Annotated in this window: 190 protein-coding genes, 4 tRNA genes, 2 pseudogenes and 1 riboswitch (1 of these 197 only partly in view); of the genes and pseudogenes, 74 read left to right on the top strand and 122 right to left on the bottom strand. The window is 70.5% G+C overall.

What is annotated here, in order from left to right:
- Positions 1-53 precede the first annotated feature (53 nt).
- The gene (locus OG430_RS29350; RefSeq protein ID WP_327355628.1) at positions 54-1670 is read right to left on the bottom strand and encodes an L-lactate permease; all 1617 of its coding nucleotides are present in this window, start codon (positions 1668-1670) and stop codon (positions 54-56) included.
- 174 nt (positions 1671-1844) lie between these two features.
- Positions 1845-2270, bottom strand: coding sequence for a DUF3499 domain-containing protein (locus tag OG430_RS29345; protein WP_327355627.1), 426 nt, complete (start codon positions 2268-2270; stop codon positions 1845-1847).
- A gap of 334 nt (positions 2271-2604) precedes the next feature.
- Here OG430_RS29345 and OG430_RS29340 point away from each other — a divergent pair, with 334 nt between their 5' ends.
- Positions 2605-3063, top strand: a complete 459-nt coding sequence (locus tag OG430_RS29340; RefSeq protein WP_327355626.1) for a metallopeptidase family protein — start codon at positions 2605-2607, stop codon at positions 3061-3063.
- 84 nt (positions 3064-3147) lie between these two features.
- On the opposite strand, the gene OG430_RS29335 is transcribed toward OG430_RS29340, so the two are convergent.
- The 3 genes from OG430_RS29335 to OG430_RS29325 form a co-directional block, all read right to left on the bottom strand.
- On the bottom strand, positions 3148-4662 hold the full coding sequence (locus OG430_RS29335) for a DUF5719 family protein (protein ID WP_327355625.1): 1515 nt from the start codon (positions 4660-4662) through the stop codon (positions 3148-3150).
- Positions 4659-8375, bottom strand: a complete 3717-nt coding sequence (locus OG430_RS29330; RefSeq protein WP_327355624.1) for a glycosyltransferase — start codon at positions 8373-8375, stop codon at positions 4659-4661. The genes OG430_RS29335 and OG430_RS29330 overlap by 4 nt, the downstream gene beginning before the upstream one ends.
- Before the next feature lie 166 nt (positions 8376-8541).
- A complete protein-coding gene (locus tag OG430_RS29325) occupies positions 8542-8805 on the bottom strand; it encodes a WhiB family transcriptional regulator (RefSeq protein WP_327355623.1) in 264 nt (87 codons plus the stop codon).
- Positions 8806-9469: 664 nt separating this feature from the next.
- On the opposite strand from OG430_RS29325, the gene OG430_RS29320 reads away from it, so the two are divergent.
- The 3 genes from OG430_RS29320 to OG430_RS29310 are packed head-to-tail and all read left to right on the top strand — an operon-like array spanning position 9470 to position 12235.
- Positions 9470-9973 carry a cysteine dioxygenase gene (locus OG430_RS29320; protein WP_327355622.1) on the top strand — a complete coding sequence of 168 codons (504 nt, stop codon included), beginning with the start codon at positions 9470-9472 and terminating at the stop codon, positions 9971-9973.
- A 13-nt stretch (positions 9974-9986) separates the two neighbouring features.
- Positions 9987-10943, top strand: a complete 957-nt coding sequence (gene cofD, locus OG430_RS29315) for a 2-phospho-L-lactate transferase (RefSeq protein ID WP_327355621.1) — start codon at positions 9987-9989, stop codon at positions 10941-10943.
- Positions 10940-12235, top strand: coding sequence for a coenzyme F420-0:L-glutamate ligase (locus tag OG430_RS29310; RefSeq protein WP_327355620.1), 1296 nt, complete (start codon positions 10940-10942; stop codon positions 12233-12235). Before cofD ends, OG430_RS29310 begins: the two co-directional genes overlap by 4 nt.
- A gap of 27 nt (positions 12236-12262) precedes the next feature.
- Here the strand turns inward: OG430_RS29310 and OG430_RS29305 are convergent, their stop codons facing one another.
- The 3 genes from OG430_RS29305 to OG430_RS29295 form a co-directional block, all read right to left on the bottom strand.
- A complete protein-coding gene (locus OG430_RS29305) occupies positions 12263-13270 on the bottom strand; it encodes a DNA-3-methyladenine glycosylase family protein (RefSeq protein ID WP_327355619.1) in 1008 nt (335 codons plus the stop codon).
- Between the two features lie 524 nt (positions 13271-13794).
- Positions 13795-14886, bottom strand: coding sequence for an NDP-sugar synthase (locus OG430_RS29300; protein WP_327359264.1), 1092 nt, complete (start codon positions 14884-14886; stop codon positions 13795-13797).
- A 92-nt stretch (positions 14887-14978) separates the two neighbouring features.
- Entirely contained in the window at positions 14979-16379 is a 1401-nt protein-coding gene (locus OG430_RS29295; protein WP_327355618.1) for a peptidoglycan recognition protein family protein, read from the bottom strand.
- 159 nt (positions 16380-16538) lie between these two features.
- Here OG430_RS29295 and OG430_RS29290 point away from each other — a divergent pair, with 159 nt between their 5' ends.
- The 4 genes from OG430_RS29290 to OG430_RS29275 all read left to right on the top strand — a co-directional run bounded on the left by OG430_RS29290 (position 16539) and on the right by OG430_RS29275 (position 22607).
- Entirely contained in the window at positions 16539-17282 is a 744-nt protein-coding gene (locus OG430_RS29290) for a TIGR03089 family protein (protein ID WP_327355617.1), read from the top strand.
- A 184-nt stretch (positions 17283-17466) separates the two neighbouring features.
- Positions 17467-18870 carry an LCP family protein gene (locus OG430_RS29285; protein ID WP_327355616.1) on the top strand — a complete coding sequence of 468 codons (1404 nt, stop codon included), beginning with the start codon at positions 17467-17469 and terminating at the stop codon, positions 18868-18870.
- 198 nt (positions 18871-19068) lie between these two features.
- Positions 19069-20856: an LCP family protein gene (locus tag OG430_RS29280; protein WP_327355615.1), complete on the top strand. Its 1788-nt coding sequence runs from the start codon at positions 19069-19071 to the stop codon at positions 20854-20856.
- Positions 20857-20942: 86 nt separating this feature from the next.
- Positions 20943-22607: an LCP family protein gene (locus OG430_RS29275; RefSeq protein ID WP_327355614.1), complete on the top strand. Its 1665-nt coding sequence runs from the start codon at positions 20943-20945 to the stop codon at positions 22605-22607.
- A 75-nt stretch (positions 22608-22682) separates the two neighbouring features.
- Here the strand turns inward: OG430_RS29275 and OG430_RS29270 are convergent, their stop codons facing one another.
- The gene (locus OG430_RS29270; RefSeq protein ID WP_327355612.1) at positions 22683-23747 is read right to left on the bottom strand and encodes a glycosyltransferase family 2 protein; all 1065 of its coding nucleotides are present in this window, start codon (positions 23745-23747) and stop codon (positions 22683-22685) included.
- A 183-nt stretch (positions 23748-23930) separates the two neighbouring features.
- Here OG430_RS29270 and OG430_RS29265 point away from each other — a divergent pair, with 183 nt between their 5' ends.
- Positions 23931-25352 carry an LCP family protein gene (locus OG430_RS29265; RefSeq protein ID WP_442816739.1) on the top strand — a complete coding sequence of 474 codons (1422 nt, stop codon included), beginning with the start codon at positions 23931-23933 and terminating at the stop codon, positions 25350-25352.
- 1233 nt (positions 25353-26585) lie between these two features.
- On the opposite strand, the gene OG430_RS29260 is transcribed toward OG430_RS29265, so the two are convergent.
- Positions 26586-27011, bottom strand: coding sequence for an ATP-binding protein (locus OG430_RS29260; RefSeq protein ID WP_327355610.1), 426 nt, complete (start codon positions 27009-27011; stop codon positions 26586-26588).
- 233 nt (positions 27012-27244) lie between these two features.
- On the opposite strand from OG430_RS29260, the gene OG430_RS29255 reads away from it, so the two are divergent.
- Both OG430_RS29255 and OG430_RS29250 read left to right on the top strand, forming a co-directional pair.
- The gene (locus OG430_RS29255; RefSeq protein ID WP_327355609.1) at positions 27245-28096 is read left to right on the top strand and encodes a helix-turn-helix domain-containing protein; all 852 of its coding nucleotides are present in this window, start codon (positions 27245-27247) and stop codon (positions 28094-28096) included.
- A gap of 7 nt (positions 28097-28103) precedes the next feature.
- Complete coding sequence (locus OG430_RS29250; RefSeq protein WP_327355608.1) at positions 28104-28274, top strand: DUF397 domain-containing protein; 171 nt, start codon at positions 28104-28106, stop codon at positions 28272-28274.
- 52 nt (positions 28275-28326) lie between these two features.
- Here OG430_RS29250 and OG430_RS29245 read toward each other — a convergent pair whose 3' ends face one another.
- Positions 28327-29484, bottom strand: a complete 1158-nt coding sequence (locus OG430_RS29245; protein ID WP_327355607.1) for an acyl-CoA dehydrogenase — start codon at positions 29482-29484, stop codon at positions 28327-28329.
- A 177-nt stretch (positions 29485-29661) separates the two neighbouring features.
- On the opposite strand from OG430_RS29245, the gene OG430_RS29240 reads away from it, so the two are divergent.
- Positions 29662-30987, top strand: a complete 1326-nt coding sequence (locus OG430_RS29240) for a UDP-glucose dehydrogenase family protein (protein ID WP_327355606.1) — start codon at positions 29662-29664, stop codon at positions 30985-30987.
- 152 nt (positions 30988-31139) lie between these two features.
- Here OG430_RS29240 and OG430_RS29235 read toward each other — a convergent pair whose 3' ends face one another.
- Positions 31140-31634: a CGNR zinc finger domain-containing protein gene (locus OG430_RS29235; RefSeq protein ID WP_327355605.1), complete on the bottom strand. Its 495-nt coding sequence runs from the start codon at positions 31632-31634 to the stop codon at positions 31140-31142.
- Positions 31635-31722: 88 nt separating this feature from the next.
- Between OG430_RS29235 and OG430_RS29230 the strand changes: the two genes are divergently transcribed.
- Positions 31723-32085: a VOC family protein gene (locus OG430_RS29230; protein ID WP_327355604.1), complete on the top strand. Its 363-nt coding sequence runs from the start codon at positions 31723-31725 to the stop codon at positions 32083-32085.
- 62 nt (positions 32086-32147) lie between these two features.
- Here the strand turns inward: OG430_RS29230 and OG430_RS29225 are convergent, their stop codons facing one another.
- The 7 genes from OG430_RS29225 to OG430_RS29195 form a co-directional block, all read right to left on the bottom strand.
- Positions 32148-33332 (bottom strand): dipeptidase, encoded by a 1185-nt coding sequence (locus OG430_RS29225; protein ID WP_327355603.1) that lies wholly within the window; start codon positions 33330-33332, stop codon positions 32148-32150.
- Between the two features lie 303 nt (positions 33333-33635).
- Positions 33636-34445 (bottom strand): SDR family NAD(P)-dependent oxidoreductase, encoded by an 810-nt coding sequence (locus OG430_RS29220; protein ID WP_327355602.1) that lies wholly within the window; start codon positions 34443-34445, stop codon positions 33636-33638.
- Entirely contained in the window at positions 34435-35538 is a 1104-nt protein-coding gene (locus OG430_RS29215) for an enolase C-terminal domain-like protein (RefSeq protein ID WP_327355601.1), read from the bottom strand. Before OG430_RS29215 ends, OG430_RS29220 begins: the two co-directional genes overlap by 11 nt.
- A 39-nt stretch (positions 35539-35577) precedes the next feature.
- On the bottom strand, positions 35578-36756 hold the full coding sequence (locus OG430_RS29210; protein ID WP_327355600.1) for an ROK family transcriptional regulator: 1179 nt from the start codon (positions 36754-36756) through the stop codon (positions 35578-35580).
- 43 nt (positions 36757-36799) lie between these two features.
- Positions 36800-38131: an MFS transporter gene (locus OG430_RS29205; protein WP_327355599.1), complete on the bottom strand. Its 1332-nt coding sequence runs from the start codon at positions 38129-38131 to the stop codon at positions 36800-36802.
- Position 38132: 1 nt separating this feature from the next.
- Positions 38133-39731, bottom strand: coding sequence for a right-handed parallel beta-helix repeat-containing protein (locus OG430_RS29200; protein ID WP_327355598.1), 1599 nt, complete (start codon positions 39729-39731; stop codon positions 38133-38135).
- A gap of 158 nt (positions 39732-39889) precedes the next feature.
- On the bottom strand, positions 39890-41158 hold the full coding sequence (locus OG430_RS29195; protein ID WP_327355597.1) for an LCP family protein: 1269 nt from the start codon (positions 41156-41158) through the stop codon (positions 39890-39892).
- A gap of 120 nt (positions 41159-41278) precedes the next feature.
- On the opposite strand from OG430_RS29195, the gene OG430_RS29190 reads away from it, so the two are divergent.
- Positions 41279-41833 carry an acyl-CoA thioesterase gene (locus OG430_RS29190; protein WP_327355596.1) on the top strand — a complete coding sequence of 185 codons (555 nt, stop codon included), beginning with the start codon at positions 41279-41281 and terminating at the stop codon, positions 41831-41833.
- A 156-nt stretch (positions 41834-41989) separates the two neighbouring features.
- Here OG430_RS29190 and OG430_RS29185 read toward each other — a convergent pair whose 3' ends face one another.
- The 3 genes from OG430_RS29185 to OG430_RS29175 are packed head-to-tail and all read right to left on the bottom strand — an operon-like array spanning position 41990 to position 44919.
- Entirely contained in the window at positions 41990-43183 is a 1194-nt protein-coding gene (locus tag OG430_RS29185) for a dipeptidase (RefSeq protein WP_327355595.1), read from the bottom strand.
- Between the two features lie 45 nt (positions 43184-43228).
- Positions 43229-43768, bottom strand: coding sequence for a 5-(carboxyamino)imidazole ribonucleotide mutase (gene purE / locus OG430_RS29180; protein ID WP_327355593.1), 540 nt, complete (start codon positions 43766-43768; stop codon positions 43229-43231).
- Positions 43765-44919 (bottom strand): 5-(carboxyamino)imidazole ribonucleotide synthase, encoded by a 1155-nt coding sequence (locus OG430_RS29175; RefSeq protein WP_327355592.1) that lies wholly within the window; start codon positions 44917-44919, stop codon positions 43765-43767. Before OG430_RS29175 ends, purE begins: the two co-directional genes overlap by 4 nt.
- A gap of 231 nt (positions 44920-45150) precedes the next feature.
- Here OG430_RS29175 and OG430_RS29170 point away from each other — a divergent pair, with 231 nt between their 5' ends.
- Positions 45151-45714, top strand: coding sequence for a GtrA family protein (locus tag OG430_RS29170; protein WP_327355591.1), 564 nt, complete (start codon positions 45151-45153; stop codon positions 45712-45714).
- 18 nt (positions 45715-45732) lie between these two features.
- On the opposite strand, the gene OG430_RS29165 is transcribed toward OG430_RS29170, so the two are convergent.
- Together OG430_RS29165 and OG430_RS29160 are read right to left on the bottom strand one after the other, a co-directional pair.
- Positions 45733-47019: an ATP-binding protein gene (locus tag OG430_RS29165; protein WP_327355590.1), complete on the bottom strand. Its 1287-nt coding sequence runs from the start codon at positions 47017-47019 to the stop codon at positions 45733-45735.
- A gap of 168 nt (positions 47020-47187) precedes the next feature.
- Positions 47188-47865 (bottom strand): response regulator transcription factor, encoded by a 678-nt coding sequence (locus OG430_RS29160; RefSeq protein WP_327355589.1) that lies wholly within the window; start codon positions 47863-47865, stop codon positions 47188-47190.
- 647 nt (positions 47866-48512) lie between these two features.
- On the opposite strand from OG430_RS29160, the gene OG430_RS29155 reads away from it, so the two are divergent.
- A complete protein-coding gene (locus tag OG430_RS29155; RefSeq protein ID WP_327355588.1) occupies positions 48513-50030 on the top strand; it encodes a peptide MFS transporter in 1518 nt (505 codons plus the stop codon).
- A gap of 113 nt (positions 50031-50143) precedes the next feature.
- On the top strand, positions 50144-50983 hold the full coding sequence (locus OG430_RS29150) for an alpha/beta hydrolase family protein (RefSeq protein ID WP_327355587.1): 840 nt from the start codon (positions 50144-50146) through the stop codon (positions 50981-50983).
- A gap of 129 nt (positions 50984-51112) precedes the next feature.
- Here the strand turns inward: OG430_RS29150 and OG430_RS29145 are convergent, their stop codons facing one another.
- From OG430_RS29145 to OG430_RS29120, 6 genes are all read right to left on the bottom strand, one after another.
- A complete protein-coding gene (locus OG430_RS29145) occupies positions 51113-52408 on the bottom strand; it encodes a hypothetical protein (RefSeq protein WP_327359263.1) in 1296 nt (431 codons plus the stop codon).
- A 38-nt stretch (positions 52409-52446) separates the two neighbouring features.
- A complete protein-coding gene (locus tag OG430_RS29140; protein ID WP_327355586.1) occupies positions 52447-53619 on the bottom strand; it encodes a hypothetical protein in 1173 nt (390 codons plus the stop codon).
- Positions 53616-54674, bottom strand: coding sequence for a COG1470 family protein (locus OG430_RS29135; RefSeq protein ID WP_327355585.1), 1059 nt, complete (start codon positions 54672-54674; stop codon positions 53616-53618). Before OG430_RS29135 ends, OG430_RS29140 begins: the two co-directional genes overlap by 4 nt.
- 67 nt (positions 54675-54741) lie before the next feature.
- A complete protein-coding gene (locus OG430_RS29130) occupies positions 54742-55464 on the bottom strand; it encodes an LPXTG cell wall anchor domain-containing protein (RefSeq protein ID WP_327355584.1) in 723 nt (240 codons plus the stop codon).
- 255 nt (positions 55465-55719) lie between these two features.
- A complete protein-coding gene (locus OG430_RS29125) occupies positions 55720-56202 on the bottom strand; it encodes an ATP-binding protein (RefSeq protein ID WP_327355583.1) in 483 nt (160 codons plus the stop codon).
- Positions 56203-56431: 229 nt separating this feature from the next.
- Positions 56432-56827, bottom strand: coding sequence for an STAS domain-containing protein (locus OG430_RS29120; protein WP_327355582.1), 396 nt, complete (start codon positions 56825-56827; stop codon positions 56432-56434).
- A gap of 249 nt (positions 56828-57076) precedes the next feature.
- Here OG430_RS29120 and OG430_RS29115 point away from each other — a divergent pair, with 249 nt between their 5' ends.
- On the top strand, positions 57077-57982 hold the full coding sequence (locus OG430_RS29115; RefSeq protein ID WP_327355581.1) for an RNA polymerase sigma factor SigF: 906 nt from the start codon (positions 57077-57079) through the stop codon (positions 57980-57982).
- A 54-nt stretch (positions 57983-58036) separates the two neighbouring features.
- Here the strand turns inward: OG430_RS29115 and OG430_RS29110 are convergent, their stop codons facing one another.
- A complete protein-coding gene (locus tag OG430_RS29110) occupies positions 58037-58747 on the bottom strand; it encodes an aspartate/glutamate racemase family protein (RefSeq protein WP_327359262.1) in 711 nt (236 codons plus the stop codon).
- Positions 58748-59299: 552 nt separating this feature from the next.
- Between OG430_RS29110 and OG430_RS29105 the strand changes: the two genes are divergently transcribed.
- Entirely contained in the window at positions 59300-59605 is a 306-nt protein-coding gene (locus OG430_RS29105; RefSeq protein WP_327355580.1) for a DUF6879 family protein, read from the top strand.
- Positions 59606-59668: 63 nt separating this feature from the next.
- Here OG430_RS29105 and hutI read toward each other — a convergent pair whose 3' ends face one another.
- The 4 genes from hutI to hutU all read right to left on the bottom strand — a co-directional run bounded on the left by hutI (position 59669) and on the right by hutU (position 65269).
- Positions 59669-60838, bottom strand: coding sequence for an imidazolonepropionase (gene hutI, locus OG430_RS29100; protein ID WP_327355579.1), 1170 nt, complete (start codon positions 60836-60838; stop codon positions 59669-59671).
- A 164-nt stretch (positions 60839-61002) separates the two neighbouring features.
- A complete protein-coding gene (locus OG430_RS29095) occupies positions 61003-62352 on the bottom strand; it encodes a formimidoylglutamate deiminase (RefSeq protein WP_442816738.1) in 1350 nt (449 codons plus the stop codon).
- Complete coding sequence (locus tag OG430_RS29090) at positions 62349-63539, bottom strand: allantoate amidohydrolase (RefSeq protein ID WP_327359261.1); 1191 nt, start codon at positions 63537-63539, stop codon at positions 62349-62351. Before OG430_RS29090 ends, OG430_RS29095 begins: the two co-directional genes overlap by 4 nt.
- Positions 63540-63604: 65 nt before the next feature.
- Positions 63605-65269: a urocanate hydratase gene (gene hutU / locus OG430_RS29085; protein ID WP_327355577.1), complete on the bottom strand. Its 1665-nt coding sequence runs from the start codon at positions 65267-65269 to the stop codon at positions 63605-63607.
- 125 nt (positions 65270-65394) lie between these two features.
- Here hutU and OG430_RS29080 point away from each other — a divergent pair, with 125 nt between their 5' ends.
- Entirely contained in the window at positions 65395-66744 is a 1350-nt protein-coding gene (locus OG430_RS29080) for a diaminopimelate decarboxylase (RefSeq protein ID WP_327355576.1), read from the top strand.
- Between the two features lie 16 nt (positions 66745-66760).
- Here OG430_RS29080 and OG430_RS29075 read toward each other — a convergent pair whose 3' ends face one another.
- Positions 66761-67597 (bottom strand): MurR/RpiR family transcriptional regulator, encoded by an 837-nt coding sequence (locus OG430_RS29075; RefSeq protein ID WP_327355575.1) that lies wholly within the window; start codon positions 67595-67597, stop codon positions 66761-66763.
- Between the two features lie 171 nt (positions 67598-67768).
- On the opposite strand from OG430_RS29075, the gene OG430_RS29070 reads away from it, so the two are divergent.
- Positions 67769-68188, top strand: a complete 420-nt coding sequence (locus OG430_RS29070; protein WP_327355574.1) for a hypothetical protein — start codon at positions 67769-67771, stop codon at positions 68186-68188.
- A 537-nt stretch (positions 68189-68725) separates the two neighbouring features.
- On the opposite strand, the gene OG430_RS29065 is transcribed toward OG430_RS29070, so the two are convergent.
- Positions 68726-69757, bottom strand: coding sequence for an SGNH/GDSL hydrolase family protein (locus tag OG430_RS29065; protein ID WP_327355573.1), 1032 nt, complete (start codon positions 69755-69757; stop codon positions 68726-68728).
- Positions 69758-70036: 279 nt separating this feature from the next.
- On the opposite strand from OG430_RS29065, the gene OG430_RS29060 reads away from it, so the two are divergent.
- From OG430_RS29060 to OG430_RS29050, 3 genes are all read left to right on the top strand, one after another.
- Positions 70037-71434 (top strand): cystathionine beta-synthase, encoded by a 1398-nt coding sequence (locus OG430_RS29060; protein WP_327355571.1) that lies wholly within the window; start codon positions 70037-70039, stop codon positions 71432-71434.
- 250 nt (positions 71435-71684) lie between these two features.
- Positions 71685-72908: an acetyl-CoA C-acetyltransferase gene (locus tag OG430_RS29055; RefSeq protein WP_327355570.1), complete on the top strand. Its 1224-nt coding sequence runs from the start codon at positions 71685-71687 to the stop codon at positions 72906-72908.
- A 226-nt stretch (positions 72909-73134) separates the two neighbouring features.
- Entirely contained in the window at positions 73135-73989 is an 855-nt protein-coding gene (locus tag OG430_RS29050) for a hypothetical protein (RefSeq protein WP_327355569.1), read from the top strand.
- Positions 73990-74103: 114 nt separating this feature from the next.
- Here OG430_RS29050 and OG430_RS29045 read toward each other — a convergent pair whose 3' ends face one another.
- A complete protein-coding gene (locus OG430_RS29045) occupies positions 74104-74415 on the bottom strand; it encodes a hypothetical protein (protein ID WP_327355568.1) in 312 nt (103 codons plus the stop codon).
- A 105-nt stretch (positions 74416-74520) separates the two neighbouring features.
- Between OG430_RS29045 and OG430_RS29040 the strand changes: the two genes are divergently transcribed.
- Positions 74521-74751, top strand: a complete 231-nt coding sequence (locus OG430_RS29040; protein ID WP_327355567.1) for a DUF4287 domain-containing protein — start codon at positions 74521-74523, stop codon at positions 74749-74751.
- A gap of 117 nt (positions 74752-74868) precedes the next feature.
- On the opposite strand, the gene OG430_RS29035 is transcribed toward OG430_RS29040, so the two are convergent.
- Both OG430_RS29035 and OG430_RS29030 read right to left on the bottom strand, forming a co-directional pair.
- Positions 74869-75756, bottom strand: a complete 888-nt coding sequence (locus tag OG430_RS29035) for a Bax inhibitor-1/YccA family protein (protein ID WP_327355566.1) — start codon at positions 75754-75756, stop codon at positions 74869-74871.
- A 299-nt stretch (positions 75757-76055) separates the two neighbouring features.
- Positions 76056-76138 (bottom strand) — tRNA-Leu (locus OG430_RS29030).
- 381 nt (positions 76139-76519) lie between these two features.
- Between OG430_RS29030 and OG430_RS29025 the strand changes: the two genes are divergently transcribed.
- Both OG430_RS29025 and OG430_RS29020 read left to right on the top strand, forming a co-directional pair.
- Complete coding sequence (locus tag OG430_RS29025) at positions 76520-77296, top strand: ABC transporter ATP-binding protein (RefSeq protein ID WP_327355565.1); 777 nt, start codon at positions 76520-76522, stop codon at positions 77294-77296.
- A gap of 83 nt (positions 77297-77379) precedes the next feature.
- A complete protein-coding gene (locus tag OG430_RS29020; RefSeq protein ID WP_327355564.1) occupies positions 77380-79917 on the top strand; it encodes an ABC transporter permease in 2538 nt (845 codons plus the stop codon).
- A 93-nt stretch (positions 79918-80010) separates the two neighbouring features.
- On the opposite strand, the gene OG430_RS29015 is transcribed toward OG430_RS29020, so the two are convergent.
- The 14 genes from OG430_RS29015 to OG430_RS28950 form a co-directional block, all read right to left on the bottom strand.
- Complete coding sequence (locus tag OG430_RS29015) at positions 80011-81303, bottom strand: cyclopropane-fatty-acyl-phospholipid synthase family protein (protein ID WP_327355563.1); 1293 nt, start codon at positions 81301-81303, stop codon at positions 80011-80013.
- Positions 81304-81631: 328 nt separating this feature from the next.
- Positions 81632-83017, bottom strand: coding sequence for an NAD(P)/FAD-dependent oxidoreductase (locus tag OG430_RS29010; RefSeq protein ID WP_327355562.1), 1386 nt, complete (start codon positions 83015-83017; stop codon positions 81632-81634).
- Between the two features lie 435 nt (positions 83018-83452).
- Positions 83453-84394 (bottom strand): Ppx/GppA phosphatase family protein, encoded by a 942-nt coding sequence (locus tag OG430_RS29005; RefSeq protein ID WP_327355561.1) that lies wholly within the window; start codon positions 84392-84394, stop codon positions 83453-83455.
- A gap of 191 nt (positions 84395-84585) precedes the next feature.
- A complete protein-coding gene (locus tag OG430_RS29000; protein WP_327355560.1) occupies positions 84586-85116 on the bottom strand; it encodes a DUF501 domain-containing protein in 531 nt (176 codons plus the stop codon).
- A 52-nt stretch (positions 85117-85168) separates the two neighbouring features.
- Entirely contained in the window at positions 85169-85657 is a 489-nt protein-coding gene (locus tag OG430_RS28995) for an FtsB family cell division protein (protein ID WP_327355559.1), read from the bottom strand.
- A 91-nt stretch (positions 85658-85748) separates the two neighbouring features.
- Positions 85749-87035, bottom strand: a complete 1287-nt coding sequence (eno, locus tag OG430_RS28990; protein ID WP_327355558.1) for a phosphopyruvate hydratase — start codon at positions 87033-87035, stop codon at positions 85749-85751.
- A 389-nt stretch (positions 87036-87424) separates the two neighbouring features.
- Positions 87425-88135, bottom strand: coding sequence for a transglycosylase family protein (locus OG430_RS28985; protein ID WP_327355557.1), 711 nt, complete (start codon positions 88133-88135; stop codon positions 87425-87427).
- 4 nt (positions 88136-88139) lie between these two features.
- Positions 88140-88319: riboswitch (cyclic di-AMP (ydaO/yuaA leader) on the bottom strand.
- Between the two features lie 187 nt (positions 88320-88506).
- Entirely contained in the window at positions 88507-89421 is a 915-nt protein-coding gene (locus OG430_RS28980; protein ID WP_327355556.1) for a transglycosylase family protein, read from the bottom strand.
- Between the two features lie 132 nt (positions 89422-89553).
- A complete protein-coding gene (locus OG430_RS28975) occupies positions 89554-90822 on the bottom strand; it encodes a cytochrome P450 family protein (RefSeq protein WP_327355555.1) in 1269 nt (422 codons plus the stop codon).
- A complete protein-coding gene (locus OG430_RS28970) occupies positions 90819-91793 on the bottom strand; it encodes a nucleoside triphosphate pyrophosphohydrolase (protein WP_327355554.1) in 975 nt (324 codons plus the stop codon). The genes OG430_RS28975 and OG430_RS28970 overlap by 4 nt, the downstream gene beginning before the upstream one ends.
- Before the next feature lie 166 nt (positions 91794-91959).
- Positions 91960-92613: a SurA N-terminal domain-containing protein gene (locus OG430_RS28965; RefSeq protein ID WP_327355553.1), complete on the bottom strand. Its 654-nt coding sequence runs from the start codon at positions 92611-92613 to the stop codon at positions 91960-91962.
- Between the two features lie 190 nt (positions 92614-92803).
- Entirely contained in the window at positions 92804-94330 is a 1527-nt protein-coding gene (locus OG430_RS28960; RefSeq protein ID WP_327355552.1) for a serine/threonine-protein kinase, read from the bottom strand.
- Positions 94327-94983, bottom strand: coding sequence for a hypothetical protein (locus OG430_RS28955; RefSeq protein WP_327355551.1), 657 nt, complete (start codon positions 94981-94983; stop codon positions 94327-94329). Before OG430_RS28955 ends, OG430_RS28960 begins: the two co-directional genes overlap by 4 nt.
- Positions 94984-95130: 147 nt before the next feature.
- On the bottom strand, positions 95131-97203 hold the full coding sequence (locus OG430_RS28950; RefSeq protein WP_327355550.1) for an N-6 DNA methylase: 2073 nt from the start codon (positions 97201-97203) through the stop codon (positions 95131-95133).
- Positions 97204-97424: 221 nt separating this feature from the next.
- Here OG430_RS28950 and OG430_RS28945 point away from each other — a divergent pair, with 221 nt between their 5' ends.
- Both OG430_RS28945 and OG430_RS28940 read left to right on the top strand, forming a co-directional pair.
- A complete protein-coding gene (locus OG430_RS28945) occupies positions 97425-98276 on the top strand; it encodes a hypothetical protein (RefSeq protein ID WP_327355549.1) in 852 nt (283 codons plus the stop codon).
- A gap of 143 nt (positions 98277-98419) precedes the next feature.
- Positions 98420-99241, top strand: coding sequence for a hypothetical protein (locus OG430_RS28940; RefSeq protein WP_327355548.1), 822 nt, complete (start codon positions 98420-98422; stop codon positions 99239-99241).
- A gap of 109 nt (positions 99242-99350) precedes the next feature.
- Here OG430_RS28940 and OG430_RS28935 read toward each other — a convergent pair whose 3' ends face one another.
- The gene (locus OG430_RS28935) at positions 99351-100157 is read right to left on the bottom strand and encodes an HNH endonuclease family protein (protein WP_327355547.1); all 807 of its coding nucleotides are present in this window, start codon (positions 100155-100157) and stop codon (positions 99351-99353) included.
- 196 nt (positions 100158-100353) lie between these two features.
- Here OG430_RS28935 and OG430_RS28930 point away from each other — a divergent pair, with 196 nt between their 5' ends.
- On the top strand, positions 100354-100533 hold the full coding sequence (locus tag OG430_RS28930) for an antitoxin (RefSeq protein ID WP_327355546.1): 180 nt from the start codon (positions 100354-100356) through the stop codon (positions 100531-100533).
- 183 nt (positions 100534-100716) lie between these two features.
- Here the strand turns inward: OG430_RS28930 and OG430_RS28925 are convergent, their stop codons facing one another.
- Positions 100717-101589, bottom strand: a complete 873-nt coding sequence (locus OG430_RS28925) for an SCO6745 family protein (protein ID WP_327355545.1) — start codon at positions 101587-101589, stop codon at positions 100717-100719.
- A gap of 121 nt (positions 101590-101710) precedes the next feature.
- Here OG430_RS28925 and OG430_RS28920 point away from each other — a divergent pair, with 121 nt between their 5' ends.
- Both OG430_RS28920 and OG430_RS28915 read left to right on the top strand, forming a co-directional pair.
- On the top strand, positions 101711-102292 hold the full coding sequence (locus tag OG430_RS28920; protein ID WP_327355544.1) for a TetR/AcrR family transcriptional regulator: 582 nt from the start codon (positions 101711-101713) through the stop codon (positions 102290-102292).
- A gap of 87 nt (positions 102293-102379) precedes the next feature.
- Positions 102380-103657: an SGNH/GDSL hydrolase family protein gene (locus OG430_RS28915; protein ID WP_327355543.1), complete on the top strand. Its 1278-nt coding sequence runs from the start codon at positions 102380-102382 to the stop codon at positions 103655-103657.
- Between the two features lie 266 nt (positions 103658-103923).
- On the opposite strand, the gene mfd is transcribed toward OG430_RS28915, so the two are convergent.
- Positions 103924-107454, bottom strand: a complete 3531-nt coding sequence (mfd, locus tag OG430_RS28910) for a transcription-repair coupling factor (protein WP_327355542.1) — start codon at positions 107452-107454, stop codon at positions 103924-103926.
- 484 nt (positions 107455-107938) lie between these two features.
- On the opposite strand from mfd, the gene OG430_RS28905 reads away from it, so the two are divergent.
- Positions 107939-109372 carry a DUF2079 domain-containing protein gene (locus OG430_RS28905; RefSeq protein ID WP_327355541.1) on the top strand — a complete coding sequence of 478 codons (1434 nt, stop codon included), beginning with the start codon at positions 107939-107941 and terminating at the stop codon, positions 109370-109372.
- A gap of 79 nt (positions 109373-109451) precedes the next feature.
- Here the strand turns inward: OG430_RS28905 and OG430_RS28900 are convergent, their stop codons facing one another.
- Together OG430_RS28900 and OG430_RS28895 are read right to left on the bottom strand one after the other, a co-directional pair.
- Entirely contained in the window at positions 109452-112022 is a 2571-nt protein-coding gene (locus tag OG430_RS28900; protein WP_327355540.1) for an ABC transporter permease, read from the bottom strand.
- Entirely contained in the window at positions 112019-112816 is a 798-nt protein-coding gene (locus OG430_RS28895) for an ABC transporter ATP-binding protein (RefSeq protein WP_327355539.1), read from the bottom strand. The genes OG430_RS28900 and OG430_RS28895 overlap by 4 nt, the downstream gene beginning before the upstream one ends.
- Positions 112817-113163: 347 nt before the next feature.
- On the opposite strand from OG430_RS28895, the gene OG430_RS28890 reads away from it, so the two are divergent.
- Positions 113164-114759, top strand: a complete 1596-nt coding sequence (locus tag OG430_RS28890) for an MFS transporter (protein WP_442816570.1) — start codon at positions 113164-113166, stop codon at positions 114757-114759.
- A 201-nt stretch (positions 114760-114960) separates the two neighbouring features.
- On the opposite strand, the gene OG430_RS28885 is transcribed toward OG430_RS28890, so the two are convergent.
- The 4 genes from OG430_RS28885 to OG430_RS28870 form a co-directional block, all read right to left on the bottom strand.
- Positions 114961-115902, bottom strand: a complete 942-nt coding sequence (locus OG430_RS28885) for a cellulose-binding protein (RefSeq protein WP_327355538.1) — start codon at positions 115900-115902, stop codon at positions 114961-114963.
- 281 nt (positions 115903-116183) lie between these two features.
- Complete coding sequence (locus OG430_RS28880; protein WP_327355537.1) at positions 116184-117497, bottom strand: sensor histidine kinase; 1314 nt, start codon at positions 117495-117497, stop codon at positions 116184-116186.
- A 175-nt stretch (positions 117498-117672) separates the two neighbouring features.
- Positions 117673-118167, bottom strand: coding sequence for an SUKH-3 domain-containing protein (locus tag OG430_RS28875; RefSeq protein WP_327355536.1), 495 nt, complete (start codon positions 118165-118167; stop codon positions 117673-117675).
- Complete coding sequence (locus tag OG430_RS28870; RefSeq protein WP_327355535.1) at positions 118167-118706, bottom strand: YwqJ-related putative deaminase; 540 nt, start codon at positions 118704-118706, stop codon at positions 118167-118169. Before OG430_RS28870 ends, OG430_RS28875 begins: the two co-directional genes overlap by 1 nt.
- A 259-nt stretch (positions 118707-118965) precedes the next feature.
- On the opposite strand from OG430_RS28870, the gene OG430_RS28865 reads away from it, so the two are divergent.
- The 8 genes from OG430_RS28865 (at position 118966) to OG430_RS28830 (ending at position 127751) form a co-directional block, all read left to right on the top strand.
- Complete coding sequence (locus OG430_RS28865; protein WP_327355534.1) at positions 118966-119976, top strand: SMI1/KNR4 family protein; 1011 nt, start codon at positions 118966-118968, stop codon at positions 119974-119976.
- 3 nt (positions 119977-119979) lie between these two features.
- Positions 119980-122793: an SUKH-4 family immunity protein gene (locus OG430_RS28860; protein WP_327355533.1), complete on the top strand. Its 2814-nt coding sequence runs from the start codon at positions 119980-119982 to the stop codon at positions 122791-122793.
- Between the two features lie 134 nt (positions 122794-122927).
- Positions 122928-122999 (top strand) — tRNA-Gln (locus OG430_RS28855).
- 141 nt (positions 123000-123140) lie between these two features.
- Positions 123141-124592, top strand: a complete 1452-nt coding sequence (glmU, locus tag OG430_RS28850; RefSeq protein ID WP_327355532.1) for a bifunctional UDP-N-acetylglucosamine diphosphorylase/glucosamine-1-phosphate N-acetyltransferase GlmU — start codon at positions 123141-123143, stop codon at positions 124590-124592.
- A gap of 110 nt (positions 124593-124702) precedes the next feature.
- Positions 124703-125677 carry a ribose-phosphate diphosphokinase gene (locus OG430_RS28845; protein WP_327355531.1) on the top strand — a complete coding sequence of 325 codons (975 nt, stop codon included), beginning with the start codon at positions 124703-124705 and terminating at the stop codon, positions 125675-125677.
- A 217-nt stretch (positions 125678-125894) separates the two neighbouring features.
- Positions 125895-126485, top strand: a complete 591-nt coding sequence (locus OG430_RS28840) for a 50S ribosomal protein L25/general stress protein Ctc (RefSeq protein WP_327355530.1) — start codon at positions 125895-125897, stop codon at positions 126483-126485.
- A 143-nt stretch (positions 126486-126628) separates the two neighbouring features.
- Entirely contained in the window at positions 126629-127225 is a 597-nt protein-coding gene (pth, locus tag OG430_RS28835) for an aminoacyl-tRNA hydrolase (RefSeq protein ID WP_327355529.1), read from the top strand.
- Between the two features lie 55 nt (positions 127226-127280).
- Entirely contained in the window at positions 127281-127751 is a 471-nt protein-coding gene (locus tag OG430_RS28830; RefSeq protein ID WP_327355528.1) for a hypothetical protein, read from the top strand.
- A 39-nt stretch (positions 127752-127790) separates the two neighbouring features.
- Here the strand turns inward: OG430_RS28830 and ppc are convergent, their stop codons facing one another.
- Complete coding sequence (ppc, locus tag OG430_RS28825; protein WP_442816737.1) at positions 127791-130481, bottom strand: phosphoenolpyruvate carboxylase; 2691 nt, start codon at positions 130479-130481, stop codon at positions 127791-127793.
- Positions 130482-130838: 357 nt separating this feature from the next.
- Between ppc and OG430_RS28820 the strand changes: the two genes are divergently transcribed.
- Both OG430_RS28820 and OG430_RS28815 read left to right on the top strand, forming a co-directional pair.
- Positions 130839-131831 (top strand): acyl-CoA desaturase, encoded by a 993-nt coding sequence (locus tag OG430_RS28820; RefSeq protein ID WP_327355526.1) that lies wholly within the window; start codon positions 130839-130841, stop codon positions 131829-131831.
- Complete coding sequence (locus OG430_RS28815; protein ID WP_327355525.1) at positions 131828-132520, top strand: TetR/AcrR family transcriptional regulator; 693 nt, start codon at positions 131828-131830, stop codon at positions 132518-132520. Before OG430_RS28820 ends, OG430_RS28815 begins: the two co-directional genes overlap by 4 nt.
- Before the next feature lie 11 nt (positions 132521-132531).
- Here OG430_RS28815 and OG430_RS28810 read toward each other — a convergent pair whose 3' ends face one another.
- Together OG430_RS28810 and OG430_RS28805 are read right to left on the bottom strand one after the other, a co-directional pair.
- On the bottom strand, positions 132532-132903 hold the full coding sequence (locus OG430_RS28810; protein WP_327355524.1) for a VOC family protein: 372 nt from the start codon (positions 132901-132903) through the stop codon (positions 132532-132534).
- A gap of 4 nt (positions 132904-132907) precedes the next feature.
- A complete protein-coding gene (locus OG430_RS28805) occupies positions 132908-133729 on the bottom strand; it encodes a trans-aconitate 2-methyltransferase (RefSeq protein WP_327355523.1) in 822 nt (273 codons plus the stop codon).
- A gap of 146 nt (positions 133730-133875) precedes the next feature.
- On the opposite strand from OG430_RS28805, the gene tamR reads away from it, so the two are divergent.
- Positions 133876-134373, top strand: coding sequence for a MarR family transcriptional regulator TamR (gene tamR / locus OG430_RS28800; protein WP_327355522.1), 498 nt, complete (start codon positions 133876-133878; stop codon positions 134371-134373).
- Here tamR and OG430_RS28795 read toward each other — a convergent pair.
- The 4 genes from OG430_RS28795 to galT form a co-directional block, all read right to left on the bottom strand.
- Positions 134332-135105 (bottom strand): response regulator transcription factor, encoded by a 774-nt coding sequence (locus OG430_RS28795; protein ID WP_327355521.1) that lies wholly within the window; start codon positions 135103-135105, stop codon positions 134332-134334. The genes tamR and OG430_RS28795 overlap by 42 nt on opposite strands.
- Positions 135106-135520: 415 nt before the next feature.
- The gene (gene galK / locus OG430_RS28790) at positions 135521-136663 is read right to left on the bottom strand and encodes a galactokinase (RefSeq protein ID WP_327355520.1); all 1143 of its coding nucleotides are present in this window, start codon (positions 136661-136663) and stop codon (positions 135521-135523) included.
- Positions 136664-136698: 35 nt separating this feature from the next.
- The gene (gene galE, locus OG430_RS28785) at positions 136699-137658 is read right to left on the bottom strand and encodes a UDP-glucose 4-epimerase GalE (protein ID WP_327355519.1); all 960 of its coding nucleotides are present in this window, start codon (positions 137656-137658) and stop codon (positions 136699-136701) included.
- Positions 137655-138710: a galactose-1-phosphate uridylyltransferase gene (gene galT / locus OG430_RS28780; protein ID WP_327355518.1), complete on the bottom strand. Its 1056-nt coding sequence runs from the start codon at positions 138708-138710 to the stop codon at positions 137655-137657. The genes galE and galT overlap by 4 nt, the downstream gene beginning before the upstream one ends.
- A 271-nt stretch (positions 138711-138981) precedes the next feature.
- Here galT and OG430_RS28775 point away from each other — a divergent pair, with 271 nt between their 5' ends.
- Both OG430_RS28775 and OG430_RS28770 read left to right on the top strand, forming a co-directional pair.
- A complete protein-coding gene (locus tag OG430_RS28775) occupies positions 138982-140652 on the top strand; it encodes a sodium:solute symporter family protein (protein WP_327355517.1) in 1671 nt (556 codons plus the stop codon).
- A 24-nt stretch (positions 140653-140676) separates the two neighbouring features.
- The gene (locus OG430_RS28770; RefSeq protein WP_327355516.1) at positions 140677-140961 is read left to right on the top strand and encodes a hypothetical protein; all 285 of its coding nucleotides are present in this window, start codon (positions 140677-140679) and stop codon (positions 140959-140961) included.
- Positions 140962-140983: 22 nt separating this feature from the next.
- Here OG430_RS28770 and OG430_RS28765 read toward each other — a convergent pair whose 3' ends face one another.
- From OG430_RS28765 to rsmI, 11 genes are all read right to left on the bottom strand, one after another.
- Positions 140984-141691 carry a helix-turn-helix transcriptional regulator gene (locus tag OG430_RS28765; RefSeq protein WP_327355515.1) on the bottom strand — a complete coding sequence of 236 codons (708 nt, stop codon included), beginning with the start codon at positions 141689-141691 and terminating at the stop codon, positions 140984-140986.
- A 251-nt stretch (positions 141692-141942) separates the two neighbouring features.
- The gene (locus OG430_RS28760) at positions 141943-143763 is read right to left on the bottom strand and encodes an outer membrane protein assembly factor BamB family protein (protein ID WP_327355514.1); all 1821 of its coding nucleotides are present in this window, start codon (positions 143761-143763) and stop codon (positions 141943-141945) included.
- 159 nt (positions 143764-143922) lie between these two features.
- A complete protein-coding gene (locus tag OG430_RS28755) occupies positions 143923-145695 on the bottom strand; it encodes an outer membrane protein assembly factor BamB family protein (RefSeq protein ID WP_327355513.1) in 1773 nt (590 codons plus the stop codon).
- A gap of 314 nt (positions 145696-146009) precedes the next feature.
- Positions 146010-147812 (bottom strand): ABC-F family ATP-binding cassette domain-containing protein, encoded by a 1803-nt coding sequence (locus OG430_RS28750; protein WP_327355512.1) that lies wholly within the window; start codon positions 147810-147812, stop codon positions 146010-146012.
- An 85-nt stretch (positions 147813-147897) separates the two neighbouring features.
- Complete coding sequence (locus OG430_RS28745) at positions 147898-149220, bottom strand: acyltransferase family protein (RefSeq protein WP_327355511.1); 1323 nt, start codon at positions 149218-149220, stop codon at positions 147898-147900.
- Between the two features lie 226 nt (positions 149221-149446).
- Positions 149447-150349, bottom strand: a complete 903-nt coding sequence (locus OG430_RS28740) for a 4-(cytidine 5'-diphospho)-2-C-methyl-D-erythritol kinase (RefSeq protein ID WP_327355510.1) — start codon at positions 150347-150349, stop codon at positions 149447-149449.
- Entirely contained in the window at positions 150350-151216 is an 867-nt protein-coding gene (gene rsmA / locus OG430_RS28735; protein WP_327355509.1) for a 16S rRNA (adenine(1518)-N(6)/adenine(1519)-N(6))-dimethyltransferase RsmA, read from the bottom strand.
- A gap of 56 nt (positions 151217-151272) precedes the next feature.
- Complete coding sequence (locus tag OG430_RS28730; RefSeq protein ID WP_442816736.1) at positions 151273-152568, bottom strand: ubiquitin-like domain-containing protein; 1296 nt, start codon at positions 152566-152568, stop codon at positions 151273-151275.
- 199 nt (positions 152569-152767) lie between these two features.
- Positions 152768-153646 carry a TatD family hydrolase gene (locus OG430_RS28725; RefSeq protein WP_327355507.1) on the bottom strand — a complete coding sequence of 293 codons (879 nt, stop codon included), beginning with the start codon at positions 153644-153646 and terminating at the stop codon, positions 152768-152770.
- Between the two features lie 25 nt (positions 153647-153671).
- A complete protein-coding gene (locus tag OG430_RS28720; protein WP_327355506.1) occupies positions 153672-154091 on the bottom strand; it encodes a hypothetical protein in 420 nt (139 codons plus the stop codon).
- A 184-nt stretch (positions 154092-154275) separates the two neighbouring features.
- Positions 154276-155133, bottom strand: a complete 858-nt coding sequence (gene rsmI, locus OG430_RS28715; protein WP_327355505.1) for a 16S rRNA (cytidine(1402)-2'-O)-methyltransferase — start codon at positions 155131-155133, stop codon at positions 154276-154278.
- 159 nt (positions 155134-155292) lie between these two features.
- Between rsmI and OG430_RS28710 the strand changes: the two genes are divergently transcribed.
- The 4 genes from OG430_RS28710 to OG430_RS28695 all read left to right on the top strand — a co-directional run bounded on the left by OG430_RS28710 (position 155293) and on the right by OG430_RS28695 (position 161907).
- On the top strand, positions 155293-157047 hold the full coding sequence (locus tag OG430_RS28710) for a dolichyl-phosphate-mannose--protein mannosyltransferase (protein ID WP_327355504.1): 1755 nt from the start codon (positions 155293-155295) through the stop codon (positions 157045-157047).
- 126 nt (positions 157048-157173) lie between these two features.
- Positions 157174-158778 carry a penicillin-binding transpeptidase domain-containing protein gene (locus OG430_RS28705; RefSeq protein WP_327355503.1) on the top strand — a complete coding sequence of 535 codons (1605 nt, stop codon included), beginning with the start codon at positions 157174-157176 and terminating at the stop codon, positions 158776-158778.
- A 61-nt stretch (positions 158779-158839) separates the two neighbouring features.
- Positions 158840-160591 (top strand): penicillin-binding transpeptidase domain-containing protein, encoded by a 1752-nt coding sequence (locus OG430_RS28700; RefSeq protein ID WP_442816569.1) that lies wholly within the window; start codon positions 158840-158842, stop codon positions 160589-160591.
- 170 nt (positions 160592-160761) lie between these two features.
- The gene (locus OG430_RS28695) at positions 160762-161907 is read left to right on the top strand and encodes a serine hydrolase domain-containing protein (protein WP_327355502.1); all 1146 of its coding nucleotides are present in this window, start codon (positions 160762-160764) and stop codon (positions 161905-161907) included.
- A 50-nt stretch (positions 161908-161957) separates the two neighbouring features.
- Here OG430_RS28695 and OG430_RS28690 read toward each other — a convergent pair whose 3' ends face one another.
- The 5 genes from OG430_RS28690 to OG430_RS28670 are packed head-to-tail and all read right to left on the bottom strand — an operon-like array spanning position 161958 to position 165950.
- Complete coding sequence (locus tag OG430_RS28690) at positions 161958-162809, bottom strand: DMT family transporter (protein WP_327355501.1); 852 nt, start codon at positions 162807-162809, stop codon at positions 161958-161960.
- Complete coding sequence (locus tag OG430_RS28685; RefSeq protein WP_442816568.1) at positions 162806-163342, bottom strand: YbaK/EbsC family protein; 537 nt, start codon at positions 163340-163342, stop codon at positions 162806-162808. The genes OG430_RS28690 and OG430_RS28685 overlap by 4 nt, the downstream gene beginning before the upstream one ends.
- Before the next feature lie 43 nt (positions 163343-163385).
- Positions 163386-164144, bottom strand: coding sequence for an energy-coupling factor ABC transporter ATP-binding protein (locus OG430_RS28680; protein WP_327355499.1), 759 nt, complete (start codon positions 164142-164144; stop codon positions 163386-163388).
- Entirely contained in the window at positions 164132-164893 is a 762-nt protein-coding gene (cbiQ, locus tag OG430_RS28675) for a cobalt ECF transporter T component CbiQ (RefSeq protein WP_327355498.1), read from the bottom strand. The genes OG430_RS28680 and cbiQ overlap by 13 nt, the downstream gene beginning before the upstream one ends.
- A 4-nt stretch (positions 164894-164897) precedes the next feature.
- Entirely contained in the window at positions 164898-165950 is a 1053-nt protein-coding gene (locus OG430_RS28670) for an energy-coupling factor ABC transporter permease (RefSeq protein ID WP_327355497.1), read from the bottom strand.
- 230 nt (positions 165951-166180) lie between these two features.
- Here OG430_RS28670 and OG430_RS28665 point away from each other — a divergent pair, with 230 nt between their 5' ends.
- Complete coding sequence (locus tag OG430_RS28665) at positions 166181-166537, top strand: SsgA family sporulation/cell division regulator (protein ID WP_327355496.1); 357 nt, start codon at positions 166181-166183, stop codon at positions 166535-166537.
- A gap of 3 nt (positions 166538-166540) precedes the next feature.
- Here OG430_RS28665 and OG430_RS28660 read toward each other — a convergent pair whose 3' ends face one another.
- Together OG430_RS28660 and OG430_RS28655 are read right to left on the bottom strand one after the other, a co-directional pair.
- Entirely contained in the window at positions 166541-168745 is a 2205-nt protein-coding gene (locus tag OG430_RS28660; RefSeq protein WP_327355495.1) for an MMPL family transporter, read from the bottom strand.
- A gap of 112 nt (positions 168746-168857) precedes the next feature.
- A complete protein-coding gene (locus OG430_RS28655) occupies positions 168858-169445 on the bottom strand; it encodes a TetR/AcrR family transcriptional regulator (protein WP_327355494.1) in 588 nt (195 codons plus the stop codon).
- Positions 169446-169680: 235 nt separating this feature from the next.
- On the opposite strand from OG430_RS28655, the gene OG430_RS28650 reads away from it, so the two are divergent.
- Positions 169681-172917 carry a S41 family peptidase gene (locus OG430_RS28650; RefSeq protein ID WP_327355493.1) on the top strand — a complete coding sequence of 1079 codons (3237 nt, stop codon included), beginning with the start codon at positions 169681-169683 and terminating at the stop codon, positions 172915-172917.
- A gap of 136 nt (positions 172918-173053) precedes the next feature.
- Positions 173054-173314, top strand: a complete 261-nt coding sequence (locus OG430_RS28645; protein WP_327355492.1) for a hypothetical protein — start codon at positions 173054-173056, stop codon at positions 173312-173314.
- Between the two features lie 275 nt (positions 173315-173589).
- Here the strand turns inward: OG430_RS28645 and OG430_RS28640 are convergent, their stop codons facing one another.
- The 3 genes from OG430_RS28640 to OG430_RS28630 are packed head-to-tail and all read right to left on the bottom strand — an operon-like array spanning position 173590 to position 176953.
- Positions 173590-174468, bottom strand: a complete 879-nt coding sequence (locus OG430_RS28640; protein WP_327355491.1) for an SDR family oxidoreductase — start codon at positions 174466-174468, stop codon at positions 173590-173592.
- Positions 174465-175391: an alpha/beta fold hydrolase gene (locus OG430_RS28635; RefSeq protein WP_327355490.1), complete on the bottom strand. Its 927-nt coding sequence runs from the start codon at positions 175389-175391 to the stop codon at positions 174465-174467. Before OG430_RS28635 ends, OG430_RS28640 begins: the two co-directional genes overlap by 4 nt.
- On the bottom strand, positions 175388-176953 hold the full coding sequence (locus tag OG430_RS28630; RefSeq protein ID WP_327355489.1) for a flavin-containing monooxygenase: 1566 nt from the start codon (positions 176951-176953) through the stop codon (positions 175388-175390). The genes OG430_RS28635 and OG430_RS28630 overlap by 4 nt, the downstream gene beginning before the upstream one ends.
- Before the next feature lie 163 nt (positions 176954-177116).
- On the opposite strand from OG430_RS28630, the gene OG430_RS28625 reads away from it, so the two are divergent.
- Positions 177117-177755: a MerR family transcriptional regulator gene (locus tag OG430_RS28625; RefSeq protein ID WP_327359257.1), complete on the top strand. Its 639-nt coding sequence runs from the start codon at positions 177117-177119 to the stop codon at positions 177753-177755.
- Between the two features lie 15 nt (positions 177756-177770).
- Here OG430_RS28625 and OG430_RS28620 read toward each other — a convergent pair whose 3' ends face one another.
- Together OG430_RS28620 and OG430_RS28615 are read right to left on the bottom strand one after the other, a co-directional pair.
- Positions 177771-178769: a DUF6528 family protein gene (locus OG430_RS28620; protein ID WP_327355488.1), complete on the bottom strand. Its 999-nt coding sequence runs from the start codon at positions 178767-178769 to the stop codon at positions 177771-177773.
- A 135-nt stretch (positions 178770-178904) separates the two neighbouring features.
- Positions 178905-179723 (bottom strand): exodeoxyribonuclease III, encoded by an 819-nt coding sequence (locus OG430_RS28615; protein ID WP_442816567.1) that lies wholly within the window; start codon positions 179721-179723, stop codon positions 178905-178907.
- Between the two features lie 11 nt (positions 179724-179734).
- Here OG430_RS28615 and OG430_RS28610 point away from each other — a divergent pair, with 11 nt between their 5' ends.
- Positions 179735-180226, top strand: a complete 492-nt coding sequence (locus tag OG430_RS28610; protein WP_327355486.1) for a GNAT family N-acetyltransferase — start codon at positions 179735-179737, stop codon at positions 180224-180226.
- Between the two features lie 71 nt (positions 180227-180297).
- On the opposite strand, the gene OG430_RS28605 is transcribed toward OG430_RS28610, so the two are convergent.
- The 9 genes from OG430_RS28605 to galU all read right to left on the bottom strand — a co-directional run bounded on the left by OG430_RS28605 (position 180298) and on the right by galU (position 187708).
- A complete protein-coding gene (locus OG430_RS28605; protein ID WP_327355485.1) occupies positions 180298-181506 on the bottom strand; it encodes a sensor histidine kinase in 1209 nt (402 codons plus the stop codon).
- Between the two features lie 19 nt (positions 181507-181525).
- Positions 181526-181996, bottom strand: a complete 471-nt coding sequence (locus OG430_RS28600) for a hypothetical protein (protein WP_327355484.1) — start codon at positions 181994-181996, stop codon at positions 181526-181528.
- A 141-nt stretch (positions 181997-182137) separates the two neighbouring features.
- Positions 182138-182211 (bottom strand) — tRNA-Ala (locus tag OG430_RS28595).
- 106 nt (positions 182212-182317) lie between these two features.
- A complete protein-coding gene (gene sepX, locus OG430_RS28590) occupies positions 182318-183490 on the bottom strand; it encodes a divisome protein SepX/GlpR (protein ID WP_327355483.1) in 1173 nt (390 codons plus the stop codon).
- A gap of 163 nt (positions 183491-183653) precedes the next feature.
- Positions 183654-184280: a GNAT family N-acetyltransferase gene (locus OG430_RS28585; RefSeq protein ID WP_327359256.1), complete on the bottom strand. Its 627-nt coding sequence runs from the start codon at positions 184278-184280 to the stop codon at positions 183654-183656.
- Positions 184277-184843, bottom strand: a complete 567-nt coding sequence (locus tag OG430_RS28580; protein ID WP_327359255.1) for a MogA/MoaB family molybdenum cofactor biosynthesis protein — start codon at positions 184841-184843, stop codon at positions 184277-184279. Before OG430_RS28580 ends, OG430_RS28585 begins: the two co-directional genes overlap by 4 nt.
- Before the next feature lie 53 nt (positions 184844-184896).
- A complete protein-coding gene (gene moaC, locus OG430_RS28575; protein ID WP_327355482.1) occupies positions 184897-185376 on the bottom strand; it encodes a cyclic pyranopterin monophosphate synthase MoaC in 480 nt (159 codons plus the stop codon).
- 95 nt (positions 185377-185471) lie between these two features.
- Entirely contained in the window at positions 185472-186800 is a 1329-nt protein-coding gene (gene glp, locus OG430_RS28570) for a molybdotransferase-like divisome protein Glp (RefSeq protein ID WP_327355481.1), read from the bottom strand.
- Between the two features lie 5 nt (positions 186801-186805).
- Positions 186806-187708, bottom strand: a complete 903-nt coding sequence (gene galU, locus OG430_RS28565) for a UTP--glucose-1-phosphate uridylyltransferase GalU (RefSeq protein ID WP_327355480.1) — start codon at positions 187706-187708, stop codon at positions 186806-186808.
- 186 nt (positions 187709-187894) lie between these two features.
- Between galU and OG430_RS28560 the strand changes: the two genes are divergently transcribed.
- The gene (locus OG430_RS28560) at positions 187895-188425 is read left to right on the top strand and encodes a 5-formyltetrahydrofolate cyclo-ligase (protein ID WP_442816566.1); all 531 of its coding nucleotides are present in this window, start codon (positions 187895-187897) and stop codon (positions 188423-188425) included.
- On the opposite strand, the gene OG430_RS28555 is transcribed toward OG430_RS28560, so the two are convergent.
- The gene (locus OG430_RS28555; RefSeq protein ID WP_327355478.1) at positions 188415-191264 is read right to left on the bottom strand and encodes a penicillin acylase family protein; all 2850 of its coding nucleotides are present in this window, start codon (positions 191262-191264) and stop codon (positions 188415-188417) included. The genes OG430_RS28560 and OG430_RS28555 overlap by 11 nt on opposite strands.
- A gap of 216 nt (positions 191265-191480) precedes the next feature.
- Between OG430_RS28555 and OG430_RS28550 the strand changes: the two genes are divergently transcribed.
- The 6 genes from OG430_RS28550 (at position 191481) to mscL (ending at position 197255) form a co-directional block, all read left to right on the top strand.
- Positions 191481-193016 (top strand): potassium/proton antiporter, encoded by a 1536-nt coding sequence (locus OG430_RS28550; RefSeq protein ID WP_327359254.1) that lies wholly within the window; start codon positions 191481-191483, stop codon positions 193014-193016.
- Positions 193017-193253: 237 nt separating this feature from the next.
- Positions 193254-194561: an MFS transporter gene (locus tag OG430_RS28545; RefSeq protein ID WP_442816735.1), complete on the top strand. Its 1308-nt coding sequence runs from the start codon at positions 193254-193256 to the stop codon at positions 194559-194561.
- Between the two features lie 69 nt (positions 194562-194630).
- Positions 194631-194945 carry an FmdB family zinc ribbon protein gene (locus OG430_RS28540; protein ID WP_327355476.1) on the top strand — a complete coding sequence of 105 codons (315 nt, stop codon included), beginning with the start codon at positions 194631-194633 and terminating at the stop codon, positions 194943-194945.
- A gap of 103 nt (positions 194946-195048) precedes the next feature.
- Complete coding sequence (locus OG430_RS28535; RefSeq protein ID WP_327355475.1) at positions 195049-195882, top strand: S-methyl-5'-thioadenosine phosphorylase; 834 nt, start codon at positions 195049-195051, stop codon at positions 195880-195882.
- Between the two features lie 224 nt (positions 195883-196106).
- Positions 196107-196634: an RcpC/CpaB family pilus assembly protein gene (locus OG430_RS28530; RefSeq protein WP_327355474.1), complete on the top strand. Its 528-nt coding sequence runs from the start codon at positions 196107-196109 to the stop codon at positions 196632-196634.
- Positions 196635-196718: 84 nt separating this feature from the next.
- The gene (gene mscL / locus OG430_RS28525; RefSeq protein ID WP_442816565.1) at positions 196719-197255 is read left to right on the top strand and encodes a large conductance mechanosensitive channel protein MscL; all 537 of its coding nucleotides are present in this window, start codon (positions 196719-196721) and stop codon (positions 197253-197255) included.
- A gap of 10 nt (positions 197256-197265) precedes the next feature.
- Here the strand turns inward: mscL and OG430_RS28520 are convergent, their stop codons facing one another.
- From OG430_RS28520 to nirB, 7 genes are all read right to left on the bottom strand, one after another.
- Entirely contained in the window at positions 197266-197472 is a 207-nt protein-coding gene (locus OG430_RS28520) for a hypothetical protein (RefSeq protein ID WP_327355472.1), read from the bottom strand.
- Positions 197473-197494: 22 nt separating this feature from the next.
- Entirely contained in the window at positions 197495-198907 is a 1413-nt protein-coding gene (locus OG430_RS28515; protein WP_327355471.1) for a NarK family nitrate/nitrite MFS transporter, read from the bottom strand.
- Between the two features lie 99 nt (positions 198908-199006).
- Entirely contained in the window at positions 199007-199807 is an 801-nt protein-coding gene (pflA, locus tag OG430_RS28510; RefSeq protein WP_327355470.1) for a pyruvate formate-lyase-activating protein, read from the bottom strand.
- A 144-nt stretch (positions 199808-199951) separates the two neighbouring features.
- Complete coding sequence (gene pflB, locus OG430_RS28505; protein ID WP_327355469.1) at positions 199952-202210, bottom strand: formate C-acetyltransferase; 2259 nt, start codon at positions 202208-202210, stop codon at positions 199952-199954.
- 256 nt (positions 202211-202466) lie between these two features.
- Positions 202467-203804 (bottom strand): anaerobic C4-dicarboxylate transporter family protein, encoded by a 1338-nt coding sequence (locus OG430_RS28500; protein ID WP_327355468.1) that lies wholly within the window; start codon positions 203802-203804, stop codon positions 202467-202469.
- 156 nt (positions 203805-203960) lie between these two features.
- Entirely contained in the window at positions 203961-205379 is a 1419-nt protein-coding gene (locus tag OG430_RS28495) for an MFS transporter (RefSeq protein WP_327355467.1), read from the bottom strand.
- 198 nt (positions 205380-205577) lie between these two features.
- On the bottom strand, positions 205578-208349 hold the full coding sequence (nirB, locus tag OG430_RS28490) for a nitrite reductase large subunit NirB (protein ID WP_327355466.1): 2772 nt from the start codon (positions 208347-208349) through the stop codon (positions 205578-205580).
- Positions 208350-208615: 266 nt separating this feature from the next.
- On the opposite strand from nirB, the gene OG430_RS28485 reads away from it, so the two are divergent.
- The 4 genes from OG430_RS28485 to OG430_RS28470 all read left to right on the top strand — a co-directional run bounded on the left by OG430_RS28485 (position 208616) and on the right by OG430_RS28470 (position 212859).
- On the top strand, positions 208616-209365 hold the full coding sequence (locus tag OG430_RS28485; protein ID WP_327355465.1) for a sirohydrochlorin chelatase: 750 nt from the start codon (positions 208616-208618) through the stop codon (positions 209363-209365).
- A gap of 187 nt (positions 209366-209552) precedes the next feature.
- On the top strand, positions 209553-210737 hold the full coding sequence (locus OG430_RS28480; RefSeq protein WP_327355464.1) for a low temperature requirement protein A: 1185 nt from the start codon (positions 209553-209555) through the stop codon (positions 210735-210737).
- A 14-nt stretch (positions 210738-210751) separates the two neighbouring features.
- Positions 210752-211861: a P1 family peptidase gene (locus tag OG430_RS28475; RefSeq protein ID WP_327355463.1), complete on the top strand. Its 1110-nt coding sequence runs from the start codon at positions 210752-210754 to the stop codon at positions 211859-211861.
- Positions 211862-212073: 212 nt separating this feature from the next.
- The gene (locus OG430_RS28470) at positions 212074-212859 is read left to right on the top strand and encodes a DUF6227 family protein (protein ID WP_327355462.1); all 786 of its coding nucleotides are present in this window, start codon (positions 212074-212076) and stop codon (positions 212857-212859) included.
- Between the two features lie 9 nt (positions 212860-212868).
- On the opposite strand, the gene OG430_RS28465 is transcribed toward OG430_RS28470, so the two are convergent.
- The 5 genes and pseudogenes from OG430_RS28465 to OG430_RS28445 form a co-directional block, all read right to left on the bottom strand.
- On the bottom strand, positions 212869-213117 hold the full coding sequence (locus OG430_RS28465) for a hypothetical protein (RefSeq protein WP_327355461.1): 249 nt from the start codon (positions 213115-213117) through the stop codon (positions 212869-212871).
- A 142-nt stretch (positions 213118-213259) separates the two neighbouring features.
- A pseudogene (locus tag OG430_RS28460) lies at positions 213260-215280 on the bottom strand (PTS fructose transporter subunit IIABC).
- 88 nt (positions 215281-215368) lie between these two features.
- Positions 215369-216316, bottom strand: a complete 948-nt coding sequence (pfkB, locus tag OG430_RS28455) for a 1-phosphofructokinase (RefSeq protein WP_327359253.1) — start codon at positions 216314-216316, stop codon at positions 215369-215371.
- Positions 216317-216345: 29 nt separating this feature from the next.
- Positions 216346-217110, bottom strand: a complete 765-nt coding sequence (locus OG430_RS28450; RefSeq protein WP_327359252.1) for a DeoR/GlpR family DNA-binding transcription regulator — start codon at positions 217108-217110, stop codon at positions 216346-216348.
- 206 nt (positions 217111-217316) lie between these two features.
- Positions 217317-218879, bottom strand: a complete 1563-nt coding sequence (locus tag OG430_RS28445; protein ID WP_327355460.1) for an MFS transporter — start codon at positions 218877-218879, stop codon at positions 217317-217319.
- 62 nt (positions 218880-218941) lie between these two features.
- Here OG430_RS28445 and OG430_RS28440 point away from each other — a divergent pair, with 62 nt between their 5' ends.
- The gene (locus OG430_RS28440) at positions 218942-219934 is read left to right on the top strand and encodes a helix-turn-helix transcriptional regulator (RefSeq protein WP_327355459.1); all 993 of its coding nucleotides are present in this window, start codon (positions 218942-218944) and stop codon (positions 219932-219934) included.
- A gap of 139 nt (positions 219935-220073) precedes the next feature.
- Here the strand turns inward: OG430_RS28440 and OG430_RS28435 are convergent, their stop codons facing one another.
- Complete coding sequence (locus tag OG430_RS28435; RefSeq protein WP_327355458.1) at positions 220074-221084, bottom strand: sigma-70 family RNA polymerase sigma factor; 1011 nt, start codon at positions 221082-221084, stop codon at positions 220074-220076.
- A gap of 174 nt (positions 221085-221258) precedes the next feature.
- Between OG430_RS28435 and OG430_RS28430 the strand changes: the two genes are divergently transcribed.
- A complete protein-coding gene (locus OG430_RS28430; RefSeq protein WP_327355457.1) occupies positions 221259-221792 on the top strand; it encodes a GNAT family N-acetyltransferase in 534 nt (177 codons plus the stop codon).
- Between the two features lie 58 nt (positions 221793-221850).
- Here OG430_RS28430 and OG430_RS28425 read toward each other — a convergent pair whose 3' ends face one another.
- On the bottom strand, positions 221851-222639 hold the full coding sequence (locus OG430_RS28425) for a dioxygenase family protein (RefSeq protein WP_327355456.1): 789 nt from the start codon (positions 222637-222639) through the stop codon (positions 221851-221853).
- 103 nt (positions 222640-222742) lie between these two features.
- Between OG430_RS28425 and OG430_RS28420 the strand changes: the two genes are divergently transcribed.
- On the top strand, positions 222743-223243 hold the full coding sequence (locus OG430_RS28420; RefSeq protein ID WP_327355455.1) for a MarR family winged helix-turn-helix transcriptional regulator: 501 nt from the start codon (positions 222743-222745) through the stop codon (positions 223241-223243).
- Between the two features lie 40 nt (positions 223244-223283).
- On the opposite strand, the gene OG430_RS28415 is transcribed toward OG430_RS28420, so the two are convergent.
- Positions 223284-224837, bottom strand: coding sequence for an MFS transporter (locus tag OG430_RS28415; protein WP_327355454.1), 1554 nt, complete (start codon positions 224835-224837; stop codon positions 223284-223286).
- 167 nt (positions 224838-225004) lie between these two features.
- Positions 225005-225688 carry a TetR/AcrR family transcriptional regulator gene (locus tag OG430_RS28410; RefSeq protein WP_327355453.1) on the bottom strand — a complete coding sequence of 228 codons (684 nt, stop codon included), beginning with the start codon at positions 225686-225688 and terminating at the stop codon, positions 225005-225007.
- 261 nt (positions 225689-225949) lie between these two features.
- Here OG430_RS28410 and OG430_RS28405 point away from each other — a divergent pair, with 261 nt between their 5' ends.
- Positions 225950-227233 (top strand): M6 family metalloprotease domain-containing protein, encoded by a 1284-nt coding sequence (locus tag OG430_RS28405; RefSeq protein WP_327355452.1) that lies wholly within the window; start codon positions 225950-225952, stop codon positions 227231-227233.
- 25 nt (positions 227234-227258) lie between these two features.
- On the opposite strand, the gene eno (OG430_RS28400) is transcribed toward OG430_RS28405, so the two are convergent.
- Entirely contained in the window at positions 227259-228542 is a 1284-nt protein-coding gene (eno, locus tag OG430_RS28400) for a phosphopyruvate hydratase (protein WP_327355451.1), read from the bottom strand.
- 324 nt (positions 228543-228866) lie between these two features.
- On the opposite strand from eno (OG430_RS28400), the gene OG430_RS28395 reads away from it, so the two are divergent.
- Positions 228867-228939: transfer RNA gene (locus OG430_RS28395), tRNA-Arg, on the top strand.
- 103 nt (positions 228940-229042) lie between these two features.
- On the opposite strand, the pseudogene OG430_RS28390 reads toward OG430_RS28395, so the two are convergent.
- Positions 229043-229333 (bottom strand): annotated as a pseudogene (locus OG430_RS28390) (tyrosine-type recombinase/integrase); the annotation flags it as partial.
- Positions 229334-229550: 217 nt separating this feature from the next.
- Here OG430_RS28390 and OG430_RS28385 point away from each other — a divergent pair.
- Positions 229551-229958, top strand: coding sequence for a hypothetical protein (locus tag OG430_RS28385; RefSeq protein ID WP_327355450.1), 408 nt, complete (start codon positions 229551-229553; stop codon positions 229956-229958).
- 80 nt (positions 229959-230038) lie between these two features.
- A complete protein-coding gene (locus OG430_RS28380; protein ID WP_327355449.1) occupies positions 230039-230218 on the top strand; it encodes a hypothetical protein in 180 nt (59 codons plus the stop codon).
- A gap of 298 nt (positions 230219-230516) precedes the next feature.
- On the opposite strand, the gene OG430_RS28375 is transcribed toward OG430_RS28380, so the two are convergent.
- Positions 230517-230686, bottom strand: partial view of a dihydrofolate reductase family protein gene (locus tag OG430_RS28375; RefSeq protein WP_327355448.1) — the 3' portion only. It continues 439 nt past the right edge of the window; 170 of the gene's 609 nt are visible here — the last part of the coding sequence; its start codon lies beyond the right edge, outside the window; its stop codon occupies positions 230517-230519.

The following is a 230686-nucleotide window of genomic DNA, read 5'->3' as shown; positions in this document are numbered from 1 at the left end:
AGTCAGGCCCACCCGCGGGGTCGCCGAAGGAACTACGACAGCGGCCGAAAGAACTACGGCAGCATCCAACCGAGCACCACGGTGCTCTGCGCGACCACGATCAGACACATCACCAGGAGCAGCCCGAGGCTCCAAGGCAGCACCTTGCGCAGCAGATCGCCCTCCTTGCCGGCGAGGCCGACGGCCGCGCACGCGATCGTCAGATTCTGCGGCGAGATCATCTTTCCGAGTACGCCGCCGGAGCTGTTGGCGGCCGCGAGGAGTTCCGGCGAAAGCCCGGACTGGCGGGCCGCCGTCACTTGAAGGGCGCCGAAGAGCGCGTTGGCCGAGGTGTCGGAGCCCGTGACCGCGACGCCGAACCAGCCGAGCACCGGCGACAGGAAGGCGAGTCCGGCGCCCGCCGCGGCCACGAAGTGCCCGATGACGGCGGCCTGTCCGGAGAGGTTCATGACGTACGCGAGGGCGAGCACGGAGGTGACGGTGAGGATCGCGAAACGCAGCTCATGGACGGTCGCGACCCACTCCTTGACCGCCACGCGCGCGTGCACGCCGAGGACAACTGCCGTACACAGTCCGGCGAGCAGCACGAGCGTCCCACCGGTGGACACGAGCGGGAGCGTGAAGGTGTTGGCGCCGACGGGTTCGCCGCCGGGCGCCGCGACATTCAGGAAGGGCCAGTCGAAGATCTGGGTGGCCTTCGCCAGGAAGTCCTTCACGGCCGGGATCTGCGCGACCGAGAAGACGGCGACGATGAGCGCGTACGGGGCGTAGGCGCGCAGCACTTCGGGGCGCGGGTCCTCCGCGTCCAGGTCGTCGCTGCGTACGCCGGTGAGGACCGCGGCCCGCACAGTCTCGGCGGCCGGCTTGCGCGCGCTGGGCACGGCGACGAGGGCGGCCGCACCCGCCAGGGCCGCGCCGATGTCGGCGAGTTGCGCGGAGACGTAGTTGGAAGCGGCGAACTGCGCGACGGCGAAGGCGAATCCACAGGCCAGGGCGGGCAGCCAGGTCTCCCGCAGCCCCCGCCTGCCGTCCACGAGGACGACAAGGAGGAGCGGCACGACCAGGGCGAGCAACGGGGTCTGGCGGCCGACGACCTCGGCGACGGAGTCCAGGGGCAGCCCGGTCACCTGGGCGAGGGTCACGACCGGCGTACCCATGGCGCCGAAGGCGACCGGAGCCGTGTTGGCGACGAGGGCGACGATCGCCGCCTTCGTGGGGTCGAAGCCGAGGGCGACCAACATCACGGCGCTGATGGCGACGGGCGCACCGAACCCGGCGAGCGCCTCGAGCAGTGCGCCGAAGCAGAAGGCGATGACGAGGGCCTGGATGCGCGGGTCCGCGGAGAGCCGGCCGAAGGAGCGGCGGAGGATGTCGAAGTGCTGGGTGCGGACCGTCATCCGGTACACCCAAAGGGCGTTGACGACGATCCACATGATGGGGAAGAGCCCGAACAGCACGCCCTGGGCGCCGCTGGAGAGCGTCTGGCCGAGCGGCATGCCGTAGGCGAGCCAGGCGACCAGGACGGCGACGGCAAGGCCGATGAGGCCCGCGAGGTGCGCCTTCATGCGGACGGCGCCGAGCAGGACGAGGACGGTCACCAAGGGCAGCGCCGCGACCAGCGCGGACAGGCCCAGCGAAGCGGCTACGGGGTGCAGTTCCTGGACGAACAAGCGGACCTCCCGGCGATCTTCAACGGGTTCCGCATGCTCGTGTCCGCGCCAAGGGGAAGTCAATGCTCCGGACAGCAAAGGCTGTTGAAGACGAAACATTGCCAACAAGGAGGCGGCAAAACGCCAACAAGGAGGTGGCAGAAGAGAAGCCGAAGGAGCCTCAGGAGGACAGGGTCAGGACTCGGGCGACCGCAGCACCCGCAGATGGCCGCGCCGTGCGACCTCCATCGGGTCCGCCGCCCTGGGCCCGCTGCCGCCGGCCTCCGCCGCGCGCTCCTGGGGCCTGGCCGCTTCCCTGACCGCGTTGGCCAGCGCCTCCAGGTCGTCGCCGCTGGGGCGGGACGGGCCCGAACCGTCGGTGAGCCGGACGACCTCCCAGCCGCGCGGGGCGGTGAGGCGCTCGGAGTGCTCGGCGCACAGGTCGTAGCAGTGGGGTTCGGCGTAGGTCGCGAGCGGTCCGAGTACCGCGGTCGAGTCCGCGTAGACGTACGTCAGCGTCGCGACGGCGGGACGGCCGCAAGCGGTGCGCGAACAGCGACGTACAGGGCTCACGACGTTGGACGGTACCGCACTCTTGAGCGGGCCGCGACGACTCTCCACCAGGTCACTCCACCGTGTCGTGGCGTGAGCCCGCGCACAACGGGCGCCCGCGCCGCCGCGCTGACCTGCGAGGACCCCAGGGGGCACAGCAGTCACCGGTGTTGAATCCGGTCACCACTTGGCTCAAATGCCGTCATTTGCCATGAGGATGACGGTCTCGCAGGGCTACAGAATCGAGCCGAAGGCTGTCCGGAACGGTCATCGAGCGACAGGTCGCCAACCGAGGTGGTCGGGGGCCTGTCCCGGCCGGTGCAGGCTGCCGCGGGCCGGTCCGGGCGGGACCGGCCGCGCCGGGGCGGCCGCTGTCGGTGCGGAGGACTACGCTTCCTCAGTGATGGACAAGCCCGTACCGCCCCGCGACACCGATCCCAGGCCCCGCCGCCGCGACCGCCACGGCCGGGGCATGCGCGGCCCCGTGGCGCCGCCCCAGGTGCCGCTCTCGGCCAGCAGGGGCGAGGTGTTCGCGGATCTGGTGCGGGACTCCGTCGAGCGGCTCGAGCGCCGCCTGCCGCAGCTCACCGAGATCGATTTCCTGGTGCTCGATGTACCCCGTCTCGACGGCAAGCAGGACGACGCCGAGGGGTGGAGCGACGAGAGCGTCCCGCTGGGCGGCACGTCCGCCGCGCAGGGCGAGCGGGCCGCGCGGGTGGTGATCTACCGGCGACCGGTCGAAATCCGCACCAAGAGCCGCGACGAGCGCGCCGCCCTCGTGCACGAGGTGGTCGTGGAGCAGGTCGCCGAACTCCTGGGCCTGTCCCCCGAGTCGGTGGACCCGCGCTACGGCGAGGACTGACCGGCCCGACGCCCGCCCGCCGGCCGGCCCGCCCCGAGCTCATCCCTGAACCAGGCCTGATGCAGTCCCGAACTCGGCCCCGGCTCAGTCCTGCAGGACCGAAAGCTCCTGCTCCGCCTCCGGCACGCCGACCGTCCCCCGGTCGTCCGGCAGCGTCTGCACGGTGAACATCGGCACGCCGTCCTCCGGCAGTTCGAGCGTCCGCGCCGCGTACACCGTGCCCGAGACGTGCTCCACCGTCAGCGCGTACGCGCCCTTGAGCCCGTCCGGCACCGGCGGCTCGACCGCCATCGTCGTGCCTGCCTTGATGGTGTACGTCTCGGTCTTCGGCGTACCGCCCCCGCTGCCGGCCGACGCGGTCACCCGCACCTTCGCAGCCGTCTTGCCCGGCGCCACCAGCGACAACGTCGACCCCTTGGCGCGATTGTCGGCGGCCGTCGCGCGGTTCCCCACCGGGCTCGTCGCCGGAATGAAGGCCGTCTCCTGCTTGGCGCCCTTGCCGCGCGTGACCCGCAGCGCCGCCACGATCGGCGCCGACTCCTCGGTCGGCGTGAGCACGAGCGAACCTGCCTCCCCGCGCGTGACGTTGCCGAGGTCGACCGCGGCCGTCATCCCGCTCTTGACGTGCAGCGTCTCGTGCCCAGCCGGAACGATCGAGCCGTTCGCCCCCGCGAGCGACACCTTCAGGTCCGCGTCGTCCTCACCGGGCGCGAAGGCCACCAGGCGCACCGCCGTCGCGTCCTTCGGGATGCCCGGCAGCACGACGCTGCCCGACGGGTCGGCGGACGCGGCCAGCCAGTCGCCGCCCAGCTTGTCGTCGGCCGCCTGCACGGAGGCGCCGACGCGGCCGGTGCGCGCGGTGACATGGGCCGTCAGATTCGTCTCCGGCTCATCCGCCAGAGTGGACAGGAGGACCGGGACGCTGGAGTGCGGAGGCACCGGAATCTCGTCGCCCGCCTCGGACTTGAGGGCGCCCTCCGGGCCGTACAACTCGATGTTCACGACGGCCGCGGTGTCATCCGGGTTGGTCAGATGGACGTAGTCGCTGCGGTCCTTGGCGGTGCTCGTCCCCGGGAACCAGAAGTCCGTGTCGGGCGCCGAGCAGGCAACGCCCTGCACGCCCCGCCCGGCTCCCGCGGCGACCGTCGTGGTCTGCTGCGTCACCCAGCCGGGCGCGAGCGCGCCGTCCGCCGAGCCGACGAGCGCGGGCGCCCCGGCGCCGACGGCCTCCCCGGTCACGGGCTTGCCCGGGGCCTCGGGCGCGGGCACCTTCTTGTCGCGCTTGCCCTTGTCGTCCTTGTCCTTCTTGTCCTTGCCGCCCTCGTCCGACTCACGGGTGGCGGGGCGCAGTTCGGCCGCTCCCTTGCCCTCTCCCCCGGCCGACTTGGCTGACTTCGGTGTGAAGGAGGTGTACGTCGTCTCCGCGAGGTCCGAGGAACTCGGCGCGGGGCAGAGCAGACTCGACCGCTCGACGGGCCGCTCCGCCGCCGTCTTCGCCCCGCCGTCGGTGGAGGCGTCCGGCGCGTTGAGCGCGGCGAAGCCGGTGACGGCGGCGAGCGCGGTGCCCACGGCGATCAGGGACAGGGTGGTGCGGTTCACTGCTGGCTCCCGTCGGGGCGCTCACTGTCGGGCCGGTGCTCGGGGCTGCCGTAGGGCTCCTGTCCGTACGGAGGCGACTGCGGCTCGTACGGCGGCTGTTGCTCGTACGGCTGGTACGGCGGCGCGGTCGGCTGCTGCGGCTCGTACGAGTGCTGCGGCGACTGCGGCTGGGCCTGCCCGTCGTAGGCGTAGGGGTCGTACTGGCCCTGGCCGCCCGGCGCGAAGGGGTCGGCCTGGTACGGGTCGGCCTGGTAGGGCTGCTCGTACGAGCCCGCCTGGTACTGGCCGCCCTGGTACTGCTCCTGCTGAGGGGCCGCGTAGTCGGCGCCCGCATAGGCGTTGGCAGTGCCCCACTGGTCGTCGTACGCCTGCTGCTGCGGCACCGCCGGGGCCTCCTGCGGGGCGGCAGCGGCCGTTGGCTGCTGCGCCTCCTCGGCCTCCTGCGACTCCTGGGCGGCCCGCAGCCTGCGCGCGCGGCGGCCCTCGCCGGCGACCGGCTGGGCGGGCACCGCGGCGGGCTCCTCCGGAAGGTCGTCGTCGACGGTGCGGCGGCGGCCCGGCAGGGCCAGCACGACGAGGACGACGGCAAGCGCGCCCTGCGCCCACAGCCAGCCCGTGTGCGTACCGGGTACCTCGTAGGTCACGTCCAACCGACCGCCGGACTTGGGCAGTTCGAAGCCCTGCGCCCAGCCGTCGACGGTCTTCTTCGGCAGCTCGCGGCCGTCCAGGGTCGCCGTCCAGCCGTCGGCGGCCGAGTCGGCGAGCCGCAGCACGCGGCCCTCATCGCCCGCCGGAAGCTGGGTGTGCACCTCGACGGGTCCCGCGTCGATCGGCGTCGGGGCGCCGGAGCCGGACACGACGGTGGCCCGCGCGACCCGCGCGACCTCCTGGTTGACCCGCCACAGGGCGCTGCCGTCCTGCTGGCTGAGCCTGGTCAGGGCCGGGTTGGCGTTCAGGACGCGGCCCACCTGACGCGGCGCCCCGTCCTTGACGAGGATGTAGCGCACCGCGAACCCGCCGAGCTGGTCGGCCTGGTCGGCGCCGGAGCCGGCGACGAGGTGCGCGACGGTCTTGTCGAGGCGGTCGTTGCTGCCGCCCGCCTCGGTCAGTTCGGCGTCACCGAGGCGCGAGCCCGCGCCGCGGACCAGGGTGTACGTCACCTTCGCCGCGGAGTCGCTGTCGAGCACCAGGGTGCGCGCCTGGTCCCGGGTGCCGGCCTCTTCGGCGACGAACGCGGGGACCTGCGCGGGGTCGCGCCGCTCGAGCGGGCCGTCCGCGCCGCGGATCATCCAGCCGGCGGCTCCGAGGAGCGGGCCGACCGCGGCGGCGAACGCGATGAGCGCCGCGACGGGCTGACGCCAGCCGAAGCTCTGCTCGGCGACACGCGCGCGTGCCCCGTCCGCGCCGAGCACGGCGGCGGCCAGGAGCGCACCGCCGTAGACGAGGGTGGCGGGTCCGGCCCAGGCCGAGCCGTTGGAGAGCGCCGCGAAGACGAAGCCGGTGAGCGCGACGGCCCACGCGGTGTGGATGGCCAACTGCCGCTCCGTGCGCAGCAGTGCGCCGAGCGCGGCGAGGACGACCCCGATGAGCAGCAGCCCGCCGACCGTGCCGGGACCGCCGGGGCTCATCCCGAGCAGGTCGAGCGCGGAGGCCGAGCCCGCACCGAAGTCGAGCCCGGGCTCCCGGAAGAACCCGAACGGAAGGAGCGAAAGCGACCAGGGCGCGAGCACGAGCAGCGGCACCCCGAGCGCGGCCAGGAAGCGCAGCCCGTAGGCGGTGATGTCGTCGCGGCGCACCACCAGGAGGGCGATCCCGAGCACCAGGGCGATCGGCCAGACGATCGGCGTGAAGGCCGTCGCCAGGGTCAGGAGCAGGGTGTACGCCCATGTCGCACGCCAACTGCCGCGCGCACCGGCGACGAGCCCGCTCGCCGCGATCCCCGCGCGGGCGATCAGCGGCAGCAGCATCACCAGGACGGCCGTGCCGATCCGGCCGCCCGCGAGGGCCCCGGTGGCGGCGGGCAGGAAGGCGTAGGCGACGGATGCCCAGGCGCGCAGCAGCCGCGACTCGACGAGCGGCCGTGAGGCGAAGTACGCGGCCGCGCCGGCCAGCGGCACGGAGCAGACGAGCAGCACGGTGACCGCAAGCCCGGTCGAGCCGAACAGAAGGCTCGAGAGCCCGGCCACGAGTGCCAGGTAGGGCGGCGCCGCCTGGGTGCCGCCGGTGCCGACGGCGTGCCAGCCGTCGAGATAGCGGTCCCACAGCGCGGACGCGTCCGAGGGGGCGGGCAGCATGGCGCCGCCCGCGAGTGCGCCGCTGCCGAGGAGGGAGCGGCACGCGATGAGGGCGACGAACAGCAGGACGGCGAAGAGCACCGGACCCGGCTTGCGGGCAAGGCGCTTCACGCGCGCGAACTGCTCGATCTCCAGGTAGTCGGCGTCGTCCCCGCCAGGGCCGGACTCGACGGCGCCATGCCGACCGCCGGCGGAAGCCTCGGGCTCCGAGCGCCCTGCCAGGTTGGACGCGACCTGCTCGACGGTGGCCCGCACGGTCGCGCCGGGCGGCGGGAAGAGCGGGCGCAGCTCGGCCGGGTCGACGGGCCCCTTGCCGCGGCGCCGTCGCGCGCCGATGATCCGGCCCGGGCGCAGCAACGTACCGAAGAGACCGGCGACTTCGTCGACGGCCTGGCCCGGCACCTTGCCGACGAGATAGGCGAGGGTGCGCAGGAGGGTGCCGAGCACCAGGCGCAGGAGCACCCAAGGGAGCACTGCCGCGCGCGCGTTGACGAGCAGGGTGTAGACCGCGCCCGCCTTGTCCACGCGGTGCGGGCTGGTGGCCGAGCGGCCCACGCAGTCGACGGTGCGGCGCTCACGCGCGGAAGCCTCCGCGTGCCGCAGCACCGCGTCGGGCGCGATGAGCACGCGGTGCCCTGCGGCCTGGGCGCGCCAGCACAGGTCGACGTCGTCCCGCATCAGGGGCAGTCGGCGGTCGAACCCGCCGAGCTCGTCGAAGACGTCGCGCCGGATCAGCATGCCCGCGGTCGACACGGAAAGGACCGGCCGCACCTGGTCGTGCTGGCCCTGGTCCTGCTCGCGGCGGTCGATGCCGGTCCAGCGGCGGCCGCTGTTGGCGATGGAGACGCCGACCTCGAGGAGCTGGCGGCGGTCGTACCAGCCGCGCAGCTTGGGGCCGACGATGGCGACGTCGCGCTTCAGTTCGCGTTCGTTCTCGACGACGCGGAGGAGTTCGGCGAGGGCGTCCGGCTCGGGCGCGCAGTCGTCGTGCAGCAGCCACAGCCACTGCTCGGGCTCGCCGTACGGCAGCTCCGGCATGTCGTAGGCGTCGTCGCGCCAGGTCCGGCTGACCGGGTCCCAGCCGCTGGGGCGCTTCAGATAGGGCAGTTCCTCGGGCGTGAGGACGCCGGCGGTGCGCGCCGCCTCGTCCACGGCCGTGCCGAAGCCGGAGCGGCGGGCGAGGTGCAGCACCCGCTCGGCGCCGAGCGCGTCGGTGACGATCCTCGCGGAGTCGTCCGCGCTGCCGGTGTCTGCGGCGATGACGTTCTGCACCGGGCGTTCCTGGCCGAGCAGGCCGGTCAGCGCGTCGGGCAGCCAGCGGGCGCCGTCGTGGGAGACGAGCACCGCGGTGACGACATGCCTGGGGAACTCGGGTGCGGCAGCGTCGTGGCCGGCTGCCGTGTGCGTGTGCGCGGACATCGAGGTACGGGCCCCGGTTCGATGGACTGCGATGGACGCGGGCCACACTAACGGCAACCACACACAGCAGCCCGCCGCCTGTGGATAACCCAGGGGCAGCGGGCTGTTCGTAACGTACTGATCTATGCCGATTGGTCAGGGTTGATCGGCTTCGGGCACTGAATGCTCAGACCGCGGCCTTCTTCAGGCGGCGCCGCTCGCGCTCCGAGAGGCCGCCCCAGATGCCGAACCGCTCGTCGTTGGCGAGTGCGTACTCGAGGCACTCGGAGCGGACCTCGCAGGCGAGGCAGACCTTCTTGGCCTCGCGGGTGGAGCCGCCCTTCTCCGGGAAGAAGGACTCGGGGTCGGTCTGGGCGCACAGCGCGCGTTCCTGCCAGCCGAGTTCCTCGTCCACGTCCTCGACCAGCAGTTCCTGGAACACCTCGGTCATGTGCGCGCCCCTCGTCTGTCAGTGCAGTCCCCGTGCTTGCCGTTACCGATTTCGGCTGAACGACACGAGTGAAATTACAAGTGTGCCGATCCGGGGCAGTCAAGCCGAGTTCTGCTATTGGGCCCCTTATTCACTCTGCGGAACCAAGGCTTTGCGGAAAGTGTTCAAATCGGCCTAAACCAAGACACTTGCCAAGCGCTCATCCGTACGTCCTGCCGATACACGAAAAGACGCGTTGGAGATTGATCCCGTTCCGGAACGGGCGCCGAAGCGAACCGGATCACATTCGGATCACGAGACGGCGACGGCGTTTGCCTGCCCGGATGCACCGCCACTTGTCCGGTCCGGCGACTGCACAAACCTTTCGCCTACGAGAACAACCGGATACGGTGAAAGATATCTCGCAATACGGACATCAGGTTGACACCAGACGTGTGACCCGGTCTCCTGGTGGGCATGCTCGCAAACTTGGCGCACACCCGGACCCACAGCCGTGGGTTCCTTCGTGCTGCCCACCCGAGCTGTTGCTGTTGCTGTCCCAGCTGTTGAGCCCCACCGCGCTCCAGCTGCACTCCTGAGCCCACACCCGGGCCCGCTCCGCTCGTGATCCCGAGCGAACCCACCGCGACACCCCAGCACTCTCCGCCGAGGAACCACCGCACCCATGAACAGCGACAGCGACCTCCAGATCGCCGGCGACATCCTCGAGGTACCGCACCTCCTGCAGCCCGCCCGCGAGCACCCCGCCACCGTGGCCGAATTCGCCGGCCTCGCGCGCGCCATCGCCGCCGACCGCTCCCAGTGGGAGCACCTCGTCGAGTACGACGCCACCAGCCGCTGGTACCACCGCCTGCGCACCGGACCCGGCTACGAGGTCTGGCTGCTCAGCTGGGTGCCCGGACAGGGCAGCGGACGGCACGACCACGGACTGTCCTCCGGCGTCCTCACCGTCCTCGACGGCGAGTTGACCGAGCACACCGAGCGCGGCGACCGCGCCCTTGCCGCCGGATCGCAGCGGGTCTTCGCGCCCGGCTACGTCCACGAAGTCGTCAACGACTCGCTGCAGCCCGCCGTCAGCCTGCACGTCTACTACCCGGGCCTCACCGAGATGCCCATGCACAGCGCCCGGTGCGCGGCCCCGGCCGCCGTGGATGTCGTACCCGCCTGACACACTGCCGTACATGCGCATTGTGGTTCTGGCCGGCGGCATCGGTGGTGCTCGATTCCTGCGTGGCCTCAAGGCGGCCGCGCCCGACGCGGCGATCACCGTCATCGGCAACACCGGTGACGACATTCACCTGTTCGGGCTGAAGGTCTGCCCCGACCTGGACACCGTGATGTACACCCTCGGCGGTGGCATCAACGAGGAGCAGGGCTGGGGGCGTACCGACGAGACGTTCCAGGTCAAGAGCGAACTCGCCGCGTACGGCGTGGGACCCGAGTGGTTCGGGCTCGGCGACCGGGACTTCGCCACCCACATCGTGCGTACGCAGATGCTGGGCGCCGGCTATCCGCTGAGCGCCGTCACCGAGGCGCTCTGCGACCGGTGGCAGCCCGGCGTGAAGCTCATCCCGATGTCCGACGACCGCGTCGAGACGCATGTCGCCGTCGACCTCGACGGCGAGCGCAAGGCCATCCACTTCCAGGAGTACTGGGTCAAACTGCGCGCCTCCGTGGACGCGCTCGCCGTCGTGCCCGTCGGGGCCGAGCAGGCCAAGCCCGCGCCCGGCGTGCTCGAGGCCATCGCCGAGGCCGATGTCGTGATCTTCCCGCCGTCCAACCCCGTGGTCAGCGTCGGCACCATCCTCGCCGTGCCCGGCATCCGGGAGGCCATCGCCGAGGCCGGGGTGCCCGTGGTCGGGCTCTCCCCGATCGTCGGGGACGCGCCCGTGCGCGGCATGGCCGACAAGGTGCTGGCCGCCGTCGGCGTCGAGTCCAGCGCCGCCGCCGTCGCCGAGCACTACGGGTCGGGGCTGCTCGACGGCTGGCTCGTCGACACCGTGGACGCGGACGTGGTCGAGCGGGTCGAGACGGCCGGGATCCGCTGCAAGGCCGTACCGCTGATGATGACCGACACCGAGGCCACCGCCCAGATGGCCCGTGAGGCGCTGGCCCTTGCCGAGGCGGTACGCGCGTGAGCGCCCCCGCCTACCGGGTGTGGGCCGTCCCCGGACTGCCCGAGATCAAGACGGGCGACGACCTCGCCAAGCTGATCGCCGACGCCGAACCGGCGCTCGCCGACGGGGACGTCGTCCTCGTCACCTCGAAGATCGTCTCCAAGGCCGAGGGGCGCATCGTCGCCGCCGACGACCGGGAGGCGGCCATCGACGCGGAGACCGTGCGGGTCGTCGCGCGGCGCGGGGCGCTCAGGATCGTGGAGAACCGGCAGGGCCTGGTCATGGCCGCGGCCGGTGTGGACGCCTCCAACACCCCTGCGGGGACCGTGCTGTTGCTGCCCGAGGACCCCGACGGCTCCGCGCGGGTCATCCGCGACGGGCTGCGGGACGTACTGGGAGTGGACGTGGGGGTCCTGGTCACCGACACCTTCGGGCGGCCCTGGCGCAACGGGCTCACCGATGTCGCCATCGGGGCCGCCGGAGTGCACGTACTCGATGATCTGCGCGGTGGTCTGGACGCGTACGGGAATCCGCTGAGCGCGACCGTCGTCGCGACGGCCGATGAGCTGGCTGCCGCCGGGGATCTTGTGAAGGGGAAGGCCGGCGGGCTTCCGGTGGCCGTGGTGCGCGGGTTGCCGCAGGTCGTCGGGGGTGACGCCGGCGCCCGGGAGATGGTGCGGGTCGCGGCCGACGACATGTTCCGGCTGGGGACTTCGGAGGCCGTACGGGAAGCGGTCGCGCAGCGGCGTACCGTGCGGGCCTTCACCGATGAGCCGGTGGACCCGGGAGCGGTACGGCGGGCCGTCGCCTCGGCCGTGACGGCGCCCGCCCCCCATCACACGACGCCCTGGCGGTTTGTGCTGTTGGAGTCGGCGGAGTCGCGGACCCGGCTGCTCGATGCCATGCGGGACGCGTGGGTCGCGGATCTGCGGGCCGACGGGAAGAGCGAGGAGTCCATCGCGCGGCGCGTGCGGCGTGGAGACGTCCTGCGCAACGCCCCTTATCTGGTGGTGCCTTGTCTGGTGATGGACGGGGCGCATACGTACGGGCATGCGCGGCGGGATGCGGCCGAGCGGGAGATGTTCGTCGTCGCGACCGGGGCCGGGATCCAGAACTTCCTGGTGGCGCTGGCCGGGGAGCGGTTGGGGTCGGCGTGGATTTCGTCGACGATGTTCTGCCGGGATGTCGTACGGCAGGTTCTTGAACTGCCCGATGAGTGGGACCCGATGGGGGCCGTGGCGGTCGGGCGGGCTGCCGAGGAGCCTCGGGAGCGGGCTGCGCGGGATGCGGCCGATTTCATCGAAGTGCGTTAGCGCGTACGGGAGTTGGGGCGCGCCCGGTCACAGGCGGGCGATGTCCGCCTTCGGCATCTTCGGCGTGCGGCGGGGCGGGGTGCGGCCTGCCAGGAGGATGTAGCGGGCCGCGCGGTGGCGTTGGCCCTTGTAGGGCGCCAGGAGTTCGAGCATGCGCTCGTCGGTCGTGGACTGGGCCCCCGTGAGGGCGTAGCCGATAATGTGCGGCAGGTGGAGGTCGCCGACCGTGACCGCGTCGGGGGCGCCGTTGCTGCGCTGGACCACCTCGGCGGAGGTCCAGGGGCCGATGCCGGGGATCAACTCCAGGCGCTCCTGGGCCTGTTCAGGCTCCATGGCCGCCGCCTCCTCCAGACGGTTCGCCACGCGGACGGCGCGCAGGATGGTGGAGGCGCGCTTGTTGTCGACGCCTGCGCGGTGCCATTCCCAGGACGGGATCATGCGCCATGTCTGGGGGTCCGGCATGACGTACATGTGGTCGGGGGCCGGGCCCGGGGCGGGCTCGCCGTGCTTGCGGACCAGGAGGCGCCAGGCCCGGTAGGCCTCGTCCGTGGTGACCTTCTGCTCGAGGATCGAGGGGATCAGGGACTCGAGGACCAGGCCGGTGCGGGTGAGGCGGAGGCCCTGGCGCTTCTTCTGGGCCTGCGCGACGAGGCGGTGGTGGGGCTCGAACTCGTCCGGGGTGTCGCTCTGGCCGAGCAGGTGCGGGAGTTGGTCCAGCATCCAGGCCGCGCCCGGGCCCCAGGATTCGGCGTGCGCCGTGCCTTGCTTCGTGGTGATCCGGATCGTGGCGGGGCCTTCGGGGGTGCGGCTCGCTCGCCACAGCCCTGCCGGGGTGGTGCGGAAGGTGGGGTCGGCCGGGCCCCTTCGCAGGGGGCCGAGGGTGAGGCCCAGGTCCAAGGGGGCCTCGGGGGCCTCGGGGGTCCAGCTGCGGGTCGCGCCCCGGGTGGTGGGGCCGGCCGGGGCGCCTTGCGGGATCACCGTGTGACCGCCGCGCACCGTGGTGCGGGTGGGTTTGGGGGTGAAGCGGCCTGCCACGGGGTCCTCGGGGGTGCTGGTTGTTGGGCGTCCGCTTCGAGGGTAGGGGTGTTTTTCTCCCCGCCCCGCCCCTTCCCGAAATCCTGCGGAGCTTGGGGGTGGGTGGGAGATCCGGGATCCGGGTGGGTGGGCTATCGGGGATCCGGGTGGGCGGGCCCCTGCATCGCGCTTCGCGCTCGTCCTCAGGCGCCGGACGGGCTGGCTGGCTGCGGAACTGCTGACCAGTGGGCCCGGCGGCGCGGAGGCGGGAGGTGGGCGCAGCGGGGCCCTGACGCCTGGACCGGAACCGGCGGGGGCGGGTGCGCGGGATCAGGGCCGCGCCGAGCAGTACCGGGCGCGGAGTGGCGTGAGCACTGCCCCAAACCGAGCAGCACCGGGCGCGCAGCGGAGTCAGCGCTACCCCAAACCGAGCAGCACCGGGCGCGCAGCGGAGTCAGCACTGCCCCAAACCGAGCAGCACCGGGCGCGCAGCGGAGTCAGCACTGCCCCAAACCGAGCAGCACCGGGCGCGCAGCGGAGTGGGGCTACTGGTCCGATGAGAAGCGCACGCACGCGTCCGGGAGGACCGCGTTGCACCAGACGCGGGCGCCCGCCCGTAGTTCGTTGTCCGCGCCCACCCTCGCGCCGTCGCCGATCACCGCGCCCGCGAGGATCGTGCGGGCGCCGATCACCGAGTCCGCGCCGACCAGGGAGTCCGTGATCGTCGCGCCCGGTTCGATCACCGCGCCCGACAGGATCGTGCTGCCCTCGATGCGGGCTCCCGCGCCGACCGTCGCGCCCTCGCCCACCACCGTGCCGCCCGTCAGCTTGGCGTCGGGGGCCACGCGGGCCGTGGGCAGGACCAGGCGGTCGCCGCAGCGGCCGGGGACCGCGGGGGACGGGGCCCGGCCGAGGACGAGGTCTGCGGAGCCGCGTACGAACGCCTGGGGAGTGCCCAGGTCGAGCCAGTACGTGGAGTCGACCATGCCCTGGAGGTGGGCGCCGGAGGCGAGGAGGTCCGGGAACGTCTCGCGTTCGACCGAGACCGGGCGGCCCGTCGGGATCGTGTCGATGACCGAGCGGCGGAACACGTACGCGCCCGCGTTGATCTGGTCCGTGACGATCTCTTCGGGCGTCTGGGGCTTCTCCAGGAAGGCCGTGACGCGGCCCGTGGAGTCCGTGGGGACCAGGCCGTACGCCCGCGGGTCCTCGACCTGGGTGAGGTGCAGGGAGACGTCTGCGGACGAGGACTCGTGCGTCGCCACCAGGGCCGGGATGTCCAGACCCGTGAGGATGTCGCCGTTGAAGATCAGGACCGGGTCGGACGGGTCCGAGCGCAGCAGCGGTGCCACATTGCGGATCGCGCCGCCGGTGCCGAGGGGCTCGTCCTCGGTGACGTACTCGAGGTGGAGGCCGAGCGAGGAGCCGTCGCCGAAGTGCGGTTCGAAGACCTCCGCCAGGTAGGACGTGGCCAGGACGATGTGCTCGATCCCGGCCGCCCGTGCCCGCGCCAGCTGATGCGTGAGGAACGGGACGCCCGCCGCGGGGACCATCGGCTTGGGTGTGTGGACCGTGACCGGACGGAGCCGGGTGCCCTTGCCGCCGACCAGGAGGATCGCTTCGGTCGCCCCATGCACGCGATTCAATTGCTGCCTCTGCTTCCTGCCGGGGGCACGGCCCAGGTGGTACGGCCGGCCAGTGTATGCAGACTGTGTGCCGTGCCCCGGTCTCACCGCCCCTGGTAGTGGGCCGATGTCTGCCGGGCCTTGCCGAGCTTGCCGTACAGCATCCCTCCGGGGCATTCAGTGGCAAATCCGTCTCGGTGACCTGAAATCACGTTGAGGCGGACAAGCTTCCCCTTCTTGTAGAGATTGCTGCCCCCTGACTTCAGATATGCCTTGCCACGCGGATTGACGCCGTACATGCCGAGCTTCCACGCGGTCAGCCGCGCGATGGCGTTCAGGGCCGCCTGCGGGGGCGTGGAGTTGCTGTAGGTCCCGAGGACGGCGATGCCCATGCTGTTGCTGTTGAAACCGAGAGTGTGGGCCCCGTAGACGGGCTTGGCTACTCCTCCGGCGCGCCCTTCGTAGATGTTCCCGCACCTGTCGACGGCGAAGTTGTAGCCGAAGTCACGCCAGCCACTGCTCTTGACGTGGTAGCGGTAGATACTGCGCAGGACGGAGGGCGACTGCGAACAGCGGTAGTTGTTGCCGGACGCGCTGTGGTGCACGAAGGCCGCCTTGACGGACTTGGTGTAGACGAAGTTCTTCTCGCGGAGCTTCTCGTTCGCGCCCCAGCCCCTGCGCGTGATGATGCGCGGGCGCGGGCCGATGTACGGCCGCGCCGTCAGGTCGCCGCGGGACGCCATCAGGTCGTCCTCGGTCTGCTGCTTGGTGAGGTCCGAGATGACGGAGGCGCCGAGCGGGGCGAGCTCCGCGTTGACCGCCGAGCTGGCCGCGGACTCCCAGGTCAGGGCGGTGTCGCCGAGGCTCGGGGCGTCCGCTTCCGGTCCCTGCGGTGGGGGGTCCTCGCCGGGGTCTACGAGTTCCAGGCGGAGGCCCTTGGGGAGCAGGCCCTCGTCCGAGGGAGCCGCAGGTGCCGAGGGAGCCGCCATGGCTCGGTCGCCCGTGGACTCCGGCTCCACCCGGATCTCCACGCCGTCCGAGTCGCCGACCCACAGGGGGGCCGTGGAGCCGCGGACGTTCTTCGAGGCGTGCTCGGGGGTGTCCGGGTCGGCGGCGTGGTCGTGGTTGTGCGTCTCGACGTCCTGCCAGCCCGACCAGGCCTCGGTGCCCCTGGCCCGGGTGCGGACCTGGACGCGGCCGTGCAGCTCGGCCTCCGGGTTGTCCCAGACGACGCCGACCAGCGAGAACGGCAGTACGTCGCGTCGCAGCACGCCCTGCGCTGCGGCGCCGGCGCCGCCCGCCCGGTCCGAGCCGAGCGAGGCCAGCGGCAGCGACTGGGTCGAGCCGGCGAGCGCCTGTGCCGCGGGGGCGGACCGGGGGGCCGAGGCGTGCGCCGGCCCCTGGGCCGCGAGCGGCAGGGTGAGGGCGGCCGCGCAGGCGACACCGATCGATGAGGCGAGCAGCCGGCGGCGGGCGAGAAGCGGAGCAGCAAGGAATCCACGCATGGCGTCGATCGTGCGGCCAACCGGACACGTCCGCACATCGAGGACAGCTGTGCGCGACTGTGGACAACGGGAACTGACGGTGTGTCGGACCCCTGGCCGACCCCTGCCGTTCCCCCGGGCGGGCGGACGGCGGCGCGCTCGCCGCGTACGCTTGCCCGCGTGAACGCGACCGACCGCACCCCCGCCGACCTGCTGCGATCCGCGCTCGCCGCGGACCCGGCCCGCCCGCTCGTCACCTTCTACGACGACGCCACGGGCGAACGTGTCGAATTGTCCGTGGCCACCTTCGCCAATTGGGTGGCCAAGACCGCAAATCTGCTCCAGGGCGACCTGGGCGCGGAGCCCGGCGACCGGCTCGCGCTGCTGCTGCCCGCGCACTGGCAGACGGCGGTGTGGCTGCTCGCCTGTTCCTCGGTGGGCGTGACCGTCTGTGTCGGGGGCGATCCGGCCGATGCGGACCTCGTGGTCAGCGGTCCCGATTCGCTCGATGCGGCGCGGGCCTGTTCCGGGGAGCGGGTCGCGTTGGCGCTGCGGCCGTTGGGTGGGCGGTTTCCCCAGGTCCCGGACGGGTTCTCGGACTATGCGGTGGAGGTGCCGAGCCAGGGGGACCGGTTCGCGCCGTTCGTGCCCGTCGATCCGTCCTCGGCCGCGCTCGACGTCGGGGGTACGTCGGTGACGGGGGCGGAGCTGGTGGAGCGGGCTCTCGCCGAGGCGTCGTCGCTCGGGATTTCGGCCGGGGCCCGGGTGCTTTCGGGGTTGCCGTACGACACGTGGGAAGGGCTCTTCGCCGGGCTGTACGCTCCGCTCGCGGCCGGGGGGTCGGTCGTGCTGTGCCGTCACCTCGACGAGGTGGGGCTGGACAAGCGGGTCGAGAGCGAGCGGGTCGGCGTAGTCCTGCGTTGAGCGGGAAGCCGTAGCGGCTGAAGAAGCAAGCTCTCCACAGGCGAAGGAACCGAACTCCACCCATCCGGCGCAGGCCCGGGCTTGGCCCGCAGGCGCCGGGGGCAGGTCGCCGTCATGGTCGTAGGAGCACTACGTACGGCTGCAACCTGCCGAACCGCCGACGCCGCGAGGGGTGGACCCAGACGTGACCGACACCGCAGGCACGCCCGCCGAGCCGGATCCCGTCCCGGACGACGACGCGCCTGAGCCGGTAGCGCCTGCGCCACCCGCGCCGCCCGCACCGCGCAAGCGGCACTGGCTCCGGTGGGCCGCCCTGGCCGTGTCCGTCGTCGTGCTTGCCGCCGCCGGGATCGGCTGGAGCCTCTACAAGAAGCTCGAGGGCAACATCACCGAGGACACCGGCACCGCGGCCGAGCTCGAGCGGTACGAGCGGGAGCGGCCGCTGCCGGCCGTGCACGACGCGCAGAACGTCCTGCTCATCGGCTCCGACACCCGCTCCGGGCAGGGCACCGGCAACCCCTACGGCCAGGACCAGGGCACCCAGCGCTCCGACACCACGATCCTGCTGCACCTCGCGGCCGACCGGCGCAGCGCCACCGCCGTGTCGTTGCCGCGCGACCTGATGGCCGACATCCCCAGCTGCCGCAAGCCCGACGGGTCGCGTACGAACGAGCAATTCGCCCAGTTCAACTGGGCGTTCGAGTTCGGCGGGGCGGCCTGCACCATCCGTACCGTCGAGAAGATGACCCATGTCCGCATCGACCACCACATGATCGTCGACTTCCGGGGCTTCAAGAAGATGGTCGACGCGGTGGAAGGCGTGGAGGTCTGCCTCAAGGATCCCGTCGACGACGCGGACGCCCACCTGAAGCTCGCGGCGGGCCGGCAGAAGCTGGACGGAGAGCAGGCGCTCGGCTACGTACGCGCGCGAAAGACGCTCGGCAATGGCAGCGACACCGACCGAATGGACCGCCAGCAGCAGTTTCTCGGCGCGCTCGTCAACAAGGTGCAGAGCAATGGCGTACTGCTCAATCCGACCCGGCTCTTCCCGGTCCTGGACGCCGCCACCTCTTCGCTCACCACGGACCCGGCGCTGGCGAAGTTGACCGACCTGTACGAGTTGGTCCGCTCCATGCGCAATATCCCCACGGAACGGGTGCAGTTCCTCACCGTGCCCCGGCAGTCGTACACCTATGACGCCAATCGCGACGAACTGGTGCAGCCCGATGCGGGACGCCTCTTCGACCAACTGCGCAATGACGCACCGGTCCAGGTGGCCCCCGAGCCCACCGAGGCCGAGCAGGCCGCCGACGAGGCCGCGCAGAAGGGCGAGGAATCCGAGAGCGGGGGTGGGCATTGGGTGGACCAGGGGTATTGGGGCGATGACGGCGAGTGGGTCGACGACGGCTACTGGGCGGATGGAAAGCCGTCCGGAAGCGAGGCGTCCGGCAAGGGGACATCCGATGAGAAGCCGGACGACGAGAAGCCGGGCGACGGGAAGCCCGCCGATGCCTCGCCGAGCCCTTCGGAGTCGCCCTCTCCCGCCCCCACATTCCGCGGAAACACGGCCGCGGGAAGCACCTGTTGAGCGCTGCCGGGTAAAGCGCAGCCCAAGCAGAAGGTGAAGTCGGCCAGAAATTGTGCGGATTGCCCAGTTGTAGGGGAGTGGAATTTGTCACCGCCGTCGCCGGGCGCTGAGCTGGTCGGATAGCGTGAGCGATTCGACTGACCGGGCGCCGCTGGAGGGGGAGGCGCCGCGTGGCCCAGACGGAGGATCTAAGCAACCGTGGACGCGCAAGGCCGTGGGCGGGCGGAGAACATCGATCCCGCAGACCAGTGGGTACTCAACCCGCAGACCGGCGACTACGAACTGCGACTGAACCCCTCCGCAGGGCAAGGGCAGTCGGGCATTCCGGGCCCCCGCAGAACCGGCAGAGGCAGCCGGAGCACCTCGGGTGCCGGCCGCCGGCCGGGCGGGACCACCGAGGGCGGTTGGCCCTCGGTCGACTCGCCGCGCCGCCGCGGGCCCGCCCCCGACCGGGACGGACCGGGCCGTGACGGCCGCGATCTGCCGGGCCAGCGCAGGCGCCGCCAGCCGGACGAGGACCTCGCCCCGGGGCGCGGCCGGCGCCGGCCGAAGCAGCGGCCGTCGAGGGGCAAGAAGATCGCCAAGTGGACCGGTGGAATCCTGGCGTTCCTCCTGGTCGGCACGGGCGTGGCCGGAGCCCTCTACTGGAAGCACCTCAACGACAACATCACCGGCATAGACGACGACGGCGCGGGCACCGGCGGGTTCAGCAAGGACCGGGCCATCAACATCCTGCTGATCGGCACGGACAAGCGCACCGGCAAGGGCAACGAGGGCTACGGCGACGCCGGGAGCTCCGGGCACGCCGACACCACGATCCTGCTGCACGTTTCCAAGGACCGGACGAACTCCACCGCGCTGAGCATTCCGCGCGACATGATCACGGACATCCCCTCCTGCCCGACCAAGCAGGAGGACGGCTCCACCAAGGACATTCCGGGCACCAACAAGACCCGGTTCAACGAGAGCCTCGGCCAGTTCGGCCGCACGCCGAGCTGCACCATGCGGACCGTCACCAAGATCACCGGCATCAAGATCGACCACTTCATGATGGCCGACTTCAACGCGGTGAAGACCTTGTCTTCGGCAGTCGGCGGGGTGCCGATCTGCCTGGCCAAGGACATCAACGACCCCAAGTCGCACCTGAATCTGAAGAAGGGCAAGCACACCGTCGAGGGCGACGACGCACTCGCCTTCGTACGGACCCGGCATGCCGTCGGCTTCGGCGGTGACCTGGACCGGATCAAGCTCCAGCAGCAGTTCCTGAGTTCGCTGATGCGGCAGATGAAGTCGAACGACACGCTCTCCAGCCCGGGCAAGATGATGGACCTGGCGGAGGCCGCGACCAAGGCGCTGACGGTCGACAGTCACATAGACGATCTGAACAAGCTCAAGGACCTCGGCGGGGAACTGAACAAGGCCGACCTGGAGAACATCAGCTTCACCACGGTGCCGGTCGTAGACAACACCGACCACGCCACCGTCCTGCTCAACAAGTCGCTGGCGGACCCGTTGTTCGCGATGATGCAGCAGGACGTCTCCCTCACCGAGACGAAGAAGAAGGCCAAGGCGGCGGAAGCGGCCAGGCTCAAGGGGTCCAAGTCGGACGCGTCCGAGGTGCGGGTCAACCTCTACAACGGCAGCGACACGCAGGGCGCCGCCGGTACGACGCTGACCTGGCTGCAGAACGACCAAGGCGTGCTCAAGGCGAGCCAGTTGGGCAACGCCGACAAGAAGCAGGCGAAGACGACGCTCGAGTACTCGCCCGATCAGGCCGATCAGGCACGCAGGCTCGCGGACATCATGGGGCTGCCCGGCTCCGCACTGAAGCCGGGCAAGAGCGAGAAGAACGATCAGGGGCTGCCCGCGATGGTCCTGATCCTGGGGGCCGACTTCAAGGGTGCGGGGACACCCATCTCCGCTCCGTCGAAGGCGCCGGACGGGGTCAACAAGGTCGGAGCAGACAAGGCCGTCTGCGCCAAGTGACATCTGGTTGCTTCAAGTGAGAACCGGCCCGCCCGCCCCGCCACAAGCTGGGGCGGGCGGAGCCGCAGGGCGGGGAGGGGCAGGGGATGAGGCAAGGCAGTGTGCGCGGACAGGGGGCGCGTTCGCGCGACCGGCGCGCTCAGGATCTCGGCTGGGACGAGAGTCTCTACGAGGAGGGCGACAGACGGGAGGGCGAGGGCGGTGCGGACTCGCCCCCACCGGGTGAGCGCAGTCATCGGCGCGGCGGCCCCAGAACGCAGCGTCGCGGGCGCCGGATACTTCGCTGGGTGGCGATCGTCTTCGCGGTACTGATACTCGGGACGGCCGGCGCCGGTTACCTCTATTACCAGCACCTGAACAACAACATCAGGACCACCCCGCTGCCCGAGGAGGGCCGCGCTCCCTCGGCCACCCCCAATGCGGCCGGGCAGACCCCGCTGAACATCCTGCTGATCGGTTCCGATGCCCGGGACACCAAGGAGAACCAGAAGCTCGGCGGCGCCAAGGACACCTTCAACGGGCCCCCGCTCGCCGATGTCCAGATGCTGCTCCACCTCTCCGCGGACCGGACCAACATGTCCGTCGTCAGCATGCCGCGCGACACCCTGGTCGACATTCCCAAGTGCACGGATCCCAAGACCGAGCACGTCTATGCGGCCAGCACCCGCCCCACCATGACCAATCAGTCCCTCATGCGTGGTGGAGCCGGCTGCACCGTGCTGACCTGGGAGAAGCTGACCGGGATTCGTATCGACCACTTCATGATGGTCGACTTCTCCGGCGTGGTCTCGATGGCCGACGCGGTGGGCGGCGTCCCCGTCTGTGTGGACGCCAACATCCTGTCCCGTGGCAAGAACGGCCGTGGTGGCTCGGGCCTCAAGCTGGAGGAGGGCACCACCGACATCCAGGGCAAGCAGGCGCTGCAGTGGCTGCGTACCCGTTACGGCTTCGAGGACAACACCGACATCGGCCGCACCAAGGCCCAGAACATGTACATGAACGCGCTGGCCAGAAAGGTCCGTTCGGACGCCAAGCTGAGCAACCCGAACAAGCTGCGCCGCCTCGCCGAAGAGGCCACCGACGCGCTCCAGGTGGACGACGGCCTCGACACGGTCAAGAAGCTCTACGACCTGTCCAACGAGCTCAAGAAGATCCCGCCCAAGCGCATCACCATGGTCCGGATGCCGTGGCAGTGGGCCGTCTCCGACCGCAACCGGGTGGAGCCCAAGCCCGGCGAGGCCGCCAACCTCTTCCGCATGGTCCGTGAGGACATCGCCCTCGACGGCAAGGACGCCAAGAAGACGCTCGACGAGAAGACCTCCAACGACCCGGCTGCCGATCCCGCCGAGACCGGCGTCGCGGTGCAGAACGGCACCGGTACGGCCACCGAACAGGCCGTCCCCGGCCGCGCCAGCACGGTGGCCCAGCTACTCGTCGCCAAGGGTTACAAGCGGGCGGCCTCGGACCAGGAGAACACCCCGGTCGAGGAACGTACACTGATCCGCTTTCCCAGCGCCGAACTGGAGGGCGACGCCCAGAAGCTCGCCAAGTCCCTGGGTCTGCCGGTGAGTTCGGTCAAGGAGTCCAAGGAAGTCTCCGGGGTCACCCTGGTGGTCGGCCACGACTGGCGCACCGGCGAGCTGCCGCCGAAGCCCCCGAAGGAAGAGAACAAGACTCCCGCCTCCGCGACGGCCATCAATGGCGCGGACAAGAAGGCATGCATGCACGTGAACCCCAACTACACCTGGTAATAGGCGAGTTGCGCGAGAAGGGCCCCGGCAGCTGCTGCCGGGGCCCTTCTCGTACGTCGCTGCGGAGGCGGGCCCTCAGGCCTCGCTGAGGACCGCCGGGCGGCGCGAGGCGATGACCTTCTTGGCCAGCGAGCGCGGGCTGGTCAGGAAGCCGTACCCCCACGACATGTGCATGGTCGCGAGCGCCACCGGGATCTGCAGCCGCGCCTTCAGCGGCAGCCCCTTGCCGGCCGGGACGGACCCGGCGGCGATGGCGGCGACGTACCCGGCGGGAATGACGAAGCCGAGCGGGCTGACCACCGCGCCCACCACGACGCCCGCCACGATCGCGCACACGGCGGTCGGCGGGGCGAGGTAGCGCAGGTTGATCGAGCCCTCGTGGTAGCGGGCGACGACGTGGCGCCAGCGGCCGTAGTCCTTGTACTGCTTGGCGAGCGCCTTGACGGAGGGCCGCGGGCGGTACGAGACCTTGAGCTCCGGCGAGAACCAGATGGCCCCGCCCGCTTCCCTGATCCGGAAGTTCAGCTCCCAGTCCTGGGCGCGGATGAACTCCTCGTTGTACCCGCCCTGCTGCTCCAGCGCCTCGCGCCGGAAGACACCCAGATACACGGTTTCCGCCGGGCCGGCCTGGCCGCCGGTGTGGAAGGCGGCGTTCCCGACGCCGATCTTCGACGTCATCGCGGCGGCGACCGCGTGCTCCCAGTCGTTCTCGCCCTCGGCGTGCATGATCCCGCCGACGTTCTGCGCGCCGGTCTCGCCGAGGAGGCGGACCGCGGTGGCGATGTAGTTCGGCGAGAGCATGCCGTGGCCGTCCACGCGTACGACGATCGGGTGGCTGGAGGCCTTGATCGCGGCGTTCAGGGCGGCGGGCGTACGTCCCGTGGGATTGGGGACCGTGTGCACGCGCGCGTTCTTATTGGATGCGGTCTCCGCCACGAGCTCGGCCGCGATCTCATCGGTCCGGTCCGTGGACGGGCCGAGCGCGATCACCACCTCCATCTCGCCCGCGTACTCCTGCTGCAGGATCGCGTGGATGGCTCCGCGCAGATGCCGTTCCTCATTGAGGACGGGCATGATCACGGATACGGCCGGGGGCTGCACGTCGGGAGACTGGGTGTCCCTCTGGGTGTTGTCGCTCATCAGGCGTCACGTTACCGCGAATGGGGGACACGGGCGCGCGCCAGCCGGGTCGCTCCCCTGGGCAGCATTTCGTATCGGCTTACGGTTGCACGCGTTCCCGGCGCCCTTCCCGCGGAGGTGTCCCACGTGCCCACGCCGCCCCGCTCCCCCGCCCGCCCCCCACGTCAGCACCCCGGACAGCCGATGCGGCCCTCGGCCGGACGGCGCAGGCGACGCCCGGCGAAGCCCCGGTGGGCCATGCGGGTGGCGACGGCCTTCTCGGTGGTGGTCCTCGCCTCGGCCGGGATCGGGCATGCGGTGGTGACGAGCCTGGACACCGGGATCGCCCGGGTCGACCCCTTCAAGGACATGAAGAATCGTCCCAGCCCGGGCGACGGCGGCATGAACGTCCTGCTTGTCGGCACGGACGGCCGCGACAAGATCACCGAGGAGGAGCGCCGCAAGTACCGGCTCGGCGGCGCCCCCTGCCACTGCACCGACACGATCATGATCGTGCACATCTCGGAGGACCGGGACCGCGCGAGCGTGGTGAGCCTGCCCCGCGACTCCTACGCGGAGGCGCCCGCGCACACCGACATGAACTCCGGCGAGAAGCACCACATGCACCCGATCAAGATCAACGCGGCGTATGCGGAGGGCGGGCCGAACCTCACGGTCCGCACGATCGAGCACATGACGAAGGTGAAGATCGACCACTATCTGGAGGTCGATTTCAGCAGCTTCATGAAGACGGTGGACGTGCTCGGCGGGGTGGAGATCTGCACGATCCGGCCCATGAAGGACTCGTACACCGGACTCGATCTCTCGGCGGGCACCCACAGGCTGAACGGCGGCGAGGCCCTGCAGTACGTGCGCTCCCGGCACATCGACGGGGCGGCGGACCTGGGCCGGATGCAGCGCCAGCAGCGCTTCCTGGCCGCGATCATCGCGAAGGCGACGTCGTCCGGGGTGCTGCTCAACCCGGTCAAGTTCCGCAACGTGACCAAGACGGTCCTCGGGTCGGTACGCGCCGACAAGAGCTTCGGCATGGACGACATGCTCGACCTGGGGCGGGCGATGCGCAGCTTCACTCCGGCGTCGTCGGAGTTCACGTCGGTGCCGATCGGGAAGATGGGGCACGTCGTGCCCGGGATCGGGTCGACCCTGAAGTGGGACAAGGACAAGTCCGAGAAGCTCTTCAAGGCCCTGCGCGAGGACCGGCCGCTGGCGCCCTACCGGGTGCGGCGGGCCAAGGCGACTCCGGTGGACGTCGCTCCGCAGCAGATTCGGGTGCAGGTGGAGAACGGGACGCGGGTGTCGGGGCTGGGCAAGAAGGTGGACCGCGCCCTGCGCTCGACCGGGTTCCGGACCACTCGGCAGCCGATTGCCGCGTCCAAGTTGGGGGTGCGGCGGACCGTGGTGACGTATGACCCTCGGTGGGATCGGTCGGCGAAGTCGTTGGCGACTGCGTTGCCGGGGTGCGAGATGAAGAAGGTGAAGGGGCAGGGGGCCCTTTTGAAGGTGATCGCAGGGTCGGACTTCGACGGGGTGCGGCGGGTGCGGGCCGATGATCCGTATCAGGGCGAGTTCGGGGTCGTGACCGGGGATCAGGTGGTGTGCGGCTGAGGGGATTGCCCCCTTCGCTCAGGGCCGGGGCTCACCGCTTGCTTGTGGCGGTGAGCCCCGGCTCTCTTTGTCTTGTCCGGGCTGGGTGGGGTCCTTGAGGTCGGTCCTTGAGGTCGGTCCTTGAGGTCGGTCCTTGAGGTCGGTCCTTGAGGTCCGTCCTTGAGGTCCGTCCTTGAGGTCACCGCTCAAAGACAAAGACTTGATTGCGTGGCTGGTGTGGGTGGGTGGTTGCGCGGACCTCCGTCTGTCTCGTTGTTGGGTGCGGGTGGTCGGTGGCTGGCTTTCCCCAATTGCTGTCAGTACGGGGCCCGGGAAGGTGGCTGCCGGTGATGGAAGAGGTGGGGGCAGGGCAAAGACAAAGACCGCAGCGAGAGAAGGGGACGGAGGGGGGAGGGGGGCTGGAGGGGAGGTGCGGGCCCGGGGGGGGTGCGGGCCTGGGGCGGGGAAGTGCGGGCTCGGCGGGGGAAGCGCTGGCCTGGGACGGGGAAGTGCGGGCCCGGCGAGGGGAGATGCGGGCTCGGGACGGGGAAGTGCGGGCTCGGCGGGGGAGGTGCGGGCTCCGGACGGGGAAGCGCGGGCCCGGCGGGGGGAAGCGCTGGCCCGGGGCAGGGAGTGCGAGCTCGGGTGGGGGAGGCGGGAGCCCGAGACGGGGAGGCTGGGGCTGGCCGTGCGGAAGGTGGCGTCGGGGTGCCCGGTTTGCCCGTTAGGTGAGCCCCTTTCCCGCCACGAGGCGGCAGAGGGCGGCGCCTGGAGGCTTAGTGGGGGGAATGGGGCGCAAAAGCGTCCCTTTTGTGCTGGTTCTGTTGCCCGTTTTCCCCCACTAGGCCCCCAGCTCGCCCTCCGGGCCCCCGCCCACCCCCAAGCTCTCGCCCGCCCCCTCCCCTCGCTCGCCCTTCGAGCCCTCGCCCGCCCCCTTCCCTCGCCTGCTCCCTTCCCTCGCCCGCCCCCTTCCCTCGCCCGCCCTTCGAGCCCTCGCCCGCGCCCTTCCCTCGCCCACCCTCCGAGCCCCCGCCCACCCCCTCCATCCCCTCCCCTCGCTGCGGTCTTTGTCTTTCGTCTTTGCTCTTCCCCCGCCTCTTCCATCACCGGCAACTTTCCCCCTGGGCCCCGTACTGACATCAGTTGGGGAAAGCCAGCCCGCAGAGCACCCGCAGCCAGCAACGAAACAGACGGAGGTCCGCGCAACCACCCACCCCCACCAGCCACGCAATCAGGCTTTTCGCTCCTACCTCGCTACGCGGCGCCGAGTTCGCACCACACGTACTTGCCGTGGTCGCCATGCGAAGTCAGGGGATGCCAACCCCAGTTCCCGGCACAGGCGCGGACCAGGTTGAGGCCCCGGCCCTCCTCCGCGTCATCTGCAGCCAGACCCAACGGAGGCGCGGGCGGGGTGCGGTCCGCGTCCCACGCCCCGACCCGGAGCACGCCACCCGCCCAACGCAGCCGCAGCGCCGCCGGGCCCTTGGTGTGGCGCACCGCGTTGCCGATCAGCTCCGACGCGAGGAGCTCCGCGAGGTCGGCCAAGTGAGGCAAACCGTGCAGGGCCAGGACGTGGCGCAAGGTGTGGCGGCAGACCGTCACCGCGCGTGGCGTGTGCGGGATGCACAGGGTGTACTCCCAGGGTTCTTCGGGGTCCCCTGGGGCTACGTCTTGCGGCATGGCCAACTCCGTTGAGTGAGGGAGGAGTTGATGGCGCGCGGCGGACCGCTGGGCGGTGGCAGTGTCACCTTCGTCATGGCATGACGGGGCGGTGCGCTTCCGGGGTCCCGGTCTCGCAGCGTTTGCGACGCGTCACCGACGGTAGGGCATTAATTTCTGCCTATGCAACCGATTCGCGTACCCTGACACCCGAACGTGGCGCGCCCTCAAGGGGGTTGAGGCAAGGAGGGCAGATGGCACCGAGGAGCCATCCCACCGCACGGCAGGTGCGCCTGGGCGCGGAGTTGCGCAGGCTGCGAGAGGCGTCGGGGCTAAAGGCTCGCGAGGTAGCAGCGTTCCTGAACTCGACCTCAGCCCAGATGAGCCAGATGGAAGCAGGAATCGCCAGCGTCAGCGCGGAGCGCATCCGTCGCCTCGCGGCCCACTATGGCTGCACCGATGGGCAGTTGATCGACGCACTGGCGGGCATGGCGGGCGAGCGCACGCGCGGATGGTGGGACGAATATCGAGGGGTCCTCCCCCAGGTGAACCTGGACGTGGCCGAAGCGGAGCACCACGCCACGTTCCTGCACGAGGTCGTCATCACCGACATCCCCGGGCTTCTCCAGACGCCGGATTACGCCAAGGCAGTGTTCAGGTACATGCGTCCCGAGCTCCCCGAGAGCGAGCTCGCCCCCCGGGTAGAGCACCGGATGCGACGGCGAACCGTCATCGAAGACCCGCACCCAACCCCGTACACGACACTGATCCACGAGTTCGCTCTGCGCATCCGTGTAGCCGACCGCCAGGTCTCACGCGCTCAACTCCGACAGATCCTGAACCAGATCGAGCAAGGGCACGTCGGCGTGCGCGTCATCCCCACCGACCAGGATGGATTTGCCGGCGCCGGAGCCTCGATGATGCACATAGGAGGACCGGTCCCCCGGCTGGAAACCGGACTCCGCGATGCCCCCACGGGAACCGCCTTCATGGATGCGGAACCCCAACTGGAGCATCTTCGAACGCTCTTCCGTAAGGTGGAGAGTGCGTCGCTGGACCTCGTGGCGTCGCGGGACTTCATCCACCGCTTGACGAAAGAGCTGTGAGCCACCCATGAACTGGCAGAAGTCGTCCTTCTCCGGCGGCGGCGAGGGCAACACCTGCGTGGAGCTCGCGAACCTCGACCGAGCCATCCACCTCCGCGAAAGCGACTCCCCCACAACGGAGTTGACCACCACCCCGGAGACCCTCGCCCAACTCCTCCGCGCCCTCAAAACGCCATAGGGCCCCGCCCGAAAAACGAGCGAGGCCCCAACAGCGTACGGAGACGTACGAACTACGGCAGATTCCGCGCCATCACGATCCGCTGGACCTGATTCGTGCCCTCATAGATCTGGGTGATCTTGGCGTCGCGCATCATGCGCTCGACCGGGTAGTCACGGGTGTAGCCGTACCCACCGAGGAGCTGGACCGCGTCCGTGGTGACCTCCATCGCGACGTCGGACGCGAAGCACTTCGCCGCGGCCCCCTGGAAGGTGAGGTCCGCGTCGCCGCGCTGCGACTTCGCGGCCGCCGCGTACGTCAGCTGGCGGGCGGCCTCGATCTTCATGGCCATGTCCGCGAGCATGAACTGCACGCCCTGGAAGTCGCCGATCGGCTTGCCGAACTGCTTGCGCTCCTGGACGTAGCCCTTGGCGTAGTCGAGGGCGCCCTGGGCGATGCCGAGCGCCTGGGCCGCGATGGTGATGCGGGTGTGGTCCAGGGTCTTCATCGCCGTGGCGAAGCCGGTGCCCTCCTCGCCGATCATGCGGTCGGCGGGGATGCGGACGTTGTCGAGGTAGACCTCGCGGGTCGGGGAGCCCTTGATGCCGAGCTTCTTCTCCGGAGCGCCGAAGGAGACGCCCTCGTCCGACTTCTCGACGACGAAGGCCGAGATGCCCTTGGAGCGCTTGGTCGGGTCGGTCACGGCCATCACCGTGTAGTACTCCGATACGCCGGCGTTGGTGATCCAGCGCTTCACGCCGTTCAGCACCCAGAAGTCGCCGTCGCGGACCGCGCGGGTCTTCATGCCCGCCGCGTCCGAGCCCGCGTCCGGCTCGGAGAGGCAGTACGAGAACATGCCGTCGCCCTTGGCCAGCGGGGTCATGTACTTCTTCTTCAGGTCCTCGGAGCCGGAGAGGATCACCGGGAGCGAGCCCAGCTTGTTCACGGCCGGGATGAGGGAGGACGAGGCGCAGACGCGGGCCACCTCCTCGATCACGATGACCGTGGCGAGCGCGTCGGCGCCCGCGCCGCCGTACTCCTCCGGCACGTGCACGGCGTGCAGGTCGTTCGCGGTCAGCGCGTCCAGCGCCTCCTGCGGGAAGCGGGCGTCCTCGTCCACCACGGCCGCGAAGGGCGCGATCTTCGCCTCGGCGAGCGAGCGGATCGCGTCCCGGAGCATGTCGTGCTCCTCGGCCGGGCGGTACAGGTCGAAATCAGCGGTTCCCGCCAACGTCTCTCACTCCCCAAGGTGCTAACTACCGTTAAGTAACCAAGCTGGTCATCCAGATTTTAGGGCCCGTGACCCCGCTGTAGTACGTGAGGTTGGCGACAGCGGGAAAAAGCCGCTGGTACGGCCCGACTATGCTCGGTCAGCGCATCCCTGCCCTCCCCCCTCAGGAGCAACCGCATGGCCCCCAAGATCACAGTGATCGGCACCGGCTACCTCGGCGCCACCCACGCCGCGGCCATGGCGGAGCTCGGCTTCGAGGTGCTCGGCCTCGATGTCGTGACCGAGAAGGTCGAGATGCTCTCGCAGGGCCGGGTGCCCATGTACGAGCCCGGCCTGGAGGAGCTGCTCGCCCAGCACGTCGCGGGCATCGAAGGGTCCAGCGGGCGGCTGCGCTTCACCACCTCGTGGGAAGAGATCGGCGCGTTCGGCGACGTCCACTTCGTCTGCGTGAACACCCCGCAGCGGCACGGCGAGTACGCGTGCGACATGTCGTACGTCGACTCCGCCTTCGCCTCGCTCGCGCCCGTGGTCCGCGAGGGTGCGCTGGTCGTCGGCAAGTCGACGGTGCCGGTCGGCTCGGCCGCGCGGCTCGCCCAGGTCCTTCCGGAGGGCGTGGAGCTGGCCTGGAACCCGGAGTTCCTGCGCGAGGGCTTCGCCGTCAACGACACCCTGCACCCGGACCGGATCGTGGTCGGCGTGGAGAGCGAGCGGGCCGAGAAGCAGCTGCGTGAGGTGTACGCGACGCCGCTCTCGGAGGGCTCGCCCTTCGTGGTCACGGACTTCCCGACCGCCGAGCTGGTGAAGACCTCCGCGAACTCGTTCCTCGCGACGAAGATCTCGTTCATCAACGCCATGGCCGAGGTCTGTGAGGCCGCCGGCGGCGACGTGGTGAAGCTGGCGGAGGCCATCGGCTACGACGAGCGCATCGGGTCGAAGTTCCTGCGGGCCGGGATCGGGTTCGGCGGCGGGTGTCTGCCCAAGGACATCCGAGCCTTCATGGCGCGCGCCGGTGAGCTGGGCGCGGACCAGGCGCTGACCTTCCTGCGTGAGGTCGACTCGATCAACATGCGGCGTCGGGGGCACATGGTCGAGCTCGCGCGGGAGGCCGTGGGGGGTGACTCGTTCCTGGGGAAGCGGGTTGCCGTGCTGGGCGCCACGTTCAAGCCCGACTCGGATGACGTCCGGGATTCGCCTGCGCTGAACGTCGCCGGGCAGATCCATCTGCAGGGTGGGCAGGTCACTGTGTACGACCCCAAGGGCATGGCCAATGCCCGGAAGCTCTTCCCGACGCTTGGGTATGCGGATTCCGCGCTCGGGGCCGTGCGGGGGGCCGATGTGGTGCTGCACCTCACGGAGTGGCGGGAGTTTCGGGAGCTTGATCCCGTTGCGCTCGGGGCGGTCGTTTCCGAGCGGCTCATTCTCGATGGGCGCAACGCCCTCGACCCCGTCAAGTGGCGTGAGGCGGGCTGGACTTATCGGGCGATGGGGCGTCCTGCCGCCTAGGAATTTTTCTCCCCGCCCCGCCCCTTCCCGAAATCCTGCGGAGCCGGGGTGGGCGGGGGTTCACGAACGGGGGCTTCGCCCCCGGACCCCCGGATCGGCCTTCGGCCTCTGTCCTCAAACGCCGGACGGGCTGAAAGATGCGAAGCGAGGATTCAGCCCTTGCGGGCCCGGTAAGCCCGCATCTTCGCGCGTGCCCCGCACACCTGCATCGAGCACCAGCGGCTGCGGCCCGCCGGGCTGCGGTCGTAGTACGCCCAGTGGCAGTGCGGGGCCTCGCAGGCCTTGAGGCGGGGCCAGGTGGTCGGGGACAGGGCGATGGCCGTGGCGATGCGGGACGTCAACGAGGGCTTGGCCGGGTGTAGTTGGGCTACGCCCGTCTCGTCGACCGTGACCAGTAGCGGGGCCTCGGCGAGGAGGTCCGTCAGGGGGCGGACCTGCCGGTGCGGGGCGTGGCCCGCGTGGGCCAGGCAGGCCGCGCGCAGCGACTCGCGGAGCTCCTTGGCCGGCTCCGTCTCCCCCGCCGTCAGGGCGAAGGGCGCCCGGCCCTCGGCCGAGTCCAGCTGATCGGCGCCCGTCTCCACGTCCAGGGTGTTCATCAGGGCCTCGATGAGAGCCAGTTCCCCCGGTGCGGACGCTCTGTCATTCATGCTTGCGACGTTACCTCCATTGCGGGAGTATGAGGTAACCGTTACTGGTTCAGCCTAGATACCGGTAACCCTCAGGGAGGAAAACACCATGGCTGTGGCCAAGTTGGGCCCCGTCGTCCTCGACTGTCCCGACCCTCGTGCGCTCGCCGGGTTCTACGCCGCCGTCCTGGGCGGCACCGTGAGCGAGGGGGACAGGGGCTGGGTCGACCTCACCGGGCACCCGGGCTCACCGCTCGCGTTCCAGCTCGCCGAGGGGTACGTACCGCCGAAGTGGCCCTCGCCCGAACAGTCCCAGCAGTTCCATCTGGACCTGACCGTCGACGACCTGGACGCGGCGGAGGAGCAGGTGCTCGCGCTCGGCGCGAAGGCGCTGGACGCCGAGGACCGGGCGCGCACCTGGCGGGTGTACGCGGACCCGGCCGGGCATCCCTTCTGCCTCTGCGCCTGCTGAGGTCTGCCTGCGCCTGCTGAAGTCTGCCCGCGCCTGCTGAGGCCGCGTACGCCCGCGGTGCCTCAGACGTCGAGGCGGTCGATCGTCGCCGAGGACGGCGGGCGGCGCAGCTGGGCCGCGCGGGCCGTGAAGTCCGCGTCGCGCAGCACCCGTTGGACGTTGCCCCAGGTCAACAGGGCCACCTCCGCCTCGGTCCAGCCGCGCTCCAAGAGCTCGGCGAGGAGGTGCGGATAGCGGGCGGGGTCCTCCAGCTCGGGGGCGTGCGTCGTCTCTTCGGTGTCGTACGTGCCGGAGAGGCCGACGTGCTCGACGCCCGCGATCTCCCGCACATGGTCCAGGTGGTCCGCCGCGTGCCGCAGTGTGGGCCCCGCCTGCGCGGTCGACAGGGGGACCATGCACAGGCCGCGGTTGGCCGGCAGCGCTGCGAGCAGGTCGTCCGTCAGGTTGTCCGGGTGGTCGGTGAGGGCGCGGGCACCGGAGCGGGAGAAGAGGACCGGGGCCTTGGACACGGCGAGGGTGCGCCGGATCGTGGCCTCGGAGCTGTGGCTGAGGTCGGCCAGGACGCCGAGCCGGTTCATCTCGCGGACGACCTCCTCGCCGAAGCGGGACAGGCCGGTGCCGCTCGCCCAGCGGGTGCCGAGCAGCGCGATGCTGCGTACGCCCAGGGTGTGCAGGGCGCGCAGGGCGCCCAGGGAGTCGCCGAGCGCGGTGGCGTTGGCGGGGCCGAGCAGGCAGGCGATGCGGCCGTGTGCGCGGGAGTCGGCGGACTCGGAGGCGGAGCGGGCCATGCGCAGGGCGTCCGGGTGGCTGCGTACGACCCCTTCGGTGAGGTCGATCAGGCCCAGAGTGGCGCTGACGGCCCGGTCGCCGGTGTAGTCGTCGGGGACGCGCAGGGACCAGAACATGGCGCCGACCGAACCGGCCCGAAGGCGCGGGATGTCGGTGCGCAGGGCGCTCTCGCCGAGCTCCAGGTCGTACCAGGCGAGCTGGCTCAGCGCCCACGGCAGCCCGCTGTGCCCGTCGGCCACGGGGTGCGTGGCGAGCAGGGAGCGGACGCGTTCCATGGGGGTCGCGCCGGGGCCCAGCGGCGTGGGCGGCTCGACCGGGGCGGGGGGCGCTGCCGCTTCGAGCTCGGCGGCGCATTCGGCGTCGAGCGCGGGATCGACCTCGACCGGGGCCGGGGCGGCGGGCGGATCGAGCGTGCCGACCTCGCCGGGGGCGTGCGATTCGTCCTGCAGGTCCGCCATGGGGGGCTCCGGGTGTCGACTGCTCGGGAGGGCAGGGAGGGAGGGCAGTGAGGACACCGTAGGCATGTAAGGGGCGGGGCTTCCTGGCGGATGGTGCGTACGGGGTACGGGGTGCCGGGCCGGGTCAGGTCGGGTCGAGTCGGGTCGGCCTGGAGGTCGGGCCCGACTTCCCGCGTCGTCGCGGGGCGCTGCCCCCGGGCCCCCGCTCCTCAAACGCCGGAGGGGCTGGATTGGGCGGCGCTGGATCAGGGGCTGGGAGGGCTGGAAGGGCTGGAAGAGTCGAGAGGGATGGGCGGGACTGGATCAAGGGCCGGAAGCGCCGGGAGGGAGCGGCGGGCCGGAAGTGCCGGAAGCGTTGGGCGGAGTCGGTCTCGGGACCAGTGTCTCCGGGAGTACCGCGAGTGCGCCGCCGTCCACCGGGATGCAGGCGCCGTTGATGTACGAGGCCTGGTCGGAGGCGAGGAAGGACGCCGCGCCCGCGATCTCCTCCGGGGCGCAGAGCCGGCCCAGCGGGTAGGCCGCCAGGATCGTGGCGCGTTCGGCGGGGTCGGACCAGCGGTGCTCGTTGCGCGGGACCGTCACGAAGCCGGGCTCCAGGACGTTCGTACGCACCCCGAGCGGGCCCCACTCCACGGCCGCCGCGCGGGCGAGCGCGGCGAGGCCCGCCTTGGCCACGGCGTAGGGGGCCACTCCGGGGGCGGCGGCGTGGGCGTGGACCGAGCCGATCAGGACGACGGCGGCGGGGCCCGGACCCTTGTGGCGGACCAGCGCGGCGGCGGCCTGCCAGGCCGAGACCAGGCCGATGTCGAGGACCCTGCGCCAGTCCGCGAGGGTCAACTCGCCCAGTGGGGACCGGACTTCGTCGAGCAGGGCGTGCACCAGGATCCGCGGCGGGTGTACGCAGGCGGCGAAGGCCCGCTCGATGAGGTCGGGGTCGGTCGCGTCGCCGGCCAGCGGGGTGCAGTCGGGCAGGTCGGCCACGCGCGCGTCCCGGTCGACGGCGACAACGTGCGCGCCGTCCGCGGCGAGGCGGGCGACGAGGGCGCGGCCTATCCCGCCGGCGGCGCCCAGGACCACTGCGGAGGTGGCGGACTCGGGTTGCTCATCGGACATGAGGCACCTTCGGGGTCAGGCCCAGTCCCGGGCGGTCGTTGAGTGCGTACGTACCCGGATCGAGCGGCTCGTACGGGGACACGCTCGCCCCGCGCCAGGTCACTTCGCCGAACATCGTCTCCAGCGGCGGCCCGTCGGGCAGCAGCGCGGCGAGGTGGGCCGAGGCGGCGGTGGCGACGGGCCCGCTCGGGTTGTGCGGGGAGAGCGCGACGCCGTGGTCCGCGGCGAGGGCGGCGAGGCGCAGCACCCGGCGGGGGCCTCCGGCGTGCTTCACGTCGGGCATGAGGACGGCGAGGGCCCCGGAGGCGAGGGCGGGCCGCACCTCCTCGGCGGTGGCCGCGAACTCGCCGCCCGCGAGGGGCGTGCCGGTGGCATCGGCGAGCCTCCGCAGGGCGCGTACGTCACCCAGGGGTGCGGCGTCCTCCAGCCAGCCGAGGCAAAGTGCCACGAACTCGTCGGCATGCGCGACCACTTCCTCGACACTCACCAAGTGGTGGGCATCCAGGAGGAGTTGGCGTTCCGGGCCGATCGCGTCGCGCACGGCCCGGGCGATCTCCAGGCCCTCCTTGAGGCGGTGGCGGTCGGGGAGGCCGTCGAACGGGGCGCACTTGACGGTGCCGAATCCGGCGGCGACGGCCCGGCGGGCGACCTGGGCCGCGGCTTCGGGGGTGCGGTTCGCCATGGCACGGTTGATGTTGGCGTAGAGGGGGATGCGGTGGCGTGCCGGAGCGGATCCCACCCGCCCCCGGAAAGCCCCCAGGTGCTCGGCGAGCGGCTCCCCCGCCGCCCGTGCCGCCGCGTCCGCCACCGCCGTGGCCAGACCGCCGAGGACCGTCCAGCGGTGGAAGCGGTCGCCGCCGGCGGTCCAGGGGCGGACGGCCTCCTCCAACTTCCGTTCCGCATCGGCCACTTCGAGCCCTCGCACGACCCCCGCCAGCTCCCGCAGCAGCGGTTCCGCCGCGGCGGCCGGGATGTCGGACAGCTCGCCCCAGCCCGTCACGCCCGGCCCGGTCACCTCGGCGTACAGCCAGGTGGTGCGGGCGGTGACGGGCACGGCGTGCAGCCGGGCGCCCTCGATCACAGCGGCGGTCACAGCGCTCCCCTCACAGCGGCGGTCACATCACTCCCGGGGTCAGGAAAGGGTCTCGTACGCCATCGGGTCGGCGAAGTACGCGCTCAGCAGCAGCGCCGCCGACGAGGCCACCAGGGCCTGCGGTCCGGGCCCGAGCCCCGTCGCCCGTACGACCCGGGGGTCCCAGCCGCGGCCGATCCGCAGCACGGCCTCGCGGCGGACCTCTTCCAGGTGGTCCGGTACCGCGAGCACCCCGCCGGACAGGACCACCAGGTCGGGGTCGAGGAGGTCGACGAGGTGGGCGACGGCCGTTCCGATGTGCCGGGCGCGGGCCCGCAACAGCCCGTCCGCCTCGCGGGATCCGGACAGGGCGAGCGTGGCCAGAGCCTCCAACCCCGCGCCGGGACCGAGCAGTTCACGCTCGACCGCCTGCGTGAGCACGGCCGAGTCGGCGGCGACGGCCTGCAGCACCCCGGTCCGCCCGCAGGCGCAGGCGGGGCCGCCCTCGCGCACGGGCAGATGCCCGACCGCCCCGGCACCGGAGCGGGCCCCGGTGTGGACGCGGCGGCCCATGGCTATGGCGGCGTCGATGACATTGCCGGTGAAGAGGTGGACCGAGCAGCCCTCGGTCCGCTCGCCGCCGAACCACAGCTCGGCCGTGGCATGCGCCCGCGCCCCCGCGTCGACCCGCACGGGCAGCCCGGTGGCGTCCTCCAGGAGGCGGCGCAGCGGTACGTCGCGCCAGCCGAGCGCCTCGTTGTCGACGACGACCCCGGCGGTCGGATCGACCCAGCCGCCGGCGGCCGCGCCCACGCCGAGCACCGGTGTGGAGCGCGCCCGCTTCAGCAGCGTACGCACCAAGCCGGCGGCGCCCGGGAGGAGTTCGGCCGCCGAACCGGGTCCGCGTTCGATGGTCGCCACCTCCCGCACCTGCCCGCGCAGGTCCACCAGGCCGGCCGTGGTGCGCTGCCGTCCGAAGTACAGGCCGATGGTGAGGCGCGCGTCGGCGACCAGGTCGACCGGCACCTTCGGACGCCCTCCCCCGCCGCTCACCGACGGGAGCTCGCGCAGCAGGCCCGCCGCCACTGCCCGGCCGACGATCCGGCTGATCGTGGCGTGCGAGAGGCCGAGCCGTGCGGCCAGGTCGGAGCGGGGCACGGGGCCCTCGTCGAGGACGGTGCGCAGGGCGGCCGCGAGGTTGGCCCGGCGTATGTCCGGGGGCTGGGCGGCGGCGGTCACTGTGCTCCCTCGGGTCGTGCATCGCTCACAGGTCGTGCATTTCTCAACTCGCGGTCTCCTCCAGCTCCTTGCCGGTCGTGGCGAGGAACGGGGAGGCCGCCACGATGCCCGCGCAGACCAGATACGCGCAGGCGTACAGGGCGACCGCCTTGAGCTCGAACTTCTCCAGGAGGGTCGGTACGAGCACGATGTTCAGCGCGATCATCAGCCGGGTCACGGCCTGCGCGATCCCGGTCCCGATGCCGCGCAGCTGCGTGGGGAACGCCTCGGACGACCACACCCAGGACAGTACGCCGGGCCCGAACCAGGTCAGGAGCGAGTAGGCGACGTAGCAGGCGAGGAGCAGCGCGCTGGACTTCGGACCGAGGAAGGCGATGCCCATCCCGGCGACGAAGACACCCAGGCAGGCCCAGATCCCGAGGTGGCGGCGGTTCACGCGGTCGATGACACGGGCGCCGACGATCACGGCGAGCAGCCCCGCCGCGAACCCGGCGAGCGAGAAGTACAGCGCGTTCTGTACGCCGATGCCGGTGGCCTCCATGACCAGGGGTCCGGCGACCGTGGCGACCGCGCCGCCGAAGGCCTGCAGGGCGAAGAACCCGGTGACGGCGGCGAGGCGGATCGCGGCCCGCCTGGTGAACAGGGCGCGGTAGTCCCGCTTTTCGGGCTCGGCGGGGGCGGGCGGCTCCTCGACCCGCAGGACCTTGAAGACGGCGTCGGCCTCCTCGTGCCGCCCCTGCGCGCGCAGCCAGCGCGGCGACTCGGGCAGGAACTGGCGGGCGATCAGCACGGCGAGGGCGGGCAGGGCGGCGAAGCCGAAGAGGTAACGCCAGGTGTCCTCGCCGGTGACGTCGCGCAGGGCGAGCGCGATGAGGACGCTGGTGATCGCGCCGCTCAGCCACATCATGTTGGGCAGGCTGCCCGCGATGCGGCCGCGGCGGGCCTTGGGGGCGATCTCGGCGAGGAAGGCGTGCGAGGTGGGGATGTCCATGCCGACGGCGACGCCGATGAAGAAGCGGGCGATCATCAGCTGCCAGACCTCGGTGACGAAGGCCGAGGCGGCCGCGGCGACCACGAAGAACACCAGGTTGATGACGAAGATGACCTTGCGCCCGAACCGGTCGGAGAGGTCGCCGAAGACGACGAGGCCCACCGCGGTCCCGATGAAGGCGATCGCGCCGAGCCAGCCGACCTCGGTGGTGGAGAGGCCGAAGGTGGGCTTGAGGAAGAGCAGGGCGGCGCCCATGACCAGGAGGTCGTAGCCGTCGATGAACTCGCCGAAGGCGACGAGGCGCGGGGTCCAGCGGCGGGTGAACTCGGCGCGTTCGGAGGTCAGTTGATCCGTTGTCGCCGCCGGGGTGTCCTTGACCGCCATGTCACCGCCCCCCTGCGGGCTCGTGGAAGCCGATGGACGGCGGGGTGGCGATCGGTGTGCCGAAGAAGTCTCGGCCGCCGTTGTCGGCGATGGCCGCGCCCGCCCCGGTCGCGGGCGAGCCGGGCAGCAGCCGGTAGTCGGCGGGGGCGTCCGTTCCGGTGCCGGGCTTGGTGAGGAGCGGGGCGGAGGTGAGGGTGCCGGTCGCGGTGGCGGGCACGGGGACCCCGTACAGGACGTTGCGGTCGATGCGGAACGACGGGTCGTCCAGGGTCCAGGCGAGGGTGCCCGAAGTGGCCCCGCCGCGAAGGATGTTGTTGGCGAAGAGCACGTCGAGCGCGCCGGCCTTGGTGGCGTTCTCCGTCACGATCTGATGGGTGGTGCCCGCCGGGACGTCCGGCAGCTGGATGGTGTTGTGGTAGATCTTGCCGCGCTGCAGCCCGCCCGAGCAGACCTGGAAGGTCCGGGTCCGGTCGTTCACTGACAGGTTGTAACGGATGACGAAGTCCTTGGCGTTGCCGGGCACGTCGGCGCCGTACGGGCAGAGCAGGAAGAAGCCGCCGTCGTTGTCGGACGAGACGTTGTACTGGAACGTCACGTGGTTCGTGGAGTGGTCGACGTCGTAGCCCTGGCCGTCCTTGTCGGTGTTGCCGCCGGACGACCGGTTGAACTGGAAGGTGACATGGTCGCTGTTGGCCGTCCACATCCCGGCGTTGACCGATCCGGCGCGCTCGTTGAACCCGTCCAGGGTGTTGCGCTGCACGAGCACATCGCGGCTGGTCTTCACGACGAGTCCGTCGCCGCCGATGTCAGCGAGCTTGTTGTCCTCGATACGCACGTTGCGATGCGGATGCCAGTCGGCGGTGGCCAGGCTGTTCCAGAAGGTGGCGAGGTCGGGCCTGCGCGCCCAGTTCGACCAGAAGTAGATGCCGGCCCGGTCGACGCCCCGGATGCTGTTCTGGCGGATCGTCAAGTCCGTGAAGGCGGACGGGGTTTGCGTGCCGAGTGCCTCCACGATGATGCCGCCGGACGCACCCGCGTACTTCCCGTTGCCGTGGAAGCCGCCGGTCGCGGCCGGCAGGACGCCGCGTACGTCATGGATGTCCAGCCGCTCCAGGACCACCCCGGCCACGTCGCCGGAGTCGACGGCCTGCAGCCAGACGCCGCGCCGCGCGGTCGTGTTGTCGCCGGGGGCGGTCAGCTCCAGGTCGCGGATGTGGTTGTACGGGGCGTTCTTGAGCCAGACCGCGGCGTAGTTGCCGTTCGCGTCCAGGTGCGGCTTGGCGCCGGTGCCGTAAGCGCCGTACGTGATCGGGGAGTCGGCGGTGCCCGCGAAGCGCGCGTGCAGCTGGCCCTTGCAGCGCGTGCCGCGCTTGAACAGGACGGTGTCGCCCGCGTGCAGGGTCAGGGCGTTGACGGCGGGCAGCGAGTTGAGGGGCGCGGCCCGGGAGCCGGTGCCGGGGGTGGGGGCGGAGCAGTCGACGTAGTACGTGACCGGCGCTTCGGCCGCTTCGGCGGCCGGTCCGGCGAGGGTTCCTGCGAGGGCGAGAGGGAGGAGCCCGGCCGCGAGGAGGGCGGCCCGGCGTATCCGGGGGTGGGGCATGGTCACCTCCTGAGAGCCTTATTTTCTTGCTGCAAGAAAACAAGCAGGGCATGACCGCGTCAATGAGTCCGGCGGAGGTTTCGTACGGCTGACACATGGCCGCAATGAGTGCGGGCCCGGACGGCAACTGCCGTCCGGGCCCGCACTGTTGAATCGGGTCAGCTGCCTTCGACGGTGACCTTCTCGTCGTTGTTCAGCTGCTCAACCAGCTGCTTGACCTTCGCCTTGTCCCAGAGCAGGTTGCCGCCGCTGGAGCCCGAGATCGGCATGTTCATCGACTTGCCCTCGCCGCCGCTGACGCCCTTCATCGCCCAGAACATCTCGGCCAGGTCGAACAGGCCCATGTCCTTGTCGACGATCAGGGTGTCGAGGCCCGCGCTCATCGTCGGGTAGAGCTTGAAGGGGTTGATGACGGTGCCCGGCGTGGCCACCTGACTGGCGAGTGCGGACAGGAACTTCTGCTGGTTCTTCGTGCGGTCCAGGTCGCTGGCGAACGCGTGCCGGGTGCGGACGAAGGCAAGGGCCTCCTGGCCGTTGAGGGTCTGCTTGCCCGCCTCGAAGTCGGCGCCCGAGTACTTGTCCCTGAAGGCCTTGGGGATGTTCATCTCGACCCCGCCGACCGCGTCCACGATGCCGGCGAAGCCGCCGAAGCCGATCTCCGCGTAGTGGTCGATCTTGAGGCCGGTGTTCGCCTCGATGGTACGGACGAGCAGCTCGGGGCCGTCCTCGGCGTACGCGGCATTGAGCTTGGTGTGCCGACCCTGGCCCGGAAACTTCTTGCCGGACTCGGAGCCGACGAAGGACGGGATCTCCACGTCCGAGTCGCGGGGCAGCGAGATCATCGTGTTCCCGCTGTCGCCGACGTGCAGGATCATCATCGAGTCGGTGCGCTTGCCGTCGGCGGAGCCGGTGTGCAGCTTCTGCTTCTCCTCCTTGGACATCCCCTCACGGCTGTCCGAGCCCACGATCAGGTAGTTCGTGCCCTCGCCACCGGCCGGGCGGTCGATGACCTTGGAGAGGTCGACCTCCTGCTTCAGCTGGGAGCTGGCCCAGAAGTACGTGCCGACGCCCCAGACGAGGACGACCACCAGGAACGTGATCAGACCGATCTTGATCCGGCGGCGCCAGTCGGGCGCGGGCCTGCCGCTGCCGCCGTAGGAGCCGTCGTCGCCGCCCTGGCCCTGGCCTCCGCCGCCGTAGACCTGGCCGTCGCTGTAGCCGCTGTCGTAGCCGCCACGGCCGTCCTGGCCGTTGCCGTAGCCGTCGTCGTGCCCGTACGCGGGCTGCGGCGGGACGCCGCCCTGGGGCGGGGCGGACGGGCGCTGGACGTGCCGCATCGCACGGGCACCTTCCGGTTGCGCGCTGCCACTGCCGCGTCCGTATCCACGGTTGCGGTCTTCACTCCACCCGTTGGGCCAATCGTTCATGCGGTCCAGTGTGCAGGGCAGGTCAAGCCGCCATACAAGGGTTCGGGTCGAATCGGGCCAGGGCTGTTGCAGAGCTGATGCAAAGCGCCCGGTCCTTTTGGGCCGCTTATGGTGGAGGGCATGACAGACCAGGCCCCTACCGCGGAGGCGGAGATTCCGGGCAAGCCGACCTCGGCTTCCCGGACCACGCTCAGCCACATCATGACCCACAACGACACCAACCTTCTGGGCACGGTGCACGGTGGCGTGATCATGAAACTCGTCGACGACGCGGCGGGCGCGGTGGCCGGGCGACACTCCGGCGGGCCCGCGGTGACGGCCTCCATGGACGAGATGGCCTTCCTCGAACCGGTCCGCGTGGGCGACCTGGTGCATGTGAAGGCGCAGGTGAACTGGACGGGGCGGACCTCGATGGAGGTCGGGGTCCGGGTGCTCGCGGAGCGCTGGAACGAGTCGACGCCGGCGCAGCAGGTGGGCTCCGCCTATCTGGTGTTTGCGGCCGTGGACGAGGACGGGAAGCCTCGGTCTGTGCCTCCGGTGGTGCCGGAGTCTGAGCGGGATCAGCGGCGGTATCAGGAGGCGCAGATCCGCCGGACCCATCGCCTCGCGAGGCGGCGGGCGATCAAGGATCTTCGGGAGAAGCGGCTTGCTGAGGGGTTGGACGGGGAGGCTTAAGGGCTTTCCGCCTGGTTCGACGCCGGACGAGAACTGATTTTCTCCCCGCCCCGCCCCTTCCCGTAATTCTGCGAAGCTTTCCGCCCTTCGGGCGGTGTCCTCAAACGCCGGACGGGCTGATTCATGGCTGATGAATCAGCCCGTCCACCCCGGGCCCTACCCGTCCAGCTGGTCCAGCGTCGCGTTCGACGGGCCCCGCTGCGCCTGCAGCTCGCGGGCCACGTCCTCCGCCCCGCGCAGCGCCCGCACCGCGTTCGACCAGGTCAGCTTGGCCAGGTCGGCCGAAGACCAGCCCCGCTTGAGAAGCTCCGCGAGCAGGTTCGGGTAGCCCGCGACGTCGTCCAGGCCGGACGGGGTGAAGGCCGTGCCGTCGTAGTCGCCGCCGATGCCGATGTGGTCGATGCCCGCGACCTCGCGCATGTGGTCCAGGTGGTCGGCGACCGTGGCGGGCGTGGCGATCGGGCGGGGGTTCTCCGCCTCGAAGGCCCGGTGCACGGCCATCGCCGGGGCCGTCGTGTCCAGGTGGTGGAAGCCGTTGGCCCGCATGTTGTCGTCCGCGCGGTGGGTCCAGTCCACCGCGGCGGGCAGGATGAACTTCGGCACGAACGTGGCCATCGCCACCCCACCGTTCGCCGGCAGCCGCTCCAGGACGTCGTCCGGGATGTTCCGCGGGTGGTCGCAGATCGCCCGCGAGGACGAGTGCGAGAAGATCACCGGCGCCGTGGACGTGTCGAGGGCGTCGCGCATCGTCGTGGCCGCCACGTGCGAGAGGTCGACCAGCATGCCGGTCCGGTTCATCTCGCGTACGACCTCGTGGCCGAAGGCCGACAGACCCCCCACGCCCGGCTCGTCCGTCGCCGAGTCCGCCCACGCGATGTTGTCGTTGTGGGTCAGGGTCATGTAGCGGACGCCCAGCTCGTGCAGCGCGCGCAGCGTGGCCAGGGAGTTGTTGATGGAGTGGCCGCCCTCGGCGCCCTTCAGGGAGGCGATCCGGCCCTCGGCCCGCGCCTTCTCCATGTCGTCGGCCGTACGGGCGTCCGCCAGGTCGGCCGGGTGCAGGGCGATCAACTGGTCGACGCAGTCGATCTGTTCGAGGGTCGCGCTGACCGCCGCGTCACCGGTCAGGTCGGTGCGTACGTACACCGACCAGAACTGCGCCCCGACCCCGCCCGCCCGCAGCCGGGCGAGGTCGGTGTGCAGATGGGCGCTCTGGTCGGCGGCGATGTCGCGCTGCGCGTGGTCGTAGCGCACCTGCTCGCGCAGCGCCCACGGCAGGTCGTTGTGGCCGTCGACGACGGGGTGCGCGGTCAGGAGTTCGCGTGCCTGGGCGACGTAGTCCATGGAGTCCATGCCCCTCAGGGTGCCACCCGGCACGCCACGCGCCGAAACCGGCCTTTACTTCGCGAATCCGAAGGAGCCGGACCCTTCTGCCTTGGCCCGCAGCCGCTTGCCCTTCTCCGTCGCCTGGTCGTTCAGCTCCTGCTGGAACTCCCGCATGCGGGCGAGCAGTTCGGGGTCGTGCGCGGCGAGCATGCGGGCCGCGAGCAGCCCCGCGTTGCGCGCGCCGGCCACGGACACCGTGGCGACCGGGACGCCCGCGGGCATCTGCACGATCGAGAGCAGCGAGTCCATGCCGTCGAGGTACTTGAGCGGCACGGGTACGCCGATCACCGGGAGCGGGGTGACGGAGGCCAGCATGCCCGGGAGATGGGCCGCTCCCCCGGCGCCCGCGATGATCGCCTTGAGGCCGCGGTCGGCCGCCTCCTCGCCGTACGCGATCATCTCGCGCGGCATCCGGTGCGCGGAGACCACATCGACCTCGTACGGGATCTCGAACTCGGCGAGGGCCTCGGCCGCCGCCTCCATCACGGGCCAGTCCGAGTCGGAGCCCATGACGATGCCGACCAGGGGCGCGGGGCTGTGCGAAGTGCTCATTCGGTGATCGTTCCTCGGAGGTAGCCGGCCGCGTGCTGGGCACGTTCGAGTACGTCGTCCAGGTCGTCGCCGTAGGTGTTCACGTGGCCGACCTTGCGGCCGGGCTTCACGTCCTTGCCGTACATGTGGATCTTCAGCTGGGGGTCGCGGGCCATGCAGTGCAGATACGCCTGGTACATGTCCGGGTAGTCGCCGCCGAGGACGTTCGCCATCACGGTCCACTTCGCGCGCGGGCGGGGGTCGCCCAGCGGGAGGTCGAGGACCGCGCGGACGTGGTTGGCGAACTGCGAGGTGACCGCGCCGTCCTGGGTCCAGTGGCCGGAGTTGTGCGGGCGCATGGCCAGCTCGTTGACGAGGATCTGGCCGTCCGGCGTCTCGAAGAGTTCGACCGCGAGGTGGCCGACGACGTCGAGTTCCTTGGCGATGCGCAGGGCCAGTTCCTGGGCGCGTACGGCCAGCTCGTGCGAGAGGCCGGGGGCCGGGGCGATCACCGTGTCGCAGACGCCGTCGACCTGGCGGGACTCCACCACCGGGTAGGCCACGGCCTGGCCGTGCGGGGAGCGTACGACGTTGGCCGCCAACTCCCGTACGAAATCGACCTTCTCCTCGGCAAGCACGGGGACGCCGGCCTTGAAGGGCTCGGCGGCGTCGGCGAGGGAGCGTACGAACCAGACGCCCTTGCCGTCGTAACCGCCGCGGACCGTCTTGAGGATGACCGGGAAACCGTCACCCCCGTCCGTCGCGCCCTCGGCTGCGAAGGCGGCCGCATCCGCGGGATCGGACACGAGGCGATGGCGCGGACACGGAGCGCCGAGTGCGTCGAGCTTCGCGCGCATCACACCCTTGTCCTGGGCGTGCACCAGGGCGTCGGGGCCGGGGCGGACGGGGATGCCGTCCGCCTCCAGGGCGCGCAGATGCTCGGTGGGCACGTGCTCGTGATCGAAGGTGATCACGTCACAGCCACGAGCGAACTCACGCAGCGTGTCCAGGTCGCGATAGTCGCCGACGACGACATCGCTGACCACCTGGGCCGCGGAATCCTGAGGAGTGTCACTGAGGAGCTTGAACTGGATGCCGAGCGGGATGCCCGCCTCGTGTGTCATACGAGCGAGCTGCCCCCCGCCGACCATGCCGACTACCGGGAACGTCACATCGTCCAGGGTAAGGCCCCCCTGGAGTCGTAGGGACAGACGAGTCGCTCGTCACATTCAGGGGCGTACGAGGTTGTCGAAAGCCCGCCGCATGTCACAGCAGCGCCACACCCTGCGGGTGCGCGCGGTGCGTCGCCGGGGTCGCTGGTTAGCATGACCGGAGGCCGACGCGACCAGGCGACGGGCGAAGAGCAAGACCGAGAACCGACCGGACGGGGCTGAGCGATCACCATGAGTGAGCGTGGCGCACTGCGCATGCAACTGGACCAGCTCATGCGCGAGATCGCCAAGTTCGGTGTGGTGGGCGGCATCGGCACCCTGGTGAACTTCGCCGTCTTCAACCTGCTGCGGCACACCACCGACATCCCGATGGTGCGCGCCTCCATCGCGGCCACGGTCGTCGCCATCTGCTGCAACTACGTGGGGTTCCGCTACTTCACCTACCGCGACCGCGACAAGAGCGGCCGCGGCAAGGAGATGTCGCTCTTCCTGTTCTTCTCGGTGATCGGGCTGATCATCGAGAACGGCCTGCTGTACGTGACCACGTACGGGTTCGGCTGGGACTCCCCGCTGGCCAGCAACGTCTTCAAGTTCGCCGGCATGGCGATCGCGACGCTCTTCCGCTTCTGGTCGTACCGGACCTGGGTGTTCAAGGCGCTGCCCGCCGAGGCTCCGGCGGAAGCTGCCGCCGACCGTCCGGTCCCGGCTGCTGAATCGTTCCTCGCGTCCGAGGCGCCTTCGGCCGAGGCACCTTCGGCCGAGTCCTCTTCCGCCCGGGCCGACCGCGCGGCCTGACCGCGCGGCCTGACCGGGTCAGCGCACGGTCGGCGGCGGCTCCACGACCAGGTCGTGGTTGCCGGGCGCCTTCAGTGACGTACGCGACAGGAAGAGCCCGAACACCGGCGGCTGGGTCTGCAGCATCTCCAGGCGGCCGCCGTCGGCCTCCGCCAGGTCGCGGGCCACGGCGAGGCCGATGCCGGTGGAGTTGCGGCCGCTGATGGTCCGCTCGAAGATCCGCGCGCCGAGGTCGGACGGGACGCCCGGGCCCTCGTCGGTGACCTCGATCACGACCTGGTTGCCGGTGACGCGGGTGCGCAGGGCGACCGTGCCGCCGCCGTGCATCAGGGAGTTCTCGATCAGCGCGGCCAGGACCTGGGCGACCGCGCCCGGGGTGCCCACGGCCTTCAGGTGCTGCTTTCCCGAGCTGACGATGGCGCGGCCCGCGCTGCGGTAGGCGGGGCGCCACTCCGCGAGCTGCTGCTTGACCACCTCGTCCAGATCGAAGGAGACGGCGGAGCCGGTGCGCGGGTCGCGGGAGTTGGTGAGCAGCCGCTCCACCACGTCGGTGAGCCGCTCGACCTGCGTGAGCGCGATCGTCGCCTCCTCCTTCACCGTGTCCGGGTCGTCGGTGAGCGTGATCTCCTCAAGGCGCATGGACAGCGCGGTGAGCGGTGTACGCAGCTGGTGCGAGGCGTCGGCCGCGAGGCGCCGCTCCGCCGTGAGCATGCGCCCGATCCGGTCGGCGCTGGAGTCGAGGACGTCGGCGACCCGGTCGAGCTCGGGCACCCCGTACCGCTTGTGCCGCGGCCTCGGGTCGCCCGAGCCGAGGCGCTCCGCGGTCTCGGCGAGGTCGGTGAGCGGCGAGGCGAGGCGGTTGGCCTGGCGGACGGCGAGCAGGACGGCGGCGAGCACGGCGAGGGCCGCGACGGCGCCGATCATGAGCAGGGTGCGGCCGACCTCGCGGGTCACGGTGGAGCGGGGCTCCTGCACGGTGACCGTCTCGCCCTGCTCGCCGTGCTCGACGGCCGCGATGACATCGCCGGAGGGCTTCTCGCCGACCTCGATGGCCGCGCGGTCGGGGATCTTGATCAGCGCGTAGCGGTTGGTGCCGACCTGGTCGCGCAGGATGCCCGGCGTGATCTTGTCGTCGCCGAGCAGCCTGCTGTCGACGATGGACACGAGACGTACGGCCTCGGAGTCCACGCGCTCCTGGGCGCTGCTGGTGATGGTGCGGGTTTCGACGATCACCAGGCTTACGCCGAAGACCGCGATCACCACGAGTACGACGGCGAGGGTTGAGTTGATGAGACGGCGACGCACGGGCCCTCCGGGCGGTGGCTTACGTAGTTCAGTGTGCCCGGTGTTCGGGCGCGGCAGGCTTGTCCCCCGCCCCGCCCCTTCCCGTAATTCTGCGAAGCCTTCCGCCCTTCGGGCGGCGTCCTCAAACGCCGGACGGGCTAATGGATCAAGCCCCGATCGAGATGAGGCCTAGCTCTTCTCAAAACGGAAGCCCACACCCCGCACGGTCGCGATGTAGCGCGGATTCGCCGCGTCGTCGCCCAGCTTCTTGCGCAGCCACGAGATGTGCATGTCCAGCGTCTTCGTCGACGACCACCACGTGGTGTCCCAGACCTCACGCATCAGCTGGTCGCGGGTGACGACCCGGCCCGCGTCCCGCACCAGGACGCGCAGCAGGTCGAACTCCTTTGCCGTGAGCTGGAGTTCCTCCTCGCCCATCCACGCGCGGTGCGACTCCACGTCGATCCGCACGCCGTGCGTGGCCGGCGGCTGCGCGGGCTCGGTGGCGCCGCGCCGGAGCAGGGCCCGGACCCGGGCGAGGAGCTCGGCCAGGCGGAAGGGCTTCGTCACGTAGTCGTCGGCGCCGGCGTCGAGTCCGACCACCGTGTCCACCTCGTCCGCGCGGGCGGTGAGGATCAGGATCGGGATGGCGTGCCCCTCGGCGCGCAGCCGTCGGGCCACCTCCAGGCCGTCCATGCCGGGCAGGCCGAGGTCGAGCACCACCAGGTCGACGCCGCCCTGAAGGCCGGCGTCGAGCGCGGTCGGTCCGTCCTCGCGCACCTCGACCTCGTAACCCTCTCGGCGCAGGGCGCGGGCCAGGGGCTCCGAAATGGACGCGTCATCCTCGGCGAGCAGTACACGGGTCATGGGGGTGATGGTAGTCCGCGCCGCCCCCAGGTCGCCGGGGCATGGGTGAGGCCGCAGGGTCAGGAGCGCATGGTCCGGCGGGACTTCGAAGGCACCCCGGAGGCATCTCGAAGGCACCTCGAAGGAACTTCGAAGGCACTTCGGCGACGCGCTTCGTGGGCGCTTTCGCCCCTCTTCTCCGTTTCTCCAAAAGTTCTCCGTCGGTGAACCGTTCCCGCGGCACAGGAAAGCCCCTGCGGAACTGCAGAGAAACTGTGTGAGTTACCTTCGATCCTCGGGTTCGGTTGCATCAATCCCTGTGATCCAGCTCTCAAATGCTTCCATACGCGCTATTGACATGGCTTATGGTGTTGCAACGTCTATAAGCAGATACAGGACCTTCGACCCGTCAAATCCGTCAAAGTTCTCTTCTGCGCGCAAGGCCGGCTCAGCCAGCCTTGTTGGTTAGTGATTGACCTGTAGGCCGGGCCCCGAGCGCGACGGTGCGTTCAGGGCGTGGATCCCGGTGCACTCAGCTCTCTTCTTCGCTCCTTCTGGAACGAGACCCCTCGGGCGTGGGGTCGAGCTGTGCTGTGCCGGTGCCGGCCACCCCCCACCCGGGCGCGTACCCGCTCTTGCAGCGCGTCCCGAGCGAACAAGGAACACCCATGGCGTCCAGCCTGACGAAGCAGCCTTCCGCCAGCGGCGAGAAGACCTTCTTCGGCCACCCCCGCGGCCTGGCCACACTGTTCATGACCGAGATGTGGGAGCGTTTCTCCTACTACGGCATGCGCGCTCTGCTCGTGCTCTACCTGGTCTCCGGCGGCGCCGACGCGGCCACCGGCAGCCAGGGCGGCGGGCTCGCGTACACCGCGGCGGCCGCCACGGCGATCTACTCCGTCTACGTGGCCATGGTCTACCTCATGGCCCTGCCCGGCGGCTGGTTCGGCGACCGTGTCTGGGGCGCCCGCAAGACCGTCGCCATCGCGAGCATGGTGATCGTCGCCGGTCACGTGTGCCTGGCGGTGCCCAGTCAGGCGATGTTCTTCGTCGGTCTGGCCCTCGTGGCGGTCGGCTCGGGTCTGCTGAAGGCCAACATCTCCACGATGGTCGGCCAGCTCTACAGCGACCCGAAGGACCCCCGTCGCGACGGCGGCTTCACGATCTTCTACATGGGCATCAACCTCGGTGCCTTCGCCGCCCCGTTCGCCATCGGCATCCTCGGCGAGAAGGTCAACTGGCACCTCGGCTTCGGTCTGGCCGCGGTCGGCATGGCCCTCGGCGCGCTGCAGTTCATGCTCGGCACCCGCCACCTCGCCGAGGAGAGCAGCAAGGTTCCGAACCCGCTGAACTCCGCGGAGAAGCGCGGCATCATCACCAAGGCGCTCGCCGCCGTCGCCGTGATCGCCGCGTTCTACCTCGTCGTGGCCTTCACCGACGTCTACACGCTCACCCTGAACTGGGCGCTGCTGCCGATCACGATCGCCGGTCTGCTGATCCCGATCGCGGTGCTCGTCAAGATCAAGCGCGACAAGGACCTCAACGCCGAAGAGCAGACCAAGATGACCGCGTTCATCTGGTTCTTCGTGGCCGCCGCGATCTTCTGGATGATCTACGACCAGGGCGCGTCGACGCTGTCGCTCTTCGGTGACACCAGCACCGAGCGCTCCATCTTCGGCTGGGAAATGCCGACCACGCTGTTCCAGTCGCTGAACCCGGGCTTCATCATGCTGATCGCCCCGGTCTTCGCCGCGATGTGGATCGCCCTTGCCCGTCGTGGCAAGGAGCCCAGCACGATCGTGAAGTTCTCCATCGCCCTGGTGGGCGCGGGCATCTCGTTCTTCGTGTTCCTCATCCCGATGGGCATGGCGGGCGACGGCAAGGTCACCATGTGGTGGCTGGTGCTGATCTTCCTGATCCACACCTTCGCCGAGCTCTGCCTCTCCCCCGTGGGTCTGTCCCTGACCACGAAGATGGCGCCCGCGAAGTACGCCTCGCAGATGATGGGTGTCTTCTTCCTCGCCGTCACCGCCGGTGACAGCGTGACCGGCATGCTCTCCATCGCCGGTGTCGACCTGAACAGCCAGGGCATCGTCGCCCTGGAGGCCACGGCCGCCGTGGTCGCCGGCTTCGCGGTCTACATGGCCCGCAACAAGGTCCGGTCGCTCATGGGCGACGTGCGCTGACCCGTGCACCCGCTCTGCTAGCACGCTCGAACTGAAGGCCGCCGCACCACCCGGTGCGGCGGTCTTCGGCGTTTTTGGCCCCCGCGCCGCGCACGCCGGTGGACCCTCGGGACATGCGTCTCGCCGTACGTCGCGCTCTCGTCGGCCTCTCCGTCTGCGGGGCCCTGCTCTCCTCGTCCGCCGCCGTCCCGGCCACCGCGGACCCCCTGCCGGTACGCAGCTACGCGTACGGCTCCCACGCCCGCCAGACCGTGACCGTGTACGGCACGCGCGGGCCCGCCCTGGTGATCCTGCACGGCGGCTACTGGGCGCACGACGCGGACTGGAGCCGGTGGGCGCGGTGGTTCGCCGGGCAAGGCTTCCGGGTGTACGACGCCGACTACCGCCTCAACTCCGACGCGCGCTGGCCCGCCCAGCGGGTGGACGCGGTGGCCGTGCTGAAGTGGGTGGCCGCACGGCACGGCGGGCGGACGCCGCTGCTGCTCGGCTCGTCGGCCGGGGGCCAGATCGCGACCGTGGCCGGAGCGTGGGGGGCCGGGCGGGACCGGGTGCGCGGGGTGGTCGCGCTGTCGCCGGTGGCCACGCCTTATCGGGCGTGGGTCGACGGGGCGCGCGCCGGGGCTTCGCAGGAGCGGCGGAAGTTGCGGCGGGAGGCCCGGCGGCTCGCGGGGTGTTCGCCCGACGACGGGGATCAGGGCTGCTGGGCCCGGTGGGGCGACATGGCGGCGTCCTCGCACGCGTCGGGGCCCCTGGATGCTCCGCTGTTCCTGGTGCACTCCTCGGGGGACTTCGTGCCCCCGGCGCATTCCCGGGACCTTTCCAGTGCGGCGCGCACGGCCGGGCTGCGGGACGTCACGCTGCGCGTGGTGCCGGGGGCTGCGCATGGGGCGGGGCTGTTGGAGGCTCCGGGTGTTCAGCCGGCCGTTGTGAAGTGGTTGCGGTCACACGCTTGATCCCCACCCCGCCCCTTCCCGAAAGTCCTCAAGCGCCGGACGGGCTGACTTTGTCAGCCCGTCCGGCGCTTGAGGACAATCTTTGAAGCCGGCGGCAGCCTTACGGGAAGGGGCGGGTAGGGGAAAAGATCAACGCAGACGACGACGCGGCATGAACGTGAACACTGCCCCGCCCAGCAGAATCACCGTCCCGGCAATGAGCCCGAGCGCACGCAGCGCACCGTTGTCATCGGCTCCGGTCTCCGCGAGACCACCACCGGAAGCCGAGCCCCCGGCCGAACCGGAACCCGAACCCGAGCCGGAGCCCGAACCACCCGCGGCCCCACCGGGCACCGCAGCCGTGTCGATCTCGAGGGACACGAGATTCGTCTCAGGCGTACAAGTCGTCGTCGTACCAAGCGCCTTGACGATCAGCACACCCGGCGACAGCGTCGACTTGCCCGAAGCACCCGGCTTGTACGTACCGGTCAGGTCGGGCACCGTGATCGGGTCCCCGGACTTGATGGGCTTCGCGTTGGTCGGCCCTTCGACGTGGACCGTGCCCTTGTCCGCACCGCCCAGGTCGACCTCCATGGACGGCTTGACCGAGTCCTTCGGAATGTCGGCCGGGCTGTCCATCACGGACGTCTTGAACTTGACCGTGAGGTCGTAATTCCCGCCGGCCTTCTTGGCGTTGATCTGCACCGGCGACGTCGCCGACTTGTCACCGATCGGCGTCACGCACTTGTAGGGGACCTTGACTTCCTTGCCCTCGAAGTCCGTCTCGCCGCCCCCACCACCGGTGGAGCCGCCGGAATCCGAACCACCGGAGTCCGAACCACCGGAGTCCGAACCGCCGGAATCCGAACCGCCCGCGGCAGAACCGCCCGAGTCCGAACCACCCGCAGCCGCACCACCCGAGTCCGAGCCGCCCGAACCGCCGCTGCCACCGGTCACCTTGATGGTGACCGCCTTCGGCACGGCCTCCTTCGGCGAGCACTTGGTGTCCACCGACATGCCCATGACCTTGGCATTGATGTTGTAGACGTCCGGCGTCAGCGTGAGGTCACCGGCCGCCGTGAGCTTGATCTTGCCCTTCATGTCGGCGAGCTTCATGTCGCCGCCCTTGGGGATCGCCGGGTTGGTCCGCGGCCCCTCCAGCTTGATGTCGGCACTCTGCGCGCCGGACGTCTTGACCGTGCCGGTCGGCAGCAGCGAGTCCTTGGGCAGATCGATGATGTCGGGGTTCTTCGACGCGGCCTGGGTGAACTTCCAGACCACCTCGACCTCGTCGCCCACCTTCGCCGTGGCAGGCGCGGTGATGTCGGCGATGGTGGTCCCCTGGACCGGGTCCGAGCCCATGCTCGGCACGCACTCCGTCTTCCACGAGGACTCGGCGGCCTGTGCGGGTGCCGCGGCCAGCAGGATGCCCGCGCCGCCGAGCATGAGCGCGACTCCCGCCGCGCTCACTCTCCGTTGAGTTCTCACGTGTTGCCCTTCTTTTCGACTGCAGGGGAACGGTTCTCTTGCGGTGCGGAGAGCTGTGCGCCCGGTGCGGAATCCGGGGTGAACCACGGCAGTGCCGTGGAGTTTGTGGGTGTCTCGGGTGCGGCGGCGTGCTTCGCGGTACGCGGCTTCCGCTCCGCGCGCGGCGGCTTCTCGCCGTCCGGGGAGGGCTCGCCGCGCCGCCCGGCCGCCGCCGAGCTCAGCGGGGTCAGCATCTTGGGGAGACGTACGGTCCGGTCGGCCATGCGCGACCGACCCCGGTGCCCGCCGCCGCCCCGGCGCGGCCGCACCCGGTCGACGACCGCCATGCCGATACGGAACACCGCCGCCGGCACGATCAGGCAGAGCAGGATCCAGAAGAGCGTCACACCCCAGGGCCGGCCGACGCCCCAGGGCTGTTCGGCAAGCACCTTGTCGCCGTACTGCAGGGAGACCGTGTAGTCGCCGTGGTCCCCGGCGCCCAGCTGAACCTGCAGCTTGACCTGCGCCTTCTTACCGGGCGCGATGGTGCCTCGCCACTGCTGTTCCTCCCACTCGGGGGCGAGGACGCCGTGCGCGGTGCCGACCTTGAAGATCGGGTCCTTGACCGGGGCCGAGCCCAAGTTGCCCACGGTCAGCACGAGTTTGCGGCTCGGCGGGGCGCCGAACCAGTTGAGGATGCCGCTCGATCCCTCGAGCCGGGTCGCCGCGAGGACGGCCAGCTTGCCGCCGCCCTGCTGGTCGGGCAGCGGCTTCACCGGGTGCCCGGCCACCTGGAACGGCGTCTGGGCCTCGGCCTTCTCACCGGTCACCGTGGCGGCGTGCACCACGCAGGGGCAGGGCTTGGGGGGCTCGGCCACGGCGAGCTTCATGCTGAAGGCGCCCTTGGCGTCGGTGGTGACGGCCCGGCCTTCGGGGTTGGCGCAGGCGTTCGTCCCACCGATCATGTTCTGGCCGCAGATGATCACGGTGAGCAGCGCCTTGGGCCGCCAGTCCTTGCCGGTCACCGTGATCGAACCGCCCTTGCCTGCCTCCTTCTTGTTCACCGCGATCGAGGGCTTCCCCTCTGCGGCAAAGGCGCCGGGCGCGGGCAGCAGCGCCAGGGACAGCGCCGCGGCCACCGTGGTCAGGGCCGCGACCAAGCGCCGCCGCAGGCTCAGATCGACGTTCACTGGTCTTCTCCCGTTCGCGCGGACACCGATCGTGGGGACACCGTTCGTGGGGACACCGTTCGTGCGGACATCGCTTCTGCGGGCATCGCTTCTGCGGGGGCCGACACCATCACCAACTGGCGCTCGTCCGGCGCCTCTTGCCCTGCCTCCGGCTCACCCCGACCGGACCCGCGCCCCCGTCTGCGTACGAACCAGACGGCCGCACCCACCACCGCCAGTCCCCCGCCGACCCCGCCCACGAGGCCCCACGGCGCGAAGGACGCCGAGGCGTCCGCCTCGTCCCGGGCGCCGCCGCCCGCCGTCACCGTGAGCGTGACGTCGACCGAGTCGAGCGTGGGCGGATCGGGCCAGGGCTCGGTGAGGGAGATCTTGCGGCCGGGGAGCAGCTCCACCTGGAGGCTGCGCGGGGCGCGGCGCAGGACCTCGCCGAAGAGGCCTTCGCCGCGCACCGCCAGCTTCGGTGTGAGGGTCGTGTTGCCGCGGTTCACGACGTCGTACGAGATGCGCCCGCCGTCGATCCGTACCTTCTCCACGGTCAGCGCCGACAGCGTCGGGCCGCTGACCGTCAGATGCACCCACACCCCGGCGTTCCGGCCGCCGCTGCTCGCGATGATCGCCGCGGGGTGGTCGCCGGGCTGTGCGCCGCCCGGCACCGCGACGGTGAACGGCACCTCGGCGCGGGTCCGTGGCGGCACGGTGATCCGGTCCTTCTTGAGCCGCAGCCAGGTCCCGCTGTCCGCCGACTTCTGCTTGGCCCGGACCGCGGCCGAGCCGTCCGGTGCGTTGTCCGCGTCCGTCCCGCGCAGCTCGACCGTGAGCGGCTTGTCGCCCGGGTTGGTCACCGCCACGGTGTCCTGGAGCACGACACCCGGCGCCCCCTCCAGATAGAAGTAGGGCCGGTCCCCGTCGGCGGGACGGGTTCCGCCGCCCGAGGAGGGCGCGACGGACCAGTTGTCGGCGTCGTCCTCGGCGGCCAGGGCGGTGTGCGCGGGCAGGGTGAAGAGGCCGGCCGCCAGAAGAAGGCAGGCGGCACCGGCTCGGGTGGCGGACAGCATCGGCGGCTCCAGGTGCTGTGGTGCTTTTGGTACGTCGTACGCGTACGTTCCGGGCTGTGCGCGGTGGCTAGTTGCGCGCGGCCTGGTTGCGCCGGGTCAGCCAGAGCACTCCCGCAGCGCCGGCAAGGAGGACGGTCCCGCCGAGCGTGCCGAGCGCGATCGCGGAGTCCTCGGGTCCGGTCTGCGGCAGTTCGCTTCCCTCGCCGGAGTCGCTCTGCGAGTCGCCGGTGGTGGAGCCGCCGCCCGAGGTGGAACTGCCACCGCCCGTGGAGCCGCCGCCGGAGCCCTTGACGTCCAGGGTCAGCGAGGGCTTGGGGTTGTTGGTCGGGGTGCAGGTGGTGGTCGTGCCCATCGCCTTGATGGTGAGCGTGGAGGCGGTGAAGGTGACCTTGCCGCTCTTCTTGGGCGTGTACGTACCGCTCAAGTCGCTGATCTTGATGGGGGTGTTGGCGGGAATCGCCTCGGAGTTGGCCGGCCCCGAGACCGGCACCGTGCCGCTCTCCGCGCCGCCCAGCTTGATCAGCGCGCTGGGCTTCATGACGCCCTTGTCCAGCTTGAGCGGGCTGGAGGAGACACCTTTCTGGAAGGACATGGTGAGCTTGTAGCCGCTCCCGCTCTTCACGCTCTTGATGTCGATGGGCGAGACCGCGGCCTTGTCGCCGATCGGTGTCTTGCACTTGTAGTTGACGTCCACGACATCGGCGTGGGCAGCGGGGGCGGCCATCAGCACCGCCGAGCCGGCCAGGGCTGCGGCGAGCACGAGCCCGGCAGAGCGTTTCTGGTACGACACCTCGAAGTTCCCCTCATGCGCCGGTAGTGAAGGACGAAAGCAACTGGTGCGGTGGACGGTCCCGAACTGCTTCAAGAATCGGCCAAGTTACTGACGACACATCAGATTGGGCGCTCAAGGTACGCCCGGGCGCTTGTGGAGGGAAGACAAAGAACAGCCCCGATCTCGTACCCCCTTAGGACCTGCACAGAGGGCGCGAACCGCGGGTAACAGCAAGGGGTGACAAGGGACTGTCAGGCCGAAACCAAGCAGGAACTAAGCCGGAACTCCGAGCTCCGCCCACACCGTCTTGCCGGCCTCGCCGGGGGTGCGCACGACTCCCCAGTCCAGGCAGAGCCGCTGCACGATGAACATGCCGTGCCCGCCGGGCCGCCCGGCCCGGTGCGGGGTGCGCGGCGTCGGCTGGCCCGCGCCGCGGTCGGAGACCTCGAGCCGCAGCACCTTGCCGTCGCAGCCGATCCACAGCTCGTCGGCGCCTTCGGCGTGCAGACAGGCGTTGGTGACCAACTCGGAGACGACGAGGAGGACGTCCTCGGCGGCCGCCCGGCGGTCCGCGGTGGCGGCGGGCAGCCAGCCCCAGTCGTGCAGCGCCTGGCGGGCGAAGTCACGGGCGAGCGGTACGACGCCGCTCGCGCCGTCGAGACTCAGCCTGCGCACCTGGCCATCGGAGCGCGCCGGCGCGGCGGCATCCGCCTCCGGGCCGCGGTCGCCCGGCGAGAGGGGCCGGGTGGTGCTCATCAGCGCTTCACCTCACCGATTCACCAGTTCGTCGTTCAAGTTCGGGTAGTACCTGTTCGGGCGGTACGGGTCCTGCGGATCCCGTGGGCTTTCTGTGGACTCACAGCATCGTGCAGTCGTCTCCTGCCCGGCCGTTCCGTGAGAACACCCACCAATTCGGCACGGTTCCTGTGACGCGGGTTACGCGTCGATCACGCCGGGACAACTGTGCTGTAACTCCGCACGGTGGTCAGCTCGTGGGCTCCGTCGGCTCCGTGGATTCGGCCAGCGCGGCCTCGAGTGACTCGTGCACGGTGAAGACCGCCTCCGCTCCGGTGATCTCAAAAACCCGGGCCACCACCGGCAGCATCCCGGCCAGATGGACCCCGCCCCCCGCTGCCTCTGCCTTGAGGCGTGCACCGAGCAGCACGTTCAGCCCGGTGGAATCACAGAATTCGAGCTGCGAGCAGTCGACGACGAGACGGGTGAAACCTTCGGTCAGACAGCTTTCGAGCGGTTCCCGCAACAGATCGGCGGTGTGGTGATCCAACTCACCCACGGGTGCCACGACCGCACTGCGGCCCTGACTCCACGCCTCGACCCGAAGCCGGCCCCGGTTTGTGCTGCCGACCGTCCCGCGGTCCATGCCGTCTCTCTTCCCAACGTCGCGAAGCTCGTGTTGACGCTCCAAAACACTACGCCTTCCGTACGCCCCGGGGTACCCGAACTTCCCCTCGATTTCGGACATATCACCACATAACTCACTTGCAAGTGGCAGCAGTAAGCGGGTAGGTCTAGATAAGACAGCAATCAACACGACCGGCTTTGGAGGCGCCGCACTCGTAGTGCACGTATTGGCATCGGCAGCCATATGCCGAGAATGATGGAGGACAGCATGTCACCCCGGCTCGACGCATCGCCCGCTCATCCAGCGACGTCGACACCCCCACCGGAATCTGCAGACGCCGCGCTCGAGGGCCTCACGGAGCTCCCAGGTCTCTCCGATCTGCCCGAGATCCCGCCCTTCGACGAAGTCGCACCGCTGGATGCAAGGGCCCTGTCCAAGACCCTCTTCGGGCGCCTCGAAACGCTCGAGGAAGGCACCCATGAGTACGCGTACGTACGCAACACGCTCGTGGAACTCAACCTCGCCCTGGTGAAGTTCGCCGCATCCCGGTTCCGCTCCCGCAGCGAACCGATGGAAGACATCATCCAGGTGGGCACCATCGGCCTGATCAAGGCCATCGACCGCTTCGAACTCAGCCGCGGCGTCGAATTCCCGACGTTCGCGATGCCGACCATCGTCGGCGAGATCAAGCGCTTCTTCCGCGACACCTCGTGGTCCGTGCGCGTGCCGCGCCGGCTGCAGGAACTCCGTCTCGACCTGGCCAAGGCCGGCGACGCACTCGCTCAGGAGCTCGACCGCGCGCCGACAGTGGGCGAGCTCGCGGAGCGACTCGGCATCTCGAACGACGAGGTCGTCGAGGGCATGGCGGCGAGCAACGCGTACACCGCGAGCTCGCTCGACGCACAGCCGGAGGAGGACGACTCCGAGGGCGCGCTGGCGGACCGGATCGGCTACGAGGACCACGGGCTCGAAGGCATCGAGTACGTCGAGTCGTTGAAGCCTCTGATCGCCGAACTCCCGCCGCGCGACCGGAAGATCCTTTCCCTCCGCTTCGTGGCGAACATGACGCAGTCCGAGATCGGCGAGGAACTCGGCATCTCCCAGATGCACGTCTCCCGCCTGCTCTCGCGCACGCTGGTACGCCTGCGAAAGGGCCTGACCGTCGAAGAGTGACGGCGGCCGTCCTTCGCCTCGTGCACACGTGTGGCGGCGGTGGCGGGAGCGCTCCTAGGCCTGGAGCGCTGCCGCCACCGCCGCCTCGGCGTGCAGGCGGGTGGTCGGGAAGAGAGGCACCGGGCTGTCCCCGTCCCCTTGCCCGTCCCCGTCGCCGATCAGCAGCTCGATCTCCGTACACCCGAGAACGACGCCTTCCGCGCCGCGCGCGACGAGCTCCCGGATGACTTCCTTGTACGCCTCCCGGGACGCATCCCGTACGACTCCGAGGCACAGCTCCTCGTAGATGACGCGGTGGACCAGCGCACGCCCCGCCTCGTCCGGGACGATCACGTCGAGCCCATGACCCGCCAGGCGCTCCTTGTAGAAGTCCTGCTCCATGGTGAACGCGGTCCCGAGCAGACCGACCTTCTTGATTCCCTTGTCCTGCACGGCAGTTGCGGTCGTGTCGGCCAGGTGGAGGAGAGGCACCCCGATCGCTGCCTCCACTTGCCCGGCCACCTTGTGCATGGTGTTGGTGCAGATCAGCACGAGGTCGGCCCCGGCGGCCTCAAGGGATGTGGCGGCATGCGCGAGCAGCTCGCCGGCCTGCTCCCACTCCCCCGCGACCTGCAACTGCTCGATCTCGGCGAAGTCGACGGAGTAGAGCACCACCCGGGCCGAGTGCAGCCCGCCGAGCCGCTCCCGTACGAGCTCGTTGACGAGCCGGTAGTACTCGGCACTGGACTCCCAGCTCATGCCGCCGATGAGGCCGATGGTCTTCATGGGTGTGCTCGTCATGGGGTCAGCATCGCATTCGGCCAGGCCGTGCTTCTGACCGAAGCCCGCGTTCCGTGAGGCCGGGCTTCTGGCCGGAGCAGACATTCCTGGGGATCGGGCCCCGACACCGGAGCATCCCCCACCGCGACGCCTCGCCCCGCCCCCGCCGCCGCCGCCGGGCTTCGCCCCAAGCGCGCGCTCCCGCAGACCCCCGCGCCGCTCCCCGGAGCCCCACCCGGAGTGCCAGGTGGGGGGAAACGGACACTTTCTAGCCCTCTATGTCCTAATTCGCCTGCCCTATTTCCCTCACCTCGCTCGCTGCGCCCCTCGGAGCGCTGCCGCAGCAGGTTCCCCTGCCGGAGCATCGCCCACCGCACCACCCGGCCCCGATCCCATCCACCACCCCCACCACCGGGCTCACCGCGAGCGTGGCCTCGACCCGACGAGCCCTCACACCCGCAGCTCGAACCACGGGACTTTCCCCGCCCCCGCAGGCACCGCCCGACTCCCCCACGCCTGCGCGCACCGGCTCACCAGGAGCAGGCCCCGGCCCTGCTCATGCCCCGGCCCACCACCCGTCGGGCAGGGCAGCGCGCTGCTCCCGTCCCGGACGCTGATGTGCAGCGTGCCGTCGCACCAGCGCACGCATACGGTCGCGGGGCCTGCCGCATGGCGGTAGGAGTCTGGCTATTCGACTCCCAGACCATCGTCAAGTTCCACTTCAACGATCAGGACACGACCCTTGGCGTCGAGGTGAGCGAGGATCCCACTCACGTTCGCGCGACCTGTCAGGCACGAGACGCCGCATGGCGACATGCGATACACACCGCTGAGTTCCAGGCACAGCTACATTCCACCGGCTGAGCACGCCAAATACGCACAGAGGGCAGCCCCTGAGCCATGTCGCCTCCGGTACGCCGGTGACGGTTAAGCCACGCTCTCGCCACCCCGCCACACCTTCGTGACCAGCGGCACCCCCGGCCGATAAGCCAGATGCACATGGCTCGGCGCATCCAGCAGTGCCATGTCCGCCCGCGCCCCCGGCGAGATCCGGCCCACGTCGTCGCGGCGCAGCGCCGCCGCCCCGCCCGCCGTCGCCGACCACACCGCCTCGTCCGGCGTCATCCCCATGTCCCGTACCGCCAGGGCGATGCAGAACGGCACGGAGGAGGTGAAGGAGGACCCCGGATTGCAGTCCGTGGACAGGGCCACCGTGGCGCCCGCGTCGAGGAGGCGGCGGGCGTCCGGCCACTCGGCGCGGGTGGAGAACTCGGCGCCCGGGAGCAGCGTGGCGACCGTGTTGCCGTTCGCGAGGGCGTCCACGTCAGCGTCCGTGAGGTGGGTGCAGTGGTCGGCGCTGGCCGCGTCGAGCTCCACTGCGAGCTGGACACCAGGGCCGTACGACAGCTGATTGGCGTGGATCCGGGGCGTCAGGCCCTTCGCCCTGCCCGCCGTCAGGATCGCACGGGCCTGGTCGCCGTCGAAGGCGCCCTTCTCGCAGAAGACATCGATCCAACGGGCGTGCGGAGCACAGGCGTTGAGCATGTCGCCGGTGACGAGGTCGACGTACGCGGCCGGGTCGTCGGCGTAGTCCGGGGACACGATGTGCGCGCCGAGGTACGTCACCTCGTCCGTGTGCCGCGCGGCGATGCGCAGGGCGCGGGCCTCGTCCTCGACCGTGAGGCCGTACCCGGACTTGGTCTCGAAGGTCGTCGTGCCCTGGCGCAGGGCCTCGCGGAGGTAGCGGACGAGGTTGGCTTCCAGCTCCTCGTCGCCGGCGGCCCGGGTGGCGGCCACGGTGGTGCGGATGCCTCCGGCGGTGTAGGTCTGGCCGGACATGCGGGCGTTGAACTCTGCGGTTCGGTCGCCTGCGAAGACGAGGTGAGAGTGGGAGTCGACGAAGCCCGGGATTGCCGCGCGGCCCTTCGCGTCGTACGACGCGTCTGCCTGCGGCGCGTGCCCGGTGGGGCCGACCCATGCGATGCGGTCGCCCTCGATGACGACTGCGGCGTCCTCGACCAGGCCCAGGGGGCCTGACCCTGCGTTCGGGTCGTTGGTGACGAGGCTCTTGATGTTGGTGATGACGGTGCTGGTCATGGTCCTCTCCGATGTTCTCTCTTCCCCACCCCGCCCCTTCCCGTAAGGCTGCCGCCGGCTGAAAGGACTGTCCTCAAGCGCCGGACGGGCTGAATTCATCAGCCCGTCCGGCGCTTGAGGACACAGCTCCGCAGGATTTCGGGAAGGGGCGGGGTGGGGGAAAATCAGTTACGCAGCGCCGCGATCGCAGCAGCCAGCTCCGACGGCACATCCGGGACAAGGGCGTGGGACCCGTCCCGCACCACATGACGCCCGCCCACCACCGTGTCCCGCACATCGGCAGCAGACGCCGCGAACACCGCGGTCTCGGCAGCAAGCCGGGGCAACGGCCCCGCCGTACGCACCGAATCCAGCGCCACACACGTGAAGTCCGCGAGCGCACCCGGCTCAAGGTCACCCGCGCCGGCCCAGCCCAGGGCCGCATGCCCATCCCCGGAAGCCGCCCGCAGCAGCGCCGCAGCGGTCCAGTGCCCCCGAGTCCGCGACCGCAGGCGCTCGTTGAGCTCCAGGGCCCGTGCCTCCTCCAGGAGGTCGATGACGGCATGGCTGTCCGAGCCCAGGGACAGCGGCGAGCCCGCGCGCTGCAGCGCGACCGCCGGGCCGATGCCGTCGGCCAGGTCGCGTTCCGTGGTGGGGCACATGCAGGTGCCGGTACCCGACGAGCCGAGCAGGGCGATGTCCTCATCGGTCAGATGCGTGTTGTGGACGCCCGTCGTGGACGGCCCGAGCACCCCGTGATCGGCAAGCAACCGCGTCGGCGTACAGCCATGAGCCGCGAGACACGCGTCGTTCTCGGCGGTCTGCTCGGAGAGGTGGACGTGGAGCGGGGCGCCCCGCTCACGGGCCCACTCGGCCACCGCCGACAACTCCCGCGCGGGCACGGCCCGTACGGAATGGATCGCCGCACCGATGCGTACCCCGTCCGAAGGAGCGTCCTTCAACGCGGAAGCCCGAGAGGCCCAAGCGTCCGCCGTCCCGTCCGAGAAGCGCAGCTGGTGCCGGTCGGGCGCGGCGCCGAAGCCCGACGACAGATACGCCGTGTCGAGGAGCGTGATCCGGATACCGGCGTCCCGGGCGGCGGCGATCAGCGCCGCGCCCATCGCGTTGGGGTCGTCGTACCGTGCGCCGCCGGGCGCGTGGTGGACGTAGTGGAATTCGCCGACCGCCGTCACGCCGGCCAGCGCCATCTCGGCGTACACCGCACGCGCGAGCGCGTAGTACGTGTCCGGGGTGAGGCGGGAGGCCACCTGGTACATGACCTCGCGCCACGTCCAGAACGTCCCGGACCCCACCTGGACCGTGCCGCGCAGCGCCCGGTGGAAGGCGTGGCTGTGGGCGTTGGCGAGGCCGGGGAGGGTCAGGCCGCGCAGGGCCACCGAGCCTGGCTCGGGGGCTTCGACTCCCTTGCGCACAGCCGCGATTCGGCCGTCCTCCGTCACGTCCAGGGCCACGCCCGGCTCGACGTTCGTATCCAGCCAGGCGTGCTCGGCCCAATACGTGGTCTTCGGAGTCAGCTGCACGCGAGTCCCTCCAGTACGTCCGCCAGTGCGCGCACCCCGGCCACGCAGTCGTCCTCGGCCGCGAATTCGGCCGGGGAGTGCGAGACGCCCGTGGGGTTGCGTACGAACAGCATGGCGGTGGGGATCACCGAGGACAGGATTCCCGCGTCGTGTCCCGCACCCGTGCCGAGCACCGGCACCTCGCCGCCGAGCAGACGGCCGAGCTCGTCGCGCAGGGCGTGCTCGAACTCGACGACCGGAGTGAAGGACTCACGGACCACGGACAGGTCGATGCCGTGGCGGTCGGCGTACTCGCGGGCCGCCTTCTCGATCGCGGTGACCGTCTGGTCGAGCGTCGACTGGTCGGCGGCGCGGGAGTCGAGCCAGCCGCGGACCAGGGACGGGATGGCGTTGACGCCGTTCGGCTCGACCGAGATCTTGCCGAAGGTGGCGACCGCGCCCGCGAGTTCGGCCTCGCGGCGGGCGGCGAGCACCGTCTCCGCGTACGACAGCATCGGGTCGCGGCGGTCGACCAGGCGCGTGGTGCCCGCGTGGTTGGCCTCGCCCCGGAAGTCGAAGCGCCAGCGGCCGTGCGGCCAGATCGCGCTCGCGATGCCGACCTGGTCGCCGGTCAGGTCGAGGGCGCGGCCCTGCTCGACGTGCAGCTCGACGAAGGCGCCGATGCGGGCGAGGCGCTCGGGGTCGGGGCCGATGGCGTCCGGGTCGTACCCCGCGCGTTCCATGGCCTGGGGCAGGCTCACACCCTCCGCGTCGCGCAGCTCGTACGCCTTCTCCTTGCTGAGCTGCCCGGCCGCCAGCCGGGACCCGACGCAGGCGAGGCCGAAGCGGGCGCCTTCCTCGTCGCCGAAGTTGGTGAGGGCGAGGGGTCGCCTGAACTGCACCTTGCGGGCGCGGAGTTCATCGAGCGCGGCGAAGGAGGAGACCACGCCCAGCGGGCCGTCGAAGGCCCCGCCGTCCGGCACGGAGTCCAGGTGCGAGCCGGTGACGACCGCGTCGCCGCGCGCGGGGTCGCCGAGCCAGGCCCACTGGTTGCCGTTGCGGTCGACCTCGTAGTCCAGGCCGCGCGCCTCCGCCTGCGCCTGGAACCAGAGCCGGCAGTCCGCGTCGGCGCCGGTCCAGGCGTAGCGGCGGTAGCCGCCCGAGGCGTCGCTGTGGCCGATGGGCCGCAGCGAACGCCACATGGCGTGGAAGGTGGGGCTGTCGAACCTGTCGCCCGTGTCGTTCTTGGAACCGTCGAACGTGTCGCTCACTCGGAGTCGCCCTCACGCATCGGAACCCGTACGCCCTTGTCCTCTGCGACCGACTCCGCGATGTCGTAGCCCGCGTCCACGTGCCGGATGACGCCCATGGCGGGGTCGTTCGTCAGTACGCGGCGGATCTTCTCGCCCGCGAGCTTCGTGCCGTCCGCCACGGAGACCTGTCCGGCGTGGATGGACCGGCCCATGCCGACGCCGCCGCCGTGGTGGATCGAGACCCACGAGGCGCCGGACGCGACATTGACCATGGCGTTGAGCAGCGGCCAGTCCGCGATCGCGTCCGAGCCGTCGAGCATGGCCTCGGTCTCGCGGTACGGCGAGGCGACGGAGCCGCAGTCGAGGTGGTCGCGGCCGATCGCCAGGGGGGCGGCGAGGGTGCCGTTGCCGACCATGTCGTTGAACATGTCGCCCGCCTTGTCGCGCTCGCCCTGGCCCAGCCAGCAGATGCGTGCGGGGAGGCCCTGAAAGTGGACGCGCTCGCCTGCCATCTTGATCCAGCGGTGCAGCGATTCGTTCTCCGGGAAGAGGTCGAGGATCGCCTTGTCCGTCTTGTGGATGTCGCTCGCCTCACCGGACAGCGCCGCCCAGCGGAACGGGCCCTTGCCCTCGCAGAACAGCGGACGGATGTACGCCGGTACGAAGCCGGGGAAGGCGAACGCCCGCTCGTAGCCCGCGAGTTGGGCCTCGCCCCGGATCGAGTTGCCGTAGTCGAAGACCTCGGCGCCCGCGTCCATGAAGCCGACCATGGCCTCGACGTGCTTGGCCATCGACTCCCGGGCCCGGGTGGTGAATCCGGCCGGGTCCTTGGCCGCGTACGACTGCATGTCGTCGAAGTCGACACCGATCGGCAGGTACGCGAGCGGGTCGTGGGCGGAGGTCTGGTCCGTCACGATGTCGATGGGCGCGCCCTCGGCGAGCATCTGCGGAAGGAGCTCCGCGGCGTTGCCGAGCAGGCCGATGGAGAGCGGACGGCGGGCGTCGCGCGCCTCGACGGCCAGCTGCATGGCGTGCTGCAGCGAATCGGCCTTCACGTCCAGGTACTTGTGCTCGATGCGGCGCTCGATGGCGCGCGGGTCGACGTCGATACAGATCACGACGCCGTCGTTCATGGTGACGGCGAGCGGCTGGGCGCCGCCCATGCCGCCGAGCCCGGCGGTCAGCGTGATCGTGCCCGCGAGGGTGCCGTTGAACTTCTTCGCGGCGACCGCCGAGAACGTCTCGTACGTCCCCTGCAGGATCCCCTGCGTGCCGATGTAGATCCACGAACCGGCCGTCATCTGGCCGTACATGGTGAGGCCGAGCTGCTCCAGGCGCCGGAACTCCTCCCAGTTCGCCCAGTCCCCGACGAGGTTGGAGTTGGCGATGAGGACGCGCGGCGCCCACTCGTGTGTCTGCATGACGCCGACCGGACGCCCGGACTGGACGAGCATCGTCTCGTCCTGCTTGAGGGTCCGCAGCGTGCGGACCATGGCGTCGAAGGAGCGCCAGTCGCGGGCGGCCTTGCCGGTGCCGCCGTAGACGACGAGCTTGTCGGGGTGCTCGGCGACCTCGGGGTCGAGGTTGTTCTGCAGCATCCGCAGGGCGGCTTCCTGCTGCCATCCCAGGGCGCTCAGTTCCGTACCGCGCGGGGCTCGTACGGGGCGGGGTCCTGACATGGTCTGCCTCCCAGGTGACGACTACAGGGTTGTGACGGTTGTATTCACATCCTGGTCTGGTGAATAGAACTAGTCAATACGCCGGTACGTCTGCGGGGCACGCGCCGCGATGATTGTCTTGATCCATGGCCATAGGTATCGAGGCGAACCCGGGGGCGGAACCTGTCGCCCGTCGCGACCAAGCCGTCCGCGCAGCCGTCGAGCAGGGCCTCGTGGGCCCCGCCGATCCGCTGATCGCCCTCCTCGACATCGCCGGCATCCGCGCCTCGGCCGGAGCCCTGCGCTCCGCCTTCGCCGAGGTCACCGCAGCCCCCGTGCTGCACGCCTTCGCCGTGAAGGCAGGTCCCCTGGTCCCGGTCCTGCGGCTGCTGCGCCAGGAGGGCATCGGCGCCGAGGTGGCCAGTCCGGGCGAGCTCGCGCTGGCCGCGGCGGCCGGGGTCAAGCCCGCGCACACCGTCCTGGACTCCCCCGCGAAGACCCCGGCCGAGCTGCGCCACGCCCTCGCGCTCGGCATCGCGGTGAACGCCGACAACCGCCAGGAACTGGCCCGCCTGGACGCCCTGGTGGGCTCGGCGCCGACCCGGTCGCCGCTCGGCCTGCGGGTGAACCCGCAGATCGGCGCGGGCTCGATCGACGCCCTGTCCACGGCCACGCCCACCTCGAAGTTCGGCATCGGGCTGCGCGACGAGGGCGCCCGGGCGTGGGTGATCCAGGCCTTCCTGGACAGACCCTGGCTGACCCGGCTGCACACCCACACCGGCTCCCAGGGCATCCCGCTGGAGCTGATGGCGCAGGGCGTCCGGGCCACGTACGAACTCGCCGAGGAGATCAACGCCCGGATCGGCCGCCGCCAGATCGACACGCTCGACATCGGCGGCGGACTGCCGGTCAACTTCGCCTCGGACGAGGAGAGTCCGACCTACGCCACGTACGCCCGCCTCCTCGCCCGCGAGGTCCCCGGCCTGTTCACGGGCGCGTACGGCCTGGTCACGGAGTTCGGCCGCTCGCTGCTCGCCAAGCACGGGACGATCGTGGCGCGGGTCGAGTACACGAAGACCTCCGGCGGCCGCCCCATCGCCATCACCCACGCGGGCGCCCAGGTAGCGGCCCGCACGGTCTACGCCCCGGCCTCCTGGCCGCTGCGCATCGCGGCGTACGACGCGAAGGGCCGGCCCAAGGCGGGGCCCGCGGTGCCGCAGGACGTGGCGGGCCCGGCCTGCTTCGCCGGGGACCTGCTCGCCGAGAACCACCCGCTGCCCCTCCTGGAGCCGGGCGACTACGCGGCGGCCCTCGACACCGGCGCGTACTACTTCGCCCACCACTACGCGTACAACAGCCTTGTCCGGCCGGGCATTTACGGCTTCAGCACCACTGCCGACGGCGTACGGTTCGCGACGGTACGCACCCCGCAGACGGTCGACGAACTCGTCACGGAGTCGGGCGGCGAGCACGCCCGCGCCCTGGACGGGATCTGACCGGTCCGGCGCGCGCTCACTCGACGAACAACCCCCGGGCCACCGCCCGGGCGTCGAACTCCTCGAGCCGGGCCTGCGCCTCCGGCAGCCCGTCGCACATCGCCTCGAGGAGCACCCGCCCGAGCAGCATCGGCGCGCAGGCCGTGTCGAAGGCGAGGCCCGTGCCCACCGCGGCGGGGATCAGCAGGTCCGACACCTTGGCGACCGGCGCGAAGGCGCTGTCGGCGACCGTGACCACGGTGAGGCCGGCCGCGCGGGCGTGGGTCAGGGCTTCGATGACCTCGCGCGGGTGGCGGGGCAGCGCGAAGCAGAGCAGGGCCGTGGCGCCCGCGCGTACCGCCGTGTCGATGCGGTCGGCCAGCATCGTGCCGCCCTCGTCGAGAAGGCGTACGTCCGGATGGACCTTCGCCGCGAAGTACGAGAAGCCGTACGCCTGGGACGCGGCCGCGCGCAGCCCGAGGACCGGCAGCGGGCGGGAGGCGGCGAGCAGCCGGCCCGCGCGCTCCACCGGGGCGGGGTCGGCGAGCATCGCGGCGAGGTGCCTGAGGTTCTCGATCTCCGCTTCCACCGCCTGCTGGTACTCGTTGTACGCCGCCGGCTCGGCGGCCGGCTCCGCGGGCGCGACCTCGCGCAGGTGCTTGCGCAGCGCCGGGTAGCCGTCGAAGCCGAGGGCGACCGCGAAGCGCGTGACGGACGGCTGGCTGACGCCGGCCAGCTCGGCCAGTTCCACCGAGGACAGGAAGGGCACATCGGCCGCCCTGCGCACCATGCAGTGCGCGATCCGGCGCTGGGTCGGCGTGAGCCGGTGCCCCTCGAAGAGCTGCTGCAGCCGCGATGCCGGGCTCTCTGACATGACTTCCCCACATTCACCGCATGCGCAGATCGACGAGCTATTCAGCCAACCAGAACTCTGCATGAGGATATGCAGCCGGGCAAGGGTGAGCGGAACTGGTGGCTTCCCTCAGGGCGAAAAGGGGGGCTAGCCCCACTGCCCCGGCCGCCCCATCTCCGTACCGTGAAGACCATGGAAGCCCGCGACCCTGAGCTCAAGAAGGAACTCGACGCCACCTTGCAGACCCGCAAGGAGCTCGGCGACGACTACGAGACCGCGCTGGTCGAGTCGTTCCTGGAGAAGGTCGAGCAGCGCCTCGACACGACCGTCGACAAGCGCGTACGCCGGCAGCTCGCCGAGCAGCAGATGGTCGTCGCCAGAAACTCCCGCGGCCCGCAGGGCGGCGACAACTGGGGCGAGCGCTTCGGCTTCGGCATGGTCTCGCTGATCCTCGCGATCCCGCTGTCCGCGATCGCCGCGGTGAACGCGGGCCTGGCCGGCCTCGTGGTCTGCTGGGCCGGCATCGTCGGCGTGAACACGGTGCATTCGCTGCACAAGTTCCCGCACTTCGGGCGGGGGCGGCGCGAGGAGAAGTCCGACTGGGAGGACTGACCGACTCGAAGACCGCCACCATCAGTTGAGCACCCCGACGGCGGGGGCGGCGGTCCGCGAGAGCGGCGGCCGTTCGGCCGCCGAAACGGTACGTGGCCGACACGTACGCGCAGCACCCGCTTAACAAGCGTCCTGCACATTAGGGGATGTCGGCAGGGCGGGAGCGGCTCCCCGCCTCGCCGGCACCGAGCGGCGAACAGGACCTCCGGAGCGGCTCCCGGACCTTCTGGACGCCACGGACGTGGCCCGCCGGCCCTGACCTGGCACCGCGTCCCTCGCGGGGACCGCCGTCGTCCCGCCCCCTTGGGCAACCAGGGGGTGCGGCGGTCCCCGCGCCAAACTCTCCTAGGGCCTGTCCGGCGGATCTTCGCGGGCCCACGACGCCTGGCACGCGCCCCCAGCCTCCGGCCGGGGGTGCCCCCGCTCGCCGCACGCCCGAATCACCCAAGTACGTCCAGTACGAGGGCGATCCGGGCGCACGCCGAGAGCACGCACCAGACGCCGCGGGCCCTTCCGCGAAGATCCGCCGGACACGCCCTAGGCTCCGGCCTCCGCCGGGGCGACGGTCGCCGCGTCCGGCGCCTGGATCCGCCGCCGCCTGCGCCGCTTGAGCATCGCCCAAGGACCGCGCGGCCCGGTCGGCATCGCCGCGGTGACCTCCGTGCCGCCCTCCGACGCCGCCTGCGCGGCGGCCCGTGCCACCGGCAGGAAACCCTCGTCCCGCGACACGTCCGGGCGCTCCTCCTCGGGCCAGAGCCCGAGCGCGGCGCACACCGTGGGCAGCACCGCCATCGCCGCGGTCGCGTAACCCTCCGCCGAGGGGTGGTAGTTGTCGGGCCCGAACAGCTCGCGCGGGTTCGCCGTGAACTCCGGGCCGAGCAGATCCCCGAGCGACACCGTGCGCCCGCCCTGCTCCACGGCCCCGATCGTCTGGGCCGCCGCCAGCTGCCGCGAGACCCGCCGGGCCAGCCAGCGCAGCGGCTGGTAGACCTGCTCGACCGAGCCGAGGTCCGGACAGGTGCCGACCACGACCTCGGCGCCTGCCGTACGGAGGCGGCGTACGGCCGCGGACAGATGCCGTACGGACTTCGTCGGCGGCATCCGGTGCGTCACATCATTGGCCCCGATCATGATCACGCAGACGTCCGGGGCCGGATCGGAGTTCGCCAGGACCAGCGTGACCTGCCGGTCGAGGTCGTCCGACTGCGCCCCGGGCAGCGCCACATTGCGCAGCCGCACCGGCCGCTCGGCCACCGCCGCGAGCCCCTGCGCGATCAGCGCGCCCGGCGTCTGGCGGGCCCGGTGCACGCCCTGCCCCGCCGCCGTGGAGTCGCCGAGCATCGTGAAGCGCAGCGGCGGGGAGCCGTCCGCGAACGCTCTTCCGTACAGCCCCTCGGCGCCCGGCGGATCGACGGACACCCCGCCGATCCTGCTGCTGCCCACCTGCCGCTTCGCCAGCCGCACCTCGGCAAGCACCAGGCCGACCGCGGCCGCGCCGACCAAGCCGACACCGCCGCCGCCGTACGCAGCGCCCGCAGCGATCCGCCGCGCCACCCTCGCCCTCGACATGGATCGAAGCCACCGCCTTCCCGCTCAGTGGAGCCATACATCAACTGCTTGCCCCGTCGGACGGGGCAGTCAATCTCCGACGCCACCGGTACTGCCCCCAGTCACCACACCAGTCGACGCTCGACGACCGCTCGGCAATCGCTCGACGACCGCTCACCCGTGGGTCGGCCCTCGCTCGGCCGGCATTGCGCCTTCGCCACCAAGTCTCCGGACCGGGCTCCGAATTCCGCTTAGGCTGACCGCAATCCCATGGCGAATCCGCAGATCCGGAGACCAACGGTGCATTTCCACGATTCGATGATCAGCCTCGTCGGCAACACCCCGCTGCTGAGGCTCAACAACGTCACCTCGGGCATCAGGGCGACCGTCCTGGCCAAGGTGGAGTACTTCAACCCGGGTGGCTCCGTGAAGGACCGCATCGCGCTGCGCATGATCGAGGCGGCCGAGAAGAGCGGCGCCCTGCAGCCCGGCGGCACCATCGTCGAGCCGACCAGCGGCAACACCGGCGTGGGCCTGGCCATCGTGGCCCAGCAGAAGGGCTACAAGTGCATCTTCGTCTGCCCTGACAAGGTCTCCACGGACAAGATCAACGTGCTGCGCGCGTACGGCGCCGAGGTCGTCGTCTGCCCGACGGCGGTGGACCCCGAGCACCCGGACTCGTACTACAACGTCTCGGACCGTCTGGTGCGCGAGACGCCCGGCGCCTGGAAGCCGGACCAGTACAGCAACCCGAACAACCCGCGCTCGCACTACGAGACCACCGGCCCCGAGCTCTGGCAGCAGACCGAGGGGAAGATCACCCACTTCGTGGCGGGCGTCGGCACGGGCGGCACGATCTCCGGCACGGGCCGCTATCTCAAGGAGATCAGCGACGGCCGGGTGAAGGTCATCGGCGCGGACCCGGAGGGCTCGGTCTACTCGGGCGGTTCCGGGCGGCCCTACCTGGTCGAGGGCGTCGGCGAGGACTTCTGGCCGACGGCGTACGACCGTACGGTGACCGACGACATCGTCGCGGTCTCCGACAAGGACTCCTTCCAGATGACCCGCCGCCTCGCCAAGGAGGAGGGCCTCCTGGTCGGCGGCTCCTGCGGCATGGCGGTCGTGGCGGCCCTGGAGGTGGCCAAGGAACTCGGCGAGGACGACGTGGTCGTGGTCCTCCTGCCGGACTCCGGCCGCGGCTACCTCTCGAAGATCTTCAACGACGAGTGGATGGCGGACTACGGCTTCCTGGAGGAGGCCGGCCCGTCCGCGAGCGTCGGCGACGTCCTGCGGCACAAGGAGGGCGCCATCCCCAAGCTCGTGCACATGCACCCCGAGGAGACGGTCGGCGAGGCCATCGAGGTGCTTCGCGAGTACGGCGTCTCGCAGATGCCCATCGTGAAGCCGGGCGCCGGCCACCCGGACGTGATGGCGGCCGAGGTGATCGGTTCGGTGGTCGAGCGCGAACTGCTCGACGCGCTCTTCGCCCAGCGGGCCTCGCTCGGCGACCCGCTGGAGAAGCACATGTCGGACCCGCTGCCGCAGGTCGGCTCGGGCGAGCCGGTCGCGGACCTGATGGCGGTGCTCGGCGCGGCCTCCGGCGCGGACGCGGCGATCGTCCTGGTCGAGGGCAAGCCGACCGGCGTGGTCAGCCGGCAGGACCTGCTCGCGTTCCTGGCGCGGGCCACGGAGCACTGAGGCCGGCACGGGCACCGAGATTCGGCGCAGGCCATCACTGACGCCGAGGCAGGCACATGAGCGGGCGCTCGGGGGCTGCACAAGCCCTGAGCGCCCGCTTAGACTGGGGCTGAGCGCTCGCTTAGAAAAGAGTCCGGGGTCACACGCCGGACCCGATGACCTTTGGCGTACGTACGAGTAACTTGCCCGGTGGCCCTGCCAGGTCACCAGCCCCCAGCCCGCCTGCCCGCTCGCGAAAAGGGAACCCCTCATGCCCGAAGCCGTGATCGTCTCCACCGCCCGCTCCCCGATCGGCCGCGCGGGCCAGAAGGGCTCCCTGAAGGATCTGCGCCCGGACGACCTGACCGCGACGATCATCCAGGCCGCCCTCGCCAAGGTCCCCGAGCTCGACCCCAAGGACATCGACGACCTGATGCTGGGCTGCGGCCTGCCGGGCGGCGAGCAGGGCCACAACCTGGGCCGGATCGTGGCCGTGCAGATGGGCATGGACCACCTGCCGGGCTGCACCATCACCCGCTACTGCTCCTCCTCGCTGCAGACCTCCCGGATGGCGCTGCACGCCATCAAGGCCGGCGAGGGCGACGTCTTCATCTCGGCCGGCGTCGAGACCGTGTCCCGCTTCATCAAGGGCTCCTCCGACGGCCTGCCCGACACCCACAACCCGCTCTTCGCCGACGCCGAGGCCCGCACCGCCGAGGTCGCCCAGTCCACCGGCGCGAGCTGGCACGACCCGCGCGAGGACGGCCTGGTCCCGGACGCGTACATCGCGATGGGCCAGACCGCGGAGAACCTGGCGCGGATCAAGGGCGTCACGCGCGCCGACATGGACGAGTTCGGCGTCCGCTCGCAGAACCTCGCCGAGGCCGCGATCGCCAAGGGCTTCTGGGAGCGCGAGATCACCCCGGTGACGCTGCCCGACGGCACGGTCGTGTCCAAGGACGACGGCCCGCGCGCGGGCACCACCCTGGAGGGCGTGCAGGGCCTCAAGCCGGTCTTCCGCCCCGACGGCCTGATCACCGCGGGCAACTGCTGCCCGCTGAACGACGGCGCCGCCGCCCTCGTGATCATGTCCGACACCAAGGCGCGCGAGCTGGGCCTGACCCCGCTGGCCCGCATCGTCTCCACCGGCGTCACCGGCCTCTCCCCCGAGATCATGGGCCTCGGCCCGGTCGAGGCGTCCAAGCAGGCCCTGAAGCGGGCCGGCCTGACCATCGACGACATCGACCTGGTCGAGATCAACGAGGCCTTCGCCGCGCAGGTCATCCCCTCGTACCGCGACCTGGGCATCGACATCGACAAGCTGAACATCAACGGCGGCGCGATCGCGGTCGGCCACCCCTTCGGCATGACGGGCGCCCGCCTCACCGGCACGCTGATCAACTCGCTCCAGTTCCACGACAAGCAGTTCGGCCTGGAGACCATGTGCGTCGGCGGCGGTCAGGGCATGGCGATGGTCATCGAGCGCCTCAGCTGATTTCCACCAGTGCGTAACCGGCCGATCTCCGGCCGTGACCTAATCTCCCCCAGGATGTGACCTTCGTCCTGGGGGAGATGTTTATCCGCAGGTCAGAGCGTTATGGCGAATTCCGCCGGGTCGAAAGACCTGTCCATTTCATGACCTAATGCACTGACAGCATTTAGCCGCCTCCGACAAGCTGATGTAGGAAGTCGGGGGTCGACTTTGAACCGGGAGTACGTCAGTGAGCGCCATGCCTCTTGCCCTGCTGCTCGCCACCGCCGCTGCCACGGCCGTGGGCGCCGCGGCCCTGCACTCCGTGCACGGGCTCCGGAAGCAGATTTCGGCACTGCGTGACGAGCTCGTCGTGAGCCGCACTCAGCACGCCGCCGCCCGCACCGCCACCGTCCCGGCCGCCCGCAGCGCCGCTGACGAGATCCCGGACACCAGCACCATCCGTGCCGCCGTCGCCGAGGCCCTCGCCGAGGAGCGCGAGCGCGAGCTGGCCGAGGCCCGCGCCTTCTGGGCCGCCCAGGAGGCCCGTGACGCCGCGGACGCCCCGTCGCTGCTCGGCGGTCTGCCGCCGAACCTGGCCGACGAGCTGTTCCTGCCCCGCCAGTCCGACTTCGTCGGCATCGAGCAGGAGGTCGAGCAGCTCATCGGCGAGCAGCTGATCGGCGAGGCCGGCGAGGGCGCGACCGAGTTCCCTGACGACTCCCCCGAGCTGGCCGCGGCCCGCCGCCGCCACCCCTCGCACCCCGACTTCGTCCCCGTCCAGCAGGTCCGGGACGCCACCGAGGGCGACCACGAGCACACCGTGACCCGCCTCGACGAGCTGGCCATGGCCCAGACGGCGCTCAGCGACGTCCGCCCCGGCCCGCTCGGCACGCTCGACGTCTACGTCTTCACCGACGGCACCACGCTCTGCATGACCCCCGGCCACCGCGAGACCGCGGAGCGCCTGGCCGCCGCCCTGCGCGACGGCGAGACCCCGGTCCTGCTCGGCGGCTCGGGCGTCTCGGGCGCGTACAGCCTGACGTTCTCCTGCGGCGAGGACAACGTGTACATCCTGGCCGACCGGGTCATAGCCTCCGCCTGACTGTTTTTTGCGCCTAAACCGGCGCCGCTCTCGCGGACCTGGTTGATCGCCGCTGTGGTTCCTCAATTGATGGTTGCGGTCACACCGGCGCGCTCCTGCGTTCGCGTACGTACGTCACACGCCCGCGCGCTTCAGTGCCGCCTCCACGAGCCCGAGCGCTTCGGCGAGTTCTTCCTCAGTCGTCAGTACGAGGGCCAAGTCGCGCCCCGCGACGGTGATTTGGTCCGACACCGCGAACAGACCGGCGTCCGGCATCTCGCGCGGCTCGGCCCCGGGTGTCTCCAGGAGCTGGGCTCGGACCGACAACTCCCTGGCCAGGCCCAGTGCCTCGCCCGCCGCGCCGCGCTGCAGGCGGCTCTCGGGCGCGGCCCGCAGGCGGTCGGCGAATCGGTCCACGGCGTTCGTCAGCGGCGTCGTATCAAGCACACCGCGACCCTATGCGCCGATACGGGACTGTTGCCAACGCCCCAACACTCAGGCACGGTGGCGTGAAGGACTATCGACCTACATCGCCAGCGTCCGGAGGCGCCGATGTCCCTAGTCTTCTCCGAGGAGACCCACCGCAATCTGCTCGCCCGCATCCCCCACTGCACAGGCCGCGAAGTGTCCGACTGGCTTCGCGCCGTAGAAGATGGCCCGTCCTTCCTCCGCTTCGAGGAGAAGGTCATGTGGCTCCGAGGCGAATACGACCTCGCGTACGGCCACGCGAAAGCGATCGTCCACGAGTACGACATGAGGAGGGCCGCGCGCAGGCTGCTGTGAGCGTGCGCCGCCGTGAACGGACCACGCATCCGACGACGACGAAGGGCCCGCGGATCTCTCGATCCGCGGGCCCTTCGCTGTGTGCCGGTGCCTACCGGCAGACGACTACCACTACCGCTAGTCGTTGCCCTGCAGGATGGAGATCAGCCGCAGCATCTCCAGGTAGATCCACACCAGGGTCATGGTGAGGCCGAAGGCCGCCAGCCAGGACTCCTCGCGCGGGGCGCCGTACGCGATGCCGTCCTCGACCTGCTTGAAGTCCATGGCGAGGAAGAACGCACCGAGCAGGATGCCGACGATGCCGAAGACGACGCCCAGCGGGCCGCTGCGGAAGCCGAGGCCGTCGCCGCCGCCGAAGACCATGAACAGCAGGTTCACGGCGGTGAGGATGACGAACGCGGTCGCCGCGATGATCACGAAGCGGGTGAAGCGGGCGTTCACGCGCACGATGCGGGTCTTGTACAGCACCAGCATGGTGACGAAGACCGCCATCGTGCCGAGCACGGCCTGCATCGGGGCGCCGGGCACCCACTTGTTGGTGTAGTTGCTGATCGCACCGAGGAAGACGCCCTCGAGACCCGCGTACGTCAGGATCAGCGCGGGCATCGGCTTGCGCTTGAACGACTGGACGAGCGCGAGCACCATCGCCACGAGGCCGGCCGCGATGGCCGGGCCGAGGCTCAGGTCGGTGATCCAGGCGGCGGCGGCGCCGACGATCACGAGGCCGAGCGTCATGCCCGTCCGCGCGACGACGTCGTCCATCGTCATCCGGTTACCGGTGGCGACCGGGGCCTGCGGGGCGCCGTGCTGGAGGTCCTGCTGCGCGTAGGGGTTGTTCTGCGCGTACGGATTCGTCGGTGCCTGGGCGTACGGGTTACCGCCCGCGTACGGGCTGCCCTGGGTACCGACGGCGGGGCCCCCGGCCTGCGGCGCCGAGCCGAAGCCCGCGGTGCCGTTGTCGCGGCTGAACCCCCGTCGCGAGAAGACCGGGTTGCTGCTCCTCATTTCACTCCTCTGCGCCATCACGACCGGCCACCTTGCGCGGCCGTACGTCAAGAGTAATGCGTTAGCAAAAGATGCACCCTAGTGCTCTGGGAGGATCTTTCTCCTCCGTAGAGCAAACGGCTAGTGGAATACCTTCCCCGTCTGCGCCTCCGGAGACCTCGGGCCGCCCGCGGAGGCGTCCACAGAGGCCTTCACGGGACGATCCGGACATCATGCGAGGGGGTCTCGGCGTCATGATCGACTGAGGGGGTCGAGCGAGGGTCCGGGAGCACCTGCTCCACCCGACGGCCGGCGGAAGGTGCCCGGAACCGGACTTGAACCGGTACGCCCGCAAGGGGCAGCGAGGTTTAAGCTCGCCGTGTCTGCATTCCACCATCCGGGCAGGCCGTGGGCTCCGCATATGCGGGTTCCGAGCCTATCCGGAGGCATCCCCCGAACAGCTCAACAACAGACCGATGTTGTCTTATTTTATTGACGCCTGAGGGGCCGTCAGGCAACGGGATCGGTCATCCGCACTTGCCGCAGGCGGTTCCCCGGGTACGAGGCCACCGGCAAGGAATGACGGAATTCCGCCCCCGCCGCGCGTGCCGCCGAGCCCCCGCCGCCCTCAGGGTCCCGGTCATCCCCAGGTATGACGCGGCCCCCGTCCGGTCAGCCTGGAGAGGAAGGGCAGAGCAGGAACTGGGGCTGACTTCATCAGGTCATCGGGCTTGGACGATGGAAGCGTCCTCCCACCCCGTCGTCCCGACAGGAGCCCTGCCCCGTGACCACCACCCCCTTCGCTCAGCAGGCAACAGCGACAGCGGTAGCCGCGCGCGCCACCGACCTCTCCAAGGTCTACGGACAGGGCGAGACCCAGGTGGTCGCCCTGGACCGGGTCACCGTCGACTTCCGGCAGGCCGAGTTCACCGCGATCATGGGCCCCTCGGGGTCCGGCAAGTCGACGCTGATGCACTGCGTGGCCGGGCTCGACTCGTTCAGCAGCGGCAGCGTCCGCATCGGCGACACCGAGCTGGGCTCGCTCAAGGACAAGCAGCTCACGCAGCTGCGCCGCGACAAGATCGGCTTCATCTTCCAGGCGTTCAACCTGCTGCCGACCCTGACCGCGGCCGAGAACATCACGCTGCCCATGGACATCGCGGGCCGCAAGCACGACAAGCAGTGGCTGGCCCAGGTCATCGAGATGGTCGGCCTCAAGGACCGCCTCGGGCACCGCCCCAGCCAGCTCTCCGGCGGCCAGCAGCAGCGCGTCGCCGTGGCCCGTGCGCTCGCCTCCAAGCCCGACATCATCTTCGGCGACGAGCCGACCGGAAACCTGGACTCGCGCTCGGGTGCCGAGGTCCTCGGGTTCCTGCGCAACTCGGTGCGCGAGCTCGGCCAGACCGTGGTGATGGTGACGCACGACCCGGTGGCGGCGGCGTACGCGGACCGTGTCGTCTTCCTCGCCGACGGGCGGATCGTCGACGAGCTGCACGAGCCCACCGCGGACAACGTCCTCGACCGCATGAAGCGCTTCGACGCCAAGGGCCGCACCAGCTGAGGCCCGCCGGGCTCGCCGCGCCAACCCGTGCGCCGAGCCCACCAGCCCGCTGAACCGGCCCTCACCCCACAGGACTTCACACCATGTTCCGTACCGCCTTGCGCAACGTACTCGCGCACAAGGCCAGGCTCCTGATGACCGTGCTCGCCGTCATGCTCGGCGTCGCGTTCGTCTCCGGCACCCTGGTCTTCACCAACACCATCTCCGACGCGTTCCAGAACAGCTCCGCCAAGGGCTTCACGCACGTCGACGTCGCCATCCAGCCCGACAAGGCCGACGGCGACAAGAGCAATCCCGGCGCCGCCCCCAAGCTGAGCCAGGAGCTCGTCGACAAGGCCGCGAAGGTGCCCGGCGCCAAGGACGCCACCGGCACCGTCTCCGGGTTCGCCGCGATCGCCGACAAGGACGGCAAGCTCGTCGGCGAGGGCTGGTCCACCAGCGGCGCCAACTACTACCCGGGCAAGGACGGCAAGGACGTCCGCTACCCGATGCAGACCGGCAACGCCCCTAACGGCAAGGGCGAGGTCGCCCTCGACGCCAAGACCGCCGAGCGCGCCGGGTTCAAGGTCGGCGACACCGTGCGGATGTCCATCAACGGGCCGGTCCTGGAGCAGAAGGTCTCCGGCATCTTCACCACCGACGACGGCAACGTCGCCGCCGGCGGCAGCCTCGCGCTCTTCGACACCAGGACGGCGCAAGAGCTCTACGCGATGCCCGGCAAGTTCAGCGAGATCAACGTGCAGGCGGCGCCCGGCACTTCGCAGTCCGCGCTGAAGGCCGAGATCGACAAAATCCTGCCGAAGGACCAGGCCGAGGCCACCACCGGCAAGAAGCTCGCCGACGACCAGGGCAAGATGATCGCCGCCGGCATGAGCGGCATGAAGACCGGCATGCTCGTCTTCGCCGGCATCTCGCTCTTCGTCGGCATCTTCATCATCGCCAACACCTTCACCATGCTGGTCGCCCAGCGCACCAAGGAGCTCGCCCTGATGCGGGCGGTCGGTGCGAGTCGCCGCCAGGTCACGCGCTCCGTCCTGCTCGAAGCGCTCGTCGTCGGAGCCGTCGCCGCCGTCACCGGTCTGATCGCCGGCATCGGCATCGGGGCCGGACTGCGCTCGCTGATGGGCACGCTCGGGATGACCGTCCCGGACGGCCCGCTGGTGATCGGCGGTTCGACCGTCGTCATCTCGCTGATCGTCGGTGTCGTCGTGACGATGCTGGCCGCCTGGCTGCCGGGCCGCCGCGCCGCGAAGATCCCGCCGGTCGCCGCGATGAGCAGCGTGCACGCCACCGCGACCACCAAGTCCCTGGTCGTACGCAACTCCATCGGCGCCCTCTTCTCGGGCGCGGGCATCGCCGCCGTGCTCGCCGGGGCGAGCCGGGGCATGGACGGCAAGGAGATCGTCGGCCTGGGCGCCGCGCTCCTGGTGATCGGCGTCTTCGTCCTCACCCCGCTGCTTTCCCGCCCGATCATCGCGGCCGCGGCCCCGCTCCTGAAGCTGTTCGGCATCTCCGGGAAGCTCGCCCGGCAGAACTCCGTACGCAACCCGCGCCGCACCGCCGCGACCGCCTCGGCGCTGATGATCGGGCTGACCCTGATCACCGGCATGACGGTGATCGCGGGCAGTGTCCAAAAGGGCATCGACCGGATGGCGACGGACTCCCTGAAGTCCGACTACATCGTGTCGATGGCGAACATGAACTCGCTCTCGCCCGACGTCGAGAAGAAGCTGAACAGCCTCGACGACGTCACCGCGACCAGCCCCATGCGGGTCTCCCCCGCGCGGGTCGACGGCAACAACGAGGACCTGGTGGGCGTCGACGCCAAGACGATCGGCGAGCTCACGGCCCTCGACTTCAAGCAGGGCTCCTTCGCCGACATGACCGGCGACAAGGTGGTCGTCGACAAGGACATCGCCGAGGAGAACGGCTGGAAGGTCGGGTCCGGCTTCCCGGTCACGTACGAGGACGGCAAGAAGGGCACCCTGCGGGTCGGCGCCGTCTACGAGGGCAACGAGATGATCAACGGGATCATCCTCGACAAGGACACCCTCGCCCCGCACCAGCGCGAGACCGGCGACCGACAGGTCTTCGTGAAAACCAAGGACGGCGCGTCCTCGCAGGTCAAGGACGCCCTGACCAAGGACCTGGGCAGCAACCCGGCCGTCCTCGTGCAGGACAAGAAGGACATCTCCGAGGGCATCGCGGCGATGTTCACGCTGATGCTGAACATGCTGTACGGCCTGCTCGCCATGGCGGTCATCGTGGCCGTGCTCGGCGTGATCAACACCCTGGCCATGTCGGTCTTCGAGCGCTCCCAGGAGATCGGGATGCTCCGGGCGATCGGCCTCGACCGCAAGGGCATCAAGCGCATGGTGCGCATGGAGTCCCTGGTGATCTCGCTGTTCGGCGGGGTGCTCGGGATCGGGCTCGGAGTGTTCTTCGGCTGGGCGGCCGGTGAGCTGATCGGCGGCTCGATGGCCACGTACGAACTGGTCCTGCCCTGGGGCCGGATGGGCATCTTCCTCGCCCTGGCCGCGGCGGTCGGCATCCTCGCGGCGCTGTGGCCGGCCCGGCGGGCGGCCAAGATGAACATGCTCGCGGCGATCAAGTCCGAGTAGCCGCAGGCGAATCGGGCCCCGGACACGAACCGTGTCCGGGGCCCTTCGTGTTGCGCCCGCTCGCTCGCTTGCCCTGTCCGGCGCGTTCTCGCCCTACGTGCGCCACTCGCGGGAACGCAGCGGCAGCCCCGACACCCCGGACTCCGGGGTCTTCACGGCGAGCACCTGGTTGACGCCGATCCGGTTCCGGTCGAAGGACAGGGCACATGCCGCCATGTAGAGCCGCCACACGCGGGCCCGGCCGGGCGAGGAGAGCCGCACCGCCCGCTCCCAGTCGGCCTCCAGATTGGCGACCCACTTCCGCAGGGTGAGCGCGTAGTGCTCGCGTATCGACTCCAGGTCCCGCACCTCGAACCCGGCGTCCTCGAGCAGCCCCACGGTCCGCCCCACCGGGGCGAGTTCACCGTCCGGGAAGACGTACGCGTCGATGAACTCATCGATTTCGTACGCCCCCTCGTCGACCTCCGGACGCCGCGCGATCTGATGGTTGAGCAGCCGACCACCGGGCCTGAGCAGGGCGTGCAGGTCGCGTGCGTACTCCAAGTAGCGCCCGGATCCGACGTGTTCGGCCATGCCGATCGACGAGATCGCGTCGTACGGCCCGTCCTTGACGTCGCGATAGTCCTGCACACGGATCTCGATCCGGTCGGTGAGCCCCTCCTCCGCGATGCGCTTTCGGGCGTACGCCGCCTGCTCGCGGGAGAGCGTGATGCCGACGACGTGTACGCCGTGCTCGCGGGCCGCGTGGATCGCCATGGAGCCCCAGCCGCAGCCGACGTCGAGGAGGCGCCGGCCCTCCTTCAAGTCGAGCTTGCGGCAGATGAGTTCGAGCTTGTCGCGCTGGGCGTCATCGAGGCTTCCGTCCTCGGTCCAGTACGCGCACGAATAGACCATGGACGGGCCGAGCACCAGCTCGTAGAAGTCGTTGCCCACGTCGTAGTGGTGGCTGATGGCCTGCCGGTCGCGGATCTTCGTGTGCAGCGGGCCGCTGCGCCGGCCGACCTCCTCGGCGGGCGGCGGCGGGGGCGGCAGCGGTCCGGCGAGCCTCACCAGCTCGCGGGCGGCGGCCCGGATCTTCGGGTCCCGGGCCAGGTCGAGTCTGCGGCGGGTGGGCCCGTCGTTCTCCCAGAGGAGGCCGGCGATGCGCTCCAGGGCGGCGTACAGATCCCCCTCGATGTCGATCTCCCCGGCCACCCAGGCGCGGGCCAGGCCCAGCTCGCCCGGCTTCCACAGCAGCCGACGCAGGGCCCTGCGGTGGCGTACGACGAGGGTGGGGGCGTCGGGCGGGCCCGACGCGCTTCCGTCCCAGGCGCGGATGCGGATCGGGAGCGGGACCCCCAGGAGCTGCTCGGCGAGGGCTCTCAGCCGCGGCGCGGCGTCGGTCATGGTGTCACCTTCCCGGTACGAGGCACGGTTGGGTCCAACACCACGTAAACACCGGGACGGGGTGTGCGCAGTCCCGGCGGGGCATTTCTTCTCCCCACCCCGCCCCTTCCCGTAATTCTGCGAAGCCTTCCGCCCTTCGGGCGGTGTCCTCGAACGCCGGACGGGCTGAATATTCAGCCCGTCCGGCGTTTGAGGACAGTCTTTGAAGCCGTCCGCAGGACTTTCGGGAAGGGGCGGGGTGGGGAGATAAACGCCGAAGGGACCGCCCGCACCACGGATGGCGAGCGGCCCCTTCGGGGTCTAGCTATGACTTGCTATGAGCGCGAGGTCAGGAGGCCTTGGCCTTCTCAGCCCCGGCCGAGGCCTTCTCCGCGACCGGCGGAGCCACGGGCGCCGGCTTGGCCGCCTCGTAGAACTCCTCGCGCGGAGTCTCCATCGCACCGAGCGAGACGACCTCACGCTTGAGGAACATCGCGAGCGTCCAGTCGGCGAAGACCCGGATCTTGCGGTTGAACGTCGGCATCGCCATGCCGTGGTACGCGCGGTGCATGTACCAGGCCAGACGGCCCTTGAGCTTGATCTTCATCTTGCCCATGACGATCATCGCGACGCCCTTGTGGAGGCCGAGACCCGCCACCGCACCCTTGTTGGCGTGCTTGTACTCCTGCTGCGGGAAGCCCCGCATGCCGGAGATGACGTTGTCGCCGAGGACCTTGGCCTGACGCAGCGCGTGCTGGGCGTTCGGCGGGCACCAGGCGCCCTCGCCGACGGCGAGGTCCGGGACCTGGGCGTTGTCGCCCGCGGCCCAGATGTAGTCGCTGCCCTGGACCTGGAGGGTCGTCTGGGTGTCGACGTGACCGCGCGGGCCGAGCGGCAGACCGAAGCGCTGCAGCGCCGGGTTGGGCTTGACGCCCGCGGTCCACACGATGGTGTTGGAGTCGACCTCGAGGCCGTTCTTGAGCATCACGTGGCCGTCGACGCAGGAGTCGAGGGAGGTACCGAGGTAGATCTCGATCCCGCGGCCCTCGAGGTGCTCCTTGCCGTACTGGCCGAGCTTCGGGCCGACCTCGGGAAGGATCTTGTCCGCGGCGTCGACGAGCACGAAGCGCATGTCCTCGCGCTTCACGTTGTTGTAGTACTTGGCCGCGTCCCGGGCCATGTCCTCGACCTCGCCGATCGTCTCGGCACCGGCGAAGCCACCGCCGACGAAGACGAAGGTCAGCGCCTTGCGGCGGACGTCCTCGTCCTGCGTCGAGTCGGCCTTGTCGAGCTGCTCGAGGACGTGGTTGCGCAGGCCGATGGCCTCCTCGACGCCCTTCATGCCGATGCCCTGCTCGGCGAGGCCGGGGATCGGGAAGGTGCGGGAGATGGCGCCGAGCGCGATGACCAGGTAGTCGAAGGGCAGCTCGTACGCCTCGCCGACCAGCGGGGCGATGGAGGCGACCTTGCGGTCCTGGTCGATGGTCGTGACGCGTCCGGTGAGCACCTCGGCCTTGGGCAGAACGCGTCGCAGCGGTACGACGACGTGCCTCGGGGAGATGCTGCCGGCAGCGGCTTCGGGGAGGAAGGGCTGGTACGTCATGTACGACCGCGGGTCGACGACCGTGACGGTCGCCTCGCCGTAGCGCATCTTCTTGAGAATGCGCCGAGCTGCGTACAGGCCTACGTACCCACCGCCTACAACGAGGATTCGGGGACGCTCCGTGGTGCTCATGCCATCGAGTATCCACCCGCTCGACGGGGGTCGCTCGTGAGCCCCTTCACAAGGGTCTGGACTGCCTCTGCTACACTCCGCGGCCCACGTGACACACTTCATGGCCGCGCGAGGGAACCATGGTGTAGTACGCGAGGCCCGAGACCCCCGCTGAGCTGCCCGTCTCGGCGCCCCCGGAAGTGGACCACCGCCTCGGTTCACACGGGCGTCACACCCCTGGAACCCTCCGGTTTCCCTGCCGAGAGGCCTTCCGGACCGCTGATTCGTCGCTGATTCGGGTTCCGGGTCCCCGAACTTCGACCATCGGGGCCCTTTTCCTTGTGAAGAACTTCACGAAGTTCATGTGGACGACGGACCGGAAGTCCCGCTTCCGGCCCGTCGCGCCTGCTCAGTGGTGCAGTGACCCCGCTCAAGTGGCCCCGCTCATGACCCTGCTCAGGCGAGGGACCAGGCGATCCCGTCGAGGATGTCGTGCTCGCTCACGACGATCTCGTCGAAGCCCCACCACTCCATGATCAGCATGAGGACGAGGGCGCCGGACGCGATCACGTCGACCCGGCCCGGGTGCATCACGGAGATCGCCGCGCGCTCGGCGTGCGTCGAGCTCAGCAGCCGCTCGGTGATCGCCTTCACCTCGCTGAACGGGATGCGGGAGTGGTGGATCGCGGCGGAGTCGTACTCCTCGAGCCCGAGCGCGATCCCGGCGACCGTGGTGACCGACCCGGCGAGGCCGACCAGGGTGAGGTCCTTGCCGATCGGCATGGTCTGCGTGACGAGGTCCAGGCCCGTGGCGATGTCCTCGCGGATCGCCTCGATCTCGGCCGCGGTCGGGGGGTCGCTGACCTGGCCGTCGTGGACGAGGTGGCGCTCGGTCATGCGGACGCAGCCGACGTCGATGGAGCGGGCCGCCCGGACGCTGTCCTCCCCCACCACGAACTCGGTGGAGCCGCCGCCGATGTCGATGACGAGGTAGGGACCGGTGAGGTCCGGGTGGCCCGTGAGCTCCTTGGTCGCGCCGGTGAAGGAGAACGCGGCCTCCTGGTCACCGGTGATCACTTCCGGCTCGACGCCGAGGATGTCCAGGACGCCCTGGACGAACTCGTCCCTGTTCTCCGCGTCGCGGGAGGCGCTTGTCGCCACGAAGCGGACCTTCTCGGCGCCGTGCTCCTTGATCGCCGCTGCGTACTCACGGCACGCCGCGAAGGTGCGCTCCAGCGCGTCGGGAGCCAGCCTGCCGGTCTCGTCGACGCCCTGTCCGAGGCGGACGATGGTCATGCGGCGATCGAGGTCGACGAGCTCGCCCGTCGTCGGGTCGGCGTCCGCGATCAGCAGGCGGATGGAGTTGGTTCCGCAGTCGATGGCGGCTACGCGGGTCATGGGGGGCTCCTGTCGTTTTTGATTCCCCAGCCCGCCCCTTCCCGAAATCCTGCGGAGCTGTGTCCTCAAACGCCGGACGGGCTGATGAAATCAGCCCGTCCGGCGTTTGAGGACAGCCACGCGGCGGAGCCGCATAGTGTCACCGTGAAGCCGGCGGCAGCCTTACGGGAAGGGGCGGGGTGGGGGAGAAATCAGTTCTCGTCCGCCGCCGGCAGCGTCACGCAAGCGCCCTTGCGCCACCACTCCGGCAGCATCGCCAGAGCCTCGTCCCCGAGGGGATTGACCCCGGGGCCCGCGGCCAGGGAGTGGCCGACGAGGACGTGGAGGCACTTCACGCGGTCCGGCATGCCCCCCGCCGAGGGGAACCCGGCCAGGACCTCGATCTCGTCGCGGCGACGGATGTAGTCCTCGTGGGCCGCCCGATAGGCGGCGGCCAGCTCGGGGTCGGTGGCGAGGCGCTCTGTCATCTCCTTCATCACGCCGTTGGCCTCGAGCGTGCCGATCGCCGAGGCGGCCTTGGGGCACGTCAGGTAGTACGTCGTCGGGAAGGGCGTACCGTCCGGCAGCCGCGGCGCCGTCTCGACCACGTCCGGCTGCCCGCAGGGGCACCGGTGGGCGATGGCCCGCAGGCCGCGCGGCGGACGGCCCAGCTGCTGCTTGAAGGCCTCGACATCGGCGTCGGTGGGCTCGGTGCGCGGCGTGGACGGCGGGGGCGTTTCCATGGGGGTGCTTACGTCTTTCAGTCAGAGTGCGAAGAGTCGAGAGTGCGGAGCTTCAGTCGTCGGTGCGGTAGCGGTCCGCCCGGTCGACCCCGTCGAAGAGGTTCGCGTACCAGGCCCGGTCCGCCGCCGCCCCCTGGTCCGTGCGGCGCCGCGTCGCGCCGGACGGGTCGACCACCGTGAAGCCGGTCTCGCCGGGATTGACCATGTGCAGCCGCTCGCGCGCCTGCTGCTCGACGTACGCCGGGTCCTGCCAGCGGGCCTTGGCGTCCCGCAGCTCCTCCGCCTCGCGGCGGGCGTCGTCGAGCTTCTGCTGCTCCTCGACGATGTCCGCGCGCTGGCCGACGTACTGCCTTATCGGGTACGCCAGCGCGACGATCAGCGAGCACAGGACGAGCGCGAGCAGCGCGGCACGGCCGGTGAGCCGGGAGCGGCGGGCCTGGCGTTTGGTCTGCGAGCGGTAGACGCGGGCGGCGGTCTGCTCGCCGAGCAGGCGGATCCTGGTAGCGGTGGAGAACCGGTCCCGGTTCTTGGTCGCTCCCATGCTCGCCTCCCCGTTACGCGCGTACGTCCCCGCACACGGTACGGGACCGAGTGCGGGGACGTACGTACGACTGGCTACGAGGCCTGAGCGATCAGCCCTTGAAGCGCGGGAAGGCGCTGCGGCCCGCGTACACCGCGGCGTCGTCGAGGATCTCCTCGATGCGAAGGAGCTGGTTGTACTTGGCGACGCGCTCGGAGCGGGCCGGGGCGCCGGTCTTGATCTGGCCGCAGTTGGTGGCGACGGCGAGGTCGGCGATGGTGACGTCCTCGGTCTCGCCGGAGCGGTGGGACATCATGCACTTGTAGCCGGCGTTCTGCGCCATGGAGACGGCGTCCAGGGTCTCGGTCAGCGAACCGATCTGGTTGACCTTGACCAGGAGGGCGTTGGCGGAGCCCTCCTCGATGCCGCGGGCCAGGCGCTCCGGGTTGGTGACGAAGAAGTCGTCGCCGACGATCTGGACCTTGTCGCCCAGCTTGTCGGTGAGGACCTTCCAGCCCGCCCAGTCGTCCTCGAACAGCGGGTCCTCGATGGAGACCATCGGGTAGTCGGCGACGAGCTGCTCGTAGTACTCGGTCATCTCGGCGGCCGAGAGGGACTTGCCCTCGAACTCGTACTTGCCGTCCTTGTAGAACTCGGACGCGGCGACGTCGAGCGCCAGGCCGATCTGCTCGCCGGGGACGTAACCGGCCTGCTTGATGGCCTCGAGGATGAGGTCGAGCGCGGCGCGGTTGGAGTCCAGGTTCGGCGCGAAGCCGCCCTCGTCGCCCAGGCCGGTGGAGAGGCCCTTGGCCTTCAGGACGGACTTGAGGGTGTGGTAGACCTCGGTGCCCCAGCGCAGCGCCTCGGAGAAGGACTCCGCGCCGATCGGGGCGATCATGAACTCCTGGATGTCGACGTTGGAGTCGGCGTGCGACCCACCGTTCAGGATGTTCATCATCGGGACGGGCAGCAGGTGCGCGTTCGGGCCACCGAGGTAGCGGAACAGCGGCAGGTCGGACGCCTCGGAGGCGGCGTGCGCGACGGCGAGCGAGACGCCGAGGATGGCGTTGGCGCCGAGCGAGCCCTTGTTGTCGGTGGCGTCCAGGTCGAACATGGCCTGGTCGATGAGGCGCTGCTCGGTGGCGTCGTACCCGACGAGCTCCGGGCCGATCTGCTCGATGACGGCGAGGACAGCCTTCTCGACGCCCTTGCCCTGGTAACGGTTGGGGTCACCGTCACGGAGTTCGATGGCCTCGAAGGCACCGGTGGAGGCGCCGGACGGAACTGCAGCACGGCCGGTGCTGCCGTCGTCGAGGCCGACCTCGACCTCGACCGTGGGGTTGCCTCGGGAGTCCAGGATTTCCCGGGCTACGACGACGTCGATGGACGGCACGAGCATCTCCTTATGGGATGTGACGCTAGATGTGACCCAAGTCGTGCGGGTCGGCGCAGGGTCGCTTTCGGCCTTGCGACACGAGCCTAACCGGCTCTGGAGCATCCACCAGCCGACTGCTCGCCTCATGGGACGAAAAGAGGCCTGAAGGCCCTCCAACCAGGGCAAAAGGCCTGTTTACTACTCGCCAGTACATCCACCATCAATTGATCAGCCCCCACGGCGAGCAACCAGGTCCGCGAGAGCGGCGCCGGTTTAGGCGCAAAAGACAGACATGACCCCGCCCCGACGCGCACGGGGGAGAGCGCGCCGGGGCGGGAGTGTGGGGGGTGTGGGGGGATCACCCGGATCGCGGGCCGGATCTGATCACCGGCGCCGCGGGCTGCTGCTGCTGCTTACTTCAGGTGCAGCTGCTGGCCCGGGAAGATGAAGTCCGCGTCGTCGATGATGTCCTTGTTCAGCTTGAACAGCTGCTGCCAGCCGCCCTTGACGCCGTGCGCCTCGGCGATCTTGGACAGGGTGTCGCCGGACTTCACCTTGTACTCGCCGTCGCCCTTCTTCACCTTCTTGCCGGTCGGGGTCTCGACCGTCTTGCTCTTCGAGCCGGTGTCGGTGCGCGGGGTCTCGGTCTTCGGCGCGGACTGCTGCTTCTGCTGCGGGGCCGCCTGCTGCTGCTTCTGCTGCGGGGCGGACTGGGTGCCGGTGGAGCCACCACCGCTGTACGTGGCGTTGGACAGGCCCACACCACAGCTCGGCCAGGCGCCCTTGCCCTGGCTCGCGAGGACCTTCTCGGCCACGGCTATCTGCTGCGACTTGGAGGCCTGGTCGGCGGTGGCCGCGTAGGCGGTGCCGCCGTGCGCGGCCCAGGTGGAGGCCGAGAACTGCAGGCCGCCGTAGTAGCCGTTGCCCGTGTTGATGGACCAGTTGCCGCCGGCCTCGCACTGCGCGACGGCGTCCCACTCCGAGGAGGTGGCGGCGGAAGCGGTGCCCGCGGTCATCAGCGGCGCGGCGACCGCGGCGCCCGCGACACCGGCCACGGCGACGGCGCGGGTGGCCTTCTCGGCCTTGGTCATACGACGGTGCTTGCCCTTGCCGGAAAACAGCATGGAGTGATCCCCTCACCGACGCCTACGAGGTGAGCTGTCGGGTTCGGGCCAAGTGAGTTGCCCGGTCGCGGATACGTACGGAACGCATTCGCGACTTCACCCCAAGCCGAGCCGGCTATTTCTCAACAACCGGACCCGGCGCAAACCTTGGGTCCCCCGCTCCTGCCTACGGCGCTTTACGCGTCGACTGTTCCCTGCGGCCGTCGGCAGGATTCGGCGTGACGGCTTCGGGGCCCGCGAGTGGCGAGCGGTCACGACCGTAAACATGCGATCCCCGGAAATACAAAGACGATCGGGGTCGATGAGACCCATCTCTCATCGACCCCGATGTCTCTTTATTACGGACATTCAGCAATGAACCGCCGCCGCAACTACCGTTGCTTTTCCCCGAGATCGAGGCTTTGGCCAGGGAGGATGAGGTTCGGGTCGGCGCCGACGACTTGCTCGTTGTCGGCGTAGAGGGCCGGCCAGCCGCCCTCGATGTCGTGACTGTCGGCGATGGCCCAGAGGTTGTCCCCCGGGCGCACTTCGTACGCCCCCTCGGCGTCGTCGCGCGAGTCGCCGCGGGAGGCGTGCCGGCCGTCGGACTCGTCGCCGGACTTGTCGCCGGACGCGCCTTCGTCGGCGCGGTCGCCGCGGTGCCGGCCGCCGCCTTCGGAGGGGGTCGACGGGGAGGGGTCGGGGGACGGGGTGGCGGACTCGGTGGGCGAAGGCGTCACATCCTGACCGGAGTTATCACCCTTGCCCGATTCGCCCGATTCCCCCTCTTCGCCTTCCTTGCCCTCTTCGCCCTTGTCGTGATTCTTGTCTCCCGACTCGCTGGGCGTGTCGGTCGGCTCGCCCGAGGGATCCGCCGATTCCGACGGCGCCGGGGACTCCGTGGACGGTGAAGGAGTCGGGGACGCCTCGTCCGAGGGCGTGAGCCCCGCGATCGGCGCGCAGGTCGGCCAGGCGTCCTTGCCCTGCGCCGCGAGCACCTTCTCGGCGACGGCTATCTGCTCGCTGCGGCTGGCCAGGTCGGCGCGCGGCGCGTGGTCGAGACCGCCGAAGGCCTCCCAGGTCTCCTGCGAGAACTGCAGCCCGCCGTAATACCCGTTGCCCATGTCGGCGCTCCACACGCCGCCGCTCTCGCACGCGGCGAGGCGGTCCCAGGTGGCCCCGTCCGCGGCACTGGCGCTGGTGGCGCCGAGCAGCGGGATGGCGACCGCCGATCCGGTCACTCCCGCCGCGACGAGGAGGGCGGGAGCCTGGCGGGGACGTCGGTGACGACCGTTGCCGGTGAGCATGCGACTGCCTTTCGAGGGACAGCGGTGACAGCTGAGCAGACAGCGAACGTAGCGAGACTCGAACGCTTGTCACAAGTCGATGCAGCGGAGATCACGTGAAAGTCACAGAGTTGACGGACCGTCAGGCAGTAATCAGCCGTCCGACTGCCGCAGCTCCGGGGTGAACTCGACCGGAAGCGTGCGAAGTCCGCGCATAATGAGCCCGCCCCGCCACCTCAAATCGCCTGGATCTCCCGCAAGTTGCAGATCCGGCAGTCGGCGCAGCAGCGTGGAAATCGCCGCTTGCCCCTCAAGTCGGGCAAGCGGGGCGCCCAGGCAGTAGTGGATGCCGTGCCCGTAGCCCAGGTGCTGGTTGTCCCGGCGGGCCAGGTCCAGGGTGTCGGGTCCGTCGAACCGCGCGGGGTCCCGGTCGGCGGCGGCGAGCACCACGAGCACCGGGTCGCCGGCCCCGATCCGCTGTCCGCCGATGTCCAGCTCCTCGGTGGCGAAGCGCCAGGTGGCGAGCTCGACGGGCCCGTCGTAGCGCAGGAGTTCCTCGATCCCGGTCTCCAGGAGAGAGGTCTCCCCGGCCGCCAGGGACTGCTGCAGCCGGGCCCGCTGCTCCGGGTGCCGCAGCAGCTGATACGTACCGTTGCCGATCAGGTTGACGGTGGTCTCGAAACCCGCGAACAGCAGGATGAAGGCCATCGCGGCGGCCTCGTTCTCCGTCAGGTGCTCGCCGTGGTCGCTTGCCCGGATGAGGCCGGAAATCAGATCCTCGCCGGGATCCTCCCTTTTCCGGTGAATGAGCTCGGCGAGATATCCGCGCATCTTCTTCACAGAGCGCGCGACGCCGCCCCGCGGCCCGCCCCCGTGGCGGATCATCATTCCCGCCCAGTCCCGGAAGTCGTCCTGGTCCTCGCGCGGAACGCCGAGCAGATCGCAGATCGCGTAAATGGGGAGAGGGAAGGCGAATTCATGGATGAGATCCGCTTCCCCCTTCTCCGCGAATCCATCGATGAGTTGATCGGTGAGTTCCTGTACGCGCGGCGCAAATTCGGCAACCCGGCGCGGGGTGAACGCCTTCGACACGAGCCTGCGCAGCCTTGTGTGGTCCGGCGGATCGATATTGAGCAGATGCGTCATCAGCTCGGCCTTGCGCTCGCCCGGAATTCCGGTCTTGCCCTTGGCGTGGGCGGGCTCGTCGTGATGGGCGGGGTTCTTCGAGAGCCGCTGGTCGGCGAGGGCCTGGCGGGCGTCCGCGTACCGGGTGACGAGCCAGGCCTCGACGCCGCTGGGCAGCTGGGTGCGGTGCACGGGGGCGTGCTCGCGCAGCCAGGCGTAGGCGGGGTAGGGGTCGGTGGCGAACTCCCAGGAGAAGAGCTCCGGTTGGGGCCCCTGCGCTGCCTGCGGGGTGGTCACGCCTGGCCCTCCGCGGCCAGGATCGCGTCCCGGTACGCGCGCGCCGCGGCCCGCAGCGCGGTCTCCGGGTCTCTGCCTGCCGCCTCGGCGCGTACCGCGAGAGCGAGCAGCTCGTACCCGATGCCCTCGCCCACCGGCAGCGCCACATCGAGGCCCGCCGTCCGCACGCGCGAGGCGAGCTTGGCGGTGAGTGCGAGGGAGGGCTGGCCGAGCGGAACGCCCTCGGTCAGCGAATCGCGCTGCTTCTCCTCGGCCTTGGTGCGCATCCAGTGCGCCTTGACGTCCTCCGGGGTCTGCGCGGTGTCGTCGCCGAAGACGTGCGGGTGGCGGTGGATGAGCTTGGTGACGATGCCGCCCGCGACGTCGTCGATGGAGAAGGGCTCGTCCTCCTCTTCCGGACCGCCCTCCTCCGCGATCCGCGCGTGGAAGACGACTTGGAGGAGTACGTCGCCGAGTTCTTCCCGCAGTTCGTGCCGGTCGTCCGTCTCGATGGCCTCGACGAGTTCGTACGCCTCCTCGATGCCGTACTTGGCGAGCCCCTTGTGGGTCTGCTGCGAGGACCAGGGGCACTCGCGGCGGATCCGGTCCATGACCTGGACGAGGTCGAGGAGGCGGGCGCCGGGCAGGTCGTAGGAGGCGGGCAGCAGCTCCAGGTCGGGCATCTGTACGCGCCCCGAACCGGCAAGGCGGGCCAGTCCGTCGGTCAGGCGGGGCTCGCCCTCGCCGGTGGCCACGACGACGACCGTGTGCCCGCCCACGCAGGCCTCGACCAGCTCGTCGGCGCTCGGCGCGGCCTCCTCGACGGTGACGCCGGCCTCGCGGAGGTAGGGCAGCTGGGGGTGGTCCGGGTCTGCGCAGACGACGCGGTCGGCGTCGCGCAGGGCCTGCCAGGCGGGCCAGGAGAGGAGGCCGGGGGCCACGCGGTGGCTTGTGGTGAGCAGGACGATGCGGCCCGGGGCGTTTGCGTTCACCCCTCGAACTTAACCTGCCGGTGGGGCGGGGCTTGCGGGGCGGTGTTTTTCTCCCCGCCCCGCCCCTTCCCTAAAGGCTGCCGCCGGCTTCAAAAGACTGTCCTCAAACGCCGGACGGGCTGAAGAGCGACGCCTGACGGGCTGAAGAGAGACGCCGAACGAGGAGCTAGGCCTGCTTGCGAGCCGCCGCCGAATCCTCCCGGATCCAGGGCGTCGTCGCGTCGGCCCGCTGGCTCTTCGTCACGTCCCACTTGCCGTAGCGCGGGTTTACGTCGATCTTCAGTGCCTTCGACGCCTTCGAGAGCGCGCTCCAGAACGCGGCCTGGCCCTCGTCCGAGGACGGGTCGACGCCCAGCTTCTCGTAGAGCTTCTGGGCCTCGATCTCCGTACGGAGGCTGTCGTCGATGCGGCTCGGCGGGATGCTGTACTGCTGCAGCCAGCCCATCTCCAGGGCCTTGGCGCCGCCCGCCTGGGTCTCCAGCTTGGCGCGCAGGTCCTGGAACTCCTTGCGGCTCACGGTGACTCCCGCGTCGGTCGCCGCGCGGTGCAGGACCTTGTCGAGGACCATCGACTGGAGCGTGTCGCGAGTGAGGCTGCCGGTCTTCTCGACCGCCTGCTCGTACTGGCCGGACTTGGCGGTGGCGCTCTGCTGGGCCGCGCGGACCTCGCCGACCCGGGACTGCAGCTGCGCGACCGTGATGCGGTCGCCGCCGACCACGGCTGCGGCACCGGGATGCGCGTCGTTTCCGCACGCGGTGAGGAGCGGGGCCGCGGCGAGCAGGGCGGCGGAGACGGCGAGCGCGGTGCGACGGCGGTGCAAAGTGGCCTCCCGGAGGCGAGATTGTGCGGCATTGCACAAGCGGGCCTTGCGGTGATCGATGTTAGGCAGTGGCGGCGGCTTCGGCCACTGATTCGACCAACGATTCGGGGTCAGTTGGGGGTACGCCTCCACTCGGGCCCTGCTGGAAACGTTCCTCCTCGTGGCGCCGGGCCCGGGCCCGAACCCCGGATCAGCCCCGGACCTGCCCCAGCCAGTGCAGCGTCCGCCGGATCTCGCCGGGCAACGGGTGGGCCGGGCCGTGGCGGAGTTCGGCGTCGTAGAGCAGCCGCGCCAGGGTGTCGTGGGCCGCGGCCCGGTCGCCGAGGGCGAGCAGCAAGTGGCCTATTCGGCGGCGCAGTTCGAGGGCGGTCTCGGGGTCGCCGCCCACGTACTGGTTCTCGAAGTACGGGAGCAGGGAGCGGTATTCGGCGAGCGCGGCCGCGGGTTCGCCGAGCTGTTCCAGGCACTGCGCGGCCTCGTAGCGGAAGCGCAGCGAGTCCGGGTCGGCCTGGCCGGTCTCTGCGGCGCGCTGGTCGGCGAGGCGGCGCAGCTCGGGCAGGGCGCGGCGGTACTGGCCGTCGTCCATGAGCGTGGCGGCGTACTGCTTGCGCAGGGTGCGCACGACCGGCGAGTGCTCGCCGTGCTGCTGCGCGGCGGCGGGCAGGATCGCGCCGAGCAGGTCGACGGCCTGGGTGATGCGGCCCTCGCCGAGCAGGCGCTTGACGTCGTCGACGGCCTGCGCGACGTCCTGGCGGGGCTCTTCCACCTGCTGGGTGGGCTGCGCGGCGGGGGTCACCGCGCGGTCCGGCCAGGGGGCGCCGGGGCGCAGGAAGGGCCGGGTCGGGTCGAGCGGTCCGACGGGGGCGCCGCGCGCGGGCAGCAGGGGAAGCAACGCCTCGTACACCTCTTGCGCGGAGGCGGGGCGGTGCTGCGGGTCCTTGGCGAGCAGGCGCAGGACGAGGGCTTCGAGGGGTTCGGGGATCTCGGGGCGCACCTGGCGGACCGGGAGCGGCGGCTCGTAGAGGTGGCGGTGGAGCACGCCGAGGACGGTGGTGCCCGCGAACGGGACGTTGCCGCTGAGGAGTTCGTAGAGGAGTACGCCGAGTGCGTAGAGATCGGTGTACGGACCGACCGCGCCGCCCATCGCCTGCTCGGGCGCCATGTACGCGGGGCTGCCGATGGGTGAGCCGGTGTGGGTGAGGCGGGTGGTGTCGGAGTCGAGTACGGAGGCGACGCCGAGGTCGAGCACGGTGAGGGTGCCGTCCGGCTTGACCATGACGTTCCGCGGCTTGAGGTCGCGGTGCACGATCGGCACCGCGTGCACGGCGGAGAGCACGGAGCACAGCTGGGCGGCGACCGCGACGGCCCAGGGCCAGGGGTAGGGGTCGTGCTCGGCTATGTGGTCGGCGAGGTCGGAGCCGTCGACGTACTGCATGACGAGGTAGAGGTCGCCGTGCTCGCCCGTGTCGCTGCCCGCGTCGTGCACGGTGACCAGGCCGGGGTGGTCCACCTGCGCGGTGACGCGGCACTCGCGCACGAAGCGGCGGCGCAGCTCCTCGGCCTCGTGGCCGGCGACGCGGTCGGGGCGGAGCAGCTTGACGGCGACGCGGCGGTCGAGGCGCTGGTCGTAGCCCGTCCAGACCTGGCCCATGCCGCCCTGCCCGATGAGCGTGGACAGTTCATAGCGGTCGGCGACGACGCGTCCGCTCCCGCTCACCGATCACCCTCGGGCCGATGGTCCTGCGGGGGCCGGTCCTGCGGCTCCTGCTTGCGCAGGAAGCTGCTCAACTCGTCCAGTTCTGCGCGCACCTGGTCGATGCGGGCGGGGCCGGGCGGCGGCGTGGGTGCCGGGGCCGGGGCCGGGTTCGGTATGTGCCGGGGCGTCGGGGGCATCTGCTGCGGGAGCTGCGACTGGGTCATCTGCTGCATCTGCTGCTGCGGCATCTGCTGCTGCGGCGCCTGCGGGTAGCCGTACGCGGGTCCGGGGTGGGGCTGTTGCTGCGGCTGCGGGTAGCCGGGGTAGCCGGTCGGCTGCTGGAAGTGGCGGATTTCCATGGTCAGGTAGTAGACGGTGACCCCGACCATCGTGAGGAGGACACCGAAGGTGCCTATCCACTCCTGGGCGGTGTCGACCTCCTCGGTGGGTTCCGCGCCGAGCATGATAAGCGAGCCGATGCCGACCACCATGCTCACGGCCATGGCGATCCAGTCGCGTGTCTTGCGGGTCAGGATCGCGAGGCGCAGGAGCGGGGCCCAGGCGAGGATCCCGCAGGTGAACATCGCCAGCAGCACGAAGAGCACACGCAGCGCGATGAGCACGCCGTCAGAGGGGCGCTGAGGCTTCGACGGGCCATACGCGTGGCCGTACATGGGGCTGCTCCTGGGGAACCGAACGGGCGTGTGCAGGGTCGAGCGTATACAGCGACGCCGACAAGCGGTCCAGGGTTGCAGTGGATCGCTGACCTGCCGGTTATCCGGAAGAGGATGTTCCGGTGGCTCGAAGGGGTCAGTGGGCGCTCACCCGGGCTGCAGGGTTCCGTCCGTCAGGCCGTCGTACGTCCCCTGCACCAGCTGTTCCCCGAGCACGGCCGCCTGCCGCAGCGCCTCCTCGAAGTCCGCGAGCGAGCGGAAGCGTGCGCCGTAGCGCTGCTGCTGGTCGAGCGGCAGGCGGGGCAGCTGCAGACGGCGTACGTCGAGTCGGGTCGCGGTCGAGGCGTAGCTGCTGGCCTGGCGGTTGTTGGCGGTGCCGCGCAGGAAGCCGGCCAGGAACCAGGGGTCGAGCGCGGACCGGTCGGGGCGCAGCAGGGTGACGTTGCGGCCGAGGACGGCCCCCGCCGTCGCGGCGTCGACCACGCGCGCGACAGTGCCGCCGCCGAGGACGGGCACGACGACATCGCCCTCTTCCGTGAGGACGGCATCCGTAAGGAGGGCGTCGTCCTCCTGGCTCGCGTCGCCTTCGGGGAGCGCGCCGGAGGGTGCGGTGCCGGAGACCACGTCGTAGTCGGTGAGCACGGGCACGCGCGCGTGGCCGACGGCGCTGCCCGTACGCAGCGTCAGCGCGCCCGCGCGCGCGAGTTCGCCGACCGTGGTGAGCGGCCACCGCGCGGGCGGCGCCGACTCGGTCTGCGGGGGCGCGAGTCCGGCGGCCAGGTGCAGCGTCTCGGTGAGGCGTACGCGTACGTCCGCGAGCTCGGCCCCGCCGCCGGGCGCGGCCGGGGGCGGCAGATGGCGGGCCGGGGCGAGGTCCACGTCGTCGTCGAGCAGCTCGATGACGGGCAGCGCCCGGCTGAGGCCCGGCTGTTCCTCTGCCGTGCCGGTGCGGTCGAACGGCGTCCAGGCGTCGAGCACGGCGGCCTGCACTGTCTGCCAGGGCAGCTTCTCCCGCGCGGACCCGGCTTCTTGGACCGACCCCGCGGTGTCGACGAGCAGCACCTCGGGGGCGGGCCGCGTGGTGGGGCCCGGCTTGCGCAGGACCCACAGGTGCAGCGGCACGTTGTTGGGCGGGGCGGCGCCCGCCGGGAGCGCGACGACGGCGCGCAGCGCGCCGCGGCGGAGCAGGTCGGCCCGGATCCGGCGGCCGGAGCGGCGCGAGGCCGCGGCGGGCGGCATCAGCAGGACGGCCGTGCCGCCGTCGCGCAGGCGGGCCAACGCGTGTTGCACCCAGGCCAGTTCGGACTCCGTACGGGCCGGGAAGCCGTACTCCCAGCGCGGGTCGTAGGCCAGCTCGTCATGTCCCCAGTTGCGCTCGTTGAACGGCGGGTGGCAGAGCACGACGTCGGCCCGGACGCCTTCGAAGGCGTCGGCGCGCAGGGTGTCGGCGGCCGCGGTGCGCACGGTCGCGTCGGTGTTGAGGGCGAGCCGCAGGGCGGTGAGCGCGGCCAGTTCGGGGGCGCCGTCCTGGCCCTGCAGGAGCTGGTCGGGGCGCGGTTCGACCGCCTTGAGGAGGGCGCCGGTGCCGCAGGCGGGGTCGAGGACCGCGCGGGCCGGTCCTGCGAGGGCGGCCATGAGGGCGGCGGGTCCTGGCGGGGTGAGCGTGTACTGGCGGGGATTGGCGTCGAGGTGCCGGCCGAGCAGGAACTCGAAGGTCTGGCGGGCACCCAACTCGGCGGCGAGCTCCGCGGATCCGCGCATCAGCGGCACGGAGGGCAGCAGGTCGGCCGGGTCGGGGGTGTGCACGGCCCGCTCGGGCGCGGCCGGGCCGAAGCGCTGGGTGAGGACGACGCCGAGGGTGCCGGGCAGCAGCTCGGCCAGGCGCCGGTCGGAGACGGCGCTCAACTCGAGCCAGTCGGTGGGCCGTTCATGCACGAGGAGCAGCGCGCCGCCCGCGTGCAGCAGGGCGGTGACCGGCCCCGCCGGGTGCCCCGCCAGCTGCTGCCAGACCCGCTCGCGCAGCGGCACCTCGGCGAGCTTGCCCTGGCCGCGCAGCCAGTCCTCGACGTCGGTGAGGGCGAAGGCGGGGCTGGTCTCGGTCCCGCCGACCGGCTTGGGGAAGTCCGCGTGGCGGCGGCGCCAGTTGCTCACCGCGGCCCGTCCGACCCCGGCGAGCCGGGCGATTCCGGCGGCGGTGACCTCTGTCGCGTTGTCCGGCACCCGGCGGCTCCCTGCTCGGTCGTGTCCCGCGCTCGTCGCGTTCCGGTGCGCGTCGCGTGTGCGGTGCAGCATACCGCTCACACGCGTGAACACACCTGTTCCTATGAACTGTGTTGACTCGGTTCACAGGCTCTGCTCTTATTGACCCATCGGGCCAGCAGGCCCGGTCGAATCAACTAGTCACAGCAGCGCACCCCACGGCGCAGCCGGAAGGGTTTCCCATGTCTCACGGTTACGGCGCCCCGCAGGACCCGCAGCAGCCGCAGCAGCAGCCCCAGTACTCGCAGTACCCGCCGCAGCAGCCCTTCGGTGCACCGCAGCCCCAGCCCCCGCATCAGCAGCAGCAGCCCAAGCGCAGCTGGATCGCCCGCCACAAGGTGCTCACCGCGGTCGGCGCGATCGTCGTCCTCGGGGTGATCGGCGCCGCGGTCGGCGCGGGCGGCAGTGGGGACAAGGACAAGGGCAAGGACAACACCGCCCACTCCGGCACCAAGTCGGACGCGAAGGGCGGCGGCAAGACCGGGGAGAAGGCCGGCGAGAAGGCCGAGGAGAAGAAGGAGCAGGAGGCGAAGCCCGCGATCGCCGGCGAGGGCGACTTCCAGGTCGGCGGCGACGTCAAGCCGGGGACGTACCGCACGACCGGGAACACGGACGGCATGTGCTACTGGGAGCGCGCCAAGGACTCCAAGGGCGAGCTCGACTCGATCCTTGCCAACGACAATGTGTCCGGCACCAGTTACGTGACGATCGCGGCGGGCGACAAGCTCTTCAAGTCGACCGGCTGCAAGGACTGGACGGCCGTCGACGAGAAGGCGAAGGGCACGCCGCCCGGCGGCCCGCTCAAGGGCGACGGCGGCATGTTCAAGGTGGGCGTCGACATCGCACCCGGCACCTACAAGTCCTCGGGGAACACCGATGACATGTGCTACTGGGAGCGCGCGAAGGACGCCGGGCACGGCATCGACTCGATCGCCGCGAACGACAACGTCAGCGGGAGCGCGATCGTGACGATCACCGCGAAGGACGCGTACTTCAAGACGACGGGCTGCAAGGACTGGAAGAAGACGGGCTGATCCGGCATACCGCCCGCCGCACGGCCCGCACCCCGCCGCACAGTGACAGTTGGGCCCTCTCCTGCGCTGTCATACCCGTCCCATAGGCTCCACTCGCGAGCGCGAAGCTCGCTCGTTTACCGCTCTCCGGGGGGAGAACACTCATGCGTCGCACCACACTTGCCGCCCTCTGCATCACGGCCTCGCTGGCCCTGACCGCCTGCAACCCGACGGGAGGGGACGGCAAGAAGGACGACAAGTCCCAGGGCGGCTGGAGCGGGGTCGGCGGCGGGGCCTCGAAGAAGCCGGCCGAGTCCAAGGCGCCCTTCGCGGGCGAGTCGGGTCCCGACATCGTCGACAAGGCCCTGGAGACGACCGGTGACGCCAAGTCCCTGCGCGTCAAGGGCACGGCCCCCGACGACGAGATGGGCCTGATCAACATGGACCTGGCCCTCGACACCGAGGGCAACTGCGCGGGCACGATGTCGGTGCCGGACCAGGGGTCCCTCGAGCTGATCAACGACGGCAAGACGCTGCACATGAAGCTCGACGAGAAGTTCATCCGCAGCCAGGTCGGCAAGGGCCAGCCCGCGGGCGAGGTCGACGCGGCCGTGGACATGATGGCCGACCGCTGGGTGAAGACGGACGCGACCAGCGGCCAGGCCAAGCAGATGGCGTCCTTCTGTGATCTCGACGCGCTGCTCAAGGAGTTCACCGGGGCCCGCTCCATGGCCCGCAAGGGCAAGCCGGCCACGATAGGCGGCAAGAAGGCGATCACCCTCCACGAGAACGACGGCAAGGACCGCTACAAGATCTACGTCGCCGCGGAGGGCGAGCCCTACCTGCTGCGCATCACCAACGAGGCGCCCGGCCAGGAGTCCATCGACTTCCTCGACTTCGACAAGCCGGTCGACACCACGGCACCCACCGGCGACGTCCTGGACATGGACAAGCTGGGCGGCAACTCCGGAGGGATCGACGCCTGACCCATCCGGTCCGGGGCCCACTCCGCGCGGAAGGCGGGGCTCACTCCACGCGGAAGGCGGCGCTCACTCCACGCGGAAGGCGGCGCTCACTCCACGCGGAAGGCGGCGCTCACCCCGCGTGGAAGCGGGGCGGCGCCACGGTGGGCGCGTCACCGGCCCCGGGCAGTCGCTGTCCGGGGCACCCGCCGAGCACCCGCTTCATCGCGGCCTGCTCGGCGGCCGTGACCCACACTCCGTACTTCTTCTTCACCGCGACCTGCCCGGCCGCATACGCGCACCGATAGCCCTTGGCCGGCGGCAGCCAGGTCGCGGTGTCGCCGTCCCCCTTGCTGCGGTTGGGCGTCGCGCCGACCGCGAGGAGGTTCAGCGGGTCGTTGGCGAAGGCGATGCGCTTGCTCGGCTCCCACTGCTGCGCGCCCTTCTGCCAGGCGTCCGAGAGGGCGACGAGATGGTCGATGTCGACCTTGCTGCGGCCGCGCGCGTACGTGACGTCCTGGCCGCTGTACGGGTCGGGGGCGAGCGTGCCCCCGGTGACCTTGCAGTCGCCGTCGGTGCGGACGTCGTCCAGGTCGCGCTTGAGGATGTCGTCGCGGGTGCCGCAGCCGTTGGAGTCGGTGTCGGCCCAGGGACTGCCGAACCGGTCCCGGTCGTAACCCGTCTTGGGCGCACGCCCCTTGACCGTCAGGCCGTCGACGGCCGCGAGGGCGGAGCCGGGCTTCCCCTCGGGGCCGGCCTCTCCCCCACCGCCCGGCTCGGACTCCGCGGTGCAGGCGGCCGCACCCAGCGTGAGCAGCAGGGCGAGCGCGACCGTCGTAAGGCGGGCGGTCACCGACCGCTCGGTAAGACGGGCGGTCACCGATGACGGGTGTTGGGTTCCCTCGGCAAGACGGGCGGTCCCCGCCCCCTCGCCGGTCATGGACTTCTCCACAGCGCGCTTCCCCTCCCCTGCCCGGCCCCCGCATGCCTGGCGCGGGCGCGACCGACCGTATCGCGGGCCCGCCCCCGCACCGAGAAGCGGGGCCGGGCGTTCGGGCGTATCGTCGGAAATGGATATGGGTGAGTTGCTGCACTTTGCGCAGATTCGCCCCGTCACCTCCGAAAGGAGCCCCGAGGTGGGCATCTTCGACAAGTTCAAGGGCCAGGCCCAGGACAAGGGCAAGGAAATCATCGACAACGTCGGCGACGAGGTCGACGAGAAGACCGGCGGCAAGTTCAAGGACCAGGTCGACAAGGGCCAGGACGCGGCGAAGGATGCGCTCGGCATCGACAAGGAGGGCGAGCAGCCCAAGTAGGGCTCTGCCCCCGGTTCTCAGTCCTTACGGAGGAACTGGACCACCACGGTAGAAGAGAGCCGTCGTCCCGCGGACCGCACCTGCCGCGGACGACGGCTCTTCGTGTCCTGGGGCCCTTCCCGGCGGACCGGCCCCAGGGCACGTCTCTCAACTCACGCCATTCCCGGGGGTCCCGGGGGGTCTTCACACCTTCCCGATCCCCAGCGTGTTCGTCCCCGGCAGCAGGCCGGACCCGATCACCGCGACCCAGAACTCCCCCAGCAGATCGGCGAGCTTCGCCATGTCGGCCGCGCCCAACGCCTCCCAGGGCCCCGCCGCAAGCTCGTCCGTGCGGCGCTCGACCTCCGCGCGCAGCGCGCGCCCCGCCTCCGTCGCAGTGCCGTCCTTCTCCAACAGGCCCCGCGCTACGAGGCGTTCACCCGCCGCGGTCCAGGCGGCCGCACTCCAGCCCCGGCTCTCGAAGGTCGCGGCCGGCGCCGCCCCGATCGCCGCGAAGGACACCAGCGACTCCACCGGGTCGAGCCCCGCGACCAGCGTCGCCGCCAGATGGCCGTCGCCCCGGTGCTCGCGCAGGATCGTCGCGGCCCGCCAGAGCACGAGGTGCGGCGCGTCCGGCCAGGCCAGGGCCGCATTGGCGGCGGCGAGCGGGCGGCCCGCCACAACGGCGGCCTCGGCGGCCCGGCGGGCCAGCGCTGCGGCCTCCGCGAGCTCGGCACTGCCGACGCGGTCGCCGAACAGCGCACGGTAGGTACGGTCCACGGCCCGTTCGCGGGCGGCGAGGACGGCCTCGGGAGCCGCGACGTCCCACGCGGCGGGAACGTACTCCCCGACCATCTCCGGGTTGAAGCTGTAGAACGCGGACGCCACCTGCTCGCGCCCGGCCGCCCCCAGTGGCGCGGCCCGCCAGGCGAAGTAACTCGGCCACCGCTCATCGGTCTTGAAGCCGAGCGCGGCCGCCTCCTCGAAGGACTCCGGGGCGTAGTAGAGCACGGCGTGCAGCGGCTCCAGGAGCTGCCACAGGTGCCGTACGCGACCGAGCTCGATCTCTGCGGACATGACGCTCTCCTCTGCCGTCGGAGGCCTGCGGACGTTTGGCGCGGGCCAGAACTTGACACTGACTAGATTGCTCGCGCCCGCCGAACTTGTCAATGCCTAGATTCCGCGTAATCTGCTGACCATGACGAACCGGCGCACCAGTGAGCGCACCTACCACCACGGCGATCTCCGCCATGCCGTCCTGACCGCGGCCCTCGACGTCATCGCCGCCGAGGGCCCGGGCGCCCTGAGCCTGCGCGACCTCGCCCGCCGGGCCGGTGTCTCGCATGCCGCGCCGGCGCATCACTTCAAGGACCGCACGGGCCTGCTCACCGCGATCGCGGCGGAGGGCTACGACCTGCTCGCCGAGGCCCTCGCGGACGCGCCCGAGCTGCGCGAACGAGGGGTGCGCTATGTGCGGTTCGGGAGGGCGCACCCGGCGCACTTCCAGGTGATGTTCCAGCCTGAACTGCTGCGCGGGGACGACCCGGACCTGGTGGCCGCCAGGGAGCGCGCCGGTGAGCAACTACGCGCAGGGGTTGCCGAGTTGGAGGAGACGAAACGGGGCGACGACGCCCGGCTCGCGGGCATCGCCGCCTGGTCCCTGGCCCACGGTTTCGCCACCTTGCTGCTGAGCCGGAACCTGGACGGCCCAGTGGGCGACCGGGACCCCGAGGACGTCTTCCGGGCACTCACCGGGCTGTTGTTCGCGCCGGAACGCTGAAGAATTTCCCCGGGCCGGGAATGCCCGGGGCCACCCCACGCTTAGTGATGTTCGTAAGTGATCGAACACATGCAAGGGGTGGGGAAAATGATTGCCAAGCGTGCCTCGGTTCGGCTGGCCGGTACCGCATTCGTGGCGGCGGCGACGCTGCTGGCCGTGTCCGTCACCGACGCTTCCGCGGCCAAGGTGGCGCACCATGCGCCGACTTGGCAGGGCGCCTGGGCCGCCTCCCCGCAGTCGGCGACCGCGCCCTTCGCGCCGAACTGGTCGCAGGAGGGCTTCGACAACCACACCGTCCGTCAGGTGGTGCGCGTCACCAACAGCGGCACGAAGGCCCGGATCGAGCTGTCCAACCGTTACGGCAAGACCCCGCTGAAGATCACCGGCGCGACGGTGGCACGTACCGCCAAGGGCGCCTCCGTACAGCCGGGTTCGGTGCGGCAGCTGACCTTCGGCAAGGGCCACGACTCGGTGACGATCCCGTCGGGCGGCAAGGCGCTCAGCGACGGCGTGCCCTTCAAGGTGAAGGCCTTCGAGTCGGTGACCGTGACGCTGTATCTGGCGGAGAAGACCGGGCCCGCGACCTTCCACCACCTCGCCTCGGCCACCAGCTACCGCGCGTCCGGCGACCACCGCTCCGACGCGGCCGGTACGTCGTTCAAGGAGTCCGGCACGTCCTGGTACTACCTCTCGGGCGTCGAGGTCAGCGGCTCAAAGCCCGTACGGGGCAACGGCATCGTGACCTTCGGCGATTCCATCACCGACGGCGTGGGCTCCCACGCCGACGCGAACAACCGCTACCCCGACGAGCTCGCCGAGCGGCTGGCCGCCGCCGGGAAGCCGCGTGCCGTGCTCAACCAGGGCATCGGCGGCAACCAGGTCACCAACGACACGGTCTGGGCGGGCGAGAAGGGCATCGCCCGGTTCAAGGAGGACGTGCTCGACGAGCGGGGCGTACGCACGGTCATCGTCCTGGAGGGCATCAACGACATCGGCGGCACCACCTGGGGAGAGAACTTCCCCGGCGGCCCGACCCCCGAGGTCTCCGTGCAGCAGCTCATCGACGGCCACCGCAAGCTGATCCGCCAGGCGCACTCCAAGGGCCTCAAGGTGATCGGCGCGACCCTGACCCCGATCGAGGGCTCGGCCTACTTCACCGCCGAGAACGAGGCCAAGCGGGACGCCGTCAACAAGTGGATCCGCACCTCGGGCGCGTACGACGCGGTGGTCGACTTCGACCGCGCGGTGGCCGACCCGGCGCACGAGGACCGCATCCTGCCCGCGTACGACTCGGGTGACGCGCTGCACCCGAACGACGCGGGGTACAAGGCGATGGCGGACGCGCTGGACCTGAATGAGCTCTGACGCCGGCTAGGGCCTGTCTTCAAACTCCCGCCTGCCCCGCGACGCCGCAGTGACATCAGCTGCTGCCGCAGCGGGCGCACGCTCGCCGCACCGGGCGAAAGCCCAAGTACGTCCGGTCCATCGACGGAGCCTTCCACCCGGCACGCCGAGCGCACGCACCAGACGCCGCAAGGCCGCCCTTCGGGCGACGACGGGAGTTTGAAGACAGGCCCTCGGGGTGGCCGCACCGCATGCGGCCACCCCGAGGTCAGGACCCCGAGGACCGGTCAGGACCCCAGGATCGTGGTGAGGAACTCCCCCACCCACCCGAGCAGTTCCCGCCCGACCACCGGCTTCCCGCCCACCTTCGCCGTCTTCGGGCGCGGCACCAGGAGCTGGTGGCTGGTGGGCTTGATGACCGTGCCCGGGTAGAGCCGCTTGAGTCGCAGCTCCTGGGACTCGCGCAGCTCGACGGGCGCGAACCGGATGTTGTTGCCCTGCAGCACGATCTCGCCGACCTCGCAGGCGCGGGCCAGCATCCGCAGCCCGGCGACCAGGAGCAGGTTCTCGACCGGTTCGGGCAACTTGCCGTAGCGGTCGACCAGTTCCTCGCGTACCGCCTTGATGTCCTCCTCAGTGTTGGCGGAGGCGATCGAGCGGTAGGCCTGCAGACGCAGCCGCTCGCCGGGCGCGTAGTCGTGCGGGACGTGCGCGTCGACCGGCAGCTCGATCTTCACCTCGAGCGGCGGCTCCTCCTCCGCGCCGCCTTCCAGCTGAGCCCGGTAGTCGGCGACGGCCTCGCCGACCATGCGTACGTACAAGTCGAAGCCGACACCCGCGATGTGGCCCGACTGCTCGCCACCGAGCAGATTGCCCGCGCCGCGGATCTCCAGGTCCTTCATCGCGACGTACATGCCCGCGCCCATCTCGGTGTGCTGGGCGATGGTCGCGAGCCGCTCGTGCGCCGTCTCGGTGAGCGGCTTCTCCGGCGGGTACAGGAAGTACGCGTAACCGCGCTCGCGGCCTCGTCCCACACGGCCGCGCAGCTGGTGCAGCTGCGAGAGACCGAAGTTGTCGCCGCGCTCGACGATCAGCGTATTGGCGTTGGAGATGTCGATGCCGGACTCGACGATCGTCGTGGAGACGAGGACGTCGAACTTCTTCTCCCAGAAGTCGACGACGACCTGCTCCAGGGCGGACTCCGACATCTGCCCGTGGGCGGTCGCGATCCGCGCCTCCGGCACGATCTCCCGGAGCCGGGCGGCCGCGCGGTCGATCGACTCGACGCGGTTGTGGATGTAGAAGACCTGGCCCTCACGCAGGAGTTCACGCCGGATCGCGGCGCCGATCTGCTTCTCCTCGTACGGACCCACGAAGGTGAGGACCGGGTGCCGCTCCTCCGGCGGTGTCGTGATGGTCGACATCTCGCGGATGCCGGTCACTGCCATTTCGAGCGTACGAGGAATGGGGGTGGCGGACATCGTCAGTACGTCGACGTTGGCGCGCAGCTTCTTCAGCTGCTCCTTGTGCTCGACGCCGAACCGCTGCTCCTCGTCGACGATGACCAGGCCCAGGTCCTTGAACTTGGTCTCGGACGAGAAGAGCCGGTGGGTGCCGATGACGATGTCGACCGAGCCGTCCTTGAGGCCCTCCAGGGTGGCCTTCGACTCGCCCTCGCTCTGGAAGCGGCTCAACGCCCTTACGACGACCGGGAATTGGCCGTACCGCTCGGTGAACGTCCCGAAGTGCTGCTGCACGAGGAGCGTGGTCGGCACCAGGACGGCGACCTGCTTGCCGTCCTGGACGGCCTTGAAGGCCGCGCGGACCGCGATCTCCGTCTTGCCGTAGCCGACGTCGCCGCAGATCAGGCGGTCCATCGGGACCGACTTCTCCATGTCCTCCTTGACCTCGGCGATCGTGGTCAGCTGGTCGGGCGTCTCCACGTACGGGAACGCGTCCTCCAGCTCGCGCTGCCAGGGGGTGTCCGGGCCGAAGGTGTGGCCGGGGGCCGCCATGCGCGCGGAGTAGAGCTTGATCAGGTCGGCGGCGATCTCCTTGACCGCCTTCTTGGCGCGCGCCTTGGTCTTGGTCCAGTCGGCGCCGCCGAGGCGGTGCATCGTCGGGGCCTCGCCGCCCACGTACTTGGTGATCTGCTCCAGCTGGTCGGTGGGGATGTAGAGCCGGTCGCCGGGCTGGCCGCGCTTGGCGGGGGCGTACTCGACGACCAGGTATTCGCGGGTCGCGTTCTGCACGGTGCGCTGGACCATCTCGATGTAGCGGCCCACGCCGTGCTGCTCGTGCACGATGTAGTCGCCCTGCTCCAGGGTGAGCGGGTCGATGGTCTTGCGGCGCCGGGCGGGCATCCGCTGACCGTCCTTGCCGGCCGCCTTCTGGCCGGTCAGGTCGGTCTCGGTGAGGACGGCGAGCTTGAGCGCCGCGTCCACGAAGCCGTAGTCGATCGAGCCGCAGGCCACGTGCACGACGGACGGCGCGATCTCCGCCAGGTCCTTGTCGAGCCGGGCGGCGATGCCCTCGCCGCCGAGGACCTCGACGGTGCGGGCGGCCGGGCCGTGCGCCTCGGTGACGAAGACCGTGCGCCAGCCGTCGGCGTTCCACTGCTTGGCGTCCGCGAGCGCGCGGGCGGTGTCACCGCGGTACGTCTCCGGGGCGTGCATGCCCAGCTTCAAGGTGTCGGAGTCGAGCTCCTCGTCGGCGGCGAACGGCGAGACCGACCACCACATCATCCCGAGGTCCCGTGCGTGGTCCCGGACGTCCGCGATGCCCCGCAGCGAGGCCGCGCCCACGTCGATCGGAGCCTCGCCACCACCGGCGGTCGCGGCCCAGCTGGCCTGCAGGAACTCCTGGCTCGTGGCCACCAGGTCGGCCGCGCGCGTCCGCACCCGCTCCGGGTCGCAGACGACCGCCATGGCGTCCTTCGGCAGCACGTCGAGCAGCAGCTCCATGTCGTCGACCAGGACCGGGGCCAGGGACTCCATGCCCTCGACCGCGATGCCCTCCGCGATCTTCCCGAGCAGTTCGCCGAGCTCCGGATGCGCCTCGGCGAGGGCCGCGGCCTTCTCCCGTACGGAATCGGTGAGCAGCAGCTCCCGGCAGGGCGGCGCCCACAGGCCGTGCTCGGCGATCTCCAGGGACCGCTGGTCGGCGACCTTGAAGTAACGGATCTCCTCGACCTCGTCACCCCAGAACTCGATGCGGAGGGGGTGCTCCTCGGTCGGCGGGAAGACGTCCAGGATCCCGCCCCGGACCGCGAACTCGCCGCGCTTCTCGACCAGTTCGACCCGGGCGTACGCGGCCGCCGCAAGGGCCTCCACGATCTCGTTCAGGTCCACCGACTGGCCCTGGGCGAGGCTCACCGGCTCCAGGTCGCCGAGCCCCTTGACCTGCGGCTGCAGCACGGAACGCACGGGCGCGACGACCACGCTCACCGGCCCGGTCTCGGGGTCGTCCGGCCTCGGGTGCGCAAGGCGGCGAAGAACCGCGAGCCGCCGGCCCACCGTGTCCGAACGGGGCGAGAGCCGCTCGTGCGGCAGCGTCTCCCAGGACGGGTACTCGGCGACCGTGTCCGGGTCGAGCAGCGAGCGCAGCGCCGCCGCCAGGTCCTCCGCCTCGCGCCCCGTCGCGGTCACGGCGAGCACGGTCCGCTTGGCCTCGCGGGCCAGCGCGGCCACGGCGAAGGGCCGGGCGGCGGGCGGACCGACCAGATCCACGTGCATCCGGTTGCCGTCCTGGGCGGCCTTCACCGCTTCGGCGAGTGCGGCGTCCTTGACGACGGCATCGAGCAGACCGTGCAGGCTCATGAAGACTTTTCCGTCCAGGCAGTGCGTACGCGGGCGGGGAGCGGGCGTACGGCGTGGGCAACGCAAAGGGCCCGACACGTCCAGGGCCTGTGTCGGAAGTGGCGTCGTCCGCCCGGAGGGCGGGCCCTGCGGCGTCCGGTGCGTGCTCTCGGCGTGCCGGCCGGAAGTCCTCGTACTGGACGTACTTGGGCTTTCGGCCGGTGCGGCGAGAGTGCGTGCCGGGCGTCGCGGGGCAGACGCCACTTCCGACACAGGCCCTGGCGGGCCGGGGGTTCCCAGCCTACGTCGCACCACTGACAGGCGCCGGAGAAAGCCCCGCGGACCGGTCCACGGAGCCATTCGGAGAGCCGTCCATGGATCCAAAAGCGGCCTACGAAGCGTCCTCGTACAGGAGTCCCCCGTACGGAACCCAGTCCGCATCAGGTTTACCGTTACTGGACCCCCACCTCCGAAGCGTCCACCTCCCGAAGGGCCAAATCCACCGATGTCAGGCGCAGAGCTCGCCACGCCCGTCAAGGACGTGCCGGAACTGGTCAGGCCGCAGGCCGACTCTTCCGTGGCCGCCCGGCTCGCGCCACGCATTCCCTACCTGCTCGCCGCCGCCTTCTTCGTCGGGTACGCGATCATCTCGGTCTGCCGCTGGCGGCGCATGGCCTCCATGTCGTGGGACCTCGGGATCTTCGAGCAGGCGATCCGTGCCTACGCCCACTTCCAGGCGCCGATCGCCGACCTCAAGGGACCGGGCGCGCACATACTGGGCGACCACTTCAGCCCGATCACCGCCACGCTCGCCCCGCTCTACCGGCTCTTCCCGTCGCCGGTGACGCTGCTGCTCGCGCAGGCCGCGCTGTTCGCCGTGTCCCTCATCCCGGTGACGCGGGCCGCGTCCCGGCTGCTCGGGCCGAACCGGGGGCTCGCGATCGGGGTCGCGTACGGACTGTCGTGGGGGCTGCAGCGCGCCGTCGAGTTCGACTTCCACGAGATCGCCTTCGCCGTGCCGCTGATCGCCTTCTCCCTGGAGGCGATCCTCTTCAGCCGCTGGCGGGCCGCCCTGCTGTGGGCGCTGCCCCTTGTCCTGGTCAAGGAGGACCTGGGGGTCACGCTCGCCGCGATCGCCGCGGTGGTGGGCATCCGGGCCTGGAAGCAGGCGCCGCGGGCGGTGCCGTGGGCGATCGGGGTCGCCGCGTTCGGTCTGGTGGCCGCGCTGATCACGTTCACCTGGCTGATCCCGGCCTTCAACACCACCGGCGACTACGGCTACTGGGACAAGGTCAGCGGCAACCCGAACCCCTTCGCCGGGTTCGACGTCAAGCTGCGCACCCTCGGCTGGCTGCTCATCCCCACCACGGGCCTGCTCGCCCTGCGCTCGCCGCTCCTGATCGCCGCGCTGCCCACCCTCGGCTGGCGCTTCCTCTCCCAGGACGATCACTACTGGGGCAAGGACTGGCACTACAGCGCGGTCCTCATGCCGATCGTGATCCTGGCCCTGGTGGACGCCATCGACCGCTCGCGCCGCAGCTCGCGCCCGTTCCTGCGCAAGTACGCGGCCCAGCTCCCGGCCGCCGTCGCCGCGGCGGCGCTCGCCCTGACGACCGCGCTGCCGCTGTCGGGCGTCCTGGAGTCCGGGACGTACAAGGTGAGCGAGCAGGTGAAGGCCGCCGAGCAGCTCCTGGACCGGATCCCGGACGGCGCGAGCGTCGAGGCGAACATAGGGCCCATCAGCCGGCTGACCTCGCGCTGCCAGGTGTTCTGGATAGGCGGCACGAAGGACGTCACGCCCCGCTTCATCGCCCTGGACGCGAACGGCGGCCGCCATCCGGACCCGCTGGGCTATGCCAAGCAGCTCCATCCGAACGCCTCGTACCGGATGGCGGGGTCCGGCGGCGGCTACGTACTGATGGAGCTGCAGCAGCCATGAACTGAGCGGCGGCCCCGGCGGACGTGAAGCACGTCCACCGGAGCCGCCGCCCACCCCGTCCCCCCTGGGCCGGTCCGCCTCAGTCCGTGGCGATCGCGTTCAGCACGTTCATCCGCCCCGCCCGGAACGCCGGCACCAGCGCCGCGAACAGGCCGACGAACGCCGAGCCCACGAAGACCCAGCCGATCGTGGGCCACGGGATCTCCAGGATCTGCAGCCCCTCAAGGGCGAGCAGCTTCTGCGCGGTCGCACCCCAGGCCATGCCGAGCCCGAGGCCGAGCAGCGCGCCGAAGAGGGCGATGACCACCGACTCCAGGCGGATCATGCGGCGCAGCTGACGGCGCGAGAGGCCGATCGCCCGCAGCAGCCCGATCTCCCGGGTCCGCTCGACCACGGACAGGGCAAGGGTGTTCACGACGCCCAGGACGGCCACGATGATCGCCAGCGCCAAGAGCCCGTAGACGATGTTGAGCAGCTGGCCGATCTGGTCCTTCAGGTCCTGCTTGAAGTCGGTCTGGTCCTGGACCTTGACCGTCGGGTACTTCTCGACCGACTTCTTGAGGGAGGCGTACGCCTCCTTCTCCTTGCCCTCGACCGCCGACGCGAACATGATCGTGTCCGGTGGCATCTTCGCGGCCCCGACATAGCTCTCGGCGGTCGGGATGCCCATGTACATCGCGCCCTTGTCGATGGACGTGTCGTCCGACGTGACGGCCGCGATCTTCAGCTTGGCGGTCTTGCCGCCGGCGAAGGCGACGCTCAGCTCGTCCCCGACCTTCAGGCCCTCGCGCTTCGCGAAGTCGTCGCCGACCGACATGGCGTTCTTGCCGTACGCGGCCGGGAGTTCACCGGCGACGGTCTCGCGCCGCACGTCCTGGGTGTACGTCGGGTCGGCGGCGATGATCCCTTCGTCCTCCGTCTTGCCGTTCGGCAAGGTCAGCTTCGCCGGCACCTCCTTGTACCGGGTGAAGTGCTCGATGCCGTCCGCCTTGCGCAGCGCCTCCTGGGCCTGCGGCACGATCGGCTGCTGGCCGCCCATGACGATGAAGTCCGCGCCGACCGACTTGTCGAGCTGGTCGGTCGCCGAGGCCACCATGGAGGAGCCGACGACGGACAGGCACGCCACCAGGGCGAGGCCGATCATCAGGGCCGCGCCGGTCGCACCGGTACGCCGCGGATTGCGCAGCGCGTTCCGCTCGGCCATCCGCCCGACCGGGCCGAAGATCCGCAGCACGACCGCGCTGAGGACGCGTACGACACCGCCCGCGAGGACAGGACCGACCACGACGAACCCGATGAGGGTGAGCACCACGCCGCCGCCGAGGAACAGCGAGCCCTCGCTCGCCTTGTCGGCCGTGGCCGCGAGGTAGAGCCCGGCGGCGCCGACGCCGGTGAGGACGAGCCCGATGAGGGCGCGGATCGCACTGGCCCGGCCGTCGGCCGGCGTGCCCGCGTCCCGCAGCGCGGCCATCGGCGAGACCTTGCCCGCACGACGGGCCGGAAGGTACGCGGCGAGGACGGTGACGACGACACCAAGTGCCATGCCGATCACGGGAGTTGTCCACTTGACCGTGAGGTCGTCGAGCGACAGCTCCATGCCCATCCCGGACATCAGCTTCATCAGCCCGACCGCGAGCCCGACGCCCGCCCCGACCCCGAGGATCGAGCCGAACACACCGAGCATCAGCGCCTCGACGAGCACGGACCGGTTGACCTGCTTGCGGCTCGACCCGATGGCGCGCATCAGGCCGATCTCGCGGGTGCGCTGGGCGACCAGCATCGAGAAGGTGTTGACGATCAGGAAGATGCCGACGAGGAAGGCGATCCCGGCGAAGCCGAGCATCGCGTACTTCATGATGTCGAGGAAGCCGACGTTGGACTTGTTGGCCTCGGCGGCCTCGTCCTGCGTCTGCAGCTTGTACGTGCCTGCGCCGAGGACGTCGGCGACGTTCTTCTTCAGCTGTACGTCATCGACGCCGGACGCGGCGCTGACGTTGAGGTTGGTGAACCGGCCGGTGGCGCCCAGGAGTTCCTTCTGGGCGGTGGCGGTGTCGAAGTAGACGACGGCGGCACCGGGGTTGGTCACCTTGAAGGTGGCGATGCCGGAGATCTTCGCGGTGAGGTCGCCGGTGACGGCGATGGTGCGCAGCTCGTCGCCGATCTTGAGGTGGTGCTTCTCGGCGGTGTCGGCGTCGACCATCACCTCGGTGGGTCCGCGCGGGGCGTGCCCGGAGGTGATCTGCATCGAACGCAGGTCGTTGCGCGTCCAGTTGCCGGCCAGCGTCGGGGCGCCGTTACTGGAGCCCATGTTCTTGTTCTCGGAGTTGACGACCGTGACCTTGTCGCTGGTCACGGCGCCCTCGGCGGTCTTGACGCCCTCGGCCTTCTTCGCCTGCTCCAGGGCGGAGGCGGGCAGCGAATCGGGCTTGCCGGTGTTCTCCTCGGCGCCGAGGCCCTTGGCGTCCTTGGGGCTGACGGTCACATCGGCGGCGGTGGCCGCGAAGAGCTTGTCGAAGGTGGTGTTCATGGTGTCCGTGAACACCAGCGTCCCGCAGACGAACGCCACGGACAGCAGGACCGCGACGGCGCTCAGCGCCATCCGTCCCTTGTGCGCGAAGAAGTTGCGCATCGAGGTCTTCAGCACGGTCATGACGTACGGCCCCGGGCGTCGAAGTCCTTCATGCGGTCCAGGACCTGGTCGGCGGTCGGGTTGTACATCTCGTCGACGATCCGGCCGTCGGCGAGGTAAAGGACCCGGTCCGCGTACGACGCCGCCACCGGGTCGTGCGTGACCATCACGATGGTCTGGCCGAGCTCGGACACGGAGCGCCGCAGGAAGCCCAACACCTCTGCTCCGGCACGGGAGTCGAGGTTTCCGGTCGGCTCGTCACCGAAGATGATCTCGGGCCGGGCGGCGAGCGCGCGGGCCACGGCGACGCGCTGCTGCTGGCCGCCGGAGAGCTGGGTGGGCCGGTGCTTGAGCCGGTCGGCGAGCCCGACGGTCTGCACGACGCGGTCCAGCCACTGCCGGTCCGGCTTGCGGCCGGCGATGTCCATCGGCAGCGTGATGTTCTCTATCGCGTTCAGCGTGGGCAGCAGGTTGAACGCCTGGAAGATGAACCCGATCCGGTCCCGGCGCAGCTGCGTGAGCTTCTTGTCCTTCAGCCCGGTGATCTCGGTGTCATCGAGATAGATCTGTCCACTGGTGACCGTGTCGAGCCCGGCCAGGCAGTGCATCAGCGTCGACTTGCCGGAGCCGGACGGGCCCATGATCGCGGTGAACTGGCCGCGCGCGATGTCCACATCGACCTGATCGAGGGCGACGACCCGGGTCTCCCCCGACCCGTACGCCTTCACCACCTGCCGCGCCCGAGCCGCGACCGCCGTACGCCCTCCAGCGCCTCCCGTGCCCTCGTGCCTGGGAATGCCTACTGCGGTTGTCACGGTATGTCTCCTATATCGGTTTCGGCGCGCGCACAGTCGTGTGCGTACGTTGAGAAGTCTGGTGTCGTCAGGGGGTCGGGCGCGCTGGTGCAGGGCCGAGTCTTCTTCCGGGGGTAAACCCCACCCCCGGCGATCGAGCGACCTCGACTCCGGCCCTCAACTGCGGCCATGAATCAGGCTATGGACCTGCGCCGGGCGCCTCATCCTCCAGCGGTATGGACCGTCCCCAACCCGTAGTACGGAGGCTCCCCTAGGGGAGTCCACCCCTCGGTGGACCTTGCTGTCAGGGAGCCTCCACCCTCCCGCTGCGTAAGGAGCAAGTGAGAAGCTGGTCCCGGCGGAAATAGATGCACGGTGAAAGGACTTCGGTGAGCGACGACACGGCGGACGGCACCGCCGACGGATCCGCGGAGATATCCGGCGGGGCTGCGGGGGCATCTGGCGGGCCGGCTGAGATATCCGGCAGTGCCGCCGCGACCGCGCAGTCGGACCCCCGCAGGCGCGGCGCCGTCGTCGCCGCGCTCATGCTCGCCATGGCGCTCGCCGCCCTCGACTCCACGATCATCGCGACCGCCGTCCCGCAGATCGTCGGCGATCTGGGCGGCTTCTCCGTCTTCTCCTGGCTCTTCTCCGGCTATCTGCTCGCCGTCACGGTCACGCTCCCCGTCTACGGCAAGCTCTCCGACACCTTCGGCCGCAAGCCCGTCCTGATCGCGGGCACCGCCCTCTTCCTGCTCGGCTCACTGCTGTGCGCCGGCGCCTGGGACATGGCGTCGCTCATCGCGTTCCGCGTCGTCCAGGGTCTGGGCGGCGGCGCGATCCAGGGCACGGTCCAGACGCTGGCCGCCGACCTCTATCCGCTCAAGGAACGCCCCAAGATCCAGGCGAAGTTGTCCTCGGTGTGGGCGGCCTCGGCGGTCGCGGGTCCGGCGCTCGGCGGGGTGCTCGCCGGGTACGCGGACTGGCGCTGGATCTTCCTCATCAACCTGCCCTTCGGGGCTGTGGCGATCTGGCTCGTCCTCCGCCATCTCCATGAGCCGGTACGCGACCGGAGCCAGCGGGGCCGGATCGACTGGGCGGGCGCGCTGTCCGTCTTCGCGTGCGGCGGTGTACTCATCACCGCGCTGGTGCAGGGCGGGGTGGCCTGGCCCTGGCTCTCGGCGCCTTCGCTGCTGCTGTTCGGGGCGGGAGCTCTGCTCGTCGTGGCCACGGTCGTCATCGAACGGCGGGCCGAGGAGCCGATCATCCCCGGCTGGGTCTGGAAGCGCCGCACGATCGCGGCGGTCAATCTGGCGCTCGGCGCGCTGGGCCTGATGATGGTCGCACCCACGGTCTTCCTGCCCACGTACGCCCAGTCGGTCCTTCAACTCGACCCCACCGCCGCCGGGTTCGTCCTCTCCGCCATGATCCTGAGCTGGCCGCTCTCCGCCGCCCTGAGCCAGCACGTCTACACCCGGATCGGCTTCCGCAACACGGCGATCATCGGCATGAGCGCGGCCACGGCGATCCTGGTGGCCTTCCAGTTGCTCCCCTATCCCGGAGCGGCCTGGCAGCCGGCCCTCCTCATGCTGCTGCTCGGCGCGTCACTGGGCCTGTTCCAACTCCCGCTGATCGTCGGCGTCCAGTCGACGGTCGGCTGGTCGGAGCGCGGCACGACGACGGCCTCGGTCCTGTTCTGCCGCCAGATCGGCCAGACGGTCGGCGCGGCGCTGTTCGGGGCGATCGCCAACGGGGTGCTGAGCTCCCGCCTCGGAGGCTCGGGCTCGGGGGACCTCGACTCGGTGGCCCGCTCGCTGGACCATCCGGGCCCCGACGCGGATCACCTGCGGCAGGCGGTGGACGCGGCGGTGGACTGGGTCTTCCTGGGGGCGGCGGCCGCGGCAGCCCTGTCCTTGCTGGTCCTGATCTTCGTGGCCCCGCGACGCTTCCCGGTCCTGAAGTAGACGCACGCCCGCACCCGTTCCCGCTGTGGGCAGTCGTTCCGCAGGGAATGGCCCGCCCTCTCGTTCCCGCCCCCCGCTGTGGGCAGTCGTTCCGCAGGGCGGAACGGGTGGGCACAGCGCGAAGGTGCCGAGTGCGCTGAACGTATGGCTGGCACAGGACCGGTACCGCCTGCCGGTAACCGCAAGCCTCAGGCCGTAGGCCTAAGCATCAGACCCGTCCGCAGGACCAGGAACAGTCCCGCCCTCCTCACCGGAGGCAGGCGCCACCCGCCCGGTGAGCGAGGCCAGACTGCTGCGCACATGGTCCATGTGAGCCCGCAACTCCTCCCCCGCCTCCGCGTGCTCGCGCAGCACCCGCTCGGTCTCCCGCTCGATGCGCTCCCCCCGCATCCGGGCCTGCGACACCAGCTCGGCACCGCGCGCCTCCGCGTCCTCCTGCCCGTGCCGCGCCGACTCCTCCGCCTCCGAGAACGCGCGCTTGGCCTCCGACAGTTGGGCCTCGGCGGCCGCCGTGAGTTCGACGTGACGGGCGTCGAGGGCGGCCTCCCGCTCGGCCTCCGTCCGGTCCTCCGCGTCCCAGCGCTCGGCCTGCTCCTTGCCCAGCTCGCTCAGCGTCGCCTCGCCGCGCTCGCGCATCTCGCGCAGCGCCGCGAGCGCCTCGCCGCGCCGCTCCTTGACCTCGCGGCGCACGGTCGTGCGCTCCTCGTCGGCCGTCCCCTGCGCGGCGAGCAGCAGCTGGCGGGCCCGCTCCTCCGCGTCGCCGCGCACCGAGTCGGCGTACGCACGTGCCGCCTCCTGCAGTTCACGGGCGGCGCCCGCGGCGGAGTCGGTCAGGCGCTGCGCCTCGTCCCGGGCCGCGGCACGCACCGCGTCCGCCTCCTCCTGGACGGTGGCGAGCAGGTGCACGGCGCGCTCGCCGAGGGTGTCGTACGTCTGCGGGGCGAGCTGCGCCACGGTCTGCGCGAGCCGCTGCGCCTCGGCCTCCATCTCCTTGGCCAGGACGGTCAGCCGGGCGGCGCGTTCCCACGCGTCGTCGCGGTCGCGGGACAGCCGCGCGAGGGCGCCGTCCACCTGGCCGGGGTGGTAGCCGCGACCGCGTACTGCGGTCAGACCATGCGTGTGCGGTGCCGTTGCACTGCTCATCTCTGCGGCTCCTCTCCGACGGACAACCCGAGTCGTCGCACATCCTGGCGGAACGTCATCAGTCGCCCATAACGCGACACTCCACGATGTGTACGTGAGCAAGGATGCGCCAAAACGTGGCAGAAACGGAATTTCCCCCTTCCTGAAAGCCCTCAAGCGCCGTACGGGCTGATTTATCAAGCCCCGCCGCACATCTCCTCAGCCCGTCCGGCGTTTGAGGACACCGCCCGCAGGGCGGAAGGCGGCGCAGCCTTACGGGAAGGGGCGGGGCGGGGCGAAAGTCACCGAGCCGGAATAACCGCCGACACCCGGAACCCGCCCGCGTCCGTCGGCCCCGACACGAACACCCCGCCCAGCGCGGCAACACGCTCCCGCATGCCGATCAACCCGTTCCCGCCGGACGGCAGCCCCGCGTCGGAGCCGCCCTCGGGTGCGGGCCCGTTCTCGACCTGCATGGCGATCTCCGACCCGCGGTGCGCCACCCGTACGCGCGTCTTCGCGCCCGGCGCGTGCTTGTGCACGTTCGTCAGGCCCTCCTGGATCACGCGGTACGCGGTCTGCTCGACCTCCGGGAGATAGCCGACCGGGTCGCCCTCGACCGTGAGGTCGACCGCCATCCCGGCCGCCTGGGACTGCCCGACGAGCACCTCCAGCTCGGCGAGGCAGGGCCCGTCCTGGCCCTCCTCGCTCTCGGCGCGCGAGGCAGCGGCGGCGGCCGCCTCGCCCACGGCGGCCAGCGGGACGACGGGCGCGGCAGCCGCTGCGGCCGCCTCCGGTGTCGTACGCAGCACGCCGAGCATCTCGCGCAGCTCGGTCAGCGCCTGGCGGCCCATGTCGCCGACGAGCGCCGCGTTCTTGACCGCCTTCTCGGGGTCCTTGCGGGCCACGGCCTGCAGCGCCGCGGCGTGCACGACCATGAGGCTGACCCGGTGGGCGACGACGTCGTGCATCTCGCGGGCGATGCGGGTGCGCTCCTCGCCCCGCGCCCATTCCGCACGCTCCTCGGCCCGCTCGGCGAGCAGCTGCAGCTCCCGTTCCAGGCTGTCGTTGCGCTCGTGCAGGGACTCCATGAGGCGGCGCCGGGCGCCGATGTAGAGGCCGCAGAGCAGCGGGGCCAGGGTCACGCCCAGGGACGCGAAGATCGCGATGAGCGGCACGACCCACGAGCCGACCTGCAGCTCGCTGTGCCCCGAGTCCTGCTGGGAGCGGACGACGGTCACGATCATGGTCCCGGCGAGGGACATGCCCGCGAGGGCCCCGGTGATGCGGCGCGGCACGTCGGACGCGGCCAGTGTGTAGAGGCCGACGACCGTCAGCAGGAAGCCCATGGCGGCCGGCGTCACCGCGATGGAGACGAGCACGACCACGATCGGCCAGCGCCGTCGCAGCACCAGGACCGAGCCCGCGAGCAGCCCGAAGGCCAGGCCTATCGGGAACGGCAGGCCCGTCTTGTCCGCGAACGCGATCCCCTCAAACGCGCACTCGACCGCGGAAAGCGCGGCCAGTCCGATGTCGAGCGCGGCACTGCGGCGCCGCCCCCACCACCACCACGGCCCCCCGGCCGCTTCTTGGTGGTCTACCCCCGTAGTGGTCATGTCTTCCAGCCTACGGGCGGGCGCGCGAAGATTTCCGGTGAGTTTTGGTGGCGCCCGCGACATCACGCGGCGCACCCCACACCGGGACCAGGAGTTTCAGCCCACGGCCGGCAGGGCCCTGGAGTTTCCGCTCATGACCGGCCCCGCAGGCTCAGCTCACGCCGGCCCCGCAGGCTCAGCTCATGGCAAGCCGCACCGGCATGGCCCCCGACACCAGCGTCGCGAGGGCCTGGTCGATGTCCGCCCCGATGAACCAGTCGCCGCTGTGGTCGAGCGAGTACACCCGCCCCTCCGCGTCGATCGCGAGGACCGCCTGGCTCTCGCCCTCCGCGCCCAGCGGGCACACGTCGGTGTCCAGCGCCCGCCCCAGGTCACCCAGCGTGCGCGCCATGTGCAGCCCGGCCAGCGGGTCGAAGGCGAGCTGGGCCGGCGCGATCTGGCGGCCGGCGCCCAGCGGGGTCACCCGCAGCCCGCCGAACTCCGCCCAGGCCTCGACCGCGGCCGGGAACACCGCGTGCCGGTGCCCCGCCGAGGACTCGTGGGAGCGCAGGGCGTCCGCCCAGTACTCGGCCTGCTTGATGTCCCAGCGGCCCGGCTGCCAGCCCGCCTCGCGCAGCGCGGCGTCGACGGTGACGGGAAAACGGGTCGTCGAGGTGCGGTCGACCGACATCAGCTGGAACTCTCCGGACTTGAGGGGGGTGTCACGACCCGTACGCCGAAGTGCGCCGTCAGCGCGGAGCAGGAACGGCAGGGCGGGGCGAAGCCGCCGTGCAGCGGATCGCCGGCCTCGCGGATGCGGCGCGTGGTCAGCTTGGCGTTCTTCAGGGACTTGCGGGCCTCGCTCGGCGTGAGCGCCTTGCGCTGGGCCCGCTTGGAGCGGGCGGCCTCGAAGGCGGTGAGGTGCCGGGAGAGCAGGATCGCCTCGGGACATCGCCCGGTGAACCTGTCGCGCTGCCCGCTCGTCAACGTATCGAGAAAGTCCTGCACGAGCGGATGCAGTTCCGGGGCGGTGTCCCCGCGCCCGGCCGTGCTGGTGAGGGTCTCGCCGCGCACCGAGAGGGCGGCGGCCACGGTGGGCAGGATGCCGTCGCGCCGGAACCGGATCTCCGGCGGACGGGACGTGTCCGTGCCGCCCCAGTTCAGCCGGGGATCCCCGGCCGTATGTCCGTGTGCTGCTGACTGTGGTGCTCCTGTATGTGCCGCCTGCATAGAGCTGCGTCCCCTCCCCTTACCTGCCGTGCCTGCGGCTGTGGCCGCGCGTCGGCACTCCCCCGAGTGCGGGGACAGCCTGCCAAATGGGGTGCCTGGTACGGAAGCTGAGGCTGTGTGTCATGTGTGGCTTTCGTCTCAGTGTCACGAGGGAGTGACCGCTGGTCACGGAAGTGGCGGCCCGGTGACCGGCCGTGGGCAAGGACATAGGCTGTTGGCCAACCACGATCCGTACACAGTGCCGCAGGGGGCAACCGCCATGACGACAGGTCGGCTCGGGCAGCAGGCTGCGCCGCCGAACGCGGCCTACGCCGGGCAGCTCGTGCTCTTCCCGGACCCGGTCAGGAAGTCCCGGCACCCGCGCGGCGTGCGCGTGGACGAGCAGGGCTACCCGGACTTCTCGCCGTACGCCCGTGCCGCGGCCGAGATCGCCGATCCGCCGGAGGGCTTCGGCGTCGACGAGCTGCGTCTGACGGACTACGTGTCGGCGAACGCCGCCCTGGCCGCCGACGGGCACTCCCTGTGGGACACCATCCCGGCCGTCGCGACCCCGCACGGCTGGACCTGGCACCACGTCCCCGGCACCCGCCGCATGGAACTGATCCCCGTCGAGGTCAAGGCGCTCCTGCGGCACCACGGCGGGCTCGCCACGGCCCAGGTCGACCAGCACAAGCGCGGCACCCGCCCGCTGCAGGAGACCCGGCCCGCGCACTTCGGCCTGCCCAAGTCGACGGTCGCGGTGAGCGAGCAGCAGCTGCAGGGCGTCGAGGAGGACCTCGGCTACCGGCTGCCCGGCGCGTACCGCGCGTTCCTGAAGGCGGCCGGCGGCTGCGCCCCGGTCGGCGCCGCGCTCGACGCGGAGCTCGGCCTCCTCGTCGACCAGCCGTTCTTCACGGTGCGCGACGAGGCCGCGGTCAACGACCTCTTCTACGTCAACAAGTGCCTGCGCGACCACCTGACCAAGGACTACCTGGGCGTCGGCTTCGTCCAGGGCGGCATCCTGGCCGTGAAGGTCAGGGGCGAGCGGATCGGCTCGGTCTGGTTCTGCGCGTACGACGACGCCCGGGACAACGGCGACACGACCGGCTGGTCGGTGGCGGAGCGCGTCCAGCGCCTGCTGCTGCCCTGCGGCGACGACTTCGACGCGTTCCTGTCCCGGCTCGCCGGCAATCCGCCGGAGCTGGAGACCGTGGCGAACCTGATGGTGGACGGCGGCTTCGCGCACGCCGTCCCGGTGACTTCCGGGACTTCCGGTGGGGGAGTGAACTAGTCGATGGTGACCTTCGCGCAGGCGCAGGAGCGCGCGGAAGAATGGATCAACGGCGACGTACCCGGATACCAGCATCGCGAGGTGCGGGTAAGGGAGTTCGAGCTGGGCTTCGTAGTCTGGGCGGAGGACCGCGAGGACGGTCCGCGTTCGGACGGCGGCCGCCAGCGCCTCGTCATCGCCCGCGACAGCGGCGAGGCCACCCTCTGGCCGTCGCTGCCCGTCGGTGAGGTGATCAGGCGGTACGAGGAGGAGTACGGCATCACGGACGCCGTGCCGACACCCGCCGCCCCCGCACCCGACCGGGTCGACCTGAACCAGACGTCGTTCCTGCTCACCCCGCCCGAGTGGCTCCAGGAGGCGGCGGACAAGCTGGGCATCGGAGACCGTCCGGGCGCGGCGTCCGACGCGTCCTCGGCGGACAGCTCGGGCACGGCCGGCGCCCCGCTCGGCGCCTCTTCCTCCACATCGACCTCGGGCGGGTACGGCCTGTCCGCGTCCGCCGACTTCTCGTCCAACGGGGCGCCCGAAAGCGGCAGTTCACCCGCGTCCGGCGCCGCCTGGCCGAGCGCCGCACCGTCACCTGCGCCCGTCGACGCCACCCCCTGGGCGGGCACGGACACCAACGCCGGCCCGGACGAGGACGACCGCTCGGTGTCGCCGCCCGCGACGGTGTTCGCGCCGCCGCTGTCCGGCGACGACGAGGAGGACACCCCGCCGGCCGTCCCGCCGGAGGCCAAGACCGCGCTGATGTCGGGCGGCAGCCAGCTGCCGCCCACCGCCGTCGCCGAGTCCCTGCCGCGCGAGCCCGCCGCACCGCAGGCACCGGGCGCCCCTTCTTACGGGTATCCACAGGCCCCGGGCACACCCACGCCACCCCCACCGCCCAACATGCCGCAGGCGCCCGGGAGTTCGGGCGCACCGGACGCTCCGTCGTACGGCTATCCGCAGGCCGCTCCCGGACAGGCGCCCGGTGGCGCGTCGCTGCCCGCCGCCCCCGGAGCTCCGGGGGCGCCTTCGGCCGGCCGGCCGGTGCCGCCCGGTGCCGGTGACATCGCCGAAGTCGCGACCAGCAAGGCCGAGCCGCCGCGCGCCGCACGCGGTGCGGGTGCGGCCCTTCCGCCGCCGCCCGGTGCGCCGGGCACGCCGGGTGCGCCCGCGCCGTCCGGGCCCGGCGCTCCGGGCACGCCCGCCGGTGGCTACGTACCGACGCAGCTCGTCTCGTCGCTCGGCCCCGACGGACCGCAACCGCCCGCCCCGCCCGCCGCCGGGGGCGGCGATGTGCACCACGCCGCGACGATGTTCGCCGACCCGAGCATGGGCGGCCCCGGCGCACCCAAGCCTCCCGGCCCGCCCGGCGCTCCAGGTGCGCCGCAGCCTCCCGGCCCGCCTGGCGCTCCCGGCGCTCCGCAGCCTCCGGGCCCCCCCGGCATGCCCGGCGCTCCCGGCGCTCCGCAGCCTCCCGGTCCGCCCGGCGCCCCCGGGGCTCCCGGCGCGCCCGGAACCCCGCCTCCCGCCGGGCCCGGCGGAGTGCACCACGCGGCAACGATGCTTGCCGGTCCGGCAGTTGGCGGCCCCGCGGGCCCCGGCGCACCCCAGCCGCCCGGTGCACCCGGCGCCCCTGGAGTGCCCGGCACCCCGCCCCCCGGCGGCCCCGGCGCACCCGGTGACGGCGGTGTCCACCACGCCGCGACCATGCTCGCCGGCCCCGCGGTCGGCGGCCCGGGCCCCGGACCCGTCGGTCCCGGTGCGCCGCAGCCACCCGGTCCGCTCGGTCCGCCGCAGGGCGGTGCGCCCGCGGGACCGCCCCCCGCGTACGGCTATCCGCAGCCGCCCACCGGTCAGCCGACCGTCGGCCCCGGCTACCAGGCCGTGCTCCGCTACCGCGCGCAGGACGGCTCCGAGCAGCAGCTCATCCGCCGCTCGGCGCCCGGCACCCCGCACCCGGAGTGGCAGATCCTGCACGAGCTGCGCTCCATGAACGTGCCGCCGCAGCAGGTCCTCGAGCTCCACACGGAGCTGGAGTCCTGCGAGCTGCCCGGCGCGTACTGCGCCCGCATGATCAGGGAGACCTGGCCGCAGGCGCGGATCACCTCCATCGCCCCGTACGGCAAGGAGCACGCCTCGCGCCAGCAGGGCATGCAGCAACTCCTCGCCCACCAGGGCGAGTTGCACCAGGTCGCGGACGGGCCCGCCCGCCCCGCCCCGGTGCGCGCGCCGCTGCAGCCGGTGCAGCCCGTGCCGCCGATCCCGCCGGAGGGCGTGGCGCAGGAGCTGGCCGGGGCCTTCGGGCCGCAGGGCATCTTCCGCTTCGACCAGCGGGCGGTGTCCCGCCAGGGCGTGCCCGACATCGTGGCGCACACCCTGGTCTGGGCCGGGCTTCCGGTCGACTTCAACCCGTTCTTCTGGGCCCAGGCCCAGCCGGGCCGACCGGTGCCGACGCTGGCCGAGATGGCGGCGGAGCGCCAGGTGCAGCCCGCGTCCGACGCCGGCTCGTACCTCGTGATGGGCTCCGACTTCGGCAAGGCGATCTGCGTCCAGTACGGCACCGCGCACATCGTGGCCGTACCGGTCGAGGCCGGTCCCGGCGGAGCTCCGGTGCCGCCGCAGTTCGTGAACACCGGCCTGCCGGAGTTCGTACGCTGCCTGGCTCTCCTGGGACGGATGTGGCGCCTGCGCTTCGGTCTCAACCAGGAGCAGGCGGCCCGCTGGACGATCGACTTCCAGCAGCAACTGGCGGCCCTGGACGGCGCGGCGCTGGCCTCGCCGGAGAGCTGGTGGTCGGTACTGCTCGAGCAGATGTGGGACGGGTTGCTGTAGTCCGCCGCGGGACGGACTGTCGTGGTCCGTCCCGTTGAGCCGACCTTTGGCCGTCGCGTCAAAGGCTCTTGGTACGGCATAGTGTTGGGTGCCCGACCGACAGCCTGACGCAATGTCCGGTTTAGGTCGTTCAATCCCCCGTGGTGTAATTGGCAACACTGTGGCTTTTGGTGCCATCTTTCCGGGTTCGAGTCCTGGCGGGGGAGCTTTACTCAGTGCGGGTCCTGACCGACGGTCAGGACCCGCACTCGTTCCACGGTCCGGACCCGCACTCATTTCTCCGTCGCGACGCCCCGGTATCCTGCGGATGTCCCCCCGCAGAAGAACCGAAGCCGAAGGGCACCACCGTGAGCTCCAGCCGCCCGGCCGCCGCCGTCGTCGTCCTCGCAGCGGGTGAGGGCACCCGTATGAAGTCCAAGACCCCCAAGGTCCTGCACGAGCTCTGCGGCCGTTCGCTCGTCGGCCATGTCGTCGCCGCCTCCCGCGAGCTGGAGCCCGAGAACCTCGTCGTGGTCGTCGGACACGGCCGGGACCAGGTCACCGCGCACCTCGCACAGATCGACGCGTCGGCGCGTACCGCCGTCCAGGAGGAGCAGAACGGCACGGGGCACGCCGTCCGCATGGGCCTGGAGCCGCTCGGCGGCCGGATCGCCGGCACGGTCGTCGTGGTCTGCGGCGACACCCCGCTGCTGACCGGCGCGACGCTGCGGAAGCTGGCCGCGACGCACTCCGCGGACGGGAACGCCGTCACGGTGCTCACCGCCGAGATGCCGGACGCCACCGGGTACGGCCGGATCGTGCGGGACAACGTCAGCGGTGCGGTCACCGCGATCGTCGAGCACAAGGACGCCACCGAGGCACAGCGCGCGATCAGCGAGATCAACTCCGGTGTCTTCGCCTTCGACGGCGAGCTCCTCGCGGACGCGCTCGGCAAGGTGCGCACCGACAACAGCCAGGGCGAGGAGTACCTCACGGACGTTCTCGGCATCCTGCGCGAGGCGGGCCACCGCGTGGGCGCCTCGGTCGCCGGGGACCACCGCGAGATCTCGGGCATCAACAACCGCGTCCAGCTCTCCGAGGCCCGCCGGATCCTGAACGACCGGCTGCTGCACGAGGCGATGATGGCCGGCGTGACGGTCGTCGACCCGGCGAGCACCTTCGTGGACGTCACCGTGACCTTCGAGCCGGACGCGATCGTCCTTCCCGGTACACAGCTGCACGGCGCGACGCACATCGCCGCGGGCGCCGAGGTCGGCCCCAACACCCGCCTGACGGACACCAAGGTGGGCGCGGGCGCACGGGTGGACAACACCGTGGCGAACAGCGCGGAGATCGGCCCGGACGCCCTGGTCGGCCCGTTCGCCTATCTGCGGCCGGGCACGCGCCTCGACGCGAAGGGAAAGATCGGGACGTTCGTCGAGACGAAGAACGCGACGATCGGCGAGGGCACCAAGGTGCCGCACCTGAGTTACGTCGGTGATGCGACGATCGGTGAGTACTCGAACATCGGCGCCGCGAGCGTCTTCGTGAACTACGACGGAGCGGCCAAGCACCACACGACGATCGGGTCGCACTGCAGGACCGGTTCGGACAACATGTTTGTGGCTCCCGTCACGGTCGGGGACGGTGCCTACACCGCCGCCGGCTCGGTGATCACGAAGGATGTGCCGCCGGGTTCGCTCGCGGTCGCCCGTGGCCAGCAGCGGAATATCGAGGGCTGGGTGGCTCGTAAGCGTCCTGGGAGCGCGGCTGCGAACGCCGCGCTGGCCGCGGCTCAGGAGTCGGACAGTGAAAGCTGACCGGAAACAGGTGCGTCTGGTACGGCGTACCGTGATAGACGCAGACAATTTGTTGGCCGGCTCGTACGAGGGTACTGGGCGGCGATGAACACCTCTGAGGAGACTGTGCTGTGAGCGGGATCAAGACGACCGGCGAGAAGAAGCTGATGCTCTTCTCCGGCCGCGCCCACCCCGAGCTTGCCGAGGAGGTCGCACACAAGCTGGGCATCGGCGTGGTGCCGACGAAGGCGTTCGACTTCGCCAACGGCGAGATCTACGTCCGCTACGAGGAGTCGGCGCGCGGCGCGGACTGCTTCCTGATCCAGAGCCACACGGCTCCGATCAATAAGTGGATCATGGAACAGCTGATCATGCTGGATGCGCTGAAGCGGGCCTCCGCGCGCAGCATCACCGTGGTCGTCCCGTTCTACGGCTACGCCCGTCAGGACAAGAAGCACAAGGGCCGCGAGCCGATCTCGGCGAAGCTGGTCGCGGACCTGATGAAGACGGCGGGCGCCGACCGCATCGTCACGGTCGACCTGCACACCGACCAGATCGTCGGCTTCTTCGACGGCCCGGTCGACCACCTCTTCGCGCTGCCGCTGCTCGCGGACTACGTGGGCCACAAGGTGGACCGCTCGAAGCTGACGATCGTCTCCCCGGACGCCGGCCGCGTACGCGTCGCCGACCGCTGGTGCGACCGCCTCGGCGCCCCGCTCGCGATCGTGCACAAGCGCCGCGACAAGGACGTCGCCAACCAGGTCACCGTGCACGAGGTCGTCGGTGACGTGAAGGGCCGCGTCTGCGTCCTGGTCGACGACATGATCGACACCGGCGGCACCATCTGCGCGGCCGCGGACGCCCTGTTCGCGCACGGCGCGGAGGACGTCATCGTGACGGCCACGCACGGCGTGCTGTCCGGCCCGGCGGCCGACCGCCTGAAGAACTCCAAGGTCAGCGAGTTCGTGTTCACGGACACGCTGCCGACGCCGAGCGAGCTCGAGCTGGACAAGATCACGGTCCTGTCCATCGCGCCGACCATCGCCAACGCGCTGCGCGAGATCTTCGAGGACGGCTCCGTGACCAGCCTCTTCGAGGAGCACTGACCTTCCTCGTCGCCTTCGTGCGAGGGTTCGTACGAGGGTGAGCTGAAGATCGATTTCTGGGACGGCCTCCCCGCCGGGTAGACTCACTGAGTTGCTCGGCGAGGGAGGCCGCACTCATTCATGAGTCGCGGCGGTCCGTTATCGACGCGCTCTTCGTAGCAGGCCAGTCGTGGCCGGGTGACCAACATCGTTTCGTCATCCCCTACGAGGAGTGCACATGGCTGAGATCAAGATTGCCGCCGAGACCCGCACCGAGTTCGGCAAGGGCGCTGCCCGCCGCATCCGTCGTGAGAACAAGGTTCCCGCCGTTCTCTACGGTCACGGTTCCGACCCGCTGCACGTCACCCTGCCGGGCCACGAGCTGCAGCTCGCCCTGCGCGCCTCGAACGTGCTGCTCTCGATCGACGTCGACGGCACGAACGAGCTGGCCATCCCGAAGGCCGTTCAGCGTGACGCGATCAAGGGCTTCCTCGAGCACGTCGACCTGCTCCTCGTGAAGCGCGGCGAGAAGGTCACCGTCGAGGTCCCCGTGCACTCCGAGGGCGAGCTCGCCGCCGGTTCGAACCTGCTCGAGCACGTGCTGAACACGATCACCGTCGAGGCCGAGGCCACGCACATCCCGTCCTCCTTCACGGTCTCCGTCGCGGGCCTGGACGCGGGCGCCCAGGTGCTCGCCAAGGACATCCCGCTGCCGGCCGGCACCACGCTGGCCGTCGACGGCGAGACCGTCGTCCTGCAGGTCCTGGCCGCGCAGGCCGAGGAGCCGGCCGCCGAGGCCGCGGGCGACGAGGCCGCTGCCGAGGCCTGAGCCATTGGCTCTGCTTGACTGACGGGGCGGTGGGCCACGCGACCACCGCCCCGTCCTGCATGTTCTGCACGCTCTGCCGTTCAGCACGCTCTGCCGTTCAGCACGCTCTGCCCGTCCGCTTGCTCGCGAGGAGACTCGACGCGATGACCACCGACGCCAACGCCCCTTGGCTCATCGTCGGCCTCGGCAACCCCGGCCCGGGCTACGCCGCCAACCGCCACAACGTCGGCTTCATGGTCGCGGACCTCCTGGCCGACCGGATCGGCGGATCGTTCAAGCGCCACGGCAAGGCCCAGGCCCACGTCCTCGAAGGCCGCATCGGCCCGATGGGCCCCGGGAGCCGGCGCGTGGTCGTCGCGAAGCCGACGTCGTACATGAACCTCTCCGGCGGCCCCGTCACCGCGCTCCGCGACTTCTACAAGATCCCGACCGCGAACGTCGTCGCCGTCCACGACGAGCTCGACATCGACTACGGCGTGCTGCGCCTGAAGCTCGGCGGCGGTGACAACGGCCACAACGGCCTGAAGTCGATGACCAAGTCCATGGGCCCCGAATACCACCGGGTGCGCTTCGGCATCGGCCGTCCGCCGGGCCGTATGCAGGTCGCCGACTTCGTCCTCAAGGACTTCTCCGCGACCGAGCGCAAGGAGCTCGACTACTTCGTGGACCGGGCCACCGACGCGACGGAAGCCCTGGTCATCGAGGGTCTTGAGCGCGCGCAGAGCTCGTACAACTCCTGACCGGACTGTCGGCCGAGGTTGACCCGGCGCCATGCCATGGCCAAGGATCGCGGCCATGCCTGCCAAGTCCAAGCCGTATCTGCACACCGGCCGGCGCGTGGGATCGGTCCTGCTCGCCGCACTGCTGCTGGTCGCGGGTGCCTGGGCGTCCTGGGACACCGCCCGGCACGTCATGGCCGCCAAGGACCGTGAGCAGGGCCGGATGACCGTCGCGCGCTGCGACGACAAGCACTGCACCGGTTCGTACGTCCCCACCTCGAAGGGCGCGAAGCCCCGCAAGCAGGTCGTCATCGACCGCTCGATCGGCGAGCGCAAGGGCGTCGAGGTCCCGGTCGCCGTCAAGCCCGGCACCGACGAGGTGGTCCGCCTCGGCGGCCCGGGCTTTCTGCACGCCTGGGTCCCGCTGGGCGGCGCGCTCCTGCTCGCCGGGATCGTGATCGGCGGAGGCCTGCGGATGACGCGTACGGCATGGGGCACAAGCCTGACGGGGGCGGCGCTCCTGGTGGCATCCTTCGCCACGCTCTGAAGCACCGCCCCCGTCGGGGAACAGCCAACTGCCTTGTGATCAGCCGGTGTTGCGCAGCCCCGCCGCCACACCGTTCACGGTCAGCAGCAGCGCCCGCGCGAGCAGCGGGTCAGCCTCGACGCCCGCCGCGGCCGCGTCCCGCTGCCGCTTGAGCAGCGTGACCTGGAGGTACGAGATCGGGTCGAGGTAGGCGTCCCGGATCGCGAAGGTCTGCTGCAGGACCGGGTGCTTGTCCAGGAGCTGCTCGCCGCCGGTGATCCTGAGGACCTCCTGGACGGTCAGCTCGTGCTCGGCCTCGATGACGTCGAAGACGTGCTTGAGCTCGTCCGGCACCAGGGTGTCGACGTAGTGGCGGGCGATCCGCAGGTCGGTCTTCGCGAGCGTCATCTCGACGTTCGAGAGGAAGTTCCGGAAGAAGTGCCAGTGCTCGTGCATCTCGTCGAGAACCGTGTCGAGCCCGGCCTCGCGCAGGGCCTTGAGGCCCGAGCCGACACCGAACCAGCCGGGCACGATCTGCCGCGACTGGGTCCAGCCGAACACCCACGGGATGGCCCGCAGACCGTCGAGGGAGACGCCCGAGCCGGGACGGCGGGAGGGCCGCGAGCCCAGGTGCAGGTCGGCGAGCTGGTCGACGGGGGTCGAGGCGAGGAAGTACGTCGGCAGGTCCGGGTCCTCGACGAGCTTGCGGTACGCGGCGTGCGCGGCGTCCGACACCGTGTCCATCGCGGCGTCCCAGCGGGCCAGGGCCTCGTCCGACTGACGCGGCGAGGTGTGCAGGGCGGAGGCCTGCAGCGTCGCGGCGACGGTCAGTTCGAGGTTCTCCCTGGCCAGGGACGGCACCAGGTACTTGTCGGAGATGACCTCGCCCTGCTCGGTCACCTTGATCTCGCCTTCGAGCGTGCCCCACGGCTGCGCGAGGATCGCGTCGTGCGAGGGGCCGCCACCACGGCCGACCGTGCCGCCACGGCCGTGGAAGAGACGGAGACGTACGCCATAGCGGTGCGCGACGTCACGCAGCCGCCGCTGCGCCCGGTGGATCTCCCACTGCGAGGTGGTGATGCCGCCGAACTTGGAGGAGTCCGAGTAGCCGAGCATGACCTCCTGCACGTCTCCCCGCAGGGACACGAGACGGCGGTACGACGGGTCCGCGAGCATTTCGTCGAGGATGACGTCGGCCGCGCGCAGCTCGTCGGTGGTCTCCAGGAGCGGCACGATGCCGATCTTCGCCCAGCCGCCGTGCAGATCGACGAGACCGGCCTCGCGGGCGAGGACGGCGGCGGCGAACACGTCGTCGGCGCCCTGGCACATCGAGATGATGTACGACTCGATGACCTCGGGCCCGAAGACTTCGAGGGCCTTCTTGACGGTCGAGAAGACGCCGAGGGTCTTCTCGCCCGCGGCGTCCAGCGGAGCCGGCGAGGGAGCGAGCGGGCGCCTGGACCTGAGCTCCTTGGCGAGCAGCTTCTGCCGGTACTCGCGCGGCATGTCGACGTACCGCCAGGACTCCTCGCCGAGCCGGTCGAAGAGCTGACCGAGGGCGTGGTGGTGAGCGTCGGCGTGCTCGCGCACGTCCATCGTCGCCAGCTGCAGACCGAAGGCGGCCAGCGTGCGGATGGTGCGGTCCATGCGGCCGTCCGCGAAGAGCCCGCCCTTGTGCTCGCGCAGCGAGGTCTGGATCAGGGTCAGGTCGTGGATCAGCTCGGCGGTGCCGAGGTAGTCGCGGCCCGGCTCGTGCGCGGTGCTCTTGGCCAGCCGCTCGCGGGTGTTGACCAGCTTCTGCCGGATGCAGGTGGCCTTGAGGCGGTACGGCTCCTCGGAGTTGAGCCGCTTGTAGCGCGGGCTGATCTCCGGCAGGCGCTCCAGGTCGCACTGCAGCGAGGTGAGGAGTTCCTCGGTGGCGCCCGTGTAGCGGATCGAGTTCGAGAGCAGGCTGCGCAGGAAATCGACCAGTTCGAGGGCGTCGGTGATGCCGTGCTCGTGCTGGAGGATCAGCACGTCCCAGGTGACGGCGGGCGTCACGTTGGGGTTGCCGTCGCGGTCGCCGCCGATCCAGGTGCCGAAGGTGAGCGGGCGGGTGCCGGCGGGGATGTCGACGCCGATCCGCTCCAGTTCGGCGGTCAGGTCCTCGAGTACGTCGCCGACGGCGCCGGCGTGCAGTTCGTCGAGGTAGTAGATCGCGTTGCGCGCCTCGTCGGCGGGCTCGGGGCGGACCACGCGGAGCTCGTCGGTCTGCCAGACCAGGTCGATGTTCTCGGCCAGGCGCAGGTCGAGGCGGCGGCGGTCGGCCGCAGTGCCCGGGGACTCCAGAAGCTCGGCGATGCGGCGGAGCTTGTTGAGGACGGAGCGGCGGGCTGCCTCGGTCGGGTGGGCCGTGAACACCGGGCGGACGTTCAGGTGCTCGACCGTCTGGCGCAGGTGCTCGGGGTCGGCGTCCTTGAGGAGGTCGGCCGTGCGGGCCAGGGTCGAGCCCTCGGCGTCGCGCCTGGTGCGCAGCTCGCGGCCGCGGTGCACCTGCTCGGTGACGTTGGCCAGGTGGAAGTAGGTGGAGAAGGCGCGGACCAGCTTGGCCGCGGTCTCCAGCTCGGTCTCGCCGAGCAGCGTGGCCGCGGCCTCGCCGTCGCTGCGGGTCAGCGCGCGGACCTGCTCGACGAGGTCGAGGAGGTCACGGCCTTCCTGCCGCACGAGGGTCTCGCCGAGGAGGTCGCCGAGGCGGCGGATGTCGGCGCGCAGCTCCGTGTTGGCACTGCTGCCCGTGCTGTTCTCACTGGTGGCACTAGTGCTGCTCGTGGCGCTGGTGCTGTTGTGCTGGTGGTCGGCACTGCTCACAGGTGCGGCTCCTTGCAGTGTTGAGCACGGCTGGGAGGGGAACCCGTGCGAACCGGGAGGGATCGCTGATTCCGGGGAAGACTCAGAGCGGACCACGCTGTCCGATGCCACCAAGGATAGGTGCCAAAAAAACCGGTACCCGTCCGTGCACACTTGCCGCTCAGCTGAGCGCTGCCATACTTACGTCGCCGTAGGTTACGGAGGCGTAGGCCCGTGACCAGGCAACCTGCCGAACACCCTCCGACCCCACAGGGGACGCCCATGACCACGAGCTCGGATCTGCTCGACCAAGAGGACCCGGCGTCGCAAACCGGTGCCACTCCCCCGCCGTCGTCGGCGACGCGCGGCGGCGATCAGAAGAGGTCGCTGGAACAGATCACGCTGCTGTTCTTCATCGTCGTCCCGTTTCTCGCGGTGCTCGCCGCGGTGCCGCTGGCCTGGGGCTGGGGGGTGAGCTGGCTGGACCTCGGCCTGCTCGTCTTCATGTACTACCTGGGCTGCCACGGCGTGACCATCGGCTTCCACCGCTACTTCACGCACGGATCGTTCAAGGCCAAGCGCCCGCTGCGGATCGCGCTCGCCATCGCCGGCTCGATGGCCGTCGAGGGCCCGCTGGTGCGGTGGGTCGCCGACCATCGCAGGCACCACAAGTTCTCCGACGCCGAGGGCGACCCGCATTCGCCGTGGCGCTTCGGCGAGACGGTGCCGGCCCTGATGAAGGGCCTGTGGTGGGCGCACATCGGCTGGATGTTCGACGAGGAGCGGACGCCGCAGGACAAGTACGCGCCCGACCTGATCAAGGACACGGCGATCCGCCGGATCTCCCGCGACTTCATCTTCTGGACGTTGCTGTCGCTGGCCATCCCGCCGGTCGTGGGCGGTCTGGTCACCATGTCCTGGTGGGGCGCGTTCACCGCGTTCTTCTGGGGTTCCCTGGTCCGTGTCGCGCTCCTGCACCACGTCACGTGGTCGATCAACTCGATCTGCCACGCGGTGGGCAAACGTCCCTTCAAGTCCCGGGACCGCTCGGGGAACGTGTGGTGGCTGGCCGTGCTGTCCTGTGGTGAGTCCTGGCACAACCTGCACCACGCGGACCCGACGTCGGCGCGGCACGGGGTGATGCGCGGGCAGCTGGACTCGTCGGCGCGGATCATCCGCTGGTGCGAGCAGCTGGGCTGGGCGTATGACGTGCGCTGGCCCTCGGCGGCGCGGATCGACGCCCGGCGCAAGACCGAGCCTGCCGACGCGGCATGATTGAGGGCGTGGCGACCGACTCGAACTCCTCAGGCTCAGGTTCAGGCAGCAGCAACGAAAAGCCCAGGCGGGCCCGCCGGACCCGGATGACCGGTGCCGAGCGGCGTCAGCAGCTCCTGGACATCGGTCGCACGCTCTTCGCGGAGAAGGGCTTCGAGGCCACGTCGGTGGAGGAGATCGCGGCGAAGGCCGGGGTCTCCAAGCCGGTGGTGTACGAGCACTTCGGCGGCAAGGAGGGGCTGTACGCGGTGGTGGTGGACCGCGAGATGCAGCGGCTGCTCGACATGGTGACGAGCTCGCTGACGGCCGGGCACCCGCGCGAGCTGTGCGAGCAGGCGGCGTTCGCGCTCCTCGACTACATCGAGGAGTACACGGACGGCTTCCGCATCCTGGTCCGCGACTCCCCCGTCGCCCAGTCGACGGGCACCTTCGCCTCGCTGATCTCCGACATCGCCACCCAGGTCGAGGACATCCTCGGCCTGGAGTTCAAGGCCCGCGGCTTCGACCCGAAGCTGGCTCCCCTCTATGCCCAGGCCCTGGTCGGCAGCGTCGCGCTGACCGGCCAGTGGTGGGTCAACACCCGCAAGCCGAAGAAGGCCGAGGTGGCCGCGCACCTGGTGAACCTGGCCTGGCACGGCCTGGGCAACCTGGAGGCGAAGCCGCGGTTGATAGGGCATCGCAAGAGCTGAGGCCTTCGTCCTCACGACGGTGGGTCGACCGGCTCCAGGAATTCGAGCCGGTTGCCCACCGGGTCGGACGAGTAGAAGCGCCGATGGCCCGGCAGCTCCTTGTCCCAGATCACCTCGGCGCCACGGCCCGCGAGCCTGGCCGCGTACGCCTCGATGTCACGTACCCGAAGCCCCGGATGCGCCTTTCGCGCGGGCCTGAAGTCCGCTTCGATCCCGAGATGCAGCTGTACGCCGCCGGCCTCGAACCAGCAGCCCCCGCGTGCCGCGAGGGCAGGGGGCTTGGGCAGCTCCGTCATGCCGAGGATGCCGGCGTAGTACGCACGGAGTCGGTCCTCGCTGCCGGGTGGGGCGGCGAGCTGGACGTGGTCGACGGCGGTCAGCACCGGCTCAGCCCCTCTTTCTCGCCACGGCGAAGATCCGGCGGAACGGGAAGACCGTGCCGTGCGGGCCCGACGGGTAGGCCTTGCGGAGCAAGTCCCGGTATTCGGTGAGGAATTCGGCAATGGCCGTCGGGTCGCCATCGAGGGCGGTGAGGACGGGGCGCAGGGCGGTGCCCTTGACCCAGTCGAGGACCGGGTCCTCGCCCGCCAGGAGCTGGCTGTACGTCGTCTCCCAGGTGTCCGCCTCACAGCCCAGGTCGGCCAGGCGGGTCAAGTACTCGGCGGGGTCCAGGACATGGACGTAGCGCCGACCGTGGGTGCCGAGGCGGTCGCGCCACTGCGGGGCGTCGCAGAGTTCGCCGAGCAGGGCGTGGCTGGGCGAGGTGAAGTTCCCCGGGACCTGGAAGGCGAAGACCCCGCCGGGACGCAGGTGTTCGATCCAGCGCGGGAAGGACTCCGGGTGGTTGGGCACCCACTGGAGCGCCGCGTTGGAGACGATCAGGTCGTACGTGCCGTCGGGCGTCCAGTGCGCGGCGTCGGCCTCGCGGAACTCGAGGAAGCCGCCGCCGGGCGTGGTGCCCGCGTACTTCTCGGCCTTGGCGAGCATTTCGCGGGAGCTGTCGAGTCCCGTGATGTGGGCGGTGGGCCAGCGCTCGGCGAGGAGCGCGGTGACATTGCCGGGGCCGCAGCCCAGGTCGGCGATGCGGGCGGGGACGCCACCGGTGTCCGGCAGGTCCGATATGCGGGCGAGCAGATCCAGGAAGGGCCTGGTGCGGTGCCCCTGGTGCCGGAGGTATTGCTGTGGATCCCAGGTTGGTGCGGAATGCATGTTCGAGCTCCCTGCCTGGCGTGACGAGTGGAAGTGGAGTGGGCTTCCGTCGCTTCGATGCCCCCAGAGAACCCAAAATATCTCTCGATGTCAAGAGACTTGATATCGAGAGACTTCACGTCGAGCGACCTACTACACTGATCGCCATGGAGGACGAGGTCGATCGGCTGGTCGCAGCATGGCGCCGGGAGCGCCCCGACCTCGACGTGGAACCGCTCGAGGTGCTGAGCCGCGTCAGCAGGCTCGCCCGCCATCTGGACCGCGCCCGCAGGCTCGCCTTCTCGGAGCACAACCTGGAGCCGTGGGAGTTCGACGTCCTCACGTCGCTGCGCCGGGCCGGCGCCCCGTACCAGCTCTCACCGGGTCAACTGCTCACCCAAACCCTCGTGACCTCGGGCACGATGACCAACCGCATCGACCGCCTCGCCAAGAAAGGCCTGGTGGAGCGGCTGCCCGACCCCAGCGACCGGCGCGGTGTGCTCGTACGGCTGACCCCTGAGGGGCGCGACCGCGCGGACCAGGCGCTGGCCGGACTGCTTGACCAGGAGCGGGCCATCCTCGCCGAGCTGTCCCGTGGGCAGCGGGGCGAACTGGCCGGGTTGCTACGCCAGTTGACCGCCCCGTTCGACAACATCCCCAGCTAGGTCGACGGGTCCGACCCCGGCCCTGCGCGCCAAAGCGACGGCCGCGAGGGTGGAGTGCACGCCCAGCTTGCCGAGCACGTTCTGCATGTGCGTACGGACGGTGTGCGGTGACAGGAACAGGCGCTCGGCAACTGCTTTGCGCCCCAGGCCCGCGACCATGCAGCGGAGCACTTCGCGCTCGCGCGGGGTGAGGGATTCGACCAGCCGTTCGCTCTCGGTGCGGTGTTTGCGGGCCGCGGTGAGCTCGCGCAGGACGCCGGTGAGCAGGGCGGGCGGCAGATGCGTCTCATCCTTGAGCACGCCGCGTATGACGGTCAGCAGTCGGGACAGGGAGCAGTCCTTGGCGACCCAGCCACAGGCGCCCGCCTGCAGGGCGAGGGCCGCGCGACGCGGGTCGTCCTTCTCCGCGAGCACGACCGTGCGCACCGCGGGCTGGCCCGAACGGACGCCTGCCACAAGGGAGATGCCGTCCACATAGCCGTCCTCGGCGCCCTCGCGCACGGGCACCGCCGCGCGGGCTCCGGGCACCACGACGCCGGTGCCGAGGTCCGCGTCGACGAGCAGGACATCGAATCTGCGCCCTTCGGCTACCGCCCGCTCCATGCAGCGCAGTGCTGCGGGGCCGCTGCCGGCCGCGCTTACGTCCACGTCGGGCTCGGCCGCGAGGGCGGCTGCGAGCGACTCGGCGAAGATGCGATGGTCGTCAACGACCAGGACCCGGATTCGAACCACTGAAACCCCCAGGCTCCATCTTCCGGGGCAGACTCCCCGGACCCCCGGCGGGAAACGGACCGGTACGGGTACGGCGCCTGAAGCACAGGATCACCACAGCACCGCACGGCCGCCGCCGCACCGGAACTGCTACCCCCACTTCGGGCGTCGTACCCGACTGTCTCGCCCCCTGATCAGCACCGGCCCCCACCGGTGCTGTGCATCACATTACGGCCGGGGGCCAGGAGCGGAAGGTAATTTGCAGAACTGGTTGGCCGGGGTGGTGTGGGTGTGCCGTTTGTTTCGTTCTGAGACAGAAGTCGACAGCTATCACTGCGAGTTGGGCAATCTCTCCAGCCCGTCCGGCGTTTGAGGACACCGCCCGGAGGGCGGAAGGCTCCGCAGGATTTCGGGAAGGGGCGGGGCGGGGAGAAAATCACTCCACCCGACGCGCACCCGGCGACGGCGTCGCAGCGAACACTCGAGGCTCCGAGAACCCCGCCCCCGCGAACGCAGCCACGACAGCCTTCGTGATCGCCTCGACCGCGTCGACCTCGGCGAGCACGATCGCCGACCCCCCGAACCCACCCCCGGTCATCCGCGCCCCCAACGCCCCGGCGTCCACCGCCGAAGCCACCACCAGGTCCAACTCCGGGCAGGAGATGCGGAAGTCGTCCCGCAACGACGCGTGCCCCTCGACGAGGACCGCCCCGATCGCCCGCACGTCCCCCGCCGAGAGCAGCTCGATGACGCGCTCGACCCGCCGGTTCTCGGTGACGATGTGCCGCACGAGACGACGCACTTCCTCGTCGTCAAGACGCGCAAGGGCCTCGGACAGGCCCTCGAAAGGCACATCCCGCAACGCGGAGACCCCGAGCGCCGCGGCACCCGCCTCGCAGCCCGCCCGGCGCTTGCCGTACTCGCCCTCGCTGTGCGAGTGCTTGACGCGCGTGTCGACGACCAGGAGCTGCATGCCCTCGGCCGCGAGGTCGAACGGCACCTGGCGTTGGGCGAGATCACGCGTGTCGAGGAACAGCGCGTGCCCGTCCGTGCAGCAGGCCGAGGCCGTCTGGTCCATGATCCCGGTCGGCGCCCCGACGTACACGTTCTCGGCGCGCTGGCACAGCCGGGCCAACTTGCCGCGCTCCAGGCCGAGTTCGTACAGGTCGTTGAGTGCGAGCGCGGTGACGACCTCCAGCGCCGCCGAGGAGGAGAGCCCCGCCCCGGTCGGCACGGTCGACGCGATGTGGATGTCGGCGCCGCCCACCTTGTGCCCGGCGTCCCGCAGCGCCCACACGACACCGGCCGGGTAGTCGGTCCACGCACCGGGACCGCCGGGTGCCAGCGCGTCCACGTCGAGGGAGACGGGAGCGTCGCCGATGTCCGCGGAGTGCAGCCGCAGCACCCCGTCGTCGCGGCGCCGGACGGCGGCGAGCGCGGTGTGCGGCAGGGCGAAGGGCATCACGAAGCCGTCGTTGTAATCGGTGTGCTCACCGATCAGATTGACCCGGCCCGGCGCGGCCCAGACCCCCTCGGGGGCCTGCCCGTACAGCTCCTCGAAACGCTCGGCGACGCTCATACCCCTCGGGCCCCTTCTCCTGAACTGCGCTGAAACTACTGGTCGCGCTGGGCGAAGGCCCAGGCGTCGGCGACGATTCCCGCGAGGTCCGCGCGGGACGGGCGCCAGCCGAGCCGGTCGTGGGCGGTCGCGGCGGAGGCGACGAGCACGGCCGGGTCGCCGCCGCGGCGCGGGGCCACGACCTCGGGGATCGGGTGCCCGGTGACCTGGCGGACGGTCTCGATGACCTGGCGGACGGAGAAGCCCTCGCCGTTGCCCAGGTTGCAGATCAGATGCTCGCCGTCGGCCGGGGCCTTGAGCGCGAGCAGGTGGGCCTCGGCGAGATCGGCGACGTGGATGTAGTCGCGTACGCACGTCCCGTCCGGCGTCGGATAGTCCTCGCCGAAGACCGAGATGGCCTCGCGCCGGCCCTGCGCGACCTGGAGCACGAGCGGGATGAGGTGCGACTCCGGGTCGTGCCGCTCGCCGTAACTTCCGTACGCACCGGCCACGTTGAAGTAGCGCAGCGAGACCGCGCGCAGCCCGTGGGCCGTGCACTCGCCGGTGATCATGTGGTCGACGGCGAGCTTCGAGGCGCCGTACGGGCTGGTGGGGGCGGTCGGGTCGGACTCGGTGATGGGGGTGTTCACCGGTTCGCCGTACGTCGCCGCCGTCGAGGAGAAGACCAGCTGCTTGACGCCCGCCGCGCGCATCGCGGCGAGCAGCGCCATGGTGCCGCCGACGTTGTTGTCCCAGTACTTCTCGGGCTTCACGACGGACTCGCCGACCTGCGAGAAGGCGGCGAAGTGCAGCACCGCGTCGTAGGAGCGGTCCAGCCACTTGGCGGCGTCCTTGATGTCGCCCTCGATGAACTCGGCGCCCGCGGGCACGCCCTCGCGGAAGCCGGTGGCGAGGTTGTCGAGGACGGTGACCTGATGCCCGGCCTCAAGGAGATGCGCCGCCACTACGCTGCCGACATATCCCGCACCGCCGGTGACCAGGTACTTCCCGCTCATGAACTCGCTACCTCTCGCAGTCGCTTTGCCGCGGTCTCCGGCGGCACGTCGTTGATGAACACACTCATGCCGGATTCGGAACCCGCGAGGAACTTCAGCTTGCCGGAAGTGCGGCGAATGGTGAAAAGCTCAAGGTGGAGCCCGAAGTCGTCCCGGCCCACGCCGTACTCCTCCAGGGAGGCGAAGGGGGCTTGGTGCCAGGCCGCGATGTACGGGGTGGGCGGCTCGGCGGGGCCGAAGATCCGGTCGAAGCGCCTCAAGAGTTCCAGGTAGATCTGTGGGAACTCTGTGCGCGCCGCGTCGTCCAGGGCCAGCAGGTCCGGCACCCGGCGCTTGGGGTACAGGTGCACCTCGTAGGGCCAGTGGGCGGCGTACGGCACGAACGCCACCCAGTGCTCGCCCTCCAGGACGACCCGCTCGCCGGCCATCTCGGCGTCGAGCAGATTGTCGAAGAGGTTCTCCCCGGTGTCCTCGCGGTGCTGGGCGAGCGAGCGCAGCATCAGGGCGGTGCGCGGGGTGACGAAGGGGTAGCCGTAGATCTGGCCGTGCGGGTGGCCGAGGGTGACGCCGATCTCGGCGCCGCGGTTCTCGAAGCAGAACACCTGGGCCACGGACGGCAGATGGGACAGCTCGGCGGTCCGGTCCGTCCAGGCCTCCAGGACCAGGGCGGCCTGCTCCTCGGTGAGGTCGGCGAAGGACGCGTCGTGGTCCGAGGTGAAGCAGACGACCTCGCAGCGGCCCGAGTCACCGGCCAGCGAGGGGAAGCGGTTCTCGAAGACGGCCACGTCGTAGGCGGTGTCCGGGATCTCGCTCAGCTTCTCGCCCGCGGACGGGCAGAGCGGGCACTCGTCGGCCGGCGGGTGATAGGTGCGGCCCTGGCGGTGCGAGGCGATCGCGATCGAGTCGCCGAGCAGGGGGTCGCGCCGGATCTCGGAGCTGGTGGCGACGGCGTCCAGGGGACGCCGGTCGACGGCCTCGCGGACGACGTCGTCGCGGAGGTCGTAGTAGATGAGCTCACGACCGTCGGCGAGCCGGGTCGAGGTCTTCTTCACGTAGGGACTCCCCATCACGTCCACCAAACAGAACTCAACACAACAAACCACAAGGCAACAGCTGCGTCAATGTACCGATCACCGCCGGATCCCTGTCGGATCGCTACCGGTATCGCCACAAGATCACCAACGGACCGACCCCCGGCACTCCGGGACATTCCACCTCGCCCGATCACGATCCAACAAAGAACCCCAACAGAACTGTTCAGTTTCTGAACGTGGAGGCGTAGGTTCCGGTCAGATACGTTCGCGCAACGAAGCGAGTTCCCCCATGCAATACCTGGCCGAAGGGCTTCGGCTCCCCACCAACGGGCTGGATTACGCAATCCTGGCGATCTACTTCGCCGTGGTGCTCGGCATCGGCTTCGCGGCCCGGCGGAGCGTCAAGACCAGCCTCGACTTCTTCCTCTCCGGACGCTCCCTGCCCGCCTGGGTCACGGGTCTCGCCTTTGTCGCGGCGAACCTCGGGGCCACCGAGATCCTCGGCATGGCGGCCACCGGCGCCCAGTACGGCGTGGCCGTCGTGCACTGGTACTGGATCGGCGCCATCCCGGCGATGGTCTTCCTGGGCCTCGTGATGATGCCCTTCTACTACGGCTCGAAGGTCCGAAGCGTCCCCGAGTTCCTGCTCCAGCGGTTCGACAAGTCCGCACATCTGCTCAGCTCGGTCCTGTTCGCCTTCGCCGCGATCCTGATCGCGGGCGTCAACCTGTACGCCCTGTCGATCGTCGTGGAGGCGCTGCTCGGCTGGCCGCAGTGGGTGGCGATCGTGGTGGCCGGGCTCTTCGTGCTCGCGTACATCACCATCGGCGGTCTCTCCTCGGCGATCTACAACGAAGTGCTCCAGTTCTTCGTGATCCTCGCCGCGCTCATCCCGATCTGCATCATCGGCCTGAAGAAGGTCGGCGGCTGGGACGGTCTCACCGGCTCGATCGAGAAGTCGCACGGGGACAACTTCCTCACCGCCTGGGGCGGCACCGGCATCGGTGACGCCAACCCGCTCGGCGCCAACTGGCTGACGATCATCCTCGGCCTGGGCTTCGTGCTCTCCTTCGGCTACTGGACGACCAACTTCGCCGAGGTGCAGCGCGCCCTGTCCGCGAAGAACCTGTCCGCGGCCAAGCGCACCCCGCTGATCGCGGCCTTCCCGAAGATGTTCATCGTCTTCCTGGTGATGATCCCCGGTCTGGTCGCCGCCGTCCTGGTCCCGAAGATCGGTACCGCCGGCTCGGACCTGACGTACAACGACGCGATCCCCTACCTGATGCAGGAACTGCTGCCCAACGGTGTCCTCGGCATCGCGGTGACCGGTCTGCTCGCGGCCTTCATGGCGGGCATGGCGGCGAACATCTCGTCCTTCAACACCGTGTTCACGTACGACATCTGGGCCAAGTACGCGAAGACCGGCAAGCCCGACGCGTACTACCTGCGCTTCGGCCGGCTGATCACCGCGATCGGCGTCCTGGCCTCCATCGGGACGGCCTTCATCGCCTCGTCGTTCTCGAACATCATGGGGTACCTGCAGACCCTGTTCTCCTTCTTCAACGTGCCGATGTTCGTCGTCTTCATCATCGGCATGTTCTGGAAGCGGGCCTCCATGAAGTCCGGTGTGTGGGGCCTGCTCGCGGGCACCACGGCCGCGATGGTCAACTACTTCTGGATCTACAAGCAGGGCGTCATCGACATCCCGACCGACCAGGGCGCCAACTTCGTCTCCGCGATCGTCGGCTTCGTCGCCGGCGCCGTGGTCATGGTCGTGGTCACCCTCTTCACCGCCCCCAAGCCGGAGGCCGAGCTGGCCGGTCTGGTGTACGGAACGCGCTCGCCGGGGATGGAGGAGCCGCCCGAGGACGGCGACGACGCCTGGTACCGCAGGCCCGCCCTGCTCGGCTGGGGCGCGATCGTGCTCGCCGCCGCCTGCTACATCCCGTACTCCTTCTGACCGAAAGGGAGGCTCAGGAAAACCATGTCTGAACTGCAGCGCGAAGTCTCCGAGTTGGAGAGCAAGTCCGCGACCGCGGCCCGGCTCTTCGACATCCGGCGCATCATCGGCGGGCTCTTCGTGGTCTACGGCGTGATCGTCACGATCGCCGGGATCACCGCGTCCGACGCCGACCTGAAGAAGGCCGAGGACATCAACATCAACCTCTGGACGGGCCTCGCCATGCTGGCGCTCGGCCTGTTCTTCCTGGTGTGGCTGAAGCTGCGGCCCACCCAGGTGACGGCGGACCCCGAATCCGGCGTCGAGTAAGTGCCTTGTCCGGGGCCGGAGTTCACTGCTGAGACGGTGACTCCGGCCCCGTCTGCATGCCCGCGACGGGGCCCGCGCGGTCGAGCAGCCCGGTGCGCGCGGCGAGGGCCGCCGCCTCGAGGCGGGAGCCGACGCCCAGCTTCATCAGGACGCGCTGGACATGCGTACGCGCCGTCGACGGAGCTATCCCCATGCCGGCCGCGATCAGCCGGGTGTCCTCGCCGTCGGCGACCCGGACCAGGACCTCGACCTCGCGCGGGGTGAGCATCTGCAGGAGCCGCTGGCCCTCGTCGTCGGGCTGCGCCGCCGGGTTGAGCAGCTCCGCGAAGGCGCCCTGAAGGAGCTGAGGCGCCACCGCGGCCTCGCCCGCCCGGGCCTTCATGATGGCGCGCTCCACACCCTCGATGCGCTCGTCGTGCCGTACGTAACCGGAGGCGCCGGCCGCGAACGCCGCGGCGATCCCGCGCGGCGACGGCACCGGACCGAGCACCACGACCGCCACCTGCGGACGCTCCCGCTTGATCCGCACCACCGGGTCGAAGATCCCCGGCTCGGCGGGCGTCGCCGTCCCCATCAGGCACACCTCGGGCGAGCGCTGCACCACCAGCTCGGCCGCACCCGCGGCAGGCGCGGCAGCGGCAAGTACCCGGTGCCCACGCAGTTTCAGCGCCGAGGCGAGTGCCTCGGCGAGCAGTCTGTGGTCATCCACCACCATCAGCCGCACACCCATAGAGCAACCCCCCAAGTCCCCACGAACCCCATTGAGCGGGAGCCCCCCGGCCCTCCTGTATCCCCCGGAAGCTACACGCTTGTTCGACGTTACGCGCCCCTTACCGGTCAGAAGCCCCTCGGAATGCCGAAATCCCGGCCATACAGGACTGATAGGCGTCAGCATGCCGCTCCGCACGAGGCAGAACAGCCCGGCAGGACGCAGAACGGCCCCGCCCGGGAGGGGCGGGGCCGTTCTGCGTCACGGCGAAATCACTCGGTGCCGAAGCCCATCGCCAGGTTCTTCTGGGTGGTCGAGCTCGCGCTCACGATGTCCTGCGCGAGGAACATCCGGCCGTTCCCGTAGAGCAGTTCGTCCGATTCCGGAACGAAGCTGGTCTCCGCGTCCCGGATCGACTCGGTGCCCGGGTTCTCCAGGAGCAGGGTCTCCTTCATGGTGCCCGCGTCGATGGAGACGATCTTTCCGCCCTTGTCGTACGGCGGGATCTTGTAGGCCAGGATGTTCTTGCCGTCCATGCGCAGCGGGAACATCGTGTACCGCTCGCCCGCGTCGGCCTTGTCGCCGGTCTGCTTGCCGGTCTTCAGGTCGAAGGAGACGATCTCGTTCGTGCTGCCGTACTCCCCGGTGCCCTGGTGCTCGAAGGTGGAGAGGTAGAGCCGCCCGTTGCCGATGGCGAACTGCTCGCACAGGGACACCTCGGTCGAACTGCAGGTGCGCCGGTACTTCTTCGGGTTGACGGCGATCTTGCTGATCATGTGGCCGTCGTTGTTGTCGAGCGAGAAGTAGTCGGTCGGGCCCGCGCTCGCGTCGGTCGAGTCGACGCCCACCACCACCGGCTTGCTGGACAGGACGCTCGCGTACTCGATGCCGGACGGGAGGTTGTACGTCCACTTCGGCTTGCCCGAGGTCGGCTCCAGGAGCTGGGCCTGCAGCTTGGGGTTGTCGTACTCGCCGCAGTTGCGGATGGCCACGAGCTGGTCGCCGCCGGTGTAGCCGAGGTCGCGGCAGGTGTCGGTGGCCTTGGGCGCCCACAGCTGCTTGCCGGACTTCACGTCGAACGCGGCGCCGCCGTCGGTGCCGCCGCCGACCGCGACGGTGTTGGCGGTGATGACGGCCTCCGAGAAGGTCGCCTTCTGGTCGCCGTCATCGACGTTCTTCTGCCAGAGCTTTTCCCCGGTGTTCACGTTGAACACCGCCACCTCGCTGCAGCCGTAGCCGTACGGCTTCTTCTTGTCGGGCTTGCGCGGCTCGAAGATCACCGCGGCCAGACCGTCCGGGGTGACCTCCTTCGAGCCCGCGCACGTCGGCCCGCCCAGGGGCAGCTTCCACTGCTCCTTGCCGCCGGTGAGGTCGTAGCCGCCGATCATGCTGTTGCCGCTCTTGGCGTAGACCTTGTCGGTCAGCCAGGAGCCGGCGACGTTGACCTGGTCCTTGCCGATCTCCGGCGTCGGCAGCTGGAAGAGCACCCGCGACGTGGTGTTGGACGGCACCTTCTCCTTGCCGCCACCGCCGAGGCCGCCCTTGCCCTCCTCGCCGCCGTTCGTGCCGCCGGACTTCTTGGCCTCGTGCTTCGAGTCGTCGTCGCCGCCCGACGTCGCGAACCAGACGCCGGCGCCGATGATCAGGGCCACCGCGACGACCGCCGCGATGATGATGGTCATCTGGGTGCTGAGCTTCTTGCCGCCGCCCGGAGCGCCGCCACCGGGGACCTGCTGCTGCGGGGCGGTGTTGTACGGCTGGGGCTGACCGGGGAAGCCGGGCTGCTGGTACGTGCCGTACTGCGGTTGCTGGGGCTGCTGCGGCTGCTGGCTCGGGAAGCCGTAGCCCGGCTGGGCGGGCGGCGGGGTCGGCGGCTGGGCGGGTGCGCCGGGCGGCGGGGTCGGCGGCTGGCCCGGGGCGCCCGGGTAGCCGTAGCCCGGCTGCTGCGGGGCGGGCGCGGGCGGCGGCGTCTGCGGGTAGCCGTAGCCCGGGTCGGGGGCGCCGAAGCCACCCGGAGGCGGATCCTGCGGCTTGCCGAAGCCGCCCTGCGGGGGCTCGTTGGGCGGCTGGGGCGGCTGCGGCGGTTGCGTCATCGGATTTCTACCTCTGAAATGCGTGGGAAGTGCGTCTGGACGTACGGGATTTGAGGGCGGGACTCGAGTCCCGGAGCGGTAACGGGCAGTGCGGTAACGGGCGGTGCGGTGACGGGCAGTGCGGTGACGGGCAGTGCGGTAACGGGCAGTGCGGCGACCTCACTTGCCGAAGGAGAGCAGCTGCCCCGTGTCCGAGTCGTCCTGGCCCGAGAGCCGTGAGGGCGAACCGTAGAACCGGCCGTCGAGGTAGCGGGTCTGGCCGAGCATCGCCAGGTTGTTCTCCTGGCTCTGCGCCGACTTGGGGTGCTGGAGCAGCACCGTCGGCTTGCCGCCCGACTTGCCGAACCGCACGGTCTGCCCCGGGGTGTCGAAGGTCGGCTGGACGTAGGCGACGAGGCCCGACCCGTCCGCGTACAGCGGGAGCAGTGAGCGGGCGCCGTCGGCCTTGCCGCGCCACTTGGCCTTGCCGGTGTCGAGGTCGAAGGCGACTACCTCGTTGCTGCGGTCGTAGTCACCGCTCTTCTTCTCCTCGGTCGCCATGTAGAAGGTGTCGCCGGACGCCACCATGCCCATGCAGCTCTGCAGTTCGCGCTCGGTGATGGTCATGCCGCAGCGCTGCAGGAAGGTGTCCTTGCCGCCGTCGATCTGCGAACGGGGCTGCCCGTCGGACTTGAACGCCTGGATCGTCCAGGCCTTCTTGTCCCGGTTGACCAGGGAGACGACCAGCGGGTCGACCGAGTAGACCTTCTGGACCTGGTAGCCCTTGGGCGTCTTGAAGCGCCACTTGACGGCGCCCGAGGTCGGGTCGATCTCCTTGAGCTGCTCGTTCTTGTCGTCACTGGCCGCGCAGGAGTCGACGACCACGGCCTTGGCCGCGGTGGAGGCGAAGGCGCCCGGGAAGCAGCCCTTGTCCTTCTTCAGGCTGAAGAGCTCTTCGCCGCTGTCGAGCGAGTAGCCCGCGCCGGACAGCGAACGGGCCACCAGGAGGGTGTTCTCGGAGATCGACAGGTCCAGGGTGATGGTGCTGTCGAAGCTGTCACCCTCGTCGATCTTCTTCTTCCAGCCGGCCTCGCCCGTCTTCAGGTCGATCATCTGCAGCTGGTTGCAGCGCTTCTTCGTGTCGTTGCCGCTCTCGTACGCGACGACGACCTTGCCGTCCGCGCCGGGCGTCGGGGGCGTGTCGCAGACGGGGGCGTCGAGCGGGACGCTCCACTTCTTCTTGCCGTCCTCCGCGCCCCAGGCGGTGACCGCCTTGTACCCGGCCTGGACGACGGTGTCGTCGACGACCCAGATGTCCATCAGCTCGGCGCCCCTGCCGGGCAGGTCCTGGTCGCTGAGGGCCATCCACGCCTTGGCCTCGCCGGCCTGGCGGCCCGCGTTGAGGTCGGGGGCGTCGCTGTTGCGGCCCTCGGCCGTCCCCTCTCCGGTGGGCCTGCCCTCGCCGCCCTTGGGCTCGGGGTCGCCGCTGCCGTGTGCCACCGGCTCCTTGGGCTTCTCGTCGTCCCCGCTGACGGCGAAATAGACCCCGCCGCCGATCACCAGGAGGGCGGCGAGGGCCGCGCCGACGATCACGGCGGGCTTGCCCTTGAAGAAGCCACCGGGGCCGCCGCCGACGGGCCCGGCGGGCACACCCGGGGCGCCGGGGGCTCCGGGCACGGGCGCGCCGGGGAACTGGGGCTGCTGCGGATAGCCGTACTGCGGCTGCTGGTTGTACGCGCCGGGCTGGGCCTGCTGCGCGTACGGATTGTCGGCGACCGGCTGGGGCTGCTGCGGCGCCTGAGGCGGCTGAGGCTGCTGCGGCGGCTGACCCTGCGGATACCCGTACCCGGGGCCGGGCTGCGCGGGCGGCGGACCGGCGGGCGCGGCAGGCGGCGGACCGACGGGTGCGGCGGGCGGCGGGCCGGCCGGCGGCTGGGCAGGTCCCTTGGACACCCCCTGCCAGGGGTCCTGCGGTGCCCCGAAACCACCCGGGGACCCTGGTGGCTGACTAGGCGGCTGGGTCATCGCGGTGTACCTCTTCACACGGGTCGCTGCCCAACCGGCCTCCCCCGCAATTCCGTTGGTTCAAATCCCCCCGGAAAGGAGCGAATCGGGCATTGTTCCCGTAACTCTGCGTCTGTCGAGCGGGAGTTCTTTCTATCACTCACAGCCCGTACGACGCGGGGCCGGTCGCCCGCTGTTCCCAAGGGAGGACCGGCCCGTAATGCCGTCGTTACGTCGCCCAAGACGGGCTCCGGAGCGCGGAATCAGGCGTCCTCGGCAAGCTCCAGCCAGCGCATCTCCAACTCGTCGCGCTCACCGACCAGTTCGCGCAGCTTGGCGTCGAGCTCCGCGACCTTGCCGAAGTCCGTCGCGTTCTCGGCGATCTGGGCGTGCAGCTTGGTCTCCTGGTCGGACATCTTGCTCAGCTGGCGCTCGATCTTCTGGAGTTCCTTCTTCGCGGCGCGCTGGTCTGCGGCCGAGGTCTCCTTGGCCTTGACCGGGGCGGACACGGGCGCCGGGGTGAAGGCCTCGATGACCTTCTGTCGGCGCTCCAGGTACTCGTCGATGCCGCGCGGCAGCATCCGCAGCGTCGCGTCGCCGAGCAGCGCGAACACCCGGTCCGTCGTCCGCTCGACGAAGAACCGGTCGTGCGAGATCACGATCATCGACCCGGGCCAGCCGTCGAGCAGGTCCTCCAGCTGCGTCAGGGTCTCGATGTCGAGGTCGTTCGTCGGCTCGTCCAGGAACAGCACGTTGGGCTCGTCCATGAGGAGGCGCAGGATCTGCAGCCGCCGCCGCTCACCACCGGACAGGTCCCCGACGGGAGTCCACTGCTTCTCCTTGCTGAACCCGAACTGCTCACACAGCTGCCCAGCGGTCATCTCCCGGCCCTTGCCGAGGTCGACCCGGTCCCGGATCTGCTGCACGGCCTGCAACACCCGCAGGTTCGGGTCGAGTTCACCGACCTCCTGCGAGAGGTACGCCAGCTTGACGGTCTTGCCGACGACGACCTTCCCGGCCACGGGCTGCGTCTCGCCCTGCGTGCGCTGCGCATCGGCGAGCGCCCGGAGCAACGAGGTCTTGCCGGCCCCGTTCACCCCGACCAGACCGATGCGGTCGCCGGGCCCGAGCTGCCAGGTCAGATGCTTGAGCAGCACCTTCGGACCGGCCTGGATGGTGACGTCCTCGAGCTCGAAGACGGTCTTGCCGAGCCGCGCGTTGGCGAACTTCATCAGCTCGCTGGTGTCGCGCGGCGGCGGCACATCGGCGATCAGCTCATTGGCCGCCTCGATGCGATAGCGCGGCTTGGAGGTACGCGCCGGCGCCCCGCGCCGCAGCCACGCCAGCTCCTTGCGCATGAGGTTCTGCCGCTTGGTCTCCTCGGTGGCGGCGATCCGCTCACGCTCGGCCCGCGCGAAGACGTAGTCGCTGTAGCCGCCCTCGTACTCGTGCACGGCACCGCGCTGCACGTCCCACATCCGCGTACAGACCTGGTCCAGGAACCACCGGTCGTGCGTGACGCAGACGAGCGCGGAGCGGCGCTCCCGCAGATGCTGGGCCAGCCACGAGATGCCCTCGACGTCGAGGTGGTTGGTCGGCTCGTCGAGAACGATCAGGTCCTGGTCCTCGATGAGCAGCTTGGCGAGCGCGATCCGGCGCCGCTCACCGCCGGACAGCGGCCCGATCACCGTGTCGAGCCCCTGCCCGAACCCAGGCAGATCAAGACCGCCGAACAGCCCGGTCAGTACGTCCCTGATCTTGGCGTTGCCCGCCCACTCGTGGTCGGCCATGTCGCCGATGACCTCGTGCCGGATCGTCGCCTCGGGGTCGAGCGAGTCGTGCTGGGTGAGCACGCCCAGCTGCAGCCCGCCGTTGTGCGTGACGCGGCCGGTGTCGGCCTCCTCCAGCTTGGCGAGCATCCGGATCAGGGTGGTCTTGCCGTCGCCGTTGCGCCCGACGACGCCGATCCGGTCCCCCTCGGAGACGCCGAGGGAGACACCGTCGAGCAGCGCACGGGTGCCGTACACCTTGGTGACTGCCTCGACATTGACCAGATTGACGGCCATTTCACTCCTGTACCGGGGGATGGATCGATCTCCTAGCGTACGGCGCAGCGCGCACCCGGCGGACTGCCCACCCTCCCCGCCCCGGCTACCGGGCGGCCCGGCGCCCCGCCCGCTCCACCAGGAGCCAGCCGAACAGGGCCATGGCGACCGCCCACGGCGCGGTGACGTGGACGGCGATCAGCATCGCCGACCGGCTCTCCAGCAGCCCGCCGAAGCCGACCATCGACAGCCCGAGCACGCCGAACAGGCAGAGCATGATCCCGAGCGCCGCCACCGGGCCCGAACCGCCCTCGCGCGGCTTCGCGGTCGCCGGGCGCTCGAAGGTGCGGAACACCGCGACCAGGGCGGCGGTCAGCACGGCCGCGACCGCGATCCGCAGCGGCACCTGCGCCCACCAGGCCGCCGACGCGGGCTCCGGCAGCGGTACGTCGAGCGCGAGGAGCGCCCCGTACACCCCGAGCATCGCCGTGAGGTGCCACAGGAACGCCGTCATGGACACCCCGTTCGCGGCGACCACGCCCCGCCACACCTTGGGCCGCTCCAGCCACCGCGTGGCCGGACCCTTCACCAGCTCCACCGCGCCGACCAGCCACAGGCCGTGGCAGAGCAGGGCGAAGGTGGGCGGGGCCATGTTGGATATGCGCTCGCCCGGCATCCCGACCATGGACAGCGGATACGGGCCGTACGTCACCAGCGCCGCGGCGCCCGCAAGGCCGGCCCCGGCGAGGGCGGCGGGAACCTTGATGCGACCGTCGGCGCGCAGGAAGCCGAGCTGGTGGACGGCGAGCCAGACGAAGGCGAAGTTGAGGAACTCGACGTAGGGCACGCCTGCCGCGAACCGCAGGGCGTCCACCGTGGCGGCCGCCCCGACCAGCGCGCCGAACACGCCCCAGCCGTAGCGCTCGTGCAGCTTGAGCAGGGGCGGGGTGAAGGCGACCATCGCGAGGTAGATGCCGATGAACCAGAGCGGCTGGGCGACGAGGCGCAGGGTCGCGTCCAGCAACCCGCCGCCCTGGCCGGTGAGTTGCAGGGCCAGCGCGGCCGCGCCCCACACCACGATGAACACCATGGTGGGTCGCAGCAGGCGCTGCAGCCTCGCCCGCAGGAAGGCGGAGTACACGCTTCGGTCCGGGCTCTTGCGGCGCAGGGAGCGGTAGCTCAGGGCGTGGCTGAAGCCGCCGACGAAGAAGAACACCGGCATGACCTGGAGGGCCCAGGTGAGCAGTTGCAGCTCCGGCACTTCGGCGAGCAGGTTCCCCATCTCGACCTGGCCGTCCTTGCCCGTGCCGACGGCGGCCATGAGCCAGTGGCCCAGGACGACCGTCCCCAGGGAGCCGACCCTGAGCAGATCGATGTACCGGTCCCGCGTGGACGGCGTGGCGGCGGCGAGTTGGCTTGCGGTTCCCATGACTTGTACGGTGCCGCTCCGCGGTGGGGTGCCGTCAGAGTGCGGGTACTCAACCGTGGGCTAAGTACTTGTTCCCCACCCCGCCCCTTCCCGAAATCCTCCGGAGGCTGGGGCTGCGCCCCAGACCTCCTTGTCCTCAAACGCCGGACGGGCTGATTTCATCAGCCCGTCCGGCGTTTGAGGACACAGCTCCGCAGGATTTCGGGAAGGGGCGGGGTGGGGAAAATCAAACCACCGTCGCACCCGCGGCCGGCGCCGAAGCCACCCGCGCCGCCCGGCAGGTCCCGGAGGCGAGCAGCGCCTCCGCCACCGCAGCCGCGGATTCCGCAGACTTCGCGAGGAACGCGGTGGTCGGCCCGGAACCCGATACCAGCGAGGCAAGCGCACCCGCCGCCATACCCACGTCCAGCGTCTCCCGAAGCGACGGGAACAACGACAGCGCAGCCGGCTGCAAGTCATTGGACACGGCCGAGGCCAAAGCCACCGCATCCCCCACCCGCAGAGCGGAAAGCAGCGCATCCGAAGCCACCGGCTCCGGCACGGAACGCCCCGCCCACAACCGGTCGAACTCCCGGTACACCGCAGGCGTGGAAAGCCCCCCGTCAGCGACGGCGAACACCCAGTGGAAGGAGCCCCCGACCGGCAACGAGGTCAACTGCTCCCCCCGCCCCACGCCCAGCGCAGCACCCCCCACCAGCGAGAAGGGAACATCGCTCCCCAACTCCGCGCAGAGGGAGAGCAGTTCGCCGCGCGAAGTGCCGAGCCCCCACAGCGCGTCGCACGCGACAAGCGCCCCCGCGGCATCCGCGGAACCCCCCGCCATGCCCCCGGCGACCGGGATGTCCTTGTCGATGTGGATGTGCACGGCAGCGGAAGAAGCCGAGATCCCCGCCCGCTCGGCAAGAGCAAGCGCCGCCCGGGCCGCCAAGTTGGAGGAATCCAAGGGCACTTGGTCCGACCCCGGGCCCGAGCAGGTGACCCGCAGCGAGGCCGCGGGAGTCACCGTCACCTCGTCGTACAGCCCCACGGCCAGAAAGACGTTGGCCAGGTCATGAAAGCCGTCGGAACGCGCCCCACCCACCGCGAGCTGCACATTGACCTTGGCCGGTACGCGTACCGTCACGCTCACTTACGAGACTCCCTTGTGCTCCGCGATCTTCGCGAACTCCTCCACCGTGAGCGCCTCGCCCCGCGCCTGGGGCGAGACACCGGCCGCCACCAGCGCCGCCTCGGCGGCCGCAGCCGAACCCGCCCACCCGGCGAGGGCGGCCCGCAGGGTCTTGCGGCGCTGCGCGAACGCGGCGTCGACGACGGCGAAGACCTCGGCGCGGGAGGCGGACGTGTCGACCGGCGCGGAGCGCCGCACCAAGGACACCAGGCCGCTGTCGACGTTGGGCGCGGGCCAGAAGACATTGCGGCCGATGGACCCGGCGCGCTTGACGTCCGCGTACCAGTTGGCCTTCACGGAGGGCACTCCGTACACCTTGTTCCCGGGCGCCGCGGCCAGCCGGTCGGCGACCTCGGCCTGCACCATCACCAGGGTCCGCTCGATGCTCGGGAACGTCGCGAGCATGTGCAGGAGCACGGGGACGGCCACGTTGTAGGGCAGGTTGGCGACCAGCGCGGTCGGCCCGGGACCCGGCAGTTCCGTCACGACCATCGCGTCCGAGTGCACGAGCGAGAAGCGGTCGGCGCGGGCCGGCATCCGGGCCTCGATCGTCGCGGGCAGCGCGGCGGCGAGCACGTCGTCGATCTCGACGGCGACGACCCGGTCCGCGGCCTCGAGCAGCGCCAGGGTCAGCGAGCCGAGGCCGGGCCCCACCTCGACGACCACGTCGTCGGGCTCGACGCCCGCGGTGCGCACGATGCGGCGGACCGTGTTGGCGTCGATGACGAAGTTCTGGCCGCGCTGCTTGGTCGGGCGTACGCCCAGGGCAGCGGCCAGTTCGCGGATGTCGGCGGGGCCGAGGAGGGCGTCGGGCTCAGTGGTGCTCACGGCATCAAGACTAAGCGCCCCCGACGGCCCGCCCGGTCAGCCGGACAGCCGACCGCTCAGCGGTGGAGTCGGCCGCCGCAGTGCGGCCACGGGCTGGCGCCGCGCTGCACGTACAGCTTCTTCGCCCGGAACGTCTGCTCCTCGGCCGGGGCGTCCTGCGGACGGCCACTGCCGCCGAGGCTCTGCCAGGTCTGGGTGTCGAACTGGTAGAGCCCGCCGTACGTCCCGGAGGGGTCGGTGGCGGCGGGGCGGCCGCCCGACTCGCAGTGCGCCAGGGAGTCCCAGGAGAGGTGGTCGGCGCCGGACACGGTCGTCGGGAGCGCCTTGGTGCCGACCTTCACGATCTGCGTCTCGGGCTCGCGGATCACCTCGGTCTGCAGGCGCTTCGGCTTCTGCTTGACGCCGTTGACGGTGCGCAGGGCGTACGTGACCCGGCGCGCGCCCTGTCGGCCGGGGCTGACGACGACTTCGGTGCCGCTGTAGAGCGAGGCGTCCTGGGTCTTCTGGACGTCGAACGCGATGGGTTCCTCGCGGACTTCCTTGGTGCCGGTGACCCGCATGACGGTCACGGTCTGGCCGTCGCGCGGGAAGCTGGACGGCGGCACGGAGGTGGTGTCCTGGCCGCGCAGCTCGATGCCGGCCTCCTCGACGGCCTCGCGGACGGTCGCCGCGTTCGTGCGCAGGGTGCGCTCGCGGCCGTCCACCATGACGGTGACCGTGCGCTCGGTGCGTACGGCCAGTTCGAGACCGTCGCGCTCGATCCGCTTGGAGCGCGAGGACGACAGATACGCGCCCTCCGCGCGCACCCCGAGCTGGCGGAGCGCCCCGTCGACCGTGTGCGCGGTCGTCCAGACCTTGCGGCGCTCGCCGTCGAGGGTGAGGTGCACGGGCCGGCCGTAGCGGACGACGACCTCGTCGCCGCTGGCCAGGGCGGTGCCGGGGGCGGGGGCGACGATGTCGTGGCCGCTGACGGCCAGGCCCTCGTCCTCGAGGAGCTCGTGCACGTCGTCGGCGAAGGTGTGCAGGGTGCGCGGCTTCCCGTCGACGGAGAGCTCGACGGCCTTGTCCTCGGCGATGAACGCGGAGGTCCCGCCCGCCAGGAACGCCACGACCAGGGCCTGCGGGACGAGCCTGCGCAGGGTGTCGGGGCGGACCGCGTCGGTGCGGGACTTCTTGCGCCGGGCGGCCCGACGCGCCTCGGCGCGGCCGCCGGCGCGCTGCTGGGCGGCGGCCGACGCGGAGGACTGGCGGGGGAAGGCGGGCGGCGTCGCGGCGGCCTCGTAGGCGGGCCGGTACGTGTCGTACGGGTCGCGGTCGTAGGCCTCACCGCTCTCCCCCGGCCCCGGATCCACGTACGACGGACCGGAGACGGCGGCACCGCCGCGACGGTGACTGCCCCTCGAATTGCTCACTAAGACGCTCCAGGCTGCGGTCCGGGCGGGCGGACAGAACCTAGCGGAGCTCTCGTCACTCTCCAAAGCAGGCCGATCATGCTGTGTCGCGGCACTGCCCAGCGATAGACCCCTTCCGGGGCCCTTCTGCCGTTATCGGTCAGTAATCAAATGCGCGCGCCGTATTGGCGGAAATCGCCGTCGCCAGCGCATCCTCGGCCACGCCCTTGACCGTCGCCATCGCCCGCAACGTGACCGGAATGAGATACGGCGCATTAGGCCGTCCGCGGTAGGGCGCAGGGGTCAAAAAGGGCGCATCGGTCTCTACGAGGACAAGCTCCAGCGGCGCCACGACGAGCGCGTCCCGCAGCGGCTGGGCGTTCTTGAACGTGACGTTGCCCGCGAAGGACATGAAGTAGCCGTTCTGCGCGCAGACTTGGGCCATCGCGGCGTCGCCCGAGTAGCAGTGGAAGACGGTGCGCTCGGGGGCGCCCTCCTCCTTGAGGATGCGCAGCACGTCGGCGTGCGCCTCTCGGTCGTGGATGACCAGGGCCTTGCCGTGCCGCTTGGCGATCTCGATGTGGGCGCGGAACGACCGCTCCTGGGCGGCCTTGCCCTCGGGCCCGGTGCGGAAGTAGTCGAGCCCGGTCTCCCCGACGCCCTTGACGTGCGGGAGTGCCGCAAGGGCGTCGATCTCGGCAAGGGCCTCGTCGAGGCCCGCGTCCCCGAGCGGTTCCCGGGCGCCCTGCCGGGACCAGCCGTCGGGGTCTCCGTGCACGATGCGCGGGGCCTCGTTGGGGTGCAGGGCGACCGCGGCGTGCACGGCCTCGTGGGCCTTGGCGGTGTCCGCCGCCCAGTGCGAGCCTCGTACGTCGCAGCCGACCTGGACGACGGTCGTCACGCCCACCGCCGCCGCGTTGGCCAGCCCCTCCTCGACGGTGCCCGCCTGCATGTCGAGGTGGGTGTGCGAGTCGGCGACCGGGACCCGGAGGGGCTCGGGCAGCGGCGGTGCGGCGTCGGCGTCGTGCTTGGGGCTCATGCCCCGATCCTACGAACCCCCGGGATCACTCGGACTTGCGGTGGTGGTGCTGGAAGGGATGCAGAAGGTCCGACAGATGCCAGTGGTGCGACTCGTCGTTCGTCGGCTCGTCGCCGTCGCCCTTCGACTGCTTCGGCGGCTTGGGGGCATGGTGTTGACGCTTGAGCATGTCCAGGACGGAAGAGACCTGACCGGCCTGCATGATGCGCACGACGTGGCCGCCGCAGTTCATGCAGGTGGGGCGGGACAGCGGCGAGGGAACCCGCTGGCCGTCGGCCATATACATGACGAATTCATTGCCTGAGGCGTCGACATGGTGCTCGATGTCGTACGACTGCTCCCAGCCGTAGCCACAGCGCATGCAGGCGAAGGAGTACGCCTCTTGAACGGTCGCGATCGCGCCGGTGGATTCACCTGTTGTACGGCCGGTGGTGATGTCACTCATGCCAGCTCCTCTTGTCCGCTGGACAAGCACGTCCGGGGACGGGTGCGTCCCCACAACCAGTGGACGCCTCTCCCGGCCGGCGCGCATCAGTCCTGTCGACTATTGGAGCGGTCTTTGGCCTCTCATGTGGAAAGGGCCTGGTACGCGCCTTAATCTTTGCTTTTCACGATAGTCCTTTGCCGCGTCATGGGGACTGTCGAGCCGCATTCTTTGCCGCCACGACCGCATCGAAAACCTCGCGTTTGGGTAGGCCCGCTTCCAGAGCCACTGCCGCGATGGCCTCCTTGCGGCGCTCCCCCGCCTCCTCGCGCACCTGGACCCGGCGCACCAGCTCGTCCGCGTCCAGCTCCTCGGCGCTCTCGGGGGCACCCTCGACGACGACCGTGATCTCGCCGCGTACGCCCTCGGCCGCCCACTCGGCGAGCTCCTTCAGGGGGCCGCGCTTCACTTCCTCGTACGTCTTCGTCAGCTCGCGGCAGACGGCGGCCCGCCGGGTCTCGCCGAAGGCCTCGGCCATCGCGGCGAGGGTGTCGTCGAGGCGGTGCGGGGCCTCGAAGTAGACGAGGGTGCGCCGCTCGTCGGCGACGTCCTTGAGGCGGCTCATGCGCTCGCCGGCCTTGCGCGGCAGGAAGCCCTCGAAGCAGAAGCGGTCGACGGGAAGCCCGGACAGCGCGAGCGCGGTGAGCACCGCCGAGGGGCCGGGCACGGCGGTGACCTTGATGTCCCGCTCGACGCAGGCGGCGACGAGGCGGTAGCCGGGGTCGGACACGGACGGCATGCCCGCGTCCGTCACCAGGAGCACGCGCGCGCCTTCCGCGAGGGCCTCCACCAACTCGGGCGTACGCGCCGACTCGTTGCCCTCGAAGTAGGACACGACCCGGCCTGTCGTCTGCACCCCGAGCGCCTGGGTGAGGCGGCGGAGCCGGCGGGTGTCCTCGGCGGCCACGATGTCGGCGCCCGCCAGCTCGGCGGCGAGCCGGGGCGGGGCGTCGGAGGTGTCGCCGATGGGGGTGCCTGCGAGTACGAGCGTTCCTGCTGTCACCCGTCCATCCTCGCAGGGAATCCGGGCACCCTTCGCGCGGCCGATGGCGCAAGGCCCTGCACGGGCAGAAGGGGGTATATCCCGTAGGGATTCGATTGAGGGTGGTGGCGGGAGACGGGAGGGCGGGACTCGCACAGCCCGGTTCCCTACGATGGCGCGGTGACCAGTGCAGCGTCCACCACGGACTCCCCCGACGCCCAACAGGGCGAGGCAGCCCCTCAGCAGGCGCCGACCTGGCAGCGCCGCCTGCGCCGGTTCGGCTACGTCGCGGGGCCCAGAGCCGATGTGCGCGCCCGCCTGGTGCCGCCCTACACCGAGCCGAGCCCCCGCCTTTGGGCCGTGTTCGGGGTGCCCGCCGAGCGGATCGCGCCGCTGAACCGGGCGATGGCGTGGGTGGGGCCGCTGCTCGTGGCGCTGGTCGCCGGGGTCATGCGGTTCTGGCATCTGGGCTCGCCGCGGAAGGTGATATTCGACGAGACGTACTACGCGAAGGACGCGTGGGCGCTCTGGCACCGCGGCTACGAGGTCAACTGGCCCAAGAAGATCGGCAATCTCGACGTCAACGACGCGGTGATCCAGCAGGGTTCGTCGACCCCGCTGGGCCACGACGCCTCGTACGTCGTGCATCCGCCGGTCGGCAAGTGGGTCATCGGGCTCGGCGAGTGGCTGCACGGCTTCACGCCGTTCGGCTGGCGCTTCATGGTGGCGGTGCTCGGCACGCTGTCGGTCCTGATGCTGTGCCGGATCGGGCGCAGGCTGTTCCGCTCGACGTTCCTCGGCTGTCTGGCGGGCGGGCTGCTCGCGGTGGACGGGCTGCACTTCGTGATGAGCCGCACGGCGCTGCTCGACCTGATCCTGATGTTCTTCGTGCTCGCCGCGTTCGGCTGCCTGGTGATCGACCGGGACTGGGCGCGCCGCCGTCTCGCGGCCGCGCTGCCGACCGACGAAGAAGGCGTCGTACGTCCCGACGTGCACGTCGCCGAGACCTTGCGGCTCGGCCTGCGGCCGTGGCGGATCGCGGCCGGGGTCAGCCTGGGCCTCGCCGCCGGCACCAAGTGGAACGGCCTGTACATCATGGTCGCGTTCTGCCTGATGGCGGTCCTGTGGGACGTCGGCGCGCGCCGGGTCGCGGGGGCCGCGCGGCCCTATCTGGCGGTGCTCAAGCGGGACGTGACGCCGGCCTTCTTCTCGACGGTGCCGGTCGCGCTCGTCACGTACCTCGCGTCCTGGACCGGCTGGATCCTCAGCAAGGACGGCTACTACCGGAACTGGGCCGCCACCGAGGGCAAGGGCTGGGGCTTCCTGCCGGACTGGCTGCCCAGCCTGTGGCACTACGAGCAGACGGTCTACAAGTTCCACGTCGGCCTGACCTCGGGCCACCAGTACGACTCCAACCCCTGGAGCTGGCTGGTCCTCGGCCGCCCGGTCTCGTACTTCTACGAGTCCCCGACGGCCAATCAGGACGGCTGCACGGCCCAGATGGCGGGCACGGCCGGCAAGTGCGCCAGCGAGGTCTTCGCCCTCGGCACCCCGCTGCTGTGGTGGGCGGCGTGCTTCGCCCTCCTGTACGCGCTGTGGCGCTGGGCCTTCCGCCGCGACTGGCGGGCCGGGGCGATCCTGTGCGGGGTCGCGGCCGGGTACCTGCCGTGGTTCATGTACCAGCAGCGGACCATCTTCTTCTTCTACGCGGTCGTGTTCGTGCCCTTCCTCTGTCTCGCGGTCGCCATGATGATCGGCGCGATCCTCGGCCCCCAGGGGTCGTCGGAGCGGCGCCGGGTGGTGGGCGCGGTCGGGGCGGGCGTGCTCGTCCTGCTGATCGTGTGGAACTTCATCTATTTCTGGCCGCTCTATACCGGCCAGACGATCACCGTCGATCAATGGCGGGCGCGGATGTGGTTCGACACCTGGGTCTAGCCGGGCGGATTCCGGGTCCATCCCGTTCGCATAACGAAAGGCCCTTCAGCCCCTCACGCCACGTAGTCTGCCCCTCATAACTTCCTGTTGAACACGTTCAACAGGCCCTGGGGAGGGGAGCGCGACATGCGCAATGGGGCAAGGCTTTCCATCATCGGCGGGGTATTCGCCTTGATGGTGGGCGGGGCGGGATATGGCGCCTGGAATCTGCTGAGTACGGACTCGGGGGGCTCTGGTGGCCCTGGTGGCTCGACTTCCGACAAGTCGGGGCCGCCGTCCGCGGACGAAGTCCGGGATGTCACGGGGAAGTTCTTCGAGGCGTGGGAGAACGGGAAGGCGGACGACGCCGCCCGACTCACCAACTTCTCGAGCGATGCGACCGGATTGCTGGGCACGTTCTCCAAGGTGAAGGTGACACCGGGCAAGGCGTCCGGCACGCAGGTGCCGTACAAGGTCTCGGCGACGGCGACGTACGAGGGGAAGAGCAAGACCTTCTCGTACGAGAGCTCGTTGAAGGTCGTCCGTGGCAACACCACCAAGGAGCCCTTGGTGGACTGGGACCCGAGCGTCGTGCACCCCGACCTCAAGAAGGACGACACCTTGAAGCTGGGCGAGGCGGAAGCCGCGCCGATCAAGGCGCTCGACCGGAACGGCAAGGAGCTGACCGAGGACAAGTACCCCTCGCTCGGGCCGATCCTGGGCGCCCTGCGCGAAAAGTACGCCGAAGACGCGGGCGGGAAGCCCGGCGTCGAGCTGTGGATAGAGCGGGCCGGTGACAGCGATCCCGACGAGACTCTGCTCACTCTTGAGAAGGGCAAGCCTGCCCTGCTGCGGACCCGGCTGAGCGCCACCGTGCAGGCAGCCGCGGAGAAGGCCGTCTCCAAGTACCCGAAGTCCTCGGTGGTCGCCATCCAGCCCAGCAGCGGCGACATCCTCGCGGTGGCCAACGAGCAGCCCTTCAACACGGCATTCAGCGGAACACTGGCCCCTGGCTCGACAATGAAGATGGTCTCGGCGGCCACCCTCATCGACCAGGGCGTGACCTCGGCGGACAAGCCGGCCCCGTGCCCGCCCACCGCCACCTGGCAATCGCGCACCATCGGCAATCTGAAGGGCATGCAGCCCAACGAGAACGCCACGCTCGCCAACAGCTTCGCCCGTTCCTGCAACACGGCGTTCGTGAAGTACGCCGACGAGCTGAAGGTCGACGACCTCACCAACGAGGCACGCAACTACTTCGGTATCGGCGCCAACTGGCAGACCGGCATAGAGTCGTTCGACGGCAGGGTTCCGGCCTCGGGCGGTGGTACCACCGCGGAAAACCTGATCGGTCAGGGCGAAGTTCAGATGAACCCGCTCAACCTGGCGTCGATCGCCGCGACGGTGAAGGCGGGCGCCTTCCACCAGCCGATCCTCGTACCGGCGAGCTACGGGGACCGCCAACTGGCCACCGCCAAGCCCCTGTCGGGGAGCACGGCAGTCCAGCTGCGCCAGATGATGCGGCTGACCGCTACCTCCAACATCGGCACCGCCACCAGGGTGATGGCCGGCCTCGGCGGCGACATCGGTGCGAAGACGGGCTCGGCGGAGGTCGATGGTGCGGCCAAGTCCAACAGCTCCTTCGCCGGGTACCGGGACAACGTCGCCGCGGCCGCGCTGGTCGAGCAGGGCGGCCACGGCGGCGACGCGGCCGGCCCCATCGTCGCGGAGGTGCTGCGCGCGGGCTCCTGACCCTCCCGGCCGCGTATAGGGTGCCCGGACTGGCCGGGCGTGGGGCATCTGCGGAGGAGCTGTGGGCAAGAGAAGGCGCGTCGAACCGGAGAACGGTTCGGCCACCAATGCGTGGGCGGGTCTGAAGGACCTGCCCAAGGGGGCCAAGGCCGCCGTGATCGGCGGAGCCGTCGCCGTGGTCGCGGCCGGGGCGGGCTTCACCGCGTACGCGCTGTCCGGCTCCGGCGAGGGCACGGCGGGCGAATCCTCGCAGGCCACGGGCCACGACTCCGTCGAGCAGGGGCCGCCGAGCAAGTCCGAAGTCCGGGCCACCACCGAGAAGTTCCTGGCCGCGTGGGCCAAGGGCGACGCGGCGGGCGCGGCCGGGCTGACGGACGACTCGGCGGCCGCGAGCGCCGCGCTCACCGGCTACAAGAAGGACGCGCACCTCAGCGAGGTCAAGCTGAAGCCGGGCTCCGCGCAGGGCGCCAAGGTGCCCTTCGAGGTCTCCGCGGTTGCCTCGTACGAGGGAAAGAGCAAGCCGCTTTCGTACGGCTCCGAACTCACCGTCGTACGCGACAAGAAGAACGGAAAGCCGGTCGTCCACTGGCAGCCGTCCGTCGTGCACCCGGGTCTCAAGGACGGCGACACCCTGCAGGCCGGTGCGGCGGGAACCCCGCCGATCAAGGCAGTTGACCGCGACGGCGGCGAGCTGACGAAGGAGAAGTACCCCTCGCTCGGCTCGGTCCTCGACGGGCTGCGCGACAAGTTCGGCGACAAGGCGGGCGGCAAGGCGGGCATCGAGCTGCGGATCGTCCGCAAGGACTCCGCGAAGGCCTCCGACAAGGACAAGTCGAAGGACAAGGCCAAGGGCGACGACGGCAAGGCGTTGCCCGACAAGACCCTGCTCACCCTGTCCGAGGGCACCCCCGGCACGGTGAAGACCACCATCAGCCCGGCCCTGCAGGCCAAGGCCGAGCAGGAGGTGGCCAAGCGCTCGCGGGCCGCCGTGGTCGTGCTCAAGCCGTCCACCGGGGAGATCCTCGCCGCCGCCAACTCCAACCCCACCGGCATGAACGTGGCGCTCCAGGGCTCCCTGGCCCCCGGCTCCACGATGAAGATCGTCAGCGCCTCGATGCTGCTCGAAAAGAAGATCGCGTCGATCGACAAGCCGCACCCGTGCCCCAAGTACGCCTCGTACGGCGGCTGGAAGTTCCAGAACGTCGAGGAATTCGACATCAAGAACGGCACGTTCCGCTCCAGCTTCGCGGCGTCCTGCAACACGGCCTTCATCTCGCAGGCCGAGAAGCTCAAGGACGACGACCTGACCAAGCAGGCCCAGGAGGTCTTCGGGCTCGGGCGCGGCAACTGGCAGATCGGCGTCTCGTCCTTCGACGGGGCGGTGCCGGTGCAGTCCGACGCGCAGATGGCCGCCTCGCTGATCGGGCAGGGCGGGGTCCGGATGAACCCGCTGAACGTCGCCTCGATCATCGCGACGGCCAAGACGGGCACCTTCCACCAGCCCTATCTGGTCTCCCCGGACGTGGACGGCCGCACGCTGGCGACGGCGCCGCGCAAGCTGTCGGCCGAGGCCCAGTCGCAGCTGCGTACGTTGCTGACCTATACGGCGACGTCGGGCTCGGCGGCCGAGGCGATGGCGGGGCTCGGTCCCGACATCGGCGGCAAGACGGGCTCGGCCGAGGTCGACGGGCAGGAGAAGCCCAACGGCTGGTTCACCGCTTGGCGGGGCGACCTGGCCTCGGCCGCGGTGGTCCAGGAGGGCGGGCGGGGCGGCAAATCGGCGGGGCCGCTGGTCGCGACGATGCTGCGGTAGCCATTCAGCCCCTCCGGCGTTTGAGGAGTGGGGGTCCGGGGGCGGCGCCCCGGACCCCCACTCTGTTTCTGCCCCACCTGCAAGGCGACCTTGCGCGGGCCCCGGAATCGCACCGAATGCGCGGGCGTTGCACCATGGGGGGTCGGTCAAGCGAGAACGGGAGTACGGGCGTGGACGTCCAAGGCACAGTGGCGCCGGGCTTCGAGCCCGTCCGAGAGGCGTTCATACGCAACTTCGACGGGCTCGGTGAGCGCGGCGCCGCGGTCACCGTGTACCGCGGCGGGCAGCCCGTCGTGGACCTGTGGGGCGGGACCAGGGATCTCGACTCCGCCGCCCCCTGGGAGCAGGGCACGGCCCACATCGTGCGGTCCGCCACCAAGGGTGTCGCCGCCGCCGTCCCGCTGCTCCTGCACCAGCGCGGACTCCTCGACCTGGACGCGCCCGTCGGCACGTACTGGCCCGAGTACAAGGCGAACGGCAAGGAGCGCACGCTGGTGCGGCACCTCCTCGCCCACCGGGCCGGCGTGCCCGCCCTGGACCGCCCGGTCCGCTTCGAGGAGCTCGGCGACGCCCCGGCCGTCGTCGCCGCGCAGGCCCCGCACTGGGCGCCCGGCACCGCTCACGGCTATCACCCGCACACCTTCGGCTGGCTCGTCGGCGAGCTCGTGCACCGGGTCACGGGCCGCTCCCTCGGTCGCTGGATCGACGAGGAGCTGGCCCGCCCGCGCGGCCTGGAGTTCTGGCTCGGGCTGCCCGACGCGGAGGCCCACCGGGTGGGGCGGGCCGGGCGGGTGGAGACCCCGGAAAGCGTCGGCGGCCTGCGCCTGAGGCCCAAGCGAAGCGTCTCCGAGGCGTACGCGGACCCCGAGTCGCTGACCCGCCGGGCGTTCGGCGCCCTCGCGCCCACGGACGAGAACGCGCCCGCGTACCACGCGGTGGAGCTGCCCGGCTCGAACGGCATCGCCACCGCCCGCGGCCTGGCCCGCTTCTACGCCTCGCTGATCGGCGAAGTCGACGGCCACGCCCGGCTGTTCGCCCCGGCGACGGTCGCGATGGCCCGCACCGAGGAGTCGGCGGGCCCGGACCGCGTCCTCGTCGTGAACACCCGCTTCGGCCTGGGCTACATGCTGCACGGCTCGGCCTCGCCGCTGCTCGCCCCCGGCTCCTTCGGTCACCCGGGGCGCGGCGGGCCGCTGGCCTTCGCGGACCCGGAGTCGGGGATCGCCTTCGGCTACGTGACCAATGGTCTGCAAAAGGGAGTCACGGCGGACCCGCGTGCGCAGGCGCTGGTGCGGGCGGTGCGGGCCTCGCTCTGAGCCACCATGGGGCTCCACTGGGGGGCCCACCGTGGGGCTCCACCGAAGGCTCACGCCGAGTGCAGCATCAGCCCGATCCCGACCACCATCAGCCCCGCCGCCGCGATCCTGGGCGCCCCGAACTTCTCCTTGAAGAACACCGCCCCGATCCCCGCCCCCACGATGATCGACGACTCCCGCAGCGCCGCGATCGGCGCGAGCGCGGCGCGGGTCTGGGCCCACAGGACCAGGCCGTACGCGGCCACGGAGAGGGCGGCGCCGAGCAGCCCCCGCAGGGCGTACGGCCGGAGCAGCGACGGCAGTTGACCGCGATGACGGTGGAGTGCGTACGCGGGAATCGCGACGCCCTCCAGGATCATCAGCCAGGCGATGTAGCCGAGCGGCGTGCCCGACGCCCGTACGCCGACCCCGTCCACCACGGTGTACGCCGCGATGGAGAGCCCCGTCGCGAGGGCGGCCAGGAGCGCCGGCCAGTGCGGCAGCTTGCCGGAGCCCTTGATCCCCCACAGGGCGACGCCGACCAGACCGGTGCAGGCCACCGCGACGCCCACCGTCTGCCAGGCGTCGATGCGCTCCCCCACGAAGACCGCGGCCGCGACGGTGACGACGAGCGGGGCCGTGCCGCGCGCGATCGGATACATCTGCCCGAAGTCGCCGAGCGAGAACGACCGCATGAGCAGCGCCTGGTAGAGGACGTGCAGGAACGCCGAGGCGATCAGCGCGGGCCAGGCGCCGGCCGCGGGCATCGGCGCGAAGCAGGCGAGCACGGCCCCGATCAGCGCCCCGCCGCCGGTGAGCAGGGTGAAGGCGAGCAGCTGGTCCTTGATGTGGTGGGCTATCGCGTTCCAGCTGGCGTGTGTGACGGCGGCGAGCACCACGGCCGCCGCGACCAGGGGCGTCACTGCGCGGACTGCGTTTCGCGTACGTCGACGAGCGTGGCGCCCGCGTGCGCGATCACGCTCTTCGGGTCGAGCGGGAACACGGCGTGCGGCGTGCCGGCCGCGGCCCAGACCACGGTGTGGTCGAGCAGACCCCGGTCGGCGAGGACGCGGGTGCGGGTGCGGTGGCCGAAGGGCGGCACCCCGCCGATCGCGTACCCGGTGGTCTCCCGGACCAGATCGGCGTCCGCACGCTTGACCTTCTCGGCGCCCAACTCCCGGCGCACGAGCTCCACATCGACCCGTGAGGCCCCGTCCATGAGAACGAGCACCGGCACGCCGTCGGCAGCGAAGATCAGCGACTTCACGATCTCGCTGAGCTCGCAGCCGATGGCCTCGGCGGCCTGCGCGGCGGTCCGGGTGGCCTCGGGGAAGGTGCGTACGGCGGGCAGCAGCTCGCCGAGGCCCAGTTCCTTCAGGGCCTCGGCGAAACGGGGATGGGCGGCGGTGTCCTGGTTGCTCATGGCCCGCACGCTAGCGGTACGTGTACCCGGCATGCGACCCGGATTCCGTGGCGCGACCGCGCCAGGCGCGAACGCGTCAGGGCCGCGTGGACGCCGACCGGGGATCGAACCCGAACGGCAGCTCCAGGCGGTGCGCCCGCATCAGCTCCTCGTCGCACAGCAGCTCGGCCGTCGGCCCGTCCGCCACGATCGCGCCGTCGCTGAGGACGAGCGCGCGCGGGCACAGTTCGAGGGCGTACGGCAGGTCGTGCGTGACCATGAGGACGGTGACGTCCAACGAGCGCAGGATGTCGGCCAGTTCGCGGCGCGAGGCGGGGTCGAGGTTGGACGACGGCTCGTCCAGGACCAGGATCTCCGGCTCCATCGCGAGCACGGTCGCGACGGCCACCCGGCGCCGCTGGCCGAAGGACAGGTGGTGCGGCGGCCGGTCCGCGAAGTCCTCCATGCCCACAAGCGCGAGCGACTTGCGCACACAGGCTTCGAGTTCGGGCCCGCGCACTCCCGCGGACGCGGGCCCGAACGCGACGTCCTCGCGGACGGTCGGCATGAAGAGCTGGTCGTCGGGGTCCTGGAAGACGATGCCGACCCGGCGGCGGATCGCCGCGAAGTTCCGCTTCTCGACCGGGAGTCCGGCCACGGTGACGGAGCCCGCGCCCGCCTGGAGGATGCCGTTGAGGTGCAGGACGAGGGTGGTCTTGCCCGCGCCGTTCGGGCCGAGCAGCGCGACGCGCTCGCCCCGGCCGAGGGAGAAGTCGACGCCGAAGAGGGCCTGGTGGCCGTCCGGGTAGGCGTAGGCGAGGCCGGAGACCTCAAGAGATGCAGTCACAGGGTCCATCCCAACAGACATACGGCGAGAGCGGCGAGCGGCAGGGTCAGGGCGTACGTCCACTGCGCACGCGAGGCCGTCACCTCGTCGATGACCGGCATCGACCCGGCGTATCCCCGGCTGACCATCGCCAGGTGCACGCGCTCGCCACGCTCGTACGAGCGGATGAAGAGCGCGCCCGCCGACTTCGCGAGGACGCTCCACGAGCGCAGCCCGCGCGCTTCGAAGCCGCGGGACTCGCGGGCGATCCGCATCCGGCGCATCTCGTCGGTGATGACGTCGCCGTACCGGATCATGAAGGACGCGATCTGGACGAGCAGCGGCGGAAGCTTCAACCGCTGCAGGCCGAGCAGCAGTTCGCGCAGCTCGGTGGTGGAGGCGAGGAGTACGGAGGCGGCGACGCCGAGGGTGCCCTTGGCGAGGACGTTCCAGGCGCCCCACAGTCCGTTGACGCTCAGCGAGAGACCGAGGACGTCGATCCGCTCGCCCTGCGCGACGAACGGCATGAGCACGGCGAAGGCCACGAACGGCACCTCGATGAGGAGCCGCTTGAGCAGGAAGCCGGCCGGGACGCGGGCCGCGTACGCCACGGCGCCGAGCAGCACCGCGTACAGGCCGAACGCCCACATCGCCTCGCGCGGCGTCGAGACGACGACGAGCACGAAGCAGAACACGGCGGCCAGCTTGCAGTGCGGCGGCAGCGCGTGCACGGGCGAGTGCCCGTGCCGGTAGAGGCGGTGTGCGTGGCCCGCGCCCATGCCGTCAGACCGTTTCCGCGACCGGGGCCTCGGCGGCCTCGGTCGGCGTACGACGCTTGCGGACGACCCAGAAGACGCCCGTGCCCACGACCACCGTGACGCCGACACCGATCACGCCCGCGAGGCCGCCGGAGAGCCGGGCGTCGGTGACGTCCTTGACGCCGTAGTCGGCGAGCGGGGAGTCCTTGGCGGCGTGGTCCTCGACGTTCTTGTCGATGCCCTTGTCGGCGGCGACCTTCTCCAGGCCGTCGGGGCTGGCCGAGGCGTAGAAGGAGACGAAGCCCGCGAGGATCAGGGAGGCGACGAGGCCGGTGATCCACACCTTGCGCGGGGAGCGGCCGACGGTGACGGGGGCCGCGGCGGGCGCGGCATCGACCAGCTCGCCGCCGACGCGCAGCTTGAGCGGGGCGGTGAGGCCCCGGGCGCCGTGCACGAGGTCGGGGCGGACCGCGATGACCGCGCCGACCGTGGCGGCGGTGATGGCCGCCTCGCCGAGGCCGATGAGGGTGTGCACGCCGACCATGGCGGTGAAGACGGTGCCGGTGGGCACGTCCGTGGTGCCGCCGACGGCGTAGACGAGCGTGAAGACCGCGGCCGCGGCGGGCACGGAGACCAGCGCGGCGACGAAGGACGCCACGGTCACCGAGCGGCGGCCGCGCGGCAGGACCTTCACCAGGCCACGGAAGAGGGCGTACGCGACGACCGTCGTGACCACGCCCATCACCGTGATGTTCACGCCGAGCGCGGTGAGCCCGCCGTCCGCGAAGAGCACGCCCTGCATGAGGAGCACGACCGAGATGCAGAGCACGCCCGTGAAGGGCCCGACGAGTATCGCCGCGAGCGCCCCGCCGAGCAGATGCCCGCTGGTGCCGGCGGCGACCGGGAAGTTCAGCATCTGGACCGCGAAGATGAAGGCGGCGACCAGGCCCGCGAGGGGCGCGGTGCGCTCGTCCAGCTCCCGGCGCGCGCCCTTCAGGGATACGGCGACGGCGCCCGCGGCCACGACTCCGGCGACCGCGGAAACAGGTGCGTTGATGAATCCGTCGGGTACATGCATGGGCAGGGCTCCGCTTCTGCGGTCGGTCGGGCTTCGGTGGTTCGGAACGGCGGTCGTTCTGGATTCCTGGCAGGGCGCAGAACCGTTTGATGATAGTCCGCTGTTGCGAGGCGCTTGCAAGAGCGCACTCCACACAATTAGCGCTACCCCATAGACGGGTAAATATGGGACATTAGGGACTTAAGTTAATGACTGGTCCACAGCCAGTCGTCGCCACGGTAAGGAGCCGCATGTCCGTCGTCGAGGAGTGGGCACGAGGGCACATCGTCGCGGACGACGGCCCCGGCGGTCACCATGCGGTACGCGTGGCGCTGCGCTACGACCCGGAGCCCACTCCCGGCACGGTGATGATCAGCTTCCCCGGCTCCCCCGGCGGGCAGGAGTGGAAGTTCTCCCGGGAGCTCCTGGAGCAGGGCATGCGCGCCCCCGCCGAAAGCGGGGACGTACGGATCTGGCCGTGCGGACGGGTCCAGACGGTGATCGAGTTCCATGCGGAGCACGAAGTGGCGGTCGTGCAGTTCGACTCGGTCCCGCTCACGCGGTTCCTGCGTCGTACCTACACGACCGCCACCTCGATCCCCCAGTAGGGCTCAGACGCCGACCAACTCCCGGTCCCCGTCCGGGTCTTCCGCGGCCTTCGACTTCTGCAGCTGCTCGCCCTCGACATCGACGTTGGGCAGCACCTTGTCCAGCCACTTCGGCAGCCACCAGGCCCGGTGCCCGAGCAGCGCGAGGACGGCCGGCACGATGGCCATGCGCACGATGAAGGCGTCGAAGAACACCGCGATCGCGAGGCCGAAGCCGATCATCTTGACCATCTGCTCGCTGGAGCCGATGAAGCCGGAGAACACCGCGATCATGATGACGGCCGCGGCCGTGACCACCCGGGCCCCGTGCTTGAAGCCGGTCACGATGGCCTGTCCGGGCCGCTCCCCGTGGACGTACGCCTCGCGCATCCGCGTCACCAGGAAGACCTCGTAGTCCATCGCGAGGCCGAAGACCACGCCGACCATGAAGATCGGCATCATCGACATGATCGGGCCGGTCTGCTCGACGCCGAAGAGCGAGCCGAGCCAGCCCCACTGGAACACCGCGACGACCGCGCCGAGCGCGGCGACCACCGAGAGCAGGAAGCCGAGCGCGGCCTTGAGCGGGACCAGGACCGAGCGGAAGACGACCATCAGGAGCAGGAAGGCGAGGCCGACGACGAGCGCCAGGTAGGGCAGCAGCGCGTCGTTCATCTTCTGCGAGAAGTCGATGTTCATGGCGGTCTGGCCGGTGACCAGGACCTCGCCGCCGGTGGAGGCCTTGATGTCGCCGCCCGCGCCGCGGATCTCGTGGACCAGGTCCTCGGTCTGCGTCGAGGACGGGCGGTCCTTCGGGACCACCGTGATCATCGCGGTGTTCCCGTCCTTGTTGAGCGTGGGCGGGGTGACGGCGGCGACTCCGGACATGCCCTTGATGTCGTCGACCGTGCGGTCGGCGGCGGCCTTGTCGCCGTCGACGACGACCATCAGCGGGCCGTTGAAGCCGGGCCCGAAGCCGTCCGAGAGCGCGTCGTACGCGCGGCGCTGGGTCGTCGAGGTCGGCTGGGCGCCGTCGTCGGGCAGGCCCATCTCCAGGCTGGAGGCGGGCAGGGCGATCGCGCCCAGGCCGATGACGCCGACGAGCAGCACCCAGATCGGACGGCGCAGGACGAAGCGCGCCCAGCGGGTGCCCGCGTTCGGCTTCTCCTCGCCCTTCGTGAGGTCTCCGGAAGCCATGGCCTTGCGCGCCTTGCGGCCGTGCACCCGCTTGCCCGCGAACCCGAGCAGCGCCGGGATCAGCGTCAGCGCGATGAGGACGGCGATGCCCACCGTGCCGGCCGCCGCGAAGCCCATCTTCGAGAGCATCGGGATGTTGACCACGGCCAGGCCCACCAGGGCGATGACGACCGTGAGTCCGGCGAAGACCACCGCCGAGCCCGCGGTGCCGACGGCCCGTCCGGCCGCCTCCTCGCGCTCGCGCCCCTCGGCCAGCTCGGCCCGGTAGCGGGAGACGATGAACAGCGCGTAGTCGATGCCGACCGCGAGCCCGATCATCATCGCGAGCGTCGAAGTCGTGGAGCCCAGATCCAGCACATTGGCCAGCGCGGTGATCGTCGAGACGCCGATGCCGACGCCGATGATCGCGGTGAGCAGCGGCAGCCCGGCGGCGACCAGCGAGCCGAAGGTGATGACCAGGACGATCGCGGCGATCGCGATGCCGATGATTTCGCCGGCGCCCGTCTCGGGCACGGCCTGCAGCGCGTCACCGCCGATCTCCACCTGGAGCCCGTCGGCCTTGGCCGCCTTGCCGGTCTCCTTCAGCTCGTCCTTGGTGTGCTCGCTGAGCTCCATGCCGCTGACCTTGTACGAGACCTGCGTATAGGCCGTCGTACCGTCCTTGCTGAGCGCGCCGGACTTGGGCGCGAACGGGTCGACGACCGAAACCACCTGGTCGGACCCGGACTTGAGGTCCTTGACGGTGTCCTCGATCGCCTTCTTGTTGGCGGGGTCGGTCACCTTCTGGCCGTCCGGCGCCTTGAACACCACGCGGGCCGTGGCCCCGTCGGCGCTCGCGCCCGGGAAGCGCTGGTCGAGCAGGTCGAAGGCCTTCTGCGCCTCCGTACCCGGAATGGAGAAGGAACTGGAGGTCGCGGTCGACGCGGAGGCGGCACCGAAGCCCGCGAGGGCCAGCAGTGCCACCCATATGAGGGCGACGAAGCGCCGGCGCCTGAACGTCAGGCGGCCGAGCTTGTAGAGGAAAGTGGCCACTTGGGCGTACTCCCGGTCAGGTCGTGGGGGCGTATCAGGGCAGGGCAAACCAGCCCGACGACGTGAGCGGTGCGTCAGTTGGGGCTGTACGGGTTCTGCAGGGGGCGGACGGTCAGACGCCGAGGGCGGGGAGCACGACGGCGTCGATGTAGGAACCGAGGAAGGCCTTGTCCATGGGCTTCTCCTCGACCATGTGCCGGGCGATGAAGGCACCGACCAGCATGTGGATGACGTACTCCAACGCGGGGTTGTCCGCGGCCACTTCGCCCCGGTCCACCGCACGGCGCAGCAGTACGTTCAGCCCGGTGATCTCGGGCTCGATCATCAGGTCCCGCATCGCCTTGTGGAGATCGGGATTGTCGTGGACGACATGGACGAGACCCCGCATCAGCGCGGAGTCCTTCTCCATCTCGCAGTCGTCGCCGAGCTCCACCATCTTGTGGAAGTCGCCGCGCAGCGTGCCGGTGTCGATCTCGGCGAAGCTGACGGGCTTGTTGAAGCGCAGCGCCTTGGCGACCAGCTCGGGCTTGCTCCCCCACTGGCGGTAGAGGGTGGCCTTGCTGGATTTCGTACGAGCCGCGATGGCGTCCATGGTCAGGGCGTCGTAGCCCGTCTCGCGCAGCAGGTCGAGGACGGCTCCGTAGAGCTCGGCCTCGCGCTCGGGGGTGATCCGGCTGCGACGTGGAGCGGTCTCTGCCATGGCACTCCCTCCCGGGGCTCTGGGCGATCTGGGTAAACGAAACGGTTTCGTACTCCAGAGACTGTACGCCCACGCCTTAGCGAAACGAAACCGTTTCGTACGTGTCCCGGGTCACAGAACCAGCCCCTCCGGCGTTTGAGGAGGGGGTCCGGGGCGGAGCCCCGAGTCGTGAGCCGGTCGCGCCCGAAGGGAAACCCAAGTTGCCGCACCCCGCCAAGCGGAAAAGCATGGATAAGTGAGCGATGCCGCGTACCTCCGCTTCCCGCACCTCTACGGTGACCTGCTCTGCTTCGCCGCAGAGGATGACCTCTGGATCTCCCCCCTGACCCCCGCGGGCTCGCGCGCCTGGCGGCTGACCGTCGACCGGACCCGGGTCAGCCACCCGCGCTTCTCCCCGGACGGCAGCCAGATCGCCTTCACCACCTGGCGCAGCCTCGACCCGGAGATCCACACCGTCCCCGTGTCCGGCGGCCCCGCCACCCGGCTCACCTACTGGGGCAGCACCGACACCAAGGTCTGCGGCTGGACCCCCGACGGGGACATCCTCGCCGTCGCCTCGCACGGCCAGCCCTTCTCGTACTTCACCTGGTCCTACTCGGTAGCCACCGACGGCTCCCCCGGCGGCAAGCTCCCCTGGGGCCCGGTCGACGACATCGCGGTGGCCGACATCGACGGGGAACGCCTGACCCTGCTGCTCACCGGCAAGCCCCCGCACGAGCCGGCCGCCTGGAAGCGCTACCGGGGCGGTGCCACGGGCCGCCTCTGGATGCACGGCGAGCGGATCCTGGCGGACCTCGGCGGGCACTTCAGCAGCCCGATGTTCGTGGACGGCCGGATCGCGTTCCTCTCCGACCACGAGGGTGTCGGCAATCTCTACTCGTGCCTGCCGGACGGCTCCGACCTGCGACGGCACACGGACCACGACGAGTTCTACGCCCGGCACGCGTCCAGCGACGGCACCCGCGTCGTCTACCAGTGCGCGGGCGACGTCTGGCTGGTCGACGACCTCTCCGAGAGCGGCCGGCCGCGCAAGCTGGACATCCGCCTCGGCGGCCCGCGCGCGGGGCGGCGCGGCTATCAGGTGCCCGCGGCCCAGCACGTCGACGCGTTCTCCGTGGACGAGACGGGCCGGGCCAGCGCGGTCGTCGTGCGCGGCAGCCTGTACTGGCTCACCCACCGGGACGGGCCCGCCCGCACCATCGCGGACACCCCGGGCGTACGCGTACGCCTGCCGGAGATGCTCGGCTCGGGCGGCCAGGTCGCCTACGTCACCGACGCCGAGGGCGAGGACGCCGTCGAGATCGCCTATCTGCCCCGGGCCAGCGGCGACCGGGAGCCCCGGCGGCTCGCGCGCGGCGAGCTCGGGCGCGTACAGGAAATGGTGGCGGACACCGACGGCGAGCGGATCGCCATCGCGTCCAACGACGGGCGGCTGCTGCTCATCGACGCGACCGAGGACTCCAACGGCGAGGTGACCGAGCTGATCCGGTCCATCAACGGGCCGGTCAGGGATGTCGCGTTCTCGCCCGACGGGGAGTGGCTGACCTGGTCGCACCCCGGCATCGGACGCTCCCTGCGCCAGATCAAGATGGCGCGGATCAAGGACCGCACGATCGTCGACGTCACCAACGGCCGCTTCGAGGACGAGAATCCGGTCTTCACCCGCGACGGCCGCTACCTCGCCTTCCTCTCCTGGCGCGGCTTCGACCCGGTCTACGACGTGCACACCGGCGACCTGTCCTTCCCGCTCGGCTGCCGCCCCTATCTGGTGCCGCTGTCCTCGGCCACCCCCTCCCCCTTCGCCCTCTCCCCCGACGGGCGCCCGGCGGCCGGCGGCCTCGACCCGGCCGAGGGCGACAGCGGCGACGGCACGGTCACCGTGGAGATCGAGGGCCTGGAGTCCCGCGTCACGCCCTTCCCGGTCGCGGCCTCCAAGTACTCGGCGCTCTACCCGGTCAGCGGCGGCGGCCTGGTCTGGCTGCGCTGGCCGATCTCCGGCGCGCTCGGCGAGACCTTCGCCAACCCGACCGACATGTCGGGCCGCCCGACCCTCGAATACTTCAACATCACCAAGGCCAAGAAGACCGAACTGGTCAACCACCTCGACGCGTTCGGCATCAGCGGCGACGGCACCCGCCTGGTCGTCATCGACGAGGGCGAGCTGCGCGCGGTCCCCTCCACCGAGACCGGCGACAGCGACTCCACGGTCTGGATCGACCTGCGCCGCATCCTGCACGAGGTCGACCCGGCCGCCGAGTGGCGCGGCGCCTACGCGGAGGCCGGCCGCATCATCCGCTCCTACTTCTGGGAGCCCCACATGTGCGGCCTGGACTGGCCGGCGCTCCTCGACCAGTACCGTCCGCTGGTCGAACGGGTCGCGTCCCCCGACGAGTTCGCGGATCTGCTCCGCGAGGTCCTCGGCGAACTGGGCACCTCTCATGCGTACGTCTCCCCCGCACGCCGCAACGAAGGCCCACCGCACTACCAGCGCGCCATGGGCCTGCTCGGCGCCAACCTGGTCTGCCGGGACGGGGTGTGGGTGGTCAAGCGGATCCTGCCCGGCGACTCCTCGGACTCCAAGGCCCGCTCCCCGCTGGCCGGCGCGGGCATCCGCGAGGGCGCGATCCTCACGCATGTCGACGGGCGGCCGGTGGACCCGGTGACCGGGCCCTATCCGCTGCTCTCGGGCGCGGGCGGCACGACGGTCGAGCTGACCTTCAAGGCCGCGGAGGGCGAGGGCAGATCGCGGCGGGTCGCGGTGGTCCCCCTCATCGACGAACGCCCCCTGCGCTACCAGGACTGGGTGGCCAAACGCCGGGGCGTGGTACGGGAGTTGAGCCACGGCAAGTGTGGCTATCTGCACATCCCCGACATGGGCGGCTCGGGCTGGGCCCAGTTCAACCGCGATCTGCGCATGGAGGTCTCCCGCCCCGCGCTCATCGTGGACGTACGGGGCAACGCGGGCGGCCACATCAGCGAGCTGGTCGTGGAGAAGCTCACGCGGACCATCCTGGGCTGGGACCTGACCCGCAACGCCCAGCCCGTCTCGTACGCCTCCAACGCACCCCGCGGCCCGATCGTGGCCCTCGCCGACGAGGCGACCTCGTCGGACGGCGACATGATCACGGCGGCCTTCAAGCTGCTCGGGCTCGGGCCAGTGGTGGGCCAGCGCACCTGGGGCGGCGTGGTCGGCATGACGGGTCGGCACCGGCTCGGGGACGGGACCATCATCACGGTGCCGATGAACGCGGCGTGGTTCGACGGCGAGCTCGGCTGGTCCGTGGAGAACCACGGCGTCGAGCCCGACATCGAAGTCCTGCGCACCCCCCTGGACTGGGCCGAGGGCCGGCACGCCCAGTTGGACGACGCGGTACAGGTCGCGCTCGACCTGCTCGCCGAGCACCCGGCGGCGGTCCCGCCGGACTACTCGGCGGTTCCGGATCGTCGCCGACCGAAACTTCCACCGCGCTGACCTGCGCAGACCACGCTGCGCAGTGGGCAGGTACGCCCTGGATCACGCACCGGAATCTTTCAAAATGCGCGGAATGTCCTCGCATGCCACGCTGGTTGCGGCCCGAAACCCCTCACCCTCTTAGGAGTGAACCTTCATGGGCATCATGGACCAGTTCAAGGACAAGGCCGACCAGCTGCAGGACCAGGCGAAGGAGAAGTTCGGCTCCGCCAAGGACGCCGGGCAGGACGCCGCCGACCAGGCGAGCGACCGCGCCTCGCAGGCCGGCCAGGACCTGCAGGACAAGGCGCAGGGCGCGGCCGAAGAGGCGAGCGAGCGCTCGTCGGGCCTCGCGGACGACGCGAAGAGCGCCGCCCAGGAGCAGGCCGACAAGTTCAACCAGGACTACGACTCCTGACGAACTGACCGCGCACCGCACACTGCGCAGCCATTGAGGGGCGTACCCACAACCCGGGTACGCCCCTCAACTTGCACCGCTGTTACCGCTGTTGCGGCCGCTCCGGCTATTCCCGCCGTTGCGGCCGCTCCCGCTGTTCCCGCCGTTGCGGCCGCTCCCGCTGTTCCCGCAGCGGGCAATCGTGCCGCAGGGCGGCACGGGTGGGCGCGGCACGAAGGCGCCGAGTGCGCTGAACGTATGGCTACGCCCACCCCGGTGCCGCACCCCGTCGAAGGTCAGGCCCCGGTACGCGCCTTCTCGTCCGCCGCACCCCCCTCGCCCACCAACCCCTTGCTCACGCTCCCGAGCCGAGGCTCGAACCGCTTCATCTCGCGCACCCCCACGGTCGCGATGATCCCCGGCAAGTACCCCCGCATGGACTGCATCCCCCGCAGCCACCACTGCGCGTACACATGCGGAGACCGCCGCTCGATCCCCGCAACGATCCGGTCGACCGCAGGCCCCAGCGGATACGTCTTGTTGGAAGGCCACGGCAACCGCTGCCGAAGCTCCCGCATCACATCGTCCTGGTCGGCCCCGCGCACCATGTCCGTGTCGGTCCACGACAGATACCCGACCCCGACCCGCACCCCCTTGTACCCGACCTCCGCCCGCAACGAGTGCGCGAACGCCTCGACCCCGGACTTCGACGCGCAGTACGCGGTCATCATCGGTGCCGGCGTAATGGCGGCAAGCGAAGCTATCTGCAGGAAGTACCCCCGCGACTCCATCAGCACGGGCAGGAACGCCCGAGCCGTCACGGCCCCGCCGATCAGATTGACCTCGATCACCCGCCGCCACGCCTCGGGGTCGGAGTCCACGAAGGGCCCGCCCGACGCGACCCCCGCGTTGGCCACCACGATGTCGACCTTGCCGAAGCGCGCCTTGACCTCCTGGGCCACCCGCGCCATCGCCTCATGGTCGGTGACATCCGCGTACCAGGTGTCGCTCTCGGTGTGCAGCCGCTCGGAGACCTGCTTCATCGCATCGGGCTCGAGCCCGACCAGCGCGACCTTCGCACCCCGCGCCGACAGCTTGCGGGCGAGCAGTTCGCCCACGCCCCGCGCGGCCCCCGTGACGACCGCGACCTGACCTTCCAGGCTGACCTTGCTCATGCGCCCTCCCTGACAGTTACGTACGTACCGACCAGCTCACGAATCGCCGCGCTGACCGCTTCCGGCGCCTCGACCGGCGTCATGTGCCCGAGCCCGGCCAGCTCGGTGCTGCCCACGCAACTCGGCAGCGCGGCCACCAGGGCGCGGGCGTGCACGGGCGGCGTCATCCGGTCCGCCGTACCGACGAGCACCGCGGTAGGCATCGTCAACTCCCGCACGCCCGACGAGAGTTCGAGCTCGGCCAGGACATGCGACCACCCATAGCGCACCATGCGCGGGCAGGCGTGCACAATGCGGGCGCATGCCTCGATCTTGTCCCGGGACGAGCCGGGCCCCATCGTGGCGTACCGCAGAATCCGCCTGGCCACCGGCGTCACGGGTCCGAGCGGCGCCTTCGACCCGAGCACGGCCCGGGTGAGCCGGGTCCGCAGCCGCCCGGCCTTGAGCGGCACGACGCGCGACTCGGCGGTCAGGTCCCAGCCGCCCGTGCTGCAAAGCAGCACCGCCGCCGCATGCTCCTTGAACTTGCCGCGCCCCGCGGCCGCCATCATCGTCATGCCACCCATGGAGTGCCCCGCGAGCACGGCCCGCTCGCCGGGTTCGAGCGCGGTGGCGAGCACCGCCTCCAGGTCGTCGGCGAGCGCCGTCGTGCTGTACCCGGCGGCCGAGGCGCGCGCCGGACTGCGCCCGTGCCCGCGCTGGTCGTACGCGATGACGCGGTGGTCGACCGCCAACTCCCGTATCTGCGCGGCCCAGAAGGCCGTCGAACAGGTCCACCCGTGCGCGAGCACCACGGCGGGCGCCCCCTCGGGACCGTGCACCTCGACGTACAGCCGGGACCCGTCGGCGGACACGGCCGTCAGCTCGCGCGCGGCGGGCGGCGGTGCGTACGGCCCGGTCGTCACATGCATCAGCCTGCTCATGCCGCCGCCTCGGCCTTCTTCGTACGCGCCTTCTTGGCCGGCGACTTGGTCTCGACGGCCACGTCCTTCGTGGACTTCTCGGTCGGCCGCACCACCTCGTACTCGGCGAGGTCGACCTGCCGCGTCGCCTTGCGGAACTCTGTCGTGGTACCCGGCCAGATGGTGGTGTTGACGCCGTTCGCGTCGAGGTACCAGCTGTTGCAGCCGCCGGTGTTCCAGACGGTCCGCTTCATACGTTCCTGGACCCGCCGGTTCCACGCACCCACGGCGGACGGCCGTACGGCGAGGGCCGCCTTCCCCCCGAGGACGTCCAACTGCCGCATGTAGTCGGCCATGTAGTTCAGCTGGGACTCGATCATCAGGATCATCGAGGAGTTCCCGAGGCCGGTGTTGGGCCCGATGATGGTCATCCAGTTGGGGAAGCCCGCCGCGGTGGCGCCGCGCAGCGAGTTCATGCCGTCCTTCCAGGACTCGGCGAGCGTCGTGCCGTCGTCGGCGATGACGCGGTCCGCGATCGGCATGTCCGTGACGTGGAAGCCGGTGCCGAAGATGATCGCGTCGACCTCGGTCTCGGTGCCGTCGGCGGCGACCAGGGTGTTCCCGCGGATCTCGCTCAACCCGCTGGCCACGACGTCCACATTGGGCTGGGCGAGCGCCGGATAGTACGTGTTCGACAGCAGGATCCGCTTGCAGCCGATGCGGTAGTCGGGCGTCAGCTTGCGGCGCAGCTCCGGGTCCTTGATGGCCCGGCCCATGTTCCGCTTGGCTATCGCCTCGATCATGCCCAGCTCGTTCGGCCGCTTGGTGAAGGCCTGGACCTGCAACTCCCGTATGCCCCACAGGATTCCGCGCCGGGCGGCGGTGGTGAACGGCAGCTGCCGGTGCAGCCAGCGCTCGGGCGCGGTGATCGCACGGTCGGCGCGCGGCATCACCCACGGCGGCGTCCGCTGGAACAGCGTGAGCCTGCCGACCTCCTTCTGGATGGCCGGCACGATCTGGATCGCGGAGGCCCCGGTCCCGATCATCGCGACGCGCTTGCCGCTGAGGTCGTAGTCGTGGTCCCAGCGGGCCGAGTGGAAGACCTTGCCCTCGAAGGTGTCGAGCCCCGCGATGTCCGGGACCTTGGGGTCGGAGAGCGGCCCGGTGGCGGAGACGACGACATCGGCGGTCAGCGAGCCGCTGCTGCTCTCGATCTCCCAGCGCAGCTCCTCGGCGTCCCAACGCATCTGCTTCACCTCGGAGTTGAGGCGGATGTGCGGGCGCAGCCGGAAGGTGTCCGCGACGTGCTCCAGGTACTCCTGGATGCGCTCCTGCCCGGAGAAGGTGCGCGGCCAGTCCGGGTTGGGCGCGAAGGAGAACGAGTACAGGTGCGAGGGCACGTCGCAGGCGCAGCCCGGGTAGCTGTTGTCCCGCCAGGTCCCGCCGACCGCGCCCGCCCGCTCCAGGACGACGAAGTCGGTGATGCCCTCACGGCGCAGCCGCACGGCGGCCCCGAGGCCACCGAACCCGGACCCGATCACCGCCACCCGTACGTGCTCGCGCTCCCGCTCGTGCTCGGCCATGCCGCCGCCTCCCGAACCTCACGACTCTGCCAGTAACTACTGGCGCAATGGGGAGACTAGAGCAGCAACATACCGAGCGGTAGGGGGTAAGCCCGGGAATGTTACCGGCGGTACAACATAGGGTTCGGTCATGAGCGCAGACGGGGCCGTACGCGAGTACCGCATGGAAGAGCTGGCCGAGGAGGCCGGCATCACCGTGCGCACCCTGCGCTTCTACCGGGAGCGCAAGCTGATCCCGCCGCCCCGCCGCGAGGGCCGCATCGCCTGGTACGACGAGCACCACCTGGCCCGCCTGCGCACCATCACCGGCCTCCTGGAGCGCGGCCACACCCTGACCGCGATCGCCGAGCTGACCGACGCCTTCGAGCACGGCCGGGACGTCGGCGAACTCCTCGGCCTGACCGGCGAGCCCACCGAGGAGACCCCGGTCCGCCTCACCCCCGAGGAGCTGGCCGACTACTTCGAGGGCGAGGTCACCCCGGAGAACCTCCAGGCCGCACTCGACCTCGGCTACATCGGCACGGACGGCGACGAGATCGTGCACATCAGCCGCCGCCTCCTGGAGGTCTCGGCGCAGCTCGTCCGCGAGGGCGTCCCGCTCGCCGCGGTGATGACGGCGGGCCGCCGGGTGCGCGAGCACGCGGACGCGCTCGCCGAGCTGTTCCTCACGACCGTCCACGAGTACAAGGCGGACGCCGACATGGACAAGCTGCGCCCGCTGGCGAAGGCGGTCGTGGAGGCGGAGCTGTCGATGGCGATGGACCGGCGCATCGCGGCCGACCGGGCCGGGGACAAGGGCTGAGCCACCCGCACCGGCCTACCGGGGCAGCCACCAACGCGCCTTGTAAATCCCGCCGTTGACCAGCAGATACTCCGAGTCCGGCCGATGCACGGTCACCTTCCGCGTCCACCAGGTCTCCCCGAGCCCGCCCTCCGGCACGGTGCTCGCCACCTGCCCGGTCCGGGGATCGTTCCCGATCGCCTTGACGCCCTTGCGGCTGATCCGGTCGGCCCCCGCGAAGTCCTGCACGAACTCCTTGGCGCCCTTCGCGTACTGGAACACCGCCGCATTGGTCGTCACCCACAGCCGGTCGGGCCGCCCCGCCACCGGGAAGAGGTCGTGCCCGCCCGGCTTCTCGCCCGGCAGTGCGATCCCGTACGTCCGGGTGAGCGTGGGCTTGGCCCGGCCGCCGCCCACCCGGTACGTCACCAGCTCGTCGTCGCCGATCACCCACAGGACCTTGCGCGCCCCGTCCCAGTGCAACCCGTGCGCACCCTTCAACTCGGCTTTCGCGTACGTGGTGTTGCGCGGCCCCTGCGAGGCGGCGTACAGCCTCACCTGCGCCCCCGTGCTGCAGGCGACCGCCACATTGCCGTCCGGCAGGATCTCCATGGAGTGCGGGTTGAACAGGTCGTCGCCGGGCCCGATCGCCCCGCCCCAGTACCGCCGCCCGGTCGGATGCTCCACGACCGCGGCGAACCCGAACGACGCGCAGGTCAGCAGGTAGGTGCGCCCGCCGTACCGCCGCACCTTCGCCTCGCTCGGGTACACCCAGCTGACGTCCGGCTGCAGATCCGCGTACCGCCGGTCCCCGAGCGGCGAGAACGCCCACTTCACGGAGGCCGGATCGGCTGCCGGATCCCAGGTGGGGCGCTGCGGGTCGAGGACGAGAATGCGCTTGGAGGCCTGCTCGGTGACGAGCACGGGCGGCGTCCCGGCGGGCGCCGCACCGGCCGGCGCCGCGGGCAGCGCGGCCGCCAGACCGACACCGAGCGCACCGCCGAGGACGGCGCGCCGAGAGTACGAGTGGTTCATGAAATCCCCCTGTACGACGGGCAGTTGGCCGTGCCGTGCGCTCGGCAATCTGCCACGCCGCACAGGGAGCGGGAAGCCCTCTATCGGACTTCGCGCTCTTGCGCCCCAGCCTTCACATGGCGTACGCGACGTCGCCTAAAGGTCGTACACGACGGTCACCGGAGCGTGGTCCGACCACCGCTCGTCATGTGTCGCGGCCCGCTCCACGAAGCCCTTGACCGCGCGCTCGGCGAGGCCGGCCGTGCACACCTGGTAGTCGATGCGCCAACCTGCATCGTTGTCGAAAGCCCGCCCCCGGTAGGACCACCACGAGTACGGCCCCTCAACCCCCGGATGCAGCGCCCGCACCACATCCACGTAACTCTCAAAGACCTGCCCCATCCACTCCCGCTCCTCGGGCAGGAATCCGGCGTTCTTCTTGTTGCCCTTCCAGTTCTTGAGGTCGGCCTCCTGGTGCGCGATGTTCCAGTCACCGCAGACCACGACCTCGCGGCCGTCCGCGGCGGCCCGCACCTTGAGCGCCTTCAGGTACGTGAAGAACTCGGCCATGAACCGCTCCTTCTCGTCCTGCCGCTCGGTCCCGACCTCGCCCGAGGGCAGATAGAGGCTCGCGACCGTGACGCCGGGCAGATCCACCTCGACGTACCGCCCGCTGGAGTCGAACTCCTCGGAACCGAATCCGATCTGTACGCGGTCGGGCTCGCGGCGCGTGTACAGCGAGACCCCCGCCCGCCCCTTGGCCGCGGCCGGGGCGTGCACCACGTGCCAGCCCTCCGGCGCCCGCACCCCCTCGGGCAGCTGCTCGGCCTCGGCCCGCACTTCCTGCAGGCAGACGGCGTCGGCATCGGTGGCGGCCAGCCACTCGACGAAGCCCTTCTTGGCGGCGGCACGGAGCCCGTTCACGTTCACAGAGGTCACAGTCAGCACCCCGACACGGTACCGGCCCACCCGCATACGATTTCCGCATGGAGATACGCCCGGTCCCGTTCGACCACCCCGACGCCGTCAAGCTCAACGACCAGGTGCAGCTCGAGTACATCGAGCGCTACCAGCAGCACGGCGAGGAAGAGGGCGATGTCACCCCGCTCGACCCGGCCATGTTCGAGCCGCCGCTCGGGCTCTATCTGATCGCGTACGACGATCAGGACCGGCCCCTCGCGACCGGCGGCTGGCGCACCCAGGACGCGGGCGAGGACGGCTACTCGGACGGCGACGCCGAGCTCAAGCGCATGTACGTGGTCCCCGAGGCCCGCGGTCTGGGCCTGGCCCGCCGCATCCTGGCCGCCCTGGAGGCCGACGCCCGCGCGGCAGGCCGGACCCGGATGGCCGCGGAGACGGGCACGGAGCAGCCCGAGGCGATCGCGCTCTACACGTCGAGCGGCTACGCGGCCTGCGCCAAGTTCGGCCACTACCGATTCCACGAGGAGAGCCGCTGCTTCTCGAAGCTGCTGCTCTGAGCGGCTTAGGAGTCTGATCAGCTTCGGAGTCTGATCGGCTTTGGGTCTGATCGGCTTCGGGGTCTGGGCGGCTAAGGAGTCCGGGCAGCGCGCAAGTCGAGCACCGCCAGCGCCCCGCCGCCCTCGGGGTTCTCGAAGCGCAGCCGGGCCCCGAGCACCTGCGCCTGCCCCCGCGCGATGGTCAGCCCGAGCCCCAGCCCGTTCTCGCGGGCCCCGGTACGGAACCGCTGGGGCCCGCCCGCGAGCAGGGCGGCGGGGAAGCCGGGCCCGCTGTCGCGCACCCGCACCACCGCGCCCTCGACCTCGACGCGCACCGGCGCCGCCCCGTGCCGCAGCGCATTGCTGACCAGGTTGGCCAGGACCCGCTCGACCCGGCGCGGATCGGTCTCCACCTCGGTGTCCTCGACGACATCGACGGTGACCCCGCGCTCCTCTCCCGCCACGGCCCCGACGGCCTTGCGGACGAGCGCGCCGAACTCCCGTACCTCCGTCTCGGCCTGCTCCGTCGACACATCGAGCCGCGCCACTTCAATGACATCGTCGACGAGCTCCCGCAGCCGCTGCGCGCTCCCCTGCACCAGCTCGGACGGCCGCCCGGCCGGCAGCAGCCCGGCCGCGGTCACCATCCCCGCGACGGGCGTACGCAGCTCGTGCGCGATGTTCGCCGTCACCTCGCGCTCGGCTTGCAGCCGGCCGGACAGGGCGTCGGCCATGGTGTTCACGGCGGTGGTCAGCTTGGTGATCTCGTCCTTGCCGTGCAGTTCGAGGCGCGCCGTCAGATCGCCGTCCGCGATGCGCTGCGCGGTGTCCGCGGAGGCGGTGAGCCGCCGCCCGAGCCGCGTCGCGACGAGCAGCCCCGCCACGATGGCGAGCCCGGTGCCGAGCCCGCCCGCGACCCAAAGGACCCGGTCCAGCTCCCGCACGGTCGTGTCCTCGCGGGTGTAGGGCCGGCGCAGCGCGACGACGGAGTCGCCCTCCTTGCTCGCGGCCCACAGCCACGGCGTGCCCTGGGTGCCCGGGTCGAGATAGACCGCCCATTTGCCCTTCTGCACGGCCTCACCGAGCGGCTTCGGCAGATCCGGCGGATTGATCAGGGTGTTGGCCCCGTCGACGCCCGCCGCATGATCCTGCACGGCGGTCGCGAGCCGGTCCCCGATCTGCCCGGTGGCCGTCTCGAACTGGGCGTTCACCGTCCGGTGGTGCACCAGGAGCCCCATCACCACGGACACCACCGCAGCGGTGCCCGCGATGGCCACACCGATCTTCGTTCGCAGTCCCATGGATCGCCCGACCGCCCGCTCAGAACGCCGGAACGGAGAGTCGGATGCCGCGCAGCTGCACGTTCACCGCGTTCTTCGGCAGGTCCTCGGGGTGCACCGGCTCGACCGTCGCCCGCCGGTAGTAGGCGACGCGCTCCTGCTTCTCGAGCGCGCTCAGCGTCACGTTCACCTCGTACGGCTTCTCGCCGCACTCGGGCAGACACCACATCCCGCTGAGCTTCCCGGTGGCATGCGCGGTGCCGTCGCCCCAGCTCCCCCAGCGCAGCTCGGACACCGTCACGAACTCGGTCAGCCCTATCGCGGTCGGCCGCCGCAGCGGCTGCGCCTGCGCGTCGGCGACGTAGACCGGCCCGGACACCTTGGACGGCGAGATCGCGGGCCCCTGCACGTGCAGCCCCTGCGGACCGCTGCAGCCGCTGACGAGCACCGCGACGACCGCGAGGAGCGCGGCACCGCAGGCAGTCATGGCGAGTCGGGCAGAACGGGACATGTCTACAAATGTACGGGCCCTAGTCAAGACCCCTGTCGACTCTGGTCGAGCCCTGCCTGCCCTGATCGAGACGACCGCCGAGCTTGCTCCCGCACATGCGAAAGCCCCGCCGGACGAATCCGGCGGGGCTTTCAATTGCGGTGGACCTGTGGGGATTTGAACCCCAGACCCCCTCGATGCGAACGAGGTGCGCTACCAGACTGCGCCACAGGCCCTTGCAACGAGTGAAACTTTAGCACCCCGATCGGGGTGCTTGGAAATCCGTTCCGGCCCTGGTCAGCTCAGTGGCTCAGGCCAGGCCCCGAAGAGCGGATCCCACGGCTACTCGTTGGCCGCGCGCGGCCGGTCCCCGACTCCCCTGTCTGCGTATTGGTCGAACAGCGGGGTGCGCCCGCGCTCCCTGGCCCGCCGCCCACCGGCACCGCGCCGGGCCGCCTGCGTGCCCTCGCCCTGCCGGGGCCCCGCCTTGGACTCCTCGGCCTGCTCGCCCTCCCGCGCCGCCGCGGCCTCGCGCGCCTCGCGGCCGCGCCGGTCCGGCTCGGCGGCGCTGGAGCGCGCCGAGCTCCACGAGTCGGGGGCGCCCAGGTCGACGCTGCCGGGTGCACGCGGGGCGACCGGGGCGGTGACGTAGGTCGGCAGCGGGACCGGCACCGGCTCCCAGCTGTCACCGCGCGCCGCGCCCCGTTCCCGCTCGCGCTGCTGGTCGACCCACTCGGCGTGGTCGGTCTGCTCGACGAGGGCCCGGCGGTCGGCGGCGAGGGAGGAGAGCCCGGGGCTCTCGGCCTGCGCTTCGCCCTCCGCTTCGTCGTCCACCGGCGCCGCGGCCGGACGCCGCCCGCCGGAGCGGCGCTCGCGCAGCCGCTGGGCGGCCATCTCGGCGCGCCGCTGATCCATCACGTACGTATAGCGGCGGCGCTCCTGCGAACGCAGATAGACGATGTACGCGCTCAGCAGCAGGGCCGGCCCGGCGGGCGCCCACAGGAAGCCGAGTCCGCCCACGGCGGCGACGATCGCGCCGAGGGTGAAGGCCAGGAACAACATCACCGTCGTACGTCGCCGACGCGCCAGCACCTTCAAGCGCCGGGCCCGTGCCGCCGCCTCGGCATCCGCCCGCTCGGCCCTCGCGGACCGTTCGGGGCGCTCCTGGCGCTCGGGGCGCTCCTGGCGTTCCGGCCGCTCGGAACGTTCCGCCCGGGCTTCCTTGCGGCTCGGGGGCACGGCGAAGTTCCGGACGTCGACGGAGCCCGTCAGGGCGTCCGTGGCGGCGTCCGGCTCGGCCCCGGTCCGGGGCTCTTCCCCGTCGGTGCGCGCCTGCAGGTCCTTGGCGTACCGGCGCTCCATCCCCGCCCGTCCGGACAGCAGCCGGATGGCGGTGCTGAAGCGTTCCGTCGGACGGGCTTCATTGAGCTCGTCCTGCCTACGGAGCCACATCGGCACCAAGTAGGCGGCCCAGGCCCCGACGATGACTGCGTAGATGAGGCCGCTGCTGCTCACGCCTCACACGGTAGAGGGGTTTCGGTGAGGCCATCTGCCAATTGAGCCGGTGTGTCGCACGATCTGGCTGATATCTCGAACTTTTTTTGTGACTGATGCGATCAGCAGTCTTCGATTCCAGGCATATTCGCGGTCAACTACTGCTCATTTTCGAACACTTATTTCATTTGGGTGGCGCGATACGTCGGGCCTGGTGCCAGCGGTTGAGCAACCCTTCGGGCACCTCTTCCGCGGTGAGCGCGAAGACGAGATGGTCGCGCCAGCCTCCGTCAATGTGGAGATAGCGTGGACGCAGTCCCTCTTCGCGGAATCCGAGTTTCTCCACGACGCGCCGGCTCGGTCCGTTCTCGGGCCGAATACAGACTTCGATGCGGTGCAGTCCGACAGTCCGGAAGCAGTGGTCCACGGCAAGTGCCACAGAAGTCGGCATCACTCCGCGGCCCGCGACCGACTGGTCGACCCAGTAGCCGACATGGCCCGAACACATCGAGCCCCAGGTGATTCCGGCGACCGTCAACTGCCCGGCGAGACGGCCCTGGTGCTCGATGACGAAGGGCAGCATGCGGCCCGCGTTGGCCTCCGCCCGCAAGTGGCGGACCATTTGACGGTACGTCGGCCGATGGGCGACCGGGCCGCCCGGTGCGGGCGGCGGAATGGTGGCTTCCCAGGGGCGCAGCCAGTCGCGGTTGCGCCGGTTGACCTCGCGCCAGGGCCGCTGGTCACGCAGCTTTATGGGGCGGAGGACGGTGTCGCCGTCCGCCAGCTCGACGGGCCAGGCGAGGCTGTTCAGCTCGGGCTCCCGGTGGATCCGTGGTCCGGTCGGGGGTGGTCGCCGCCGCGGATCTGGTCGACGGCGTGGACCAGGAGCTTCTCGAGTACCGCGATTCCGTCGCGTACACCGCCGGTCGAGCCCGGCAGGTTCACGATCAGGGTGCGGCCGGCGACTCCGGCGAGGCCACGGGAGAGCGCCGCCGTGGGCACCTTGTCCCGGCCGAACGCGCGGATCGCCTCGGGGATCCCGGGGATCTCGTGGTCGAGCACGGCCCGGGTGGCCTCGGGGGTCTTGTCGCCGGGCGAGATGCCGGTGCCGCCGGTGGTGAGGATGACGTCGTATCCCGCGCCCGCGCCGGCCCGCAGGGCCTGCTCCACGGGATCACCGTCAGGGACCACCAGCGGGCCGTCGACGGCGAAGCCCATGGCGGCGAGTCCTTCGGCCAGGAGCGGCCCGCCGCGGTCCGCGTAGACGCCCGCGGAGGCGCGGTTGGAGGCAGTGACTACGAGCGCGGCATAGGGGGCGAGCAGTGCGTCGCCGAGCGTCGCGGAGTCGCCGGGGAACGGGGGCGCGTTCTCCAGCCCGGCGCGGTGCGGCACTGCGGGCCCGGTCCCGCCGTCGGTGTGGGCGCTGCTCACGACCGGGTCCATTCCCCGGACTTGCCGCCCGTTTTCTCCTCGACGCGGACGTCCGTGATGACGGCCCCCTTGTCGACGGCCTTGACCATGTCGATCACCGTCAGGCCCGCCACCGAGACCGCCGTCAGCGCTTCCATCTCGACACCCGTCCTGCCGGTCGTCTTGACCGTGGCCTCGATCTCGACCGCGTCGTCGGCAACGGCCAGATCCAGCTTGACGCCGGAGATGTCCAGCGGGTGGCAGAGCGGGATCAGATCGGCGCAGCGTTTCGCGCCCATGATCCCGGCGATCCGCGCGGTGGCGAGGGCGTCGCCCTTGGGCATGCCCTCGCCGCGCAGCAGCTCGATAACGCGGGGCGAGACAAGGACGCGGCCGGACGCGCGGGCGGTGCGCGCGGTCACGTCCTTCTCGGATACGTCGACCATGCGGGCGGCGCCCGCTTCGTCGATGTGCGTCAGTCGGTCCTGCGTGCTCATGTGCTGGGCGCTCCCGGTCGGGCCTCGTGCGGGCCGCAAGGCGGGCCGCGGTGCGGCCCTGTGTGGGCAGACACGGTACCCGTACCAGGAGGGTCTCAGCCGAGCAGGACCACGTCGAGCTCGGCGCCGGGGGCCACCTCGGTGGTGTCCTCCGGGACGACGATCAGGCAGTTGGCGTGGGCGAGCGCGGCGATGAGGTGGGAGCCCGCGCCGCCGACCGGGGTGACTGTGCCCTCGCCGTCGTACCTGCCGCGCAGGAACTGCCGCTTGCCGCCCGGCGAGGTCAGCGGCTTGTCGCAGCTCAGCTCGGCGCGGGCGGTGGGGCGGTGGACGTCCTCCAGGCCCATCAGGGCGCGGATCGCGGGACGTACGAACAACTCGAAGGAGACGTACGACGACACCGGATTGCCCGGCAGGGCGAGCAGCGGGGTGTGGTCGGGGCCGATGGAGCCGAAGCCCTGCGGCTTGCCCGGCTGCATGGCGAGCTTGCGGAACTCGATGCCGCTGCCCGCCTCGTCCTCGTCCCCGACGTGTTCCAGGGCTTCCTTCACGACGTCGTACGCGCCCACGCTGACGCCGCCCGTGGTGACCAGGAGGTCCGCGCGGATCAGCTGGTCCTCGATGGTGGAGCGCAGCGTCTCCGCGTCGTCGGCGACGGCGCCCACGCGGTAGGCGATGGCGCCCGCGTCCCGGGCGGCGGCGGTCAGCGCGAAGCTGTTGGAGTCGTAGATCCGGCCCTCGGCCAACTCCTCGCCGGGCTGGGTGAGTTCGCTGCCCGTGGACATCACGACCACGCGCGGGCGGGGACGCACCCGCACGCTGCCGCGGCCGATCGCGGCGAGCAGGCCGATCTGCGGCGGGCCGAGGACGGTGCCCGCCTCCAGGGCGCGCTCGCCGGCCTGGACGTCGCTGCCGCGTGCGCGGACGTGCTGGCGGTCGGTGGCCGGGCGGTGGATGCGGACCTCGCCGGTGGCGCCCTCGGGGGACGCGCTGTGCGGGGTCATCGAGCCGACCGGGCCCTCGCCGAGGCCGCCGTCGGTCCACTCGACGGGGACCACGCACTCGGCGCCCGGGGGCAGCGGGGCGCCGGTCATGATGCGGGCGGCCTGGCCCGCGCCGACGGTGAGGTCGCCCGCGCTGCCCGCCGCGACGTCGCCGATGACCTCGAGCACGGCGGGGAACTCCTCGCTCGCGCCCGCGACATCGGCGACCCGGACCGCGTACCCGTCCATGGAGCTGTTGTCGAAGGGTGGCAGCGAGACGGGCACCGTGACGTCCTCGACCAGGACACAGCCCTGGGCGTCGAGCAGTTGGAGCTCGATCGGCTCGAGCGGGTGGACCGCGCCGAGAATGTCCTCGAGGTGCTCGGTCACCGACCACAGGTGGGCCTGACCGGTGACCGCTTCCGTCGTGCTGCTGCTCAAGGTGCCTACATCTCCTCGTCGACGTAACTGCGAAGCCAGGCCTTGAAGTCGGGGCCCAGGTCTTCACGTTCGCACGCGAGTCTGACAATGGCACGCAGATAGTCGCCACGGTCTCCGGTGTCATAGCGGCGGCCCTTGAAGACCACGCCGTGCACCGGGCCGCCGACCTTCTCGTCCGCCGCCAACTGCTGGAGCGCGTCCGTGAGCTGGATCTCGCCTCCGCGGCCCGGCTCGGTCTTGCGCAGTATGTCGAAGACGGCGGGGTCGAGGACATAGCGGCCGATGATCGCGAGGTTGGACGGGGCGTCCGCCACGTCCGGCTTCTCGACCAGGTCGGTGATCTTGACCACGTCGCCCTCGGCGGTGGGCTCGACGGCCGCGCAGCCGTACATGTGGATCTGCGCGGGGTCGACCTCCATGAGCGCGATGACGCTGCCGCCCTCGCGGGCCTGGATCTCGACCATGCGCTTGAGGAGCGGGTCGCGGGCGTCGATCAGGTCGTCGCCGAGGAGGACCGCGAAGGGCTCGTGCCCGACGTGCGGGGCCGCGCACAGGACGGCGTGGCCCAGGCCCTTGGGGTCGCCCTGGCGGACGTAGTGCATGGTCGCCAGGTCGCTGGACTCCTGGACCTTGGCGAGGCGTTCGGCGTCGCCCTTCTTGGTGAGGGCCGACTCCAGCTCGTAGTTGCGGTCGAAGTGGTCTTCCAGGGGGCGCTTGTTGCGGCCCGTGACCATGAGGACGTCGGACAGACCGGCGGCGACGGCCTCCTCGACCACGTACTGGATCGCCGGCTTGTCGACGACCGGCAGCATCTCCTTCGGTGTGGCCTTCGTGGCCGGAAGGAAGCGCGTGCCGAGGCCTGCTGCGGGGATGACAGCCTTGGTGATCGTGGGGTGCGACTCAGTCATGCCGGTCACCATATCGGGTGCGTATGTGCGGAAGATGTGGGTCCGGTAAATTCGTTGCCTTTGTTGACTTTGCAAGCAATAAGAGAGGTTTGTGGACCACCTGTGAGCGCGAGCGCAGACTCCGGCACGAGCGGCAAGGCTGACAAAGCCACATTGCGGCGAGAACTCCTCGACGTGAGGCGCCGGTTGACAACAGATGACGCACAGGAGGCGGCCGCGGTTCTCGCCGAGCGTGCGATGCAGCTCACCGAGCTGGCCGGGGCGCGGACCGTCGCCGCCTATGTCTCGGTCGGCCGGGAGCCGGGCACGCGCGTGCTGCTCGACGCGCTGCACGCGCGCGGGGTGCGCGTTCTGCTGCCGGTGCTGCTCGCGGACAACGATCTGGACTGGGGGACGTACGACGGTACGGAGCGGCTCGTACGCGCAGGCCGGGGCCTGCTCGAACCCGAGGGCGCCCGGCTCGGCCCCGACGCCGTCCTGGAGGCCGACGCGGTGCTGCTGCCCGGGCTCGCGGTGGACGGGCGCGGGATGCGGCTCGGCCGGGGCGGCGGGTCGTACGACCGGGTGCTCCAACGCCTCGCACGCGCGCGCGTGCAGCCGCCTCTGGTGGTGCTGCTCTACGACAACGAGGTGGTCGCGCGGGTCCCGGAGGAACCGCACGACCACCCCGTGCACGCGGTGGTGACCCCGGGCGGGGTCCGGAGATTTACGGCCTGAGCGCCAAGGTGTTCTTGGTGGCGGCCTCGACGGCCTTCTCCGAGTAGGCCCAGTCGAGCAGTTCGCCCTTGGCCCACTTGTCCGTCTGGTCCGTGTAGTTGTCGTGGTAGGCGTGGCCCGAGGCGCCGGTCAGGTTGATCCACTTGGACTTGTCGAAGTCCGCGAGGTTCACGACCATCCGCATCGACGGCACCCAGATCACGCCGTAACCGCCCGCCGCGTTCCAGCCGGTGGCGTTCACCGCGGCCTCGCCGCCGCCCAGGTTCCAGGGTCCGCGGTTGAGCAGCCACTGCATGAAACCGGGGCCCTCCGTACCGATGGTCTGGTTCTTCAGCGTCAGCTGGTGCAGGCGGCCCCAGCTCCAGGTGTCGATGTCCTTGCCCAGCTTGGCGGTCAGCTCCCAGCGGGCGTCCTCCATGGCGCGCGCGAAGAGCTCGTCACGGTTCGTGGTCGCCTTGTCGGTGCGCGACTTGGGCGTGTGCCACCACTCGTTGTTCTCGTCGTCGAGGATGTTGCGCACGACCTCGTACCAGCGGTCGCCACCGTCCGGCTGCGCCGCGTCCGCGTCGCGCTCGCCGCACTCGCGCACCCGCTCGTCGGGGTCGTCCACCGGGCCGGTCTTGTCGGCCGGCTCGACGTTGATGCAGGAGCCCTTGACCCGAAGCTCCTTGGGCAGCTTGTTGCCGAACGACAGCTTGAGGACGTTGCGCCAGACCGCGTTGAAGTACGCGGCCGCCGCCGAATCGGAGTCCTGGGTGTAGTCCCAGCCCTCGAGGAGCTTCTGCGCCTCACGGACGTACGGATCCTCGACATCGATCTTGAGCAGCTTGGGCGTCAGCATCTTGGCGATCTCGCTGCTGTTGTCCAGCTGCATGAGGCGCATGTCCTCGGTCGAGATCTTGCCGTCGTTCTTGATCTTCGACTCGATGAGGTCGTTGATGCGCTGGCTGCGGGCGCCGTAGCCCCAGTCGTCGGTGAGCTTGTACGGGTACTTCTTCTCGTCCACGACGGCCTGGTTGGCGGTCACGATGTAGCCGCGCTTCGGGTTGTACTCGTAGGGCAGCTCCGCCTGCGGGATGTAGCTCTTCCAGTTGTACGAAGAGTCCCAGCCCGGCACCGGAAGGGAGCCGTCGTTGTCCTTGCCGCCACGGACCGGGATCCGACCGGGCGCCTGGTAGCCGATGTTGCCTTCCTGATCGGCGTAGATCAGGTTCTGCGAGGGCACCTCGAAGTGCGACGCGGCCTTGCGGAAGTCCTTGAAGTCCTTGGCCCGGTTGAGCTCGAAGACCGCGTCCATCGAGTTGCCGGGGTCGAGCGCGGTCCAGCGCAGCGACACCGCGTAGCCGTCGGCGCGGTCGGGGGCCGAGCTGCCGGCCGGGGCCTCCTGGCCGACCTTGCCCAGTTCGTCGCTGCGGTCGGAGATGAGCGGGCCGTTGTTCGTCGACCGGACCACGATGGTCTTGTCGTCGCCGCCCGCGACCTTGATGGTCTCCTTGCGGGTGGTGAAGGGCTGGACCTTGTTGTCGTACAGGTAGCCGTCGCCCTGGATCTTCTCCAGGTAGAGGTCGGTGACATCGGCGCCGAGGTTGGTCATGCCCCAGGCGATCTTGTCGTTGTGGCCGATGATCACGCCCGGTACGCCGGCGAAGGTGTAGCCGGAGACGTCGTACTTGCACTTGCCGGAGGCGCCGCCACGGCAGTGCAGGCCCATCTGGTACCAGACCGACGGCAACTGGGGCGACAGGTGCGGGTCGTTGGCGAGAAGCGGCTTGCCGGTGGTGGTGTGGTCGCCGGAGACCACCCAGGAGTTGGAGCCGATGCCGTTGCCGTTGGGGCCGATGGCGTCGGGGAGCTTGTCCAGGGCCTTGGAGATCCGGGACAGCTGGGTGTTGAGGCCGGCCGTGGCGTTCGTACCGCCGGAGAGGGAGTTCCCGGTACCGGTACCCGTGCCAGTACCCGTACCGGTACCTGTGCCGGTGGAGCCCGACTGGCCCTGACCCTGCGTCTGGCCCTGGGTCTGGCCCTGGGTCTGGCCCTGGGTCTGTGTCGCGGTGCCCTTCGGGTCGAAGGACTTCGTCGCCGGGTCGACCGCGCCGTTCTCGATGATCGGCTTATGCAGCTTGTACGGGTAGCCCGGGTACAGGTCGTCGATCTGCTTCGGGCCGAGCCTCGAGTACATCAGCGAGCGGTCGATCTCGTCCTGCATGTTGCCGCGCAGGTCCCAGGCCATGGCCTTGAGCCAGGCCACCGAGTCGACCGGCGTCCACTTGTCGACCTTGTAGTCGGTGGTGAAGCCGAGCGCCGCGTACTCGACGGACAGGTCCTTTCCGGACTTGCCCTCCAGGTACGCGTTGACCCCCTCGGAGTAGGCGTCGAGGTACTTCTTCGTCTCGGCCGAGAGCTTGGTGTCGTACTCCTTCTGCGCCACCCCGTGCCAGTCGAGGGTGCGCAGGAATTCATCCGTCTCGACCTGGCCCTTGCCGAACATTTCCGAGAGCCGGCCGGACGTCATGTGGCGACGTACGTCCATCTCCCAGAAGCGGTCCTGGGCCTGCACATAGCCCTGGGCCATGAACAGGTCCGCGTCCGACTCGGCGTAGATCTGCGGAATGCCGTTGGCGTCGCGCCGCACATCGACCGGTCCGGAGAGACCATCGAGCTTGATGGACCCCTTGGTCTGCGGGAAGGAGGCGCGCACGGTGCTGATGCTCCAGTACGTCCCGAAGGCCACACCCGCGACCAATGCCAGCACCAAGGTGATCAACAGCAGGCGAAGGCGTCGCCCCTTCTTCTTCCCGGTCTTCTGCTGGCCGGAAGAGGCGCTTTCATTGGCGGGCATCGCTGTCCTTCGAGGGGCAGGGCGGTCCTGGAGTGCTGGAGCAACCATAGGCGCAGGGCAGATCGGCTTCGGACGCGGAGTCGGCACCGTACATCGCGGAGGTACGGGAAGCGTCAAGAAATCGTCAACAATTAGGTAAGGTAACTAGGCAGGGTAACGAAGTACCCTGCCCGTCACACCCCGCTTCCCGCCCAGTTCTCGCGAAAGGAACGGCCACTGACTGTCCATCAGCTCAACGAGCTCCTTCTCGTCTGCTCGCTCGTTCTGCTCATCGCCGTCGCCGCCGTGCGCATCTCCTCGCGCAGCGGCCTCCCCAGCCTGCTCCTGTACCTGGGGATCGGGATAGCGATAGGCCAGGACGGCATCGGCAATGTCGTGTTCGACAATGCCGAGTTGACGCAGGTGATCGGTTACGCCGCACTTGTGGTGATCCTGGCCGAGGGCGGCCTGGGCACCAAGTGGAAGGAGATCAAACCCGCGTTGCCTGCGGCAGTGGTGCTGTCGCTGGTGGGCGTCGCGGTGAGCGTGGGCGTGACAGCGGCCGGTGCGCACTATCTGGTCGGGCTCGAGTGGCGCCAGGCCCTCATCATCGGCGCGGTGGTGTCCTCGACGGACGCCGCGGCGGTGTTCTCCGTGCTGCGCAAGGTGCCGCTGCCCTCGCGCGTGACCGGTGTGCTCGAGGCCGAGTCCGGCTTCAACGACGCGCCTGTCGTCATCCTCGTTGTGGCCTTCTCCACGGTCGGCCCTGTCGACTCCTGGTACCTGCTCGTCGGCAAGATCGCACTGGAGCTGGCGATCGGTGTCGCGGTCGGGCTCTCGGTGGGCTGGCTGGGCGCGTTCGGGCTGCGGCACGTGGCGCTGCCCGCCTCCGGTCTCTATCCGATCGCGGTCATGGCGATCGCGGTCGCGGCGTACGCGGCCGGGGCGATGGCCCACGGCTCCGGGTTCCTCGCCGTCTATCTGGCCGCGATGGTGCTCGGCAACTCCAAGCTGCCGCACTGGCCGGCCACGCGCGGGTTCGCGGACGGGCTCGGCTGGATCGCGCAGATCGGCATGTTCGTCCTGCTCGGCCTCCTTGTCACGCCGCACAACCTGTGGGACGACGTCTGGCCCGCGATCGTCATCGGGCTCGTCCTCACGATGGTGGCCAGACCCCTCGAAGTCTTCCTCAGCCTGCTGCCGTTCAAGCTGCCCTGGCAGGAGAAGGCCCTCATGTCATGGGCCGGACTGCGCGGCGCCGTGCCCATCATTTTGGCGACGATCCCGATGGTGTCGGACATCGACGGCAGCGAGCGGATCTTCAACATCGTCTTCGTGCTCGTCGTCGTCTACACCCTCATCCAGGGGCCTACGCTGCCGTGGCTGGCCAAGGCCCTGCGGCTCGAGGACGACCCCTCCGAGGCGGCCGACCTGGGCATCGAATCGGCGCCCCTGGAGCGGCTGCGCGGGCATCTCCTCTCGGTGGCGATCCCCGCGAAGTCGCGGATGCACGGCGTGGAGGTCGGCGAGCTGCGGCTGCCGTCCGGCGCCTCCGTGACACTCGTCGTACGGGACGAGAAGTCCTTCGTGCCGGGGCCCACGACGGTCCTGCGGCGCGGCGACGAGCTGCTCGTGGTCGCGACGGACCCGGTGCGGGACGCCGCCGAGCAGCGGCTGCGCGCGGTCGGCCAGGGCGGAAAGCTCGCCGGGTGGCTGGGCACGGGCGGGCCGGAATCGGGCAACACGGGAACCGGAACGCGACGATCCCGTTAATCACAGGTGACAACCTGCCCGGTTCCCTCTATTCGGAGGCGAACACGGCTACTGACCCGTACAATGAAGGAACACTGAATCGAACCACCTCTGTCTGATGCAGAGCTGGCGCGACCGCACGGCGGCCGTGGTCCCTCGCAGTGGGACCGGGTATCACCGACGTTCGCTGCGCATGAGGACAGCTCTCGGCGAAGCCACACGGGCCCGCTACCAGGCAGCAGAAAGGCAAGGACCGTGGTGTCCACGGTCAACTCCACCTCCGCTCCCCAGGCGTCCGCCACCGCGGCACGTCCCGGGTACGGGCAGCTGCTGCGCACGCCCGGAGCCCTCTCGTTCGTCCTGCCCGGCTTCGCCGCCCGTCAGCCCTTCGCGATGCTGACGATGTCGATCGTCCTGCTCGTCCAGCACACCACCGGATCCCTCGGCAGCGCGGGCGCCGTCTCCGCCGTCGCGGGCATCTCCATGGCCCTGTGCGCCCCGCAGACCGGCAAGCTCGCCGACCGCTACGGGCAGCGCGCCGTGCTGATCCCCGGCGTCGTGGTGCACGCCGTGTCGGTGATCCTGCTCGCGGGCCTCGCCCTCGCCGACCTGCCGCTGTGGGCGCTGTTCCTGGCCGCCGTGCCGGTGGGCGCCTCGGTGCCGCAGGTCGGGCCCATGGTGCGGGCCCGCTGGGTGTCCGTCCTGGACCGGCCCGGCCGGTCGCCGCTGCTGCCGACCGCCGCGGCCTTCGAGTCCGTCACGGACGAGTTCACCTTCGTCGTCGGCCCGGTCCTCGCCACCGCGCTGTGCACCTGGGTGCACCCCGGTGCCGGTCTCGCGGCCGAGGCCGTGCTGATCCTCGCGGGCGGCCTGCTGTTCGCCGCACAGCGCGGTACGCAGCCCAAGGCGCACGGTCTGGCCGACGAGCACGCGCGCGTGGAGCACGTTTCCGCCCTCTCGATCCCCGGTGTGCGGGTGCTCGCGGTGGCGTTCCTCGGCATCGGCGCCGTCTTCGGCGGCATGCAGGTCGCGCTGACCGCGTTCGCCGAGGAGATCGGCCAGGCAGGCGTCAACGGCCTCCTGTACGGCATTTTCGCCGCCGGCAACATGCTCGCGGGCATCACCTTCGGCGCGATCGCCTGGAAGGTCGGGCCGCAGCGCCGCCTGATCCTGGGCTACACGGGGCTGGCGATCGCCGCCTCCACGCTGTGGATGCTGCACTCCGTGGCCCTGTTCGCGATCGTCGGCGTCGTCGTCGGCGTCTGCATCGCGCCCGCCATGATCAGCGGCTTCACCCTGGTCGGCTCGCTCGTCCCGGCATCCGCCCGGACCGAGGCCTTCACCTGGCTGACCGGCGCCATCGCGCTCGGCCAGGCCGGTGCCGTGACGATCGCCGGCCGCCTCGCCGACGAGCGCAGTGCGAGCGCCGGATTCCTGGTCCCGCTGGTCGCCACGGCCCTGGCCCTGGCCACCCTGGTGGCGCTGCGCTCGCGGCTGCACCCGACCTCCCGCGGGCGGACCGTCGCACGTGGCGTGGGTCACCGCATCCCGGTCGCGGTGGACTGATCCCGAGGAATACGTCACTATGGAGCGTCGTTAGCACTCATCGAGTGAGAGTGCCAGGAGGAAGTCAAAGTGCCGACCTACCAGTACCAGTGCACCGAGTGCGGCGAGGGCCTCGAGGCGGTGCAGAAGTTCACGGATGACGCTCTGACCGAGTGCCCGAACTGCAAGGGACGCCTCAAGAAGGTGTTCTCGGCGGTCGGCATCGTGTTCAAGGGCTCCGGCTTCTACCGCAACGACAGCCGTGGCTCGTCGTCGAGCAGCACGCCTGCGTCGACGTCGTCCCCCGCGTCCTCCTCGAAGCCCTCCTCCACGCCGTCGACGTCTTCGTCGTCGGGCTCCTCGAGCTCTTCGAGTTCGAGCTCGGGCAGCACGTCCGCCGCCTGACGCACGCGTACTTCAGGCCCCGCAGTCCCGGTGACCGCGGGGCCTTTGTGCTGCCCCGGCCGGGTCTGCCGGGCCTTCCCGCCGCCCGGCTAGGCTGCGGGACATGGCGAACGCAGAGATCGGCGTAATTGGCGGCTCGGGCTTCTACTCCTTCCTGGAGGACGTCACCGAGGTCTCGGTGGACACCCCGTACGGGCCGCCGAGCGACTCCCTCTTCCTCGGTGACATAGCGGGACGCCGGGTCGCGTTCCTGCCCCGGCACGGGCGTGGACACCATCTGCCGCCGCATCGCATCAACTATCGGGCCAACCTGTGGGCGCTCAGGTCGGTCGGCGTACGCCAGGTGCTCGGGCCGTGCGCGGTGGGCGGGCTGCGGGCGGAGTACGGGCCCGGCACGCTGCTCGTGCCCGACCAGCTGGTGGACCGTACGAAGGCGCGTACGCAGACGTACTTCGACGGGGAACCGCTGCCCGACGGCACCGTCCCGAACGTGGTGCACACGACCTTCGCCGACCCCTACTGCCCCGAGGGGCGGCGCACCGCGCTCAAGGCGGCGCGGGGACGCGGTTGGGAAGCGGTGGACGGCGGGACGATGGTCGTCATCGAGGGGCCGCGCTTCTCGACCCGCGCCGAGTCGCAGTGGCATGCCGCGGCGGGCTGGTCGGTGGTGGGCATGACCGGGCACCCCGAGGCGGTGCTCGCGCGTGAACTGGGGCTCTGCTACACGTCGTTGTCGCTCGTGACCGATCTGGACGCGGGGGCCGAGACGGGCGAAGGGGTCTCGCACACCGAGGTGTTGAAGGTGTTCGGCGAGAACGTCGCCCGGCTGCGCGAGGTGCTGTTCGACGCGGTGGGGGCGCTGCCGGCCACGGCGGACCGGGACTGCCTGTGCACGCATGCGCATGATGGGTGGGACTTGGGGATCGAGCTTCCCTGAGCCTCGGCAAGGCGGGGCCCGGGAGTGCGGAATTGCCCCTTCGGGTGAGGGAGTTGTCCACAGGCCCGGGGTGGTCCACAGGCTTCGGCGCGGTCGCGGCGGACCGTGGATCGTGAGGTGCGTCCAGCCGACGTTCCTCATGGCAGGCGGTGGTTGCTGTGTCCTCTCCGCGTTCCCGCACGACTCCCTCATGGGCTTCGCCCGTTCCGTACGCTCCCTCGGCGGTGCCTCCGCCGTGCGAGGTGCCGCACTTCTCGCCGCTCAGAGTGCGTGGCGGGCCGGGCGGGCAGCGCTGGCGGCGGGCCGTGCGGCGCAAGCGGCGGACCATGGCGGCGGGGCTTGCGATGGCCGCTGCCGCGCTGGCCGCCGGCGGGGCACAGGGTTTTGGGCCCGCGGAGGCGGCCGCGCCCGTGGGCGGGGCCGAGCGGGAGCGGCGCGCCGTCGAGCTGGTGTCGGCTCCGGTGCGGATCGCGGATGCGGCGGCGGTGGGGCTGCTGCGGGCCGGTGACCGGGTCGATGTGGTGGCGGCCGGTGCCGCTTCCGGAGGCGGGTTCGGGGGCGGCGGTGAGACTTCCAAGATCGTGGCCCGGGGCGCACGGGTGTCGCGGGTGCCGAAGGCCGATGACGTTCCGGAGCAGGGTGGGCAGAGCGGGCAGGGCGGTGCGCTGGTCGTGCTGTCCGTGCCCAGGGATGTCGCGGCGAAGCTGGCGGGGGCGGGCGCCACCTCACGGTTGGCGGTGACGGTGCGATGAGGCGCGCGGGGGCACGTACTGGCGTTTCGTCAACTCACCTGTTCGTGTGCGCTGATTGGACGGCCTTCCGGGCAAGCGGGCCTAATGGCACCGTCAACTGCACATACGAGGAAGGTCTCCGTGGTGACCGAGGAGAAGAAGCCCAGCGTCTGGGCAGGCTTCAAGGCGTTTCTGACGCGCGGGAATGTCATCGATCTGGCGGTCGCGGTCGTCATCGGTGCCGCATTCACCAACATCGTCAACGCCATGGTGAAGGGCATCATCAACCCGCTGGTCGGGGCGCTCGGCACCAAGGATCTGGACAAGTACAGCTCGTGCCTGAAGGCGCCGTGCGCCTTCAAGGACGGCAATGTGGTCGAGGGCGTCCCGATCATGTGGGGCTCGGTGCTCAGTGCGGCGCTCAGCTTCGTGATCACCGCCGCCGTCGTGTACTTCCTGATGGTGCTGCCCATGGCCAAGTACCTCGCCAAGGTCGAGCAGCGCAGGAAGGCCAAGGAGGGCGTACAGGAGACCATGGAGATCAGCGAGCTGGAGGTGCTCAAGGAGATCCGGGACGCCCTGGTCGCCCAGCGCGGTTCCGGCTCCGGGTCCGGTGGTGGCGCGGGCTCCGGCGCTCCGTAGGGGCCCCTGCTCAGAGGTGGTGGGGCGGCTTCTCGTCGAGGAAGCGGGCCAGGTCGGCGGCGCTGTCGCCGCCGGCGGTGGGCCGCTCGCCCCACCCCCGGTCCGTGTCGTCGGCGGACTGCTGGTCGAGCGGGTCGTCGAAGACCAGCGCGGGGCGGGGCCTGGGTTCGGGCTCGGCAGCCGCGCCGGCTTCGGCGGGGTCGGGGGTGGTACTCATGCCTCCAGGGTACGGCGAGGCGTCAGCTGGGGGCCTCCGCACCCTTGCGGGCGTAGAACCACCAGCAGACCACCAGGCACGTGGCGTAGAAGCCGATGAAGAGCCACAGCGAGCTGGTCACGGCGAAGTTCGCGAACATCGCCGGGATGAAGAAGAAGCCGTAGGCCGCGATCGCCGAGGAGAACCCGGTCACCGCGCCCGCCTCCATCTCGGACTGCTTGAGCGCGGCCGCCTGCACCTCGGGGCTCTTGCCCGCCGCGCCCTGGGTGTGCTGGTCACGGAAGATCACCGGGATCTGGCGGAAGGTCGAGCCGTTGCCGATGCCGGAGAAGAAGAACGCCGCCAGGAAGCCGATGTAGAAGGTCCAGAAGTTGCCCTGGTCCCCGCCGGTCGGGATCGCGAAGATCACCACGACCAGGGAGGCCGCCATGCCGACGAAGGACAGCATGGTGACCTTGGCGCCGCCGATCTTGTCGGAGAGCGAGCCGCCGAGCCAGCGGGTGAGCGCTCCGATGGCCGGGCCGATCCAGGCGTAGGTGGTGGCCTGGTAGCCCTGCGCCGAGAAGTTGTCCTTGATGAGCATCGGCAGGGCGGCTGCGAAGCCGATGAACGAGCCGAAGGTACCGACGTACAGCCAGGTCATCAGCCAGTTGTGCTTGCGCTTGAAGATGATCTTCTGCTGGCTGAACGGGGCGGCGGCGACCTTGAGGTCGTTCATCAGGAACCACGCGAGCACGGCCATGATCACCAGGAGCGGCACCCACAGGAAGGCGCCGTTCTGCAGCCAGACGTCGGCGTTCTTCTTGGTGTCGCGCTGCGGGTCGCCGGCCGGGGCGCCGAGCACGGCGGCCGTCACGACCAGCGGGGCCACCAGCTGGACGACGCTGACGCCGAGGTTGCCGAGGCCGCCGTTGAGGCCGTTGGCCGAGCCCTTCTCGCTCTTCGGGAAGAAGAAGCCGATGTTGGCCATCGAGGAGGCGAAGTTGGCGCCGCCGATGCCGCAGACGGCCGCGATCAGGGCCAGCTCCCAGTAGGGCGTGCCGGTGTCCTGCAGGGCGAAGCCGAGCCACAGCATGGGCGCGATCAGGATGATCGTGCTGAAGGCGGTGAACTTCCGCTCGCCGAAGATCGGGCCGATGAAGGTGTACAGGATGCGGAAGGTGCCGCCGGTGATGCCGGGGATCGCGGTCAGCCAGAAGAGCTGGGACTTGGAGAACCCGAAGCCGACGTCGCCGAGGCGGACCACGGTGACGGACCAGACCTGCCAGACGACGAAGCCCAGCATCAGCGCGGGGATGGAGATCCACAGGTTGCGCTTGGCGACCTTGTGGCCGGTCGTGCGCCAGAAGGTGGCGTCCTCGGGATGCCAGTCGGCGATCGTCGAGCCGGGGCGGTAGCTGTCCGTACCCGTCTGGCCTGCGGTGGGAGTGCTCACCCGGCCAACGTAAGGAGGGCCTGTTCAGGGCGCCCGCGCTGTGGGCCGAACGGGTTACGCGCGGAGCCCTCGGGGCGCTGGGCGGGGCGGGCTGCGGGCTCAGACGGCCTTGAGGCCGTGGGCCTCGAAGATGCTCTTCGCGAAGGCCACCTGCTCGGGGTCGGGCGAGGGGGTGTCGTGCAGGGTGAACTTCATGTCGAGCGCCTGCCACTTGCCCTCGCCCAGCTTGTGGAAGGGCAGCACGTCGACACGGCTGACGTTGCCGAGCGAGCCGGCGAAGGCGGCGACGCCCTCGATGTTGGCCGGGTCGTCGGTGAGGCCCGGCACGAGGACGAAGCGGACGTTCACCTCCTGGCCGAGGTCGGCGAGGCGGTGGGCGAAGTCGAGGGTGGGCTGCAGCGGGCGGCCGGTGACCTTCTTGTAGGTCTCGCGGTCCCAGGACTTGATGTCGAGCAGGACCAGGTCGACGTCGCGCAGCAGGGCGTCGGTGGCGCGTACGCCCAGGAAGCCCGAGGTGTCGAGGGCGGTGTGCAGGCCGAGTTCGTGCTTCATGCGGTGCAGGAGCTCGCCCGCGAAGACCGGCTGGAGCAGCGGTTCGCCGCCGGAGATGGTGGCGCCGCCGCCCGAAGCGGCAATGAACTTCGTGTACTTGCGGGCCTCGGCGATGATGTCGTCGGCCGACGTCCGCTTGCCGTTGCGCATCTTCCACGTGTCGGGGTTGTGGCAGTACAGGCAGGTCAGCGGGCAGCCGGAGAGGAACGTGACGAAGCGGGTGCCGGGGCCGTCGACGCCGGTCGACAGGTCCCAGGAGTGGACCGAGCCCTCGCTGGGGCGGTGGGTGACGGCGGCGGCCGGGGTGGTGGCCGCGGCGCTGATGTTCTGACCGAGCAGGATGGTCATGGCCGAACTCCCGTACTCCTGGGAAGAGTTGGAATTCGCGGCTCCCGGGACCGGTGTGAGGTCCCGGCCCGGGGAGCCGCGAGTTGGGGGCGGTGCGTCAGGCGCTGTCTCGGGGAGTCAGGGCCCGCTCACCGCGGGGGTGGCTCAGAGGGAGCCGTGGAACGTGCGGTTGATGACGTCCAGCTGCTGCTCGCGCGTCAGGCGGACGAAGTTCACCGCGTAGCCGGAGACCCGGATGGTCAGCTGCGGGTAGTTCTCCGGGTGCTCCATGGCGTCCTCGAGGGTCGCCTTGTTGAGCACGTTGACGTTCATGTGGAAGCCGTCGCTGGCCATGAAGCCGTCGAGCACGCCGGAGAGGTTCTCGATGCGGTCCTCGGGAGTGCGGCCGAGAGCGTCCGGGGTGATCGTGTTGGTCAGCGAGATGCCGTCCTCGGCGTCGTCGTAGTTGAGCTTGGCGACCGACATCGCGGAGGCGATGTAGCCGTGCTCGTCACGGCCGTTCATCGGGTTGGCACCCGGGGCGAACGGAGCGCCGGCACGACGGCCGTCGGGGGTGTTGCCGGTCTTCTTGCCGTAGACGACGTTCGACGTGATGGTCAGCACCGACTGGGTGTGCAGCGCGTTCCGGTACGTCGGGTACTTGCGGATCTTCTCCATGAAGCCGGTGACGATGCGCTGGGCGATCTCGTCGGCGCGGTCGTCGTTGTTGCCGTAGGCCGGGTAGTCGCCCTCGATCTGGTAGTCGACGGCGAGGCCGGTCTCGTCACGGACGACCTTGACCTTGGCGTGCTTCAGAGCCGACAGGGAGTCCGCGGCGACCGAGAGGCCGGCGATGCCGCAGGCCATGGTGCGCAGGATCTCGCGGTCGTGCAGCGCCATCTCGATGCGCTCGTAGGCGTACTTGTCGTGCATGTAGTGGATGACGTTCAGCGCGTGTACGTACGTCTTGGCCAGCCACTCGAGCATCGAGTCGTACTGCTCGGCGACCTTCTCGTAGTCGAGGTACTCGCCCTCGATGGGCTCGAAGCCCTGGACGACGAGCTTGCCGGACTTCTCGTCACGGCCGCCGTTGATCGCGTACAGGAGCGCCTTGGCGACGTTCACACGGGCGCCGAAGAACTGCATCTGCTTGCCGACCGCCATGGCGGAGACGCAGCAGGCGATCGCGGTGTCGTCGCCGTACTTCGGGCGCATCAGCTCGTCGGACTCGAACTGGATGGCCGAGGTGTCGATGGCGACCTTGGAGGCGTAGTCCTTGAAGCCCTTGGGGAGCTCCTGCGCCCAGAAGACGGTCAGGTTCGGCTCCGGGGCCGGGCCCAGGTTGTACAGGGTCTGCAGCGCGCGGAAGGTCGTCTTGGAGACCAGCGGGCGGCCGTCCTCGCCGATGCCGGCCATGGACCAGGTGACCCAGGTCGGGTCGCCGGAGTACAGCTCGTTGTACTCGGGGGTGCGCAGGAAGCGGACGATGCGGAGCTTGATGACGAAGTCGTCGATGAACTCCTGGGCCTGCTCCTCGGTGATGAGGCCGGCCTCGATGTCGCGCTGCAGGTAGATGTCGAGGAAGTTGTCGATGCGGCCGATCGACATGGCCGCGCCGTTCTGCTCCTTGACCGCGGCGAGGTACGCGAAGTACAGCCACTGGACGGCCTCGCGGCCGGTCTCGGCCGGGCGGGAGATGTCGTAGCCGTACGACTGCGCCATCGCCTTGAGCTCGCCCAGGGCCCTGATCTGCTCCGAGGTCTCCTCGCGGGCGCGGATGACGTCCTCGTTCGGCCACTCGGCGTCGAGCTCGACCTTGACGGCCTGCTTGTCCTCGATGAGGCGGTCGATGCCGTAGAGGGCGACACGGCGGTAGTCGCCGATGATGCGGCCGCGGCCGTAGGCGTCAGGGAGGCCGGTGATGATGCCGGAGGAGCGGCAGGCGCGGATCTCCGGGGTGTAGGCGTCGAAGACACCCTGGTTGTGGGTCTTGCGGAGGTGGGTGTAGATCTCCCGGACCTCGGGGTCGGCCTCGTACCCGTAGGAGTTGAGGGCGCCCTCGACCATGCGCCAGCCGCCGTTGGGCATGATGGCGCGCTTGAGCGGGCCGTCCGTCTGGAGGCCGACGATCAGGTCCTTGTCGGCGTCGATGTAGCCCGGCGCGAAGGCGTCGATGCGCGACGGGGTCTTCACGTCGACGTCGTAGACGCCCTTCTCGATCTCCTCGGGGAACATCGAGAGGAGCTTGTTCCACACCGCGGTGGTGCGCTCCGTGGGGCCCGCGAGGAAGGCGTCGTCGCCCTCGTACGGGGTGTAGTTCTGCTGGACGAAGTCGCGGACGTCGATCGCGTCCCGCCACAGGCCGCCCTTGAAGCCCTTCCAGGCCTCGTCGTTAACCGTCTTCTCCGCAGGAGTTGCAGTCATCGCCCGCACCTTCCGAGTCGCGCCATTGCTACCTCATCCATTGCACTGCTTTTGATCGATCATTTGGGGCGGCGTTGGTCCCTGATTGGGACCCGAAGGTCCCGCGCCCGACGGGATCGAATCGGACGCGCCCCGCCTGACCTGCGGTTTTGGCCAGGACCAAGGACCTAAGTTCGCTTGTGAAAACTTTCACAAGTTTTTCGGGGAGGTACTTGTGCGATCCGCGGAGGCACGTGTGCGAGCAGTCCCGGCGGGGTTACGCGAGCAGTTCCGCGATGCCGAAGCCCGCGAGCACCGCCGTCGTGACGGTGACCAGGCCGGGAATCATGAACGAGTGGTTGACCACGAAGCGGCCGACCTTCGTGGTGCCGGTGCGGTCGAAGTTGATCGCCGCGATGTAGGTGCCGTACGTCGGCAGGATGAAGTAGCCGTTCACGGCCGGCCACATGGCGATCAGCAGCGGCGTGGGGATGCCGAGCGCGACGCCGAGCGGCATCAGGGCCTTGGTGGTGGTCGCCTGGCTGAACAGCAGCGAGGAGAGCAACAGGAGCATCACCGCGAAGAACCAGGGCTGGGATTCGGCGATGCCGCCGAGGGCGTCGGTGATGCGCTTCTCGTTGGCGCCGATGAAGGACAGGCCGAGCCAGGACAGGCCGAAGACGCCGATGACGGCGACGAGGCCGGAGCGGGCCACCTCGCTGCCCGGGATCTTCTTGGCGTCGACCTTGCAGACCAGCAGGATCAGCGCGGCCACGGCCATCATCAGGATCTCGATGGTGGCGGGCATGGAGAGCGGCGCCGAACCCTTGGCGCCGGGGACCTCCGGGCGCAGGTCCGGGAAGAGGCCGCTGACCACGACGGCCACGGTGCCGGCCAGGAAGAGGTACGCCGACCAGCGCGCCCGGGGCTTCAGCGGCTTGGCCTCCGCCTGCGTTCCCTCGGCGGCGACCGGCTCGATCTCGCCTGCGGCCAGGCGCCGTTGGTACTCGGGGTCCTGGTCCAGCGGCTTGCCGATCCGGGACTGGACGAGGGCCGCGACGAGCACGCCGAGCAGGGTGGCCGGCACCGCCACGGCCATGATCTTCGGCAGCCCCCAGCCGTCCTTGTCGTACAGCACGATCATGGCGGCCATCGCGGCGGAGACGGGCGAGGCGGTGATGCCCACGGTCGCGGCGATCGAGGAGACGGCGATGGGTCGTTCGGGGCGTACGCCGCCCTCGCGGGCCACGTCGTGGATGACGGGCAGCAGCGGGTAGAAGACGTGGGCCGTGCCCGCGCCCAGGGTGAAGAGCCAGCTCACGACGGGCGCGATGAAGGTGACCCGGGACGGATTGCGGCGGATCGCCTTCTCGGCGACGCCGACCAGGTACTCGATGCCGCCCGCCGCCTCCATCGCCGCCGCGGCCATGATCACGGCGAGGATGATCAGCATCACGTCGACGATGCCGGAGGTGTCAGCGGGCGCCACGTCGAAGACGGTCGCCAGGACGAAGACGCCGACCGCGCCCCACAGGCCCATGCCGACCCCGCCCTTGCGGGAGCCGAGCGCTATGGCGCCGATCATGACGACGAGTTGGAGCAGCATGCTGATCATGGGGGTGGGCTTTCTGCGGTCGACCGTGCCGAGCGGGGCGAGGAGGCGGGCGGGCTCGACCGAGCCCGGACATGCCGGTGCCCCCGGAGGCCGCGGACCCGGCGAAGGCGTAGGCGATGGCCGGTGGTCCGTGGCTCCCGAGGGCGACGGGTGCTGCTAGGAGGGCGACTCCGCGCCCTTGCGGGCGTAGAACCACCAGCAGACGACGATGCAGGAGACGTAGAAGCCGACGAAGCCCCACATCGCGCTGGTCACCGCGAAGTTGGCGAACAGCGCCGGGATGAAGAAGAAGCCGTAGGCGGCGATGGCCGCGGTGAAGCCGGTGACGGCGCCCGCCTCCATCTCGGTCTGCTTGAGCGCCTTCGCGAACTCGGGCGTGCCCTCCGTCAGACCCTTCAGGTGCTGGTTGCGGAAGATCACCGGGATCTGGCGGAACGTGGAGCCGTTGCCGATGCCGGAGAAGAAGAACGCCGCGAGGAAGCAGGCGAAGAAGCCGGCGAAGTTGCCGCCGTTGCCGCCGCTGGGCAGGAAGTTGATCACGCCGATGATCGAGGCACCCATGCCCACGAAGGACAGGATGGTGACGCGGGCGCCGCCCAGCTTGTCCGCGATCCAGCCGCCGGCCCAGCGGGCCAGGGCGCCGAGGGCCGGGCCCATCCAGGCGAAGGTCGCGACCGAGTACGCGGGGAACGTGGTCTTGATCAGCATCGGGAAGGCCGCGGCGAAGCCGATGAACGAGCCGAAGGTGCCGACGTACAGCCAGGTCATCAGCCAGTTGTGCTTGCGCTTGAAGATGATCTTCTGCTGGCTGAAGGAGGTGGAGGCGGTCTTCAGGTTGTTCTGGCCGAACCACGCGATCGCGGCCAGGACGATCAGGATCGGGACCCACAGGAACGCGGCGTTCTGGAGGTAGACGTCCTTGCCGGTCTTGGCGTTGTGCTGGCCCGAGCCGATGGCGATCACCGAGCTGGTGATGACGATCGGGGTGAGGAGCTGGACGACGGAGACGCCGAGGTTGCCGAGGCCGCCGTTGATGCCGGTCGCGTTGCCCTTCTGGGCCTTCGGGAAGAAGAAGCCGATGTTGGCGAGCGACGAGGAGAAGTTGGCGCCGCCGATGCCGCACAGCGCCGCGATCATGCCCAGGGTGGCGAAGGACGTCGAGGTGTCCTGGATCGCGAAGCCCAGCCAGAGCAGCGGGACGATCAGCACCACCGTGGACAGGGCGGTGAAGGTGCGCTGGCCGATCTTCGGGCCGAGGAAGGTGTAGAAGATCCGGGCCGTACCGCCGGTGATACCCGGGATGGCCGTCAGCCAGAACAGCTGCGAGTCGCTGAGCGCGAAGCCGACGTCCTTGAGGTTCGTTGCGGTGACGCTCCACACCTGCCACACCACGAAGGCGACGAGCAGCGCGGGGACGGCTATCCACAGGTTGCGGGTGGCGACCCGCTTGCCGGTGGACTTCCAGAAGAGCTCGTTCTCCGGCTCCCAGTCGGTGATGGTGCGGCCCGGACGGTACTGCTCCGGGTCGTACGACGGCTGGGTGGCCGCGGCTGCTTCTTGGACGGCAGGACTCATGGCTTAGTTCCTGGTGGTGGAGGAGGGAATCCTTACCTATCCAGGGTGTATGTGAATTACGGGAAAGTTCAGGGGAATTGGTCGCCTATGCCCGCTGCCCTAGGGCCCCGGATGGCAACTGTCGTAGGTCCCGTTGTCCACCTGCCGTCCGGCCTGTTCGGACCGGACGGCAGGAGTGGCGCGAAGGGAAAGTGGGCCTCAGGCCTTGTGGACCGGCAGCGCGACCTCGGGGTCGTCCAGGCAGACGCCGGTGCGCAGGTCGAAGACCTGCTTGTGCATCGGGGACGCGACGACCGGGATGTCGCCGACCGAGCCCATGATGCCGTTGGCGATCACGCCGGCGCCGGAGAACGGGTCCCGGTTGCCGACGGCGTACACCTCGCCCTCGGCGTCCTTGAACAGGGCCGCCTCGGTGCCGTCGGGCCGCACGGCGACGCGGCCGCGGCCCGGCTCCAGGTCACCGACAGCGCTCTCGATGGCATCCGTGAACGAGACCCCGTCCTCGGGCGCGGAGGTGAAGGGCTTGAAGCGGGCCAGCTTCGCCGGGTCGGCGAGCACGGCGGCCCACTCGTCCTGGTAGGCGGCGACGTGGCGGTCCATCTGGGCCTCGAGCTCGGCGCAGATGCCGAGGGAGTCCTCGATGAGGACGGCCTTGAGGTGGTCGAGGCCGCCGTCGATGCGCTCCAGCCACGCCGACGTGCGCTCCAGGCGCTCGGCGGTGCGCACGTAGTACATGAGGAAGCGGTCCATCAGGCGGAACAGGCCGGCCGCGTCGAGGTCGGCGGCGAGCAGGTCGGCGTGGCGGGGCTGGGTGCCGCCGTTGCCGCAGACGTACAGGTTCCAGCCGTTGGCGGTGGCGATGACGCCGATGTCCTTGCCGCGGGCCTCCGCGCACTCGCGCAGGCAGCCGGAGACGCCGCCCTTGACCTTGTGGGGCGACCTGAGCCCCCGGTAGCGGAGCTCGATGTCGATGGCGAGCTGGACCGAGTCGCCCTGGCCGAAGCGGCAGAACTTGGAGCCGACGCAGGACTTCACCGTACGAAGGGACTTGCCGTAGGCGTGACCGGACTCCATGCCGGCGTCCACCAACCGCTGCCAGATCTCGGGGAGTTGCTCGGCACGGGCGCCGAAGAGGTCGATGCGCTGACCGCCGGTGATCTTCGTGTAGAGGCCGTAGTCACGGGCGACCTCGCCGATGACGATGAGCGCTTCGGGAGAGATCTCGCCGCCGGGGATGCGCGGGACGACCGAGTAGGTGCCGTCCTTCTGGAGGTTGGCGAGGTAGAGGTCGTTGGAGTCCTGGAGGGAGGCCTGCTCGCCGTCGAGGATGTGGGTCAGGCCCAACTCCGGGGCCAGGGTGCCCAGTACGTTGCCGACGACGGGCTTGCAGACCGCGCAGCCGTAGCCCTTGCCGTACTTCTCCAGGAGCTCGGTGAAGGACCGGATGTGCTCGGTGCGTACGACGTCGTAGATCTCGGAGCGGGACAGCTCGAAGTGCTCGCACAGGCCCTTGGCCTTCTCGATGCCGGCCGCGGAGAGCTCGGCGTCGAGGACGGCCTGCAGGGTGCCGACGCAACCGCCGCAGCCCGTACCGGCCTTGGTGCACTTCTTGATGCCACCGATGTCGGTGAGGCCCTCGGCGGCGATCGCCGAAGTGACCGCACCCTTGGTCACGTTGTGGCAGGAGCAGACGACCGCGTCGTCCGGCAGCGCGTCCGCGCCCGGGATGTCGGCGGCGGTGGCCGGGCCGACATAGGCCTCGGCGGGGGCCGGGAGCTGCTTGCCGGTGTGCGGCTTCAGGGAGCCGTAGGCCTCGGCGTCGCCGACCAGGATGCCGCCGAGCAGCGAGCCGTCGGGGCCGAGCAGAAGCTTCTTGTAGACGCCGTCGCGGGAATCGGAGAAGACGACGGAGACCGCGCCGTCCTTGCCCTCCTTGGCGAAGGGGTCGCCGAAGGACGCCACGTCGGCGCCCATCAGCTTGAGCTTGGTGGAGGTGTCGGCGCCGTTGAAGACCTTGCTGCCGTCGCCCGCCAGCGCGCTCGCCGCGGCCTCCGCCATCTGGTAGCCGGGCGCGACCAGGCCGTAGACCCGGCCGTCGGCGGTCTGGGCGCACTCGCCGATCGCGTACACGTACGCGTCCGTGGTGCGGCAGTGCTCGTCGACGACCACACCGCCGCGGTCGCCGACCGCGAGACCGGCCTCGCGGGCGAGGCGGTCGCGGGGGCGGACGCCCGCGGAGAAGACGACGACGTCGGCGTTGATCTCTTCGCCGTTGCTGAGCCGCAGGCCCCGCGCGCTGCCGTCACCGTCCGTCTCGACGCTGCTCGCGCCGACGCCGGTGTGCACCGCGACGCCCATCTGCTCGATGGTGGCGCGCAGCGCGGCGGCGCCGCCGTCGTCGACCTGCAGCGGCATCAGACGGGGCGCGAACTCGACGACGTGCGTCTGCAGGCCGAGGGTGCGCAGCGCGCCCGCGGCCTCCAGGCCGAGCAGTCCGCCGCCGACGACGACGCCGGTGCGCTTGCCGTCGGCGTAGGCGGTGAGGGCCTCGACGTCGTAGAGGGTGCGGTAGGTGAAGCAGCCGGGGGCGTCGGCGCCCTCGATCGGCGGGACGAACGGGAAGGAGCCCGTGGCGAGGACCAGGGCGTCGTACGAGACGACGTTGCCCGAGGTCGTGGTCACCGTGCGTGCGATCGGGTCGATGTGCTCGGCCGGGTCGCCGAGGCGCAGGTCGATGCCGTGCGCCTGGATGAACTCGTCGTCGGTGAGGGAGAGTTCGTCGCCCGTCGCGCCGGTGAAGGCGGAGGACAGGTGCACGCGGTCGTAGGCGACGCGGTCCTCCTCGGCGAGCACCGTGACGTGCCAGCCGGGTCCGCCGCCCGGGCCCGCGAGCGCGCCGCGTTCCGCAAGCACCTCGAGGAAGTGCTGGCCCACCATGCCGTGGCCGATGAGCACCAGGGTCTGTGCCATGGGGGATTCACACTCCGTCGTACGTCGAGGGGGCCGGGCGGGCAGGTGGCCGCGCGGGCTTGCGTTGAGGAGTCCTCAGTTGCGGGGTCCTCATTCGACGGTAGGCCTGGTGGCCGGGCCGGCCGGGCCGTGAAGGGCCCCACTGCACAGGACTTGCGGCCCGGTCGGCGGTGGTCCACGGTCCCGCCCGTTCCGGGACCCGGCCCGCGGTTCAGTGGCCATCCGGCCGATCCGGGCGCACCCCCCGCGCGCGTAGCGTCGAGGGCATGCCCTCCTCCCCCACCTTGGTTCTCGCTGTGCACGGCAGTGCCGTGCCCGCGGCCGCCGCCACCGTCGGGCGGCTCTGCGACGCCGTCGAGGCGATGTCCGGTGTACGCCCCGTGGTGGGGCACCTCGACATCCAGCGGCCCTCCCTCGGGCAGGCGCTCGACCATCTCGCGCAGGCCGCGCGGGAGCGGGCCGTCGTGGTGCCGCTGCTGCTCGGGAACGGGTTCCACCGGACCATCGACATTCCGGCGCTCGTCGCGAAGCCGCGGCCGCTGCCGGTCTCGCTCACGGCCGGGCTCGCCGGGGAGCAGGACATCGCGCTGGCCCTGTACGGGCGGTTGCGGGAGGCGGAGAGCCTGGCCGGCGGGGGGCGGGCGGATGCGGTCGTGGTGGCCTCGGCCGGGTCGTCGCGCGACGGGGGGAACGACGGGGCTCGCACTGCTGTGGCGCAGCTGCATACGCTCCTTGAGGCGGAGCGGGGCACTGTGCCGGTGCTGCCCGCCTATTGCTCGGCTGCCGAGCCGACCGTGCCGGATACGGTGCAGCGGCTGCGGGATGCGGGGTATCGGCGGGTTGCCGTGGCCACGCATCTGCTGGCGCCGGGGCGGTTTACGCGTGCGCTGGCGGGGGTTGGGGCCTGGGCCGTTGCCGAGCCTCTTGCGGATCATCCGCGGGTTGCCCGGGTGGTGCTTCGGCGGTACGAGGCCGCGGTGCGTTCCGAGGTGCGGGTCGTGGGGGTTGCGGGCTGAGTTTCCCCCACCCCGCCCCTTCCCGTAATTCTGCGAAGCCTTCCGCCCTTCGGGCGGTGTCCTCAAACGCCGGACGGGCTGAAAGAACGAAGCCCGGCTGAAAGAACGAGCGACGTACGGGCTGAAAGATTCGCCAGCCCGGCGTTTGGCGGCATCCCCCCGCCCTCCGGCCGGGCACCCTGTCCGCATGACGACCCCACCAGCGCACCCCCTGCGACCGATGGCCGCCCGCAGTCGCGATGAGGGACATCGTGCTGCCACTCCGCTCGAGCTCTTCTTCGACCTCTGCTTCGTGGTGGCGGTCGCGCAGGCGGGGGTGCAGTTGGTGCACGCCGTCGCCGAGGGGCATGCGGGGGAAGGCGTGCTCAACTACGCGATGGTGTTCTTCGCCATCTGGTGGGCCTGGATGAACTTCACCTGGTTCGCGTCGGCGTACGACAACGACGACGCGCTGTACCGGGTGGTTACCCTCGTCCAGATCGCGGGCGTGCTGATCCTCGCCGCCGGGGTGTCCAAGGCGTTCCAGGACCACGACTTCGTGGTGGTGTGGCTCGGGTATCTGGTGATGCGGCTCGCGCTGATCGCCCAGTGGCTGCGCGCCGCCCGCGCGTCGAGCGGCGCCGAGCGGCGGATGGCACTGCGGTACGCGGGCGGGTTGGCGCTCTGCCAGATCGGCTGGGTGGGGCTGGTCGCGCTGCCGGAGGGGGCCAGGGGCTGGCTGTTCCTGGTCATGGTGATCGCCGAGATGTGCGTACCCGCGTACGCCGAGAAGGACCGGCAGACGACCTGGCATCCGCATCACATCGCCGAGCGGTACGGCCTGTTCACCATCATCGTGCTCGGCGAGACGATCGCGGCGGCCACCGTCGCCGTGAAGTCGGGGATCGACGAGCACGACGCGCTCGGCGAGCTGCTGCCGATCGCCGCGGGCGGGCTGCTCATCGTGTTCGCCGCGTGGTGGATCTACTTCGTCGTGCCCATCCACGGGCATCTGAGCTCCAACCGGCAGGGTTTCCTGTGGGGTTACGGCCACTACTTGATCTTCGCCTCGGCCGCGGCGATCGGCGCGGGCCTGGAGGTGGCCGTCGAGGAGGCCGTGCACAAGGCGCACATCTCCACGCTCGCCGCGTCCGCCGCGGTGACGGTGCCGACGGCGGTGTACCTGCTGACCGTGTGGGCGCTGCACTCGCGTCACTTCAAGGTGGGGCTCGCCCAGCAACTCGTGCTGCCGGTGAGCGCGTTGGCGATTCTTGGCTGTACGTTCGCGGGCCGCTGGGCGGTGCTCGCCGCGGGCCTCGTGGCTGCCTCGACGGTCGCCACAGGCACGACCTTGACGGCCCGGATGGCCCGTTCGGAGCGTCAACTCGCGTGATAGGGATGGGCGTCATGGACCTCGACAAGTCGGATCTCGGCAAGCCCATGGACTCCCTGACCGATGTGGCCGGCATCCGGGTCGGACACGCTTCCCGCTCCGGCGACGGCTGGCTGACCGGCACGACCGTCGTACTCGCGCCCGAGGGCGGCGCGGTGGCCGCCGTGGACGTACGCGGCGGCGGACCCGGGACCCGCGAGACCGACGCGCTCGACCCGCGCAACCTGGTCCAGCGCGTCGAGGCGATCGTCCTGACCGGAGGCAGCGCGTACGGCCTCGATGCCGCGACGGGCGTCATGAACTGGCTCGAGGAGCAGGGCCGCGGCTTCCCCGTGGGCGGCCCCGGCCAGGTCGTCCCCGTCGTCCCCGCCGCCTGCGTCTTCGACCTGGGCCGGGGCGGCGACTGGCGGGCCCGCCCGGATGCCGCGCTCGGCCGGGAGGCGGCTCAGCAGGCGTCGACCGAGGTGGCGCAGGGCAATGTCGGCGCGGGCACCGGCGCGGTCGCGGGCGGCATGAAGGGCGGCGTCGGCACGGCGAGCGTCCAGGTCGGGGCCGGTTTCACGGTGAGCGCGCTCGTGGTGGTCAACGCGGTCGGGGCGGTGGCCGACCCGAACACCGGCGTGCTCTACGGGCGCCACTTCGACAGCGAGGCGGGCCCGGTGACGTACCCGGACCCCGACATCCACGCCCGCGCCCAGGCCCAACTCGCCGAAGCCCGCGCCGAGTCCACGCGCCGCCAGGCCGAGGCCACCGGCGTCCCGGCCGGCCCCGGGAGCGGCACCCCCGCACCCCCGCCCCTCAACACCACGCTCGCCGTCATCGCCACCGACGCCGGACTCACCCGCGCCCAGGCCCAGAAGCTCGCCGGCACCGCGCACGACGGGCTGGCCCGCGCCGTCCGTCCCGTGCACCTGCTGCACGACGGCGACACGGTCTTCGCCCTCGCGACCGGCGAAAAGCCGCTGCCGGACGATCCGTTCCCCGCCATGCTCGCGGCCAACGAGATCCTCGCGGCGGGCGCAGACGTGCTGACCAGGGCCATCGTGCGGGCCGTCGAGGCGGCCGAGCCGGTGGACGGTCCGGGCGGAACCTTCCCCTCGTACCGACAGCTCTACGGCGCCTGAAACCAGGGAACTGGCGCCTGAAACCCGGGAACTTGGGAACGGGCTCGTACGTTTTCCCGAACGACGGACACGATGTCCGACCCAGGGACTACGGTGAGCGGTCACAAGGTGACATGCAGCGACAGCAGCGGCCGTCGACGCGCCGGACCACGCCGACCGACGCGCTGAACAGCCGCGCTGAACCACGCGACACAGCGACGCCGGGAGATGCCTTGAGCGTTGAGTACGAGACACCCGAGGAGCACCTCGAGCAGCTCCTCGCGCACGCCCTGAACTCCTTCGAGTTGCCCGACGAGACACTGGCCCGCCTCGGGACGGCGCTCGCGCACGACCGTTCGCTGCGCTCCGCGCACCACAGCGGAGGGCTGCACCGGGAGACGTACCGGCATACGTTCCTGCTCGCGGACGGCGAGACGGCGAGCCTGTGGGAGCTCATCCACCGCACGACGCAGGACGGGCCCGAGCAGCACGAGCTCTACACGGACGAGGAAGCGGCCCGCATCGCCGCCGCCCGGCTGCCCTTCGACATCCGCGCGGACGTGTGCTCAGCGCCCGGGCCCGACTCCGAACACGGGCCGGAATCACGCCCGGTCTCGGGCTGCGACCCGCTGGACGCCCTGCAGTTGATCGTCGCCCCCGCACCGACCGAGAGGGTGTACGCACCGGCCAACCCCGACGACTCCGTGGACCACGCCCGCCGCCTGCTGCGCCGCGCGGAGAACCCGCGAGGCACGGACCGGCCCGGCGAGGAAACCGCACGCCTGCTGCGCTCATCGCTCGCCCATCAGATAACGCAGGCCTTCGGCCGGCCCGGCGCCGTGGGCACCGCGGGGCTCGGCTTCGCGCTGTACGAGCACGCGTTCCTGCTCGGCGACGGCAGCGAGATCAGCCTCTGGGAGGTCGAGCACACGGCGACACCGGACGGCCGCCACATGTGCGAGGTCTACCTCACCGAGGAAGCGGCGCGCACGGCCATGGAGCGCCGCGCGGACGGCTGAGCCGCCGAACTACGGACGTCCGTCCGTGAGCTGACGTACGAGCCCGGCGAAGGCATCGCGCTCGGCCGCCGTCAGCTCCACGGACTCGACGGGGTGGTACTGGCGCGGCATCGCGTACAGCGGCTGCGCGTCGCGCCACACCGTCACCGCGAACCGGTCTCGGCGCAACATCCGCACCAGGCCGACGACCCACACCACGGTCGCCACGATCAGGACGGACAGGCCGATCTGCTGAAGGACTGAGACATGATCGAACATGCCGGTCAGTAGACAACATGGGGCGGGACTTACGACAGGCCCGTCTTGGGACTTTGGTCCCGAAGTGACGTATCTCGCAAGGCATTGAGCCCCGGCACCACTTGGGGTACCGGGGCTCTTCCGTCAGCTGGAAAAGGCGAGGTCAGAGCGCGACCGACGCCTTCGCCGAGGCGGCCTCCGAGACGGCCACCGCGGTGTCCTGCGAGCTGGCCCCCGCCGCGACGGCGACCTTCTCCGAGCCGGCGCCGGCCACCGGCTTGCGCATCCCCTTCAGCGCGACGACCACGCCCGCCGTGACACACGTACCGGCGATGACCGCCACCAGGTAGAGCAGCGGCTGCCCGATCAGCGGCACCACCCAGACCCCGCCGTGCGGAGCCTGCAGCGTCGAGCCGAAGCCCATCGACAGGGCGCCGGTGACCGCGCCGCCCGCCATCGAGGCGGGGATGACCCGCAGCGGGTCGGCGGCCGCGAACGGGATCGCGCCCTCGGTGATGAAGGAGGCGCCGAGCACCCAGGCGGCCTTGCCGTTCTCGCGCTCGGTCTTGGTGAAGAGCCTGCCGCGCACGGTGGTGGCCAGCGCCATGCCGAGCGGCGGGACCATGCCGGCCGCCATGACCGCGGCCATCACCTTGAGGTTGCCGTCCGTGGCATTGGCACCCAGGCCGCCGACCGCGAAGGCGTACGCGACCTTGTTCAGCGGGCCGCCGAGGTCGAAGCACATCATCAGGCCGAGGATCACGCCGAGGATGATCGCGTTGGCGCCGTTCAGGCCCTCCAGCCAGTCGGTGAGCGCGCCCTGCAGCGAGGCGATCGGCTTGCCGACCACCAGGAACATCAGGAAGCCGACCACCGCCGAGGAGATCAGCGGGATCACCACCACCGGCATGACGCCGCGCAGCACCGGCGGGATGTGCACCCGCTGGATCGCCATGACCGTGCCGCCCGCGATCAGACCGGCGACCAGACCGCCGAGGAACCCGGCGTTGATGGTGACGGCGACCGCACCGCCGACGAAGCCCGGCACCAGACCGGGCCGGTCCGCCATGCCGTACGCGATGTAACCGGCGAGCACCGGCACCAGGAAGCCGAAGGCGAGCCCGCCGACCTGGAAGAACAGCGCGGCCCAGCTGGCCGCCTCGGTCCACACGAAGTGCTCGGCCACCGACTTGGCGGTGTTGATCTCATAGCCGCCGATCGCGAAGCCGAGGGCGATGAGCAGTCCGCCCGCGGCCACGAACGGAACCATGTAACTGACGCCGGACATCAGCCACTTGCGCAGCTTTGTGCCGTAGCCGTCGCCTTCCTCGCCGGCCTTCTCCACCGGAGTGGCGGCCGCACCCGAGGAGACATCGCCGCGCTCGGCCTTGTCGCGCACCTCGGCGATCAGCTCGGCGGGGCGGTTGATGCCCGCCTTCACCCCGACGTCGACGGTGGGCTTTCCGGCGAACCGCTCCTTGTCCCGTACGGGCACGTCATGAGCGAAGATCACGCCGTCGCGGCGGCGATGACGGCCGGGTCGAGCCGGGTGAACCCGGCGGAGCCCTGCGTCTCGACGACGAGCTCGATGCCCGCGTCGCGGCCCGCGTTCTCCAGGGACTCGGCGGCCATGTAGGTGTGGGCGATGCCGGTGGGGCAGGAGGTGACTGCGACGATCTTGAACGTGCCGTCGTCGGCGGCCTGCGCAGGAGGCTCCTCGACAGTCTCAGCCGGTACGACAGCCTCATCGCCCCTGATCATCGCGGCAGCGTCCGCCGCATCACCCACCGCGCGCAGCGCGCCCGTGAACTCCGCGTCCATCAACTGCCGTGCGAGCGACGACAGGATGGACAGGTGATCGCTGTCGGCCCCGGCGGGCGCGGCTATCAGGAACACCAGGTCGGCGGGCCCGTCCGGCGCCCCGAAGTCGATGCCCGTCGCCGACCGCCCGAAGGCGAGCGTCGGCTCGGTGACATGGGCGCTGCGGCAGTGCGGGATCCCGATGCCGCCGTCGAGCCCGGTCGGCATCTGCGCCTCGCGGGCCGCGACATCGGCGAGGAACCCGTCCAGGTCGGTCACCCGCCCCAGGGCCACCATCCGCTCGGCGAGCGAACGCGCCGCGGCTTCCTTCGTCTCGGCGGACAGGTCGAGGTCGACCAGTTCCGCGGTGATCATCTGGCTCATCGCGGGCTCCTTTGCTCGCATGTGCGGGGGCTGTGGGGGGTGTTGGCAGGGCACTGCGGGTGCTTCGAGAACTTCGGGGAGAGGTGGTTCATGCGGCAGGCTCCGTGAGTACGCGATCCAGCGGCACGTCGGCCGTGACGGAGACCGCCGCCGTATCGAGGTCGCCGGGCGTCGGCATCACGCTGCCGGGCAGCTGGACCGCCGCAGCCCCGTGCGCGACGGCCGACGCGAGGGCCATCGGGCCCGAGCCCCCGGCCGCCAGGAATCCGGCGAGCGAGGCGTCACCGGCGCCGACGTTGCTGCGTACGACATCGACCCGCGCGCTCGCGAAGTACGTGCCCGAGTCGTCCACGAGCAACTGGCCGTCCGCGCCCAGCGAGGCGAGGACCGCCCGTGCGCCCAGCTCCCGCAGCTCCTGTGCCGCCTTGACCGCGTCCCCGACCGTGGCGAGCGGCCGCCCGACCGCCTCGGCCAGCTCCTCGGCATTGGGCTTGACCACGTCGGGCCGCCCGGTGAGCGCCGCGAGCAGCGCGGGCCCCGAGGTGTCGAGCGCGATCCGGGCCCCCGCGGCATGGGCGCGGGCGACCAACTCGGCGTACCAGGAAGCCTGGAGCCCGCGCGGCAGGCTGCCGCAGCAGGCGATCCAGCCGGCCCCGACGGACCGCTCCTGGACGGTCGCGAGCAGCAACTCGGCCTCGGTGGCGGACAGTTCGGGCCCGGCTGCGTTGATCTTCGTGAGCGTGCCGTCCGGTTCGGCGACCGAGATGTTGGACCGGGTCTGCCCGGCGACCGTGACCGCGGCGACGTCGATGCCCTGATCGTCGAGGAGTTGCGCGACCAGGACGCCGGGGGTCCCGCCGAGCGGCAGGACGGCGACGGTGCTCAGGCCCGCGGCGGCGACGGCCCGCGAGACGTTGACTCCCTTGCCGCCCGGGTCCATCCGGTCGCCGGTGGCGCGGATGACCTCGCCGCGGTCCAGCGACGGCACCTCGTAGGTGCGGTCGAGGGAGGGGTTCGGGGTGACCGTGACGATCAGATCGGTGGCGTGGGGGGTGTGCGGGGTGCTCATACGCGTACAACTTCCGTACCGGCACGCTCGATCGCGGCCGCGTCTTCGGGGCTGAGCCCCTGGTCGGTGATCAGCAGGTCCACGGCGGAGAGGTCGCCGAAGCGCGCGAAGTGCTCCTGGCCGTGCTTGGCGGAGTCCGCGAGCAGCACCACCCGGCGGGCGGCGGCGACGGCGGCGCGCTTGACGGCGGCCTCTGCGAGGTCGGGGGTGGTCAGGCCGTGCTCGGCACTAAAGCCGTTTGCGGCGAGGAAGAGGACGTCGGCGCGGATCTCTCCGTATGCCCGCAGCGCCCAGGCGTCGACGGCGGCGCGGGTACGTTGCCGGACGCGGCCGCCGACGAGGTGGAGCTGGATGCCCGGGTGGTCGGCGAGGCGGGCCGCGGTGGGCAGCGAGTGCGTGACGACGGTGAGCGCGGAGTCGAGAGGGAGGTTCGCCGCGACCCGGGCCACGGTCGACCCGGCGTCCAGGATCACGCTGGCCTCCCCGGTGGGGAGTTCGGCGAGGGCGGCGTGCGCGATGCGGTCCTTCTCGTCGGCCGCGGTGGACTCGCGCTCGGCGAGGTCGGGCTCGAAGTCGAGGCGTCCGGCCGGTATGGCCCCGCCGTGCACGCGGCGGACGAGGCCGGCGCGGTCGAGGGCCTTGAGGTCGCGCCGGACGGTCTCGGCGGTGACCTGGAAGGTCTCGGCGAGGGACAGCACGTCGACCCGGCCGCCCTCGCGGGCAAGGCGCAGGATCTCCTGCTGACGCTCGGGTCCATACATGTGGGTTCCGCTCCGCTTCATGCCCGACTATGTGGTTTCATCGCCAGAGTACGGTCACGTACGCACGAAGTAAACACATTCGGGCATCACGCGGGCAGAAACAGACTTTGGGCCCGAACCCCGGTGCGGGGTTCGGGCCCAAAGGCCTGCCTTGAACAGGTACCGGGTCAGCTCCCGGGATCAGGTCCCGGGATCAGGTCCCAGGATCAGACGAGCACCGACTCCTTCGCCGGCGGCACCTCGTCGTCGTCCGAAGCGGCGACCACGACCGCCTCCGGCTCCGCGTCGTCGCCCGCGCCCTCCACGTGCTGCGCGGGCTTCTTCGGAAGCGCGAACATCAGGACGAAGATCGCGAGAAGGATCACGGCGACGTACCGAAGCGCGTACTGGAAGGCGTCCACGATGGCGAGGTTCACCTGCGGCGGCACCAGGTGATCGCCGATCTGCCCGAAGAAGACCACCGAGACCAGACCGAGGCCCAGCGCGTTGCCCATCTGCATGGTCGTGTTGATCAGGCCCGACGCCGAACCGGCGTGCTCACGCGGCACCTCGGAGAGCACCGCGTCCGTCAGCGGGGCGACGATCAAGCCCATGCCGATGCCCATGAGGATCAGCGGAAGGGCCATCTGCCAGGCGCTGATGCCCATGCCGTACCGCTCGGCCTCCCAGATGTAGACCAGGACGCCCGAGGCCATGACGAGCGCGCCCGCCTGCAGCACCTTGCGGCCGAACTTCGGGACCAGCATCTGCACGGACATGCCGGCCGCGGCGGACACGGCGATCGAGAACGGGATCCCCGTCACGCCTGCCTTGAGCGCGGTCCAGCCGAGCCCTTGCTGCATGTAGAGGGTCCACACCATGAAGAAGATGCCCATGATCAGCCCGAAGGTCAGCTGGACCGCGATGCCCGCCGCGAAGCTCTTCACCTTGAACAGCGGCAGCTCGATGAGCGGCGAGCCGTCCTTCTTGGCCTTCTTCTTCTCGTACGCGATGAGGATGGCCGCGACCGGAACCGCGCCCGCCATCATCACGAAGCCCCACACCGGCCAGTCCAGCTCGTGGCCGCGGGTCAGCGGGTAGAGCAGCATCAGCAGGGCGATCACCACGAGCACGACGCCGACCAGGTCCAGCTTGAGCGCCTTCGGCGCCTTGGACTCGGAGATGAACTTCCGGCCGAGGATCAGCGCGGCGATACCGACCGGCAGGTTGATCAGGAAGATCGGACGCCATTCGAGACCGAACAGGTTCCACTGGGTGAGCAGCGCACCGAGCAGCGGGCCGGTCACCGCGCCGAGCCCGACGATCGCGCCGAACAGGCCGAAGACCTTGCCGCGCTCGTGCGCGGGGAACGTCGCGTGCACGATCGAGAGGACCTGCGGCACCATCAGCGACGCCGTCGCACCCTGCAGCAGTCGCGAGGCGACCAGCATCTCCGGGTTGGCCGCGAAGCCGCAGAGCGCCGAGGCGAGGGTGAAGCCGGCTATGCCTATCAGGAAGAGCTTCTTGCGGCCGTAGATGTCGCCGAGCCGGCCGCCGGTGATGAGACCGGCGGCGAAGGCGAGTGCGTACCCCGCGGTGATCCACTGGATCTGGCTGAACGAGGCGCCTTCGGTGCGCGTGATGGTGGGAATCGCGACGTTCACGATCGTCACGTCCACAAGGTCCATGAACGACGCGGTCATCACGACGGCGAGCGCGAACCAACGGCGCCGGTCGCTTCCCACGACCGTGCTGCTGGGCCCCGCTACGGGGGTACTGGAGGAGGTCATGCGTAGAACTTAGACCCCATGTAGGTCAGGGTGCGTCCTAATTAGGGCTCATCATGAAATGCATGACGACGGATACTCCAGCACGACTGCTGCAGCTCCTCTCACTCCTGCAGACACCGCGCGAATGGCCGGGCGGTGAACTCGCGGACCGCCTGAGCGTCTCCCGGCGGACCGTGCGCCGGGACGTCGACCGGCTGCGGGACCTCGGCTATCCGGTGCAGGCGACGATGGGTGCCGACGGAGGCTATCGCCTGGTCGCGGGCAAGGCGATGCCGCCCCTGGTCCTGGACGACGAGGAGGCGGTGGCCATCGCGGTCGGCCTCAGGGCCGGGGCGGGGCATGCCGTCGAGGGTGTGGAGGAGGCGTCGGTGCGCGCCCTCGCCAAGCTCGAACAGGTCCTGCCCTCGCGCCTGCGGCACCGGGTCTCCACCCTCCAGGCGGCGACGAGCCCGCTGGTCTTCGGGGGCGCGGACGGGGCGACGATCGCGCCCGAGACCCTGACGGTCCTGGCCTCGACGGCGACCGGTCACGAGAAGCTCCGCTTCGGCTACCGGGCGAAGGACGGCATCGAGTCGCGGCGCCAGGTCGAGCCGTACCGCCTCGTCTCGACGGGACGGCGCTGGTACCTCGTCGCGTACGACCTGGAGCGCGAGGACTGGCGCACCTTCCGGGTCGACCGGATCACGGACCCCTTCGCGACCGGCGCCCGCTTCACCCAGCGGGAGCTGCCGGAGGGGGACGCGGCGGAGTTCATGCGGCGCACGGTGTGGCGCAACACCCCGTCGTTCGCGCTCGACGTGTCCTTCGCGGCTTCCGCCGAGTACGTCGCGGCACGGCTGCCGGGACATCTGGGGACGCCGGTGGCCGAGGGCGAGGACGCGTGCCGGTTGCGGGTGACGGCGACGGACTCGGTGGTGTGGCTCGCCATGCGGCTGGCGCTGGTGGACGCGGAGTTCACCGTTCACGGTCCGGCTGAACTGGCGGGGTACATCCGGGATTTGGGTACCCGAATGGTCAATTCCAGCTCACCCAAAATCAGCCCCTCCGGCGTTTGAGGAGCGGGGCCCGGGGCGGAGCCCCGTGTGCTCGACAGAAGTGGGGCCCGACGAAACGAAGCGAGCCCCGGCGCCAGGGGGGGGTGGGCGCCGGGGCTCGGTCTATGGGGCGGCGGGGCAGAGCCCAGCCTTTTCGGAGCTATGCCGCAGCATCAAAGCCGGTGTCGCGAGCCAGCCGCTTCAGCTCAAGAAGCGCATGCTTCTCGATCTGCCGAATCCGCTCACGCGTCAGCCCGTGCTCCTTGCCGACCTCGGTCAGCGTCCGCTCCCGGCCGTCCACGATGCCGTACCGCATCTTTATGATCGACGCCGTGCGCTGATCGAGCCGCCCGATCAGATCGTCCAGCTCCTCACTCCGAAGGAGCGTGAGCACGGACTGCTCGGGCGAGATCGCGGAGGTGTCCTCGAGGAGGTCGCCGAACTGGGTGTCGCCCTCGTCGTCCACCGCCATGTTCAGCGAGACCGGGTCACGGGCCCAGTCGAGCACGTCGCCGACGCGCTCCGGCTTGGTGTCCAGTTCGGCGGCGATCTCCGCGTGCTCCGGGTCGCGGCCGTGCTCGCGGTTGAACTCGCGCTGCACCCGGCGGATCCGGCCGAGCTCCTCGACCAGGTGGACGGGGAGGCGGATGGTGCGGGACTGGTCGGCTATGGAGCGGGTGATGGCCTGACGGATCCACCACGTCGCGTACGTGGAGAACTTGAAGCCCTTGCGGTAGTCGAACTTCTCCACCGCGCGCACCAGGCCGGCGTTCCCCTCCTGGATCAGGTCCAGGAGCGGCAGGCCGCTGCGCGGGTAGCGGCGGGCGACCGCGACGACCAGACGGAGGTTGGAGCGGATGAAGATGTCCTTGGCCCGGTCGCTGTCGGCGATGAGCGCCTCCAGCTCCTCACGGGAGGCACCGGCGGCGGCCTTGCTCTTCTCCTCGACCTCGCCGGCCAGGATCTTCTCCGCGTACACCCCCGCCTCGATGATCTGCGAGAGCTCGACCTCACGGGCCGCGTCGAGCAGCGGCGTGCGGGCTATCTCGTCCAGATACATGCCGACCAGGTCGCGGTCGGCGATCTCGCCGGTTCCGACGCGAACACTGCGTGCCGCGTCGCTGGTCCCGCCGGAGGCGGACTTACGACGGGCGACGGCACGGGTTGCCATGCGTGCTCCCTTGCGATGAATGGTGCTGGTCAGCGGGCCTTTGTGGGAAACGGCACACGCCCCTGTGTGCTGCATCCGATGGAAACAACGACTGGAATCAGGACAGAATTCCCAAGCCGCTCAACAATTTTCCAGATCTTGCAGTACCCTGTGCCGCCCACGGAGGGAGGCAAGGTGCTTACAGGATCCACAGAGGTGCAGGTCAGGCCAGGTGTCGAGGGGGACATCGGGCCCCTCACGGACCTCTACAACCACTACGTGCGTGAGACGGCCATCACATTCGACACGGCCGAATACACCCCGCAGGAGCGCCTGCCCTGGCTGCTCTCCCACCCTGAAGACGGTCGGCACCGCCTCCTGGTTGCCCAGGAAGTACCGGGTTCCCGCATTTTGGGTTACGCAACCAGTAGCGCGTTCCGGCCGAAGGCGGCGTACGAGACCTCAGTGGAGGTCTCGGTCTACCTCTCCCCCGACGCGGGCGGGCGCGGCATCGGCACCCTCCTCTACAAGCGTCTCTTCGAGGCCCTGGCCGACGAGGACGTGCATCGCGCGTACGCGGGCATCACGGTGCCGAACGAGGCGTCGGTGCGGCTGCACCAGCGGTTCGGCTTCCAGCACGTGGGGACGTACGGGGAAGTCGGCAGGAAGTTCGGCGAGTACTGGGACGTCGCCTGGTACGAGAAGGCCCTGGAGCCGGGGACCGTCTAGGCGTCACCCGAACCGCATCACCGAACCGCATCACCCGAACCGCATCACCCGAACTGCATCACCCGAACTGCACCGAGCGCTTCGCGAGCCCCATCCAGAACCCTTCGATGACGGACCGCTGCGCGCCCAGTTCCCCCACCGCGTCCGCCGCCCCGAGGGTCACGAACAGCGGCGCGAAGTGCTCGGTTCGCGGGTGCGCCAGCTGCCCCGCGGGCGACTTGTGCGTGAAATCGAGCAGCCCGTCCACGTCGCCCGCCGCGAGCGCCTCGCGCCCCCACGCGTCGAACTCGGCCGACCAGCCGGGGATGCCGCCCTGCCGCAGCGCCGCCAGGTTGTGCGTGAAGAAGCCACTGCCGACGATCAGCACGCCCTCGTCGCGCAGCGGCGCCAGCTTGCGTCCGATGTCCATCAGGCGGCGCGGGTCGAGGGTGGGCAGGGAGATCTGCAGGACCGGGATGTCGGCGCCGGGGTACATCTCGACGAGCGGGACGTACGCGCCGTGGTCGAGCCCCCGGTCCGGGATGTCCTGCACGGGCGTGCCCGGGGTGCGCAGCAACTTACGTACGGATGCGGCGAGTTCGGGGGCCCCGGGGGCGGCGTACGTCACCTGGTAGTAGTGCTCGGGGAAGCCCCAGAAGTCGTACACGAGCGGCACGGTCTCGGTCGCGCCGAGGGCGAGCGGGGCCTCCTCCCAGTGCGCGGAGACCATCAGGATCGCCTTCGGCCGCGGCAGCTCGGCGGACCAGGCGGCGAGCTGGTCCGGCCAGAGTGCGTCGTCGGCGAGGGGCGGGGCGCCGTGGCTGAGGTAGAGGGCGGGCATGCGCTCGGGTGCGGTGGGGGTGGTCATCCCGGCCTCCAGCTTGCTCAGTTTTGCTTGAACTCTAAAGTACAACTTCGAGGGTAGTCCGCTTTTGTACAACTTTCAAGGACAGGCTCCGTACAGTGGAGTCATGACGACGCACAACGAGGAGCCGCGCTGGCTCAGCGACGAGGAACAGCGCACCTGGCGCGCCTATCTGCACGCCACCACGCTGCTCGAGGACCACCTGGACAGACAGCTCCAGCGCGACGCGAAGATGCCGCACATCTACTACGGGCTCCTCGTCCAGCTCTCCCAGGCCCCGCGCCGCCGGCTGCGGATGACCGAGCTGGCCCGCAACGTCAAGATCACCCGGTCCCGGCTCTCGCACGCCGTGGCCCGCCTGGAGCAGCACGGCTGGGTACGGCGCGAGGACTGCGCCTCGGACAAGCGGGGGCAGAACGCGATCCTCACGGACGAGGGAGTCGCGGTCCTGGAGCGGTCGGCGCCGGGCCATGTGGCCGCCGTACGCCAGGCGATGTTCGACCGGCTCACCCCGGAACAGCAGCAGTCCCTCGGCGAGATCATGAAGATCATCGCCGAGGGACTGCAGCCGAACGAGGTGGGTGCGGACCTGCCTTGGCTCCGCTAGCTCATACGCTTCGCGCTTTTCGTACGTTCCCTACGCGGCCTCAGTGGGCCACCACCGGGATCTTCACCTCGTCCTCGACCGACCCGGCACCCTCGCCGCCGCCGGAGGCGACGGGCGTGGAGGTGCCCGGCGCACCGGTGTTGATGAAGGTCACCGCGATGATCGCGGAGATCACCAGGATGCCGACCGCCCACCAGGTGGCCGTGGCGTAACCGTCCACCTGCGCCTGCGCCGCCAGGAGCTGCTTGGCGGCCGCGGTGTTCGCGCCCGCCGCGTGCGCGGCCACGTAGGCCGTGGTGGCGGAGGCGGCGATGGTGTTCAGCAGGGCCGTGCCGATCGCGCCGCCGACCTGCTGCGAGGTGTTGACCATCGCGGAGGCGACACCGGCGTCACGCGGCTCGACACCGTGCGTGGCAAGGGACATGGCGGGCATGAACGCCGTACCCATGCCGAGACCGAGCAGCAGCAGCGCCGGCAGGACCAGCGTGGTGTACGAGGAGCCGATCTCCATCTGGGTGAGGAGCAGCATGCCGAGCGCGGCGACCAGGAAGCCCGGCCCCATCAGCAGGCGCGGCGCGACCCGGGTCATCAGACGGGCACCGATCTGCGTGGAGCCCGTGATCATGCCCACGATCATCGGCAGGAACGCGAAGCCGGTCTTCACCGGCGAGTAGCCCTGCACGATCTGCAGGTAGTAGGTGAGGAACAGGAACGTGCCGAACATCGCGATGACGGCCAGACCCAGCGACAGGTAGACGCCGCCACGGTTGCGCTCGGTCAGGACGCGCAGCGGCAGCAGCGGGGCCTTGACCTTGGACTCGGTGACGAGGAACGCCGCGAGCAGCACCGCGGAGGCGACGAACATGCCGACCGTCAGCGCGTCGGACCAGCCGGCCGACTCGGCGCGGGTGAAGCCGTACACCAGGGCGACCAGGCCCAGGGTGGACAGGAGCACGCCGGGGATGTCGAGCGGCGAGCGGTTGCGGCCCTCGGCGGGCTCACGGATGACGAAGTACGCACCCGCGGCGGCGACGATCGCGAACGGAACGTTGACGAAGAACGTCCAGCGCCAGTTCATGTACTCGGTGAGCAGACCGCCGAGGATGAAGCCCACGGCGCCACCACCACCGGCGATCGCACCGTAGATGCCGAACGCCTTGGCGCGCTCCTTGCCGTCGGTGAACATCACCGCGAGCAGCGACAGCGCGGCCGGCGCGAGCAGCGCGCCGAACACGCCCTGCAGGGCGCGGGCGCCGAGCATCATGGCCTCGCCGTTGGCCGCGCCACCGAGCACGGAGGCGACGGCGAAGCCGACCAGACCGACGAGGAAGGCGCGCTTGCGCCCCCACAGGTCGGCGATGCGGCCACCGAAGAGCAGCAGGCCACCGAAGGCCAGGGCGTAAGCGGTGATGACCCACTGGCGGTTGCCGTCCGAGATGCCCAGGTCCACCTGGGCGGAGGGCAGCGCGATGTTCACGATGGTCGCGTCGAGCACGACCATCAGCTGGGCCAGGGCTATGAAGACGAGCGCCTTCCAGCGCTTCGGATCGGGAACTGCGGTGTGCGGACTGGCTTTCAGGCCTGTTTCAGGCATGGGGGTACCCACCTCGGGACTCTTGGAACTGAATGAATGCGGTAACGGGAAGCGTGTGGTGTAAGCCTGCGACCTCAAGCCCGGTCGAGGTCAAACGGATTAATCGGGATTGCTGCAGGGATTGCTGCAGGGATTGCTGCAGGGATTGCTGCAGGAAGTGCCGAGGATCACTCGGTGGTCCGGAGATCCTCCAACGTCGCGGCGGAGCCCGGGAGTTCGGATCGCGCGGGTGCCATCAGGCCGTCCAGGAACAGCTGCAGATGGCGGTGCACGAACTGGTCGAAGTCCACACACCCGCTGCCGGGCAGCGGACGGGTGAGCTGGGAGAGACCGACGAGGAGGTCACCGGCGGCCACGTCGCCGCGCAACTGGCCTGCCGCACGGGCCCGTTCCATGAGCTGTACGACGAGCTCCTCCAGCCGGTCCCGCGCGTCGTGCAGATCCGAGTGGTCCCGGTCGAAGGCGCCGGAGAGCATCGGGCACAGCGCGCCGATCCGCTCGTCCGCCGCGGCGTGCACGAAGCGGCGCAGCGCCTGGAAGGCGTCGGCCTCCTCGGCCATGGCCCGCTCGGCCTCGGCCGAGGTGCGGTCCATCACCGAGCAGACCACCTCGTGGATGAGGCCCGGACGGTCCGGAAAGTGCCGGTAGAGCGTGGCGTTGCCGATCCCGGCCCGGCGGGCGATCTCGTCCAGCGGGACCTCGGGGCCGAACTCGACGAACATCTCGCGTGCCGCGGTGACGATCCGCTCGCGGTTGCGCAGGGCGTCCGCCCGCGGGCGGGGGACGCGCTTCGGCTTGGTGGCGGTGTCCACGGCGGCGCTCCTCGTTCGTCTACGTATGCGGTGATCCATCCGCCACTAGGCGGGGAATCAGTCCCCGTTTCGTGAGGACACCCATGCAAACGGGGAGAGGGTCCCCGGTTATTTCACACATCCATGTGAACTGAGTCACACGCCTGCAGGTCGAAATACCCACGTTCGGTCGCACTCAGCGAGCGCCTGCGCACACCCCGGCACAGGGTGACGTCAAGGGCGCCGCCTGCTCGGCCGCCCGCCGCGAACCGTCGCCCTCGCCCCCTTCGGGCGCGGTGGACCCGACCGGAAGGCCCCTCGATGCAGCTGGCAAGGCGCTGGATACGCAGCCCCCGACGCAGCGCGCTGCTTGCCGCGGTGGCGGCCCTCGTGCTCTCTGCGACCGCGACGGCCAGCACCGGACAGCTCGTGGACCACGGCCCCGGGACCGCGGCCGGATCCATCGCGATGGCCCGCTCCACGGCCCTCGGCCCCTGCATGATCAGCGGCACGCTCGGCGTCCAGATGTCCGAGGGCGTGCCCACCTCGCCCGGCTACGCCCGCTCCACCGGCGAGATCCGCGCCCTGAACCTGATGGTCGACTTCCCGGACGCGCCCGGCGAGGGCCCCGCCACCGGGCGCCTCGCGGAGTTCTTCCCGCAGACCCAGGACTGGTTCCGCACCGCCTCCTACGGCCGTCTCACCTATCGCCCCGATGCCCCGATCAAGGACTGGCTGCGGATGCCGCAGGCGTTCTCCGCGTACGGGATAGAGCGCGGGGCTCCCTTCGACCCGGGCTATCGCCAGCTGGTCGAGGACATCGTGCAGGCCGCCGACCCCAAGGTGGACTTCCGCGCCTACGACCTGGTGAACATCCTGGTCACCCCGAACGCGGGCCCGTCCGCGCTCGACACGGTCCTCTCCGTGACCTTCGCGGGCAACCACGAGGCACCGGTCGCCGACGGCGTCCCGGTCGCCAACGCGTCCTTCGTCTACAGCCGCCAGGACGACGGCTCGGGCTCGTACGCCGAGACCGGCTACCGCGTGCTCCCCCACGAGAACGGCCACGTCTTCGGCCTGCCCGACCTCTACACCTCGGACGGCGGCGGGGCCGTCGGGCACTGGGACATCATGAGCGAGGACTGGGGCGCCAACAACGACCTGCTCGGCTGGCACAAGTGGAAGCTGGGCTGGCTCGACGACAACCAGATCAGCTGCGCCGCCAACCCCGGCACCACCGAGCACGTCCTGACCCCGCTCGGCGCGACCGGCGGCCCCAAGGTCGCCTTCGTACCGCTCAGCGACGAGACCGGGTACGCGATCGAGCTGCGCACCCGCGGCGGCAACGACGAGTCGGTCTGCAAGCCCGGCGTCCTCATCTACCGCGTCGACGCGGACGTGGACACCGGCCACGGCCCGGTCACCGTCTCCGACTCACGCCGCGACAGCGGAGGCTGCACCCGCCGCCCCAACGTCCACGCCGAGCTCTCGGACGCGCCGTACGCTCCCGGCGAGACCTTCGTCGACGAGGACGCGGGGGTTCAGATCAAGGTGGCGTCGGCGGCGCTGGACGGGACGTACCGGGTGCTGGTCAGCCGCGTCTGAGCCCCCTGCGGGTCTCGTCGAGGGCTCAGGAACGTACGTACAGCCCCGACCGCCCCGCGTACCGGGCCTGCGCGCCCAGCTCCTCCTCGATCCGGATGAGCTGGTTGTACTTGGCGGTGCGGTCCGACCGCGACAACGACCCCGTCTTGATCTGCCCGCACCCCGTCGCCACCGCGAGGTCGGCGATCGTCGTGTCCTCGGTCTCGCCGGAGCGGTGCGACATGACGACGGTGTAGCCGGCCTTGTGCGCGGCGTCGACCGTGCCGAGGGTCTCGGTCAGCGACCCGATCTGATTGACCTTGACGAGAATCGAGTTGGCGATGCCGTCCCGGATCCCGTCCCGCAGCCGGGCCTCATTCGTACAGAACAGATCATCCCCCGTGAGCTGGCACTTCTCCCCCAGCAGCTCCATCAGCAACTTCCATCCCACGGAGTCGTCCTCGGCCATGCCGTCCTCGATGGAGGCGACCGGGTAGCGGGCGACGAGTCCGGCGAGGTACTCGGCATGCTCCTCGACCGACCGCCGCACGCCCTCCCCCGCATAGTCGTAGACCCCGTCCTTGAAGAACTCCGAGGTCGCCGGGTCCATCACCAGGCTGATGTCCTCGCCGGGCGTGTACCCCGTCGCCTCGATCGCGTCCACGACGAACTGCAGCGCCTCGTCGGCCGTGCTCAGCTCGGGCGCGAAGCCGCCCTCGTCGCCGACGCCGGTGCTGTGCCCCGCGTCCGACAGCGACTTGCGCAGGGTATGGAAGACCTCCGACCCCATCCGAACAGCGTCGAAGAAGCTCTCCGCACCGATCGGCGCGATCATGAACTCCTGGAAATCCAGCCGGTTGTTGGCGTGCGCGCCGCCGTTGATGATGTTCATCATCGGTACGGGAAGCAGCCGGGCCCCCGCCCCTCCCACATAGCGGTACAGCGGCAGCCGGTGCGCCGCGGCGGCGGCCTTCACGGTCGCGAGGGAGACCCCGAGAACGGCGTTGGCCCCCAGCTTCCCCTTGTTCGGCGTCCCGTCGAGCGCCACCATCACCTCGTCGACGAGCGCCTGATTCTCGGCCTCCAGCCCCACCACGGCCCCGGCTATCACCCCGTTGACGGCGTCGACCGCCCCCCGAACCCCCTTGCCGTGAAACCGCTTCGCGTCCCCGTCCCGCAACTCGACGGCCTCATTGGCCCCGGTCGAGGCACCCGAGGGAACGGCCGCCCGACCGAGCGATCCGTCCTCCAGGAGGACATCCACCTCGACGGTCGGGTTGCCCCGGCTGTCGAGAACTTCGCGGCCCACCACACGAGAGATGACAGTCATCGCACTCCTCTTGATCCGACTTGATTCGACTTGACCCGACTCTTTAGCCCGGCTATTTAGTTCAGCTACTTAGCTTGGCTAACGACATCTTCGCACAGCGCCAACTACTGCTTGCGGGCACCCCCTTGACCAACGGGTGAACAGAGCGCGACGGTCCGGGGCGAGAACACGACGGTTCGGGACGAGAGCACGACGGTCCGGGACGAGGAGATGACGGTCCAGGCCGCCTGCCCCATGAGGACGCCCTGACCAGCAAGAACAGGAATCCTCCCTGGCTGCGGACGACATCCGCTAGGCTGGTCGCCGGATCTTAGAGATCCCCCCGCCTTCGTAGCTCAGGGGATAGAGCACCGCTCTCCTAAAGCGGGTGTCGCAGGTTCGAATCCTGCCGGGGGCACACGACTAAGGGCCAGCTCAGGGGATGTTTTCCCCGGGGCTGGCCCTTCTGGATGATCTGGCCTGTGCCACTTACGTGCCCTCGTGCCGACGTCCCTGTTCTTGCGGATCATCTCGCCGAGGCGGTTGGCGATCTCCCGGTCACGGCCGTTGACCATGTGCTGATAGATCAGTGCAGCCCTAGCGGTGCCGTGCCCCATCCTCGCCATCAGCTCACGGAGACTCGCGCCGTCGGCAGTGAGGGTGTTTCCCGTGTGCCGAAGATCGTGGAAGTGGACGTCAGCCGTGATGCCCGCCTTGGTTCGGGCCTTGACCCAGTCGTCGCGGAAGTTGCTTCGCCGTAGCTTCCCGCCCTGGGGACCGATGAAGACGTGTCCGTCGCGACCGGGGCCAGCCGCGGGGGACTCGGCGGGGGCCGACCGGATGCAGTCGGCGCAGCCGGTACGGAGAGGCTTTAGGCGAGCGACCAAGGTGCACCGCTCAATGCGGTGTGGAGCGGGGCTGCCAGTGCACACCGCGCAGAGTTGAACATGTTCAACTTTCGTGGCAGCGTGAGCGCTTGACGATCTGGTTGCTTCGCACACCAGGGTTTGACGTACGCAAGGGGGAGTCATGCGTGATGAACGAGGGCGAGTCGCTGCGGGGTTGCGCGGAGTGGTCTTGGCGGTCGCGGTGTTGACGCTGGCCACGGGGTGCATATGGCAGCAACAGACACTGGCTCGGGCCGACATCGTAGGTACCTGGACCGAGGGCGATACCGGGACCCTGCTCTTCAAGGACGATGGCACCGTCGTCATAACCAACCTTGCCGAGTTCAATAACGACGGCGACAAGGTGTCGGAGTGCAGCGGCACCGGCGACTGGTGGGTGTATCCCGACGACAAGGAAGCGGACACGTTGGGGACCAGCATCTGCGACGGCAACCCGTGGGAATTCGGCGGCTCGAAGGCGCATCCGAAGATGCGGCACAGCGTGGGAGATCCTGATAACGGGGACTACCAAACCCTCAGCCGCAAGTAGCGGAAGCCGCCCGGCGCGTCCAGCCCGTCACCCACCCGACTCACCTGTACTGCACCAGGAGGCGTCGAGAGGTAGTGATCTTGAAGAGTGAGGTCTTCTCAGCGGTGCTGAATGCAGCAGAGAAGGACCTGGAAACGTTCTTCTGGTACGGCGAAGATCCGGACGAGACCGTCAGGCCGGAGACCAGAGTCTTCGCGGTGGACTTCATGAACGGGTTGATCGACAAAGGGCAGCCCAAGCCGCCGCAAGATACGAGCTGAGCTAGGCGTGCCACAGCCGTGCCAGAGCGAGCAGGGAACCACGGGGAACACCGAGGACCAACGGGTGACGCCAAGAGGATCAGCGCAGGGCGGGAATCCGCAGGTCAGCCGCCACATGATCCAACCTCGCCCCTAAAGCGGGTGTCGCAGGTTCGAATCCTGCCGGGGGCACCAGGCCTGATCAGCGCGCTCGCCTCTGTGAGGTGGGCGCGCTGTTCTGTGTGGCCAGGGCGTGGGTATGCCGTTTCGTGGCTTCCTGCGCCGTCGGCCTTCCTGCCCCGTCGGCCCCTGCCGCCGCTCAGTGCAGCACGCGATAAGTCACATGCGTGACCGAGTCCGTCGCTCGCGACTCCACCTGTTCGAGGTTCAGGGGTGGTACGCCGTCGAACAGTCGGGTGCCCGCGCCGAGTGTGAACGGGAGGGTGTGCAGGCGTAGTTCGTCGATCAGGCCTGCGGCGAGGTACTGGT

Source organism: Streptomyces sp. NBC_01304 (genome assembly GCF_035975855.1).
Classification (GTDB): Bacteria; Actinomycetota; Actinomycetes; order Streptomycetales; family Streptomycetaceae; genus Streptomyces.
Note: the sequence above shows the minus strand (reverse complement) of the source record. Positions and strands in the feature narration are given on the sequence as shown.

Coding starts and splice junctions, on each gene's coding strand:
- OG430_RS28940 (WP_327355548.1), top strand. CDS start 98,420: ATGCGTCGCACCACACTTGCCGCCCTCTGCATCACGGCCTCGCTGGCC.
- OG430_RS28870 (WP_327355535.1), bottom strand. CDS start 118,706: ATGCAGGCGGCACATACAGGAGCACCACAGTCAGCAGCACACGGACAT.
- OG430_RS28415 (WP_327355454.1), bottom strand. CDS start 224,837: ATGCCTGAAACAGGCCTGAAAGCCAGTCCGCACACCGCAGTTCCCGAT.
- OG430_RS28485 (WP_327355465.1), top strand. CDS start 208,616: ATGCCCTCCTCCCCCACCTTGGTTCTCGCTGTGCACGGCAGTGCCGTG.
- OG430_RS28425 (WP_327355456.1), bottom strand. CDS start 222,639: ATGACCACCCCCACCGCACCCGAGCGCATGCCCGCCCTCTACCTCAGC.
- OG430_RS29340 (WP_327355626.1), top strand. CDS start 2,605: ATGGACAAGCCCGTACCGCCCCGCGACACCGATCCCAGGCCCCGCCGC.
- OG430_RS28745 (WP_327355511.1), bottom strand. CDS start 149,220: ATGGGAACCGCAAGCCAACTCGCCGCCGCCACGCCGTCCACGCGGGAC.
- OG430_RS29015 (WP_327355563.1), bottom strand. CDS start 81,303: ATGACCGACGCCGCGCCGCGGCTGAGAGCCCTCGCCGAGCAGCTCCTG.
- OG430_RS29150 (WP_327355587.1), top strand. CDS start 50,144: ATGCGTCTCGCCGTACGTCGCGCTCTCGTCGGCCTCTCCGTCTGCGGG.
- OG430_RS29220 (WP_327355602.1), bottom strand. CDS start 34,445: ATGTCCGATGAGCAACCCGAGTCCGCCACCTCCGCAGTGGTCCTGGGC.
- OG430_RS29200 (WP_327355598.1), bottom strand. CDS start 39,731: ATGCCCCACCCCCGGATACGCCGGGCCGCCCTCCTCGCGGCCGGGCTC.
- OG430_RS28405 (WP_327355452.1), top strand. CDS start 225,950: ATGCAGCTGGCAAGGCGCTGGATACGCAGCCCCCGACGCAGCGCGCTG.
- OG430_RS29170 (WP_327355591.1), top strand. CDS start 45,151: ATGAGTGAGCGTGGCGCACTGCGCATGCAACTGGACCAGCTCATGCGC.
- OG430_RS28625 (WP_327359257.1), top strand. CDS start 177,117: ATGGAAGAGCTGGCCGAGGAGGCCGGCATCACCGTGCGCACCCTGCGC.
- pflB (WP_327355469.1), bottom strand. CDS start 202,210: ATGACTGCAACTCCTGCGGAGAAGACGGTTAACGACGAGGCCTGGAAG.
- OG430_RS29090 (WP_327359261.1), bottom strand. CDS start 63,539: ATGTGGCGTTCGCTGCGGCCCATCGGCCACAGCGACGCCTCGGGCGGC.
- mscL (WP_442816565.1), top strand. CDS start 196,719: ATGGCACCGTCAACTGCACATACGAGGAAGGTCTCCGTGGTGACCGAG.
- OG430_RS28495 (WP_327355467.1), bottom strand. CDS start 205,379: ATGAGTCCTGCCGTCCAAGAAGCAGCCGCGGCCACCCAGCCGTCGTAC.
- OG430_RS28465 (WP_327355461.1), bottom strand. CDS start 213,117: ATGTTCGATCATGTCTCAGTCCTTCAGCAGATCGGCCTGTCCGTCCTG.
- OG430_RS29195 (WP_327355597.1), bottom strand. CDS start 41,158: ATGAACGATTGGCCCAACGGGTGGAGTGAAGACCGCAACCGTGGATAC.
- OG430_RS29270 (WP_327355612.1), bottom strand. CDS start 23,747: ATGAGCGACAACACCCAGAGGGACACCCAGTCTCCCGACGTGCAGCCC.
- OG430_RS29055 (WP_327355570.1), top strand. CDS start 71,685: ATGCCCGAAGCCGTGATCGTCTCCACCGCCCGCTCCCCGATCGGCCGC.
- OG430_RS28680 (WP_327355499.1), bottom strand. CDS start 164,144: ATGGACCCTGTGACTGCATCTCTTGAGGTCTCCGGCCTCGCCTACGCC.
- OG430_RS28520 (WP_327355472.1), bottom strand. CDS start 197,472: ATGAGTACCACCCCCGACCCCGCCGAAGCCGGCGCGGCTGCCGAGCCC.
- OG430_RS28665 (WP_327355496.1), top strand. CDS start 166,181: ATGTCCGTCGTCGAGGAGTGGGCACGAGGGCACATCGTCGCGGACGAC.
- OG430_RS28440 (WP_327355459.1), top strand. CDS start 218,942: ATGACGACGGATACTCCAGCACGACTGCTGCAGCTCCTCTCACTCCTG.
- OG430_RS28830 (WP_327355528.1), top strand. CDS start 127,281: ATGCCTGCCAAGTCCAAGCCGTATCTGCACACCGGCCGGCGCGTGGGA.
- OG430_RS29320 (WP_327355622.1), top strand. CDS start 9,470: ATGAACAGCGACAGCGACCTCCAGATCGCCGGCGACATCCTCGAGGTA.
- OG430_RS29160 (WP_327355589.1), bottom strand. CDS start 47,865: ATGACCCGTGTACTGCTCGCCGAGGATGACGCGTCCATTTCGGAGCCC.
- OG430_RS28915 (WP_327355543.1), top strand. CDS start 102,380: ATGATTGCCAAGCGTGCCTCGGTTCGGCTGGCCGGTACCGCATTCGTG.
- OG430_RS29205 (WP_327355599.1), bottom strand. CDS start 38,131: ATGGCGGTCAAGGACACCCCGGCGGCGACAACGGATCAACTGACCTCC.
- OG430_RS29035 (WP_327355566.1), bottom strand. CDS start 75,756: ATGAGGAGCAGCAACCCGGTCTTCTCGCGACGGGGGTTCAGCCGCGAC.
- OG430_RS28840 (WP_327355530.1), top strand. CDS start 125,895: ATGGCTGAGATCAAGATTGCCGCCGAGACCCGCACCGAGTTCGGCAAG.
- OG430_RS29260 (WP_327355610.1), bottom strand. CDS start 27,011: ATGCCGCAAGACGTAGCCCCAGGGGACCCCGAAGAACCCTGGGAGTAC.
- OG430_RS28920 (WP_327355544.1), top strand. CDS start 101,711: ATGACGAACCGGCGCACCAGTGAGCGCACCTACCACCACGGCGATCTC.
- OG430_RS29235 (WP_327355605.1), bottom strand. CDS start 31,634: ATGAATGACAGAGCGTCCGCACCGGGGGAACTGGCTCTCATCGAGGCC.
- OG430_RS29330 (WP_327355624.1), bottom strand. CDS start 8,375: ATGTCCGCGCACACGCACACGGCAGCCGGCCACGACGCTGCCGCACCC.
- OG430_RS28420 (WP_327355455.1), top strand. CDS start 222,743: ATGACGACGCACAACGAGGAGCCGCGCTGGCTCAGCGACGAGGAACAG.
- OG430_RS28890 (WP_442816570.1), top strand. CDS start 113,164: ATGCACGGTGAAAGGACTTCGGTGAGCGACGACACGGCGGACGGCACC.
- OG430_RS28480 (WP_327355464.1), top strand. CDS start 209,553: ATGACGACCCCACCAGCGCACCCCCTGCGACCGATGGCCGCCCGCAGT.
- OG430_RS29110 (WP_327359262.1), bottom strand. CDS start 58,747: ATGAAGACCATCGGCCTCATCGGCGGCATGAGCTGGGAGTCCAGTGCC.
- OG430_RS28620 (WP_327355488.1), bottom strand. CDS start 178,769: ATGAACCACTCGTACTCTCGGCGCGCCGTCCTCGGCGGTGCGCTCGGT.
- purE (WP_327355593.1), bottom strand. CDS start 43,768: ATGAGCACTTCGCACAGCCCCGCGCCCCTGGTCGGCATCGTCATGGGC.
- OG430_RS28445 (WP_327355460.1), bottom strand. CDS start 218,879: ATGACCTCCTCCAGTACCCCCGTAGCGGGGCCCAGCAGCACGGTCGTG.
- galE (WP_327355519.1), bottom strand. CDS start 137,658: ATGAGCGGGAAGTACCTGGTCACCGGCGGTGCGGGATATGTCGGCAGC.
- OG430_RS29190 (WP_327355596.1), top strand. CDS start 41,279: ATGACAGACCAGGCCCCTACCGCGGAGGCGGAGATTCCGGGCAAGCCG.
- OG430_RS28775 (WP_327355517.1), top strand. CDS start 138,982: ATGCAATACCTGGCCGAAGGGCTTCGGCTCCCCACCAACGGGCTGGAT.
- OG430_RS28475 (WP_327355463.1), top strand. CDS start 210,752: ATGGACCTCGACAAGTCGGATCTCGGCAAGCCCATGGACTCCCTGACC.
- OG430_RS28640 (WP_327355491.1), bottom strand. CDS start 174,468: ATGAGCAAGGTCAGCCTGGAAGGTCAGGTCGCGGTCGTCACGGGGGCC.
- OG430_RS29155 (WP_327355588.1), top strand. CDS start 48,513: ATGGCGTCCAGCCTGACGAAGCAGCCTTCCGCCAGCGGCGAGAAGACC.
- OG430_RS28555 (WP_327355478.1), bottom strand. CDS start 191,264: ATGCCCGCCAATGAAAGCGCCTCTTCCGGCCAGCAGAAGACCGGGAAG.
- eno (WP_327355558.1), bottom strand. CDS start 87,035: ATGCTCGTGCCGTCCATCGACGTCGTCGTAGCCCGGGAAATCCTGGAC.
- OG430_RS28765 (WP_327355515.1), bottom strand. CDS start 141,691: ATGGGTGTGCGGCTGATGGTGGTGGATGACCACAGACTGCTCGCCGAG.
- hutU (WP_327355577.1), bottom strand. CDS start 65,269: ATGTCAGGACCCCGCCCCGTACGAGCCCCGCGCGGTACGGAACTGAGC.
- OG430_RS28770 (WP_327355516.1), top strand. CDS start 140,677: ATGTCTGAACTGCAGCGCGAAGTCTCCGAGTTGGAGAGCAAGTCCGCG.
- OG430_RS28900 (WP_327355540.1), bottom strand. CDS start 112,022: ATGACCGTGCTGAAGACCTCGATGCGCAACTTCTTCGCGCACAAGGGA.
- galU (WP_327355480.1), bottom strand. CDS start 187,708: ATGACTGAGTCGCACCCCACGATCACCAAGGCTGTCATCCCCGCAGCA.
- OG430_RS28985 (WP_327355557.1), bottom strand. CDS start 88,135: ATGCTGTTTTCCGGCAAGGGCAAGCACCGTCGTATGACCAAGGCCGAG.
- OG430_RS28610 (WP_327355486.1), top strand. CDS start 179,735: ATGGAGATACGCCCGGTCCCGTTCGACCACCCCGACGCCGTCAAGCTC.
- OG430_RS28935 (WP_327355547.1), bottom strand. CDS start 100,157: ATGACCGGCGAGGGGGCGGGGACCGCCCGTCTTGCCGAGGGAACCCAA.
- OG430_RS28820 (WP_327355526.1), top strand. CDS start 130,839: ATGACCACGAGCTCGGATCTGCTCGACCAAGAGGACCCGGCGTCGCAA.
- OG430_RS28600 (WP_327355484.1), bottom strand. CDS start 181,996: ATGTCCCGTTCTGCCCGACTCGCCATGACTGCCTGCGGTGCCGCGCTC.
- OG430_RS28615 (WP_442816567.1), bottom strand. CDS start 179,723: ATGCGGGTGGGCCGGTACCGTGTCGGGGTGCTGACTGTGACCTCTGTG.
- OG430_RS29105 (WP_327355580.1), top strand. CDS start 59,300: ATGCCCCGGCCCACCACCCGTCGGGCAGGGCAGCGCGCTGCTCCCGTC.
- OG430_RS28925 (WP_327355545.1), bottom strand. CDS start 101,589: ATGTCCGCAGAGATCGAGCTCGGTCGCGTACGGCACCTGTGGCAGCTC.
- hutI (WP_327355579.1), bottom strand. CDS start 60,838: ATGACCAGCACCGTCATCACCAACATCAAGAGCCTCGTCACCAACGAC.
- OG430_RS28865 (WP_327355534.1), top strand. CDS start 118,966: ATGACGACAGGTCGGCTCGGGCAGCAGGCTGCGCCGCCGAACGCGGCC.
- eno (WP_327355451.1), bottom strand. CDS start 228,542: ATGACTGTCATCTCTCGTGTGGTGGGCCGCGAAGTTCTCGACAGCCGG.
- OG430_RS28645 (WP_327355492.1), top strand. CDS start 173,054: ATGGGCATCATGGACCAGTTCAAGGACAAGGCCGACCAGCTGCAGGAC.
- OG430_RS29120 (WP_327355582.1), bottom strand. CDS start 56,827: ATGGACCGCGGGACGGTCGGCAGCACAAACCGGGGCCGGCTTCGGGTC.
- OG430_RS28880 (WP_327355537.1), bottom strand. CDS start 117,497: ATGACCACTACGGGGGTAGACCACCAAGAAGCGGCCGGGGGGCCGTGG.
- OG430_RS29005 (WP_327355561.1), bottom strand. CDS start 84,394: ATGACCCGCGTAGCCGCCATCGACTGCGGAACCAACTCCATCCGCCTG.
- galK (WP_327355520.1), bottom strand. CDS start 136,663: ATGAGCGTCGCCGAGCGTTTCGAGGAGCTGTACGGGCAGGCCCCCGAG.
- OG430_RS29115 (WP_327355581.1), top strand. CDS start 57,077: ATGTCACCCCGGCTCGACGCATCGCCCGCTCATCCAGCGACGTCGACA.
- OG430_RS29250 (WP_327355608.1), top strand. CDS start 28,104: ATGAACTGGCAGAAGTCGTCCTTCTCCGGCGGCGGCGAGGGCAACACC.
- OG430_RS29255 (WP_327355609.1), top strand. CDS start 27,245: ATGGCACCGAGGAGCCATCCCACCGCACGGCAGGTGCGCCTGGGCGCG.
- OG430_RS29230 (WP_327355604.1), top strand. CDS start 31,723: ATGGCTGTGGCCAAGTTGGGCCCCGTCGTCCTCGACTGTCCCGACCCT.
- moaC (WP_327355482.1), bottom strand. CDS start 185,376: ATGAGCACGCAGGACCGACTGACGCACATCGACGAAGCGGGCGCCGCC.
- OG430_RS29325 (WP_327355623.1), bottom strand. CDS start 8,805: ATGACCGAGGTGTTCCAGGAACTGCTGGTCGAGGACGTGGACGAGGAA.
- OG430_RS29020 (WP_327355564.1), top strand. CDS start 77,380: ATGTTCCGTACCGCCTTGCGCAACGTACTCGCGCACAAGGCCAGGCTC.
- OG430_RS28875 (WP_327355536.1), bottom strand. CDS start 118,167: ATGTCGGTCGACCGCACCTCGACGACCCGTTTTCCCGTCACCGTCGAC.
- OG430_RS28605 (WP_327355485.1), bottom strand. CDS start 181,506: ATGGGACTGCGAACGAAGATCGGTGTGGCCATCGCGGGCACCGCTGCG.
- OG430_RS28860 (WP_327355533.1), top strand. CDS start 119,980: ATGGTGACCTTCGCGCAGGCGCAGGAGCGCGCGGAAGAATGGATCAAC.
- OG430_RS28720 (WP_327355506.1), bottom strand. CDS start 154,091: ATGAGTGACATCACCACCGGCCGTACAACAGGTGAATCCACCGGCGCG.
- OG430_RS28670 (WP_327355497.1), bottom strand. CDS start 165,950: ATGCATGTACCCGACGGATTCATCAACGCACCTGTTTCCGCGGTCGCC.
- OG430_RS28705 (WP_327355503.1), top strand. CDS start 157,174: ATGCGCAATGGGGCAAGGCTTTCCATCATCGGCGGGGTATTCGCCTTG.
- OG430_RS28980 (WP_327355556.1), bottom strand. CDS start 89,421: ATGCTCACCGGCAACGGTCGTCACCGACGTCCCCGCCAGGCTCCCGCC.
- tamR (WP_327355522.1), top strand. CDS start 133,876: ATGGAGGACGAGGTCGATCGGCTGGTCGCAGCATGGCGCCGGGAGCGC.
- OG430_RS28725 (WP_327355507.1), bottom strand. CDS start 153,646: ATGAGCCCCAAGCACGACGCCGACGCCGCACCGCCGCTGCCCGAGCCC.
- OG430_RS28995 (WP_327355559.1), bottom strand. CDS start 85,657: ATGGGAGCGACCAAGAACCGGGACCGGTTCTCCACCGCTACCAGGATC.
- OG430_RS29000 (WP_327355560.1), bottom strand. CDS start 85,116: ATGGAAACGCCCCCGCCGTCCACGCCGCGCACCGAGCCCACCGACGCC.
- cofD (WP_327355621.1), top strand. CDS start 9,987: ATGCGCATTGTGGTTCTGGCCGGCGGCATCGGTGGTGCTCGATTCCTG.
- OG430_RS29075 (WP_327355575.1), bottom strand. CDS start 67,597: ATGTCAGAGAGCCCGGCATCGCGGCTGCAGCAGCTCTTCGAGGGGCAC.
- OG430_RS28635 (WP_327355490.1), bottom strand. CDS start 175,391: ATGAGCAGGCTGATGCATGTGACGACCGGGCCGTACGCACCGCCGCCC.
- OG430_RS29225 (WP_327355603.1), bottom strand. CDS start 33,332: ATGGCGGACCTGCAGGACGAATCGCACGCCCCCGGCGAGGTCGGCACG.
- OG430_RS28535 (WP_327355475.1), top strand. CDS start 195,049: ATGGCGAACGCAGAGATCGGCGTAATTGGCGGCTCGGGCTTCTACTCC.
- cbiQ (WP_327355498.1), bottom strand. CDS start 164,893: ATGGGCGCGGGCCACGCACACCGCCTCTACCGGCACGGGCACTCGCCC.
- nirB (WP_327355466.1), bottom strand. CDS start 208,349: ATGGCACAGACCCTGGTGCTCATCGGCCACGGCATGGTGGGCCAGCAC.
- OG430_RS28385 (WP_327355450.1), top strand. CDS start 229,551: ATGCGTGATGAACGAGGGCGAGTCGCTGCGGGGTTGCGCGGAGTGGTC.
- OG430_RS28450 (WP_327359252.1), bottom strand. CDS start 217,110: ATGTATGGACCCGAGCGTCAGCAGGAGATCCTGCGCCTTGCCCGCGAG.
- OG430_RS29265 (WP_442816739.1), top strand. CDS start 23,931: ATGCGGCCCTCGGCCGGACGGCGCAGGCGACGCCCGGCGAAGCCCCGG.
- OG430_RS29135 (WP_327355585.1), bottom strand. CDS start 54,674: ATGCTGTCCGCCACCCGAGCCGGTGCCGCCTGCCTTCTTCTGGCGGCC.
- pth (WP_327355529.1), top strand. CDS start 126,629: ATGACCACCGACGCCAACGCCCCTTGGCTCATCGTCGGCCTCGGCAAC.
- OG430_RS29125 (WP_327355583.1), bottom strand. CDS start 56,202: ATGAGCACCACCCGGCCCCTCTCGCCGGGCGACCGCGGCCCGGAGGCG.
- OG430_RS29145 (WP_327359263.1), bottom strand. CDS start 52,408: ATGCTCGGCGGCGCGGGCATCCTGCTGGCCGCGGCACCCGCACAGGCC.
- pflA (WP_327355470.1), bottom strand. CDS start 199,807: ATGACCATCCTGCTCGGTCAGAACATCAGCGCCGCGGCCACCACCCCG.
- OG430_RS28815 (WP_327355525.1), top strand. CDS start 131,828: ATGATTGAGGGCGTGGCGACCGACTCGAACTCCTCAGGCTCAGGTTCA.
- OG430_RS28410 (WP_327355453.1), bottom strand. CDS start 225,688: ATGGATCACCGCATACGTAGACGAACGAGGAGCGCCGCCGTGGACACC.
- OG430_RS29295 (WP_327355618.1), bottom strand. CDS start 16,379: ATGCGTGGATTCCTTGCTGCTCCGCTTCTCGCCCGCCGCCGGCTGCTC.
- OG430_RS28760 (WP_327355514.1), bottom strand. CDS start 143,763: ATGACGCAACCGCCGCAGCCGCCCCAGCCGCCCAACGAGCCCCCGCAG.
- mfd (WP_327355542.1), bottom strand. CDS start 107,454: ATGAGCCTGCACGGTCTGCTCGATGCCGTCGTCAAGGACGCCGCACTC.
- OG430_RS28805 (WP_327355523.1), bottom strand. CDS start 133,729: ATGCATTCCGCACCAACCTGGGATCCACAGCAATACCTCCGGCACCAG.
- OG430_RS29065 (WP_327355573.1), bottom strand. CDS start 69,757: ATGTCGAGGGCGAGGGTGGCGCGGCGGATCGCTGCGGGCGCTGCGTAC.
- OG430_RS28905 (WP_327355541.1), top strand. CDS start 107,939: ATGTCAGGCGCAGAGCTCGCCACGCCCGTCAAGGACGTGCCGGAACTG.
- OG430_RS28500 (WP_327355468.1), bottom strand. CDS start 203,804: ATGATCAGCATGCTGCTCCAACTCGTCGTCATGATCGGCGCCATAGCG.
- OG430_RS28435 (WP_327355458.1), bottom strand. CDS start 221,084: ATGGCAACCCGTGCCGTCGCCCGTCGTAAGTCCGCCTCCGGCGGGACC.
- OG430_RS29010 (WP_327355562.1), bottom strand. CDS start 83,017: ATGAGCACCACGGAGCGTCCCCGAATCCTCGTTGTAGGCGGTGGGTAC.
- OG430_RS28685 (WP_442816568.1), bottom strand. CDS start 163,342: ATGCCGGGTACACGTACCGCTAGCGTGCGGGCCATGAGCAACCAGGAC.
- OG430_RS28655 (WP_327355494.1), bottom strand. CDS start 169,445: ATGGCAGAGACCGCTCCACGTCGCAGCCGGATCACCCCCGAGCGCGAG.
- OG430_RS28955 (WP_327355551.1), bottom strand. CDS start 94,983: ATGTACGGCCACGCGTATGGCCCGTCGAAGCCTCAGCGCCCCTCTGAC.
- OG430_RS29185 (WP_327355595.1), bottom strand. CDS start 43,183: ATGGACTCCATGGACTACGTCGCCCAGGCACGCGAACTCCTGACCGCG.
- OG430_RS29070 (WP_327355574.1), top strand. CDS start 67,769: ATGGAAGCCCGCGACCCTGAGCTCAAGAAGGAACTCGACGCCACCTTG.
- OG430_RS29080 (WP_327355576.1), top strand. CDS start 65,395: ATGGCCATAGGTATCGAGGCGAACCCGGGGGCGGAACCTGTCGCCCGT.
- OG430_RS28945 (WP_327355549.1), top strand. CDS start 97,425: ATGTCTCACGGTTACGGCGCCCCGCAGGACCCGCAGCAGCCGCAGCAG.
- OG430_RS28750 (WP_327355512.1), bottom strand. CDS start 147,812: ATGGCCGTCAATCTGGTCAATGTCGAGGCAGTCACCAAGGTGTACGGC.
- OG430_RS29040 (WP_327355567.1), top strand. CDS start 74,521: ATGTCCCTAGTCTTCTCCGAGGAGACCCACCGCAATCTGCTCGCCCGC.
- OG430_RS29275 (WP_327355614.1), top strand. CDS start 20,943: ATGAGGCAAGGCAGTGTGCGCGGACAGGGGGCGCGTTCGCGCGACCGG.
- OG430_RS28885 (WP_327355538.1), bottom strand. CDS start 115,902: ATGAGCAGTGCAACGGCACCGCACACGCATGGTCTGACCGCAGTACGC.
- OG430_RS28630 (WP_327355489.1), bottom strand. CDS start 176,953: ATGGCCGAGCACGAGCGGGAGCGCGAGCACGTACGGGTGGCGGTGATC.
- OG430_RS29240 (WP_327355606.1), top strand. CDS start 29,662: ATGGCCCCCAAGATCACAGTGATCGGCACCGGCTACCTCGGCGCCACC.